This is a genomic window from Labrys sp. F242 (genome assembly GCF_057813875.1).
The window spans coordinates 2,033,156-2,258,166 of record NZ_JBVASG010000001.1 but is presented as its reverse complement, the minus strand read 5'-3'; the positions used below and the strand labels follow the sequence as shown (position 1 = coordinate 2,258,166).

The 225,011-nt window shown below is 61.4% G+C and carries 222 protein-coding genes, 6 tRNA genes and 1 pseudogene (2 of these 229 running past the window's edge); 109 read left to right on the top strand and 120 right to left on the bottom strand.

Going from position 1 to position 225,011, the window contains the following annotated elements:
- From ACZYTC_RS10645 to ACZYTC_RS10635, 3 genes and pseudogenes are all read right to left on the bottom strand, one after another.
- Positions 1-1,113: pseudogene (locus tag ACZYTC_RS10645) on the bottom strand (heavy metal translocating P-type ATPase); its annotated part reaches 1,161 nt to the left of the window's first position; the annotation flags it as partial.
- 244 nt (positions 1,114-1,357) lie between these two features.
- The gene (locus ACZYTC_RS10640; RefSeq protein WP_434956107.1) at positions 1,358-2,056 is read right to left on the bottom strand and encodes an SOS response-associated peptidase; all 699 of its coding nucleotides are present in this window, start codon (positions 2,054-2,056) and stop codon (positions 1,358-1,360) included.
- 31 nt (positions 2,057-2,087) lie between these two features.
- On the bottom strand, positions 2,088-4,142 hold the full coding sequence (locus ACZYTC_RS10635; protein ID WP_488989995.1) for an ATP-dependent helicase: 2,055 nt from the start codon (positions 4,140-4,142) through the stop codon (positions 2,088-2,090).
- Between the two features lie 327 nt (positions 4,143-4,469).
- Between ACZYTC_RS10635 and ACZYTC_RS10630 the strand changes: the two genes are divergently transcribed.
- The 6 genes from ACZYTC_RS10630 to ACZYTC_RS10605 are packed head-to-tail and all read left to right on the top strand — an operon-like array spanning position 4,470 to position 10,606.
- Complete coding sequence (locus tag ACZYTC_RS10630; RefSeq protein ID WP_441772462.1) at positions 4,470-5,150, top strand: hypothetical protein; 681 nt, start codon at positions 4,470-4,472, stop codon at positions 5,148-5,150.
- Entirely contained in the window at positions 5,147-6,382 is a 1,236-nt protein-coding gene (locus ACZYTC_RS10625) for a DUF4350 domain-containing protein (protein ID WP_441772461.1), read from the top strand. The genes ACZYTC_RS10630 and ACZYTC_RS10625 overlap by 4 nt, the downstream gene beginning before the upstream one ends.
- On the top strand, positions 6,351-7,307 hold the full coding sequence (locus ACZYTC_RS10620) for an AAA family ATPase (protein WP_434956111.1): 957 nt from the start codon (positions 6,351-6,353) through the stop codon (positions 7,305-7,307). Before ACZYTC_RS10625 ends, ACZYTC_RS10620 begins: the two co-directional genes overlap by 32 nt.
- Complete coding sequence (locus ACZYTC_RS10615) at positions 7,304-8,614, top strand: DUF58 domain-containing protein (protein ID WP_488989568.1); 1,311 nt, start codon at positions 7,304-7,306, stop codon at positions 8,612-8,614. Before ACZYTC_RS10620 ends, ACZYTC_RS10615 begins: the two co-directional genes overlap by 4 nt.
- The gene (locus ACZYTC_RS10610; protein WP_488989567.1) at positions 8,611-9,696 is read left to right on the top strand and encodes a stage II sporulation protein M; all 1,086 of its coding nucleotides are present in this window, start codon (positions 8,611-8,613) and stop codon (positions 9,694-9,696) included. The genes ACZYTC_RS10615 and ACZYTC_RS10610 overlap by 4 nt, the downstream gene beginning before the upstream one ends.
- A complete protein-coding gene (locus ACZYTC_RS10605; RefSeq protein WP_488989566.1) occupies positions 9,680-10,606 on the top strand; it encodes an RDD family protein in 927 nt (308 codons plus the stop codon). Before ACZYTC_RS10610 ends, ACZYTC_RS10605 begins: the two co-directional genes overlap by 17 nt.
- Positions 10,607-10,635: 29 nt before the next feature.
- Here the strand turns inward: ACZYTC_RS10605 and ACZYTC_RS10600 are convergent, their stop codons facing one another.
- Both ACZYTC_RS10600 and ACZYTC_RS10595 read right to left on the bottom strand, forming a co-directional pair.
- Positions 10,636-11,382, bottom strand: coding sequence for a DUF7847 domain-containing protein (locus tag ACZYTC_RS10600; RefSeq protein ID WP_434956116.1), 747 nt, complete (start codon positions 11,380-11,382; stop codon positions 10,636-10,638).
- Positions 11,383-11,902: 520 nt separating this feature from the next.
- On the bottom strand, positions 11,903-13,012 hold the full coding sequence (locus ACZYTC_RS10595) for a hypothetical protein (RefSeq protein WP_434956117.1): 1,110 nt from the start codon (positions 13,010-13,012) through the stop codon (positions 11,903-11,905).
- A 403-nt stretch (positions 13,013-13,415) separates the two neighbouring features.
- Between ACZYTC_RS10595 and ACZYTC_RS10590 the strand changes: the two genes are divergently transcribed.
- The gene (locus ACZYTC_RS10590; RefSeq protein WP_434956118.1) at positions 13,416-14,279 is read left to right on the top strand and encodes a hypothetical protein; all 864 of its coding nucleotides are present in this window, start codon (positions 13,416-13,418) and stop codon (positions 14,277-14,279) included.
- A 21-nt stretch (positions 14,280-14,300) separates the two neighbouring features.
- On the opposite strand, the gene ACZYTC_RS10585 is transcribed toward ACZYTC_RS10590, so the two are convergent.
- Entirely contained in the window at positions 14,301-15,038 is a 738-nt protein-coding gene (locus ACZYTC_RS10585; RefSeq protein WP_434956119.1) for a hypothetical protein, read from the bottom strand.
- Between the two features lie 1,118 nt (positions 15,039-16,156).
- On the opposite strand from ACZYTC_RS10585, the gene ACZYTC_RS10580 reads away from it, so the two are divergent.
- A tRNA-Gln gene (locus tag ACZYTC_RS10580) sits at positions 16,157-16,230 on the top strand.
- Between the two features lie 397 nt (positions 16,231-16,627).
- Here ACZYTC_RS10580 and ACZYTC_RS10575 read toward each other — a convergent pair.
- Positions 16,628-17,422: a helix-turn-helix transcriptional regulator gene (locus ACZYTC_RS10575; RefSeq protein WP_488989565.1), complete on the bottom strand. Its 795-nt coding sequence runs from the start codon at positions 17,420-17,422 to the stop codon at positions 16,628-16,630.
- 519 nt (positions 17,423-17,941) lie between these two features.
- Here ACZYTC_RS10575 and ACZYTC_RS10570 point away from each other — a divergent pair.
- Entirely contained in the window at positions 17,942-18,337 is a 396-nt protein-coding gene (locus ACZYTC_RS10570; protein WP_488989564.1) for a hypothetical protein, read from the top strand.
- Positions 18,338-18,375: 38 nt separating this feature from the next.
- Here the strand turns inward: ACZYTC_RS10570 and ACZYTC_RS10565 are convergent, their stop codons facing one another.
- The 5 genes from ACZYTC_RS10565 to ACZYTC_RS10545 form a co-directional block, all read right to left on the bottom strand.
- A complete protein-coding gene (locus ACZYTC_RS10565) occupies positions 18,376-19,305 on the bottom strand; it encodes a carbohydrate kinase family protein (protein WP_441772451.1) in 930 nt (309 codons plus the stop codon).
- A 9-nt stretch (positions 19,306-19,314) separates the two neighbouring features.
- The gene (locus tag ACZYTC_RS10560; RefSeq protein WP_488989563.1) at positions 19,315-20,946 is read right to left on the bottom strand and encodes an HAL/PAL/TAL family ammonia-lyase; all 1,632 of its coding nucleotides are present in this window, start codon (positions 20,944-20,946) and stop codon (positions 19,315-19,317) included.
- A 107-nt stretch (positions 20,947-21,053) separates the two neighbouring features.
- Positions 21,054-22,205, bottom strand: a complete 1,152-nt coding sequence (locus ACZYTC_RS10555) for a carboxylate-amine ligase (RefSeq protein ID WP_488989562.1) — start codon at positions 22,203-22,205, stop codon at positions 21,054-21,056.
- Between the two features lie 218 nt (positions 22,206-22,423).
- A complete protein-coding gene (gene glnA, locus ACZYTC_RS10550) occupies positions 22,424-23,833 on the bottom strand; it encodes a type I glutamate--ammonia ligase (RefSeq protein ID WP_434956126.1) in 1,410 nt (469 codons plus the stop codon).
- Positions 23,834-23,999: 166 nt separating this feature from the next.
- Positions 24,000-24,338 carry a P-II family nitrogen regulator gene (locus tag ACZYTC_RS10545; RefSeq protein ID WP_068296275.1) on the bottom strand — a complete coding sequence of 113 codons (339 nt, stop codon included), beginning with the start codon at positions 24,336-24,338 and terminating at the stop codon, positions 24,000-24,002.
- A 286-nt stretch (positions 24,339-24,624) separates the two neighbouring features.
- Here ACZYTC_RS10545 and ACZYTC_RS10540 point away from each other — a divergent pair, with 286 nt between their 5' ends.
- Positions 24,625-26,094, top strand: a complete 1,470-nt coding sequence (locus tag ACZYTC_RS10540; protein WP_488989994.1) for an NAD(P)H-hydrate dehydratase — start codon at positions 24,625-24,627, stop codon at positions 26,092-26,094.
- A 213-nt stretch (positions 26,095-26,307) separates the two neighbouring features.
- Complete coding sequence (locus ACZYTC_RS10535) at positions 26,308-27,099, top strand: bestrophin-like domain (protein ID WP_488989561.1); 792 nt, start codon at positions 26,308-26,310, stop codon at positions 27,097-27,099.
- A 20-nt stretch (positions 27,100-27,119) separates the two neighbouring features.
- On the opposite strand, the gene ACZYTC_RS10530 is transcribed toward ACZYTC_RS10535, so the two are convergent.
- Positions 27,120-28,418 carry a multicopper oxidase family protein gene (locus ACZYTC_RS10530; RefSeq protein WP_488989560.1) on the bottom strand — a complete coding sequence of 433 codons (1,299 nt, stop codon included), beginning with the start codon at positions 28,416-28,418 and terminating at the stop codon, positions 27,120-27,122.
- Positions 28,419-28,640: 222 nt separating this feature from the next.
- On the opposite strand from ACZYTC_RS10530, the gene ACZYTC_RS10525 reads away from it, so the two are divergent.
- The 6 genes from ACZYTC_RS10525 to ACZYTC_RS10500 all read left to right on the top strand — a co-directional run bounded on the left by ACZYTC_RS10525 (position 28,641) and on the right by ACZYTC_RS10500 (position 35,825).
- Positions 28,641-28,725, top strand: a tRNA-Leu gene (locus tag ACZYTC_RS10525).
- A 61-nt stretch (positions 28,726-28,786) separates the two neighbouring features.
- On the top strand, positions 28,787-30,205 hold the full coding sequence (gene tig, locus ACZYTC_RS10520; protein ID WP_488989559.1) for a trigger factor: 1,419 nt from the start codon (positions 28,787-28,789) through the stop codon (positions 30,203-30,205).
- Positions 30,206-30,504: 299 nt separating this feature from the next.
- The gene (locus ACZYTC_RS10515; protein WP_434956130.1) at positions 30,505-31,137 is read left to right on the top strand and encodes an ATP-dependent Clp protease proteolytic subunit; all 633 of its coding nucleotides are present in this window, start codon (positions 30,505-30,507) and stop codon (positions 31,135-31,137) included.
- 280 nt (positions 31,138-31,417) lie between these two features.
- A complete protein-coding gene (gene clpX, locus ACZYTC_RS10510) occupies positions 31,418-32,677 on the top strand; it encodes an ATP-dependent Clp protease ATP-binding subunit ClpX (protein WP_434956131.1) in 1,260 nt (419 codons plus the stop codon).
- 533 nt (positions 32,678-33,210) lie between these two features.
- Complete coding sequence (gene lon / locus ACZYTC_RS10505; protein WP_488989558.1) at positions 33,211-35,634, top strand: endopeptidase La; 2,424 nt, start codon at positions 33,211-33,213, stop codon at positions 35,632-35,634.
- Between the two features lie 115 nt (positions 35,635-35,749).
- Positions 35,750-35,825, top strand: a tRNA-Val gene (locus ACZYTC_RS10500).
- Positions 35,826-35,871: 46 nt separating this feature from the next.
- Here the strand turns inward: ACZYTC_RS10500 and ACZYTC_RS10495 are convergent.
- Positions 35,872-36,084, bottom strand: a complete 213-nt coding sequence (locus ACZYTC_RS10495; RefSeq protein WP_441772446.1) for a hypothetical protein — start codon at positions 36,082-36,084, stop codon at positions 35,872-35,874.
- Between the two features lie 285 nt (positions 36,085-36,369).
- On the opposite strand from ACZYTC_RS10495, the gene ACZYTC_RS10490 reads away from it, so the two are divergent.
- The 3 genes from ACZYTC_RS10490 to ACZYTC_RS10480 all read left to right on the top strand — a co-directional run bounded on the left by ACZYTC_RS10490 (position 36,370) and on the right by ACZYTC_RS10480 (position 37,968).
- Positions 36,370-36,861 carry a DUF4189 domain-containing protein gene (locus ACZYTC_RS10490; RefSeq protein WP_488989557.1) on the top strand — a complete coding sequence of 164 codons (492 nt, stop codon included), beginning with the start codon at positions 36,370-36,372 and terminating at the stop codon, positions 36,859-36,861.
- A gap of 234 nt (positions 36,862-37,095) precedes the next feature.
- On the top strand, positions 37,096-37,353 hold the full coding sequence (locus ACZYTC_RS10485) for a YjhX family toxin (protein ID WP_434956135.1): 258 nt from the start codon (positions 37,096-37,098) through the stop codon (positions 37,351-37,353).
- 117 nt (positions 37,354-37,470) lie between these two features.
- Positions 37,471-37,968, top strand: coding sequence for a GNAT family N-acetyltransferase (locus tag ACZYTC_RS10480; protein WP_488989556.1), 498 nt, complete (start codon positions 37,471-37,473; stop codon positions 37,966-37,968).
- Positions 37,969-38,007: 39 nt separating this feature from the next.
- Here ACZYTC_RS10480 and ACZYTC_RS10475 read toward each other — a convergent pair whose 3' ends face one another.
- From ACZYTC_RS10475 to rfbF, 4 genes are read right to left on the bottom strand one after another with little or no spacing between them, the layout of a single operon-like run.
- Complete coding sequence (locus ACZYTC_RS10475; protein ID WP_434956137.1) at positions 38,008-38,538, bottom strand: dTDP-4-dehydrorhamnose 3,5-epimerase family protein; 531 nt, start codon at positions 38,536-38,538, stop codon at positions 38,008-38,010.
- Positions 38,535-39,779, bottom strand: a complete 1,245-nt coding sequence (locus tag ACZYTC_RS10470) for a methyltransferase domain-containing protein (RefSeq protein ID WP_488989555.1) — start codon at positions 39,777-39,779, stop codon at positions 38,535-38,537. Before ACZYTC_RS10470 ends, ACZYTC_RS10475 begins: the two co-directional genes overlap by 4 nt.
- A gap of 10 nt (positions 39,780-39,789) precedes the next feature.
- Positions 39,790-40,869, bottom strand: a complete 1,080-nt coding sequence (gene rfbG / locus ACZYTC_RS10465) for a CDP-glucose 4,6-dehydratase (RefSeq protein ID WP_488989554.1) — start codon at positions 40,867-40,869, stop codon at positions 39,790-39,792.
- On the bottom strand, positions 40,866-41,639 hold the full coding sequence (gene rfbF, locus ACZYTC_RS10460) for a glucose-1-phosphate cytidylyltransferase (protein ID WP_434956140.1): 774 nt from the start codon (positions 41,637-41,639) through the stop codon (positions 40,866-40,868). Before rfbF ends, rfbG begins: the two co-directional genes overlap by 4 nt.
- A 75-nt stretch (positions 41,640-41,714) precedes the next feature.
- On the opposite strand from rfbF, the gene ACZYTC_RS10455 reads away from it, so the two are divergent.
- A complete protein-coding gene (locus tag ACZYTC_RS10455; protein WP_488989553.1) occupies positions 41,715-42,893 on the top strand; it encodes a glycosyltransferase family 61 protein in 1,179 nt (392 codons plus the stop codon).
- 80 nt (positions 42,894-42,973) lie between these two features.
- The gene (locus ACZYTC_RS10450; RefSeq protein ID WP_434956142.1) at positions 42,974-43,336 is read left to right on the top strand and encodes a DMT family protein; all 363 of its coding nucleotides are present in this window, start codon (positions 42,974-42,976) and stop codon (positions 43,334-43,336) included.
- Between the two features lie 6 nt (positions 43,337-43,342).
- Here the strand turns inward: ACZYTC_RS10450 and ACZYTC_RS10445 are convergent, their stop codons facing one another.
- Positions 43,343-45,241 carry a potassium transporter Kup gene (locus tag ACZYTC_RS10445; protein ID WP_488989552.1) on the bottom strand — a complete coding sequence of 633 codons (1,899 nt, stop codon included), beginning with the start codon at positions 45,239-45,241 and terminating at the stop codon, positions 43,343-43,345.
- A gap of 141 nt (positions 45,242-45,382) precedes the next feature.
- On the opposite strand from ACZYTC_RS10445, the gene recJ reads away from it, so the two are divergent.
- On the top strand, positions 45,383-47,188 hold the full coding sequence (gene recJ / locus ACZYTC_RS10440; RefSeq protein WP_488989551.1) for a single-stranded-DNA-specific exonuclease RecJ: 1,806 nt from the start codon (positions 45,383-45,385) through the stop codon (positions 47,186-47,188).
- Between the two features lie 18 nt (positions 47,189-47,206).
- On the opposite strand, the gene ACZYTC_RS10435 is transcribed toward recJ, so the two are convergent.
- From ACZYTC_RS10435 to ACZYTC_RS10425, 3 genes are all read right to left on the bottom strand, one after another.
- Complete coding sequence (locus ACZYTC_RS10435; protein ID WP_488989550.1) at positions 47,207-48,232, bottom strand: aldo/keto reductase; 1,026 nt, start codon at positions 48,230-48,232, stop codon at positions 47,207-47,209.
- Positions 48,233-48,472: 240 nt separating this feature from the next.
- Positions 48,473-50,299, bottom strand: a complete 1,827-nt coding sequence (locus ACZYTC_RS10430) for a tetratricopeptide repeat protein (protein WP_488989549.1) — start codon at positions 50,297-50,299, stop codon at positions 48,473-48,475.
- A gap of 349 nt (positions 50,300-50,648) precedes the next feature.
- Positions 50,649-51,311 (bottom strand): TetR/AcrR family transcriptional regulator, encoded by a 663-nt coding sequence (locus ACZYTC_RS10425; RefSeq protein WP_434956147.1) that lies wholly within the window; start codon positions 51,309-51,311, stop codon positions 50,649-50,651.
- Positions 51,312-51,423: 112 nt separating this feature from the next.
- On the opposite strand from ACZYTC_RS10425, the gene ACZYTC_RS10420 reads away from it, so the two are divergent.
- The 8 genes from ACZYTC_RS10420 (at position 51,424) to ACZYTC_RS10385 (ending at position 61,642) form a co-directional block, all read left to right on the top strand.
- Positions 51,424-53,031 (top strand): carboxyl transferase domain-containing protein, encoded by a 1,608-nt coding sequence (locus tag ACZYTC_RS10420; RefSeq protein ID WP_488989548.1) that lies wholly within the window; start codon positions 51,424-51,426, stop codon positions 53,029-53,031.
- Positions 53,028-53,801 carry an enoyl-CoA hydratase/isomerase family protein gene (locus ACZYTC_RS10415; protein ID WP_434956149.1) on the top strand — a complete coding sequence of 258 codons (774 nt, stop codon included), beginning with the start codon at positions 53,028-53,030 and terminating at the stop codon, positions 53,799-53,801. Before ACZYTC_RS10420 ends, ACZYTC_RS10415 begins: the two co-directional genes overlap by 4 nt.
- Complete coding sequence (locus tag ACZYTC_RS10410) at positions 53,798-55,810, top strand: acetyl/propionyl/methylcrotonyl-CoA carboxylase subunit alpha (RefSeq protein ID WP_488989547.1); 2,013 nt, start codon at positions 53,798-53,800, stop codon at positions 55,808-55,810. Before ACZYTC_RS10415 ends, ACZYTC_RS10410 begins: the two co-directional genes overlap by 4 nt.
- The gene (locus ACZYTC_RS10405) at positions 55,807-56,778 is read left to right on the top strand and encodes a hydroxymethylglutaryl-CoA lyase (protein ID WP_488989546.1); all 972 of its coding nucleotides are present in this window, start codon (positions 55,807-55,809) and stop codon (positions 56,776-56,778) included. Before ACZYTC_RS10410 ends, ACZYTC_RS10405 begins: the two co-directional genes overlap by 4 nt.
- A 15-nt stretch (positions 56,779-56,793) precedes the next feature.
- Complete coding sequence (locus ACZYTC_RS10400) at positions 56,794-57,957, top strand: isovaleryl-CoA dehydrogenase (RefSeq protein WP_441772432.1); 1,164 nt, start codon at positions 56,794-56,796, stop codon at positions 57,955-57,957.
- A gap of 98 nt (positions 57,958-58,055) precedes the next feature.
- Complete coding sequence (locus ACZYTC_RS10395; RefSeq protein WP_488989545.1) at positions 58,056-59,330, top strand: thiamine pyrophosphate-dependent enzyme; 1,275 nt, start codon at positions 58,056-58,058, stop codon at positions 59,328-59,330.
- Positions 59,330-60,343 (top strand): alpha-ketoacid dehydrogenase subunit beta, encoded by a 1,014-nt coding sequence (locus ACZYTC_RS10390; RefSeq protein ID WP_488989544.1) that lies wholly within the window; start codon positions 59,330-59,332, stop codon positions 60,341-60,343. Before ACZYTC_RS10395 ends, ACZYTC_RS10390 begins: the two co-directional genes overlap by 1 nt.
- Before the next feature lie 12 nt (positions 60,344-60,355).
- Positions 60,356-61,642 (top strand): dihydrolipoamide acetyltransferase family protein, encoded by a 1,287-nt coding sequence (locus ACZYTC_RS10385; protein WP_454813733.1) that lies wholly within the window; start codon positions 60,356-60,358, stop codon positions 61,640-61,642.
- Between the two features lie 48 nt (positions 61,643-61,690).
- On the opposite strand, the gene ACZYTC_RS10380 is transcribed toward ACZYTC_RS10385, so the two are convergent.
- The 11 genes from ACZYTC_RS10380 to ACZYTC_RS10330 all read right to left on the bottom strand — a co-directional run bounded on the left by ACZYTC_RS10380 (position 61,691) and on the right by ACZYTC_RS10330 (position 81,826).
- On the bottom strand, positions 61,691-62,218 hold the full coding sequence (locus tag ACZYTC_RS10380) for a DedA family protein (RefSeq protein ID WP_488989543.1): 528 nt from the start codon (positions 62,216-62,218) through the stop codon (positions 61,691-61,693).
- Between the two features lie 253 nt (positions 62,219-62,471).
- Entirely contained in the window at positions 62,472-63,338 is an 867-nt protein-coding gene (locus ACZYTC_RS10375; protein WP_454813735.1) for a glycosyltransferase family A protein, read from the bottom strand.
- A gap of 29 nt (positions 63,339-63,367) precedes the next feature.
- Entirely contained in the window at positions 63,368-64,387 is a 1,020-nt protein-coding gene (locus ACZYTC_RS10370; RefSeq protein WP_488989542.1) for a class I SAM-dependent methyltransferase, read from the bottom strand.
- An 800-nt stretch (positions 64,388-65,187) separates the two neighbouring features.
- On the bottom strand, positions 65,188-65,328 hold the full coding sequence (locus ACZYTC_RS10365) for a hypothetical protein (RefSeq protein ID WP_488989541.1): 141 nt from the start codon (positions 65,326-65,328) through the stop codon (positions 65,188-65,190).
- A gap of 80 nt (positions 65,329-65,408) precedes the next feature.
- A complete protein-coding gene (locus ACZYTC_RS10360; RefSeq protein ID WP_488989540.1) occupies positions 65,409-65,732 on the bottom strand; it encodes a DUF2293 domain-containing protein in 324 nt (107 codons plus the stop codon).
- A gap of 160 nt (positions 65,733-65,892) precedes the next feature.
- Positions 65,893-66,507: a hypothetical protein gene (locus ACZYTC_RS10355; protein ID WP_488989539.1), complete on the bottom strand. Its 615-nt coding sequence runs from the start codon at positions 66,505-66,507 to the stop codon at positions 65,893-65,895.
- Positions 66,508-66,684: 177 nt separating this feature from the next.
- Positions 66,685-67,455 (bottom strand): HNH endonuclease, encoded by a 771-nt coding sequence (locus ACZYTC_RS10350; protein ID WP_488989538.1) that lies wholly within the window; start codon positions 67,453-67,455, stop codon positions 66,685-66,687.
- The gene (locus ACZYTC_RS10345) at positions 67,452-69,422 is read right to left on the bottom strand and encodes a DUF2326 domain-containing protein (protein ID WP_488989537.1); all 1,971 of its coding nucleotides are present in this window, start codon (positions 69,420-69,422) and stop codon (positions 67,452-67,454) included. Before ACZYTC_RS10345 ends, ACZYTC_RS10350 begins: the two co-directional genes overlap by 4 nt.
- Positions 69,415-73,890, bottom strand: coding sequence for an Eco57I restriction-modification methylase domain-containing protein (locus ACZYTC_RS10340; protein ID WP_488989536.1), 4,476 nt, complete (start codon positions 73,888-73,890; stop codon positions 69,415-69,417). Before ACZYTC_RS10340 ends, ACZYTC_RS10345 begins: the two co-directional genes overlap by 8 nt.
- Before the next feature lie 3 nt (positions 73,891-73,893).
- Positions 73,894-76,659 carry a DUF8741 domain-containing protein gene (locus ACZYTC_RS10335; protein WP_488989535.1) on the bottom strand — a complete coding sequence of 922 codons (2,766 nt, stop codon included), beginning with the start codon at positions 76,657-76,659 and terminating at the stop codon, positions 73,894-73,896.
- A 4-nt stretch (positions 76,660-76,663) separates the two neighbouring features.
- Entirely contained in the window at positions 76,664-81,826 is a 5,163-nt protein-coding gene (locus tag ACZYTC_RS10330) for a DEAD/DEAH box helicase (RefSeq protein ID WP_488989534.1), read from the bottom strand.
- Positions 81,827-82,252: 426 nt separating this feature from the next.
- On the opposite strand from ACZYTC_RS10330, the gene ACZYTC_RS10325 reads away from it, so the two are divergent.
- Together ACZYTC_RS10325 and ACZYTC_RS10320 are read left to right on the top strand one after the other, a co-directional pair.
- Entirely contained in the window at positions 82,253-83,383 is a 1,131-nt protein-coding gene (locus tag ACZYTC_RS10325) for a hypothetical protein (protein WP_488989533.1), read from the top strand.
- Positions 83,380-83,556 carry a hypothetical protein gene (locus ACZYTC_RS10320; RefSeq protein WP_488989532.1) on the top strand — a complete coding sequence of 59 codons (177 nt, stop codon included), beginning with the start codon at positions 83,380-83,382 and terminating at the stop codon, positions 83,554-83,556. The genes ACZYTC_RS10325 and ACZYTC_RS10320 overlap by 4 nt, the downstream gene beginning before the upstream one ends.
- 51 nt (positions 83,557-83,607) lie before the next feature.
- On the opposite strand, the gene ACZYTC_RS10315 is transcribed toward ACZYTC_RS10320, so the two are convergent.
- Complete coding sequence (locus tag ACZYTC_RS10315; RefSeq protein ID WP_488989531.1) at positions 83,608-83,772, bottom strand: hypothetical protein; 165 nt, start codon at positions 83,770-83,772, stop codon at positions 83,608-83,610.
- 227 nt (positions 83,773-83,999) lie between these two features.
- Here ACZYTC_RS10315 and ACZYTC_RS10310 point away from each other — a divergent pair, with 227 nt between their 5' ends.
- The 6 genes from ACZYTC_RS10310 to ACZYTC_RS10285 all read left to right on the top strand — a co-directional run bounded on the left by ACZYTC_RS10310 (position 84,000) and on the right by ACZYTC_RS10285 (position 91,924).
- Positions 84,000-84,740: a hypothetical protein gene (locus ACZYTC_RS10310; RefSeq protein WP_488989530.1), complete on the top strand. Its 741-nt coding sequence runs from the start codon at positions 84,000-84,002 to the stop codon at positions 84,738-84,740.
- Positions 84,741-85,708: 968 nt separating this feature from the next.
- Complete coding sequence (locus ACZYTC_RS10305) at positions 85,709-86,233, top strand: hypothetical protein (protein ID WP_488989529.1); 525 nt, start codon at positions 85,709-85,711, stop codon at positions 86,231-86,233.
- A gap of 366 nt (positions 86,234-86,599) precedes the next feature.
- Positions 86,600-86,854, top strand: a complete 255-nt coding sequence (locus tag ACZYTC_RS10300; RefSeq protein WP_488989528.1) for a helix-turn-helix domain-containing protein — start codon at positions 86,600-86,602, stop codon at positions 86,852-86,854.
- A gap of 88 nt (positions 86,855-86,942) precedes the next feature.
- A complete protein-coding gene (locus ACZYTC_RS10295; RefSeq protein WP_488989527.1) occupies positions 86,943-88,703 on the top strand; it encodes a tyrosine-type recombinase/integrase in 1,761 nt (586 codons plus the stop codon).
- Entirely contained in the window at positions 88,700-89,785 is a 1,086-nt protein-coding gene (locus ACZYTC_RS10290) for a hypothetical protein (protein WP_488989526.1), read from the top strand. Before ACZYTC_RS10295 ends, ACZYTC_RS10290 begins: the two co-directional genes overlap by 4 nt.
- Positions 89,786-90,259: 474 nt before the next feature.
- Entirely contained in the window at positions 90,260-91,924 is a 1,665-nt protein-coding gene (locus tag ACZYTC_RS10285; protein ID WP_488989525.1) for a recombinase family protein, read from the top strand.
- An 83-nt stretch (positions 91,925-92,007) separates the two neighbouring features.
- Here ACZYTC_RS10285 and ACZYTC_RS10280 read toward each other — a convergent pair whose 3' ends face one another.
- Positions 92,008-92,787 (bottom strand): hypothetical protein, encoded by a 780-nt coding sequence (locus ACZYTC_RS10280; protein ID WP_488989524.1) that lies wholly within the window; start codon positions 92,785-92,787, stop codon positions 92,008-92,010.
- A gap of 137 nt (positions 92,788-92,924) precedes the next feature.
- On the opposite strand from ACZYTC_RS10280, the gene ACZYTC_RS10275 reads away from it, so the two are divergent.
- Positions 92,925-93,128 (top strand): hypothetical protein, encoded by a 204-nt coding sequence (locus ACZYTC_RS10275; RefSeq protein WP_488989523.1) that lies wholly within the window; start codon positions 92,925-92,927, stop codon positions 93,126-93,128.
- A gap of 6 nt (positions 93,129-93,134) precedes the next feature.
- Here ACZYTC_RS10275 and ACZYTC_RS10270 read toward each other — a convergent pair whose 3' ends face one another.
- From ACZYTC_RS10270 to ACZYTC_RS10255, 4 genes are all read right to left on the bottom strand, one after another.
- Positions 93,135-93,524, bottom strand: coding sequence for a cell envelope integrity TolA family protein (locus ACZYTC_RS10270; RefSeq protein WP_488989522.1), 390 nt, complete (start codon positions 93,522-93,524; stop codon positions 93,135-93,137).
- A gap of 36 nt (positions 93,525-93,560) precedes the next feature.
- Positions 93,561-93,860 (bottom strand): hypothetical protein, encoded by a 300-nt coding sequence (locus tag ACZYTC_RS10265; protein WP_488989521.1) that lies wholly within the window; start codon positions 93,858-93,860, stop codon positions 93,561-93,563.
- A gap of 292 nt (positions 93,861-94,152) precedes the next feature.
- Entirely contained in the window at positions 94,153-94,413 is a 261-nt protein-coding gene (locus ACZYTC_RS10260) for a hypothetical protein (RefSeq protein ID WP_488989520.1), read from the bottom strand.
- Positions 94,413-94,964, bottom strand: coding sequence for a hypothetical protein (locus tag ACZYTC_RS10255; protein WP_488989519.1), 552 nt, complete (start codon positions 94,962-94,964; stop codon positions 94,413-94,415). Before ACZYTC_RS10255 ends, ACZYTC_RS10260 begins: the two co-directional genes overlap by 1 nt.
- A 162-nt stretch (positions 94,965-95,126) precedes the next feature.
- Here ACZYTC_RS10255 and ACZYTC_RS10250 point away from each other — a divergent pair, with 162 nt between their 5' ends.
- The 6 genes from ACZYTC_RS10250 to ACZYTC_RS10225 all read left to right on the top strand — a co-directional run bounded on the left by ACZYTC_RS10250 (position 95,127) and on the right by ACZYTC_RS10225 (position 98,284).
- Complete coding sequence (locus ACZYTC_RS10250; protein ID WP_488989518.1) at positions 95,127-95,471, top strand: hypothetical protein; 345 nt, start codon at positions 95,127-95,129, stop codon at positions 95,469-95,471.
- A 9-nt stretch (positions 95,472-95,480) separates the two neighbouring features.
- Positions 95,481-96,149 carry an SOS response-associated peptidase gene (locus ACZYTC_RS10245; protein WP_488989517.1) on the top strand — a complete coding sequence of 223 codons (669 nt, stop codon included), beginning with the start codon at positions 95,481-95,483 and terminating at the stop codon, positions 96,147-96,149.
- Between the two features lie 299 nt (positions 96,150-96,448).
- Positions 96,449-96,829 carry a hypothetical protein gene (locus tag ACZYTC_RS10240; protein ID WP_488989516.1) on the top strand — a complete coding sequence of 127 codons (381 nt, stop codon included), beginning with the start codon at positions 96,449-96,451 and terminating at the stop codon, positions 96,827-96,829.
- 419 nt (positions 96,830-97,248) lie between these two features.
- Entirely contained in the window at positions 97,249-97,521 is a 273-nt protein-coding gene (locus ACZYTC_RS10235) for a hypothetical protein (protein ID WP_488989515.1), read from the top strand.
- Positions 97,461-97,844, top strand: a complete 384-nt coding sequence (locus ACZYTC_RS10230; protein ID WP_488989514.1) for a hypothetical protein — start codon at positions 97,461-97,463, stop codon at positions 97,842-97,844. The genes ACZYTC_RS10235 and ACZYTC_RS10230 overlap by 61 nt, the downstream gene beginning before the upstream one ends.
- A 23-nt stretch (positions 97,845-97,867) precedes the next feature.
- The gene (locus tag ACZYTC_RS10225) at positions 97,868-98,284 is read left to right on the top strand and encodes a hypothetical protein (protein ID WP_488989513.1); all 417 of its coding nucleotides are present in this window, start codon (positions 97,868-97,870) and stop codon (positions 98,282-98,284) included.
- 194 nt (positions 98,285-98,478) lie between these two features.
- Here the strand turns inward: ACZYTC_RS10225 and ACZYTC_RS10220 are convergent, their stop codons facing one another.
- The 6 genes from ACZYTC_RS10220 to ACZYTC_RS10195 all read right to left on the bottom strand — a co-directional run bounded on the left by ACZYTC_RS10220 (position 98,479) and on the right by ACZYTC_RS10195 (position 102,478).
- Positions 98,479-98,925, bottom strand: coding sequence for a hypothetical protein (locus ACZYTC_RS10220; RefSeq protein ID WP_488989512.1), 447 nt, complete (start codon positions 98,923-98,925; stop codon positions 98,479-98,481).
- A gap of 141 nt (positions 98,926-99,066) precedes the next feature.
- Complete coding sequence (locus tag ACZYTC_RS10215) at positions 99,067-99,360, bottom strand: hypothetical protein (protein ID WP_488989511.1); 294 nt, start codon at positions 99,358-99,360, stop codon at positions 99,067-99,069.
- Entirely contained in the window at positions 99,357-99,998 is a 642-nt protein-coding gene (locus tag ACZYTC_RS10210; protein ID WP_488989510.1) for a hypothetical protein, read from the bottom strand. Before ACZYTC_RS10210 ends, ACZYTC_RS10215 begins: the two co-directional genes overlap by 4 nt.
- 452 nt (positions 99,999-100,450) lie before the next feature.
- Positions 100,451-100,972, bottom strand: coding sequence for a glycoside hydrolase family 108 protein (locus ACZYTC_RS10205; protein ID WP_488989509.1), 522 nt, complete (start codon positions 100,970-100,972; stop codon positions 100,451-100,453).
- 339 nt (positions 100,973-101,311) lie between these two features.
- On the bottom strand, positions 101,312-101,854 hold the full coding sequence (locus ACZYTC_RS10200; protein ID WP_488989508.1) for a hypothetical protein: 543 nt from the start codon (positions 101,852-101,854) through the stop codon (positions 101,312-101,314).
- Positions 101,855-102,115: 261 nt separating this feature from the next.
- Positions 102,116-102,478, bottom strand: a complete 363-nt coding sequence (locus tag ACZYTC_RS10195; RefSeq protein WP_488989507.1) for a septal ring lytic transglycosylase RlpA family protein — start codon at positions 102,476-102,478, stop codon at positions 102,116-102,118.
- Between the two features lie 168 nt (positions 102,479-102,646).
- Here ACZYTC_RS10195 and ACZYTC_RS10190 point away from each other — a divergent pair, with 168 nt between their 5' ends.
- Positions 102,647-103,831, top strand: a complete 1,185-nt coding sequence (locus ACZYTC_RS10190) for a glycosyltransferase family 2 protein (RefSeq protein WP_488989506.1) — start codon at positions 102,647-102,649, stop codon at positions 103,829-103,831.
- Between the two features lie 12 nt (positions 103,832-103,843).
- Here ACZYTC_RS10190 and ACZYTC_RS10185 read toward each other — a convergent pair whose 3' ends face one another.
- The 9 genes from ACZYTC_RS10185 to ACZYTC_RS10145 are packed head-to-tail and all read right to left on the bottom strand — an operon-like array spanning position 103,844 to position 111,925.
- The gene (locus ACZYTC_RS10185) at positions 103,844-104,176 is read right to left on the bottom strand and encodes a hypothetical protein (RefSeq protein ID WP_488989505.1); all 333 of its coding nucleotides are present in this window, start codon (positions 104,174-104,176) and stop codon (positions 103,844-103,846) included.
- A 6-nt stretch (positions 104,177-104,182) separates the two neighbouring features.
- On the bottom strand, positions 104,183-106,111 hold the full coding sequence (locus ACZYTC_RS10180) for a hypothetical protein (protein ID WP_488989504.1): 1,929 nt from the start codon (positions 106,109-106,111) through the stop codon (positions 104,183-104,185).
- A gap of 9 nt (positions 106,112-106,120) precedes the next feature.
- Positions 106,121-106,783 (bottom strand): hypothetical protein, encoded by a 663-nt coding sequence (locus tag ACZYTC_RS10175; RefSeq protein ID WP_488989503.1) that lies wholly within the window; start codon positions 106,781-106,783, stop codon positions 106,121-106,123.
- A 7-nt stretch (positions 106,784-106,790) separates the two neighbouring features.
- Complete coding sequence (locus ACZYTC_RS10170; RefSeq protein ID WP_488989502.1) at positions 106,791-108,011, bottom strand: hypothetical protein; 1,221 nt, start codon at positions 108,009-108,011, stop codon at positions 106,791-106,793.
- 9 nt (positions 108,012-108,020) lie between these two features.
- Positions 108,021-108,773, bottom strand: a complete 753-nt coding sequence (locus ACZYTC_RS10165; RefSeq protein WP_488989501.1) for a DUF2612 domain-containing protein — start codon at positions 108,771-108,773, stop codon at positions 108,021-108,023.
- Between the two features lie 3 nt (positions 108,774-108,776).
- Positions 108,777-110,018 carry a baseplate J/gp47 family protein gene (locus ACZYTC_RS10160; protein ID WP_488989500.1) on the bottom strand — a complete coding sequence of 414 codons (1,242 nt, stop codon included), beginning with the start codon at positions 110,016-110,018 and terminating at the stop codon, positions 108,777-108,779.
- Positions 110,019-110,022: 4 nt separating this feature from the next.
- Complete coding sequence (locus ACZYTC_RS10155; protein WP_488989499.1) at positions 110,023-110,364, bottom strand: contractile injection system sheath initiator; 342 nt, start codon at positions 110,362-110,364, stop codon at positions 110,023-110,025.
- A 20-nt stretch (positions 110,365-110,384) separates the two neighbouring features.
- Positions 110,385-111,056 carry a hypothetical protein gene (locus ACZYTC_RS10150; protein ID WP_488989498.1) on the bottom strand — a complete coding sequence of 224 codons (672 nt, stop codon included), beginning with the start codon at positions 111,054-111,056 and terminating at the stop codon, positions 110,385-110,387.
- On the bottom strand, positions 111,053-111,925 hold the full coding sequence (locus ACZYTC_RS10145) for a baseplate hub protein (RefSeq protein WP_441773146.1): 873 nt from the start codon (positions 111,923-111,925) through the stop codon (positions 111,053-111,055). The genes ACZYTC_RS10150 and ACZYTC_RS10145 overlap by 4 nt, the downstream gene beginning before the upstream one ends.
- 98 nt (positions 111,926-112,023) lie before the next feature.
- Here ACZYTC_RS10145 and ACZYTC_RS10140 point away from each other — a divergent pair, with 98 nt between their 5' ends.
- Together ACZYTC_RS10140 and ACZYTC_RS10135 are read left to right on the top strand one after the other, a co-directional pair.
- Positions 112,024-112,344 carry a signal recognition particle gene (locus ACZYTC_RS10140; RefSeq protein ID WP_488989497.1) on the top strand — a complete coding sequence of 107 codons (321 nt, stop codon included), beginning with the start codon at positions 112,024-112,026 and terminating at the stop codon, positions 112,342-112,344.
- Positions 112,341-112,841, top strand: coding sequence for a hypothetical protein (locus ACZYTC_RS10135; protein ID WP_488989496.1), 501 nt, complete (start codon positions 112,341-112,343; stop codon positions 112,839-112,841). The genes ACZYTC_RS10140 and ACZYTC_RS10135 overlap by 4 nt, the downstream gene beginning before the upstream one ends.
- Here ACZYTC_RS10135 and ACZYTC_RS10130 read toward each other — a convergent pair.
- The 15 genes from ACZYTC_RS10130 to ACZYTC_RS10060 form a co-directional block, all read right to left on the bottom strand.
- Positions 112,831-113,151 carry a phage baseplate plug family protein gene (locus tag ACZYTC_RS10130; protein ID WP_488989495.1) on the bottom strand — a complete coding sequence of 107 codons (321 nt, stop codon included), beginning with the start codon at positions 113,149-113,151 and terminating at the stop codon, positions 112,831-112,833. The two genes, ACZYTC_RS10135 and ACZYTC_RS10130, sit on opposite strands and share 11 nt — an antisense overlap.
- Before the next feature lie 7 nt (positions 113,152-113,158).
- The gene (locus ACZYTC_RS10125; RefSeq protein WP_488989494.1) at positions 113,159-113,773 is read right to left on the bottom strand and encodes a hypothetical protein; all 615 of its coding nucleotides are present in this window, start codon (positions 113,771-113,773) and stop codon (positions 113,159-113,161) included.
- 50 nt (positions 113,774-113,823) lie between these two features.
- Positions 113,824-115,986 carry a phage tail tip lysozyme gene (locus ACZYTC_RS10120; protein WP_488989493.1) on the bottom strand — a complete coding sequence of 721 codons (2,163 nt, stop codon included), beginning with the start codon at positions 115,984-115,986 and terminating at the stop codon, positions 113,824-113,826.
- A gap of 119 nt (positions 115,987-116,105) precedes the next feature.
- The gene (locus ACZYTC_RS10115) at positions 116,106-116,621 is read right to left on the bottom strand and encodes a hypothetical protein (RefSeq protein ID WP_488989492.1); all 516 of its coding nucleotides are present in this window, start codon (positions 116,619-116,621) and stop codon (positions 116,106-116,108) included.
- 13 nt (positions 116,622-116,634) lie between these two features.
- Positions 116,635-117,066, bottom strand: coding sequence for a phage tail fiber protein (locus ACZYTC_RS10110; RefSeq protein ID WP_434956196.1), 432 nt, complete (start codon positions 117,064-117,066; stop codon positions 116,635-116,637).
- A gap of 30 nt (positions 117,067-117,096) precedes the next feature.
- Positions 117,097-119,043, bottom strand: coding sequence for a DUF3383 family protein (locus tag ACZYTC_RS10105; protein WP_488989491.1), 1,947 nt, complete (start codon positions 119,041-119,043; stop codon positions 117,097-117,099).
- 53 nt (positions 119,044-119,096) lie between these two features.
- Positions 119,097-119,822, bottom strand: coding sequence for a phage neck terminator protein (locus ACZYTC_RS10100; RefSeq protein ID WP_488989490.1), 726 nt, complete (start codon positions 119,820-119,822; stop codon positions 119,097-119,099).
- Positions 119,823-119,825: 3 nt separating this feature from the next.
- Complete coding sequence (locus ACZYTC_RS10095) at positions 119,826-120,212, bottom strand: hypothetical protein (RefSeq protein WP_488989489.1); 387 nt, start codon at positions 120,210-120,212, stop codon at positions 119,826-119,828.
- A complete protein-coding gene (locus tag ACZYTC_RS10090) occupies positions 120,209-120,649 on the bottom strand; it encodes a hypothetical protein (RefSeq protein ID WP_488989488.1) in 441 nt (146 codons plus the stop codon). The genes ACZYTC_RS10095 and ACZYTC_RS10090 overlap by 4 nt, the downstream gene beginning before the upstream one ends.
- Positions 120,649-121,080 carry a hypothetical protein gene (locus ACZYTC_RS10085; RefSeq protein WP_488989487.1) on the bottom strand — a complete coding sequence of 144 codons (432 nt, stop codon included), beginning with the start codon at positions 121,078-121,080 and terminating at the stop codon, positions 120,649-120,651. The genes ACZYTC_RS10090 and ACZYTC_RS10085 overlap by 1 nt, the downstream gene beginning before the upstream one ends.
- Before the next feature lie 16 nt (positions 121,081-121,096).
- The gene (locus ACZYTC_RS10080; RefSeq protein WP_488989486.1) at positions 121,097-121,516 is read right to left on the bottom strand and encodes a DUF4054 domain-containing protein; all 420 of its coding nucleotides are present in this window, start codon (positions 121,514-121,516) and stop codon (positions 121,097-121,099) included.
- A gap of 15 nt (positions 121,517-121,531) precedes the next feature.
- Positions 121,532-121,960 (bottom strand): hypothetical protein, encoded by a 429-nt coding sequence (locus tag ACZYTC_RS10075; protein WP_488989485.1) that lies wholly within the window; start codon positions 121,958-121,960, stop codon positions 121,532-121,534.
- 1 nt (position 121,961) lies between these two features.
- Positions 121,962-123,005: a hypothetical protein gene (locus tag ACZYTC_RS10070; protein WP_488989484.1), complete on the bottom strand. Its 1,044-nt coding sequence runs from the start codon at positions 123,003-123,005 to the stop codon at positions 121,962-121,964.
- A gap of 20 nt (positions 123,006-123,025) precedes the next feature.
- A complete protein-coding gene (locus ACZYTC_RS10065; protein ID WP_488989483.1) occupies positions 123,026-123,517 on the bottom strand; it encodes a structural cement protein Gp24 in 492 nt (163 codons plus the stop codon).
- Positions 123,518-123,529: 12 nt separating this feature from the next.
- Positions 123,530-124,888 (bottom strand): DUF2213 domain-containing protein, encoded by a 1,359-nt coding sequence (locus ACZYTC_RS10060; RefSeq protein WP_488989482.1) that lies wholly within the window; start codon positions 124,886-124,888, stop codon positions 123,530-123,532.
- A gap of 62 nt (positions 124,889-124,950) precedes the next feature.
- Between ACZYTC_RS10060 and ACZYTC_RS10055 the strand changes: the two genes are divergently transcribed.
- Positions 124,951-125,967, top strand: coding sequence for an IS110 family RNA-guided transposase (locus ACZYTC_RS10055; RefSeq protein ID WP_488989481.1), 1,017 nt, complete (start codon positions 124,951-124,953; stop codon positions 125,965-125,967).
- Between the two features lie 99 nt (positions 125,968-126,066).
- Here the strand turns inward: ACZYTC_RS10055 and ACZYTC_RS10050 are convergent, their stop codons facing one another.
- The 4 genes from ACZYTC_RS10050 to ACZYTC_RS10035 all read right to left on the bottom strand — a co-directional run bounded on the left by ACZYTC_RS10050 (position 126,067) and on the right by ACZYTC_RS10035 (position 130,537).
- Positions 126,067-126,894 carry a phage head morphogenesis protein gene (locus ACZYTC_RS10050; RefSeq protein ID WP_488989480.1) on the bottom strand — a complete coding sequence of 276 codons (828 nt, stop codon included), beginning with the start codon at positions 126,892-126,894 and terminating at the stop codon, positions 126,067-126,069.
- A 126-nt stretch (positions 126,895-127,020) separates the two neighbouring features.
- The gene (locus ACZYTC_RS10045; protein ID WP_488989479.1) at positions 127,021-128,622 is read right to left on the bottom strand and encodes a DUF1073 domain-containing protein; all 1,602 of its coding nucleotides are present in this window, start codon (positions 128,620-128,622) and stop codon (positions 127,021-127,023) included.
- A gap of 18 nt (positions 128,623-128,640) precedes the next feature.
- Entirely contained in the window at positions 128,641-130,131 is a 1,491-nt protein-coding gene (gene terL / locus ACZYTC_RS10040; protein ID WP_488989478.1) for a phage terminase large subunit, read from the bottom strand.
- The gene (locus ACZYTC_RS10035; RefSeq protein ID WP_488989477.1) at positions 130,091-130,537 is read right to left on the bottom strand and encodes a hypothetical protein; all 447 of its coding nucleotides are present in this window, start codon (positions 130,535-130,537) and stop codon (positions 130,091-130,093) included. Before ACZYTC_RS10035 ends, terL begins: the two co-directional genes overlap by 41 nt.
- A 101-nt stretch (positions 130,538-130,638) precedes the next feature.
- On the opposite strand from ACZYTC_RS10035, the gene ACZYTC_RS10030 reads away from it, so the two are divergent.
- Complete coding sequence (locus tag ACZYTC_RS10030; RefSeq protein WP_488989476.1) at positions 130,639-131,016, top strand: helix-turn-helix domain-containing protein; 378 nt, start codon at positions 130,639-130,641, stop codon at positions 131,014-131,016.
- A gap of 10 nt (positions 131,017-131,026) precedes the next feature.
- On the opposite strand, the gene ACZYTC_RS10025 is transcribed toward ACZYTC_RS10030, so the two are convergent.
- A complete protein-coding gene (locus ACZYTC_RS10025) occupies positions 131,027-131,218 on the bottom strand; it encodes a hypothetical protein (RefSeq protein WP_488989475.1) in 192 nt (63 codons plus the stop codon).
- An 87-nt stretch (positions 131,219-131,305) separates the two neighbouring features.
- Here ACZYTC_RS10025 and ACZYTC_RS10020 point away from each other — a divergent pair, with 87 nt between their 5' ends.
- From ACZYTC_RS10020 to ACZYTC_RS10010, 3 genes are all read left to right on the top strand, one after another.
- Positions 131,306-131,548, top strand: a complete 243-nt coding sequence (locus ACZYTC_RS10020) for a hypothetical protein (protein ID WP_488989474.1) — start codon at positions 131,306-131,308, stop codon at positions 131,546-131,548.
- A gap of 1,012 nt (positions 131,549-132,560) precedes the next feature.
- On the top strand, positions 132,561-132,851 hold the full coding sequence (locus ACZYTC_RS10015) for a helix-turn-helix domain-containing protein (protein WP_488989473.1): 291 nt from the start codon (positions 132,561-132,563) through the stop codon (positions 132,849-132,851).
- A gap of 299 nt (positions 132,852-133,150) precedes the next feature.
- Complete coding sequence (locus ACZYTC_RS10010; RefSeq protein ID WP_488989472.1) at positions 133,151-133,606, top strand: hypothetical protein; 456 nt, start codon at positions 133,151-133,153, stop codon at positions 133,604-133,606.
- Positions 133,607-133,672: 66 nt separating this feature from the next.
- Here ACZYTC_RS10010 and ACZYTC_RS10005 read toward each other — a convergent pair whose 3' ends face one another.
- The 20 genes from ACZYTC_RS10005 to ACZYTC_RS09910 form a co-directional block, all read right to left on the bottom strand.
- Positions 133,673-134,536 carry a hypothetical protein gene (locus ACZYTC_RS10005; RefSeq protein WP_488989471.1) on the bottom strand — a complete coding sequence of 288 codons (864 nt, stop codon included), beginning with the start codon at positions 134,534-134,536 and terminating at the stop codon, positions 133,673-133,675.
- 155 nt (positions 134,537-134,691) lie between these two features.
- Entirely contained in the window at positions 134,692-135,369 is a 678-nt protein-coding gene (locus ACZYTC_RS10000) for a hypothetical protein (protein ID WP_488989470.1), read from the bottom strand.
- A gap of 262 nt (positions 135,370-135,631) precedes the next feature.
- A complete protein-coding gene (locus tag ACZYTC_RS09995; protein WP_488989469.1) occupies positions 135,632-137,119 on the bottom strand; it encodes a DUF4942 domain-containing protein in 1,488 nt (495 codons plus the stop codon).
- A 152-nt stretch (positions 137,120-137,271) separates the two neighbouring features.
- Positions 137,272-137,586 carry a hypothetical protein gene (locus ACZYTC_RS09990; RefSeq protein WP_488989468.1) on the bottom strand — a complete coding sequence of 105 codons (315 nt, stop codon included), beginning with the start codon at positions 137,584-137,586 and terminating at the stop codon, positions 137,272-137,274.
- Positions 137,586-137,876: a hypothetical protein gene (locus ACZYTC_RS09985; RefSeq protein ID WP_488989467.1), complete on the bottom strand. Its 291-nt coding sequence runs from the start codon at positions 137,874-137,876 to the stop codon at positions 137,586-137,588. The genes ACZYTC_RS09990 and ACZYTC_RS09985 overlap by 1 nt, the downstream gene beginning before the upstream one ends.
- Before the next feature lie 123 nt (positions 137,877-137,999).
- Positions 138,000-138,224, bottom strand: a complete 225-nt coding sequence (locus ACZYTC_RS09980) for a hypothetical protein (protein WP_488989466.1) — start codon at positions 138,222-138,224, stop codon at positions 138,000-138,002.
- Complete coding sequence (locus tag ACZYTC_RS09975) at positions 138,224-138,631, bottom strand: sigma factor-like helix-turn-helix DNA-binding protein (protein WP_488989465.1); 408 nt, start codon at positions 138,629-138,631, stop codon at positions 138,224-138,226. The genes ACZYTC_RS09980 and ACZYTC_RS09975 overlap by 1 nt, the downstream gene beginning before the upstream one ends.
- Positions 138,628-139,806 carry a DUF1376 domain-containing protein gene (locus ACZYTC_RS09970; RefSeq protein WP_488989464.1) on the bottom strand — a complete coding sequence of 393 codons (1,179 nt, stop codon included), beginning with the start codon at positions 139,804-139,806 and terminating at the stop codon, positions 138,628-138,630. Before ACZYTC_RS09970 ends, ACZYTC_RS09975 begins: the two co-directional genes overlap by 4 nt.
- Positions 139,806-140,318: a DUF559 domain-containing protein gene (locus ACZYTC_RS09965; protein ID WP_488989463.1), complete on the bottom strand. Its 513-nt coding sequence runs from the start codon at positions 140,316-140,318 to the stop codon at positions 139,806-139,808. The genes ACZYTC_RS09970 and ACZYTC_RS09965 overlap by 1 nt, the downstream gene beginning before the upstream one ends.
- Before the next feature lie 2 nt (positions 140,319-140,320).
- Complete coding sequence (locus tag ACZYTC_RS09960; protein ID WP_488989993.1) at positions 140,321-141,724, bottom strand: replicative DNA helicase; 1,404 nt, start codon at positions 141,722-141,724, stop codon at positions 140,321-140,323.
- A 5-nt stretch (positions 141,725-141,729) separates the two neighbouring features.
- Positions 141,730-141,942, bottom strand: coding sequence for a hypothetical protein (locus tag ACZYTC_RS09955; RefSeq protein ID WP_488989462.1), 213 nt, complete (start codon positions 141,940-141,942; stop codon positions 141,730-141,732).
- Positions 141,939-143,144 carry a DNA-methyltransferase gene (locus ACZYTC_RS09950; protein ID WP_488989461.1) on the bottom strand — a complete coding sequence of 402 codons (1,206 nt, stop codon included), beginning with the start codon at positions 143,142-143,144 and terminating at the stop codon, positions 141,939-141,941. Before ACZYTC_RS09950 ends, ACZYTC_RS09955 begins: the two co-directional genes overlap by 4 nt.
- On the bottom strand, positions 143,141-143,710 hold the full coding sequence (locus tag ACZYTC_RS09945; RefSeq protein ID WP_488989460.1) for a GcrA family cell cycle regulator: 570 nt from the start codon (positions 143,708-143,710) through the stop codon (positions 143,141-143,143). Before ACZYTC_RS09945 ends, ACZYTC_RS09950 begins: the two co-directional genes overlap by 4 nt.
- Positions 143,710-143,868 (bottom strand): hypothetical protein, encoded by a 159-nt coding sequence (locus tag ACZYTC_RS09940; RefSeq protein ID WP_488989459.1) that lies wholly within the window; start codon positions 143,866-143,868, stop codon positions 143,710-143,712. The genes ACZYTC_RS09945 and ACZYTC_RS09940 overlap by 1 nt, the downstream gene beginning before the upstream one ends.
- Entirely contained in the window at positions 143,865-144,410 is a 546-nt protein-coding gene (locus tag ACZYTC_RS09935) for a hypothetical protein (RefSeq protein ID WP_488989458.1), read from the bottom strand. Before ACZYTC_RS09935 ends, ACZYTC_RS09940 begins: the two co-directional genes overlap by 4 nt.
- An 8-nt stretch (positions 144,411-144,418) precedes the next feature.
- A complete protein-coding gene (locus ACZYTC_RS09930) occupies positions 144,419-144,964 on the bottom strand; it encodes a hypothetical protein (protein ID WP_488989457.1) in 546 nt (181 codons plus the stop codon).
- Positions 144,965-144,973: 9 nt separating this feature from the next.
- A complete protein-coding gene (locus tag ACZYTC_RS09925; protein ID WP_488989456.1) occupies positions 144,974-145,141 on the bottom strand; it encodes a hypothetical protein in 168 nt (55 codons plus the stop codon).
- Positions 145,138-145,407, bottom strand: a complete 270-nt coding sequence (locus ACZYTC_RS09920) for a hypothetical protein (RefSeq protein WP_481272083.1) — start codon at positions 145,405-145,407, stop codon at positions 145,138-145,140. The genes ACZYTC_RS09925 and ACZYTC_RS09920 overlap by 4 nt, the downstream gene beginning before the upstream one ends.
- 295 nt (positions 145,408-145,702) lie before the next feature.
- Positions 145,703-145,855: a hypothetical protein gene (locus ACZYTC_RS09915; RefSeq protein ID WP_488989455.1), complete on the bottom strand. Its 153-nt coding sequence runs from the start codon at positions 145,853-145,855 to the stop codon at positions 145,703-145,705.
- A gap of 82 nt (positions 145,856-145,937) precedes the next feature.
- Positions 145,938-146,171, bottom strand: a complete 234-nt coding sequence (locus ACZYTC_RS09910; protein ID WP_488989454.1) for a carph-isopro domain-containing protein — start codon at positions 146,169-146,171, stop codon at positions 145,938-145,940.
- Between the two features lie 92 nt (positions 146,172-146,263).
- Here ACZYTC_RS09910 and ACZYTC_RS09905 point away from each other — a divergent pair, with 92 nt between their 5' ends.
- The 14 genes from ACZYTC_RS09905 to ACZYTC_RS09840 all read left to right on the top strand — a co-directional run bounded on the left by ACZYTC_RS09905 (position 146,264) and on the right by ACZYTC_RS09840 (position 154,386).
- The gene (locus tag ACZYTC_RS09905; RefSeq protein ID WP_488989453.1) at positions 146,264-146,878 is read left to right on the top strand and encodes a S24 family peptidase; all 615 of its coding nucleotides are present in this window, start codon (positions 146,264-146,266) and stop codon (positions 146,876-146,878) included.
- A gap of 4 nt (positions 146,879-146,882) precedes the next feature.
- Positions 146,883-147,182, top strand: a complete 300-nt coding sequence (locus ACZYTC_RS09900; RefSeq protein WP_488989452.1) for a hypothetical protein — start codon at positions 146,883-146,885, stop codon at positions 147,180-147,182.
- A gap of 3 nt (positions 147,183-147,185) precedes the next feature.
- Positions 147,186-147,602 (top strand): HEPN domain-containing protein, encoded by a 417-nt coding sequence (locus ACZYTC_RS09895; RefSeq protein WP_488989451.1) that lies wholly within the window; start codon positions 147,186-147,188, stop codon positions 147,600-147,602.
- Positions 147,569-148,069 (top strand): hypothetical protein, encoded by a 501-nt coding sequence (locus tag ACZYTC_RS09890; protein WP_488989450.1) that lies wholly within the window; start codon positions 147,569-147,571, stop codon positions 148,067-148,069. Before ACZYTC_RS09895 ends, ACZYTC_RS09890 begins: the two co-directional genes overlap by 34 nt.
- 287 nt (positions 148,070-148,356) lie before the next feature.
- The gene (locus ACZYTC_RS09885; RefSeq protein ID WP_488989449.1) at positions 148,357-148,719 is read left to right on the top strand and encodes a hypothetical protein; all 363 of its coding nucleotides are present in this window, start codon (positions 148,357-148,359) and stop codon (positions 148,717-148,719) included.
- 5 nt (positions 148,720-148,724) lie between these two features.
- Positions 148,725-149,357 carry a hypothetical protein gene (locus tag ACZYTC_RS09880; protein ID WP_488989448.1) on the top strand — a complete coding sequence of 211 codons (633 nt, stop codon included), beginning with the start codon at positions 148,725-148,727 and terminating at the stop codon, positions 149,355-149,357.
- A 5-nt stretch (positions 149,358-149,362) separates the two neighbouring features.
- Positions 149,363-150,109: a hypothetical protein gene (locus ACZYTC_RS09875; protein WP_488989447.1), complete on the top strand. Its 747-nt coding sequence runs from the start codon at positions 149,363-149,365 to the stop codon at positions 150,107-150,109.
- A 5-nt stretch (positions 150,110-150,114) separates the two neighbouring features.
- Positions 150,115-150,393, top strand: coding sequence for a hypothetical protein (locus ACZYTC_RS09870; RefSeq protein WP_488989446.1), 279 nt, complete (start codon positions 150,115-150,117; stop codon positions 150,391-150,393).
- The gene (locus tag ACZYTC_RS09865) at positions 150,380-150,586 is read left to right on the top strand and encodes a hypothetical protein (RefSeq protein WP_488989445.1); all 207 of its coding nucleotides are present in this window, start codon (positions 150,380-150,382) and stop codon (positions 150,584-150,586) included. Before ACZYTC_RS09870 ends, ACZYTC_RS09865 begins: the two co-directional genes overlap by 14 nt.
- Positions 150,583-151,521, top strand: coding sequence for a PD-(D/E)XK nuclease-like domain-containing protein (locus ACZYTC_RS09860; protein WP_488989444.1), 939 nt, complete (start codon positions 150,583-150,585; stop codon positions 151,519-151,521). Before ACZYTC_RS09865 ends, ACZYTC_RS09860 begins: the two co-directional genes overlap by 4 nt.
- Entirely contained in the window at positions 151,518-152,525 is a 1,008-nt protein-coding gene (locus ACZYTC_RS09855; protein ID WP_488989443.1) for a recombinase RecT, read from the top strand. The genes ACZYTC_RS09860 and ACZYTC_RS09855 overlap by 4 nt, the downstream gene beginning before the upstream one ends.
- Positions 152,522-153,064, top strand: coding sequence for a hypothetical protein (locus ACZYTC_RS09850; protein WP_488989442.1), 543 nt, complete (start codon positions 152,522-152,524; stop codon positions 153,062-153,064). Before ACZYTC_RS09855 ends, ACZYTC_RS09850 begins: the two co-directional genes overlap by 4 nt.
- Positions 153,057-153,551 (top strand): hypothetical protein, encoded by a 495-nt coding sequence (locus ACZYTC_RS09845; protein WP_488989441.1) that lies wholly within the window; start codon positions 153,057-153,059, stop codon positions 153,549-153,551. Before ACZYTC_RS09850 ends, ACZYTC_RS09845 begins: the two co-directional genes overlap by 8 nt.
- Positions 153,544-154,386, top strand: a complete 843-nt coding sequence (locus ACZYTC_RS09840) for a phage Gp37/Gp68 family protein (protein ID WP_488989440.1) — start codon at positions 153,544-153,546, stop codon at positions 154,384-154,386. The genes ACZYTC_RS09845 and ACZYTC_RS09840 overlap by 8 nt, the downstream gene beginning before the upstream one ends.
- 21 nt (positions 154,387-154,407) lie before the next feature.
- Here ACZYTC_RS09840 and ACZYTC_RS09835 read toward each other — a convergent pair whose 3' ends face one another.
- Positions 154,408-154,611, bottom strand: coding sequence for a hypothetical protein (locus tag ACZYTC_RS09835; RefSeq protein WP_488989439.1), 204 nt, complete (start codon positions 154,609-154,611; stop codon positions 154,408-154,410).
- 11 nt (positions 154,612-154,622) lie between these two features.
- Positions 154,623-154,868, bottom strand: coding sequence for a DUF982 domain-containing protein (locus ACZYTC_RS09830; protein ID WP_488989438.1), 246 nt, complete (start codon positions 154,866-154,868; stop codon positions 154,623-154,625).
- Between the two features lie 148 nt (positions 154,869-155,016).
- Between ACZYTC_RS09830 and ACZYTC_RS09825 the strand changes: the two genes are divergently transcribed.
- The 7 genes from ACZYTC_RS09825 (at position 155,017) to ACZYTC_RS09795 (ending at position 160,831) form a co-directional block, all read left to right on the top strand.
- Positions 155,017-155,238: a hypothetical protein gene (locus ACZYTC_RS09825; protein WP_488989437.1), complete on the top strand. Its 222-nt coding sequence runs from the start codon at positions 155,017-155,019 to the stop codon at positions 155,236-155,238.
- A gap of 73 nt (positions 155,239-155,311) precedes the next feature.
- A complete protein-coding gene (locus ACZYTC_RS09820; RefSeq protein WP_488989436.1) occupies positions 155,312-155,791 on the top strand; it encodes a hypothetical protein in 480 nt (159 codons plus the stop codon).
- Positions 155,788-156,222, top strand: coding sequence for an HNH endonuclease signature motif containing protein (locus ACZYTC_RS09815; protein ID WP_488989435.1), 435 nt, complete (start codon positions 155,788-155,790; stop codon positions 156,220-156,222). The genes ACZYTC_RS09820 and ACZYTC_RS09815 overlap by 4 nt, the downstream gene beginning before the upstream one ends.
- A complete protein-coding gene (locus ACZYTC_RS09810) occupies positions 156,215-158,272 on the top strand; it encodes a DNA cytosine methyltransferase (protein ID WP_488989434.1) in 2,058 nt (685 codons plus the stop codon). Before ACZYTC_RS09815 ends, ACZYTC_RS09810 begins: the two co-directional genes overlap by 8 nt.
- A gap of 453 nt (positions 158,273-158,725) precedes the next feature.
- Positions 158,726-159,424: a hypothetical protein gene (locus ACZYTC_RS09805; RefSeq protein ID WP_488989433.1), complete on the top strand. Its 699-nt coding sequence runs from the start codon at positions 158,726-158,728 to the stop codon at positions 159,422-159,424.
- Positions 159,421-159,711, top strand: coding sequence for a helix-turn-helix transcriptional regulator (locus ACZYTC_RS09800; protein ID WP_488989432.1), 291 nt, complete (start codon positions 159,421-159,423; stop codon positions 159,709-159,711). The genes ACZYTC_RS09805 and ACZYTC_RS09800 overlap by 4 nt, the downstream gene beginning before the upstream one ends.
- Complete coding sequence (locus ACZYTC_RS09795) at positions 159,632-160,831, top strand: tyrosine-type recombinase/integrase (protein WP_488989431.1); 1,200 nt, start codon at positions 159,632-159,634, stop codon at positions 160,829-160,831. The genes ACZYTC_RS09800 and ACZYTC_RS09795 overlap by 80 nt, the downstream gene beginning before the upstream one ends.
- Positions 160,832-160,901: 70 nt before the next feature.
- On the opposite strand, the gene ACZYTC_RS09790 is transcribed toward ACZYTC_RS09795, so the two are convergent.
- Both ACZYTC_RS09790 and ACZYTC_RS09785 read right to left on the bottom strand, forming a co-directional pair.
- Positions 160,902-160,976: transfer RNA gene (locus ACZYTC_RS09790), tRNA-Glu, on the bottom strand.
- Positions 160,977-161,092: 116 nt separating this feature from the next.
- Positions 161,093-161,533: a VOC family protein gene (locus tag ACZYTC_RS09785; protein WP_434956265.1), complete on the bottom strand. Its 441-nt coding sequence runs from the start codon at positions 161,531-161,533 to the stop codon at positions 161,093-161,095.
- Between the two features lie 34 nt (positions 161,534-161,567).
- Here ACZYTC_RS09785 and ACZYTC_RS09780 point away from each other — a divergent pair, with 34 nt between their 5' ends.
- From ACZYTC_RS09780 to ACZYTC_RS09750, 7 genes are all read left to right on the top strand, one after another.
- On the top strand, positions 161,568-162,344 hold the full coding sequence (locus ACZYTC_RS09780; protein ID WP_434956266.1) for an SIR2 family NAD-dependent protein deacylase: 777 nt from the start codon (positions 161,568-161,570) through the stop codon (positions 162,342-162,344).
- A gap of 171 nt (positions 162,345-162,515) precedes the next feature.
- Entirely contained in the window at positions 162,516-163,106 is a 591-nt protein-coding gene (locus tag ACZYTC_RS09775) for a cold-shock protein (protein ID WP_434956267.1), read from the top strand.
- Between the two features lie 59 nt (positions 163,107-163,165).
- A complete protein-coding gene (locus ACZYTC_RS09770; protein ID WP_481272111.1) occupies positions 163,166-163,585 on the top strand; it encodes a DUF192 domain-containing protein in 420 nt (139 codons plus the stop codon).
- Positions 163,586-163,681: 96 nt separating this feature from the next.
- Positions 163,682-163,758: transfer RNA gene (locus ACZYTC_RS09765), tRNA-Pro, on the top strand.
- Positions 163,759-163,791: 33 nt separating this feature from the next.
- Positions 163,792-164,097, top strand: a complete 306-nt coding sequence (locus ACZYTC_RS09760) for an ETC complex I subunit (protein WP_434956269.1) — start codon at positions 163,792-163,794, stop codon at positions 164,095-164,097.
- A gap of 147 nt (positions 164,098-164,244) precedes the next feature.
- Positions 164,245-164,321 (top strand) — tRNA-Arg (locus ACZYTC_RS09755).
- 77 nt (positions 164,322-164,398) lie between these two features.
- Positions 164,399-166,099, top strand: coding sequence for an ArnT family glycosyltransferase (locus ACZYTC_RS09750; protein ID WP_488989430.1), 1,701 nt, complete (start codon positions 164,399-164,401; stop codon positions 166,097-166,099).
- Positions 166,100-166,287: 188 nt separating this feature from the next.
- Here ACZYTC_RS09750 and ACZYTC_RS09745 read toward each other — a convergent pair whose 3' ends face one another.
- A complete protein-coding gene (locus ACZYTC_RS09745) occupies positions 166,288-167,556 on the bottom strand; it encodes a DNA polymerase IV (protein ID WP_488989429.1) in 1,269 nt (422 codons plus the stop codon).
- The gene (locus ACZYTC_RS09740) at positions 167,556-167,849 is read right to left on the bottom strand and encodes a DUF3572 family protein (RefSeq protein WP_434956272.1); all 294 of its coding nucleotides are present in this window, start codon (positions 167,847-167,849) and stop codon (positions 167,556-167,558) included. The genes ACZYTC_RS09745 and ACZYTC_RS09740 overlap by 1 nt, the downstream gene beginning before the upstream one ends.
- Positions 167,850-168,068: 219 nt before the next feature.
- On the opposite strand from ACZYTC_RS09740, the gene ACZYTC_RS09735 reads away from it, so the two are divergent.
- Complete coding sequence (locus ACZYTC_RS09735) at positions 168,069-168,437, top strand: response regulator (protein WP_434956273.1); 369 nt, start codon at positions 168,069-168,071, stop codon at positions 168,435-168,437.
- A gap of 316 nt (positions 168,438-168,753) precedes the next feature.
- Here ACZYTC_RS09735 and ACZYTC_RS09730 read toward each other — a convergent pair whose 3' ends face one another.
- Positions 168,754-169,689 carry a LysR family transcriptional regulator gene (locus ACZYTC_RS09730; RefSeq protein WP_488989428.1) on the bottom strand — a complete coding sequence of 312 codons (936 nt, stop codon included), beginning with the start codon at positions 169,687-169,689 and terminating at the stop codon, positions 168,754-168,756.
- A gap of 126 nt (positions 169,690-169,815) precedes the next feature.
- On the opposite strand from ACZYTC_RS09730, the gene ACZYTC_RS09725 reads away from it, so the two are divergent.
- The 8 genes from ACZYTC_RS09725 to rpe all read left to right on the top strand — a co-directional run bounded on the left by ACZYTC_RS09725 (position 169,816) and on the right by rpe (position 178,781).
- Complete coding sequence (locus ACZYTC_RS09725; protein ID WP_488989427.1) at positions 169,816-170,877, top strand: class 1 fructose-bisphosphatase; 1,062 nt, start codon at positions 169,816-169,818, stop codon at positions 170,875-170,877.
- Positions 170,878-170,890: 13 nt separating this feature from the next.
- The gene (locus ACZYTC_RS09720; RefSeq protein ID WP_434956276.1) at positions 170,891-171,766 is read left to right on the top strand and encodes a phosphoribulokinase; all 876 of its coding nucleotides are present in this window, start codon (positions 170,891-170,893) and stop codon (positions 171,764-171,766) included.
- A gap of 75 nt (positions 171,767-171,841) precedes the next feature.
- On the top strand, positions 171,842-173,875 hold the full coding sequence (gene tkt / locus ACZYTC_RS09715) for a transketolase (protein ID WP_434956277.1): 2,034 nt from the start codon (positions 171,842-171,844) through the stop codon (positions 173,873-173,875).
- Positions 173,876-173,910: 35 nt separating this feature from the next.
- Entirely contained in the window at positions 173,911-174,993 is a 1,083-nt protein-coding gene (fba, locus tag ACZYTC_RS09710) for a class II fructose-bisphosphate aldolase (protein WP_441773055.1), read from the top strand.
- A gap of 29 nt (positions 174,994-175,022) precedes the next feature.
- Complete coding sequence (locus tag ACZYTC_RS09705) at positions 175,023-176,483, top strand: form I ribulose bisphosphate carboxylase large subunit (RefSeq protein WP_488989426.1); 1,461 nt, start codon at positions 175,023-175,025, stop codon at positions 176,481-176,483.
- 13 nt (positions 176,484-176,496) lie between these two features.
- A complete protein-coding gene (locus ACZYTC_RS09700) occupies positions 176,497-176,916 on the top strand; it encodes a ribulose bisphosphate carboxylase small subunit (RefSeq protein WP_434956280.1) in 420 nt (139 codons plus the stop codon).
- Between the two features lie 207 nt (positions 176,917-177,123).
- Complete coding sequence (gene cbbX, locus ACZYTC_RS09695) at positions 177,124-178,068, top strand: CbbX protein (RefSeq protein WP_434956281.1); 945 nt, start codon at positions 177,124-177,126, stop codon at positions 178,066-178,068.
- 29 nt (positions 178,069-178,097) lie between these two features.
- Positions 178,098-178,781: a ribulose-phosphate 3-epimerase gene (rpe, locus tag ACZYTC_RS09690; protein ID WP_488989425.1), complete on the top strand. Its 684-nt coding sequence runs from the start codon at positions 178,098-178,100 to the stop codon at positions 178,779-178,781.
- A 38-nt stretch (positions 178,782-178,819) separates the two neighbouring features.
- On the opposite strand, the gene ACZYTC_RS09685 is transcribed toward rpe, so the two are convergent.
- From ACZYTC_RS09685 to rnr, 5 genes are all read right to left on the bottom strand, one after another.
- Entirely contained in the window at positions 178,820-179,428 is a 609-nt protein-coding gene (locus tag ACZYTC_RS09685; RefSeq protein ID WP_488989424.1) for an MFS transporter, read from the bottom strand.
- A 75-nt stretch (positions 179,429-179,503) separates the two neighbouring features.
- The gene (gene rpmG / locus ACZYTC_RS09680) at positions 179,504-179,671 is read right to left on the bottom strand and encodes a 50S ribosomal protein L33 (RefSeq protein ID WP_068297055.1); all 168 of its coding nucleotides are present in this window, start codon (positions 179,669-179,671) and stop codon (positions 179,504-179,506) included.
- A 171-nt stretch (positions 179,672-179,842) separates the two neighbouring features.
- Positions 179,843-180,556: an NUDIX hydrolase gene (locus ACZYTC_RS09675; RefSeq protein WP_441773052.1), complete on the bottom strand. Its 714-nt coding sequence runs from the start codon at positions 180,554-180,556 to the stop codon at positions 179,843-179,845.
- A 4-nt stretch (positions 180,557-180,560) separates the two neighbouring features.
- Positions 180,561-180,986 (bottom strand): DUF983 domain-containing protein, encoded by a 426-nt coding sequence (locus ACZYTC_RS09670; RefSeq protein ID WP_434956285.1) that lies wholly within the window; start codon positions 180,984-180,986, stop codon positions 180,561-180,563.
- On the bottom strand, positions 180,983-183,316 hold the full coding sequence (gene rnr / locus ACZYTC_RS09665; RefSeq protein WP_488989423.1) for a ribonuclease R: 2,334 nt from the start codon (positions 183,314-183,316) through the stop codon (positions 180,983-180,985). Before rnr ends, ACZYTC_RS09670 begins: the two co-directional genes overlap by 4 nt.
- 490 nt (positions 183,317-183,806) lie before the next feature.
- Between rnr and ACZYTC_RS09660 the strand changes: the two genes are divergently transcribed.
- Together ACZYTC_RS09660 and ACZYTC_RS09655 are read left to right on the top strand one after the other, a co-directional pair.
- Positions 183,807-184,661, top strand: coding sequence for a 5'-nucleotidase, lipoprotein e(P4) family (locus tag ACZYTC_RS09660; RefSeq protein ID WP_434956287.1), 855 nt, complete (start codon positions 183,807-183,809; stop codon positions 184,659-184,661).
- The gene (locus tag ACZYTC_RS09655; RefSeq protein ID WP_441773050.1) at positions 184,651-185,055 is read left to right on the top strand and encodes a thiol-disulfide oxidoreductase DCC family protein; all 405 of its coding nucleotides are present in this window, start codon (positions 184,651-184,653) and stop codon (positions 185,053-185,055) included. The genes ACZYTC_RS09660 and ACZYTC_RS09655 overlap by 11 nt, the downstream gene beginning before the upstream one ends.
- Positions 185,056-185,067: 12 nt before the next feature.
- Here ACZYTC_RS09655 and ACZYTC_RS09650 read toward each other — a convergent pair whose 3' ends face one another.
- From ACZYTC_RS09650 to plsY, 4 genes are all read right to left on the bottom strand, one after another.
- The gene (locus tag ACZYTC_RS09650) at positions 185,068-185,826 is read right to left on the bottom strand and encodes a DUF2259 domain-containing protein (protein WP_441773049.1); all 759 of its coding nucleotides are present in this window, start codon (positions 185,824-185,826) and stop codon (positions 185,068-185,070) included.
- 100 nt (positions 185,827-185,926) lie between these two features.
- The gene (topA, locus tag ACZYTC_RS09645) at positions 185,927-188,614 is read right to left on the bottom strand and encodes a type I DNA topoisomerase (RefSeq protein WP_441773048.1); all 2,688 of its coding nucleotides are present in this window, start codon (positions 188,612-188,614) and stop codon (positions 185,927-185,929) included.
- Between the two features lie 308 nt (positions 188,615-188,922).
- Positions 188,923-190,080 (bottom strand): DNA-processing protein DprA, encoded by a 1,158-nt coding sequence (gene dprA, locus ACZYTC_RS09640; protein ID WP_488989422.1) that lies wholly within the window; start codon positions 190,078-190,080, stop codon positions 188,923-188,925.
- Entirely contained in the window at positions 190,077-190,682 is a 606-nt protein-coding gene (plsY, locus tag ACZYTC_RS09635; protein WP_488989421.1) for a glycerol-3-phosphate 1-O-acyltransferase PlsY, read from the bottom strand. The genes dprA and plsY overlap by 4 nt, the downstream gene beginning before the upstream one ends.
- A gap of 253 nt (positions 190,683-190,935) precedes the next feature.
- On the opposite strand from plsY, the gene ACZYTC_RS09630 reads away from it, so the two are divergent.
- A complete protein-coding gene (locus tag ACZYTC_RS09630) occupies positions 190,936-191,373 on the top strand; it encodes a hypothetical protein (protein WP_488989420.1) in 438 nt (145 codons plus the stop codon).
- Positions 191,374-191,495: 122 nt separating this feature from the next.
- Here ACZYTC_RS09630 and ACZYTC_RS09625 read toward each other — a convergent pair whose 3' ends face one another.
- Together ACZYTC_RS09625 and ACZYTC_RS09620 are read right to left on the bottom strand one after the other, a co-directional pair.
- Complete coding sequence (locus ACZYTC_RS09625; protein WP_488989419.1) at positions 191,496-192,809, bottom strand: dihydroorotase; 1,314 nt, start codon at positions 192,807-192,809, stop codon at positions 191,496-191,498.
- 13 nt (positions 192,810-192,822) lie between these two features.
- Positions 192,823-193,770, bottom strand: a complete 948-nt coding sequence (locus ACZYTC_RS09620; protein WP_434956295.1) for an aspartate carbamoyltransferase catalytic subunit — start codon at positions 193,768-193,770, stop codon at positions 192,823-192,825.
- 414 nt (positions 193,771-194,184) lie between these two features.
- On the opposite strand from ACZYTC_RS09620, the gene ACZYTC_RS09615 reads away from it, so the two are divergent.
- From ACZYTC_RS09615 to ACZYTC_RS09605, 3 genes are all read left to right on the top strand, one after another.
- On the top strand, positions 194,185-195,714 hold the full coding sequence (locus ACZYTC_RS09615) for an ABC-F family ATP-binding cassette domain-containing protein (protein ID WP_488989418.1): 1,530 nt from the start codon (positions 194,185-194,187) through the stop codon (positions 195,712-195,714).
- Between the two features lie 158 nt (positions 195,715-195,872).
- Positions 195,873-197,168, top strand: a complete 1,296-nt coding sequence (locus tag ACZYTC_RS09610; protein WP_441773043.1) for an MFS transporter — start codon at positions 195,873-195,875, stop codon at positions 197,166-197,168.
- Between the two features lie 118 nt (positions 197,169-197,286).
- Positions 197,287-198,264 carry an Ldh family oxidoreductase gene (locus tag ACZYTC_RS09605; protein WP_441773042.1) on the top strand — a complete coding sequence of 326 codons (978 nt, stop codon included), beginning with the start codon at positions 197,287-197,289 and terminating at the stop codon, positions 198,262-198,264.
- 113 nt (positions 198,265-198,377) lie between these two features.
- On the opposite strand, the gene ruvX is transcribed toward ACZYTC_RS09605, so the two are convergent.
- Positions 198,378-198,797, bottom strand: coding sequence for a Holliday junction resolvase RuvX (ruvX, locus tag ACZYTC_RS09600; protein WP_441773169.1), 420 nt, complete (start codon positions 198,795-198,797; stop codon positions 198,378-198,380).
- 190 nt (positions 198,798-198,987) lie between these two features.
- On the opposite strand from ruvX, the gene ACZYTC_RS09595 reads away from it, so the two are divergent.
- Complete coding sequence (locus tag ACZYTC_RS09595; RefSeq protein ID WP_434956299.1) at positions 198,988-199,689, top strand: metal-dependent hydrolase; 702 nt, start codon at positions 198,988-198,990, stop codon at positions 199,687-199,689.
- A gap of 76 nt (positions 199,690-199,765) precedes the next feature.
- Here ACZYTC_RS09595 and ACZYTC_RS09590 read toward each other — a convergent pair whose 3' ends face one another.
- Positions 199,766-200,761, bottom strand: coding sequence for a tetratricopeptide repeat protein (locus ACZYTC_RS09590; protein ID WP_488989417.1), 996 nt, complete (start codon positions 200,759-200,761; stop codon positions 199,766-199,768).
- Positions 200,762-200,815: 54 nt separating this feature from the next.
- A complete protein-coding gene (locus tag ACZYTC_RS09585) occupies positions 200,816-202,528 on the bottom strand; it encodes a caspase family protein (RefSeq protein ID WP_488989416.1) in 1,713 nt (570 codons plus the stop codon).
- Between the two features lie 194 nt (positions 202,529-202,722).
- On the opposite strand from ACZYTC_RS09585, the gene gatC reads away from it, so the two are divergent.
- The 4 genes from gatC (at position 202,723) to gatB (ending at position 206,481) form a co-directional block, all read left to right on the top strand.
- Positions 202,723-203,010 carry an Asp-tRNA(Asn)/Glu-tRNA(Gln) amidotransferase subunit GatC gene (gatC, locus tag ACZYTC_RS09580; RefSeq protein WP_149250944.1) on the top strand — a complete coding sequence of 96 codons (288 nt, stop codon included), beginning with the start codon at positions 202,723-202,725 and terminating at the stop codon, positions 203,008-203,010.
- A gap of 88 nt (positions 203,011-203,098) precedes the next feature.
- Positions 203,099-204,637: an amidase gene (locus tag ACZYTC_RS09575; RefSeq protein WP_488989415.1), complete on the top strand. Its 1,539-nt coding sequence runs from the start codon at positions 203,099-203,101 to the stop codon at positions 204,635-204,637.
- A gap of 2 nt (positions 204,638-204,639) precedes the next feature.
- Positions 204,640-204,966 carry a chorismate mutase gene (locus ACZYTC_RS09570; protein WP_441773038.1) on the top strand — a complete coding sequence of 109 codons (327 nt, stop codon included), beginning with the start codon at positions 204,640-204,642 and terminating at the stop codon, positions 204,964-204,966.
- A 48-nt stretch (positions 204,967-205,014) separates the two neighbouring features.
- Positions 205,015-206,481 (top strand): Asp-tRNA(Asn)/Glu-tRNA(Gln) amidotransferase subunit GatB, encoded by a 1,467-nt coding sequence (gene gatB / locus ACZYTC_RS09565; RefSeq protein ID WP_434956304.1) that lies wholly within the window; start codon positions 205,015-205,017, stop codon positions 206,479-206,481.
- Positions 206,482-206,555: 74 nt separating this feature from the next.
- Here gatB and ACZYTC_RS09560 read toward each other — a convergent pair whose 3' ends face one another.
- Together ACZYTC_RS09560 and ACZYTC_RS09555 are read right to left on the bottom strand one after the other, a co-directional pair.
- A complete protein-coding gene (locus tag ACZYTC_RS09560; protein ID WP_488989414.1) occupies positions 206,556-207,584 on the bottom strand; it encodes a cupin domain-containing protein in 1,029 nt (342 codons plus the stop codon).
- Positions 207,585-207,675: 91 nt separating this feature from the next.
- Positions 207,676-208,053, bottom strand: a complete 378-nt coding sequence (locus ACZYTC_RS09555; protein ID WP_434956306.1) for a DUF2147 domain-containing protein — start codon at positions 208,051-208,053, stop codon at positions 207,676-207,678.
- A 227-nt stretch (positions 208,054-208,280) separates the two neighbouring features.
- Here ACZYTC_RS09555 and dusB point away from each other — a divergent pair, with 227 nt between their 5' ends.
- The 3 genes from dusB to ntrC are packed head-to-tail and all read left to right on the top strand — an operon-like array spanning position 208,281 to position 211,869.
- Entirely contained in the window at positions 208,281-209,321 is a 1,041-nt protein-coding gene (gene dusB / locus ACZYTC_RS09550; protein WP_434956307.1) for a tRNA dihydrouridine synthase DusB, read from the top strand.
- Positions 209,318-210,418, top strand: coding sequence for a two-component system sensor histidine kinase NtrB (locus ACZYTC_RS09545; protein ID WP_434956308.1), 1,101 nt, complete (start codon positions 209,318-209,320; stop codon positions 210,416-210,418). The genes dusB and ACZYTC_RS09545 overlap by 4 nt, the downstream gene beginning before the upstream one ends.
- 11 nt (positions 210,419-210,429) lie before the next feature.
- The gene (gene ntrC / locus ACZYTC_RS09540; RefSeq protein WP_441773036.1) at positions 210,430-211,869 is read left to right on the top strand and encodes a nitrogen regulation protein NR(I); all 1,440 of its coding nucleotides are present in this window, start codon (positions 210,430-210,432) and stop codon (positions 211,867-211,869) included.
- 15 nt (positions 211,870-211,884) lie between these two features.
- Here ntrC and ACZYTC_RS09535 read toward each other — a convergent pair whose 3' ends face one another.
- The gene (locus ACZYTC_RS09535) at positions 211,885-213,597 is read right to left on the bottom strand and encodes a phospholipase D-like domain-containing protein (protein ID WP_488989413.1); all 1,713 of its coding nucleotides are present in this window, start codon (positions 213,595-213,597) and stop codon (positions 211,885-211,887) included.
- A 156-nt stretch (positions 213,598-213,753) separates the two neighbouring features.
- On the opposite strand from ACZYTC_RS09535, the gene ACZYTC_RS09530 reads away from it, so the two are divergent.
- The 4 genes from ACZYTC_RS09530 (at position 213,754) to ACZYTC_RS09515 (ending at position 221,274) form a co-directional block, all read left to right on the top strand.
- On the top strand, positions 213,754-214,815 hold the full coding sequence (locus ACZYTC_RS09530; protein WP_488989412.1) for a DUF2252 family protein: 1,062 nt from the start codon (positions 213,754-213,756) through the stop codon (positions 214,813-214,815).
- Positions 214,816-214,944: 129 nt separating this feature from the next.
- Positions 214,945-217,269, top strand: coding sequence for a sensor histidine kinase NtrY-like (locus ACZYTC_RS09525; protein ID WP_488989411.1), 2,325 nt, complete (start codon positions 214,945-214,947; stop codon positions 217,267-217,269).
- Positions 217,270-217,538: 269 nt separating this feature from the next.
- Complete coding sequence (gene ntrX, locus ACZYTC_RS09520; protein WP_434956313.1) at positions 217,539-218,909, top strand: nitrogen assimilation response regulator NtrX; 1,371 nt, start codon at positions 217,539-217,541, stop codon at positions 218,907-218,909.
- A gap of 502 nt (positions 218,910-219,411) precedes the next feature.
- Positions 219,412-221,274 (top strand): B12-binding domain-containing radical SAM protein, encoded by a 1,863-nt coding sequence (locus ACZYTC_RS09515; protein WP_488989410.1) that lies wholly within the window; start codon positions 219,412-219,414, stop codon positions 221,272-221,274.
- Between the two features lie 198 nt (positions 221,275-221,472).
- Here the strand turns inward: ACZYTC_RS09515 and mdoH are convergent, their stop codons facing one another.
- Positions 221,473-223,674 (bottom strand): glucans biosynthesis glucosyltransferase MdoH, encoded by a 2,202-nt coding sequence (mdoH, locus tag ACZYTC_RS09510; RefSeq protein WP_488989409.1) that lies wholly within the window; start codon positions 223,672-223,674, stop codon positions 221,473-221,475.
- Positions 223,650-225,011, bottom strand: partial view of an OpgD/OpgG family glucan biosynthesis protein gene (locus ACZYTC_RS09505; RefSeq protein ID WP_434956316.1) — the 3' portion only. Its footprint extends 168 nt past the window's final position; only the last 1,362 of its 1,530 coding nucleotides appear in the window; its start codon lies off the right edge, out of view; its stop codon occupies positions 223,650-223,652. The genes mdoH and ACZYTC_RS09505 overlap by 25 nt, the downstream gene beginning before the upstream one ends.

Genomic DNA, 225,011 nt, shown 5'->3' with positions numbered 1-225,011 from the left:
GCTGAGGGCGGGGCTCGGGCCGAACAGCAGCCAGGCGAGGAAGGTCAGCGTTGCGATGGCGATGACGGCGGGCACGAACCAGGCGGTCACCTTGTCGACCAGCGCCTGGATCGGCAGCTTGGCGCCCTGGGCTGCCTCGACCATGCGGATGATCTGGGCGAGGAGGGTCTGCGAACCCACCTTCGTCGCCCGGAACGAGAAGCTGCCTGTTTTGTTGATGGTGCCACCGATGACTTCGGCACCCACGCCCTTGGTAACCGGTATCGCCTCGCCGGAGATCATCGACTCGTCCACGAAGGAGGAGCCTTCGACGATTTCGCCGTCGACGGCGATCTTCTCACCGGGGCGCACCCGGATGATGTCCCCCGGCTGGAGCTCGGCGATCGGCACTTCGGTCTCCGAGCCGTCGCGCAGGCGCAGGGCCGTCTTGGCCTGCAGGCCGGCCAATTTGCGGATCGCTTCGCTGGTCTCGCCCTTGGCACGGGCCTCGAGATAGCGGCCGAGCAGGATCAGCGTGACGATGACGCCGGCGGCCTCAAAATAGACATAGGCCGTTCCCTCCGGCAGGGCCGAAGGCAGGAAGGTCGCGACGACCGAGAACAGCCAAGCCGCACCGGCACCGAGGGCGACCAGGGCGTTCATGTCCGGAGCACCGCGCAGCAGCGCCGGAATGCCCTTGACGAAGAAGCGCAGCCCCGGCGCGAACAGCACCAGGCTGATCAGCACGAATTGCGCATACCAGTTCCAACGACCCAGATTCATCTGGACAGCGTGGTGCAGGCTCGGCACCAGGTGTCCGCCCATTTCTACCAGAAAGACCGGTACGGTCAGCAGGGTGGCAAGAGCCAGATCCCGGCGCAGTGTGGCGATCTCAGCCTTGCGGGCCGTGCGTTCAGGATCCTCGGCCCGGTCTTCTTCGATCACATGGGCGCCATAACCCGCTTTGGCGATGGCAGCCAGCACAGGAGGGAGGTTGGCCGGCCCCTCGAAGGCGACCTGCGCCCGCTCGGTGGCGAGATTGACGGCGGCCTGCACGACGCCTGGGGTGGCGGCGATGGCCTTCTCCACGCGACGAACGCAGGAAGCGCAGGTCATGCCCTCGATGGCGATGTCAAAAGTTGCGGGGTTCGAAGTCGAAGAGCTCAAAGTCGGAGGGCTCATAGTCGGAGACATGGGGCAATCCCTTTCCAGGTCATTGCCAAGATAGGTAAACCTTCCAGTCATGGGAAGGTCAAGAGCTTCTTCTTCGGAGCGCGGACTTCCAGTCCGCTCTGTGAAATATCACGCTGACAGAAAGAGAAGAGCGGACATCGCCCCATGACTTCATGGAGCTGAGAAGTCCGCGCTCCCAGCCTCCTCACACAGGCCTGGCGATATCTTCCGTGTTGTTGGCTGGGCTGTTTACGCGCGAAGAAATCGGCCAGATCTCCATCAGCTCCGGCGGAAAGGGCACCATCAGGTCGAAGGGATCCGGCTCGATATTGTCGAGCCAGCGCTTATGGCTCTCCGGGGCCACTATTACCGGCATGCGGTCGTGGATCGTCGCCATCAGCGCATTGGCCTGGCAGGTGACGACGGCGAAGCTGCGCGTGATCTCACCAGAGGCCTTGTCGATCCAGCTTTCCCAGACGCCGGCCACGGCGAAGGGACGGCGATCCTTCATGGCGATGGCATATGGCTGCTTGGCTCCCTTCACCGGCTTGCCGTCCGGCTCAAGGATCTTCATCCATTCGAAGAAGAGATCGATCGGAACGAGACAGCGCCGTGCCTTATAGGCATCGCGGAAGGAAGGCTTGGTCTGGATGCCCTCGCAACGGGCGTTGATCGGCTTCGGCCAGTCGCTGGGATCTTTCACCCAGTTGGGAATGAGGCCCCATTGCAGGAGATCCCGAACATAGGTCGCCGATCCGGGTTTTCGGCGGAACACCCAGAAATATTGCGCCGGTGCGCCATTGAAATGGGCCTCCCAGGCACGAGCGACCTCTTCCGGCGTAGCGCCAGGTTCCGTCTGAAGGCCCGGCAGGTCCGGGCTGCGCTGCATGATCCGTCCACACATGGCCGGACCATGGCATGCTCAACCACACGTCTCAACGCCACATGCCGCGCATGCGGTCGCGCAGGTCGATCGAGCTGTGGATGCCGCCGGGTTGCCGCGCTCCGGATGCTGCCACCCTCGGCCACATCATCTGCTGGAAGCGATCGAGGATCGAAGCCGGGATGAAGCGGGTGCGGTTGGCATAGACATGCCGGTCGCCCTGGGAATGCTGGCCATGGGTGAAGAAGCGCTGCGGCATGACAAGATGCAGGCTGTCGCGCGCCCGTGTCATCGCGACATAGAGCAGCCGGCGCTCTTCCTCCAGATCGTTCTTGGTGCCAGCGGCGAGATCGGCGGGCAAGCAGCCATCCACGGTGTTGAGCACGAAGACGGCCTTCCATTCCTGCCCCTTGGCGGAATGGATGGTGGAGAGGATGAGGTAGTCTTCGTCCCGCAAGGGAGCTCCGGCCTCGTCGCTGGTGGCGTTGGGCGGATCGAGCGTCAGCTCGGTGAGGAAGCGTTCGCGGGATTCATAGCCCGCCGCGATCTGCTCGAGCTGGAGAAGATCGGCGCGGCGCGTCACCGCATCCTCATGCATGCGCTCGAGATGGGGCTCGTACCAGCGACGAACGCGCTCGATCTCGCCGGGCCAGTCGCTCGGTCCCTTGTGCAGGCTCGCGGCGAGGTCGACGAAATCGGGCCAGTCCGCGCCCGCGCGGGGAGGCGCCGGCAAGGCCGTGATGTCGTCGATACCGACGGCATCGAGCACATTGGCGGCCGACGTGGGGCCGACGCCCGGCAGCAGTTGCAGGACGCGGAAACCGGCGACGCGGTCGCGCGGGTTCTGCGCCCAACGCAGCAAGGCCAGCATGTCCTTGACGTGGGAGGCGTCGAGAAATTTCAGCCCACCGAACTTCACGAAGGGGATGTTGCGGCGGGTCAGTTCGACCTCGAGCGGGCCGGAATGATGGGAGGCGCGAAACAGCACCGCCTGCTGCTTCAGCGTCATGCCGCTCTCGCGATTCTCCAGGATTTGACTGGCGACGAAATCGGCCTGCCCAGCCTCATCCCTGACGGTGACGAGATGCGGACGCTCGCTCGATTGCCGCTCCGTCCACAAATTCTTGGTGAAGCGCTCGCTGGCAAGGGCGATGACGGCATTGGCAGCCGCCAGGATGGGTTGGGTCGAGCGGTAGTTGCGATCGAGCGTGATGATTTCAGCCGCGGGCGAGAACTGGGCCGGAAAGTCGAGGATGTTGCGCACGGTGGCGGCGCGAAAGGAATAGATCGACTGGGCGTCGTCGCCGACCACCGTGACGCCTTTGCCGTCCGGCTTGAGCGCCTTGAGGATCGAGGATTGCAGGCGGTTGGTATCCTGGTATTCGTCGACCAGGACATGGTCGAAACGGGCCGAAATGTCGGCGGCGATCATCGGTTCTGCCACCATATGCGACCACCACAGCAGCAGGTCGTCATAGTCGAGCACATTGTTGGCGAGCTTGGCTTCGACATAGGCGGCGAACAGGCTGCGAAGCTCCGCTGCCCAGGCAAGACACCAGGGAAAGGCCTCCTTCAGCACGTTTTCGAGTTCATCCTGCGCATTGACCACGCGCGAATAGATGGCCAGGCACGTGCCTTTGCTCGGGAAACGGCTTTCCGTCTTGGAGAAGCCGAGTTCATGGCGCGCCAGGTTGATCAGGTCGGCGGAATCCTCGCGGTCGTGAATGGTGAAGGAGGGATCGAGCCCGATCTGATAGGCATATTCGCGCAGGAGCCGGGCGCCGATGGCGTGGAACGTACCAGCCCAGGTCAGGCCTTCGCTCAGTGTCGCCCCCTTTGCCCCCATGACCTTGGCGGTGATCTGCTCGACCCGCCTTGTCATTTCGGAGGCGGCCCGGCGCGAGAAGGTCAGAAGGAGAATGCGCCTGGGATCAGCTCCTTCGGCGATGAGATAGGCAACCCGGTGAGCCAGCGTGTTGGTCTTGCCCGATCCGGCGCCGGCAATGATCAGCACGGGCCCGGCCGGCTGGCCCGAACCATGCTCGACCGCCCGGCGCTGGTTTTCGTTCAGGCCGGCAAGAGGGTCGACCGGCGATTGAATGGACATCTCGGGGACAAGAAGGGCTGCCTGCGCATTCATGCCTTGGTCTCGCGTCGTGAGGAACGAATCTGCCCACCGATTCGGCGGACCGTCTTCGGGAAAGGGTAGAAGTTACATATGAACAAAAATGGAACAGATTCGCGAATGACCCGTTTGCCGGCAACGACCTACCGCCGCGCTCCCGCTGGTGGATGAATTCGATCGAGGCGGCGTGAATGTGTTCCCTGGGCGCTTGCTCCGGATCGGCCATCACGCCATGTTCGCGGATATGAAGCAGGGCTGATTGGCGGTTTGGTGCGGGAACGGGGTCGAAAACATCCGACGGGAAGGATCATGCCGGCTATGGCCGGCTTGGCGGTTCTGCTCGCATTGACGCCGGCAACGCCGGCTTTCGCTGCCCCCGATCCACAAGCCGTGGTCAAGGATGTCGCGCGCGATCTCGGCCTGCAGCCGGATCTACCCGGCAACAAGGGCGAGGTTGTGACGCCCAAGACTGAACCGAAGCAGGATGAGCGGGCGCCACGCGTGTGGAACCCGTCGCTGGGAACCTTGCTGAGCATTCTGCTCTATGCCGCCATCGCTGCGGGTCTCATCTTCGCGATCTGGACGATGCGGGATCGTCTGCCAGCCCTGGGGCGGCGCAAGCTCGTTGCCAGTGTCGATACGGATGTCTCCGCTCAGGCCGCCTCGGTCGAGCGCATGGTGGTGGCCCAGGTCGAGGCCGACGAACTGGCGCGCCAGGGACGCCTTGCCGAGGCGATGCATGCCTTGCTGCTGCGCAGCCTGATCGAGGTGCGCAAGAGGCTCAATGTCAGCTTCGCGGACTCGCTGACTAGCCGCGAAATTCTTCGGGCACTGTCGCTGCCCGACCGTGGCAAGCAGGCGCTGTCCGACATCATCGGCCGCGTGGAGCCCGTCTATTTCGGCGAAAGCCCCGCCGAAGAGCGCGATTATGCCGCTTGCCGGCAGAGCTATGAGGCCCTGACCGAAGCGATGCAGGCGAGGGCGGCATGAGCGAAAAAGCCACCTTCTCCGGTCCTGTCCTCGCCGTGCTGGTCGCTGGAGCCACGGCCGTCTTCGCCCTGTCCATGCTGTTGATGCTGAACGGCTCGTCCGAAGAACAGGGCTTCAGCACCACCACCAAATCGGTCTCGGCGATCGGGCATGCCGGCCTCTATGAGCTGGCGCAACGCCTCGATGTCCCCGTTGCCCGCAGCCGCATCAACGGTACCGTCGCCCCTGGTGAAGGCGGGCTGCTGGTGATGGCCGAGCCGACGTCGAGCCTGTCGAAGGACGACATCATTCGCCTGGGACGCGAGAGCAATGTCCTGCTGGTGCTGCCGAAACGCTGGGCGCTGGCCGACAGGAGCAAGCCTGCCTGGATCCGCTCCGCCACGCCGATGGACATTCCCTGGGTTACCAGCATTGCGCGGCTGGTCGAGCCCAAGCTCGAGGTGACGCGGGGAGACCCGCCCAAGAGCTGGGACCGCAACGATCTCAATGTGAATCCCTCTTTCGACGACGGCGCCCAACTGATCAAGAGCGAAGAGCTGACGCCGATCATCGGCAATCGCCAGGGCATGCTGATCGGCGAGAAACTCGACGGCGAGCGCCGCGTCTGGGTGCTTGCCGACCCCGACCTCATCGAGAATCATGGCCTGACCAAGGGGCGGAACGCCGAATTCGCGCTCGCTTTGCTGAATGCCATGCGCGATGCCGAACTCGGGGACGGCAAGGTCGTGTTCGACGAGACCATCCATGGCATGGTCAACAATGTCGACAGCCCCTTCAAGAAGCTGTTCCAGTTTCCCTTTGTCATCGTGCTGTTGCTCGTACTTGCCGCGATGGCGCTGCTGGCTTGGGCCACCACGAGCCGTTTCGGCAAGCCGCGCCTGGCGCCGCCGGCTTTCGACCTCGGCAAGGGGCGCCTGATCACCAACACGGCTACCCTGCTCGACCGTGCCGGCCACCATGCCTTCGTCATGCGCCGCTATGTGCGGGCGACATTGCGTGATGTGGGTCGGCTGTTTCACGCACCACGCCAGCTCGATGACGAAAAATTGGCAGAGTGGCTCGACAAGATCGGTGAGGCGAGGGGGCTGGAAACCAAGGCCTCCGACGTCCTCGCACGCACCGTGGAAGGGCAGGGTACGTCCCTGACCGGTTTGTTCCAGGCCACGCGCGATATTCATGATTGGAAGGAAGAAATCTCCGATGGAACTGCAGCGCGTCGCCCACATCGCTGACGGCATCCGCAAGGAAGTCGGCAAGGCCATCGTCGGCCAGGACGAAGTCATCGAGCTAATGCTCACCGGCCTGCTCTGCGGAGGGCATATCCTGCTCGAAGGCGTGCCGGGCACCGGCAAGACGCTGCTGGCCCAGGCCTTCGCCTCGACCTTGTCGCTGAAATTCGGTCGTGTGCAGTTCACGCCCGACATGATGCCGGGCGACGTGATCGGCACCAACCTGTTCAACTTCCAGACCAACGCCTTCATACTGACCGAAGGGCCGATTTTTACCGACCTCTTGCTGGCGGACGAGATCAACCGCACCCCGCCCAAGACACAGGCGGCGTTGCTGCAGGCGATGAACGAGCGGGCTGTCACCATCGACGGCAAGACCTATGCGCTTGGCGCCGACTTCATGGTGGTGGCGACCCAGAACCCGATCGAGCAGCAGGGCACCTATCCCTTGCCCGAGGCGCAGCTCGACCGCTTCCTGTTCAAGATCGATGTCACCTATCCCAGCCGTGACGAAGAGAGAGCCATCGTCACCCAGCACGGGCACCGCTCGGCCATGCCCAAGCTTTCCGATTTCGGCCTCCAGAGCCAGGCCGATCCGGCAACGCTCGCCGATCTCAGGGCCACCAGCGAACAGATCGTGCTGACGCCGCAGATTATCGACTATGTCGTCGACGTGGTGCGCGCCACCCGTCAGCATCCGGCGATCGAGACGGGCGGATCGACCCGCGCCGCCAATGCACTTGCGGCCTCCGTGCGGGCCTTGGCCGCGCTGAACGGGCGCGATTTCGTCATTCCCGACGATGTGAAGCGGCTGGCCCGGCCGATCCTGCGTCATCGCATCGTCCTGGCGCCCAATGCCGAGATCGATGGCCTCACTCCCGACCGCATCGTCAACGAAATCCTGGACCAGACGGCAGCGCCCCGATGATCCGGCCGACACCGCGCGCCGTGCTGCTGTTCAGCCTAGGCATCCCCGTTGCCCTGTTGATGGTGGTATGGAATCCGGCGCTATGGCCGTTTTCCTTCGACCTAAGCCTGCTGGCCCTGCTGGTGATCGCCATCGACGCGCTGCTGATCCCTCCACGCCGTGCCCTCATCGTCGACCTTCAAGCGCCGTTGCGGTTGCCGGTCGGCAATGAGGGGCGGATCGATGTCACGCTGCGTAGCACGAGGTCGGCGCGCCCGCTCAAGATCGAGGCGGTGGTCGATCTCGATGGGCCACTGGAGACGCCGCCGATGGTTGCTGGCCGTTTCGGCGGGGCCCCGGAGGTGCTCAGCATTCCCTTTACGGCTCTGCGACGCGGGGTGGTGACGCTGGAAGCCCTCTGGCTGCGCTGGCGAGGACCTTTGGGGCTGGTGGAATGGCGCCTGAAGGAGGAATTGGCCCGCAAGATCGAGATCCTGCCCGCCGCCCGCATGTCCTTCGGCCCAGCCATCCAGGCGCTGAGCAAGAGCGCCATCTATGGCACCAAGACCCAGAACCAGAAGGGCGAGGGCACCGAGTTCGATACGTTGCGCGAGCATGTGGCGGGCCTCGACTCTCGCATGATCGACTGGAAGCAGTCGGCCCGCCATCGCAAGCTCCTGTCGAAGGAGTTTCGCATCGAGCGCAACCACCAGATCGTGCTGGCCTTCGACACCGGCCATCTCATGCTCGAGCCGATCGACGGCCTGGCGCGGCTCGATCATGCCATCGAGGCGGGGCTGATGCTGGGCTGGACCGGACTGAGGGCCGGCGATCTCGTCGGTAGTTTCGGCTTTGACGCCACCATCCGCCATTATCTCGAACCGGGGCGGGGCAGCACCTATTATGCCCGGCTGCAGCGCTCCGCGGCCCAGCTTGCCTACCACACCGAGGAGACCAACTTCACCCTCGGCCTGGCCGAGTTGAACGCGCGGCTGAAGCGCCGGGCTCTGGTGGTGCTGTTCACCGAATTCGTCGACAGCGTGATGGCCGAGCTGCTGATCGAGAGCTTGAAGCGCATGGCCAACCGCCATGCCGTGATCTTCGTCACGCTGCAGGATCCATTGACCGCTCGGCTGGCCAATGCCGAGCCGGAGGATTTCACCGTCGTGGCCGAGGCCGTGGTGGCGCATGATTTCGCGCGCGAGCGGGCGATCGTGATGGAGCGCATCGCCCGTCTCGGCGTGCACTGCGTCGATGTGCCGGTCGGTGGGCTTAGCGTGGCCTTGCTCAACCGCTATCTCCAAATCAAGCAGGAGGGCCTGCTATGACGGCCGTGGATGGGGGCATGCCGGAGGTCGGGCCGGCTCCGACGATCATCGGCGTGCCCAACGAACCTCGGGCTCAGCTTGTGCTGCGCTCAGCAGAGTTTCGGCGTGGGCGCGAGGAGAGCTGGCGGGAACTCGAAGACCTGGTCGCGCGCGTCGAAAAGCGGGGGATCCACGGCGTCTCCGCCGACGAACTGCAGAAGATGCCGCTGCTCTATCGCTCGGCGCTGTCTTCCCTGTCGGTTGCCCGCAGCATCGCGCTCGACCGTAATCTGCTGCGCTACCTCGAAGCCCTGACGTTGCGGGCCTATCTGGTGGTCTATGGGCCACGTACCAGCCTGCTGGCGGGGCTGGGCCATTTCTTCCGCTATGGCTTCCCCGATGCCGTGCGCAAGGCGGGCTGGCATATCTTGATCGCTTTCGCGGCGATGGCCCTGGGCATCGCGGCCGGGTTCGTGCTGGTGACCAGCGAAGCCGAATGGTTCAACGCCATCGTTCCCGACGGCCTCGCGGGCGGGAGGGGGCCGAGCGCCAGCACCGAATATCTGCGCAGCGTGCTGTTCGCGCCCTGGGACGGCTTCAAGGAGAGCTTCATCGTCTTTGCCAATTACCTGTTCCAGAACAACAGCATGGTCGCCATCCTCTCCTTCGGGGTCGGTTTCATGGCCGGCGTGCCGACCTTGCTGCTGCTGGTCTATAATGGGCTGATCGTCGGCGCCTTCCTGGCGATCCACTATCAACGCGGCCTCCTGATCGATTGCATCGGCTGGCTGTCCATTCACGGCGTGACGGAACTCGGTGCCTTCATCCTGTGTGGCGCCGCCGGCCTGGTGGTGGCCGAGAAGATCATTTTCCCGGGCCGCTATTCGCGCCTGGAAGCGCTCGCCATTCACGGCAAGCAGGCCGCCGTCCTCGCTTGCGGTGCGGTTGCCATGCTGTTCATTGCGGGCTTCATCGAGGGAGGCCTGCGCCAGCTCATCAATGTGACGTCCTGGCGCTTCGCCTTCGCCGCCGTCACCGCCGTGCTGTGGGGCGTCTATTTCCTCTATTGCGGCAAAGGGGCACAGCATGGCCTCTCCGCGTGATCGCGTATCCCAACTGCTGGAGGGTCGGCAGCGCCGCACTCGCGAGATCGTCACGCCGGAAGGCGTTGCCATCCATGTCGAGGTCGCCGATCGCGGCGAAAGGCTGGGGGCCTTCCTGATCGACCTGGTGATCTGGTTCGGTGCCACCATCCTGATCTGGATCGCCCTGGCGACCACCTTCCTGCGCGGCGGCAGCGATGTGACGGTGACGGTGATCTCCTTCCTCTCCTTCACGCTACGCAACCTCTATTTCATCCATTTCGAGCTGGCCTGGCAGGGCTCGACGCCCGGCAAGCGCGCCACCGGACTGAAGGTGATCGATCGCAAGGGCGGCGCTTTGACCCCAACCGCCGTCGTTGCCCGCAACCTCACCCGCGAGGTCGAATTCTTCCTACCGCTGCAGCTCTTCTTCATGTGGATCGGCGCCTCCAACAGCGGCGAATCCTGGCAGGCGCTTTCGATGCTGGGCTGGGTGGTGCTGCTCGCCGCGTTGCCCTTCTTCAACCGGGATCACCTGCGGGCGGGCGACTTGATCGGCGGCACCTTGGTGATCGCCTTGCCGAAGCGGGCACTTGCCCTCGACCTCACGCAGGGAGCGGCCAAGGTGGCGGCCCGCTACAGTTTCACCTCGGCGCAGCTGCAGGCCTATGGCGCCTATGAATTGCAGGTGCTGGAGGAGATTCTGCGCCGGCCCGGCGGTACCGAAACCTGGCGCATTCATCGCGAGATCGCCGAGAAGATCATCCGGCGTATCGGCTGGCAGGGCACCTTCGAGCCCAATGCGGCCGCGGATTTCCTGCAGGCCTTCTATGCGGCCGAACGGGCGGAACTCGAGCGCGGCCAGCTTTTCGGCCGCTATCGCGACGACAAGAACTCGGGTACCCGCAAGGTGGGTGAGCCGGCCAAGTGAGGGCCGGCTCCTTTCCAGAACAAGGGTCTTCAATCGAAGACGGTGGCGAGCCTGTCGATGTCGACGCCTTCCTTGATCGAGCGCAGGCGGTAATAGACCAGGGCGCTAAGCACGCTGCCAAGAGCAATCAGATAGATCTGGATGAGATTGCCCAGCAAGGCACCGAAGACCGGGCCACCGAGGCTGCCACCGACATACTCGATGATCATGGAGACGATCCAGCCAGCGATGCCGACAATCAATACGAGGCCGAGGATCTGCCAGCGAAAGCCCGAGGTGAGTTCGCTGCTGCGGGACATGCTATCCGTCACGCCGCGCTGTTCAACGACACAGACCGCGACGGCGGCATAAAGCATGCAGATAAGCCATAGGCCCGGTACGACAAGCAGTACCAATCCGATCGTGACCGCAAGGCCGACCAGGATCGAGAGGCCCAGCAGCGGCAGGAAGCGCGCCATCCCTTTGGAGAGGGCCTCTCCGACCGAAAAGGTCTGCCCGCGCAATTCGTTGAACGCGCCGTAGATCATGCCGCCCTGAATGACGAAGAGCAGGGCGATGTAGATCAGCAGCAGCACGACGAAGGCACTGACATTCGGAAGCGGATTGTCTGGTGTCGGCACGCCGATGACCAGGGTCGAGATGATCAGGGGAATGATGGGAATCAGGCCCAGCGCCAGAAATCGCGGCAAGGCGCGGTGGAGAACGGCAAAGCTTTCGCTGATCAAGGCGCCGATGTTGAAATCACCGGAGCCGGTGCCTTGACTGTAGTTGGTCATGAGAGCGCATCCTGTTTGATGGCGTTCGGAGCCTGAGTACTGTGCCGGCCCATATCGACGATATGTCATGCCGATGACTTGCATTTGAAAAGCAAGCATCTGCGCTTCAATACAAGTGCTGAGTCGTTTCGATCGGGCAAGTGAAGGGGCAGATTGTCGGAAGCGGAAACGAAGCTGTTCACATCTGCCTTGCAAAGTATACCCCGGCGAAGGGGTATTCATCTGTTTCCTGACGAACAGAAGCTCCGCGTCCTGCCAAGGATTTCAAGACCGCGATACAGGGGAGCGCGCTTGCAGGTGACCTCTGAGGTCTTGCCGCTGGCTCATTCCGGCAAGGGCCGAGTATCCTCCGGCGGGCCGCTGATCTCGTGCAATCGCTCGAAAGTCGCCGTCGCGGTCCCCGCCGAGAGCGTTTTGCGATTTGGTGGAATCACCAAGCATCGCAAAGACGCGTCGAATCAAGGAGCTAGAGCAGAACAGCGTTTCCGTCTAAACGCGCTTTGCTCTGGAGAATGTCGTTTCAGCGGCTGGGAGGGCGCCAGGTCTCGGGCGGATATTGGTGCGGGCGCCGTACTTCCTCGTTCGGGTCCGGGGGCTGCTCGCCGAAGAGCACGTCCGGATCGGGCGCCGTGACACCCCACGGGTTGCCGTCGGCGGGCATGTAGCCGCTCTTGGCACCCCAGCCTTTGTCCTGTTCGAACCAGCGGGCGAAATTCGGCAGGCCGTCATATTCATATTTGCGCTCATAGGCCTCGCAGGCTTCGGGCTTGGGGCCGAGATTGAGGCACATGAGGGGCGAGCGCTCGTAATAGGAACAGCTCGGGTAGAGGCTGTGGGCGACCAGTTCGCCTTCATAGGTCCCGTCATAGCGAATCGTCAGCTTCAGTTCCGTCCAGATCGGCGGGAAATTCATGACTTTCTGCAGGATCTTGCCGGCGACGAAGCCGATGGGCGCAGGTGCCACGCCCGCAGCGAGTTCGGCGCTCTGGGTGCGGGCGCCGACGGTCTGGCGGAACACCACGCCCTCATCGATATATTGCGGCTCCTCCAGCTTGATCGGATAGGGATAGGAGGGAAAGCCGAGAAAGGATGGCGAGCGGTAGAGGCCTGTATCCTTCTCGTAGGCGACGCGATGGAGCAGCCTGATCGCCTTGGAGGAGGTGTCGGTGCTCTCGATGGTGGCTTCGAGAAAATTGGCGAAGCGATAGCCGCTGCTGCCGAGGATGAGCTTGCGATCGACGAGTTCACCCGGGCTGCCGGCATCGTGCTCCGGCAGGCCGGAGCGCGGGTCGATCCAGCTCATGGTGGCAATCGAATAGGTGAAGCTGTTTATCTTGAGGACGAGTTGGCCGTCATCTGGGGGAATCATGATGATTCCCGGATTGGCGCCGCTGCTGAATCGCCAGTTCCAGCCCTTCGAGCTCGGCACGACGCAGCCAACGCGGTGGCGCAGATACCAGTTCACCTCGCGTGTGTTGAGCGTGTCGAAATTGTAGCTGATCAGATATTGCACGTTGATGCCATGCGCCCTGGCAACGGAAAGCCAATCGTCGCCATCCTTCACACGATAGGGACGGCCGCGCGGAATGGGAGCCAGCTTGGCAGGCTTGGTTTCAAGCGGTGTAGCCATGATCTTCTCCGTGAAGGCAGCATGCCTGCTTGGCCGAGCGATCGCGGTTCGTCGTGCGCGGCTCGCAGCAAGGCCGCGATGCCTGCCTGACGAGACAGTATGGGCAGATGGAGCGTGGTCGTCATCCCGAGTTCAGAGGAGGCGGCCCCGCCCTTTTTGTGCTCCAATCAAGCCTGTTGCGGGTCCATCTCCCTTGGAGCAGCACGCGTTCAAATGTGAACGCTTGTTTGCTCTAACTCTTTGTTTCCAAGTCAGTCCAACGGGGATTGGCTAGAGCATCTTTGCGATTCTGGGTGATTTCGCCCCATCGCAAACGCTGTTGCGGCGCTCGTTTCGATACCGTGCCATCCTGTCAACAACGCCCTCCTCAGCCCGTGGTGACGATGGCGCGAGAGTCCCTCAAATGACGAGTTTTCTCGACTTCAACAAAGATCCTGCCAACGACATCGATAACAAACCCCAGCAATATCATGACTTTGGCGGCAAGGGCGTGCGCGTACAGGTCTATTGGGCTGCGGATGTCTGGCGCGACGTATCGCTTTGGAACAACAGCTGGGTGCTGCTCAAGGGCGCCGACGAAATCCTCCGCAAATATACGCTGGCGCTCGACATGCTGCCGCTGCAAACCGAACCGGCAGCACTGGCGCCAACGAAGGACAAGGCCACCCGCGAATTCGACAAGTCCGTAGGCAAACAGGTTGCGAGGCAAAAGAAGGCGAAGGGCGAGGTCGCCAAGAAGCAGACCGAGGCTGCCGCCAAGGCAATCGAAGAGCAAGGCCGGGTGGCACGTGGACTCTTGGATTTCAGCGGCTCGGTGTATGTGCCCATGCAGGGCGAGGCTCCCATTGATGGCCTCACGGCTCTCAGGAAGAGCCTCGGCACGATTCCGGATGAAACGCGGTTGGTCGTGGTGTTCGCCCATATCGATGGCGGGCCGAACGGTTACACAGTCCTGCGCCAGGAGTGGCTGCCCTGGGTCATCGTCGATCCGCAGCCGATCCAGGACAATCCCAAGACGTTGCTGCTCCATGAAATGGGACACGCCTGCCGCCTCAGCCACCAGCAAGACAGCGCCGGTTCGGCGACGGCCAAGAACATCATGTATTCCCTGGATTTCAAGGGACTGACCCATCTGTGGGGCTGGCAGGTGGACACCATCTACGATTCCTACTGGTGCAATGGCCGCAAGCCCTCGAACTGGTGGGATAGAATCAGCAATGCCAAGCTGCCGCCTGATCACCCCTTCCTCTGGGATGAGCCGCCCTAGCAGATGGCAGTGGGCAGCCTTTCAGGTCTTGCCGCTGGCCCATTCCGGCAAGGTCCGAGCTGCCTCCGGCATGCTGCGGATCTCACGCAATCGCTCGAAGGCCGCCGTCGCCGTCACCGCCGAGAGAATGCCAAAAAGAATCATGCCGGCCTCCTGACCCAGCGTCTGCATCAGGCTCGCGGGTGCATAGGCGAGATCGCCGGTGACGGCACCGAGCCCGATCGTCGGCAGCAGCGTCAGGATGAAGAGACCGAGGAAGGACCAGCGATAGCCCTGGGTGAGTTGCCCGCTGCGCTCCAGGCTCTCCACCATGTCGGTGCGCTCGATCATGCAGGCCGGCAGTGCGAGATAGAGCAGAGCAATTGCCATCAGGCCGGGTACCACCAGTGCAGCAAGGCCGAGCAGGACGAGAATGCCGCTGAGAAAGGCGGTGCCGAGCAGGGTCGGAAGCCTTTGCCAGGTTTGCCGCGCTGAAAGAAGCAGGTCGAAATCCTCGCCCTGCAGCAACCGGTACGTGCCGGCGATGGTGGCGCCCTGGGCAAAAACCAGCAGGATCACGGCGACGGGCAGGGCCACCAGATCGGCAAGCGTCGGCGTCTGCGAGACTTCGCCGTTCACCGTCAAGGCGAGGAGAGTCGGCAGGCTCGGCAGACTGTTGAGGAAGGCGATTGGAAAGAGGCCACGCCACAAGCTCTTCACCGCATTCGCAAGAAGAAGGGACAAGCGCAGAGGCGGTCGTTGAGAGGTATGTCTGCTCATGGGCAACTCGATCGAGACTGGCCACACCAATCAATCAGTTATGACCTGTGTGGGCGCCAAGAGGAAGAGCCTGCGTAGTGGTACCATAACGCCCGGAACGCGCTTTGGTCCCCGATGGCTAGGCCTGTATTATGGGACATGCGCGGCGATGCCGGTTCACGGAAATGCGCGCTGTCGTTCAGGGGGCCGCCAATTCGTCGAGCAGAGACCGCGTCGGGCATGGTTCACGCGGGCTTTTTGGTATTTCCTGGGAATCTCACTTCGTCGAAATTCAGAGAAATGGAATTTTTTCGTTAAGGAGAGGTTCTAATCATTGGGTATGTTCGAGACAAATTCAGAAAGGAGAGCTCGATGACACGCTAGATATCGATAGGTCTTGCGGTTTCAATGGGCGTTGCTGGTCCGTCGATGGTGTTTGCTGTGCCCCTCGTGCTGCCTCCGGTCAAAGATGATTCCGGCGTCACCCAGGGTCGGTATCATGGTGGATGTCCGCCCGGGTATAAGATGACCAGCCATGGAGGCTGCAAACTCAGTCATTATCTGCGTCGCCATCCCGGCCAGAATCCGAACAACTACTATTACGACGATCGACGACCCCGGTTCGGGTTTGGCTTTGGCTATCGCGGCTACCACCACCGTCGCTATTACGGCGATGGCTATTGAACCATTTTCAATCGGCAGGGGCGCCGTTGCGGCGCCTGTTTTCTTTCGGACCTGACGTGGCCTCTTCGGTGCTGCTGCGCCTCGCCGTCGATCTGCGATGGGCCGAGAGCGCCTTTCAGGGTACTGCCGACTGTGCACGATTCGTCTTCTGTATCAGGCATCCTGGCTCTCAACAGGAGGTGAGATCTTCGACACGGGACCGCGAGATCGCGCTTTGATTCGGATCCGGGCGACGCTTGGAAGACTGGAAAGCGGCCGCCAGCCGCGGCGTTTTCATCGAGGTGGTGAATAGGCGGCGCAAAGCGATCCCGTGGCCACAGAAAATCGACGAGACCTCTTGCAATGCGGGAGCGACTTCAATATGAAGCCCGAACGGAACGGGGCCACCCACTGGAAAGCACTCGTTGGAATTGGACAACATTCCAACCAGGTGATTGACCTAAAAGGCCTATTGTTCGGGGATAGTTCAACGGTAGAACAGCGGACTCTGACTCCGTTAATCTTGGTTCGAATCCAGGTCCCCGAGCCATCTAATTTTACTCGCATTCCTGCTTTGAAATCATCGGATGTCGTTTGATCCTGTGATTTTTCACGGCACTGAATTCAAAGTACGTTCTCGGCCTCCATGTCGTTCTCGGCCTCGTTTTCGACAGGGGCTTCGAGCTTCTTGATTGGTTCATTGCCAATTTTAATCCCTGAAAAGGGAAGGGTCCGGTCTAGGGTCGTCCGAACGTCCGCCACGAAGTGCCGGTCAGTGTCGCGATCTTCGGGATGGTGCATCCGGGATTGCCAGTGCGGCCACAGCCGAGCCTCCGAGATCGCGACATGTGATCCTTGAAATGCAAGCGCCGTGGCGCTCTCAGCCGCGGCTGCGCAGTGTATAGTAGAACGAGTGTTTGATCAGCGTGCCCCAAACCCTGCCGCACCTATGGTTTCCTCAATTTATAGGCAATCTCTGAGCGATTGCGCGCTCCGATCTTGCGCATGATGCGTAGGAGGCTTGCCTTGACCGTGCGTTCTTTCAGGCCGAGCTCAGCGGCGATCTCTTTGTTGGACATCCCTTTGGTGACGTATTCAACGATCTTGATTTGACGGGCAGTAAGAACCGAACCGTCAGCCTCGATCGACGAATTTCTCAGTATGTTCCTGCCTTCGGACAATAGCTCAAATGGGAAGTACAACTGCCCGATGATGACCAGCTGAATGATCGATCGCAGCATATCGAAGCTGGCTTGCACTCCAATGAAGGCCTTGGCCTCAGCAATGTAGGCCTGCTTCATGACATCGACATCAAGAAGTTCAGAAACAACAATTATGCGGGATCGTGGAGATTTGGAAACGATTGAGGCAATTGCATGCCGCAAATTGCGATAGAATGAGGTATCTTTCTTCCAGTATATTATAACGATAGGAGAATCGTCCGAATTATCTGGTCTCCAGTCTTCAGCGGCCTGATAGCCTTCTGTCAAAACAGATAATTTCGAATTGATAATATTCCTTACCATGGCATCTCGAACCAGCTTGATCTCACAGATCACGATCGCCCGTGTGATGAGAGGACCTGGGCTGAAGTCTTGCCCTCTAGATGAACCTGGTTGGCTCGAACCAGAAGGATACTCCGGGGATGCTGCATGTCTGATGGCAACATCTTCCCCTGTGCCGCAGCTGAGTATCCGCTGTTTATGGTGACATCGCGGGTTATGCTCGTCCCGGATCTGCATCACCGGCACTCCTACCAGAAATTTTTAACATGAGAACCATTCGATATATCGAAACAAATTACCAGACGGTCAAAAGTTGTATGTGATGGGTATGTTTTTATCGCGGTACTATTTTTTCACGCTACGGAATGCCGCGGTGGATTATTTTAAAAAACACGTATCTGTCCTTGCGGAATTATGACGTTGGGCAGGGTGAAACGCGCTGTTCTCGCTACGCAGTTAATTGCTTTTCCCTTGACCCCTCAGCAGCGCGTGATTGGCGCAGACGCATGCAACCCGCGTCATGAAACCTGCGTGTGGAGCCGCCGGTAGCTATTGCCCAGCCGCGGCAAGTAGAGATCCGGCACAGCCTACGGTCGGGCCGAGGCGTTTCGAGGGGTACAGAACACGCCCCCGGGCAATTTTAACGGTTGCCAGTACGGTGAAGCAGGGGGATTATTCATTCCGGGCCTCGTGGACGTCTGCAAGCGCTGTCATTGTGCTTGAGCCGCGCCAAAGGCGTTGTTGGCGAGTACACGAATGGCGTCCGAGACTTCTCCCGAATCCCGCACCAAGGGCCTGGTTACCTGGGGGTTGCGTATCTTGGTGGCGCTGATCTTCCTCACGCCCGCACTGCTCACCCTGTGGGGGCATCGGATCATGGTCCGTCAGTTCGATGCGCTTGGCTTTGCACCCTGGATGCGCGTCACCTTGTCGTCGACGCAGGCTCTTGCCGCATTGCTGGTGCTCGTGCCCGTGGCCAGCCTGGCGGCGGCCGTGCTTCTGCTCTTGATCGACGCAGGCACGCTGATCGCCCAGTTCCTGCTGATCCGCGGCGGCTATGTGCATCTGGCGCTGTTTGCTTTGCCACTGCTCGCGCTGATCAGCCTGCAGAGCGGGCGTTTCGACAGAATATTAGCCGAACTGGAGAAGTAGCGGCATCAATGCTGATGCCGCCATTAGGCGTTTTGTGATCAGGCCATCTCGTGGTTCCAGGGCGGATCCGCGCCCTCGCGCGAAACCGTGATTGCCGCCGTCCTTGCGGCATAGTCCATGGCTTCCTGGGCAATGGCCTCGTCGAGATTCTTCACGGTGTCGATGGAAACCACGTTGCGGCGCTGCAGGATGGTGAGCAGGCCCGAGGAATAGCTGTCGCCGGCGCCGACCGTATCGGCGACCTTCTCGACCCTGACCACGGGGCTCTTGACGGCAAAACCCCTGCCATAGCCTTCAGCGCCGTTGCCACCGTCCGTCAGCACGACGAAATGAGCGCCCTTGGCCACCAGGTCCCGCGCCCAGGCGGCGGGATCGATGCCGGGGTAGAGCCAGTTGAGATCGGCTTTGGAGATCTTGATGATCTCGGCGGCTTCCGTCATGCGCTTCATGCGGGCGCGATATTCGACGGCATCATCAACCACGGTCGGCCGGACGTTTGGATCCATGCCGAGCACGCGCTGGCCCTTGCTGGCGAAATAGAGCGTCTCATAGGCCGAGGCGATGGGATCGTTGATGAGGGCGACCGAGCCCGTCCAGATCATCGAGACTTCCGGCCCGATCGACGGAGCATCGCGCTCTGGGGAGAATAGACGGTTGGACGAGGCTTCGTCGATGAAGGCATATTCGGGTTCGCCTTCGCCGACGGAGACGAAGGCAAGCATCGACGAGTGCTTCGAGCGGGCGACATAGCGCTGATTGACCTTCGACTTGGTCAGGGCAACGGCGAGATCCTCGCCGAAGAAATCGGTGGACAGCGCGGCGCAGAACCCGACATCGCCCTCGAGCCGACCGATGCCGATGGCCGTATTGAACGGGCTGCCGCCGACAGCCGGCCGATAGGCGTTCCGGCCATCAGCGCTTTTGACAGGCAGGAAGTCGATCAGGGCTTCGCCGCAGACAAGAATCATGGGGTCTCCTCACTCCAGAACACCGACTGCCGATTCAACGGCGGCCAGGATGCGACCGCTGCGGGCAAGATCGAGTATGGATTGCATTTCGTGGTGGTACCAGCGGTCGCCGTCAAGGGCCGGTGTGATTTCTGCACGGATCGCTTCGAGCGCCGCCTGCGAGCCCTTGCCGATCGGATAGCCCTTGCTGCGATCGGCAACCAGCGAAAGCGCCTGGGCGGCCATCAGCATTTCGACGGCGACGATCTGTTCGACGTTCTCGACAATGGTGCGGGCCTTGCGGGCGCACCAGGTTGAGTTGGAGACGTGATCCTCCGCATTGCTCTTGCCAGGAATCGAGTCGACCGAGCCGGGCGTGGCGAGGCCGCGATTTTCCATCACCAAAGCGGACATCGAGCATTGTACCGTGGCAAAGCCGGTGTTGAGGCCGCGCTCGCCGGCGAGGAGGTTGCGCGGCAGGCCATAGCTCATCACCGGATCGATCAGACGGGCGAGGCGACGCTCGGAAATGGCGCCGAGATCAGTCATCGCGATGGCGAGGAGATCCATGGCCTGGGCGACATAGGCCCCGTGGAAATGGCCGCCCGAGATCGAGACGTAGCTGCCGTCGTCGTTGGCGAACATCAGCGGGTTGTCGGTGGCGGAATTCATTTCCACCCCGAGTATGCCGTCAGCATAGGCAAGAGCCTCGAAGACTGGGCCATGGACCTGCGGGGCACAGCGCAGCGAATAGACATCCTGCACGCGCGGCGGCACGGGCTTGGCTGGATCGCGCGTCTCGTCGGGGTACAGGATGGCGCGGGCGCCTTCCGAACAACGCTTGGAATCGCCGGCGATGCGCAGGAGGTTACGGGCGGTGCGTGCCTGGCCGCGATGCGGGCGTGCTGCGTGTACGCGCGGATCAAAGGCCACCAACTCGCCGCGCAGGGCCTCCAGCGTCAAGGCAAGCGCGATGTCGGCATGTTTGAGGATACGCTTGGCATCCTCCTGGGCGAGGGCCGCGATGGCCAGCGACACGGTGGAGCCATTGATGATGGCCGAGGCTTCCTTGGCCCCCATCTTGTATTCGGGTTCGAAGCCGGCCCGGCGCGCGGCTTCCGGCGCTGGATAGATCTTGCCCTTATATTCGACCTGGACGTCCTCGAAGCCGCGAATGGCGCCAGCGAGATAGGCGAGGGGGGCGAGGTCGCCAGAGGCGCCAACCGAACCCTTGGAAGGGATCACCGGATGCAGGCCGGCATTGAGGAAGCCGACCAGACGATCCATCAGCGGCAGTGTCGCACCCGAATAGGCGGAGGCAAAGGCATTGGCGCGCAGCAGCATGGTGGCCCGCACGATCTCGCGCGCGAAGGGCTCTCCGATGCCGGTGGCATGGGCGCGAATGGTCTGGTCCTGGTAATGCGCCATGTTGGCGATGGGGATGCGCACTTCCTTGAACAGGCCGACGCCGGTGTTGAAGGCGTACATCAGCGGGGCCTGGTCGTTCAGCCAGTTGGCGTCGATATAGTCGCGTGCAGTACCCACCGCGGCGCGGGCCTTGGCCTCGATGCCGGCCTTCTCGAACCGGCCTGCCTTCTGGGAGCGCGCGACACGGACGACCTTGGCACCCGTCATACGTCGTCCGTCTATGGTGACAGTCATGGCCTCCCCCGTATCACGCTCGAACGCGGCGGTCAGCCGGGCCGCAAAGCCCGGAGACCGCTCATCTTCTTGACCTAGCAGAAGCGGATCGAAACGCAACCGGCCAGTCAGCCGCCGGCTGCGAGGCCCGCGGCGAGCGGCGCTGCAGTCTTGTTGGCGAGCCAATCGACCACGGCGTGGATGGCTTCGTCAGCCGTCGCGCCGGCAGCGATGCGCTCTTCATAGACGGCCAATTGTCCATCGGCGCTGGTGCCGTTGCGCAGAATCATCTGTGCTGTTGCCAGCTCTTCGCTGCAACCGAGCAGTTCGGCATCTTCCCAGACGAGATCAAGCAGTTCCGTCAGCATATTGGCGGCGCTTCTCGCCTGTCCGCTATTGAGATCAATGATCGAGCCGTGAATGCCATAGCGTTGCGCCCGCCATTTGTTTTCTTCGACGATGGCTCGCCCAGGTGACGTCAGGCCGCGATTGAGGTCCGGCTTGCGGGCGAGATGCCGCACCAGGCTGCGATAGAGCGCGGCGATGGCGAGAGCGTCTTCCACATTGGTGCAGACATCGGTGATCCGCAGTTCCAGTGTGGGCAGATGGCCGGAGGGCCTTATTGCCCACCACAGGAAACTGGCGTCGTCGATGATGCGATTGCTGATCAGCGTGTCGACATAGGTCTGATAGTCTTCTTCGCTCTGGAAGAGGTCGGGCAGGCCCGAGCGGGGCAACTCGGCATAGATGTTCTGACGGTAGCCCATCAGGCCGGTCCGGTGCGACTGCCAAAAGGGCGAGGAGGTGGAAAGCGCCAGCAGCAGCGGCAGGTAGGGTAGCGCGCGCCCCATGAGGTCCACCCGAGACAGGTCCTGGGGAACCTCCACATGCACATGCATCCCGCAGATCATCTTGCGGCGCGCGAGCATCTGCAGGTCACGCGCCACCTTGCCATAGCGCGAGGCCTGGGTGGGGTGCTGCTCGGACCATTCGGCAGAAGGGTGGGTGCCCGCCGCCAGGATGCCGAGATCGTGCTTGAAGGCGAGATCCTGCAAAGCCTGGCGGCACCCCACCAATTGCAGCCTGGCATCATGCATGTTGCGGCAGGGCGTCGTGGCGATCTCGATCTGCGATTGCAGCAATTCGCGGGTGACGTGCTTGCCCAGTGCTTGCCGGGCCTCGTCGAAGAACTGGGGCGACATGGTTTCCTGGACGGCGCCTGTCTGGCGCTGGAACACGAAATACTCCTCCTCGATACCGAAGGTGTAGGGATGCTCCATGCTGTCCTCCGATAGGTGTCGGGCAGTGATCGGTTCCTCGATCCAACCCTCTAACGCAGGTCGCCTGCAGAAGGTCCCCCTGGCAGGTCTGAATCCTCTCGCTGCCGGCAACGGCGGAGCGGCATCCGCTCATGTCCGCCATCAAGGCCGAAAAAAGAAAGGCCGGTGCATTGCTGCACCGGCCCTCGCTCGGTTCTCTCTGGATGGTTTTTGAGTTCTTAGACCGAGTAGTACATCTCGAATTCGACCGGATGCGGCGTCATCTCGAAGCGCATCACTTCCTGCATCTTCAGTTCGATGAAGCTGTTGATGAAGTCGTCGGTGAACACGCCGCCCTTCTTGAGGTATTCGCGGTCCTTGTCGAGGGCGGAAAGGGCTTCGCGCAGCGAGCCGCAGACGGTCGGGATCTTCTTGAGCTCCTTGGGCGGCAGATCATAGAGGTCCTTGTCCATCGCCGGGCCCGGATCGATCTTGTTGAGAATGCCGTCCATGCCGGCCATGAACAGGGCGGCGAAGGCGAGATAGGGGTTCGCGGCCGGATCGGGGAAGCGAACCTCGACGCGCTTGGCCTTCGGGTTGGTGGTGTATGGAATGCGGCAGGAGGCCGAGCGGTTGCGGGCCGAATAGGCCAGCAGCACCGGCGCCTCGTAGCCGGGGACCAGGCGCTTGTAGGAATTGGTCGCCGGGTTGGTGAAGGCGTTCAGCGACTTGGCGTGCTTGATGATGCCGCCGATGTAATGGAGGCAGGTCTCGGAGAGGTCGGCATATTTGTTGCCGGCGAACACCGGCTTGCCGTCCTTCCAGATCGACTGGTGCACATGCATGCCCGAGCCATTGTCGCCGAAGACGGGCTTGGGCATGAAGGTCGCCGTCTTGCCATAGGTGTGGGCGACGTTGTGGATGGCGTATTTGTAGATCTGCAGGTGGTCGGCCATCGTCACCAGCGTGCCGAACTTCATGCCGAGCTCATGCTGGGCGGACGCGACCTCGTGGTGATGCTTCTCGACCACGACGCCCATCTGCTGCATGGCAGCCAGCATTTCCGAGCGCATGTCCTGCGCCGAATCGAGCGGGGGAACCGGGAAGTAGCCGCCCTTGGTGTTGATGCGGTGGCCGAGATTGCCGCCCTCATATTCGGTGTCGAAATTCGTCGGCAGTTCGGTCGAGTCGAGCTTGAAGCCGGTGTTGTAGGGATCGGCCTTGAAGCGGACGTCGTCGAACACGAAGAATTCGGCTTCCGGGCCGAAATAGGCGACGTCGCCGATGCCGGTCGACTTCAGATAGGCTTCGGCGCGCTTGGCGATGCCGCGCGGATCGCGGCTGTAGCCTTCGCCCGTGGACGGCTCGACCACGTCGCAGGTGATCGACATCGTCGCTGCGGAGAAGAAGGGATCCATGGTGGCGGTGGTGGGGTCAGGCATCAGGCACATGTCGGATTCATTGATCGCTTTCCAGCCGGCGATCGAGGAACCGTCGAACATCGTGCCTTCCGTGAAGATCTCCTCATCCACCAGGGATACGTCGAAGGTCACGTGCTGCCACTTGCCACGCGGGTCGGTGAAGCGGAAGTCGACATATTTGACGTCGTTGTCCTTGATCGCCTTCAGGACATCCTTGGCGGTCTTCATCGTGTGCAAACCTTTCGTTCGTTTGGGCACAATCTTTTTGAGGCGCGAGCTGGGCTCGCTGATTGCCAGAGCGTTTTGCGATTGGACGGAATCACCTGAAATTGCAAAGACGCGTCGAAACAAAGAGTTAGAGCAAACAAGCGTTCAGTCACGAACGCGCTTTGCTCTAGATGGCGTCGAGGCCGCTCTCGCCGGTACGGATGCGGATGGCTTCTTCGATGTTGAGGACGAAGATCTTGCCATCGCCGATCCGACCCGTCTGGGCGGCCTTGCGGATGGCGTCGATGGCGCGCTCGACACGCTCGTCCGGCACCACAACCTCGATCTTCACCTTCGGAAGAAAATCGACGACATATTCGGCGCCGCGATAGAGTTCGGTGTGGCCTTTCTGCCGCCCGAATCCCTTTGCTTCCGTCACCGTAATGCCCTGCAGGCCGACCTCCTGCAGCGCTTCCTTCACCTCGTCCAACTTGAAGGGCTTGATGATGGCTTCAATTTTCTTCATGGGGTCTCCTCGATTTCAGCACATAGTGCGCAGAAACCTTCTTGCTGGTAGCAGGTCGCATGCCAAACCGCCAACAGGAAAATTTTCTTTTATCTTCAAGGTGTTGAGGCGTTAGGTGCTGAAAAATGGGCAAGCGGTACCGAAAGACTGCACAATTTTTCGGCGGCCTGCCAATAAAATATGCGGCCTAAGAGGGTAATTTTCGGCACACGGCGGCGGCGATCGCATTTTTTCCACCGAATGCGACGAGGTAGCGCATGTCGGTGAAGGTTTGGAGGATGTCTTGATCGAGTTGCTGACCCCGTCCGAAATGGCCGATGCTGATCGCCTCGCCATTGCCGAGGCCATGACCGCCGACCAGTTGCTGGAACGGGCCGGGCGAGCGGTGGCCGACGCTGCGGCAAGGCATCCTTTCAACACACCGATCCTGGTTTTGTGCGGCACGGGCCTGAATGGAGGCGATGGTTTCGTTGCCGCCCGCATCCTGCGCGAAAGAGGCTATCGGGTCAGACTCGGCCTGCTGGGACCTGTGTCGATGCTGGGGGGAGAAGTCGCCTATGCCGCGGAGAAATGGGGACAGCCCGTCGAAGATGCCCTGACATTGTCGCTTCCCAGGGAAGGAATCATCATCGACGCGTTGCTCGGCGCCGGGCTCTCTCGCGACATAGGCGGCCCGCTCGCTACGCTGGTCGAGCGTATCAATGCCTCTGGCCTGCAGGTCATTGCAGTGGACCTGCCGTCCGGCATCGATGGCGCAACCGGCCAGATCCGCGGCGTGGCCGTCAAGGCGCGCGAGACCGTGACCTTCTTCCGGCGCAAGCCTGGGCACCTGCTCCTGCCGGGCAAACTGCATTGCGGCGCCATTCGGGTTGCGGATATCGGCATTGCGGACGACGTGTTGGCAACCATCCGGCCCCGGACGTTCGTCAACAAGCCCGCTTTGTGGCAGCCCTGTTTCCCGCGTCTCGAACCGGCGGGGCATAAATATGCGCGGGGGCACCTCGTCGTCCTGTCCGCCGGCATCGAAGGGACGGGGGCGGCACGCCTGGCGGCCAAGGCTGGATTGCGCGCCGGCGCGGGGCTCGTCACGGTCGCCAGCCCTTCCGAGGCCCTCGGCATCCATGCCGCCTCGCTCGATGCCATCATGGTGCGGCGCTGCGATGGCCCGGAAGGCCTCGCCATCATGCTGGAGGATATCAGGCGCAATGCTTTCGTGGTGGGACCGGCGCTGCCGCCGGACGAGGAGACCCGCGCCAAGGTCGACATGGTGCTTACCTCCTCGCGTTCCGTGCTGATCGATGCCGGGGCACTCTCCGCCTTTGCCGCCGAGCGCATTCACTTCATCGCCACGCTGCGGGCCGCGCTCGGGCCGGTCGTTCTCACGCCGCATGAGGGTGAGTTCGCGCGCGTCTTCGACGACATCGCCGGAAAACATGCGGCCAAGCTCGACCGGGCCCGCGCGGCCGCCGAGGCAACCGGCGCGGTGATCGTGCTGAAGGGGGCCGACACCGTGATTGCGGCGCCCGACGGACGGGCCGCCATCAACGCCAATGCGCCGCCGACCCTGGCGACGGCGGGCTCCGGCGACGTGCTCTCGGGCCTGATCGGCGGGCTGCTCGCCCAATCGATGCCAGCCTTCGAAGCCGCCAGCGCCGGGGTCTGGCTGCATGGGGAAGCGGCCAATCTGTTCGGGCCGGGCCTCACCGCCGACGATCTGCCGGCGATGCTGCCCAAGGCACTCGCCGCCCTGTCGTGAAGGGGTCCGGGTCTGATTGTATCGGAGCGACTGGTTCTTTGCTTGGTGAGGCGCGTGTTCCGGTAAAGCGACCTGCAGCAGGAGATCGCAGGTTCCGATTTCGGTGTGACACCCAGGTCACGCACGCTGAGCGATACTGCCGAGACAAGAAAAACATGGCGGTTCCCGGGCATGGAAGAAATCTACGGACTGAGTTTCCTGGTGCTTTTCAGCTTGAGCGCCATCGGCGGGGTGATCCTGCGGAAACGTCTGCATGAGGAGCATCTCTCTAAGGAGAATATGGAGACGGTGCGGCTGGTGACGGGCCTGCTGGTGTCCTTCGCTGCCCTGATCCTGAGTTTGCAACTCTCCACCTCCCGAGCCAATTTCGATGCGGCCAGCAAGGACCGCTCGACCTATGCGGCGCATTTGGCGAGTCTCGATCAATGCCTGCGCGACCTCTCTCCGCGGATGGAACCGGCGCGGCAACTGCTGCATCGCTACACTGCCGCGGTGATCGCCAGCACCTGGCCCGATGAGCCGGCGCCGCAGGTCAAGACCATGCTCGATACCAAGGACATGCCGCTCAGAGGGGAGGATAAGGTTCTTGCCGGCGTAATGAACCAGATCGGTCTGGCGATCGATTCCTTCGAACCCACGGACAGCGTCAGCAAGAACATCGCCGCGCGATGCCAACTCGACTACCGCGCAGCGCTGACGGGACGCTGGGCTGTCATCGAGGATACGCACGCCCCGTCCGGCGTATTCTTCACTCTGATCATCGCCTTCTGGCTGGCGCTCGTCTTTCTCAGCTTCGGCCTGCAGATCGCGCACCGGCTGTTGAGCAAGGTCGTGCTCGCCATTGGCGTCGTTTGTGTATCGAGCGTCATGTTCGTCATCGTCGACCTGAAGATTCCCTATGGCGGATTCTTCGGCATCTCCAGTGCATCGATGCGCGATGCGCTGGCCGACATGAACCGCGACGAAAGCGTCGGGAGGGGTCGTCAGGAGCCCCCTGCACCATGACCAGACGCGGGTGCCAGAGTTCAGATCACTTCGAACCAGGTCACGAGAGCCTCCTGGGCAGGGCCGCAGGGGCGGCCCTGCAGAAGCCATTTGCCGGAATTGTCCGCCAGGAACACCGTATGGACGGTCTCTCCCGGGCCGATCGCGACCGTGTCGACCCAATAGGGCTGCCACTCATCGTCAAAGGGATGCAGGACGCGCATGGCGTGGCCGTGCACATGCACGACCTGGTCGACGCGCGTCTTGTTCGAGAGTGCCAGATCGACGAGGCTGCCGCGCTTGACCGAGAACAAAGGCCTGTCTGGCAGAACCTGGCCGCCGGCACGGCCGGGCAGGGGCACGGCAACGCGCTTGGCCTTCTGCAGGGCCAAGGCAGCGGGCAGATCGGGACGTGGGAGCGTCAAGGGGGGCAAGGGAGCCGGACGAAGCGGCGCCGCGCCGCTCGCTGCGAGGTGGGCGAGAACGACGACTTCACCGTCATGGTCGAGCGCGATGCCGGCCTCGCTCCCCGCTGCAAGCGTGCCGTCGACCGCAATATCGACACGACCACCGGGCGGCAGATCGATCCGGCCGTGATTGGGAGCAAAGGGCGTGTCGACGGGGTGGCCGTCGATGGCGATGATACTAGCCCCAAAGCCGGCCAGAGCCAGTTTGGCGATGCGCGTCATGGCGACGTTGACGATGCGCAGGCGCAGCCTCTCATTGGGAGCAAGGCTGATCGTTTCGGCCGCTTTCGAATTCACCGTGATGATGGACTTGCCACCGGCGCTGTGCGTTGCCGGCAGGATCTGCCCGTCGGGGCCGATATGCCAGTCGTCGATGACGAGAATCAGATCACGGTCGACCTTGGGAGGTTCGTCTTCATCGACGACGAGAACGCCATAGAGCCCGGCCTCGCATTGGGACAGGGACGGCCCGAAAGCGGGCGGATGGTACCAGAAGGTACCGGCATCCGGCGGCGTGAACGCATAGTCGAAACCGTCACCCGGCTTCACCGCCTGTTGCGTCAGCGCAGGGACGCCGTCCATGGCGTTGGCGAGGCGTATGCCATGCCAGTGGATTGTCGAAGGGGCTTCGAGACGGTTGGCGAAGCGCACGGTCACGGCCTGGTTGCGTTTCACGCGCAGAAGGGGCCCCGGGGTCGAGGCATCGAAACATTGCGTCCGGGTCGGTCTCGCGCCGCCCGGCAAGGCGAGTTCGCCTGCAGCCGCCGTCAAGGTCAATCCCGAGGCCGCCGCCGTGGGGCGGGCGAGAGCAAGACTGGTCAGGCTGACACCGAGCCCGGCAAGGAGCTGGCGCCGATTGAGGCTGCCGGTCATCGGTGGGTCCTTCTGGGCTGGATAAGGGTGGATTCCCGCCTGCCGGGGCGGCCGTTCGGGCTCCGGCAATGGCCTTACGGCTGGACATCGCCGCCGCCTGCGAATCCCGGACTCCAAATATCATGCAGGGGACGGCATTTTTTTGCTGCATCAATTTCATGACATGCTATATGGCGCCACTCGTTTCGCGGAATGCAAGTTCCGCGATAGGGAGCCCTATTTGCGGGCGTGGCGGAACTGGTAGACGCGCTGGATTTAGGTTCCAGTGATGAAAGTCGTGGGGGTTCGAGCCCCTCCGCCCGCACCACGACCGGCCTTGATGGCCTTGAAACAGGGCGGCTACGAACTCACGGATTCGGGACAAGAATATGCAGGTGACCCAAACCCTGGCCGATGGCCTGAAACGGGAATTCAAAGTGGTGGTGCCGGCGGCCGATATCGCCACGCGCACCGACGCCCAGTTGGAAGACATGAAGGGCAAGGTCCGTGTCAACGGCTTTCGTCCGGGCAAGGTGCCGGTGGCGCATCTGCGTCGTCTCTACGGCCGCTCGGTGACTGCCGATGTCGTCAACAATTTCGTTGGCGAAGCCAATCGCAAGATCGTGGATGAGAACCAGATCAAGCTGGCCATGGAACCCAAGCTCGATTTCGGTGCCGACGATGAAGGCGTGACGCAGGTGCTGGACGGCAAGGCCGATCTCGCCTGGACCGTCGCTGTGGAAGTGCTGCCGACCTTCGAGGTCGGCGACATCTCCGGCATCAAGATCGTCAAGCCGGTGGCCGAAGTCGCCGACGAGGAGGTGCAGTCGCGCCTCGAGGATCTGGCGCGCCGCAACGTGACCTATGCCGACAAGAAGGCCAAGTCGAAGGCCGAGACCCACGACCGCGTGATCGTCGATTTCGTCGGCAAGATCGACGGCGTCGAGTTCGAGGGCGGCAAGGGCGAGGACATTTCCGTCGACCTCGGCTCCAACACCTTCATTCCCGGCTTCGAGGATCAGCTGATCGGCGTCACCGCCGGCCAGGAAAAGACCATCGAGGTCAAGTTCCCCACCAACTATGCCTCCGACACGCTGGCCGGCAAGGACGCCACCTTCGACGTCAAGGTCAAGGCGGTGCAGGCTGCGGGCGACCTGGTCGTCGACGACGAACTTGCCAAGTCCGTCGGCCTTGAATCGCTCGACAAGCTCAAGGAAGTGATCAAGAGCTCGATCGAGGGCGAGTACAACAACGTCTCGCGCAGCAAGGTGAAGCGCCAGCTCCTCGATGCGCTGGATGCGAAATATTCCTTCGATCTGCCGCCGACCCTGTTCCAGCAGGAGTTCGACAATGTCTGGCTGCAGGTCGAGCGCGAGATGCAGCAGACCGGCCGCACCTTCGAGCAGGAGAACACCACCGAAGAGGCTGCCAAGGAAGATTATCGCAAGATCGCGGCCCGCCGCGTGCGCCTTGGCCTCGTTCTGGCCGAGATCGGCGAGAGCAACAAGATCCAGGTGACCGAGGAAGAGGCGACCCGCGCCGTGATCGAGCGGGCCCGCCAGTTCCCGGGCCAGGAGCGCCAGATCTGGGAGTTCTATACCAAGAACCCGCAGGCGATTGCCGAGCTGCGTGCCCCGATCTTCGAGGACAAGGTCGTCGACCATATCCTCTCGCTCGCCGACGTCACCGAGGACAAGGTCTCCAAGGAGGAATTGTTCAAGGAAGACGACGAGCAGGCTGCTCCCGCCGCGACAGAGGACAAGCCGGCCAAGGCCAAGAAGGCCAAGGCTGCCAAGTCTGCCGAGTGAGGCTGCGCCGAGCCGTCGTGGTTCGTCGAAACGGATATGCAATGGCCGGGCCTGCCCCGGCCATTGTCGTTCTCGAATGCCCTCGGTTTTCGCAAAAGGCGGAGAGGGGACTTGCAGGACGAGACTTGACGACACATTTGCGACGGGAGGGCCCGTTTCTGCTCAGGCAAGCCACCCTCGACACCCGTCGCGCCTTCATGTCCCAGCGGGGGGCGGGAAGGTTCACTTGACAAACAGGCTCGCGATCCCTGCCCTGACGGGAACATGGACTGCCGAGATTCGCTTGCTGGAGAGATTTGATGCGAGATCCGATCGACTTCTATACCAACAACCTCATACCGACCGTGGTCGAGAGCACCAATCGCGGCGAGCGTGCCTGGGACATCTATTCGCGCCTGATGCGCGAGCGCATCATCTTCCTGACCGGCCCGGTGGAGGACTACATGGCCTCCATCGTGGTGGCCCAGTTGCTGTTCCTCGAGGGAGAGAATCCCAAGAAGGAAATCGCAATGTACATCAACTCGCCGGGCGGGGTGGTGACGGCAGGCCTGTCGATCTACGACACCATGCAGTTCATTCGCTCGCCGGTTTCCACGCTTTGCGTCGGCCAGGCCGCATCGATGGGATCGCTCCTGCTTGCCGCCGGCGAGAAGGATCTGCGCTTCGCCTTGCCCAACGCCCGGATCATGGTGCATCAGCCTTCGGGCGGCTATCAGGGCCAGGCGACCGACATCCTCATCCATGCCGAGGAGACCCGCCGGGTGAAGCAGCGCCTGAACGAGATCTACGTCAAGCACACCGGCCAGGACATCAAGACGATCCAGGACGCTCTCGAGCGTGACAATTTCATGGAAGCCGAGCAGGCGAAAGCTTTCGGTATCGTCGACCATGTCAGCGAGAAGCGCCCCGATGAGGGCGCTGCCAAGGCCTGATATGACGTTGCAGGAGGCGACCTGCACGAGTTTCGCCACAGTTCATTGCGATGGATATCGGTAATGATCTGTTGACGTGAAGGGCGCTAGATTCCAGCATTGAACCTGCTGGATGCAGTGTCATCAAAGATTGCAGGGGCGAACGCCACTTGGCATAACCCTTGCAATACGAAACTTGTCGATGCAGGTACGCCTGCAGGATTGTGTTTACAGCCACGGGGGTTCCCGTGGGATTACGCGGAATGTCCGTTCCGCCGAGAGAGCCCGAAAGGGGGATGCCATGACCAAGGCCGGCAGCGATACCAAGAACACGCTCTACTGCTCGTTCTGCGGCAAGAGCCAGCACGAAGTTCGCAAGCTCATCGCCGGCCCGACAGTGTTCATCTGCGATGAATGTGTCGAGCTGTGCATGGACATTATCCGTGAGGAGAACAAATCCTCATTGGTGAAGTCGCGCGATGGGGTACCGACCCCGCGTGAGATCTGCAAGGTGCTCGACGATTATGTGATCGGTCAGATGCAGGCCAAGCGCGTGCTCTCCGTGGCCGTGCACAATCACTACAAGCGCCTCAACCATGCTACCAAGCACAGCGATGTCGAATTGGCGAAGTCGAACATCCTGATGATCGGGCCGACCGGCTCGGGCAAGACACTGCTTGCCCAGACCATGGCCCGCATCATCGACGTGCCCTTCACCATGGCCGATGCCACCACCCTGACGGAAGCCGGCTATGTCGGCGAGGATGTCGAGAACATCATCCTCAAGCTCCTGCAGGCGGCCGACTACAATGTCGAGCGCGCCCAGCGCGGCATCGTCTATATCGACGAGGTCGATAAGATCAGCCGTAAGTCCGACAACCCCTCGATTACCCGTGACGTTTCGGGCGAGGGCGTGCAGCAGGCCTTGCTGAAGATCATGGAAGGCACGGTGGCCAGCGTTCCGCCCCAGGGTGGACGCAAGCATCCCCAGCAGGAGTTCCTGCAGGTCGATACCACCAATATTCTCTTCATCTGCGGCGGTGCCTTCTCGGGCCTCGAAAAGATCATCTCGAGCCGCGGCAAGGGCACTTCGATCGGCTTCAGTGCTCGCGTGGTGACACCGGAGGACCGGCGGACCGGCGAGATCTTCCGCGAGGTCGAGCCCGAGGATCTCTTGAAATTCGGCTTGATCCCGGAATTCGTCGGGCGTCTGCCTGTCATTGCGACACTGGAAGACCTCGACGAGCCGGCGCTGATCAAGATCCTGACCGAGCCCAAGAACGCGCTGGTGAAGCAGTATCAGCGCCTGTTCGAGATGGAGGGCATCGATCTGACCTTCCAGGAGGAGGCCTTGTCATCGATTGCCAAGAAGGCGATCGAGCGCAAAACCGGTGCGCGCGGCCTGCGATCGATCATGGAGGGCATCCTGCTCGACACCATGTTCGAGCTGCCGGGCCTCGACGGTGTCGAGGAAGTGGTGATCTCCAAGGAGGTCGTTGACGGACAGGCTAAGCCGCTCTTCATCTATTCTGAAAAGCAGGAGGTTTCCTCCACCGGCTGATGCCGGCAGGAACAACGCTTGCACTGCAATGCCGGCCTGTGGGCCGGCATTGTCATGTCGGTGCCTGCCTGCAGTCATGTTGAAATGCATGGCTCGATCTGGTGAAGGTCGACCATTCGCCGCATCGGCCGTTGATTGCGCTGGACGTCGGAGGGGGGTATCGTGGGGCCAGGAGGGACCAGCTCGATTCGAGCTGGTTTCCGTAGAAAATTACGCGATTTAAAGGATTGTCGAAGCTTTTCGGGACGTCATTTCAAGGATAGCTCGTAGCTCCCCGCAATCAATCCAAAGTCGATCGGGCAGAAAATTACAGTGAGGTTCGCAGGTGCGAGAAGGAAAATCGAGACAGCGCAATTTACCGGGATTGGCCGGCTTGACACTGTGCTTGGTGCTCTCCACCTAACCCTTATCGAAGCAACTGTGCCCAGCCGGGGCAGTTGGGAATACCTCCGGGTCGCTCTTCATGTTGGCCAGGAGGATAGCGCCGCTGGCACGGCTATTGCAGCGTGGTACGGCGCAGGAAAGGATATGCAATGACAACGAATAAACAGCGTCCTCCGTTGCCGGCCGGCACCGTCGATACGTTCCCGGTATTGCCGTTGCGCGACATCGTCGTGTTCCCGCATATGATCGTGCCGCTCTTCGTCGGCCGCGAAAAGTCGATTCGGGCGCTGGAAGAAGTCATGCGGACCGATCGCCACATTCTGCTGGCGACGCAGTTGAACGCCGCCGAGGATGATCCGGCGCCGGAGGCAATCTATAAGCTCGGCACGCTGGCTACCGTGCTGCAATTGCTGAAGCTGCCCGACGGCACGGTGAAGGTGCTGGTCGAGGGTGTCGATCGCGCGCGCGTGCTCTCCTACTCCGGGCATGATGATTTCTACCAGGCCGAAGCCGAAGTCCTGGGCGATGGCAGCGGAGAGAAGATCGAAGCCGAGGCGCTCGCCCGTTCCGTGGTCGCCGAATTCGAGAGCTATGTGAAGCTCAACAAGAAAGTGTCGCCGGAAGTCGTGGCCACGGTCACCCAGATCGAGGACTATTCCAAGCTGGCCGATACCATCGCGGCGCATCTTGCGGTGAAGATTGCCGACAAGCAGGAAGTGCTGGAGATCCTGTCGATCTCTGCGCGCCTGGAAAAGGTGCTCGCCCTGATGGAGAGCGAGATTTCCGTTCTGCAGGTCGAGAAGCGCATCCGTACCCGCGTCAAGCGGCAGATGGAGAAGACCCAGCGCGAATACTATCTCAACGAGCAGATGAAGGCGATCCAGAAGGAACTGGGCGACGAGGAAGGCAAGGACGAACTCGGCGAACTCGAGCAGAAGATCAAGGACACCAAGCTCTCCAAGGAGGCCCGCGATAAAGCGCAAGCCGAAATGAAGAAGCTGCGCCAGATGTCGCCGATGTCGGCCGAGGCCACCGTCGTGCGCAACTATCTGGATTGGCTGATTTCCTTGCCCTGGGGCGACAAGTCCCGGATCAAGAAGGATCTGCCGCATGCCCAGGAGATTCTCGATGCCGATCACCATGGCCTGGAGAAGGTCAAGGAGCGCATCATCGAGTATCTGGCGGTGCAGCAGCGTGCCAACAAGTTGACCGGCCCGATCCTGTGCCTCGTCGGTCCGCCGGGTGTCGGCAAGACCTCGCTCGCCCGTTCGATCGCGAAGGCGACCGGCCGCGAATATGTGCGCATGTCGCTCGGCGGCGTCAGGGACGAGGCCGAGATCCGTGGCCATCGGCGCACCTATATCGGCTCGATGCCCGGTAAGGTCGTCCAGTCGATGCGCAAGGCCAAGAAGCAGAATCCGCTCTTCCTGCTCGATGAAATCGACAAGATGGGCCAGGATTTCCGCGGCGATCCGTCTTCGGCTCTGCTGGAGGTGCTGGATCCCGAGCAGAACTCGACGTTCAACGATCATTACCTCGAGGTCGATTATGACCTGTCGAATGTGATGTTCGTGACCACGGCGAACACGCTCAACATCCCGCCGGCGTTGCTGGATCGCATGGAGATCATCCGTCTCGCCGGTTATACGGAAGACGAGAAGGTCGAGATTGCCCGCAAGCATCTCATCCTTTCCTCCGTGCAGAAGCATGGTCTGAAGGCGCGCGAGTTTTCGATCGATGACGAAGCGCTACTCAACCTGGTACGCCGCTACACGCAGGAAGCCGGGGTGCGTAACCTCGAGCGTGAGATCTCGAACCTGACCCGCAAGGCCGTCAAGGACATTCTGATGTCCAAGAAGAAGAGCGTGAAGGTGACCAACACGGTGCTCGAAGAGTATCTCGGTGCGCCGCGCTATCGCTACGGCCAGGCCGAACTCGAGGATCAGGTCGGTGCGGTCACGGGTCTGGCCTGGACAGAGGTCGGCGGCGTGCTTCTGACCATCGAAGCGGTGATGATGCCTGGCAAGGGCAAGATGATCGTGACGGGCAATCTGAAGGACGTCATGCGCGAGTCGATCTCCGCGGCAGCCTCCTATGTGCGTTCGCGTGCCATCGATTACGGCATCGAGCCGCCGCTGTTCGACAAGCGCGACGTGCATGTGCATCTGCCCGAAGGCGCAACGCCCAAGGATGGCCCTTCTGCCGGCATCGCCATGGCAACTGCCATGGTGTCGGTGATGACGGGCATCCCGGTTCGCCGCGATGTCGCCATGACCGGTGAGGTCACTCTGCGCGGCCGCGTGCTGCCGATCGGTGGCCTGAAGGAGAAGCTGCTCGCTGCGCTGCGGGCTGGCATCAAGACCGTGCTGATTCCGGAAGAGAATGCCAAGGATTTGGCAGAACTTCCTGATAATGTGAAAAACGGCCTCGAACTGGTGCCGGTTTCCAGGATGGAAGAGGTTCTGCGCAGGGCGCTGGTGCGCATGCCCGAGCCCATCACCTGGGACGAGGACAAGAACGCGCCGCCGCCGGCCAAAGCCGGCGATGACGCCAACGCCGTCGTCGCCCACTGACACTGAAATGATCTGGGAGTGGCCGTGCCTCACAAAGGCACGGCCACTTTCTTTTGCCTTGCGAAGCGCGCGCAAGCACAATAGACAGAGGCCCTGTGTGGTTCCCCGCGACTGGGGGCGGTTAGCTCAGTTGGTAGAGCATCTCGTTTACACCGAGAGGGTCGGCGGTTCGAGCCCGTCACCGCCCACCAATGATTCAATCGTTTAGCGTTGTCGTCCTGCAAGCGCGATTTGTGTTTAGCCTCGGCCTGCTGCTGCCTTGCGTGTCGCCGGTTGCAGGTCCTGTCTGTGCACTTCGATCGAATCCAGGCTTTTGTCGAACAAGGTTGGATCGCCTTCCAGATAGGTGGCCGCCCAAATCTCGGCCTCGACGAGATCGTCGAAAGTCGGCGCTTCCGGCAGCGGTACGACGTGAGCGCCGCGACGTTTCATGATGACGAACTGGGGCATTCGAGTCTTCCTGAACATTGAATTCATAGATGAAATGCACGCCGAGGCGCGCGGGTTCCATAGCGACGCTCGTTTCACACTCTCGCCTCGATCGACCTCCGTAAATTGCGGCCGGGGGAAATCGGCCCCAACAAGGATGCGAAATCACCGGTTTTGAGGTCGCTATAGTGTCAACGTCCCTTCAGCCGGGATGACCTCTTGTCAAAGCCTGAATTCTATATGCATATCCTTGCGTAAAGCCACCGGATCGGCGGGACGCGACCGGGCTTTCGGCGGGGACAGACAATGCGCAGGGCTTTCTTTATCGGTGTCACGCTGGCCGCGATGAGCTTGCCGGCCGGTGCCGGCGAAAACAGGGACACGACCTACGGGGCTGTGCAACCCGATCCGCAGACCACTGCCGACCGCGCCGTCTGGGGGGCAATCGCCTATTCACCCTCGACAGGCAAGGATGGCATCTTCTGGGGAGCGGCGACACGTGAGGAGGCGCGCGAAACGGCGCTCCGCCATTGTCGCAATGCCATCGGGCAGAAGGACGGTGCGGGAGATGACTGCGCTCTTGCCGTGCTCGTTTACAATGACTGGGATGATCGGCGTATCGGCCGGACTGCCAGCGCCCACAATCGGGCGCCGCATTGCGGGGCGGTTGCCGTTGGTGAGCGCCATCGCTATGCCGCCGCGCGCGGACGCAGCCTGGCCGAGGCGAGGGATGGCGCACTCGCGGCGTGCGCGGACAAGAACGGCGCCTGCAAGGTGCACCAGGATTTGTGTACCTGAGGCTTGTGACCCTCGGCAGGCCCTGATGACTGGGTCGGATTGACACCGGGCCAATGCCGAACTATGCGATGGCCACCTGCTGATTTGAGCGGAAGGTTTTATGTCAGAGCTTGTGGGAAACCGCTGATCGTCTCGATTTGACGAGACATGAGAAAGCATTGCGAGGCGCTGTGGCTGGATCAGCCGAGCGCCCGGGCGATGCTTGTCATGGTTTCTGCGACAGGCTCTACCATCATGAACATTTCACGGGGCGAGCAGCGTGTGCTGCACGTGCTGGCCCAGGGCGGCCATATCCGTCATCACCGCGGCGATAATGGCCGCATCCACCATGTCGACTGCTTCACGCGCGACGGCCATCGTCTGGCCGACTGCACGCTGGAGACATTCTGCAAGCTTCACCGCAAGAGACTGATCGAGTCGCATGCCTCCGGCCCTTACCGCATTTCGCGCAGGGGGCGGGAGAGCGTGCGCGCGCAGGCCGACAATCGCTGAACAAGAGAAAAGTGCGATTTCTTCGAATGGCACTTTTTCTCCAACGCATTGTTTCAACGCGGTTTCTTGATCAACAAGCCCATCGGCTTTTCTGAAAAACGCTTTAGAGGACAAATCATGCAAATCCGACCAGAACGTGCCGACGATATCGGCATCATTCGCGCGGTGACGAAGGCGGCCTTCGAGGGAATGGCGCATAGCAGCCAGACGGAGGCGGCGATCGTCGACGCCTTGCGGGCGGCGGTAGCCCTGACTTTGTCGCTAGTTGCGGAAAAAGCAGGCGAGATCGTCGGCCATGTCGCCTTCTCGCCCGTCACCATCGACGGCGCTTTTCGGCACTGGTACGGGCTGGGGCCAGTATCAGTGCGGCCGGACTGCCAGAGGAGCGGCATCGGGCGAGCCTTGATCGAGGCAGGCCTAGCCGATCTTCGCCGGCTGAGGGCCGAAGGCTGTGTCGTGCTGGGAGATCCGGCCTATTACAGCCGTTTCGGCTTCAAGAACGAGGTGGGGCTTTGCCTACCCGGCCTGCCGCCGGTCTATTTCCAGTGCTTGCCCTTCGGGGCTGACACACCGCATGGAAACGTGGCCTATCATCCTGGTTTCGAGGCGAAATAGCGTGCCGTCAGCCGCGAAAGCCCCGCGGCTGACAGCCTTTCACGTACCGAAGGCCGGCCAGGCCTCATCCGCCGGTGCGATCACCGCCGGCGGGTGAGGCCACTCGATGGAGAAGGCCGCGTCGTCGTAGCGATAGCCTCGGGAATAGCCGGGAACATATTTGCGGCCCATGCCGTACAGGACGTCCGTGCCGGCTTCGAGCGTCAGGAAGCCATGGGCGCAGCCCTCGGGAATATAGAGCTGGTGCAGGTTGTCGGCGCTCAGCTCCGCGCCGATCCATTGCCGGAAAGCTGGACTATCCGGCCTCAAATCGACCACGACATCATGGATCGCGCCCCGTGCCACCTGGACGAGCTTGGCCTCGGCGTGAGGCGGGTCCTGGAAGTGCATGCCGCGCAGCGTGAAGGCCTTGTCGTTGCGCGAGAGATTGGTCTGCACCGGCGCGAAGGTGATGCCGGCCGCGGCGAACTCATCCGGGCAATAGGTCCGGGCGAAGAAGCCGCGATCATCACGCCGCGGCTCCGGCTTGATGAGGAAGCAACCCGGGATCCGCGTTTCGCTGAAGATCACGGTGTGAGCCTGATGCTGGGCACGGCCGTCACGAAGGAACTGCCTGAGGGCATCAAGGGGCGCATCTGCTCCATCACCTCTTCGGCGATGTTCCAGGGCAGGATGACCAGATAATCCGGCGTAATCTCGCTGATCTTGTCGGGCGAGAGGATCGGAATCTGGCTACCGGGTAGCAGGCGGCCCTGCTTGGCCAGGGACCGATCGAAGACCGCCACGATATCGGCAGGGCCGACGCCGCAGAAATTCAGGAAAGTATTGCCCTTGGCGGCAGCGCCATAGGCGGCGATGGTCTTGCCGGCGGCCTTGGCCTCGGCCAGGAAGGCGAGGAAGCTGCGCTTGACCTCGGCGACCTTGGCGGCAAAGCCTTCATAGCCTGCCAGGGTGTCGAGACCGGCGGCGTGCTCCTTGGCGCGCAGGGCATCGAGCCGCGCCGAAGGTTGGTGGCTGGAAGCTGCCGGCGCCGCGAACAGGCGCAGCGAGCCGCCATGGGTCGGCAATTCCTCCACATCGACGGCCTTGAGCCCGACGGCGGCAAAAACCTTTTCAACCGTCACCAGCGAGAGATAGGAAAAGTGCTCGTGATAGATGGTATCGAACTGCACCTTCTCGATCAGATTGAGCACATGCGGGAATTCGAAGGTGACGACGCCTTCGGGCTTGAGCAGGGTGGCGAAGCCGCCGACGAAATCGCGAATGTCGGGGACATGGGCGAGCACATTGTTGGCCGCCATCAGATCGGCGCGCTTGCCCTGGGCGACCAGGCGCCTGGCGGTTTCGACCCCGAAAAAGGCCACCTCGGTGTCGATGCCCTTGGCCCGGGCCGTCTCGGCGACGTTGGCAGCCGGTTCGACACCGAGCACCGGCACGCCCGCGGCCTTGAAGTGCTGCAGGAGGTAGCCGTCATTGGAGGCGATCTCGACAACCAGCGAAGCGCCGTCGAGCTTGAAACGCTCGATCATCGCATCCGCATAGCGCTTGGCATGCGCGACCCAACTGTCCGAATAGGACGAGAAATAGGCATAGTCGGAGAAGATGGCATCGGGCGGCACGGAATCGTCGACCTGAACCAGCAGGCAGCTCGGACATACGCGTGCGTGCAGCGGGAAGCTGCGCTCGGGATTGCTGTCGTCGGGCAGGCGATAGTCATTGGCGAGCGGCATCGAACCGAGGTCGCACAGGGTCGTCGTCAGCGGCGTGGCGCAGAACCGGCAATGGGGAAGCGTTGACTTGGCATCGGTCATGGCGGCGGTCTCAAAGCGTCGAGAAACGGGAGATCTGGTCGAGGGTGAAGGCGTGCATATCCTGGCCGGCGGCCTCGGCCGCATACCATTGCGCGGTCCATTCCAGGCTGGCTGGGCCGGCCAGCCTGTCCTGCCAGCCGAGCAGGTGGCGGGCGCGGTCGGAGTTGACGGTAAGGGCCTTCATCTCGATGGAACCGGGTACCGGCTTGTGCAGCCAGTCCGACTTGCGGTCGAGGGCGTGGAAGACAGCGTCCGCCACTGCCGAGACGGGCAGGGGGCGAGACGGATCGGGGCCGAAATTGAGCGCGCGCGGCGTATCGGCAACGGTGGCGAGCCGCTCGACATAGACGAGATAGCCGTTCACACAGTCCAGCACATGCTGCCAGGGACGTGTCGCTTCCGGATGGCGCAGTTCGAGCGGCCTCCCGCTGCGCACGGCACGTACGATATCGGGAACCAGCCGGTCGGCCGAATGGTCTCCGCCGCCGATGACATTGCCGCCGCGCGCCGTGGCAACCGGCACGCCCGCTTTGTCGAAAAAAGAGCGGGCATAAGCATAGGTGACGATCTCGGCCGCCGCCTTGGACGCAGAATAGGGGTCCTTGCCGCCGAGCTTGTCGTCCTCGCGGAAGGCCGATCCTTCTTCCTGGTTGAGGTAGACCTTGTCCGAGGTCACCGCGAGGATACAGGCGAGGCCGGGGCGAGAGCGCAGGGCGTCGAGAAGATGGACAGTACCCATCACGTTGGACCCGAAGGTCTCGACCGGATCGGCGAGGGAGCGTCGCACCAATGCCTGGGCCGCGAGATGCAGCACGATCTGTGGCTGCGCCACATTCACTGCTTGGCGCACGGCCTCGGCGTCACGCAGGTCGCCCAGAATCGAGCGGACCGCGCTGTCCACGCCGGCTGCGGCGAACAGCGGCTGGTCGGCGGCCGGCGGCAGCGCAAAGCCGGTGACCTCGGCCCCCAGCCGATGCAGCCACAAGGCCATCCAGCTTCCCTTGAAGCCGGTATGGCCAGTCAGGAGCACCTTCTTGCCCCGCCAGAAGCCCGGTGAAGGCAATGCGCCTGCGGCAGCTGCCCCGATCACGGCCAGACCTTCCAGGGCGCCTTGCCTTGTGCCCACAATTGTTCGAGATGGTTCTTGTCGCGCAAGGTGTCCATGGGCTGCCAGAACCCCGAATGCCGATAGGCCATCAATTCGCCGGAGGCGGCCAAGGCTTCGAGCGGTGCGCCTTCCCAGGAGGTCTGGTCCGTCTCGATCAGATCGACCACGCCCGGTTCCAGCACGAAGAAGCCGCCATTGATCAGCGCATTGTCGCCCGGAGGCTTTTCGATGAAACGGGTGACTTTTTCGCCGTCGAGGGACAGGGAGCCATAACGGCCGGGGGGGATCACGCCCGTCAGCGTGGCATGCTTGCCATGCTTCTTGTGGAAGGCGATGAGGGCGCCGATGTCGACATCAGCGACGCCGTCGCCATAGGTGAAACAGAAGGATTCGCCCGGCGTCAGGAAGGGCGCGACCCGCTTCAGCCGGCCGCCCGTCATGCTGGTCTCGCCGGTATCCACCATGGTGACCCGCCAGGGCTCGGCCTTCTGGTTGTGATAGGTGACCTCGTTCTTCTCGGCGTCGATCGTCACATCCGCATTGTGCAGGAAGTAATTGGAGAAATACTCCTTGATCATATAGCCCTTGTAACCCAGGCAGATCACGAAATCATTGATGCCGTAATGGCTGTAGATCTTCATGATATGCCAGAGGATCGGCCGGCCCCCGATCTCGATCATCGGTTTGGGGCGCAGATGCGATTCTTCGGAAATGCGTGTGCCCATGCCGCCGGCGAGAATGATAGCTTTCAAGGTCTGATCCGATAGACAGAGGGTGGTGGCGCGGCTATAGCCGCTTGGCTGTTCAATGGCAATCAAACGGCAGAAATGGCCCGCGTCAAATCCGGATTTCGAAAGCGTTTCAATATCCGCTACTGGCGCTGGCGCATGACGCGGGCGACCATCGGGCGGGTAGGGCTGTTGCGGCGCCATTTTTCCTTCTATCCGCGCGGGGTCGATCCCCAGATTGCCGCAGCCCTGGTCATCGAAGATCGCAAGGCCGAGATGGCAACCTCGTTCACGCCGGAGGAATGCGCCTTTGTGCGGGACCGGTGCTGGCCCTACGACACTTTGGCACGCGAGTGGACGGGAGGCGTCACGGTTCCGGTGCAGGAACTGGCCGTGACAGTGAAGCCCGCCGAGCTGCTCGGCCATGTCAGCCGCATTTTCGCGCCCGGTAAGGGGGGCGTGGTGATACGCGACGTGGAATGGGTCAATTGGAACTTCGCCAAGGCCAAGCGGCTTCGCACCTTGCCCGCTCTGGCCGGGCGTTGCCTTCTGCTGGCCCGCACGGACAACTATTATCATGCCCTGTTTGAAGACCTGGTGCCCGTGGTCGACTATCTCGAGCGTTTTCACCCCAGGCGCCTGCCACTCACCTTGTTGCTGCCGCCCTCGCGCCTGGAGAGCCTGCATCTGGGCTGCGCCTTGCTGGAGCAGGCCTATCCCGGGGTGCGTGTGGTTGCTCTGCCGGACGATGCGAAGGTTGCGGTCGAGGAGGCTCTGTGGCTTTCCTTCGATGCCGGCAACGCCGAATGGAGTTTTGCCGAAGCCGCACCGGTATGGCGGTTGGCCGAGCTCTTCCGGGAGCATTACCGGGTGGAGCCCCGAGGCGCCCAGCGCATCTTCTTTTCGCGAGGGAGCAGCAAGATCCGGCGTCTGCTCAACGAAGACGCGCTCTGGGACATTGCAAAGGAGCACGGCTTCGAGCGCTTCGAGGCCAGGGGCGACAATCATGCCGAGCAGGTCCGCCTGTTCTCCCAGGCCGAAATGGTCATCGGAGTACATGGTGCCGGGCTCGGCAATCTGGCGTTCTGCCGGCCGGGAACGCAGGTCATCGAGCTGTTTCCCGAAAATTTCACCAAGAGTACCTATCTATGGCTCAGCAAGCGCCTCGGTCTCGATTATCACTGGCTCATCGGTGGGCCGGGTGATTATGACCAGGCTTTCACGCTGAACGAGGGCTTGCTGCGCAGCAAGCTCGAGGAACTTTCCGCTCCCTCCTGAGGATCCCATCCTTCGCATCGATCCCCGCCCGCAAATCTGCGCGATCGGGACTGCGTTGCGACCATAACCCTGGAATATCGATGCTGTCCTTCATTCCCGCCTGGCTGCTGCCGATCGTTCTGCTGACCTTTTCCAACGTCTTCATGACCTTTGCCTGGTACGGGCATCTCAAATTCGAGAACCGGCCTCTCTGGCTGGTGGTCATTGTGAGCTGGGGCATTGCCTTCTTCGAATATTGCCTCGCGGTTCCCGCCAATCGCTTTGGCAACCACGTCTATCAACCGGCCGAACTCAAGACGATGCAGGAGGTGATCACTCTGGTGATCTTTGCCCTGTTCTCGGTCTTCTATCTGGGTGAGAAACTCACGATCAACCACGCCATCGGCTTTGCCCTGATCTGCGCCGGCGCCTTCTTCGTCTTCAAGGGGCCGATCGCGTCCTGAGGGCGTTCAGATCTCGATCTCCGTTCCAAACTGCACCACTTGCGGCGCCGGGATGCGGAAATAGGAAGCCGAGCGTTCGGCATTGCGCTGGAGCATGGCGTAGAGGACCTCGCGCCAGAAGGCCATGCCCGCGATCTTTTTGGACGGAATGATGGTCTCACTGCCGATATAGAAGGAGATCTCGGCAAGGTCGAAGCCGGAGATCAGGCCTTGCGAGATGGCCAGCCGCATGCCCTTGAGCACATCCGGTTCCTCCATGAAACCGAAGCGCAGGATGATGCGCTCGAAACCGGGGCGAAGAGAGGTTACCGTCACGCGGTCGACATCCTTGACGCGAGGGGTCTCAGCGCCCTTGACGGTGACCAGCAGCACGCGCTCTGGAATGGCGTGAGTGTGGCGCCAAAAAATGCTCAGCGAGAGCGGCATGCCGACTATGGCCGAACTCAGGAAGGCGGCCGTGCCCGGCAGCCTGACGGGACGCTGGGTTTTCATCGCTGCAAAGAAGGCCGTTTCCTCTACGCGCAGATGCCTGCGGGCCTGTTCGGCCAGGATCTGGCCGCGGCGCCAGGTCAACATCAGCATGGCGACGAAGATGGCCAAGAGCAGCGGGTACCAGCCGCCTTCGAAGAGCTTGACGCCATTGGCGGAGACGAAGATCAGATCGACGATGAAGAAGGCGCCATTGACCAGAATGACGAGGAAGAGATTATAGCCCCAATGCCGGGCCACGAGCGCTGCCAGCAGAGTCGTGATTGCCATCAGCAGCGAGACGGCCACGCCATAGGCGCCTGCGAGAGCCGCGGACGAGCCGAAGCCGAGCACGGCGCCGAGTGTTGCGATGCACAGCAGCCAGTTGACCAGGGGAACGTAGATCTGGCCGAACTCCTGATTGTCGGTTTGCTTGATGGTGAGGCGCGGGAGGAGACCAAGCTGTATGGATTGTCGCGCCAATGAAAACGCTCCCGATATGATGGCCTGGCTGGCGATCACGGTGGCTGCCGTGGCGAAGATGATGACGGGAAAATGGAGCCAGTCCGGCACCAGGTTGTAGAACGGATTGGAAGCGGCGGCGGGATTGCCGAGCAGCAGGGCGCCCTGGCCGAAATAATTGAGAACCAGGGCGGGCAGGGCGATCGTGAACCAGGCGAGGCGGATGGGGTTCCGGCCGAAATGCCCCATATCGGCATACATCGCCTCGCCGCCGGTGACGGCGAGAAAGGCCGCCCCCAGGATGGCGAAGCTGACGGCTGGATTTGCCGTCACCAGGAAATTCAGGGCCACGAACGGATTGAGTGCGGTGATGATGGCGGGATTTCGCACGATGCTGGCCAATCCCAGCAGGCCGATGAGGATGAACCAGGCCAGCATGATCGGGCCGAAGAAACGGCCGATCATGCCGGTGCCGTAGCGTTGGACCATGAACAGAACGAAGAGGATCACCAGGGTCAAGGGCACCACGACATGGGCCAGCGACGGGGCGGCGATCTCCAAGCCCTCGATGGCGCTGAGCACCGAGATGGCCGGCGTGATGGCGCCGTCGCCATAGAGCAGCGCAGCGCCCACCAGCCCGATGATCAAGAGGACGACCTGGCGACGACCCTCGCGCCGGCCACTGCCTTCCAGAATCGCCAGCAGGGCGACGATGCCGCCTTCGCCCTTGTTGTCGGCGCGCAGGATCAGGATAGCGTATTTCAAGGATACGATCAGGATAAGGGCCCAGAAGATCACCGAGACGACGCCCGTGACGATCCAGGCCTGGCCCGCACCGCCATCGCCGCTGGCAGTGATGGCCTGGGCAAAGGCGTAGAGCGGGCTGGTGCCGATGTCCCCGTAGACGACACCAAGCGCCGCCAGGGCCAAGCCTGGTGAAAACCGAGATCCATTAGCGCCCGCCGCAGCCGTCATCACCATCACCCCGTGAGCGTTCCGGAAGTCTGCGATTGATGGCAGATTGTCGCACATGGTCAAGGATACCGAAGGTGTTATGCGGGGTCGTCGAAGCATTTCCGCTGGCTTGGATCATGGCTTCGCCGATATGGTCCGCGCATGCAGTCACCCACTCCCCCTTCTCGTTATTTTCTCGGCGTGCAATCCTCCTTCACCGGCAAGGCCTGGCGGGAAAGGCTGGATGCGCAGGGGCAGATGCAGGCCATGACCTTGGCCCAGCGCTCCGGTCAGCCCGATCTGCTTGCACGCATCCTTGCCGGCAGGGGCGTGACGGCCGAGGAGGTCGACGCTTATCTCGCTCCCACCTTGCGCCACTATATGCCCGATCCCTCCCGTTTGACCGATATGGACAAGGCGGCGGAACGGCTGGCCGATGCAGTGATGGCACGTGAAAGCATTGCTATTTTCGGTGACTATGATGTCGATGGCGCCACCTCCGCGGCGCTGCTTGCGGGGTGGTTGCGCGAGGCCGGCGTGCCGGCGCGAATCCACATCCCCGACCGCATCTATGAAGGCTATGGCCCGAACGAGGAGGCGATTCGCCTGCTGCGGGCCGACGGGGCCAGCCTGCTTGTGACGGTGGATTGCGGTACGACCAGCGTCGACGTTCTCGGCAAGGCCGCGGAACTCGGCTTCGAGACGCTGGTCGTCGACCATCACCAGGCCGGTGAGGCTCTGCCGCCGGCGGTGGCGGTGGTCAATCCCAATCGTCTCGACGATCTCTCCGGGCAAGGGCATCTATGTGCCTGCGGCGTTACCTTCATGCTGCTCGTCGCCGCCAGCCGGAGCCTACGCAAGCGCGGCTGGTGGCGGGATCGGCCAGAGCCGGATCTGATGGCGCGTCTCGACCTGGTCGCTTTGGGAACGGTGGCCGACGTGGTGCCGCTCAAGGGCCTCAATCGAGCCTTTGTGGCCCGGGGTCTCGCCGTCATGCGCCAGCGCCAGCGCGCCGGCTTGCGCGCGTTGATGGACATGGCTCGCCTGGACGGGCCGCCGAGGCCCTATCACCTCGGATTCCTGCTCGGGCCGCGCATCAATGCGGGTGGGCGCATCGGCGATGCCGCGCTGGGTGCAAGGCTGTTGATGAGCGAGGATGGCGAGGAGGCGGCTTCGATCGCCGCGACATTGGACCGTCTCAACCGGGAGCGCCAGACGGTCGAAGCCATCATGCTGGAGGAAGCGCTGGCGGAGGCTGTCGCCGCCCTCGGCCTCGAGGAGACGGGCGCGACTGTGGTGACGGCCTCGCGAAATTGGCACCCTGGTGTCGTGGGTTTGGTTGCTGCCCGTCTGAAGGAGCGTTTCGGCCGGCCTGCCTTTGCGATCGCCTTCAACAAGGATGGGGTCGGCACCGGATCCGGACGTTCCATCGGCGGCGTGGATCTGGGCAAAGCCGTAAGGCAGGCAGTGGAAACCGGCCTCATCGTCAAGGGCGGCGGCCACGCCATGGCCGCGGGCATCACTTTGGGCCAGGACCAGCTCGGCGCCTTCCGGGCCTATCTGGAGGCTGAGCTTGCTGTGGCCGTCGAGGCGGCCCGGGCAGATGCTGCCCTGGAGATCGACGGCGCGCTCGCCGCCGGCGGAGCAACCACCGGCCTGATCGAGATGCTCGAAAAAGCCGGTCCGTTCGGCCAGGGCAATCCGGAACCCCTGCTGGCGCTGCCAGGCCACCAGCTTGCCTTCGTCGACACGGTCGGCGAAGCGCATTTGCGTCTGCGCCTCAAGGCGCATGACGGCGCTATGCTCGACGCCATCGCCTTCCGGTCTGTCGGGCAGCCCTTGGGCGATGGCCTTGTCAGCCATCGCGGCAAGGCCGTGCATGTCGCCGGTACCTTGAGCGTCGATCGCTATGGCGGGCGTGAGCGCGTGCAATTGCGGGTGATCGACGCGGCTCCCGCCAATGGCTGAACGCGCATACCGGAACGACTAGACCGGCGGTGGGTTGCGCTCGGCGAAGCCGCGCTGGTGCCAATAGGGATAGGGCAGGGTGACGGTGCTGGCCTCATCCAGCCTTGCGATCTGCTCCGATGTGAGCGACCAGCCGATAGCCCCGAGATTCTCGCGCAATTGCGCCTCGTCGCGCGCGCCGATGATCACATTGGCTACCGTCGGCCGCTGCAGCAACCAATTAAGAGCAATCTGGGGCACGCTCTTGCCGGTTTCGGCGGCAATCGCTTCGATAGCATCGACGACGCGGTAGAGCAGATCATCGCTCACCGGGGGCCCCTCGGCGGCCGTCTTGTGCAGGCGGCTCGTGGCCGGCAAGGCCGCGCCGCGGCGCAGCTTCCCGGTCAGGCGGCCCCAGCCGAGCGGGCTCCACACCACGGCGCCGACTTTCTGGTCGAGGCCGAGCGGCATCAATTCCCATTCATAGTCGCGGCCGACCAGCGAATAATAGGCCTGGTGGGCGACATAGCGCGGCAGCCCATAACGGTCCGAAACCGCCAGTGACTTTGCCAGATGCCAGCCGGAGAAATTGGAGACGCCGATATAGCGGATCTTGCCGGCCCGGACCAGGTCGTCGAAAGTCTGCAGCACCTCTTCCACCGGTGTCTGGGCGTCGAAACCATGCAGTTGGAAGAGATCGATATAGTCGGTGCCAAGGCGCTTCAGCGCCTTGTCGACGGCATCGGTGAGATGGAAACGGGAGGAGCCGACATCGTTCGGCCCCTCGCCGGAGCGAAAGGTCGCCTTGGTCGAGATGATCACCTGATCGCGTCGCCCGGCGACGGCTTTGCCGAGAATCTCCTCGGCGAGACCGGAAGAATAGACATCGGCACTGTCGAACATGGTCAGGCCGGCATCGATGCAGATGTCGAGCAGGCGCCGTGCGCCTTCCGCATCGGTCGAGCCCCAGGCCTTGAAGAAATCACCGCCACCACCGAACGTGCCTGTGCCCAGGCTGAGGACCGGCACCTTGAAGCCCGAGCCGCCTAATTGACGATATTCCATGGATATTCCTCGTTGCTGAAGCGTTTTGAAATTTGATGAATGACTTCAAATGGCAAAGAGACGCCGACGCGATCGCACGATATCCCATCCAAGGCGAACGCGATTTGTCAGAGGATATTCCGGTTGTGATTTGACGACAATCTGAATCGGGGCGAGAGCGGTTACCTCGCGAAAATAGCGCAATCCGATCCGTCCTCAGGTCAACGGGCTCGCGTGGCGGCTGTAGCCTGCTGTCCGGTTCTATGGGGAGGCCGATGCCTTGAGTGTCTTCTTCTCAGGAAAGGTTTTGTCTCTTATTTCTACGGCCTTGGCGCGATTTCTTATAGCGCGGTCGAATTTTGGTTTGATGCGGATGGCGTGATCGAAATCCGTGATCGCCCTGTCGTAATCACCTATGCCCAAATAGGTGATGCCGCGATCATTATAGGCCTCGGCATAGTCGGGGTCGATGCTGATGGCCAGATCGAAGTCCGTCAGCGCCCTGTCGGACTTTCCCAGATTGTCGTAACTGGAGCCGCGCTTCCTATAGGCGAGGGCATTGTTCGGCTTGATGCGGATCGCCTGATTGAAGTCCTGGATCGCGCGGGCGTGGTCACCCTTGTTGTCGTAGCTGACGCCTCGATTGACGAAGGCGGCCGCATTATCGGGATCGAGCCGGAGAGCCTGGTCGAAGTCGCGGATGGCGCGGTCGTAATGGCCCTGCCGGTCATATGTGATGCCGCGGTTCCTATAGGCGAGGGTGTAGTCGGGTTTGAGGCGAATGGCTTGATCATAATCCGCTAGAGCGCGGTCTCGATCGCCTTTGTCGTCATGGGCGTTGCCGCGGTTGTTGAAGGCGAGCGCGTAACCGGCGTCGAAACGTATGGCCTGGTCGAAATCCTGGATGGCGCGCTCATAGTCGTCCCTGTCGTAATAGACGTTGCCCCGCGCATTGTAGGCCCTGGCATAATCAGGCTTGAGGCGAATGGCTTCGTCGAAATCCCGGATCGCGCGATCGGGGTCGCCCTTTTCGGCATATACGCCACCCCGATTGTTGAAGGCGATGGCCAAATTGGGGTCGAGCCGGATCGCCTGATCGTAGTCCTGAAGCGCGCGGTCGCTGTCGCCCTTGTCGTCATAAGCGTTGCCCCGGCCATTATAGGCGAGAGCATGGTCCGGCTTGATGCGGATGGCCTGATCGTAGTCCTGAATGGCGCGGTCGAATTGGCTCTTGTCGTAATAGGCGTTGCCGCGGTTCGAATAGGCGATGACGTAATCGGGATCTATGCGGATGGCTTCATCGTAATCCCGGATGGCCTTGTCATTGTCACCCTTGTTCTTGTTGGCGACGCCGCGGTTGTTGAAGGCGTAGGCATAGTCGGGCTTGAGGCTGATGGCCTGATCGTAATCGCGGATAGCGCGGTCGTAGTCGCCCTTGTCATCATAGGTGCTGCCGCGGTTGTTGAAGGCATCGGCGTAATTGGGCTTGAGGCGGATGGCGCGATCGAAGTCCCGAATGGCCCGATCGTACTCGCCCTTGTCTTGATAGACGCTGCCACGGTTATTGAAGGCGTAGGCATAATCAGGCTTGAGACGGATGGCCTCGTCGAAGTCCTGAATGGCGCGATCGCGATCGCCCTTGGCGTCATGGGCCTTGCCACGGCCGTTGAAGGCCGTGGCATAGTCCGGCCTGATGCGAATGGCGTGGTCGTAATCCTGGATGGCGCGGTCGCGATCACCCTTGTCGGCATAGACGCTGGCGCGATTGTTGAGCGCGAGGGCATCGTCCGGCCTGAGGAGGATGGCTCGATCAAGGTCCTGGATGGCGCGGTCATAGTCCCCTCTGTCAGCATGGGCGTTACCGCGATTGCTCAATGCCAGCGCGAAGTTCGGGTCCAGGCGAAGGGCTTGGTCGTAATCCTGGATGGCGCGACCCGTATCGCCCTTGTCGGCATAGGCGTTGCCGCGATTGTTGTAGGCGGAGGCGTGATCGGGTTTCAGGAAGATCGCCTGGTCATAATCCGCGATGGCGCGGTCCCCGTCGCCCTTGTGCTGATAAGCTACGCCGCGATTGTAATAGGCGGTCACCAGATCCGCCTGGGAACTGCCCCCTCCCACAATGAGCCAACTGCAGGCAGTGATAGTCTGATCGTCGGTGGATTTGGCGTCGAAGCAAAATGTCTCAGCCTGTTTGCTCGAAATCCCTCTGGCGAACCCGGTTGCGGGGACTAACGACAACACGATTGCCATCGCCCATAGCGCTTGTTTCCCGTTCAACGAAGACCTCACCCAGCGAAATCACCCCTGTTTGCAGTAAAGCCTATCTTAGCAATGGTGAAAAGGCTCAATGTCTGCTCGCTCGATCAGTCAGCGTTGCAAGCTATGCTTGTGCAGCAGCATATAGAGCCAAGCACCCAGGCATCGATGCCGGTTTGCCTCAACCGATTGCCTGCATTCGGGTAGTGCCGATCCCGGTGACGGCTGCCTCGCCGGGGAACTCCCCCGAAGCGCCGGGTAACAACCCGCCGATAACGAGCTGCCGGTGGATGGCGATGATTTCGTCCTCACCGAGCCGGCCATTGGGATCGTACCAGCCGACCACGCCGGTGAGTTGGGCGATGATCGCGAAGGTGGCGACGGTCACATCAGGCACCAGCAGGGCACCGCTCTTGGTCCCCTCGGCCAGGATCTGCTCCAGGCGCCGTTCATAGTCGCGCCGCAGTCCGGTCACGACAGCCCGGTTTTGCGGCTCCAGGCTGCGCAGTTCGGAGTTGTTGATGAAGACTTCCATCCTCCGGGTCAGGTGATAGCGCAGATGGAATTCGATGAAGGTGTCGAGGCGGGCAAGCGGGCTCTCGACGCCTGCAAGCGCCGCGTCGAGCGCTTCGGTCAACCTCGTCATATGCTCAACCAGGAAGTCGAACAACAGCGCTTGTTTGGTGGTAATATGATTGTAGAGCGAACCTGGCTGGATGCCGACGATCTGGGCGAGATCCCTCAAGCTCATGCCCTCATAGCCATGTTCGAAGATCAGGCGCAGGCCGGCGGCTCGGATCGCCTCCGCCGTCCTGCTGCCATCCGCTCCCACTTTGCGCGCCATATGAAACCACTTGCGGAGAAACCCGCCCCCGACTATAGAAACAAACGTCCGTTCGTTTATGATCCAATCAGGGCCGCATCGCAAGCGGCTTGCAACAGGCAAGGCGGTCTGCATGCCGGTCATAGGGAGTGCCATCGATCGGCGGTCGGAGGCTTTTCAGCGCAATCACGATGCGCTGGCAGCGCTCGCCGCTGAATTGCGCGAACGCAATCAGCGCGCTGGTGGCGGCGGTTCGGCCTCCGCGCGCGAAAAGCATCTCAAGCGCGGCAAGCTGCTGCCGCGCGACCGCATTGAACTGCTTCTCGATGCCGGAGCTCCGTTCCTGGAGCTTTCCCAACTTGCCGCCTTCGGCCTTTATCGCGATGAGGTTCCGGCTGCCGGGCTGATCACCGGCATCGGCCGGGTCTCCGGCCAGGAATGCATGATCGTCGCCAACGATGCCACGGTGAAGGGCGGCACCTATTTCCCGATGACGGTGAAGAAGCATCTGCGGGCGCAGGCCATTGCCGCCGAGAATCATCTGCCTTGCGTCTACCTGGTCGATTCCGGCGGGGCCTTCCTGCCCAAGCAGGACGAGGTGTTTCCCGACCGAGAGCATTTCGGCCGCATCTTCTTCAACCAGGCGCGCCTGTCGGCCGCCGGCATTCCACAGATCGCGGTGGTGATGGGCAGTTCGACGGCGGGCGGCGCCTATGTGCCTGCCATGGCCGATCAGGTCGTGATGGTGCGCAACCAAGCCACGATTTTCCTCGGCGGCCCGCCGCTCGTGAAGGCAGCCACTGGTGAGACGGTCAGCGCGGAGGTGCTGGGCGGCACCGACACCCACACCCGCACCTCGGGCGTCGCAGACTATGCTGCGGAGAACGATGCCCATGCCCTTGGTGTTGCGCGGGAGATCGTCGGCAATCTCAACCGGCGTAAGCATGACGACGCCGACCTCGCGGCGCCCAGGCCGCCGCTCTACGATCCCAAGGAAATCTACGGCATCGTCTCAGCCGATCCCCGCAAGCCGTATGATGTGCGTCAGGTCATCGCCAGGCTGGTCGACGGTTCGGAATTCGACGAATTCAAGGCCGATTTCGGCACTACGCTGGTCACCGGTTTTGCCCGGATCTGGGGCTATCCCGTCGGCATCATTGCCAATAATGGCATCCTCTTCTCCGAATCGGCGCTTAAAGGGGCTCATTTCATCGAGCTCGCCTGCCAACGCGGCATTCCCCTACTCTTCCTGCAGAACATCACCGGTTTCATGGTCGGCCGGGAGTATGAGGCGGGCGGCATCGCCAAGGACGGCGCGAAGCTGGTGGCGGCGGTGGCGGCGGCAAACGTGCCGAAATTCACCGTTGTGATCGGCAACAGCTTCGGCGCCGGCAATTATGCCATGTGCGGCCGTGCCTATGATCCGCGCTTCCTGTGGATGTGGCCCAATGCCCGCATCTCCGTGATGGGAGGCGAACAGGCCGCCAATGTGCTGGCGCAAGTGCGCCGGGATGCGGCCGGGACCGATGAGTCCAAAATCGACACCGAGGCCGAGGAAGCCTTCAAGGCGCCGATCCGGGCCCAGTATGAGGAGCAGGGCAACCCCTATTACTCGACGGCGCGGCTGTGGGACGACGGCATCATCGATCCGGCCGAAACCCGCATGGTGCTGGCGCTGGCCCTGTCGGCCGCGCGCAATGCTCCAGCCAGGGAGACACGCTTCGGCGTGTTCCGGATGTGAGTCTGAGGGTCGAACGGAATGGGCCGGTCGCGGTCCTCACCCTGGATCGTCCCGAGGTGTTGAATGCCTTCGACGAAGCGCTCATCGCCGAACTGACCCGAACCTTTGCCGAGGTGGGCGCCGACGGCACGGTCAGGGCCGTACTGCTGCAGGCCGAGGGCAAGGCCTTCTCGGCCGGGGCCGATCTTGCCTGGATGCGCCGCGCCGCCGATGCCTCGCCGGAAGACAATCTGGCCGATGCGCGCCAGCTTGCCGAACTGCTGCGGGTGGTCGATACCTGCTCCAAGCCGACGCTCGCGCGGGTGCAGGGGGCGGCCTTTGGCGGGGCGGTCGGCCTGGTGGCTTGCTGCGACATTGCCATTGCCGTGCCGCAGGCGCGTTTCTCCCTCAGCGAGGTGCGCCTCGGTCTCATCCCCGGGGCGATCAGCCCCTATGTCGTCAGGGCGATCGGCCAGCGTGCCGCGCGCCGCCTCTTCCTCACGGCTGAGCGCTTTTCGGCCGAGGATGCCCTGAGATACGGCCTGATCCATGAAATAGCGTCGCCCGAGACGCTGGACGAGACGGTGCAGCGCTGTCTTTCGGATATCTTAGCGGGGGGCCCCGAGGCCGTCGCCGCCGCCAAGAAACTGGCTGATGACATGGCCGGACCCATCACGGCCGAACGCATCGAGGAAAGCGCCCGACGCATTGCCACGATCCGCTCTTCGCCCGAGGCGCGTGAGGGCCTCGCCGCCTTCTTCGCCAAGCGCAAGCCTGGATGGATGTCATGACCGCCCATCGACCCAGACCCATTCGCGTGCTCTTGATCGCCAATCGCGGCGAGATCGCTGTGCGCATCATCCGCACGGCCCGCGCCATGGGCATCCGCACCATCGCCGTCTATTCCGACGCAGATGCCCACAGCCTCGCCGTGGCGCTGGCGGACCGGGCGCTGCGTCTCGGCCCCGCCCCCTCCCGAGAAAGCTATCTGTCGATCGACAAGTTGATCGCCGCCGCCAAGGCAAGCGGCGCCGACGCCATCCATCCCGGCTATGGCTTCCTGGCCGAGAATGCCGAGTTCGCCCGGGCCTGCGCGGCTGAAGGCATCACCTTCGTGGGGCCGTCGGCCGAGACCATCCTCGCCATGGGCGACAAGGCGCAGGCGCGTTCCCGCATGGCCGCTGCCGGCGTGCCGGTGTTGACGGGCTATGAGGGCGAGGACCAGAGCCTCGACACGCTGATGCGTGCGGCGGAGGCCATCGGTTTTCCGGTGCTGCTCAAGCCTTCGGCCGGCGGCGGCGGCAAGGGCATGCACATCGTCAGCCGCAGCGAAGACCTGGCGGCCGCCTTGCAGGCGGCCCAGCGCGAGGCGCGTTCCTCCTTCGGCGACGACCGCATGGTGATCGAGCGTTATCTGCAGGTCGCCCGCCATGTCGAGGTCCAGGTCTTTGCCGACCACCACGGCAATACCGTGCATCTGTTCGACCGCGACTGCTCGGTGCAGCGCCGCCACCAGAAGGTGATCGAGGAGGCGCCGGCGCCCGATCTGCCGTCCGCCCTGCGCGACGGCCTGCACCAGGCGGCGGTCACCTGCGCCCGTTCGGTTGACTATGTCGGGGCCGGCACGGTCGAATTCCTGGTCGCCGACGACCATTTCTATTTCATGGAGATGAATACCAGGCTTCAGGTCGAGCATCCGGTGACGGAGGCGGTCACCGGCCTCGACCTGGTGTCCTGGCAACTGCGGGTGGCTGGCGGCGCGCCGCTCCCGCTGGCGCAGGAGGCGATCACCTGCACGGGCCACGCCCTGGAAGCGCGCCTGTGCGCCGAGGATCCGGCCGGTGGCTTCCTGCCGAGCATCGGCAGGATCGAGCATCTGGCGCTGCCCGAGGGCCTGTCCGGTCTTCGTGTCGACAGCGGCTTTCGTAGCGGGGACACCGTCTCGATGCACTATGATTCCCTGCTCGCCAAGGTGATTACTGCCGGCACCGACCGCGCCGAAGCTATTGCCCGGCTCGGGGCCGGGCTCGATGCCGTCGAGGTGGTCGGGCCCCATACCAATCGGGATTTCCTCGCCGCCATCATCCGCCACCCAGCCTTTGCCGCAGGCGGGGTCGACACACGTTTCATCGAGCACCACCAGGCCGAGTTGCTGGAACCATCCCCGTATCCGGCGGATGAGGTGATTGCGGCGGCTGCCTTCGTGGCGCTGCGGGCCACCGAGAGCCAGGCCAAGACGGGCGATCCGACCGATCCCCATTCGCCCTGGGGCGAGACCGGCGGCTGGCGCCTCTCCGGTTCGGCGCGGCGCAAGCTGGAGCTGGCCTGGGGTGACACGCTGATCGGCGTCGATGCCGCCTGGTTGGCCGAGGGGTATGAGCTGCATCTCGCGGACCAGCGGGTCAATGTCGCGGGTAGCCTCGATGCCGACGGAACGGCGCGGCTGCGGATCGGCGAGACCGTGCTGAAGGCCCGCGCCGTCTTGTTCGGCGAAACGCTGACCTTGTTCGTGGATGGCCGATCCTATGCTTTCGGGTTGCGCGACGCCCGCAAGCCGCGCGGCGTGGAAAGCGAGGGCGTGGGCCGCATCCTGTCGCCGATGCCAGGCCTCGTTCTTTCGGTGAGCGCCGTGGCTGGAGCGACGGTCGAGAAGGGGCAGCCTTTGGTGGTGATCGAGGCCATGAAGATGGAACACACCGTCTCGGCGCCTCGAGCCGGTATCGTCAAGGTCGTCGATGTCGCCGTGGGCGATCAGGTCGTCGCCGGCGCCGAGCTGGTGGTGCTGGAGATCGAGCCGTGAGCCGGGCCGGTACCATCGAGATCTTCGAGGTCGGCCCCCGTGATGGCCTCCAGAACGAGGCGAAGGTGCTGCCGGTCGAGACCCGCATCGCCTTGATCCGCGATCTTGCCGCGGCCGGGCTGCGCACGGTGGAAGCCGGCAGCTTCGTCTCGCCCAGAAATCTGCCGCAGATGGCTCAGACCGCCGACGTGCTGGCCGGGCTGTCCTCGTTCGGTGGGTCGATCTCCAGATCGACCCATAGCGCGGAGGCAGGGAGTAAGGTCGATCTGGAGATCGACCCACCCATCCACCTGCCTGTGCTGGTGCCCAATGCTCGTGGCTTTGCCGACGCGCTTGCGGCCAAGGCGAAGTATATCGCGGTCTTTGCTGCGGCCTCCGAGAGCTTCAGCCGTCGCAATATCAATCGCAGCATCGAAGAGAGCCTCGACGAATACCGCCCGATCGTGGCTGAGGCCCGGGCCAAGGGCCTGAAGGTGCGTGGCTATGTCAGCTGTGTCCTGGGCTGCCCCTATGAAGGGCAGGTGGCTGTCTCCGCCGTGGTCTCGGTGGCGACGGCCTTGGCCGCGATGGGGTGCGAGGAAATCTCACTCGGCGACACCATAGGCGTGGGAACGCCCGATGCGGCGCGCGCGATGACGGCGGCGGTGGCCAGCGAGATCGGTATCCAGCGTACCGCCGTGCATTTCCACGACACCTACGGCCAGGCGCTCGCCAATGTCCTGGCCTGTCTCGATCTCGGCGTCACCGTGGTGGATTCCTCCGTCGCCGGCCTTGGCGGCTGCCCCTATGCACCGGGGGCGAGTGGAAACCTGGCCACCGAGGATCTCGTTTACATGCTCGATGGCCTTGGCGTCGAAACCGGGGTCGATCTCGACAAGGTCGCGGCGGCGGGCAGGGCTGTCTGTGCGGCGCTCGGCTCAGCCCCGCGCTCGCGCACGGGCCAGGCTCTGGCGGCTAAAGTAAAATAATCAGGGAGAGGGCTCATGTATGACGGCGGCCTGAACTTCAATCTCGGCGAAGACATCGAGGAATTGCGCCGCATGGTGCAGCGTTTCGCGGCGGAGAAGGTTGCGCCGCGTGCCGCCGCCATCGATCGCGACAATGCCTTTCCGCGCGACCTGTGGCCCGAACTCGGTGCCCTCGGCCTGCTCGGCGTCACTGCCGAAGCGGAGTACGGCGGCTCGGGCATGGGCTACCTTGCCCATTGCGTCGCCATGGAGGAAATCAGCCGGGCCTCTGGCGCGGTGGGGCTTTCCTATGGCGCTCATTCCAATCTGTGTGTCAACCAGCTCACCCGCCATGCCAATCCCGATCAGAAGCAACGTTATCTGCCCAAGCTGATCTCGGGCGAACATGTCGGCTCGCTGGCGATGTCGGAGGCCGGCTCCGGCTCGGACGTGGTATCGATGAGCCTCAAGGCCGAGGCTCGCGACGGTGGTTTCGTCCTCAACGGCACCAAGATGTGGATCACCAACGGTCCCGATGCCGACGTGCTGGTCGTCTATGCCAAGACTGATCCGGCCGCCGGCCCGAAGGGCATCTCCACCTTCATCGTCGAGCGCGGCTTTGCCGGCTTCCGGACCTCGCCCAAGCTCGACAAGCTCGGCATGCGCGGCTCCAGCACCTGCGAGTTAGTTTTCGAGGATTGCTTCGTGCCGTCAGCCAATCTGCTCGGCAAGGTCGGCGATGGTGTCCGCATCCTGATGTCCGGCCTCGATTTCGAGCGGGTGGTGCTATCGGGTGGGCCGATCGGGTTGATGGCTGCGGCGCTCGACCTCGTCGTGCCCTATGTCCATGAGCGCAAGCAGTTCGGCGAAGCCATCGGCACCTTCCAACTGATGCAGGGCAAGCTCGCCGACATGTACACCCTCTACAATGCCTCGCGCGCCTATACCTATGCGGTGGCCGCTGCCTGCGACCGCGGCGAGGTTGCCCGCAAGGACGCCGCCGGCTGCATCCTCTATTCGGCCGAGAACGCCACCAAGGTCGCACTCGAGGCCATCCAAGCCCTGGGCGGCAACGGCTACATCAACGATTTTCCGGCCGGACGCCTGCTGCGTGACGCCAAGCTTTACGAAATCGGCGCCGGCACCTCCGAAATCCGACGCATGCTGATCGGCCGCGAGATCTTTCGCGAGACGAGCTGACATCGCAGGACACGCCCGAAACGATACGGCCAGACGCATTCTCACGCCAGCCGGACAGCACGACGGTCACAACAAGACCTCCTGGGAGCGCCCGTTCGATGACCAAGAAGACCACGCTTAGCCTGCACATTCCGGACGCACGCTTCCGGCCGGGCGATACGCCCGATTTCAGCTATCTCAATCTGCCGGGTGCGGGCGAGGCCCAGCGCCCGCCGGTCGGCGCCGTCGCCTCGGAAACCCGCGACCTTGCCTTCGGTCTGGTGCGGGTGCTCGACGACGAGGGCAGGGCGCTCGGCCCCTGGGATCCCAAGCTCGATGCCGATACTCTGCGCAAGGGCCTGCGCGCCATGATGCTGACGCGCTATTTCGACGACCAGATGTTCAAGGCACAGCGCCAGGGCAAGACCTCCTTCTACATGAAATGCACCGGTGAGGAGGCGGTCGCTGTCGGCCAGGCGCTGGCGCTGGAAGCCGGTGACATGTGCTTTCCGACCTACCGCCAGCAAGGCCTGCTGGTGGCGCGTGGCTGGCCGCTGACCGACATGATGTCGCAAATCTATTCCAACGGGCAAGACAGGCTGAAGGGGCGGCAATTGCCGGTGCTCTATTCCGCCAAGGAGGCCGGTTTCTTCTCCATTTCTGGCAATCTCGCCACCCAGGTGCCGCAGGCCGTCGGCTGGGCCATGGCGTCGGCCTACAAGCGCGATCGCCGCATCGCCGCGGCCTGGATCGGCGACGGTTCCTCTGCCGAGGGTGATTTCCACCACGGCATGGTGTTCGCCTCGGTCTATCACGCGCCAGTGCTGATCAATCTCGTCAACAATCAATGGGCGATTTCATCAAGCCAGGGCGTCGCCGGCGGGGAGGAGGCGACCTTCGCCTCGCGCGCCATCGGCTTTGGCATGCCGGGCATCCGGGTCGACGGCAACGATCTGCTCGCCGTCTATGCGGTGACGCGCTGGGCCGCCGAGCGGGCCCGCTCCAACCATGGCCCGACCCTGATCGAGCTGTTCACCTATCGCGTCGCGGCTCATTCTACCAGCGATGATCCCGGCCGCTATCGCCCGGGCGACGAGGAGAAGTACTGGCCTTTCGGCGACCCGGTCGAGCGCCTGAAACGCCATCTCATCGGCCTGGGCGAATGGAACGAGGAGCGCCATCAGGCGCAGGCAAAGGAATTGCAGGCCGAGGTCAAGGCGGCCAATGTCGAGGCCCAGCGCCACGGCATTCTCAGCGACGGGCCGCATCACGGCAATGAGACCATGTTCGAGGACGTCTTCAAGGACATGCCCTGGCATCTCAAGGAGCAATTGGCCGAACTCAACCAATTCGAAGCCGCCAAGGACGCCGCTAATAAGAAGGAGGGCAAATAATGCCCGCCATGAACATGGTGCAGGCCCTCAACTCGGCCATGGATGTCCTGCTCAAGAATGATCCCAACGTGTTGATCTTCGGCGAGGATGTCGGCTTTTTCGGCGGCGTGTTCCGCTGCACTGACGGCCTGCAGCAACGCTACAGCTCGCAACGCGTCTTCGATGCCCCGATCGCCGAAGGTGGCTTGATCGCCATTGCCATCGGCATGGGCGCCTATGGGCTGAGGCCCATCGTCGAGTGTCAGTTCGCCGATTACATCTATCCCGGCTTCGACCAGATCGTCTCGGAAGCGGCGCGCCTGCGCTATCGCTCGGGCGGAGAATTCACCTCGCCGATCACCATCCGCTCGCCCTATGGCGGCGGCATTTTCGGCGGTCAGACCCACAGCCAGAGCCCGGAAGGCCTGTTCAGCCATGTGTGCGGCATCAAGACGGTGATCCCGTCCACCCCTTATGATGCCAAGGGCCTGCTGATCAGCGCGGTCGAGGACGACGATCCCGTGCTGTTCCTCGAGCCGAAGCGACTCTACAACGGTCCCTTCGATGGTCATCACGACCGCCCGCTGAAGCCCTGGACCGATCAGGCCGGGGCCGACGTGCCGACGGGGCATTACAAGGTGCCGCTCGGCAAGGCCGCAATCGTCCGGGAGGGCAGGGAACTGACCATTCTGGCCTACGGCACCATGGTGCATGTGGCCGTAGCCGCGACGCAGGAGACCGGTATCGATGCCGAGATCCTCGATCTGAGGACGATTCTGCCCGTCGACATCGAGGCGATCGAGGAATCGGTGAAGAAGACGGGCCGCTGCCTGATCGTGCACGAAGCGACGCGCACCGGCGGCTTCGGTGCCGAATTGTCGGCGCTGGTGCAGGAGCGCTGTTTCCACCATCTGGAAGCACCGATCGAGCGTGTCACGGGTTGGGATACGCCCTATCCGCATACCTTCGAATGGCAGTATTTCCCCGGCCCCAGGCGGGTGGGGGAAGGCATGCGCAAAGTGATGGCAGGCTGAGGGGAGACGATCATGAGCAATTTCGTGTTCAAATTGCCGGATGTCGGCGAAGGCATCGCCCAGGCCGAAATCGTCGCCTGGCATGCGGAGATCGGGCAGGAGATCCAGGAGGACGACCCGCTGGTCGATGTGATGACCGACAAGGCCACGGTCGAGATCACCTCGCCCGTGTCGGGCCGCATCCTGGCGCGTCATGCCGAAGTCGGCGTGATGGCTTCGATCGGCAGCGAATTGGTGGTGATCGATACCGGTGGCGAGGCCGAGGCGCCTGCTGTCGAGCCCGTGGCCGCCTCCACCCCGGCGCCGGCGAAACCCGCCAAGGCACCTGCCAAGACCGCGTCAGCCCCGGTGCCGGCTGCTGCGCCTGCTGCCGCGTCGCCGCATGCGGTCACTCCGGCAGTCTCGGGCAAAGTCCTGGCGGCACCCGCTGTGCGCTCCCGGTTGGCGGCTCTCGGGCTTGATGGTGCCAAGATCCGCGGCAGCGGTCCCGATGGGCGCATCGAGCATGCCGATCTCGACGATCATCTGACCCGCAGCCAACCCCAGGCCCCGGCTTCAGCCCCGGCGGCGCGCGCGCCCGTGCCACCTCCGCCCACGGTCGGCGATGACAGCATCGAAGATATCAAGGTGATCGGCCTGCGACGCCAGATTGCCGAGCGCATGCTGGAAGCCAAGCGCAGCGTGCCGCATTTCACCTATGTCGAGGAGATCGACGTCACCGCCCTCGAAGCGGCGCGCGCCGAGATCAATACGGCCGCCGTCGGCTGGCCGAAGCTGACGCTGCTGCCCTTCCTGATCAAAGCGATGGTGCGCGGCATCGCCCAGCACCCCATCGTCAACGCCCGCTACGATGCCGAGGCGGCTGTCATCCATCGTTACAACGCCGTGCATATCGGCGTGGCGACGCAGACGCCCCGCGGCCTGGTGGTGCCGGTGATCCGCCATGCCGAAATGCTGACGCTGCATCAGCTCGCTGCCGAGATCGTTAAGCTCAGCGAGCTCGCCAGAACCGGCAAGGCCAGCCGCGAGGTACTGACGGGCTCGACCATTACGGTCTCCAGCCTGGGGGCGCTCGGCGGCATCGCCGCGACGCCGATCATCAATCCGCCCGAGGTTGCCATCGTCGGCGTCAACAAGATTGTCGAACGGCCGGTGGTGAAGAACGGTCAGATCGCCGTCGCCAAGCTGATGAACCTCTCCTCATCCTTCGATCACCGCATCGTCGACGGCTTCGATGCCGCCGCCTTCATCAAGACGGTAAAGGGCGAGTTGGAAGCACCGGTTCGGCTGATGGTGTAGTGTCTTTCCGGATCGGGATTCGAAGATGCTGCCCCATCCAAACCCCGATCAGAACAGCGATTGCAGCCAGTTCAGCCCCAGGGCACCGGGCGCCAGCACGCCGAAGGCCCAGATCACGGCCGAGGAAGCGTTCACGAGCTGAAACGGGAGTGCCGGCATCTGGCAGATGCCGGCAACTAGCGGTACCGAGGCCCGCAGAGGCCCGAGAAAACGACCGAAGAAGACGCCGGGCGTACCCCACTTCTCAAAGAAGCGATGGCCGCGCGGCAGCAGGTCCGGATAGCGCGAGAGCGGCCAGTAATGGGCAGCGCGATTTTCAAGCTTGAGACCGATCCAATAGGACAGCCAATCGCCCAGAAAGGCCCCCAGCGCCGCCGCAGCCCAGAAGGGCCAGAGCGACATGCCGCCTTCCCCGATGAGAAAACCGATTCCGAGTAGGATGACCGTCGCCGGAACCAGCAGCGAGACGAAGGCGAGCGATTCCCCGAAGGCCAGCAGCAGCACAACGAGGATGCCCCAGCCTTCATGCGCGCGGACAAAGGCGATGACGGTTTGCGTGATATCGGCGAGTGTCATAGGGCGCAGGGACGCGGTTTCACAATGGGGGCAGATGCAATATGCGGGCGGGACATCCGCACGCCACGACGGATTTGAGCGATGGCCCGAGGGGCCAGCATCCGTCGTATTCGGCTCGAATCCGTAACGCGGCCGCAGTAAGGGATAGCCGCGCTGCCGTGTCAATTTACGGAGTTGTAAGGGGGCGATCAGGCACGCTCCGCCCAACGCGTCTTTGCGATTCTTACCGCCGCCGGCAAATCGCAAAGTACCTCTAGGGGCAAACTTGCCTTTTCAGCTTTCGTACCTTTCTCGCCGGATAGATCCGATGCTCGACGAACCAGGAAATGAGATAGGCAAGCAAGGCCTTGCTGATCCAGCCAGCGGCGTGGAACCCGGACTTGCTTTGGAGGAAGTCCCGCGCGGCGTTCCTGTAGGTCACCACGTTTTCAAGCTTGATGGTGAGCTGCTCGGGCGCTGCCTTGTAATCACGCTCGATGATCCGCTGGTAGAAGGTCGATCGGTTCGACCCGGCGACGCGAGTGCGGTAGAGAGTTTCGAAGAGAACGACGAAATCTCCGCCCCAGGCGAACGGGTAACAGGGGATCACCTTGTCGAGACGGTCCTGGAGAGTTCGTGTTCTCCACAGGCTGTATAGCCAGCTCGCATGCGCTCGTTTCATCAGGCGAATGCTCGCCGTGCGTCCTGTCGGCAGGCCTTCGAGCGCCGGGGTGACGATTTTTTTCCGGGAGCGATGTTCTCGCAGGGTCTCGACGCGTCCGACGGCAAGTTCCGCATCCGGGTGCGAATCCAGGAGCTTTACCATTTCTTCGAGGTAATTCTCGTCGCTGTGATCGTCATAGGCGCGCCATATGAAGTATTCGCTGTCGCATGCCTTCGCCAATGCGACCAGGTTGGGCCACGCGCCGATATTTTCTTCATTGAGGTGATAGGAGAAGCGAGCGTCCAGGTCGACATATTCCTTGCAGATCGCCGGGGTGTTGTCAGTGGAACGATTGTCGAAGATCACAACCTTGAAATTGATGAAGGTCTGTCTGCGCAGATTTTCAAGGCAGGAACGCAGCAACTCTCCGCCGTTGAAAATCGGAACACCGATGGTGACGCGCTGAACTGGTTTCATGAAAGGGGCTTTCTCGGCAAATGACGCAGTCATGCAGCGGACGCAGGCTGCGCGTCACCTCGGGGCAGGGGCGTCGCCGGTGTGCCTTCGAGACCGATGACCTTGGCGCTGCCGCCGAGTGCGCGAAACATGGCATCGACCTCGTCGCGGTAGAGCGGATTGGCGACGATGATCGTCCTGACGCCAGCTTGCACGGCTTCCTGGGCCGAAACGATTCGATGGCCTGTGATCGGCACGAAGCATCCCTGCTTGGCCGGATTGATATCGACCAGCATTTCGATCAAGTCGCTGCCGGGATCTACCAATTGGGTGAAGCCGACACCCTTCGCCGCTGCTCCCCACACTGCAACCGGCCCCTGGCTCTCGGCAATCAATCCACGCCAATAGGCGATGTATTGCTCGCGATACGCGATCAGATTCGGAAGCTCCGGCGGCCTGTAAACCGTGGATGGCCGTGCCGTTGCAAGAAAGTACTGGTCTCCGAAGACCGAGGTCGAAGACACCATGTCGAAGCCGCTCAACCGGCATGCCATGGCAAGACTCGATGGCGTATAGAATGAACAGGTTTCGTAGAATATATCTTGGATGGCTCTATTATTCAGAACCCATGCAGCGTCGGGCGATTCAATGAACAATGTGGTTTCATTGTCATCGATAACTTCGCGTAGCAAAGTCAGGAATCCGACGGGATCTTGCACGTAACCAATTACATGCCTGAGAATGATTAGGTTTGGTTTTACCGAAAGAATTTTAGAGGAAGACTTGTTGAAATATTGACCATGAATGTTGATATTGTTGCCAAACGCTCCCTTCAATCCTCGATACGCCGGATCGAATCCATCGATCGTTTCGATTCGATTGTCCTTGTCCATTCTGATCAGATGGCAAAGGAATTGTCCTTGTCCGCACCCGATTTCCAGAATTCTAAGTTTTTCTACAAAATTTATGCTTTTAATTGCTTTTGAGGCGACCTCGTCTAGGTACGACCTGTAAGAAGACGAATAGGTTCCATCTTGTTCGTACTCGCCGTCAAAATGTATAGATTCCACTGCGAAGGCATTATTCCATAAAAATCCGCATCTCTTGCATCCGATAACATGTAAGTTTCTTGATGGAAATCTTATTGCATTTGAATGGTTCACCGGAAGGCGATTTGAAAATACAGGTGCATGTCTACGTTCTTCGACAACTTGGACATCGTCGAATCTGCACAAGGGACAATTGATATTTGTGTGGTTCTTAAACAATTTTGGGAGCTCTAAGGATGAACTTTTATTACTCCGCTGAAGTATGTAAGTAAACGTGACTCCGCCGTGAATTTGCCAAGAGAGAGAAACAATTTAGCAGTGTAGATGAACGCTGCGGCAAGAACGCAAGGATCCGGCGCTGAATGGGCGTTCATATGGGCAAGAATGCCAGCATGGAACGGTTGCCGGTCGCTAGCTGGGTCGGTGTGGCTGAGCCGGGGGGCGTCTAAGGCCTAAGCCGCGCTCCTGTCGGAGGCATTCGACGTGCGCTCGGGTCGAACTGAAGTCGACGGATGGCCATGAAGATGCCAGATGCCGAGCGTCGACACAGCGGGGGTGCTAATCCCGGCAATGGCAGCCTCTGATCAGATTTATCGAGACTGGATCTATGAGAAGATTTTTCGGCGGGTATGGAGAGGGCAGCAAAATCAGGCTTTGCGCCTATGACCAAGTCAATGCTGACTTAGCGGTGTGGCGCGCCCTAGATGCCGAAGGTGAGAACTGGAATGTGGTCATTCCGCGTTGCAGGCAAGATCACTATCAGTAGCCGCAAGACAGCTCTGAAATAGTGGATCCTCAAATGGGGGCTCCAGGGAAAAAATTCACACCTTCAGCAATATGACCAACAGTGCGATATAAGTCAGGCCAAAATTTACGAGCATAATCCACTTAAGGGTCTTAACGTCTGCCTTGAGCTTTTCCCAATCGTTGGTGCTGTCGTTCACAGACTGCCACAGCTTCATTTTGCACTCCCAGGATGCCGAAAAGGCCGCCAGAATGTAGCACCACAGTCGCTATCGAGACAGACACCCTTGGCAGCACTTCATTCTTTGCCATCTACGGTGCAGTCGGGTGCGCCATGCCCGTTGGCTATTTGAGGCTCCTTCCATGAATTGAGGACATCCAGGATGTCTGGCTGGATGATAATATGTGCTTCTTCGCGGGTCAGGCCTTTGATACGAAAGAGGCTTTCATAGTCGGTCAGTTCATGTCGAATGAAGTTGTGGAGAGTCTTCCCGACAGCTTTGCCAATCGGCGTCTTGCTCCACCATGGGCGCCCTGCGACCTTCTTGGCAATTTTTATTGCAACGTGTTCCGGACAACCAGGGTGATGTTTCTGCATGTGAAGCAGCACCTCTGCAAACAAGAAACGGTTTCCAGTCTTACGCGTTCCTACCCATTGACGATCATCTCAGCTATATTCTTGCTGGGTACGCAACCTTGCACATGACATCCGATGATCCTGATGCAACTATATATTTGTACATGGCGGTGGCGCTCGTTCGATTGCAAATCCTGTTCCTGTGTTATCGTCCAGCGGAATTGAAATGATCGGCTAGCGCTTGCAGCCTGCGCTGCATTTCGCGCTCATCCAAGGCGACAGGCTTGGGCGCACGCAGGCGCATGTTGGGGTTCAGGGCGGCAGCCCGGAATTCAGCCGCTGCGTTCCAGGATTTGGCGGAGGAGCGAGGATAAACGATATCCGGCGTCCGCGGGATAGGTGCTTCTTTTTTGGCCTTCGGCTCGCGAGTCGGCGGCTGCCGCACTGGCTTGGCGACGGGCTGACTGGCCGGCAGGACCTTCCCGACTTGCGGCGGGCTCTCCGAATCGAAAAGGATTTTCAACAAGAACCAGACCAAACGCGGTGACCACTGGGCACCGGCCGTCGTTGTGATTGAGGCCTTGTTCAGTAACCTGGATACGTCCTTCGGCTGGCGAAACCCGTTTTCTTTCAGAGCCCGCACATAGGCCCGGATTTGGGTCAGCTTTTGCCTGTTCTTGCCCGAGAAATCGAGATGCGCCTTTTCAGCCTGCGCGAGCATGATTTTTGCGCCGTCCTGATAGACATTACTATCCGGTTCCCGCGTTTTGTCGTACGAACGAGCGCCACGCTGCATCGACGATACGATCGACTTATACAAATTCCTCTCCCCCCAAGACGAACCAGTTTAATTTCAGGATTAGGGGGAACGATGTCAACGACTTGTCTGGCACCGAGAATATCTTGCCCATCGCCCATAGACCGCGTGCTAGCTGGTGTAACTTTGCAAGCGGTGTCCGATGACGTCGACGCAGTACGCAGTCATATTTGCTTGTCCCTACCATTGAGATCGCGCTCTCTGGCGATGGAGAGCCATTCGCTCACGATGCTTATCTGTCAGCTGAATAGGGCCCATCCAGCGAAGTTCGGCGCGGCCACATTCGCTAAGACGAGGTGAGAATTCGGGCGTCCCGTTGTCGTCGAAGGTCACCAGGGAGCGATCGAATGCTGCATCCCACAGTGCCGACAGGAGCAGCCCGTTATGCACGTCAAGTCGCTCGGCATCGCTTTCGCATTCTGCCCATGGAATGATGTGGGAGGCGCGTATAAGGGCCGAATCGGAGATTCCCGTCAGGGGGCAACGCCCCTGCCAGTAATCCATGAGGCGATCGCGGAAGATGTCCTGCCCGATCCGCTGCACCACCAAACGCTCAGCCTCGGTGGTTTGAGGCAGGTCCGCCACGCGCCGTTCGAAGTCCCGGAGGGGCGCGTCGGGAAGGCTGATCGCCAAGGAATATACGCGGTTCAGCGCCGCGTAGAGTTCGCCCAGCGCATTGAAGGTGTAGCGCCGCGTGCCGGGGCCGGGCACGGCGGCGGCTGGCCAATCCAGTTCCGCGACGACGCCGGCATGGTCGGTGGCGAGAAACCACGGCCCATGACTGCTTTCAGCCGCCAGATAGATAGCGCCATGCGCCGTCGTCGACGCGAAGGCACGCCATCCGGCTTCCTCGCCCAGAACACGGCGGAAGCCGTTATGCGAGGCGGCTTTCTCACATTCTTCCCGGACGATGAAGGATTGGGGAGCCTCAAGAGCCATGTCGAAACTCAAATATCCATCGCAAACAACCGCATTTCTGCCGGTGTCGAACTCATCTGAAGCCGGACGTAGTGTTCGTCCTGCAATTCAGGCGGTGGGGCGGTGGTCGTCGTTATGATGTATTGGAAACACGGCGTTCCTGCTTCCTCCCACTGATGCACGAGCTTGAACAGGCCAGCATAGAGTTGCCCATCGAGGTCGGCTTCGCGTGGGCTGTCGTGGACAAGAAAGGCCGGCAGATCGGCCTGTTCCTCAATGGCCATATGCAGCGCCGCGAGGTCGAACGCGACGATCTTGAGCGAGTCCAGAGCCGCGGTGGATACCTCGCCTCGTCCCGCGAACTCGGCATCGACTTTCAGGCCGTGGCCATCCAGTTTGATGGCACTGGTAATTCCCTCGGGTAGCCAAGCAGCCATGATCCCTTGATACCGCTCCTCCAGCGTCCTGATGGCGACTCGCGCCCGCGAGCGCCCGGCATCCAACTGCGCGCGAACCGCATCCAAAGCCGCAGTTCCGGAAGGAGCAGGTTTTTCATTCTTCGCGCTCTCGCGGAGCGATCGCACATCGTCGAGCGTCCGCCTCGCACGATAGATTCTGTCCTGAATCTCCTTCGTGACGGCCTGCGCGGCGCGGGTGGCGTCATCTGCGGTTTTGACCTCAGCCTCCAGCGCGAGCCGCTTCGGCTCCAACTGCTGAATCTGTGCCCCAACGAGCTTGCTCTCCTGCTCCGCGCCGCCGGCTTCAGCATCCAGACCGGCGGCCTTCTTCCGCTTGTCCGCTATGGCCGACTTCAGTGCAGCCAGATCACATGGTTCGAGCGAGATGCCGCATCCGTTCGCCTTGATCTCGTCGATGCTGACCCGGCACACGGGGCACACCCTGATCCGGCCTTGTGTGATGTCGATCTCACCCAGGTTGGCTTCGGAGCGGTAGCGCTCGGCCTCGCCTCGCTTGAAACGCGCGTCATTGTCCAACTGCTGCTGTTTCGTCGTCAGCGTTTCCCGCTCGGCATTGAGGGCCTTTTGGCGAGCAAAGATGGCTCCAACATCGGGAGGCTTCGGGACGGCCGTCCGCATGGCTTCGGCCAGCGCGGCCTCTGCCAACGAAACCAACCCCTTCTGGTCGATCGTGTCCTCGAACCCGATTTCATCGCTAGCCCCCAATGCCAGCCTTAACGCTTTTAAGCCGTCAGCATATCGTTGTTGCTGATAGGCGTGGCGGCGGCGCTCGTCCTCGACCGTGGCCACCAGTTCCCGCTCACGGGCGGCGGCCGCACGCTCTTCCGCATCGAGGGCGCGCAAGGCAAGGCGAACCATGGTCAACTTGGCGGTTTCGCCCAGCACCTGCGCGCGAGAACGGGTTTGAGTCTGTGACGAGCGCCACGCGAGAATGTCGGCGAGGCGACATTCTTGGTCGCGCGTCAACCAAGCCCGAAGCACATCCCAGACCTGTTCGCGGCTGATCTCTGGCGGCGTCGCTCCCGCTAACGTCGGGAAGAACGTGCCGATGATGACAGGATCAATAACTCCTTGATCGCCATCGCTATGTCCCCGCGCGATCGCGTCTTCGATGGAGTCGGCCTGAACAACAAACTCTCCGCCCGGCAGCCCCAGCGGGCGGACGGCGACCCAGCATACGCCGTCGATCAGAGCCTCGGCCGCGAATAGGCCGTCGGGAAGTCGCGTCATGAGGCGCGATCGCTGGTTGTCGGTTGCATAGCCCGGTTCGCCGAGGCAGGCCCGAAGCAAGCGGCAGAAGGTGGTCTTGCCGCTGCCATGCGCCAAAGCGCGGCGGCCGCTGATCGTCATGTCCGGTGTCCAGACGATGTTGAGACCGGGTTTCAGCGTGACATTGCGGATAAGGGTCTGGCGATCCTTGAAAATCGCCAGACGACGGACCCAAAGCCGAGGACCCGCCCGGCCCTTCGGCGCCTTCGGTGGTTTCATCACCGGGGCGAAAAGGTCGGCCTGATTAGCCACGGCCGAACCTCACCCAGATCACATTGTCTTCCTCCGCGACGGCGGCGGTGAGCTTGTCGATCTCCATGCCGCGCACTGCGCGCATTACGAAGGCGGTTCGCTGGGCATGGATAGAATTGGCTTCCAACCCTGCCGTGTTGAAATACTGTCCTTGCGCCCAAGCCCCATCGGCGCTTTCTGCCAACTGGCCTGATGTAATCAGCGTCTCGAACATGGACCGCCATGCGGCGTTAATAGCCGGGCTCAGCCTGATCGCTCCCTGCGCCGGCTGCGCGGCCGAGCCGAGAAGCCTGATCCAATGCTGCTGATCGTCTGCCGTCAGCAGGGGCGTGAGCAGTGCAGGTTCCGCGAGGCTGGCGATGACGAACCGGATGTGTGCGCCGTCGATCGTCGGGTCCATCTGCCAAAGCGCGTATTGTGCCGCATAGCGAAGACGGTCGCGCGGTTGAACTGTGGCCGGCCACGCCCACGCGTAATCTGGAAGGTCGGCAAGCGGGGGCAGCACCACAGCGGGAACGGGCAACACTGCCGCTGTGTGGCCAAGCCCAAGATCGGCGAAAGTTCCGTCGGCTTCCATCCGGTCCCAGGCTTCGAGCACGAGGCGTTGAGTGCGGTATTCGCCATGCTGGCGGATTTCCTTCTCCTTCAACACGCGGAAGGTTTCCGAGGGATAGTCAGGGCCTTTCACGTCGGCAGGGTCGAGGATGTAGCGTAGCTCGTCGCGGGTCAGGCCGTAGGCGCGGGCGTAGAAAGCGTCGAGATCGGCGCGGAGGCTGACGCGGCGGTCCTCGTTCCAGGCGAAGGGCGGGCCTTCGTGGCCCAGATCGCGGGCGAAGGGGGCGAGGCTGTGCGAGGTGTAGGTGAGTTCCAGCACCTTCGGGATGACGAAGGTGAGGCGTGGTTCAGTGTAGAAGTCAGGGGGGAGCACAGGCAACTGCTCAACATGAAAGAAATTGATATTTACCCCGCCAACTTTTCGGCGAACTACAAAATCAAAGCAAAGGGATGCACAGTTTGCATAAAGGCATGCGTACAGGGTCGCGGGTTGATCTGATTTTATCAGATTCAAGCTGTCCCCAAAGCCCGCAATGGGCATAAGGGTTGGAATGAAGGATCGCTCATTCCCGATGCCTGTTACCTTGTTGAACACCAACATTGCCCCAAGCGAATAGTTGTTCAGGGCCGTTGTTACATCCGTTTTTGAGATCCAGTAGAAGGGTTGAACCTCGTACTCGGGGTTCATGTGGTGATGAAGCTCTGTATCAGGCAGGACTCGATTGCCACGATCATCTCCACGACTTTCGTATGACGCAGAGCGATGGTCATATATATCGAACATCTTCGCTTCGAACAGCGGTAATAATACCTCTCGACCCGATGTGCTTTCGTTTGAAATCCAATTACCCCCTTCTTGGATATAACCTAAGGTCGCAAGAGATGAAGCAGTATGAAACAGATGGCTATCATTGGCCATATGGAACAGGATTGAAAACTTAACACCCCAAGGGTTGCCATCGACCCCGAGTCCATTTTGCACTAGGATTGTTGAATTCTCATAGATCTTTGTTGTAATTTCTGCATCTGCTCTGGTTCTAAATACTGAAGCGGTTCTAGTATTTGGGTTCAGCCGAGCAATCTGTTCTGATGTGAGGTGAAAATTTCTCTCTGGCCCCGCCAGTTGAGATGGATATGTGATGTAAAATGCAAAGCGCGCCGTGCCTTCATCTCGGCCAAGCGTCAGCAAACTAAACTTGAAGCTACGATGCACGCCAGCAAAGAGCGGTGCAGAGTTTTCAAAATCCACCAGTTGTGCTAGCCGCCTCTCGGAAACTAGGTGTGCGAAAAACGGCGCGGTGGTTGCATCGGTAGCGACGCCTGTTGGCACAATAACTCCGGCGCGATGTCTAGCCAATTTGGAGAAGAGTTCGGTAAAAAGGGCATAAGTGTTAACGTCGCCCCTACCTGTCAGGGCAAAGCGACCACCGTCCTTGCCCGGCACTCGGACGAACTCGCTAGTCGCCTCTGCCTCGCGTTTGGCAGTCTCAAAGGCGAGATGCAGTGCGTGTTCGGGACTTCCCTCAAGTGCTGTTGCAAGCGCCTTGATCAGCTTGCTTCGTTCCGATTTGTTCTGGGCACCAGCAATTTCTGGAGAGCGGCTGGCAAAGAACTCCTGCTCTTGGAGCTTGATCCGCTCCCACGGCGGGTTACCCAGCACCACATCAAACCCGCCGCGCTGCATCACATCCGGGAATTCCAGCGGCCAGTGAAAGGCGCGGGCACGGCGTGCAGCAGTCGCCTGTCCGATGATCGGTCCCCAGACCTGCCCGTCATCCAGCGCCTGCCAGACGTCCGAGGTGGTCGGAATCAATCGCCTGCCCCGCGAAGTCGGGGTACCGCCAGCCTTCGGCAAAAGGAAGGCTGCGATATAAAGGTCGCAAGCCATTTCCGCCTTGTGGAAGACTTCACTTTCGCGGATCGACCGGAAGCGGCGATCTTTGGTGAGGATATCGTCGAGCGTGTCTTCACCCAGCGCCCGAAAGCCGGTGTATTCCGTGGCGATCGGCCGGATGGCCGGCAAACGGGATCGACCACCCGCGAAATCCAGACTTCCCTGACCAGCTTTCTCGTCCCGGTTAGCGCGGGCGTAGTATTTCGCAGTGTCCTTGTCATCGCCGGTCAGCGGCTTGTAGGCAACATCGGGAATACCTTGCTCCAGCGCCTTCAGGTCGAACACACCAAGGAGGGAGTCGCCGCAACGAATCTGCGCGTCGAAGAAGCCGAGTGGAAGACCTGGATCGACCGTCTCAATCCACAACGCGACCTTGGTCAGTTCGACGGCCATCGGGTTGCGGTCCACCCCATGCAGGCACGATCGCGCGACGTCACGCAAAGCATGACGAAAATCGATGAGTGAAGGTGTGCCATCAGCGCGGATGCGGGCAATGCGCGTCGCTATGCGGCGGGCGGCGGCCAGCAGGAAGTGGCCCGAGCCACAGGCGGGATCGATGACAGACAGTTTTAGGAGTGCCGCAGCCGGATCGTCGGCCTCCGACTCTGTCTTGCCGAGCACGGGATCAAGAGCGGTATCGAGAAGCGCCTGCACAAGACTGTCGGGCGTGTAATAGGAGCCGGTGATCTTGCGCTGGTTGCCCTTCTGCTCCGCCGCTTCCGAAGCGAAGTGCAGGGACTTGCCGTCCTCACCAAGTTGCGGCTGGAGTTCAAGTAGGGATTCATAGACCGAACCCAACTCCTCGGTCTCCATCGCGCGCCAGTTCACCGGCGTCATACCGGCTTTGTCGGAAAGCCAGGAGAGGCGGTAGAGCGCCTCCATGAAAGCGCGATTGCGCAGGCGGGCTGTTTCTAGATGCGGCAGTTTGTCATCGCTGAAAAGCCCGCCGAGCGCTGGCAGGCCGAGCGCGTCCTGTCCATGCGCCAGCGCGCGGAAGACGATCTTCACGCCCTCGTAGCGGTCGTGATGCTTGTCCCAGGTGGCCGCGCGGACGCATGAGGCGCGCAGCGCCGCGAGGCTGTAGCCTTCACGATAGAGCCTGCGGGCATCCTGTGTCGCCGTCTCGGGATGAAGCAGGTTCCGGTCTTCCGCCACCATCAGGAAGATCAGGCGATAGACGAGGCGCAAAAGCTCGTTGAACCATTCGGTCAGGTCGACCTCGCCCGACTTCAGACGCGTGGCGAGATCGGGATTGGCTTCGAGGAAGCCCGAGCCGAGCACCCGAAGCGCGGTTTCCACCTGTGCCGCCAGCCGATCGCGCGCAGCCTCGCCTTCGCGGGAGCCGGCATCCCGCCAGCGTTCCAGCGCGCAGTCCGTGACCGGGGCGCCGGCAGCGCCGAACCGTGTGCGGTGGATCAGCGACCAGAGAACCGCGAAGGACGCGGCATCCTCGTTGGTGAAAATCTGTGCGAGATCGGCTTCGATATAGGCCGGCCGCGTCAGCGAGGCATTGTCCCGCATGAGCCGCAGGACGGTCCCGTTCGTCACCAGCCCCCAAAGCGTGTCGTCATGGTCGTTGAGATAATCCTGAAGCGCGAAGGCCGGAGACCGCGAACGGTCGGTCGAAAGTGTCGGACTGCGGCGATCGAGCTTCTCCTCGGATGGCGGCACGACGACAATCGGGACACGTCCGCCGGCGAGGAAGGAGAGCGTGCCATCGGCCGGAGCGAGATCATCGAAGCCGAAGGTCTCTGTGAGGAAGGCCCGGACAAAGCGCCGGGTCGCCTCGACCGAGGGATTCTGAAGTTTTGCGAAGGCGTCGAAATGAGATTGGCCGACGCGGAAGGAGGTAGAAATCTCCTCGCGGATCGTGAGCCCCTTGCGGATGCGATAATCCTCTTCCGCCAGATCGGAGGCTTGCCGGCGGTCGATGCTGGCGACCATGGCCGGGGCGATGAGGTTGCCTTCCAGCGTGAGGGAAGGCCATGCCGACATATCGGTGAAGGGTTTGCGCGCCATGATTTATGCCTCCCCCGGCATCAGCGTGAACAGGCCGATGACATCCGGCGGCAATACAGCCTCCACCGTGACGCGGGAAGCGGACCCGGATGCGGCGCGAAGGCGGGCGTGATCCTGCATCAGCTCCTGCGCGCGGGTTTGGACGAAGTCGGCGATCGGCCCTTCGAGTAGGCCCGGCAGTTCCTCCTTGGCTTTGGCGATGAACCTATCCCGTGCGATGGGCGCAAGATCGGCCGTCGCGGGCGCGTTCAGTAGTTCGCGCGCTTCTTCGCCGACCGCCACGATCCGCGCGCCCTGCACCGCAACAAGAGCCGCTTCCTCCGCCAGCAGCAGCCGCTCCTTGCGGGCATGGACAGTCAGCTTGAAACGGATGCGCAAGAGCGCGAGGCGGGTGACTTGCTGGACGGCGGCGGTGGGCCATGCACCGACACGACCGATGCCCAGACCGGACAAGGATTCCGGGTCGAGCGAGGCTTCGACCAATGCTTCGGCGAGCGTCGCCGTCAGCGGGTGCGTTCTGGTAAGCAGCGTCGTGCCCGAGGGTGCAGGCTCCATCGTTGCCAGGCGCACCGATCCTTTCAGATCGTGCTCCGCCAGACGCTCGCGCAGGCCGGCATCAAGGGCATCGACGTGGGCCAGAAGCACGGCTTTGCGCGTTTCCAACTGCGCGCCGAAGCGCGACATGGCGCGCTCGACGAAAAGACGTGCATCGGCCGGGGAGCCGAGCAGCGCGCGAACCTTTTCCCATTCAGGCGCGACTTCCTGCGGCTTCATGGCGTTCTGCGCGAAGCGCGCCCGCGATTTTCGCTCGTTCTCGGAAGCGTCCCTCCAGCGCGCTTCCACGGCTTTCACGCTGTCCTCAAAGCGAAGATCGAGCGTGAGCTGGGCGCTTCCACGGCGGCGCAGCATCATCGACGCCATCAATGCGTCCGTCACCGGCCCGCGTTCCTCTGGGAGCGGCACGGTCACGCCCGTCGCCTTACGGATTTCCTCGGCTTTCCGAAGGATGACCTCAAGCACGGCGCCGTCGATGGCGCTGTCCGGCGAGAACATCATGATTGACCGGACAAGGTTTGCCGGCTGGCCGAAACGATCGACGCGCCCTTCGCGCTGCTGGTGCCGAGTCGGATTCCACGACAGATCATAGTGAACGACCGTGTCGAAAAGCTGCTGAAGGTTAATCCCTTCGGAGAGGCAATCGGTCGCGACAAGGACGCGTTGGACCGGCTTTTCCTCGTCCACCGACGCCATGTCGGCGACACGATCACGACGCTCGTCCGGCGTGAGAACGCCTGTCACGGATTCGATAGTAAGCTTCGGAAAGGCTTTGCGCAGACCGTCGCGCACATGCTCGGCCGTCGCCAGATAACGGCAGAAGACAACGGGATTTGCGCCCCTCTTGATGAGGGGCGTCAGCGTCTCGATCAAAGCCGCCAGCTTCGGGTCGGGCTTTCGGGCCAATTCCTCGGCGTGCCTCACCAGCGCGAGAAGCGCCGGATCAACGTCGAATGCCGTGCCCGGTTCGAGATCGACCGCGTCCTCATCGTCGCCGTCGTCATCATAGATTTGAGGTTCGAGGCGATCACTCTCGCTCGACATGCGGTTCCGTAACGCGCTCAAAGCAGCGGCTGGGGAAGAGCCGACGCAACGCATCAGCGCCAGCGTGCCCCAGAAGGCGAGACGCTGCTCCCTCTGTCCCGATCCCGCTTGGGAGACGACGCCGAAGCAGTAGTCGAGGACGGCCTCCTGGAAATCGCGATGGGCGCCGGACAGATGATAGGCGAACTCGGTGGTTTCATGTTTCGGGAAGGCGCGATCCTCGTCCCAATCCCCGGTGACAAGATCGATCCTGCGCCTTTGCACGAAATGCCGTGCCAGACGCTCGCGATACCGCGTGTCCTCGAAATCCATCGAGGCAAATGACGGATCGATCAGGGAAAGGAGACGAGCGAAAGCCTCCTCATCCCCCGAATGCGGTGTCGCGGTCAGCAGGATCATCCGGCGATCCGGATTTCGCGCCAGCCCTTGCAAAAGATCGAAGCGTTGCTGCCGTCCCTTGTGTGTTCCGACGCAGGCGTGGGCTTCGTCAACGATAACGAAATCCGGGCAGGCGCGCGCGAAGCCCTCGCGGCGTTTTTCCGCCTTGATGTAGTCGAGGCTGACGACCGTGAACGGATAAGCCTCGAACAGGGTCTGGGCGAGTGGCAATCCGCGTTCCAGCCGGCTTGCGGTGCTGGACGTGACTGGAACAGCATCAATGCCGAAGCGGGCCTTGAGTTCTCCAAGCCATTGTTCGACGAGGTGCGGTGGGCACAGCACCGAGAACGCATCTACCTCGCCTCGGTCCATCAACTCGCGCAGGATGAGGCCGGCTTCGATTGTCTTACCGATGCCAACATCATCCGCGATCAGTAAGCGCGGCGCCGCCATGCGAAGCGCCATCAGTAGGGGGACAAGCTGATAAGTCCGCGGCTCAAAGGCGAGCTGGGCGGCCGACCTGAAAGGGCCTGCGCCACGGCGGAGCGTCAGGCGCAATGCATCCGCCAGCAAAGCAGCTTTTGCTTGAACCGTCGTCGCCGCATCAACCGGAAGATCGAAGCGGGCTGGCTCAACCGGCAGAAATTCGAGCGTCGGATCGAGGACAACGGTATCATTTCCTCCACCCGAAAGGGGACGGAGCGCGAGGATGCCATCCCGAGGTGACGGTAGTGCGACCCACTCACGGCCACGCGCTCGGACCAAATCTCCCGGAGCAAAATTGATTGTCATCACTCTATTCCCCGAACATCGAACGCATCGCGTCGGGCACGCCCGCAGTGACGGCTTCCGGTAACTCAAACAGCGTCCAGCCTTTCGCGTCCGCTTCCTGCCGTGTTGCGTCCACCAAAGGAGAAATGCAAGCGGCGACGAAGTGGCTGCGCCACGCGTAACGCATTTCCTGATCGGCGAATTTGATGGTGGTGCCGTCCGGGGTGGGAAGTCCCGCCTCCATGAAGGCATCCACCCATTCGTTGCCTTCTGTCGACCGATCTGTCGCCGCAAGCACAACTCGGCCTCGCGCCAGATCAACCAGCGTCTGTTTCGCTTCGTCGCTCGTGCGGTCGATTAACTCATGATCCGGTTGGTTGAAATAGGAAAGCAAGCAGCGATAGCAGCCACGGACGCAGGCCTCCCCATCGCGGTTGGCGAGCAATTTCGCGTCACCTGCCGCGATCGCTTCATCGACCTTCTCGAAGTGCATGAGGATCAAAGCTTCCCGTGCGATTTTACCAAGCGCTCGTGGGTCCTCGATCAGGCGGCTCAATACGCCCGCTCCGCCCTCGGTGGCTTCGTAGGTCAGGACGGCGCGCCGGTTGTCGCGGGCCGGCAAAGGCTCGCCGAGTACCTCACCTTCCTCCAACTGGAAGACGACCTCAATGCCTCTCATTAGTGCGTGCTGAACCGTTGCGATGGTCTCCGGTGCATAGTTGGCCGGATCCCGGAAACGGAAGAGGAGCGCGTTCTTGTGGTCTCGGACGATGGGAACGATTCTGACCGGCCTCACGACATCGGGCGGGACATCGATATCGGGATCCTCGTCGTCCGATTTCGCCCAATAGCCGCTTCGCGGGTCGATATGGAAGCCGAAGACCGTTTGGTTCGCCCGTCGTTTCAGCCCCTTATTGATTCGGCTGATCTCGGCGCTGTTGGCGTATTGCAGGTTGAGGATCGAAGCACCCTCGCAGCGGAAGTCCGCCTCGGTGACCTGTACTCGACCGTCCCGTTTCGGCCACGAAAAAACGGTCTGAATGTCGAAACCCTGTCGAACGCGTTCTTCGTCATTCGCCGTGATCCGCTCGGCCGGCGCGGCCTCGACGTTGTCGATCCTAAGCGTCCGCTGCACCGGCATCTCGCCAGCCATTGGGTTGTTGCAGGCATGGCAGCGCTCGACTTCGCTGTCGTGGCAAGCACCGCAATTCGAGCAGATGAAGATGTCCCTCGTGGCAAGCTCCGCCCCATCACCTGTTCGCACTTCCGGTGGCAGCTTCGCCTTCATGACCCGGTAGGCTCGGCCCTCGTGATAGATCAGGCTGCGCGGTCCAAACTCCGAGATGGCGAGGAAGCGGGCGCGCTGGAGGAATGAGCCGGTTTTCCCTTCGCCAGGGATGAAGGCATAGAGCGGCAATCGGGGGAAGTTGTAACCGGGTAGAAAGCCTTCTGTCGCGAGATAGCGATAAGAGTAAAAGTCCGAGCCATTCGAGGCCTTGCCCTGCTCGAGAATGGCGATCTGGTCGCTCGCCTGCATCTGGGATGTCTTGATACGACGACGGTCCGCGGCCGAAAGGCCCGTAATCTCGGAGCGGGCGTTGGCTTCGATCAGTTGTGTGCGGGCGGAGTCATAAAGCTCCCGCCATCGAACGAAAGCGCGATCGAACTCTCGCGGTGCGTGTGTGGCGACGGAGGACACGAACTCTTCCGGCTCGCTCATCCAGACTGGCTTTCGGCCGTTCACTGAAGCAAGAATCTGATCGAGAACGCGCTTCATCGGAGCGTGCGCTGCTAGCACCAGGTCAGGTCGGTCGATGATGTTATGTACTTCGGGCTTAAGCGGGTATCCGGTCTGCTTCAGATCAAGAATCTCCGGAATGTCTGGGGACAGGGCGAGCCTTGCCTCGGCAAGCCAGACGGCGTGCAGATGGGAACGCACCAGTTCTTCGTTGGTGATGTCGAGGGCCGGAGGACGAACGACACCCGCCACCATCTCATTACGCCGTTCGAAGAAGTACTGATCATGGGGTGATTGGGCGGCGCAATAGGTTACAATAACGGCGGCCTGCCCGGAACGCCCCGCGCGACCGGCGCGTTGCGCATAGTTGGCCGGTGTCGGCGGTACGTTTCGCAGATAAACGGCGTTGAGCGCAGAGATGTCCACGCCGAGCTCCATGGTGGGCGAACAGAAGAGGGCGGGCAAAAACTGCTCCGATTCGCCAGCCGTCTTGAGATCGATGGCATTCGCAGCAAGGTTCTCTTGGTCTTCTTTCTCGAAGCGGAAGCGCCATTCGCGCCATTCGCGTTGTCTCTGGGACACTTGAGCTGTGTGTTCGCGGCCCTCAAGACCCCAGAAACCGCTGCGACCGGCTTTCAAATCGGCAGCGATCTCGTCGTAGAGCTCATGAAAGTAACGATTGCCCTGCGTTTTGCCGCTTCGAATGGCTTCACCGCGCACAATGCGGACGGCTGACGGAGACAGACGCCATCCTTGCAAATCCTCTTCCAGGTCGACGCGCGATACCAGTCCCTCCCGCGCGAGGAGGTCCATTAGGCCGGTCATAACTGTCAGGTAGTCAGCCTTGCCGAGCTTGGTCCCAAAAACACTTCTGCGGTTGATGAGGCGTCCGATGCGGGAATTGTGGCCAGCGCGAACAATAGTCTGTTCTTCTCGCAACCCGACGCGATCCCGGCCTGGGGCTTGTAGAAACAGGGTCGTTCGGCTTCGAGGTATCTCCTTGATGTCGATGGCCCATGGAGCGCGTAGTAGGTTGCGGGATTTCTGGGCGACACCCTCAAGGACAGTCGGATCAAGAGCTTCTGTTCCGACTGCCAAGCCGTCGAGCATGGCGCCGAGGAGTTTCTTGAGCATCATCTTGCGCGCCGACATATCGAGCGTGGCGAATTCCGGCCGAATAGCCACCAGACGCTCGGCATCTTCCGCTATGTCATCGAGGCCGATGAATTCGACGTCTATGAGCTTTAGAACGGCGAGGCTCGGGTTGGTGTAGCGCCATCCTCGGCGCAAGTCGCTCCAGAGTCGATGGGCCAGCACCTTCTGGAGAGAGCGTTGGGCATCCTCGCGGATTACGGCCCCCGCCTCTGGGTCCAACATCCAGTGGACGCGCGCATCCCGGTTGGCGGCGGTGAAGCCGAGCGCCCTGACGATGCGCAGCCCGAATTCATCCTCGGTCAAGCCATCGTCGCCAGCGTCCAGAACGGCCCGCAATATCGCACCGCGCAGAAGGCTAACGAACAAAAAATCGTTGAAGTGGCCCGCCTGAAGGGCTGCGTCCTGGCGATTGTCGGTAAAGCCAAGAAGCTTGCGTTTTTCCTTGGGAACACCGCTATCGAGCCTGTTCATCCATTCGAGGGCTGTCGCAACGAGAAGCGTCGTGGCCGAGCTTCGTCCCTCACCCGACAGGCCTGCAAGCTTGGTACGTTCCCGCATGCTGGGATGAGGTTGGTCTAGGCAGCAAGGGCAGAACCCAAACTTGCCCGGTATGAACCAGAAGCTCTTACCCGATGAATCGTAGCGTCCATGCGGAGCCACAGAGACCATTTGCGGCAGTCTACGTTTCCGGTTAGCGCGGATTCGCTCCACGCCGTTGCGGTCCTCGCGCCAATCCTCTGGATAGGATTCGATTTCCCCCGTGAAGGCGTAATCGCCGTCGCTCATAGGGCTCAGGTAACCTGCGACCTCTTCCTCCTGATCATCGAGCGGCGCGTCATCGATATTCCTCGGCAGGAACAGCGGGCCTTCGGCATCCTCCGTCCGGCTGACGACGTGGACCTCATGTCCACATTCCCGACAGAAGCGTGTTGGATAGAGGCGATGGCCTGGTGCGCTAGGGTCTTCGAGCTGTCCTTCGAACAGCACATTTCGCGGCATCTCGGCCAGCGTTGTGAAAACCTCGCCTGCGCCAGACACGAACTGATGGAGCTTGAATGCCAGGAAGGCAGCAGTTCCTGAACCGCCCCGTTCCGTTTCCGGGAGGCTGATGCGTGTCAGAAATGTTTCAAGACTGCTTCGGCAGGTCTCTATATCCACACCGCTGTCCCGTGACAGCAGTGCGACAGCTTCTCCAAAGGGTATTGGCTTCTTGCGTTTGAGTTCCTGCGCATCTTCCAGACCAATCGCCAGTTCAGCCCACGCCGCCAGAGGGTGCACTTTCAGGATTTCATCGGTCAGCACGTTTGAAATTGTGGATGTCAGCGTCGACGCGAGCTGTGGCCGCACGTCTTCAAGTTTGAGGCGGTCATCCGTCGCCCTCTGAAGCGACTCGTCGATTACCGACTCGGAGCCAATGGGAATGCCGAACAAGCGCGATGCAACGTCCGCTACTGCCTGCGCGCGGCTGGTGTCCGATCCTTCACTCGCCATCGTGGCGGAGGTTCCAATGCAGATCGGCGACTTGTCTGGCGTACAGCGGTTGCGAAGACGACGAACCAGGATGGCGACGTCAGCGCCCTGGCGGCCACGATAGGTATGTAATTCGTCAAGAACGATGAATTTGAGGCCGCCCGCATTTTCCACGACCTTAGTGTCGAGGCTGTCCTGCCGAGTCAGGAGCAACTCGGCCATCATGAAGTTGGTGAGAAGTATGTCCGGTGGGTTGTCGGCGATGCGCTGCCGCTCTTCCTGGCTCTCTTGGCCCGTATAACGCCGCACAACGGGTTTAATCTCAGCGGTCAATCCCGACTGGGAAATGAACTTCTCGATCTCGTTCATCTGGCTATTGGCCAGCGCGTTCATTGGATAAACGATGATAGCGCTGGTCTTACGTGGCTTGCCGGCCTTTCGGGCGCGAATAATTGCGTCGACCACAGGCACGAAGAAGCACAGGGACTTGCCCGAGCCAGTTCCGGTGGTGACTACGTAACTCTGACCCGCGCGAGCCTTAGCTATTGATTGCGCTTGATGACGGTGAAAACGCAGAGGCGCTTCGCCGAACCGAAATATCTTGCCAGTCGCTTCGTCGAGATCGCCAGAGGCGACCAGCTCATCGACCGTAGGTCCTTGAAGATATCGAGGATTGAGAGACAGCAGAGCGTCGGGCCAGAAGCGTCCTTCATCGTACTGTCGATCGATCTCCGATTTTAGGTCGACAGATCGAATTGTACTGAACGATCGCGAGAAACGAGCATAAGAATCGATAATACGATGATCAAATTCGAACGCCTTCATTGTCAATCTCGCTAATCGACTACTTAATACAGCGATATATCAACTTCGTGGCGTCGCGTGTTTTTTTGTTTGTGTCAAGAAATTTTTGAGCAACTGCTAGAGGCAAGTAGCTTGTTGTAAATTCAGCCTCTGAATGGCCAGCATGATGAAACGTATCATGTTCGTGACACGGGGCAAGCCAGTGGGATTCAAGGGGGTGATCTCCATGGTGAGATTTTTTACGTGCAGCGTGCAGTTTTAATATTGATTAGGGTGTCTCAAATTGTTCTAAATATAAAAATAAATAACAATCCTGGTCAATGTGTATATTTAATTTTATTATTGATATTTATTTCGTAAATTGTATAAGTATTGTGTAATTTTTTGTTGAGGTAAATTTCTGAGCTTGAATTTATCTTTTCAGTCTAGCTGAAATCGGAGGGCAGGATGGCTAAGCAAGCGACACGCAAGGGTGGGCAGCGGCGCAGCATGCCCTCGTCAGCGCTTCCAAAAATTAAATTATTCCGCCGTGTTGATTGGTATAGTCATAATACTGCGTCTGTTGGAGAGTACGTTTCTCATTTGTTGATGGAACTGGGCCGCCTCAATCTCGAAGTCCGCAATATCGAACAGCATGATCGAGCCCCAAATAGGAAGACGGTGCTTTCGGACCTTATGGGTTGGTTAAGTAATCGTCCTATAGAGGCCTTTGCAAATCTGTTTGACTGGCAGGTGCTAGATCTTGCGCAGCTTGCATCGAGATTGGAGAAGGATCGTTCGGCGAAGCCGCGGATCGAGATCTCAGCACAAATCACAGCGATGAACAATCTATCCGTACGCTGGTATCCGGGTGCCTGGAAGCATTCTGAATTAGATTGGCATCGAACGGAACCTCATTATTCCAATCTGATCGCCCAGCGGAAGTGGTACGAGCCGCCCGACTTCCGTTGGTTCACTGGCGATGAAGCTCCGACCTTCGATAGTCGTCCTTCCAATGAACTCATGTACATTCGCGGAGTCGGTAATCTGCGGCCGAAACCATGGGGAAGTTACGGACCCAACGACCCCTTCAATGAGGATGTCGTGGATTCCATTTTGATTTGCGCCGTTCGTGCCGCCTACGAAGGCTTGATCAATCAGCTCCAGAGTAACTTCGAGATTGATGTCATCGATGCATTCGATTTCGTGATCCAAGAGGAAGTCGACGAGTCCGATACCTCCCCATATCGGTCTCCGTTCCGGCGAGTGATAGCTTGGAGTCTGGAGGATGCTGCCGAACTGCGCGCCCGTCGTGAAAGGGATGCCGCAGCCGAACGCGAAAGGCAAGAACGGACCGAGCTTGCAAGCATTGCTGTTACGCACGGCTTTTCGCTTGAGGTGTTTGTCGCCGCGGTCCGCCGGGCATCCACGCGGAAAGCTAACGGATCAGTGCCCTCTGACGAGAATGTCAACCGGAACGCAGCTAAGCATTTGCGCGATGCCGGGTTTAAGATTGATGCAGGGAATGTGCGTCGCGTTCGGCAGCTTATCGAGCGTTACAGGCCTGAGGGTCTTTCAGAAGCTACACCGCCCGAATGAATATCGAGCGCGCAATCCCGGCTGGACATCGCCCTCCATCGGCGGCCGCGCTCCTTCGGAGAGGCCTGCCAGCCCGCCAGGCGCCGGTCGATGTCACCCGCAAGCTCTCACTCTATCCGTCTTCCAAGGTCGCCGTCGAGGTCCATGTCAAGGTCGGCGGGACCGTGCCGTGACTGGCAAGTCGGCCATGGCTGGCTGCAATGCCAAGCGCAATATGGGCGTCTCTACTGCAGGAAGGCAGTCACGTCGGGATAGGTGATCTCGCCCGGCGCCGAAGTTGCCGCGTCGCCGTCCGCGCCGATTGCGACCTTGGCGGAGGCCGCCTGACCAAGATCATGCTGGCGGTCAAGGTTCCTGAAAAGGCGATCTAGAATGTCTTGGACAATCATGGCGGAGCCATTCCACGCCCGGCTGGCCAGCACTGCGACCACCTATCGAGGCCCAGCTGGCAACGCCTGACTTTCTGTGACAGGCTCACAAACGAAGATGCCCGCCCCCCGCTGGAACCGGGGGCGGGCGCAAACCTTCAGGGCTGAAGGTTGGGAGAGTTATTGCGGCGCTGATTCTATGCGCCATCTCCTCCCCACCGCAAGCCCCGACAACAGGAGTTTTTGCGATGGCGATTATTCTCCCCTTGAAAAAGAAGAAGCCTGCTCAGGTTGGCCGGGCGGCAAACAACAACGCCCAGGTGCCTCCCCAGACCAAGCAGAGGAAGCCTGCCCAGGCCGAGCAGCCTGCGAAGCCGAAGAAGGCCAAGAAAAAATGGACAGTGCAGCGGTCTGCCATGTCCATCTGCGAGATCATCACCGGGGACAAGGCCGCAGGCCGCGTGCTCCACGATATTCTCTATGAGTACCTGCACTCCGCCAAGGTGTGGCGGGCGCATGAGAAGCAGAACACCGGCTTCCTTTTCTACAGCGGCAACGACCTTGCCCTTATGACCAACACCAACAGGAAGACGCTTCAGAACCGTGCAATACCGGCTCTCAAGAAATGCGGCTTCATGCTCGTGCTCAGCGGGAAAATATCCAAGGACCAGCCGAAGGAGTACCGCATTCAGATCGACCAGCCGAAGCTCTATGGCGTCGTGGCCCGTGCGCTTTGGGGCGATACCGTGCTTGGCATGACGCCATCGGAATTCACCGCCCGCATGGAGGCACCCAAAGCTCATTACATTCTCCGCAGGCTTGGACAGCAGGTGTGCATGGCGGCAGCGGATCACCTTGGCCCAAATTACGAGGAAGATTTGAAGAAAATTCCCGAGGACGAGCGCCAGGAGAAGTACCTCGAAATGCTGGCCGCGACCCCTCCCGCAAAGGCCGCGTTCAAAGCTGCGCAGGAGGCAAAAACGGTCTGATTTTGGGGAACTCTATCTTCCCGAAAATGGGAAGAATGCCCCCCACCTATCTTCCCGAAAATGGGAAGATTGCCTCCACCTATCTTCCCGAAAATGGGAAGATTAAGATCACGAAGACTATGTTCTTACGAAGACTATGTTCTTAGAAGACATTGGCGAGCACCTCCGCTGCGCTCCCGGTCTCTCAGGACAAAAAGCGGACCTACAGTCCTATCCCAGGGCTTTGCCCTGGACCCAGCAAAGGCTCCGCCTCTGCACTCCCCGGATCAGATGCCTTCGCATCTTCCCCGGAAGAAAGAACTTCCAAAAACCAACAAAAGGTTTCGCTGCGATCGTTCCCGGCCTGTTCAGATGGACAAACGATGGCGAGACGCCCGAAGACGCGCTTGCCAAAGTGTAGGAGGCGATCGGCGCTCTGGAGCGAGAACGCAAAAAGCTTGGGTCAGCCAGTCTCCAAGTCATCACGTTATCATCTGGCCTTCTGGGCTGTCTCAAGGCGACATAGCCGGCACCACCCGAATACACGATCCAGCCGCAGCGCGAGCGCCAGGACGGCAGCGGCCACGTTGGACTCGCATATGTGGGGCAGTACGGCGAGCCTGAAGCCCGTCAGCGACTGCGATGAAGCTGCGGAAACGATCTCCATAACAATTGCGACACGCTGAACGTTGTTTCCTGCCACCAGCGCGATCAATTCGCTGCGATACGCGTGGTCGTCGAGACCGACCCAGCATGTTGCCTGAACCAACAGGTCAGCACTGTCCCACCGTGAGCACCGCGAGATACTCAACGACCGCAATCGAAGTCCCGTTGCCCGATGATAGGGGAGCGCTGAAAATCTAATGTAAATTATAGGTAAGTCATTTGTGGGGTCGGAATTATTCGTAATCAAACGTAAGTTAAAATTAATATTGCATCAATAGTCGTAAATATTATTGTAAATTGCTGAAATATATAAGGGCTTCTTCATGGATTTATATGATATCTGTTATAAAGCTTACCAGGAGGCGCTCAAGCGGCCTGACAATTTCCCCAAGATCGGACGCCTGCTGTTGATCCTGCAGGACCACGCGTCGCTCGATGTACCGAGATTTGTGAGGGCGACGGGGATCGAGCGGCGCACCACTTATCACTATCTGGCGATCGCCAAAGCTGTTGAGCCACTTCACATCCCGGACGATGTGCAGCGGGCCATTGGCTGGAGCAAGATGGTGGTAATCTGTCCTGATCTCGATGCTTCCAACATGGCAATTCTTCTCGAGGCAGCCAAGAAACTGACCGTTCGCCAACTCAAAGCCTTCGTTGCGGGAAAGCCGGTGCCCGGACCGACTCGATGTGTTTTGCTCTATTTTCGGCCGAAGGAGTTCGCTGTTTTCGAGACGGTCTTGAGCAAGCATGGCTACGATGCACTGCATCCCACACCTGACACTCGCGTGGCGGCGTTGATGCGGGCGCTGACAAGTCGTCCTGCCCCCGGCAAAGAGGGAGGATAGCATGAGCGGTGCTCAGTGCCTCTGTCGCCGACGAGGCCCTGATCAATGAGCGCTCCCGGCCACTTGCCTCGGCAAGGTGTGATGGCTGAGGGGCGCCACAGGAAACCGCTTCTGTCGCCAGAGGGGATATCCGCCGGATCAACCATGCCGACCCTGTGGCGCAGGTCTGCATCCACCCGCCGATTTTCTTGTTCCCTTCAGCGCAAGGGTGATCATTATCTGGCTCGCCTCCGCCATGGTGGCGAGTGGAAATGGTGATTGCATCGAGCTGGAGAACTAGGCGCTGCAGGGCGCTAGCCCTCCGTCGTCGATAGGCGGACGATCACATTTCCTCTCTCCGCAGGGCGTTCAACCTGGAGAGACGGTATGGCCCCCATCGTCATTCGCAAGCCCCGTACGATCGACGCGGCCTTCAAATCCTCAGACGCGGGCGGCCGTTCCAATGCGATGCCGGAGACGCTGCTGACGCTACGCCAGGTCATGGCCTTTGCCAGCGTGTCGGACGCCACCGTTCGCCGCTGGATCCGCCAGGGGGGTCTACGTGCCTACAGGGCAGGGCGGCAAGTGCGCGTCGACAAGGCAGATCTCGTCAAATTCATGCGCGGAAGTATTCAATCCTGATCATTGTGAATACCTTCAATAACTATAAACAAGGAATAGTATATAAAGGAATTCATAAAATTATAGCTTTGAATGTTGGTGAATAACAATGACCAGTTCTGATCATAACAACGCCCAGACGATCGGGAAACTGCCCGTAGCCACGCTCGGCGACCTGCGCGAATTCATCCTGACCTGCGACCTCTCCGCCGAGAAGAAGAGCCTGATCCGCTCTGCCATCAAGCGAGCCGACGAACTGGTCGGGCACGGCATGCTCGACCTTCCCGCCGATCCGCGCTCCATCCTGAACCGTCTGAAAGGCTGGTCGCCGGCGATGGCGGGCATGAGTTCCGGCGCCTTCGCCAACCTCAAGTCGCGCCTGCGTGCCGCCTTCCAGCTCGCCGCGTCGCAGCTGCCCAACCCGAGATCGCGGCCCGCGTTGGAAGGTGCCTGGGGAGATCTGCAGGCAAGCCTCGATGTCGGCAGCCAGCGCAATCTGTCGCGCCTGTTCCACTTTGCCGACCGTCAGGGCTGGACGCCGGCTGGCATCTGCGATGCCCACATGGAACGGTTCGCCGTTCACCTGCGTGACGAGGCACTTGTTCAAAAGTGGGATGGCGTGGTGCGCTCGACCATCCGGGCCTGGAACCGGCTCACCGGGAGCAGCGATCACAAGGAGCTCGCCAGGCTGACACCCCCGCCGATCAAACGCTCGCCCTATTGGGTCGACATGGCCCAGTGGCCGGCGGGATTGCGAGCCGACACGGAATCCTTCCTGGCGCATCTGACCAAGCCGTCGGCCTTCACCGGTAAGCAGGTGCATAGCCTGAAGCCCACAACGGTGCAGCAATATCGCCATGTCATCGCCACGCTGGTGTCGGCGGCGGTTGCAAGCGGCGTGATCCTCGAAACCATGCCGCGCTTGGCAGACGTGGTTGATCTCGACCGTCTCAACCGTGCGCTGATGTTTCTTTATGAGCGGGCAGGCGGGAAGGTGACGAAGCACATCTTCATGCTCGCGATGCGCGCACAGATGATTGCCGAGTGGTGCGGCGTGCCGGAAGAACACCAGCGCCGCATTGCCGAGTTGTTCGCCAACGTCAAGGCAGAGGCGCCGCCAATGCGCGGCATGACGGAAAAGAACCGCAAGCTGCTCGACAAGCTGGACGATGGGCGCTTCCACGATTTGGTTCTCATGCTGCCCCAGCTTCTGTTCCGCAAGGCTCGTGAGCGGGCTGATAGCCGCTGGTCTCCCGCCATGGTTCGCTCCGCCCTGGCCATCGAGGTCCTGCTGACCTGCAGTCTGCGGCGAGAAAATCTCGTGTCCCTTGAACTCGATCGCTCCATCCGCCGGGTCGGTGATGTGAAAGAGGCATCCTGGATCATCGAGGTTACACCCGCAGAGGTCAAGAATGGCCAGCCGTTGCGCTTCACCTTGCCGGCATCGACGGTGGAACTGCTGGAGATCTATCTCGCCGAATGGCGTCCGAAGCTCTGTTCCACGCCCACGGCCTGGCTGTTTCCCGCCGAAGGCGGCGGTCGTATCGATTCCAGGTCCATGGCCGCGGCCATCCAGAGCCACTCCCGCCTGATTCTGGGGCAGGCAATCACGCCACATCAATTCCGGCATCTGAGTGCGGAGACCTATCTGCTGAATGATCCGAACGGGCTTTTCGTGGTCAGCCAGCATCTGGGCCATCGCGATCCGAACACCACGAAAACCTTCTACTCCAGGCCCAAGCAGCGTCAGGCGACGCGCCACTACCAGGCGCAGATTCTGCACACTCGCACCCAGGCGGAAATCCGAATCCGCCGCAGCGGCAAGCGGCGCCCCGATCCGCTCGTCGATGACAGGGAGGACGTCTTGTGAGTAATGCCCTTTCCCTCAAGCCCGCCGACTGGCCGCCGATCGACCAGCAGTGCTGGCGAGAAGCCCGCATGGCGGTCAGCTTCCTGTCGGAGCGGCGTCCCGCCCGTAACTGGAGCCCCAAGCGGTGCCGGATCGTCGAGCAGGGCTATGGCCAGTGGCTTGCCTTCCTCGACCGAACCGGTCAGCTCGATCCGGACATTCGGCCCGAGGAGCGCGTCACTATCGATCTTTTCCAGGTCTTCGTCGCTGAGCTCCAGAACCGTGTGTCGCCGTGGAGCACGGCCATGATGGTCCAGGCCGCCGTGCGCATGTTGACGGTGATGGCTCCTGGTCGCGACTGGAACTGGCTCAAGGCGGCGGTGGCCAATCTCAAGCAGAGTGCCCAGCCGAGCCGAGACAAGCGCGGTCATATGGTCGAGGCGCGGCAGCTCTATGGCCTTGGGCTCATGCTCATGGACCGGTCCGCCGAGCAGGCCCAGGACCACCGCTATCATGCCGCCACCATGGCACGGGATGGGTTGCTGATCGCCATGTTGACCTGTTGCCCGGTGCGTATTGCCAATTTGGCTGCCATCAGGATCGGCATGCATCTGTGGTTCGATGGGGCAGGCTATCATCTGCGTTTCGGCAAGGAGGAAACCAAGAACGCAAACGTCTTTGAGGGAGACCTGCCATCCGATCTCACGCCCTATATCGAGCATTATCTGAGGGAGCACCGTCCGTATCTGCTGGCCCAGGGCGGGAGCAAGGCAACCGATCACCTGTGGATCAATCGCTGGGGGCTGACGATGCAGGATAGTGCCATCCGCGCCCAGATCGAGAAGCGGTCTCGTGATGCCTTTGGCCGTCATGTCTGGCCGCATCTGGTGCGGACCATCGCGGCTACTGGATTTGTCGACCATGCCCCCGAGGCGGTGGGCATGGTTTCTGATCTGCTCGGCCACACCGACACTCGCACGGCCCACAGATATTACGTCCTCTCCACCGGTGCCCTTGCCCACAAGGCCGTGCAGTCGTCGCTTCAGGTTCGGCGCGCGGCGGCACAGGAGCGACTGATGGGCAAAAGGAAGCGAGAGACATGAGGTGGGGTCTGTGCTTGCTCGCCGATCGTTCTCAACGCGTCCAGACGGAACAGGACCGCTCCGAACTCACAACGGGCGAAAGAGGATCAGTGCAATTAATTGCACTGAATGGAGTGCCCAGGCCGCTGACCGGGTCTTCAAGGCCCGGATCAGCGATGAGTCCACTCCGGTCCCCACCATCTGGTTGCGGTTCGCGCTCCGCTCTAGACAATCAGGGATGGAAGACAGGCGCACCCATTCCCGAGGATTCGATGGCGGCATCAAGCCGGCGTCCTCGCATGGCCGCGTCGCACCAGAGGGAAGCAGAAAGAAGGAAGCTGGGAGCGTTGGGGGCGGTGCGGGGCGGCGGAAGGAACGTCAGGTGGTGAACGCATTGCCCGCCACGTTGCCTGTGACCAGAGGGGAGATCGCACTGCTTCGTGCCTTCCTTGGCCGGGAGATCGATGCCATCCTGTTCGAGGAGGATGACGCGCCATGAGCCAGGTTGCCATCTATGTCCGTGTGTCGACCGTTCGCCAGGCCGAACGCGATCTGTCTCTACCCGATCAGATTGCCCAGTGCCGCGCCTATTGCGAGCGTCGTGGCTGGACGGTTGCGGAAATCTTCTCCGAGCCTGGCGCCTCGGCGCTCGATGACGATCGGCCTGCGTTCCAGGAAATGATCTTTCGGGCAACCCGTGCGGAGAGGCCCTTTTCGGCCATCGTCGTGCATTCGCTCAGCCGTTTCAGTCGTGATTCGCTGCATTCGGAACTGTATGTGCGCCAGCTCGCCAAGGCGGGCGTGCGGCTGGTCTCGATCACGCAGGATATCGGCGAGGATGCGAGCGGAGAGTTCATCCGCAAGATCCTGAACGTCTTCGACGAGCACCAGTCGCGCGAGAACGCCAAGCATGTTCACCGCGCCATGTGCGAGAATGCTCGCCAGGGGTTCTGGAATGGCGCCAAGCCGCCTTTTGGCTACGGCCTCGAGATCCGGGAACGGCGGGGCAACAAGGACAAGAAAGTCCTGGTGATCGACAAGGATGAGGCGGCCGTCGTGCGCCGTATCTTCGACATGGCCTCGGGCCGGGACGGGCCGGTCGTCGGCGTTAAGGCAATCGCCGTTCATCTGAACGAGCGCGGGATCACCCGGCGCGGCCATATATTCTCGACCGGAAGCGTCCACGGCATCCTGACCATGACCACCTATCACGGTCGCCACATATTCAACCGTTTCGACAGCCGCAACAAGAAGCCCCATCCGCCGTCCAAGTGGATCAGCATCGAGGTGCCGGCCATCGTCGAGGAGGGGTTGTTCAACGAGGTCCAGGCCCTTCTTCAGAGCCGTGATCCCCGGCGTATGCCGCCTAGGGTGGCCAATGGACCGACCTTGCTCGCGGGCATCGCGCGTTGTGGGCATTGCGGCGCTGCACTGATTCTCAACACCGGCAAGGGTGGGCGCTACCACTACTACTGCTGTTCTTCGAAATTGAAGAAGGGAGTGATGGCCTGTACGGGGCTGCGTATGCCCATGGACAAGCTCGATGACATCGTCATCGACGCCGTCACCCGGAAAGTCCTGCAGCCCGATCGGCTCCAGGACCTGCTTCAGGCCTATCTCGATGCTTCGAGCGACCGCTCGGATGTCCTCAAAGACAAGCTCTCCAAGTTGAAGGCCTCCCATCGCGAGGCGGAGGCTGCTCTCACGCGACTTCTCCAGCTCGTCGAGCAAGGGCTGATGGAGGCCGACGACCCCAATCTTCGCCAGCGCTTGACCTCGCTCAAATTGCAACGGGACGAGTATGGCCGCGAAGCAGCCGACCTTGGCAAGCGCCTGGGGACTGGGCGGCCCGAACTGACGCCGGAGAAGGTGAAGCGAATCGCCGCGTTGCTTCGCGATGCGCTTCACCGTGGCTCAGATGAGCTGCGGCAGGCCTACGTGCGACTGGTGCTGCAGGACGTCACTGTCGACGACAGCGAAATTCGGATCAGCGGATCGAAATCAAAATTGGCGAAAAGTGCGGCAGATGGGCTCGAAAGCTCTACACCTGCAGTTCTCTCTTTTGTTCGAGAATGGCGCGCCCTAGGGGCTACTAACGATCAAGTAAAATCAATTAGTTATGACCTTCGAACGTCGCACGTTGCGAAGGGGAATTGTTAGGCTTTTCGCTGGCGCGTGTCGCACCTTTTAGCGACAATTGCAACGTCGGTCTCGCTAGATTTAGCGCCCCCAACAGGATAGCATCAGGCCGTTTCCTTTGACGAGTTGGCAGCCTTGTGCTCGGCCTCGTACACCGCCAATGCGGAGATCAAATCTTCAGGAAGGTCGAATTTTATCTGAAACGGAAGCTTCAACTTTTCCTTCAAGACGCTGTAAATCCTTTCCAAGCAAGCGCCCGAGTCTGTATAGTTCGGCAATGTAGAATTGAATATGTAGGTCGCAATGCTATTCACAGCGATAATAGCTGGCGCCGCAGAGAAAAATTTAGGGTCGCTCATTTCGGAACTTATTACTGCACCTTCAGCGGAACTAACAGGAAGTATTTTTGAAAGATCCTCTCTTTTTTGCTCATAAAGCTTCCAAATGTGCAACATATCAGCATGTAATAACTCAAGCTTCATTAGATCGTTTGTGGACTCGGCATCACCTAAACCAATTAGCATCCCAATTTCGTCCGGGGTAAATTCCATTGTTCTGGACAAATTTCCCCGTGGAAGGAGATAGGCCCACAGTCTTTCTGGATTCCTATCCTTGCCCCTTCTCTCGAGTGTTGATCCGATATATCGGACCGTCATTCCAATATCCGAATGAATATACATGACTTTGAATAGAATTGAATTTGCGAGTCCTTGCTTAGTAACAAATCTTTCGGCATCTCTGTCTCTTTTGGACGTCTTGATATTTTGGTTTTGCAGAAGAAATGATATGCTGCCACCTACAATGGCGCCGATTACGGCGCCGCCAACGCCGGCGACGAATTCTTTGGATTGTAGAGCATCAAGTATCACTCCGGTAATGGCCATCTTTTAATCTTTCAGTAGGTGAGGCGGGCCCTTCTATGTAGTCAATCATCAGTGATTTGATTCAGAAATAGTCAAGGGCCTAGATGCGCAGCTCTTAAGGTGGAGAACTTATCATAGCGCGGGGGAGTAGCGGCCACTTGCTGAATTGCGAGGAGGCTTTGGAGCGCGCCTTTCAGGACATCGTGGAGCGCGCCGAGCGGGCAGGGTGGGAGACGATCGAGATCACCGTCGCGCTGCAGAGCCTGGCTGATCATCACATGCTGGCGAAGGCGGCCAACGCCGGAACCGATGCTATGATCGCCTTCGCAAATGAAAGACGGCGGATGTTGAAGGGCGATTGAAGGCCTTCAATGCGGCAGTCGCTCGGAGGTGTAATTGAACACCTTCCAAGCAGCATATTTTTCTGGCGAGAATCTGAGCGGTGTTTCTGGAGTGATACAGCGGCTGAAAGCTCGAATGAGTATGGAGCCATCAGCTGCCGACGTGGAGGAAAGCACCACCGGTGCCCCTGCTAGGGTGCCGTTTGGGTTCATCCGGACGCGCAAAATCACTTTGCCCATCTGAACGGCCGCGTGCGGCGGAATACAGGGTTTGATCTGCTGCATAAGCATGTGCTGCATCTGCGCCATATCGGACAAGGTGAGCTTCGGGGCATCCTGAGCGCTGGCGTGCAGCGGCAGCAGAAGGGTAGCGGCAGCCGCGCTGATCCGCGTTACTCTCACCATAATTTTGAACATCGCGGACCTTAAACTGAGCGCTGCACCTCGTCCAAGCTACTTTGCCCGCAGCCGTTCCAGCAATGCCTTTCGCGCCTTCGGATTTGCCTCGATCGGAAACCCGCCGAATCGCTCCTGAAATTCCATGGCGTAACGCTCTTCCTTGAAACAGAAGATGTGATGGAACGTCGCCCAGTCGCCGACGCTGCGATGCCTCGGCGCTCCGCCAAATGCTCGGGAGAATTCGTCGACCTCCGCCAGATTCGGCACGCGACCATTAGGGGAGTGCCGGGCGATGTGAAACGGGTATTGGCTGTCCAGGCTCGACAGTTGGAACTCGCCTTTTCGATAGACCATAGCTCACTCCCGAGAGGGCCGAATCACCATGCCCTCGAAGAAATCGACGCGCTTGGTGTGCCATCCGCCATTGTCCAATTGGAATGCCAAGCTCCCCGTTGTCGGCCGCGCTCCGCACCGGGCACACACCGCGCATCCAAAGAGCGCGAAGAGTGAGCCGGGGCGTCGGAGCATGTGCTGCAGGAAGTCGATCTTGCCTTCATGTTTGCAACGCCGGCATTCAATCGACAGGTGCGTCCAGCCAAACTCTAGCGCCTGGTGAATTGTTTGGGGCGGGTTGTCTCTCCCCATGTCATTCGTCCGGTTTGTAGGGGATCGGAACCTCGGCGCGGGTCAGGAGATCCTCCCAACGCCCGCGCGAATAGCCCCGCGAGATGTCCCGCGCGAGCTGCACAATCTCTTCGTTTCGTTGTTCAAGCTCGATCTGACAATGATCCAGCGCCACCAGCAGGACGCGCACGGCCGCTCTCGCGTCGCCATCACAGGCTGCGATTGCACCGTCCACACTGGTTTCGAGATCATCGTCGACTGGCTCAGAGGCCGGCGTCCCCATCAGTTCGCAGTTTCGTCCGGTGTCAGCGTCACGCCGACCCATCGATCCGAAATCTCGCGCATCTCGCGATCGAACATCGCCTTGAGATGAGCGCGTAGTTCCTCAGGATCCTCGATCCATAAAGGGGTCTCGCCATGCTTTACCTGGAGGTCGCGCAACGCCAGTCGAGCTGAATCGAGCTCGTTGTCGTTGGCGAAGCTGCGGCGGACCATTCGGCGGAGAGCAAGCATGGCATCGCCGCCGGCATCATGCAGCCAACTGTTGACGACAGCCTCGAAACTGCAATCGGGATTCATGCCGTCGAGCCGCTCGAGGTCATCGAGCGAGATCCTGTCATCACCGGGTTTCGCCTTGGCTTCGTCGAAGATTTGAAGCTCTGCCCGCGCCAGATCGAGTTCGCGGGCCATATTCGTGCAGGCGCGCAGAAGAACCAGTTGAACCCTCTCGGGATCGGGGAGCTTGGAGCGCAGGTCGTCAAGCTTTCTGGCTTCCTCGTAGGTGGGGCCAGAGTTCTCGTCGACATCGACGGTAACGCGTCGCTTTTCCAACACTTTCGCCTCCATCTGCGGTGTCGATCGACGAAAAGGCTAATCCCGATTTTCGGATGAGTCGACTCTTTTGTTCTTATTTCGTTCACGGCATAGCGAAGGGGTTGCGCGGGGCGCGAAGGCGCAGCATGCTGGATCGCAGAACCCCGGCAGAAGGATCGCAGAATGAGCATATTGAGCTATTCGTTGGTAGTCGGATTGGCCTTCGGCCTTGCTGGGTGCGCCATGGAGCAGACCATTCGCCAGGAGAACGCCGCCGCGGAGCAGCGATGTGCCAGCCGCGGTCTGCACCCTGCGAAAGTGAACACTCCGGAGCAGATGAATTACATAGACTGCATCGGTGTTGAGCGGGCGAGGATACGTAAGGCGAATGGAACAGCCGAATGTATCGGTTCTGGCTTTCAGGCAGGTACACCCGCGATGGCCCAATGCGAAGCCTCAAGAGCCAAAGCGAGAAGCGACCAGATCGTAGCGGACTTCAATGCGGACAAGGCCAAAATGGCGCGGTGAGGCGCATCCATGTGCAATCTGTTCAACCAGCGAATAACGCAAGAGGAGCTACGGCTCCTCGGGCCGGTCATTCGAGACACGGTAAACTGGCCTGACGCGGTCGATGTCTATCCCGATTATCCGTCGCCGATCATTCGAGACGGAACGGATGGCGTCCGCGAGCTCGTGCTGGCTCGTTGGGGAATGCCGACACCTCCGAAATTCCTCGAAGGCAAGAAGAGCGACCCCGGCGTCACCAATATCCGCAATGTCTCCTCTCCGCACTGGCGCCGCTGGCTGGGCCAAGAAAACCGGTGCCTGGTGCCGATGACCGCCTTCTCTGAATATTCCGACAGCGAGAAGAACGAAAAAGGCGGCAAGGCGTTGAAGTGGTTCGCGCTCAACGACAACCAGCCGATCGCGTTCTTCGCCGGCATCTGGACGAACTGGACCTCGGTCCGGAAGGTGAAAGAGGGCGAGGTCACAGCCGATGTCTTCGGGTTCCTGACGACTGAGCCGAATGCGGTTGTGAAGCCTCACCATGCCAAAGCAATGCCGGTTATCCTGACAACCGCCGAGGAGCGTGAGGTCTGGCTGAAGGCATCGTGGAGCGAGGCGAAGGTCCTGCAGCGCCCATTGCCGGGTGACCAGCTGGTTGTTGTGCCCCGGCCGGCGAATGCGAGCTCCGCAGAGCGGTGAGGCCGTGGCCTGACTTTCGCCGCGGCTCGGTGCTGCTGCTCAAACAGATGCCGTGGCCCAATCATCCGGCCACGATCCTGCCAGGCGAGCCACCCGAGCTCGTGCCCGGCGAACGGCCCGGCTTGGGTGCCTTCATAGTCACTGCGACCTTCACTGCGATCATCGTGCGCGTTGATAACATGAGCTTCAGACTGGAGCCGGAGGGCGGGAAGCTCGGCACCAGGTGGGTCATTATCTGGGCTCGAACAGAAACCGAATCTACACCGTTCCGTCGCTGAGTCCGTTGAGAGGTAGAGACGATGGCCGATCCCGCCGAGCTGCTGTTCGATCTACCGTTTGACGGAGAGATATCGATGCCAGCCGCCCTTGCTGTAGCCCCATCCTATACCGGCCCGTTCGCTGATGAGCTGGCCAAGCTCATGAAGACGAACCCGACCGTCGACCCGAAGCGCTGGGAGAAAGCAAAGCTCGACGCAATTGAGTTCCTGACCGATTGGGGCCATGAGGCCGCCGAACTGGGCTGGACCGCTGAAGACCTTTTCAGCCTGCATCCCGTGGCGCCGTTAACCCGCTACGACGCCATGGGCCTGGTCTGGCTGCTGAACGGCAAGGAAGTGAGCGCGATCGACGAGCGAACGGCCAAGATCGGGGCGACGACGTATTATCGGAACGCGGCCTGATGATAGCAAAAATGGGAGATTGCAGTCTCTGCGGGCGGCCATTGAGCGTAGAAGCCGATCCTATGTCTGGTGACTGTGGCGGCGACTGTTGGGGCTGTATCGGATTGATTGAGGCCGAATGCGGAGGCGATCCAACGCAGAACATTTCAATCGGTTTCGTGGCGAAGGAAATCTCGTGGGGTTGGCGTGAGGCCGACGGAAGCCCCAAACCACAGAGTGTATTTCTGGCAAATCGTAGTCTCGGCAAACGGCCTTAAAACCCGAGCGTCAAATACAAAAAGCGCCCCTCCAGCCGAATGCCCGGGGGGCGACGAAAGGCATTGCAAAAGCCCAGTGCAAAAGAGAAGCTTTAATCGGAACTTCTGCGACAACTGACAGATCAAGCGAATAGGGTTTCGACAGTATCTGAGGAGGGCAATTTGCTCGACAACGAATTGATCATTCGTCATGTACCAAGCTTGGTTGCAACTCTCTTGGCTGCCGAAAGGGAAAAAGGCTCGCCTTTGGATGAGGCTGAGGTGATACAAATTCGTGATGCCGCACCAGCCATTGCGATGCCCTTGTTCGCGTTTGCCGCAGTAGAAAAGGAAAGAGGCTATCAAGATATCGATCCAGAGAATTGCTGGATTGAATGGCAGAGCATTCGGCTCTCGCTACAAACAGATTCAACGGTTTCGCTGCCAAGATCATGACTTATGACCTGCGTCTGATGTTTGAATGGGGAGGGGGCTACCTCTGGTGTGATAACGATGCAGCTCGGGCTGCATTCGACGTTGGCTCGATCGAAGACCGCCTTCCCTTATCGGAAAGCTTACGGAAAAAGTTAGACGATCTGTCACGATTGCATGATGTAGCTCTCAACTGGGAATACCCTCCTGATCCGGGGCCCTGGTCGCGAGAGGAATACGCTGCATTCGAGGACGCTGTATGCCAAGTGCTTCCGTTGTTGCGGGAGGAGTTGGGGGCTGATTTCAGCGTACGGTATGACCGTCTCGGCGGATATGAGGAAGAATAGCTGACGCCCCATAGGACCATAAAATGACACTTTTGACGCCCTTACCCACAGGTCTAGCCATTCGGCAGGACTCTTGTGATTTGGTGAGGTTATACTGGCGACAGGAGCGCTTGCTTGCCGACTTCTCGATTTCACTGGCAAGCGTGGCCAAGTCACTTGCGGTGCGGGTAAAATTCGACAGCGTGAAGCAATTCAGGGTTGTCGATGAGATGATCTATAGCATTGAGAAGTGCCTACCCCTTCAAGGCAATGATCCTGCTGGATTTGCATATGTTGTGGAAGACGGAAAATTCTGGCAGATGCTAGATGAGACGGTGAAGCATATCTTCCCGTCATTGGTGCAATATACGTTCATTAGCCTGAATTCCTGTATCGATGTCATCGCTACGGACCGGCCTTCCTTCGAAATGATTGAACTGAATCTTGATGATCCGGCGTAAAATCCCATCGAGTGCCGCCAAAACGCAAAAAGCGCCCCCAGCCCGAAGACCAGGGGCGAGTGTGCCGCTGTCAGTGCGGCAGAAATAATGGCTTTACGTTCGTCACTTCAATTCGCGGTGCGGGGCAATTCAGCGTCGCAGGCAACAGACTTAGCCCGGCGTGTCCGACATCGCCGGGCTTTTTATTTGCCTGCTTACGGCCCCCAGCCGAACAGCTTCTTGGCAAACGACACGACCGCCGAGAAGTTGGTGATCAGCATCCAGAATCCGGTCCCGATCGCTGAGATCGTGATGCCGGCGAGGGTGACGACACCCATCAGCTTTCCGTCGAACTGCTCAAGCTTCACGATCCTGGCATCGTGCCCGTTCACGGCATCCGGCAATGGGTTGAGCTTGTTTTCGACCTTATCCAGCTTCTGCAGGATTCGGTGGTTCTCCGCGATGGACTGTTTGAGGTCGTTGGTAATGGCCTGCATGTCCTCGCGCATCATCTCGACCTTGGCGTCGAGCTCCCCCACCGCGCGGTGCAATTCCGCTTCTCCGTATGATCGTGCCATCATCCCTAACCCCAACATGCGAAGAAGCGGCGCAGTGCCATTGAGCAGCGTGTCCCTCAGGGACCAGGTGAAAGGCCGCGGCATAGCCTGGTCTCGCGATCCAATCGGTCGAGATCCCCGACGACAGGAAAGGCATCGGGGTGAGCATCGAGATAATCGGCAGCGCGATTGAGTGATGCCGCCGGCAAGGGATTGGGGCAGATCGGAGCAAGCTGGCGCTTGATCTCAGCCTGTCGGTTGGTTGCCTTGGCCGGCGCTGCTGTCACTGCCTTCGGAGGCGGCGCGTGCGCGCAACTCGGCAGCCAGATCGCCAGCAGAGCCAGCGGGAGAAAGTTGCGAGCGCGCATCGGCAACTCCGGTGATGACCTGTTGGGTTTCGGTGGCAGCAGATGAGACGGCCGCATTCGAGATCGCCTCATCTGCCTTCTGCTGGGTCTGCCAGGCCGTCAGCCAGTCGGTAGCGGCCTTGCCGAAGGCGTCGAGGAACAAAGCCAGCAGCGCAGACCAGAACGCGCTCATGCGGCTGGCGCCGGGGCAGGGGCGGGCGACGGTGCCGCCGGCGCGCTTCCAGTGATTACCGGCGTGCCATTGATCGAAGAGACGCCGGCCGCCGGATCAAGATTTAGCCTGGCGATGATCTTCTGGGCGATGGCATCGAGGCCGCCCATCCATTCGATCAGCCACTGCGGCGCATGGACCGTGACATAGTTCAGGGCCTGAGCGAGTACAGCGTTGCCGACATTGACGTTCAGCGTTTTTCCGGCCGTGGCGCCTTCAACCGCGTTGATCGCGTAGCCGATCGCCTTTGTCAGCATCTGGTCGACCTGGGCAGTCGTGATGATCTGGGCAATCTGTGCCGGCAGTTTCCGGACGATCCAAGCGATGAGCGCGCCGGCGATCGCTAGCACGACCGTACCTAGATCGCTGATCCATTGCCCGATTGGCAAAGACACCGCGGTCGAAGCCGCGTCGGTTGCGGTCTGGGCGAGCGCCGGCGCGACGAGGGCGACGAGAGCCACTGCGCCGGCCCAGGCGTAAGCAGGGAGGAGGGGAGTGACGACGCCGACGGAGAAGACCACCAGGCCGACCAGCGGGTGAAAGAAGACAGACGTCACCAGCGCGAGCGCCAGCAGCGCCGCGAGATAGAAGCGGTTCATCGGAAGATCCTGCTGTGAGGAGAGATGCTCGGCAGCCGGCCGGGCGCGGGAGGCGGCCAGCAACGGCCGATTGACTACTTCCGCCCACTATTCGATGTTGGCGAAAAGCAGGGGGAAGACATGAAGGGGTGGGTACTCGTTTTGGCCTTGGCCGTCGCTGGATGTAATGGAGCGCCCCACGCCTACATGTGGAAGCCGAACGCATCCAATGACATGAAGGGGCGTGACCTGACTGCCTGTGTGAACGCAATTCCAGAGGGCTCACACCAGGATGCTGCAGCGAAATTCGTCGACAATTGCGTAAGGGCGAAGGGATACAAACCCCTGTTCATCCCTGGCTGTCCGAACTTCACTGAGACCAACTATGTGAGAGCGCACCCCTATGAAGAGCCGAAATGTGATGCCGGATAAAAGACCGGATCATCGCTATTCATAGTTGCGCCGGGCTCGGACTATTTGATCATCGCTAGAGCGGTCGCTTGGACGTGATTGACCCGATTGGTCCAGCCACGGCCGAAGGTCAGCCACGTCTTGAGACGGCGCATGAAGCCGAGGCGGCGGGCGCAAAGCTTGCGGACCAGGGCTGCGCGGTCGTTGACGCTCTGCACGGCCCGCAGTGTGTTGATGCCGATATTCCCGTCGACCTTCGCACCAACGCAGGCCTGCAGATCCTTGATGGCCTGCACAGGGCCGGAATTCACGGCCTCGTCGAACACGACATAATCGATGGGGGATGGCAGTTCGGCGTAGCGGATCTGCTGGGCATATTGCTTGTCGAGGATCCGCGTCGCCTCGGCCAAAGTTAGAGCTGCAACCTCGGGCGGCATCGCTTTCCGACCGAGCTTACGCCAGGCACCGAGAGTGGCAGCAGTGATGCCGTACTTCGTAGCGCCGCCCGGATCCTTCGGATGGTTGACGTAGGATCCCTCTGATCCGAAGACGAGCTTGATCGATTGGGCGAGAGTGTCGCTCATTGAAAGGGCCTCGATAATTTTCTCTGTTGAATTCGTGGAGCGATTTCAGGCGCTTACGCGAAACGAATTTCCATGGAACCAAATCCGGCCGCCAAACGTTCTTCGCGCGCGCCGGCAGATGTGATGTTGCCGGCGCAGCGGCCCGGTGTGGTTGTCCCTGCCGGATATAGCGATGCCGGGCCGCGCTTTTTTACGGAACGGATTTTGGTTTTCTCAGTTCGAACGGGCGAGGTTGAGGGCGTCTTGTGTCAGCCACCGACAAGCGGCCTCGCAAAGAGTAGTCCGGCGGCCCGGTTTCTCGTCCCGATTGCTCCCCTGTCGGTGCGAGATCCGGGCCGCTCAGGTTGCTGAGAACATCAGCAAGCAAATGCCCCACAGCGCTCCGGTCAACAGTTCACCAACAGCGATGCCTCCGGTGGGTCTGATCCGCCATCCGAGTTCGTAGGCGGCAACCTGGAGCGGCCCCAGCAGGATCCATTGCCAGCCGAAGCAGATCGCCGTTGGTATGAGGAACAGCGTTGTCCGGTAGCCGAAGGCGAGATGGGGGCTGCCGAAGGACCATCGGATGAATAGCGCCTCGTACCAAGACGGCTCCCGATCTGTCGGCCCTGGCCCGCGTCCCAATCCCTGCAGGAAGCCCCAAGCCGGCGTTGACCAGGCGAGCCAGCACGAGGCAAAAATCAGGCATGACGCCCAGTTCGGCAGCCCGAAAGCCGACGCGCCGGCCGCCCATGCCATCAGCGCGACGAACGGGGCGGCGGTGATATCTCCGTTACCCGGAATGCGCTGCAGCAGTTGGACAGCACGCTTCCCGAACAGGCCGCCACCACCGCGAATGTGGTTCACCACGGCGAACGCCGGGATCAGCAGCAGCCTCACCATTTGCGGATCTCCTTCGAGAGTCCGGCCCAAATCGGGGCATCGGGCTGGCGGGTGGCGCAAGACATCATGGCAAGCGCCAGCAACCCGCAAAGCAGGATGCGCATGTCAACTCTCCAAAGAAAAACCGCCCTGGGGCGGTGCTAAGTCTCGGCTAAGTTTTCTCGCCCAACTTGAGAAGGTTCACCACCACGGTGCAAAGAGATTCGGCGATCCAATTGTCAGCCCCCCAGCCCCGGAAAGCCGGGTCTCTTTGTCACGCGCTTACTCCGCGGTCACGTGAACCTTGGCCAATCCGAACAGACCGACGACCCGCGCCGAGGCTGGATTGAGATCGACGATCCGCCCTCTGATAAAGGGGCCGCGATCGTTGACGCGACAGATGACCGATCGCCCTGTCGCCAGCACGGTCACCTTGAGATGCGAGCCGAACCGAGCCGTCCTGTGGGCGCAGGTTCGCGCGGAAGTGGGGAACGGTTCGCCGTTCGCGGTGCGCCGGCCACTTTCACGCCCATACCAGGAGGCGAGGCCGGTTTGGCCGCCGATGGCGGGGTCAATCGCTACTGCCGCCCAGATCAGACCGACAGCGAGGGCGATGGGGCCGACGTCGCGGCGGTCGATTTGCAATGCGGCTTCTCCAAAAAGGAAAGGCGCCCTGGAGGGCGCCCATGTTCAATTCGAAAGAAAAGATCTCCGATCGGTAAAATAACGAGCGAACATTTTGACTGAAAGGTACGATTTCACGCCTAAGTCACGCGCAAGACCGGAGTAGTCTCCCTGTTCTGGGGGATTGTCATGCCTGTATTAAGTTTAATTATTCCAACTCGTGAGAGGTCGGAGTATCTTTATTACGCACTTGAAAGTGCTGTCGGCGCAAAATCAGACGTCGAGATTCTTGTCAGCGACAACGCTAGTTCTGACGATACGAAGTCGGTCGTAGAATCTTTCTCGGATCCGCGGATCAGATACATTAATACCGATTTCCGGGTATCAATGCGGCAGAATTACGAGTTCGCTGTACAACAGTCGACAGGTGACTACATCATCATGATTGGCGATGATGATGCATTCGTACCAAGCGCTGTTGACAACCTTATCGGTATTCTCGAAGCTGAACGCCCGCAAATGGTGCGGTGGTCTCCGCCCCTTTACCAGTGGCCAAACAACGCTGGGGAGAGCAATCCTCATTTGCTTATAACCAAACAGATGATGTTTGGAGGCTATGAGAAGCTCCCCACTCGCGATTTGGTTGAAGCAGTCTGCAATGGCTCTCTCAAGACGCAGCGTACAATGCCTTGCATCTATCATGGCTGCGTGGCGCGGAGCTTGATGGAAGAGATACGATCCCGAGGCGGCCATTACTTCGGGGCGCCGACGCCTGACGTCTACAACAGTTTCGCGGGCGTAATGGTGGCCTCGGAATATCTGTTCATTGCTCACCCAGTAACAATTGCCGGAGCCTCGCCCAAGAGCAACGCCGGCAATATCGCATTGCATGTGAACTTCCACGCCGAGGCAAAATCGGATCCCGTTACAGATCCTATCGCCTGGGAAGGCGGCACAACGGCTCTGATGTACCTGAGCACCTTAATGGCAGCTCACCGAGACGCTGGCGCCGGCGCTCCGCCCATCAACTGGGATGGATGGCTGTCGCGAGCTATGACCGAGGCCAGAAGTGCTTACCCCCAAGATGACGCTTATTCGGCTTTTCTCGACAGTCTCCGATCAATCATGAAGGCCCTTGGCCATGACCTTCCTTCCATCGCAGCAGCGCCAGTCAAAGTTAGAAAGAAGCGGAAGAAGGTAGGCCGTTTTATGAGCTTCAACCGCATACGCCCCGGCTTTGCGCAATCTTCGACCGTGCTAGATGCTGTTTCGATAGTCGAGGGAGTCTCTCGAAAACACAACATAACAAAAGGCATTGGGAACACCGCCGGTCGTAGCTTTAAGTGGATTTCCCTGCTGATGCGGCAACGATAGCCCGCGTCAAGATCAGGCTGTCGGCTCCAATAATTCGCTGGCCCTGACCTCGCCAAAGGCCGCTATGAATGCAGCCTTTACCACAGGGTACATTTCGTCTGTGACCGCAAGCGTCTGGCTGTCCTGCCACATGCGACGGAGTCGAACAGGCTGGGCGTTCAGTTGGGCATCGATCGTGGCGGCTTCGTCATCGGTGGCCCGGCGCCAGATGTCGGCCTTGAAGATGATGGTTTTGGTTGGGGCATTAGCGACTTGCCACGCCGCAATCTCATCGGCGGTTGCCTCCCGATCTCCGGGACGGCAATCGCCGACATAGACTGCTCCAGTGTTGGGGTTGATCCACATGATCATTCACCAAGTGCTTGAGACTTGGATGGCGTAGCGCCATCTCGACAGTGTGGGCGCGGTCAAGACCGTCCCATTCGTTGGGTTGGCAATGAGAAACGCTACGTTTGAACCCGAGGCGAACTTGGCGTTGTAGTTGTCGAGGCCCAGGCTGAGAGGTGAGTACCATGGGCCTGCCGACGCCATTCCGATGTGGGTTACAACGTCCCCGACGTTATACCCGCCCTCTGCAACAGCGCAGACAAGGCTGAGCGTGCCTACAAGACCAATGGAGGTGCCGATGTTGTGCGCTTTCGAGACTGCTGTACCAGCGCTCGGGAACGACCCGGTATCGACGTAGCGGTAGAAACGACGGTAGGCATAAGCGATCGAGGAAGTGACTGCTGTGGCGCTCGTTACCACCTCGCCGACAAAGACAGCATTGACCGGATTGGCCACCGTGCCATTGCCGAGATACATCTGCATCGCGACAATATCGAACGTGTATTGGCCGTTCGTGACTGAGACCGTGCCGCCAAACTGGTAGATCGGCGCGACCGTGGTCGAAAACGGGGTAAGCGCTCCGCCACTGATAGTTACGCCGAGATAGTTCGTCGTGGAGGCGTTGAGGCCTGGCCAGGTGAGATTGCTCGTCGCCTGACCGATGACATTGACGGCTCCATTCGTCCCAAAGCCATTTGCCGCTGTCGCAGTCAGTGCGGAAGCGCCAGTCGAGACATTTTGGCTGGCAATGCTGAGCGTGCCGGTCGTGGCGGGCAGAAAGCTCGGCAAGCCGCTGGAAGCGGGGCCAGATAGAACGGTCTGACGAACAGGAACCGAGATCACACCCGGAAGGTTAGTGATCTGAGAACCGTCGGCTGCGGGATATCGAGCGGAACCGTCGAGCTGTACGACATTGCTGGCTGAGGTGCCGACGTTCTTCGTGGCTGCGGTCCCGAAGGCAGTTCCACTTGTCTTTGTGACGGTGAAGACGCCAGTCGACGACATGGTGAGGTCGCCGGAAGGCACCGGGGCGGTTGGTTTGGTGCCTGCCCCTTGGCCGACAAGAAGACTACCGCTCCCCATTGCAATAGCATCGATAGGGCCAGCGTTATTCCCTAGAAGTAATGCTGCTCCGAAGAAGGTGGTTTGTCCGGTACCGCCATTGGCGACCGGCAGAGTGCCGGTAACGTTCGTTGTCAGGCTGACGCTGTTGAGCGTCGCGACAGAACCGAGACCGAGGTTCGTTCGGGACGTAGCGACGTTGGCGACATCCGAGAGATTGCTGGCGCGATTCAGTGGCGTGAAGCCGATATTCGCAACGGCCGCACCAGTCGCCATCTTAGCTGAGGTGACGGAGCCGGCGGCGATCGTCGTTGCTGCGGTGCCGGCCGAACTGGTGACATCGCCGGTCAGAGCCGGCAACTGCGCCGGCGCAAGCGTGCCGGAATTGATCTGGGCCGCCGAGATGCTCTTGTTGGTGAGCGTCTGAGCGTCGCTCGTACCGACGAAATCTCCCGCGGGCGCGGCCTTCCCGATGTCCTGCAGCGCGGTACCGGTGGCATTGCCCCAGGTGACGACATTGCCTGCGGTTGTGATCCCGGGACCGTTGATCGTGCCGGCGCCGAGGGGGCCGATTGTCGATCCGTTGATCTGGGTAAAGATGCCGGTATTGGTGACCCAGATGCTCCCATCCGCCGGCGATGACGGCGCCAGACCGGGTGTCACCACAAGGCCAGCCGCGTTCCCCGTCGGAGAAAGAGTCTTCAGCGTGCCGAACATTGTATCGCCGGCGCGGTTCACCGGCGTGTAGCCGAGGACATCTTGCTTGGCCGCGAAGTAGCTGTTCCACTGGCCAGGCGTCGGCACCTGGCCATAGGTCAGGTTCGGCGACGTTTGGGCAAGCGCCAACGCTGGCCAGAGCATGGCCAGGGCGGCGAGGATACGAAGCTTCATGTCGGGTCTCTACGCGTTGATTTCGGGGAACACGACCGCCTCAGGCGGTACGACAGGCGCCGGCAGCCGGCTTTCGTTGATGTTGGCGACGATGGTTGCGATCGAGGCTTGGAAGGCGTCGACAGCTGCCTTGATCTGCGCGAACTTCCTGGCCGCCGCGATCGCCATTTCCGCCGAGGCGAGGGCGATGTTGAGATCGATCGTAGCGAGTTGGAGAGTGACGACGATCGACGAAAAGACCTCAACGGCATCCGCGCCCTTGATATGCAAACGCGCCAAATCGCGCACCTTCTGGGCGGCCGGGCCCGACGTCGGCGCGCTCCCTCCGTTGCCGATGACGACAGCGGCAGCGCTTTGAATGGCGGCCTGCCGTATCGGGTCTGGATAGATCTGGCGGAGGATGTCCTGGGCGATGGCGGCGCAAATACCAGAGGATTCCGCCGCGATCTGGGATAGCTCGCGTTTCGGTTCCGGTCCTTCCACCGGCCGAGGTGACAGGGTCCAGGCATCGTCTTGGAATGTGCAGGTTTCCGTCTCCGGATCGAATTCCGGCGGCGCGATAGAGGTCGCGTTCGCCGGCACAAGGTATTGCCCGGCCTCGATCGGGCATGGATCCGCCGTGCCGGGCCCGATGAGTGCACCGGAGCCGGCTTCGTAATTCCAGATCTGCATGTCGACCTCAGATTTTAATGCAGGCGAGAAGGCTGATGTTCTTCGGCCTGGTCTCGCTGTCGCCCGTCAGTCCGGTGATGCAACTTGCGCCGGTGAAGACACCGGTAAATGCAGCGTTGATTGCTCGACCAGCAGCGTTCGGCCCTGTTGCGACGCTGCCGGCATCGACCCACACATTCCCACCTGACTGCGCCATGGTCGGGTGGCTATGGCTCTTGAAGGCATCCCCTTGCGTGCTGCCGAACGCACGGCCGGGATCGATGCCCGCGGTGTCGTCGAAGGCCCTCAAGAAGTAGCCCCTGAGATCCGGGATCGTGAAGGTGGTGCTGCCATCTCCGGGGCCGAACTGGCCTGCAGTCTTCAAAGCCTGGGAGCCGGCGAGATTGCCGCTGACCTGGGCAAACGACCACAGAGCGGCATAGGTTGTGCGGCTCAGCGAAGCGCCGTTGGCCTTGATACGCCCGGTGGGTGGGACAACGCCGGTATAGAACTCGATCGTGCCTGGCTGCACCGTGCTGGGATCGGCCGCTGAGGCTGGGTTGAGCAGCAGCAGCGACGATAGGGCCGCCAGATAGATCAGGATGCCGTTGTGGCTCGCCGGATACTGGCCCTGGGTCAGCGGGGCACCATTGGGCCCGACGATGGGGCGCTGGCCCAGAGACTGGATATTGCCCACCATAGCGCCGTTGTTGGCGGTGCCGATCTTTTGCACGATGTAAATCGCGCCGTTGAGATAGGCCGTCGGCGCCGGACTGACGTCGGCGGTGAGGACGTTGGCGCCGCCTGTGTCGGTGCCGACGCTGATCGACGCGGACTGTGTGGCGAGATTGATCCAGCCGACGGGGCTGAGGCCTTCGGGGTTGGTGAGGTTGTCGTCGACCGTGTTGAGCCAGACCGTGCCCGACGTACTGCCGGACAGCATGGCACCCATCGGGTAGCCGCCGATCGAGGCACAAAAATCTGCGTCGAATCGGATCGGTGCACCTGCCGCCTGCCAGCGATTCCACATGGTGATCTGGTTCAGGATACCGTTCATATCCTGGCCGAACGGCGGGACGCCGCCGGCACCAACGGGCTGGAAATTTAGGGGCGGGAAGCCATCCGTGAGCGACGCCCGGCCGGGGTTGATGGCGGTCTGCGAGGGCGTCGGGATTGGGTTGATGAAGCCGCCGCCGGCATTGAATCCCCACGGAATGGGGAACTTCGCCGGGATCTGATTATACTTCATGGATGGCTCTCAGTTGGGCACGACGACCGAGGCGAAGACGCCGGTGGGTTTCGGCAAGACGCCGGATTGCTGGACGATCGCGAGTTCGACAGGCGTGAGGTCGAATTCGAAGGTGTAGGTCATCACCATCGTGGGGACGGCCTGGCCGCCGTAAAACGGCGCCTGGTTGAAACCGTGCGCATTGCGCGATTCCTCGAAGCCGAACCAATCACCGGGCGGGGTGCCGTCGGTGACGTAGCAATTCCCTCGATGAGGGAAGAGCGACATCAGGATCCGGTTGATTGAGGGGATCGAACCATCGGTGATGTTCGCCGCTGCCTTGGTCATGATCAGCAGTCGATAGGACTCGTCTGACAGAGAGTAGTTGCTGGTGAGCGGGGTGCCTGAATAGAACGCTGCCTGTCCAAAGGGTTCCGACCCCGGCAACGCTTCACCGAAGCCGAACCAGTCGCCGGTCTGGACCTGCAGGATGCGACGGACACCAACGATGCGACCCCAGACATCAAGCCCATAGTCCTGGGCCGTTGCCACATTCCAGATGTAATCGAAGAAGAGATCGAGGTTCTTGGTCGGATCGATGTAGGCGGCAATGTTTTCAATCAGCCGAGTGATGATCGGGCTATTGGCGTACTCGGAGATAATTGTCGTCCAAACGTCGAACGACGGAATATCCCCGATCTGGCTGACGCCAATGATGAACTGCCCGATCCCATTGGACCCCGCTGCGGGGGGCCTGGGATAATCGGGTCCGGTGCCTGTCATCGATCAGCTCAAAGCCACGTTGATATTGGCCGCCGAGACGACCGGGATCTGGTTGATGTTCACCCCGACCTCGAAATGCGTCGCATCGAGCGCACTTGTGCCGATCTCGATCGAGACGATCTGGACCCAGGAACCCAAAGCCGCGACTGCCGAATAGAACCGGCTGGCATAGATCTTCGTGCCGATTTTGGCTCTGATACCGCCATCCTCGCCGCCAAAAGCCGCGATGATTGCATTCTGGACCTGAGTGGCAGCATCGGCGGGGACTTGCGGCCCACTGCTGAGTTTGACGGCGAAGTAGATTGGCAGCGGAGCGGGGATCTGGAACGATACCGGATAGGTCGGATAAGGCGGAACATATCCCGCACTGGTGTCCTGCACCTGCACCGTCGTGTTGCCGTTGTAGGCGCAGCCCGGAGCCTTCTTCGACCAAATGGCTTTGGCGATAGCATTGGAGTCGCCGCCGACCACTGCAACATAGAGCGAGTTCGGATAGAGCGAGACGCCGCCGATCGTCTGCATCGAGTTCGAGACATTTTCGGTCACGTAGGCGTCGATGACATTTGGCACGTTCAGGACTGCGCCAAGGACGGAGGGCAGGCTGCCGAGGGAGTTCAGGGCGACGGACTGCGCTCGCCGGGCTTCGAATGCTGACCGGCTTTCGACATCGTTTCCCAGCACGCCATCTGCCGGATTGGAGATCGAATCCCAACCGGGGATGGCCTGGTAGATCTGGTTCAGCGAACCGGCGGAGCACGGGAGCGGCCCAACCGCCAAGCATTCGAACTGCAGAGTGACGTTCCCGGAAAGCGCGATTGTGCCACCAGCGGTGCAAATATAGCGGTTTCCGTCAGCAGCAAGAGCGAGTGCGCCTGGCGGGATAGCCACACCAGGAAGACCCGTGCACAACGCCTGCACAACTGTTGGCTGCGCCGGGTTTCGCTCAATGAAGTAGATCCGAGCGATAGCATCCTGCATGCGCCCTTCAGCAAAGGCCGGATCGACCTGCTGCGTCGTCCGAAGAAACAGCGCATTGGCGTTGTCGATGACCGCGGTTTCTGAGGCGGCAAGCTGCCCCTGCGGCGTCGGGTTCGTCGTGGAACCATCGTTGGTGGTGAAGTTGAGGTTCCCACCGAACGCGGCGTTGATGTCGGCCTGGACCCCGGCAAGGATATCGGCGGTCGCGGGCACGATGAACCCTTTGTCGGTCCATTGCGGGACCGGCACATTGGTCTGGATTGTCATGGGTTCAGAATCCTGCGGCGGAGGCGTTGCCGTTCTCATCCCAGACCTGGACCTGTCCGCTGACCTTGCGGTCGGTCCAGTCGGTAATGAAGCTTTGTGCCTTGACCACGCCGGGAACCGACATGGCTTGGCGATTGAAATGGGCCTTCATCAGTGAGATAGGCGGCCGCCTGCCGAGAACTTGCTCGAAGTAGGGAATTCCCTGGCTGGTGTCGTAGTAGAGCTCGCCAACGAACAGGCGGATTGCGCTCGCGGCATCCTGGGCGAGGGAATAGGGCTCGCTTGCGACAGCAATGTTGCCGGCCGTATCGGCCGCGAGATCCCAGGTCTCGGTATCGAGAAGCAAAGTGCGAATGTCTGCCTCCCTCAGGTTCCAGGATCCGCCGGCGGGCTGCCGGCGTGACGATGCTGCTGCAGGGTGACGCTGTCACCGCCTCCTGCGCCGGCAGTGATGCCGCCCGGGGTTGAGATGTTGCCTGAACTGTCGATCACGACGCCGTTGAAATTCCAGCCGGCTCCGCTCGAGGAAACCTTGTTGCCGTGCTCGTCCTGCATCGAGATCCCGTCGCCGCTCAGATGGATGAACTTCGTCAGGGCCTGGGCGCTCAGGATCGTATGGGTGTAGATCCCGTCGGAGAGGTCATGGGTCCGGAAGGAGCCGGGGTTCGACTGGATACCCTTGTTCGACTTCAGCGAGGAGATATCGCGATCGGAGATCGACATGACCCCGACATCCCCCACCGAAGGATCCATGACGATGCCAGCACTTCCGCTTTGGCTTCGCGTGGTGGGAATACCGTAGATGATACCGTGATCGGTCTTGTTGCCCTGGCCATCGATCTGGTTGATCAATGGCTGGACATCGACGGTTGCCGGTGCGCCACCGGTACCGCCACCGTGGACGGCAATGATCTTGACGGGAACCGTTGTTCGGACCTTCAACAGAGCCTGTTGGATCTGGAATTCGGCGGCGTTTACGTCGGATGTGTCCGCCGCGGCGCCCTGCTGGCCGAAGTAACCCTCTGGCTTTCCACTCATGCGACACCTGCGGGTGCATCTCCGGGGAGACATTCAAGGGTCATGAACCAGCGCCCCTGCGGGATCATGGATTCGAGCTCGAGGACATATTTCCGGACCTGCCATTCGCCGCATGCGGAGGTGAGATCGCTCTGGATCTTGACCTTCGAGTAGTGCTTCACCGCAGGATTGAAGAGAGCCTTGACGATGACAGCCTGCTGCGAGAAGGCCGGATATCCCACCATGCCGGTTTGCGGCGAGATCAGGACCTCACTGTTCTTTCTGGACTGTCCCGGTTTCACGATCGCGAGCTTTCCGCACTCGACCGTCCAGAAGAACCCGCCGTGCCGCGCCAGTTGTTGCAGCTGTGTCCACGGCGATCCTGCGAAATACGGGTTCGACAGCTTGGCATCGACGCCGGTGTTCTCGAAGCCAAGTCCTAGCTGGCCGGCAATCTGTTTCACCAGGTCAGCGGCATTCGCCGAGCCCTTGACGCTGATCGGCTTGGCTGGCTTTACCGCGTTATAGCCTCCCGGCTGGGCCAGGACCCGAAACGCGACGTCGGGCATACCTTCGGCGTCAACGAAGGCGGTGATGATCTGACCCTCGAAAACGACGGACATCGCATCCTGGCTTTCGCCGGCGAACACTGCGATCTTGTTGTTGAGCCGCTGGGAGAAGTTCTTTCCCACTGTCGAGAGCTGGTTCATCACGCTGAGGGGAAGTCCCCAGATCGATATCGCGGCTTGGCTCTGGCTAAAGCCGCCCTGGTATTCGCAGGTGAAAGAGACGCGATGCCCGGTGATCGTTGCGGTGTTGTCGCCATTCTTGCCAAACGATCCCGACGCCAACTGGAACTGGACGTTGATCAGCTTCTGGCTGAAGGTCATTCGAAGGCCTCGAAAGGAAAAAGGTCAGCCGCATTGAGCCGGGATGATCGTTGACTTCCGATCGGCCCGTGAGAGGATGTCGACAAAGCGGAGGAGAGATGGAAAAGTCTATTCTTTGGGCAATGGTGATTGCCTTAACAACTTGTGCCATTGCTCGGGCCGACAACAGCAGTGAGATCGCCCAAAATTTGGGAGATGTTCTTGCTTCAGAAGAGGCGTGTGGTTTCAGTTTCGATCAGAGTGCAATTGCATCCTACATCACTAAGAACGTTAGTGCATCGGATATGGCTTTTGCCGGTAAGCTTGATTCCTACACCAACGTAAGAAAGAGCTTCGTATCTGATATGTCAGCCTCTTCCAAAATGGCCTTTTGCACCCAAGAAGGCCGCGTCGCCAAAGAGTTCGGTTTTCTAAAATGATCGCTCAGAAAATCTCCATCAGAACACTAATCGCTGCCGGGTTTATTCTTGCAGGTGTATTGAGCACGGCTGCATCCGAGAAAATTCCCTATGCGTCGAGAGTTGGAGAGGATCTCACCATTCGCGAGGCTGCGGGTCTCGACAGCGCAGAGGCTTCGATTTTCGCTGTTCACGACATGGCCGATGCAAAGATGTATTGTCGCGACTATCTCCAGGATCGATCAGCATCTTGCGTCCGAAAGACCATGGCTAGTGATCCCAAATCATTCCAATTTAAGGCGAATTGCGAGACTGGTGTTTTCACCACGGTCGGGGGCCGCTATCGGTTTGTTGGGCCAGCAAAGACGGAGGAGACATCCTCAACTGCCTTTCAGGTCATCGACCTGCAATCCGGTGAAGACTTGGATGGGTCCTCGGCTAGCGGATATCCGGTTGCCATGACCGTGTTTCGCAAGCTTTGTCCTTCCAGGGCGAAGGGCGAGGATTTTAAGCAGTGACCGCGTCCGGAATGAGGTCGGCTGGCTCCAGATAGGCAAGGCTGTAACGCGTCCCTAGTCCAGCATAGGCAGGATCGGACATGCCCTGATTATCGATAAAACCAAGATCACCAGCAAACCCGAGATAAGCCGATCGCACGATCCTGTTCAGGTTCTGGCAGGCGACACCACCAACGATCAGCACGTTATCGACATAGAGATCGAGGTAGAGGCCGCCAGCCTTGGTATAGACATTGATCTGGCAGTTCTGGCCACCAAGCAGGATGGAGATCGCCTGGTTCGGCACCGACTGCAAAGGGACGATCTGCATCGGTGCCTCAATTATCTCCGCGCGGAGTTTGGCCTACCGCGGTAGGCGAATAGTTTACAAAGCCGGGTGTCGTGGCAGATTGTGCCGGTGTAGGCGTAGATGGCTGGACTGCGCCGCCGTTCACCTGTGAAGAGGCACCAGGATCCTGGGCGTTTTGCGCGTTCATCGTGGCCGTCTGCCTGATTTCGGTCAGCCAGACATCAACGGTTAGCAGGCCGGCGCCCGAATCCGCACTTCGGCGATAGTCATAGTGATTGATGTTGCAGCTGGTGTAGACCTTCTCCGGCGTCACGACGTCATAGAGATTGAGGTCGCCGGCGATGGCTTCGATCGAGGCGAGGAAAGCGGCCCTGTCACCTTCCGAGCCACCAGCCGAAAACCTCACCCTTGCCAGAAATGGGCTGGCAACCTTGTCGTAGCTTTCGAAGCTACCGCGCTCGACCGGGTAATCTCCGATCGTCCACTCGTTGCGGAATTCAAATGCGACGACATTGTCGGCTAGGACCAGCGGAAAGCCGAAGAAGTAGATCCCCCATTGCGAGAACCCCAGCAGGCCGCCGAAGATCGAGGCGATGTCGCTAGTAATCAGGTTTAGGGCGGCGCCGGCAGGACCGGCGAACACGACAGAGGGCACTCCCGGCGCGTTTGGAACATTTACCGGGAATGCCATCGTCAGTTCGGTCCATTGTTGGCGGCTGAGGCCGTCGCGTTGCGCCGAATCGAATCATGCAGGCTGGCGGCGATGCCGTTGGCATCCTTGGCCTGGGTATGGATCTCGACCTTGTTGATGTTGGTGGTCGAGGAACTCGACGAACTGGACGACCGGCGGTTGTCGTTGGTGGTGCTGCCAGCGGCTACAGCCGCGCCCTTGGCACCAGTCAATACGCTGCTTGAAGCCCCAGACGGCTGAGGCATCTTATATGCACCCAACCAATTTCGAGCGTTCGCCACACGCGTTCCAGTCGAATTGTCGCCATATCCCTCATAGGCCTTGCCGATCTTGCCGGCATTGCTGAGATCTTGCTGCCTCTTCCATGTTGGAAGCATGCGCTCAGCTTCCTTCGCGAAGAAGTCGACCTGCACATTGAAATCCCGCCAATTGGCGCCTCCGAATTTTTTGAGAGCGGTAAGCCGACTGCGGTTCCACTGGAACATCCCCCAGGATCCCCCTGGGACGCTCGGATCGCCCATCGGCCCATCAGAACGAATTCCACTTTCCTGTTGTGCGTTACCTGCCGCTATGGCGGCTGCAGCCGGCGTCCAACCATGGACGGTGGTGAGACGATCCATTAGACGCTTGGCTCTATCAGCCATCTGGCCAGAAACTTTTCCGGCCGTGGCACCTGAAAACGTCCCGACCCCCTCTCCCGCGCGACTGCCCTTGCTGCCGCTCTTACCACCTCCGAATAGACTGCCGAAGAAGCCTCCACCGCCACCGGTTGCTCCGCTGCCGCCCGACGACCCGCCGCCGCCGCCGCCAAACCCCAGCCACTTGCCTAGGGTCTGAAGCCAGTTTTCGCCGCCGCCCTGGTTATTCGCCAAGGTGACCGGCATCGGGTTGCCGCGGTTGATCGGCCGGCCGTCGACCGAGAGATTTCCGCCAAGCCGGTCATTCGGGATGATCGTGCCGTTGGCACTGGCGTCGAGGATTTCAGGGCCGCGCTCACCGACGAGATACCGTCGACCGGCTGACACCGGACCACCTGCGGCCCTGGCGCCGTCGACCTTTCCAGAGGATCCGCCGCCGAAGAAATTGATGATGCTCTCGGCAATGCTCCCCTTGCGAACCGAGGCAGACAGAGCGCCGTTCGGATCACCGTACTGCGTGCTGTTCTCAGGGGTGTTCCCGTTGAAAGCCGAACCGTTGAGGATCTTGGTAATCTCCCACTTCTTGGAGCGCTCGTTGAAATCTTCGAGCGCCTTGAGCACGGAAACCACTGCGCCGATGTTGTCGGCTGCAGACTTGAAGGCGGATGCGATCGAGTTCGCATACTCGACAACCCTATCGCCGATCAGCTCCTTGTTTGCATTCACCCACTCGGTCATTCTGTTGACAATAGGCGTCAGCGCCGGCTCAAGGGCTCTGATGCCTTTCTCGATGAGATTCCTGACCGACTGATAGATGTTGTTCCAGGCTTCCTGGAACTTCTGAGCGTTCTGGATATCTTGGTTCGATGGCGCCAAGTCCTTCCGGAGTCCGATGACCTTGGACAACTCCTGGCCGTATTTCAGCATGAGCTGATAGGTGCCAGGATCGATGCTCAGGGCCCGCGCATACATCGCGGCCTTTTGAGGATCGGTCTTCTCGACCTTCTGCAGCGCCGCGGCGAGCTGATCGAGGAAATCGACCATGGATCCGCGCGGGTCGATCTTGCCACCAACCATGGCTCGGAGCTGCCAGAACTCTTGCGGCAGATCACCGTTGGCGGTCCGGAAGCGGGTCAGAGAATTCGATAGGCCATCGATCGTGCCGGCGGTCGCCTCAGCTGTTCCACCGACTTCACCGACGACTTTGCCGATCGCGCCGACATACTGAGGGGCCATGCCGACTGTGCGGCTGAATCGACCCAGAGCGGCATCAGCGCTCATGAGATCCGAAACGAATTTCGTGATGCTCTTGGTGCCGGTGAAGATGGCGAACAGTGCCAGGGCTTCAACGGCGATCTTCTTGATGCCGTCGGCGGCCTTACGACCCGATTCCTCGATCGCCTTGGACGATTTGACAGCCTCATCCTTGGTCTTCAGGAAGGATTCCGCCGCCTTTTTCTGGCCCTTCGTGAACTCGCTCGGATCGAGACCGAGTTCGACGACGAGGCTATCGATCAAGGTGGGCACGGGTCATTCCCTCTGCTTTTCCTGGTACCTGGCGATTGCAAGGCGGTTGTGAGCGTCGACGCTCAACACCTCGAGGAGGTCGTAGACGTCCTCAACTGACAGGCGCTCCTGGAGATCGATCAGCGCGGCCGTCTTGTTGGCGGAGTGCGAGAGAAGTCCACCGATGGACGCGGGAAGGTTTGGGTATTCGAGGAGCTCGGGTCCGTCGAGGGCGCCGGAGAAGTCGGTTCCGAGGTCCTCCCTTTCGAGAAAAAACTGGTGTGCAACTCCAGGACCTCCTGGCGCAGCCGCAGCAGCGTCGAGACTTCCTCGATATCCTCGTCGACCATGAGAGGGCGGACAACCTCCGGCCGTTTCGGGTCCGGCTTGATGGAAATGCAATCGAGCATCTCGTCGAGCAAAGGCTCTGCATCCGCGAAATCCATTCGCATGATCGCCTGAACCCCGACGATGGCCAGAGACCGCATGCCGCCGGACGCAAAACCCTCGGGCAGATCGACACCGGACTTGCCGACAGCGATCAGTGCTCGCATCGCCCAGCGTTCCGCCTTGAGCGCTGACATCTCTCGGATCTGGAACGTCTTGCCCTGATCACGGCCGTCTTCCGTGATGGTCACATCACTCGTCTTGCGCAAAGCTCATCTCCGCTTAGTTCGGGACCGCCCGGATGCCCTGCCACGTGATGGTGTAGCGCCTGGGCTGGAGCAGCTTCTTGACGGCCGGAATGGAGGGGAACGAGGTCAGAAACCCCTTGTTCATCACATAGGACCGGCCAGTCGACACGATGTTCGAGGTGCCGTTGGCGGTATAGGTGTCCAGGGCGGCTTTCTGCTGCGCCGCCCAGGTCTCGAAAATCAGGTTCGATGCCGAATCCGCCTGCAGTGCGATCGTCTGTTTGACAGGCACGTGGACAAAGCCGCCGGACAGGATGCCGTCGACGCCCATGGTCGTTTCCGCGATCTCTTGGGTATCGGCGTCGAAAACATCATCGGCGGCGAAGCCTTGGAGCGTGACGGGGCTGTTGAACAACCCCGGAATCGCAATCGTGATGATGCAGCTGGCGCCAGTAAGCGTAGCCATTGAAAGGTCTCCGAATTTTCAGGTTGGGGCTTACTGGACGAGGACGCTGTTCAGCACGATCTGCTGCACGGACTGGCCGTCCATGTAGAAGAAGTTGCAGGGCGGCGTCTGGCGAGCCTGTCGGGTCTGCGGGGCCGCATCCTTGACCTGCAGATACCAACCCTGCGTCGACAGAAGCTCGTCGACACGTTGACCAACGGTGTTGTTGATCTCCGCGGCCTGGGCTTTGGAGAGCGTGACGCCGGCGCGGATCGCACCGAAGTTCAGACCGCCGCTAATGGGGTCCATGCAGGCGACCTTGATCAGCTCGTAGCCCTGGACGTTATAGGGCACCGAATTGACGTTCACGAGCAGCTCCATCAAGGCGAGCTGGAGCGCATTGTTTAGCCAGATCTGGTTGACGTAGCTGTCCAGCCATTCGAAGCGGCCGGAGATCTGCCCCGGCTGGAGCATCAGGAACTGCTGGTTCGCCGTCGCATAGGCGCCATAGAAGTTGTAGCCGTTGGCGATCAGGTTGCTGGCAACCGTGGCGTCGGTGACATCGGCGACGAGACCATCTTGGCCTCGGAAGGCAAAGGTGATCCGGCCGTTCGTGGCGTCGAAGTCGATCGACGCCGCGGCACCGCAGACGAATGCAGCCTTGTTCGGCCCATCGGTCGGGCTCCAGACCAGGCAGGTGCCGTCCATCTTCGCACCGAAGACCAGCGCGCCAAGCGAGCTCGCAGCGTTGGAGCTCTCGGTCGGAGTGACGTCGGTATCCCAGGCGATATAGGCCCATCGTTCATCCTGGCCGTTGGCCCAGGTCGAGAACTTGAGCTTCTGAGCGTTTCCGTTGCCGCCATCAGGGTCGAACAGCGTCATGAAGGTCGCCCAGTTCTGAGTAACCTGTGTGAGCTTCGTCATGAAGGGCCCCGGAGACGCCGCATCCGCGCCTTGCGACGGGTTCGCGCCGGTGGCCTGCGTGAGGTAAAGAGCGGCTGCGGCAGTGCCGGTGGCAAAGGCGATCGAGGATGCTGCACCCGTGATGCCGGAAGCGATCACGAAGTCGCCGCCGACCGAGTCGAAGCTGACATCGACGGGCGCCGGCGCCGCGGTGATCGTGCCGCTGGCAACGGTCTGGGTCTTCTGGACGTAATAGGTGCCGAGGAGACCTTCGCCGGTGCCGAGGGCAGTGATCATCGTTCCGGCTGTGACGCCAGTGCCGGACAGAACCTGCCCGACCGACAGGGTGCCAGAAGCAACAGCAGTGACTGTCAGGACGCCATAGGTCGCCGAGAAAGCGACGTTGTTCACGGCCTGGGCCGCTGAGACCGCATAGTCGCCGATGCCGCCGGGTGTACCGTTGATTTGCGAGGTAATCTGGGTGCCGTTGATGACGCCGGTTCCGGCGATGATCGCGCCAGGCACCAGCGTTCCCGACGTCACTGCGGTGACGGTGAGGACATTGCCGGCAATCGAGCCAGTGAAAGCCGCTGTCGCTGCTGCAATCGCTCCGGTGACCGAGGCAACATTGGCGATGTTGGCGTTGAGATCCTGCTCGATCAGGGCGGCAGCCGCGCTGAAACTGGTAGCGGTGGCAAGATCGACAATCGCAGCTGAGCGGGGATAGCCGTCGACGACGATCTGAAGCGAGCCGGAGATCCCCTGCAACTGGGCCAGCGTCAGCTTGTTCGCCGGGCCACCGCGAAGAAGAGCCGGGACGGCCGCCGAGTTGTATTGGGTGAACAGGATCGAAGCCGGCTTCTTCGTCGATCCGTTGAAGCCGCTGAAATAGGTCGTGGCGAGTGCGGCCTCCTGGGAGGACAGGCCGAAGTAATTGGCGACAGAGACGCCGTCATTCGGAAACGACAGAACCTCGTCGATCGGGACGCGCGTGCTCTGGGTGAGCAAGATCCCGTTCATGACGAGGGCCGCACCTCCCGCGCTGAGAACGTTCGGGATGACGCGGACGAGTTGAGAGGCAGGGATCGTGGTCAAGGTGTGATCCTCGGGGTTGAACGACTGTTTTTTGGGAGACGCTGCCGATCCGCTCAGAGCGGGAAATCGGCCTGGACGTTATGGGTGCTGACACTGACGCTGTCGGCGAACTGCTGCGGCACGGTCAGCGACGCGTTGACCTGCAGAACGGCATTGACGATCCAGCGCCATTCCCATTGCTGCTCGCCGTTGACGAACGGGATCTGTTTCGGGTCGTCGGCATAGAGCGCTGCCACGTCTGGTCCGACAGCCGCGAAGAGATCGACACCAACTGGATCGCGCATCAGGGTTGTGATGGTCTGGGCGTTGTCGCCGCTGTTCGGACCGTGGATGTCAAGCTGGATCGTCACCTGGGTGGGCTGCATGATCTCTTCAGATCCGCTTGCCAGCACGCCGGCGGCGACCGTCTGGGCCAGGGAGACCGTATAGGTGCCGATCCCTCCGGTGCCGGTCCCCAAGGCCGTGATTGTCGTGCCTGCGGCGACGCCAGATCCGAATAGGGCCTGTCCGACCGCAATCGAGCCCAGCGCCATTTCCGTGACCGTCAACTCGGTGCCGCTGATGGAACCGACAAAGCTGACGTCGTGCGGGGTATGGATGTTCGTCGAGAGCCGGTTTCGCAGGATCGGAACCATCAGGACATAATCTTCACCCTGAGGCTCCGGGACCCGATTGTCCTGCCCCTGAACGACCTCGACGGCCGCCGGCAGAATGGCGGTCAGGAACGAGCGCAGTGCAACGAAGATTGCGGACTGCGTCGGCGCGGGTACCAGGGACACGGGTCAGCTTCCATTCTGAAGGGTGATGGCAACCTTGCACCAGTCCGGCCAGGCCTCGAGCACATGTGCCGCGAGCCAGACATCGCCCTCGGGAAGCGTCCCGGCCGGGAACACGATGAGATCGCCGCCGCGCTCGTCGACACGAACGATGCCCATCACGGCACCGTTGAGGTAGATCGCGCGCCGGACGCCCTGGATGTTTTGGGAATCGAGCCTGGTGATGTCGGTATAGGTCAGCGCCTGGACCTGCACCCGGGCTGGGAACTCGGTGTATGCGGGGACGCGGTTGCCGTCAGGCTGGATCGTGTAGCCGGCGGAACGCTTGACCGTCGCCGAGACAAACGGGTTCACGATGCCGATCGCTGGGGCGACGATGCTGTGCAAATTCATGTCTTCACCCGATAGTCAGCGCTGCGCATCATATGGCCGGTGTCGACGAGTTGCTTGTCATTGCCCTTCTTCGCGACTGTGATCGGCGAAAGGGCAGGGCCGACATAGTCGGCAACGGCCTGTTGCAGCTGCCCTTTGATCCCTTCACCCATGCGGCCTAATGTCTTCGCTGCGTCGTACTCAGTTTCCTTGAGCTGCGTCGCGATCGCCTTCGGCCATTCCGGGCTCTTCTCCTGGATCATGCCGCGGAAGAACGGTCGGGGCGGCGTCGTGCCGTGCCCGAATTCGTTCAGTGCCGCAACCAATGCGACGGACGTCCCGTCAGGATAGGTCGCGTTCTCAAGGAACCCGACATCAACCGCCGCCGCCTTGGTGACGTTCTTGGCGATCTTGGCAAGGGCAGCTTCCAACTTGTCGCCGCCCTTTATCTTGACCATCAGGGCTGCTCAGCGGCCTGCGGTGCGTCAGGGCTGGCCTCGGCGGGATTATCCGCTGGGGTAGGAGCGGGATCGCTCTCATGGGCTTCCTGGGGCTCGCCAGCCGAATTCGGTTCGGCGTTCTCGTCGCCGGTACCGGGCTGCTCACCCTTATCCTGCTGCTCGCCGCTTTCCGACTGCTGCTGCTCGCCATCATGTTCGCCGGCGGCGTCGCTCTCAGACTTCTGGCCTTCGACCAGCTCGGCCTTCTGCTCTTCATTCGCGGGCTGCTCCGTGGCCTGCGGACGGGAAGCCAGATAGTGCGCTTCTGCCTCCTCCAGCATCGGCTTGAACCGGTCCTGAAAGGCCTGCAACTCTGCGATCTGGGTTGTCAGCTGCTGGTTGGCGAGCAGGAGATCGCGGATCTTGTATCCCATCGCGTCGATGTCCATCGACAGGGCTCCTTTGTCATCGGTAGGGGAATGGCGTCGGGGCTGGGGCAGGGAAGCTGAAGCCTCCAAGCCAATAGGGGCGCGCCAGTTGCCAGAACAGCGCGCCATAGGTGGTCTGGACGTACCAGGCCTGATTTTGCGTGGACTGGAAATCGAGCTGGACTGAGACGCTGCCCTCGGTGGCGCTGGCGATGCGGCCGACGAGGCCGGTTGCAGGGCTGGCGGCGGTACCGAAATTGAGCTGGCAGAGGTGGGCGACCATCAGCCAGAGGAAATTGGTCTGGTCCTGAGGATCGGTGACGCAACCGATGAACCCGGCGATGACTTGCCTCGCGAGGGGCAGGATTCGCGCCGTGATCTGCTGGTTGGTGACGTTTGAGAACTCAGGATAGGCAGCGGCCCAGTCCTGATAGACGAAGGGGACTGGGTCGCTCATGTTTGCCTCGAAGGATCAGGCCGCTTGGGCCGTCTCGACGTTCTGTCGCTTGAACTCGGGGATCACATTTTTGGGATAGTGCGGCTCGAAACCGACGATTTCCTTCTTGCGCCCTTCGGTTTCGGCCTTGATCTCGTCAGTCGACGTCATGACGATGATGTTGTCAGAGGTCACGGCAGGATGCAGCGCGTTCTGCTTCATCCATTCCTTCATGAACTCAGCATTGACCCTGGTGACGGCGAAGCCATTCACGATCAGAGTCGTGGGAGCTCGGTCAACGGGGGTTGCCCATCCCTTGAGCGTGACAGCGGGGCCAACCTTGTTCCAGACCTCGACCTTCCTGGAGCCGCCACCCATGACGGGCTCCTGATTGAAGGACTTCTCCTGGAGCTGAAGAACCAGACCATGAGGGAGCCGGCAACCGACGATAACCATTTCGTCCATGTCAGACCCCCAACATCTGCGAGATCGCGACTGGGTAGCGAATGATCGCGCCCCAGGTTCCCGCGGTCTTCTTCTGCCTCCACGCCGATCCGGTCTGGACAATGGCATGATCGCGCGACTTCTCGTTGAAGGCGCAGAAGCCGGTATCATGGCCGTCAAACTTGTCGGCGATGAGCTGAACGACATTGCCCGCTCCGGTCGTGTAACGCGGCGAAGTCTTCACCTTGAGATTGGGGAAGCTCTTCGCCAGCATGTCGCCGACCGTGATGCCGAAGCTGTTGGTCGCGGTCATCGCGACGTCCGATCCGGGCGACATCGCCAAGGTAAGGGCGTCGCTGCGCTTCACACGGCCTTGCGTCTGCGCCACAAGCTTGTTGAAGATAGCCTGGATATCGGCATAGACCTCGTTCGCGGTGGCGTTGATGACGCCGCCGGCTGTGATCCAGGTGACGCCACCGGCCGCCTTGGTGGCGGGGGTGAGTGCGGCCGACAGCGCCGGATCATTCAGAAGGCCGTAGTTCTGCAGGCCAGAAACACCGTTGTGATAGGTGTAGTCCTGGAACTTGGATAGGGTCGCGGCAGCCGACATCTGCTTCTCGGAAACCCAATTCAGCTTGGCGTTGGCCATCCTGGCCTCTTCCAGTTCGCCATATTCGATATGCGTCTGGTAGAGATAGGACTGCCTCTGCGGGAAGGTCGCGTTGGCGTCGGACTGGCCGTTGTTGTTCTGGTCGCCATAGCTGGAGACCTCGCCGGTGTTCTCGACGACGGTGAACATGGCGGTCTGGGTTGTCCAGTCTCCTTCCTTGCGCTCGCCGAGGATGTTGGCGCCTTCATTCGGCGCCTGCAGCACCCGGATGACCTCCGGATCGATGAAGGTCGTGTAGATGGCAGGAACACCGCTGGAGCCGGGGCCGACGGCCAGTGTCGGCTGGGCATCGAGGGCGACCTGGAAGTTCCGTTTGAAGGCGTCAGGCATCCAATCCTGAGCCATGAGGACGATGCCCCAATCCCGCTCCAGGCGGGCAAATTCAGTGTTTCGCATGTTCGATTTGCCCCGTGAGGTTAGATTGTGTCGGTCATCTTGACCAGTTCACCAGCGGCACCGGCGGTGGCCGCATAGAACTTGGTCTCGATGCTGCCGGCGACGGTAGCACCCGCGGCGGCGAACGAGATCGTCCCGTCGGCGAGTTTGGCGAAGGCCTTCTGGCCGACAGTGCCGGCGCTGGCGCCGGCATTGGTGACCCAGATGTCAACGCCGCTGAATACGTCGCCCACCGCGAAGCCAGCCGGAATGGTGTTGCCGTATTCCGTGAGGTATGTGGTGATGAGCGCCTGCTCGGTGCGAGCGACAATGCCTGTCGGCAGTCCGGTGCCGGTGTTCGACAGGATGCGCCCGGTAGCGTCGGCCCAGACGAAAAGACCGACGGTGACACCGCTGGCACCGGCGACAAAGCCGCCTTCCACGGTGAGCGCCGAATGGCGCGGATTGACAGAGGCGAGCTGGCCAGCAACGGCAGGCGCCTGGGTCATATAGACCTGCTTCTGGAAAGGCATCGGCGAGGATCCTTATTTCAGACGGCCAGCGTTCGGGAAACGCTTGGAGTAAGCGTCCTCGGCGGCGGCATCCATGGCGGGGAGGGTGGGAGCGCTGGCCTTCGGCACGGGGAGGGCCTTGAGCAGCGGGCGAAGGGCGACGGCCGGCACACCGGCGATGTCGACCTTCATCGCCTTCAGGGCGTGACGATAGACGTCCTCGGCGCTGTCGCAGGCCACGGCGATCTCGCCGACATAGGGACGTACCTCCTGCTCAGCGGTCCTGAGATCGCGAGCCTGTTGCCGGACGCGTTCGACGGCGTCGGTGGTGGCGGAGCGGATTGCAGCGTCCATGGCGGACTTGCTGACCTTCTCCTCCTTGTCATCGTCGTCGTCTTCGTCCTCGGCACCGTCGTCCTCGTCGCAGGCTTCCTTGTCCTTGGCGCCCTTGTCCTTGGCCGGTTTCTTGGCCTTGTCGTCGTCCTCCTCGGACTCGTCTTCGGCCTTGTCCTTCTTGTCGTCGTCGGGGTCTTCGTCCTCGCCGCGCGGATCCATGTCGTCCTGGGCGATGTCGAGCGCGATGCTCATGTCATCGAGCTTGGCGTCAGCGGCGAGCTTGCCGGCGGTCGCCTTCTTGACGCCCTCAATGATGGCGTTGCGCTTCTCGCCGAAATTCTTCGATGTGATGCCGGCGAGGATCGGCTTCAGATCGATCTTGGCATCCTGCGCCAGTTTCGGCCGCAGGTAGACCATGAGCGCGCTCTGGGCCACGGCCCCTTTGCGCGTCAAAACAGGCTTGGAGGCCATGTCGTCTTTCTCCATGGGTGGGGTTATTGCGCTGTCGTGCACAAGCACGTCCGGGCCAGCGCGACCCTGTTCAACGAGGGCGAGATGATTGCCCCCGATGTCTCTCATCACGCCGTCAAAGGGCTCCCCCTCAGGCGTCGTGCCCGGCGTCATGTCCGGGCGATAGCGATATCCGCACGACAGCTCGCGCTGCTTTTTGGACTGAACCAGGTCGATCGCTTCGCCTTCCCAGATCGTGAGCGGCGCTGTCAGGTAAGGCGGGTCGAAGTTGACCGGAGAGCCGATGGAGCCGACGGTGAGTTCTTTCGGGTGTTCGTCGGCGTTCACGGGTTGGTGCCGGATCAGCAGGGGCTTGCCCTCGAAGCTACCGGCGGCCCGCGCCAGTTCGTCGGGGTGACGATAGAGCCGATAGATCCGCTCCGGATCGAGGCCGAGGCGTTCGAAGTCGGGGATCTCGCGGCCATAGTAGGGGTTCACCACGGCCTTGCTGATCGGCGTCCGCTCGACATGGAGGTGGCCGTCGGCATCGATCGAACGCACGGATGCGCGATCGAGCGCAATCTCGTCGCTCGAGGAGGTCAGCATGTCATTTTCCGGGGGTACTGATGAGGTAGTTCGGTCGCTCTACGTCAATCAGGGCCAGAGCGATGAAGTTCTACGTGGGGCTGGATATTTCGATTGAAACGACAAGTGTCTGCGTAGTCGACGGCGCCGGCAATTTTGTTCGGGAAGGGATCGTAGAGAGTTCTCCCAAACCTATCGCGAAGTTCCTCGCTAAAGAAAAACGTCGATGCGCGGCAGTGGGGTTGGAAGCGGGTCCAATCTCGCAATGGCTGTATCGCGAGCTGCGGCAGCGTAAGTTTCCAGTGACCTGCATTGAAGCACGACACGCACATTCAGTGCTCAAAGCCCGTCTCAATAAAACCGATCGCAATGATGCCCGCGGCATCGCTGAAATAATGCGCTTTGGGTTCTTCAAGGCAGTACATGTCAAATCGCTCGATCGTCAGGTAATCAAGTCGCTCTTGAACAACCGCCGGTTTCTCCAGCAAAAATTGATCGCGACTGAGCAGTGCATTAGGGGAACACTTCACGCTTTTGGTATCAAACTCGGCCACGTCACACGCAAAGGCTATCAGGCGCGCGTCCAAAAACTTCTCGTAAAACAACCAGCGCTGAGCGAGATCATCCAACCTCTGTTGCATGCCAGACAAACCCTGGAGGAGCAGTTCACGGCTCTGCATAAACAGGTGCTTGCCGCAGCCCATTCGGACGAGATTTGCCACCTTCTGATGACCGCGCCTGGGGTCGGACCGCTCGTGGCATTGGTTTACCGTTCAGCGGTCGACGACCCCACTCGTTTCAAACGCTCACGATCGATGGGAGCGCATTTTGGGATGACACCGCGAACATACCAATCTGGAGGAACCGATCGGCGGGGAAAAATCTCCCATTTCGGCGACACCTATTTGCGGCACATATTGAGGGCAGCTGCTTCGATTCTCCTTCGGCCAAATGCGAAGGCTTCTCCCCTGAAAGTCTGGGGGACGCGAGTTGCAGAGCGCCGCGGCGCCAAAATTGCCCGCACTGCCGTGTCCCGTCGTCTAGCCGTCATCCTTCATCGAATATGGCTTGATCGCACCCCCTATCGTTGGGAGGCGTAGTTTCGGAGGTCCCGCAAGGGACAAGGGAGTGGTGAGATCTGTGGCGGGGATGAAGTGCTTCGTGCAACTTCGTTAAAAAACAGCGATCCGCCACTCCCTTCACGAAAATCCTCTGATGACCGCCTTGCTCACGCACCGGCAATTGATCAGCTCGCCGGGAATGATCTTCCGCCCGACCTCAGGATCGAACCATCCTTCCGCGATTGGGAACCTGGTCTTATCCCGGCCGGCCTTCTGGTGGCTCTTCCGGGGATGCTTTCCGCCGCCGCTATGAACCCAGACCGCCTCGTCGAGGCCGAGCTCCAGCTGACGGGCCCGGGACAGCGCCGCGGTGGCCTTGTTGTTCTGATCCCGGGCGATGAAGGCCGCCCGACGTTTCGTGATGCCGAACCGGGCCTCCAGTTCCTTCGATAGGGTGGCGAGATCGCGGCCGGTCTGGACCGAGCGCATCACGGCGCCCTCGACCTGGCCGAGATACAGTTGCGGGATCGACTTGATCAGCGCGACGTTCTGATTGACCGTTGCGTCCAGAACGTCCCGCATGGCCGGGGTCATCTTGAACTCGACGGAGATTCCGCCGTCCTTCAAGATCTTCTTCAGGGCGGCGCTAGATCGCTTCTGCACGGATTGGCCGAACCATTCAGCGAGCTTTGAAGAGGCCTCGTCGAAGCGTTTGAGCCAACGAGAAGCCATGTCTCGCATCGCGCGCCGCAGCGCATCGGCTGGTGTCTCGTCGGCGGCAATCCTGGGCTGGTTGGCCCGGTATGCCGATGAGAGCCAGTACAAGACGCTGCAATGCATCTCGCGGATCAGGCGATCGAGCCGGCGCTGATACTCGGCCTCAATCCCCGCGTTCGGGTGGACCGGCCTGAGAACCTTCTCGGCGCGCTCCTGAGGCGTCCGGCGACGTCGATTGCTCTGAGGCAAGGTCGGTCTCCGGAGGTTTCAGGCCTGGGATCGGCGGGCCCGGGATATCGTTGAAGGCGATGCGCTCGGCATCGTCCTCCATGGCCGGGTCAGACGCGGCGAGCATTTCGAGCAGATTGATGGTGATCAAGCGGCGGCGGCCTTGTCGAAGAGAGCGTCCAGGGCTTTATCTGCCCTTTCATCCTCTTCGCCAAGGCCTTCGATTGGGTGACCACCTTTCGGCGCCAGGCCTTCCTCTTCCTCCTCCAGGAGGTTTGGGACATCGTTGACGTCGATCGAGCCGTAGTCGGACTGAGGATCGCGGGCGACGCGTTCCCTGCTCTCTGCGGGCGACAGCGAGCCGGTATCGACCAAGATCTGATCCGTCTCTGCCTTGATCTTCTCGACCTCGGCCTGGGCCTTCTCGTCGAGCGACCAAAGCGGCTCGAATTCGAAGTCGATCCCGTCATCGGTCTTGCCCCAGATGTTGAGCATGATCATGCCCATGAGGCTGTGCAGGTTCTCCCGGAAGAACTTCTCCTGGAACGATAGAACCCAGTCGTAGAAGGCGCGCATGATCCCGTCGGAATCGGCATTGAGGCCAGCAGGCTGGATGCCGAAGAGCTTCACCACCGGGATATGGCTGACCGACGCCATATGCTCCTGGGCCTGGGCCTGGAGACCTTCGAGACCGCCGAGCGGGGCTGAGACGGCTTCGAACTCCTCCGCCGTCTTGTCGATCATGAGAAGGCTGCGATTGGAGCGGGTGTTGTTGAAGAGCTGAGCCCGCTTGATCATGTTGTCGGCCGCGCCGCCGCTCAACACCGCATCCATCTGTGTCTTCAGCACGAACTGCGTGAAGGAGGTGATGATGTCGTTCACGCCCTGCCGTGTCTTCAGCCAGTTCTCGACGTAGGGGTAGGCGAGCTGTGACAGCGAGACGCCGCCGAAGCTATAGGCTGGCTTCAGGAGATCGGAAACCTCACGACCAACGAAGGTGATCAGCCGGCTCTTGTGGAGCGACTTGCCCATCACGTTCCAGGACTGCGGGTCGTACCAGCCGTCTTCAAGCGGGTCCGTAGCATTGTAGCCGGTCGGATACACCCAGACCGGCTCGATGACCTTGAGGGCCTTGATCTTGCCCTTTCCGATCTTCGCCTTGCTGGTGTCGTCCCAGCCGGTGCCGATGCCCTTCTGCTGCTCTTCTGGGCTCTGGCCGGTGCCGAGGTCGACATAGAGGTGTGCCCGCCCGAAGTAGCCGTCGTGCTCGGCGACCTTCTGGAACTTGGCCCGGACATTGAGCCGCTTGAACTCTGCCTCGAGCTCGGCGATCCGTTCGGCTTTGTCGTCGCCGTCCTTTGCCGTGAAGCGGATCCAACGCCGGGTCATCTCGGAGGCAATCGTCTCCGACATCATGCGGTACTCAGGACGCTGCGCCAATTCGGCCAGGACGGGATAGCCCATGAAGGCGGAGCCCTGGTACCCGGCAGTGGCGTAGACGTTCGCTGCCCATGCCGTAATGCCCGCCATGGAGTTGTCCATGGCAAGCTTTGTGCCGTCTTTGGGGCCGGAAGGCATAGGGGGATGGATCGCGACCTTGAACGGCTCGACCTTGGCCTCGGTAGCCCGAGACACCGCCACCGCTGTGTCGCTGATCTTCATCTGCGCTGGGGCTGGCGGTGAGGCCTGGACTTCTGGCGCGGCCGGCTGCGTATCTTCAGCCTTCTTTCTGCGCCAGAACTTGAACATATCGCCTTCCTGTCTCCACTATCCCGGCATGGCGGTCTGCACCAATGCCTCGTCGCTGATCGTCATCGTTGGCGCCATCGACAGTAGCTTGCCGAATGCCCCAGAGGATGCGTCGACCTGGTCTTTGATCGCGCCGCCTGGGAACAGGCAGAGCTCGTCGATGTAGTCTTCGTTCCACTCACCGCGGACCAGGAAGACATTCCCGGCCGCACACTGTGCCGCGAACGGCTCGGCACGCGTGGCCTTGTCCCCAGTTTCCGGCTCTGCAGAGGCCCGATATCCGGCGAGCAGGGCAATCATGTCCGCCGCCTGCACCTTGCCGGCCTGGCCGGGATCCTGCGGCAGCGAGATCGCCACTCCGCGCCCGTCGACCTCGGCTGTCGCCTTGATCAGGAGGCGGACACCGGCACCATCAAGCCTATCCTTCGCGACATGCCCGACGACGAACCGGCCGTCAGGCGTTCGGCCTATCTTCACGCCCGCCGTTCTGGCGCCGTTGCCGCCCTTCGTTGCTGCAAGGTCCCAGTGACGTACCCAACGGGTAAAAGCGGGCGCGGCGTCAATGATCTTGTCTGCGAACCAGGCGCGTTTGAACAGGCCGCCTTCACGAGCTGTCGGACGCTGCTGGTATTGGCCGGCCCATGAAAAGCTGATGCTCTTGAGCACATCGACCGATGCCCGCGGCATGCGAACCGGATCCATCAACTCACCGTCGAATGATCGCGGATCCTGCCAGGGCAGGGGAGTGATGCACCGCCGTTCCGCCTCGAACTCCATCGGGATCATGACGTGAATGAAACCGAGTTGCCGAGCGATCAACGCGCCGGTGAGGTCGTTCTCGTGCAGTCGCTGCATGACGACGACGATGGCCGAAGTCTGCTGATCGTTGAGACGATTGAGGCCGCCTTCGAGGAACAGGCGCACTGATTCGCCGCGCTGCTGCTCGCTCTCTGCGCCCTTCAAAGAATGCGGGTCGTCGATGACAACCCGATCACCACGCTTACCGGTGATAGAGGCGAAAGGGACACCCTCGCGCGTTCCGGTATCGGTATTTGCGAACGACAGTTCCGCCGATCGCTTCATTTTTACTTCTGGCCAGAGCGATTGATACCAGTCGCTCATAATCAGGTCGCGCGTTTTACGGGTATCGCGCTTGACGTTCTCCAGTTCGAACGAAGTCGTTAGAAACCGGTTCGACCTGAAGCCGATGGACCATTCCCAGGCCTGCCACAGCACCGAGATGACCATCGATTTCGACGAGCCAGGCGGCACATTGAAAATGATCCACGGCGACAGACGGCCGAACGTGATGGCTTCGAGATGGTCACACATGCAGGCCATGTGCCAGGACCATTTCAACGGCGCCTTTGGCTCGAGAACCGGCCATGCCTCTTTGACGAAACCAGAGAACGTCTTGCAGCGCTGCCGGATTAATTCGGCGTTTTGCTCAAGCTCCTGCTGCTCGCGCTCACGCTGACGGCGTGCCTTCTCCTTCCGGATCTGCTCCAATAGCAGCGCCGGCTGCGGCAATTGCAGCGATGACCGGTTCGAGGGCCGTGAGTTCCGCATCGCTGAGCTTCGTCAAATCCACGGTCTGAATCGGCCCGCCGCCCTTGCCAGTGTGCTGAACTGCGGCCAGCTTTGGATGCAGGTACGGTGCCAGCTTCTCGGCCGCCTCAAGGGTGGCCTTCTGCTTCGCCATCAAGGCGTCCTCGTTGGGTTCTTTGCTGTCGGCCTCCTTCTTCCAACGCCGATAGCTATGGTTCATCAGTTCGGTCATGACCTCCAAGGGGGAAAGGCCTCGGGTCAAAGCCTTGCGCTTCTCGGCCTCGGTGAACGTGTTCCGGCGTCCCTTCGGCCTGCCGCTGCCCGCTCGGCTGCCGCCGTGCTTTTTCTTCGGAGGGGCGTCGGTCATGAATTTACTCAGATATGGGCCATTGGCCTAGATTTATCTTGAATAATGTGGGCCAATGGTCTACATTGGTGGGCCTAATCGATCTCTCGGGAGAATGTCAGATGACCCCCACGGAATTTAGCGACGGCCTCGATGCAATTGGGCTTGGCCGCTACGGCCGTCGCACAGTCGCGGCTAAGCTGTTTCGAACGGACCCTAGAACAATCTCACGATGGGAGGAGGGGGAGAGGGATATCCCAGGTCCCGCGATCAACCTCGTGAAAGTGTATCTCAAGATCCTCGCAGACGCTAAAGAGCGATGCGATGAGAATCGAAAGAACGCAGAAGAGCTCGAAACGGGGAAACTGCAAATTTTCACAGGCGCGGGGCTTGGAACTGATGTCTCAATGGAACGAGCAAGGGAAGCGCGTCGGTCGGTTGCTCAGTATGAGAAGCTGATTGCTGACATCCAATCCGGCGCAATCTTTGAGGGCGCCTGAGTATCGCGCCTCATTTGGGTTTTTCCAGTTGCCCGGCCTTCTCCGTGATCAGCTGCCAGTGCTCGATGCTGACGCGCTTGGGTTCCGGGCAAAACAGCTCGGTCACCGCCGGCGCCAGCAGATTGGCAAGGGCAGGATCCGCGATGGTCTGTTTGATCAGCCAGTTGGCGACGGCCTGGCGCTTTTCCTGCTCGGTCGACATGGCGGATTCTCCAAAAAGAAGCCCCGCGCGGCTGGGCCGGCGGGGCGAAAATATGATAGGAAATACGAGCTAATTGGGGTGGCTGAGATGGGAACTCTGCTGCGAGCTTTGAAGACCACCGGGATCGCGGCCGCATGGGTCGCGATATTGTTATTCACCGCGTGGACAGCACCACCTCATGCACATCCGTTCGTGTTGGTCGGATCAACGGTGCTGACCGTGATCGCCATCGATATGGCGTTTAGCTTCGTCAATCTCGTTGTTTTCACCTTGCAGAATGCTGTCGTGTCGTTCGCTCAGCATCGATCACCCTTTCATGGGTGGAAATAAACTATCGGCGCGGCGTGAACTTGTAAGGATCGGTTACAGGTTGGAGTTCATGCGGGACGGCGTAACAACCGCCATGGTCGTGCCGCTGTGTGCACCAGCGCGGCACCGTGCTTAACCACCCGCATGAAACTGAAACGCAGCTTGGAAGGTATGCTCCCAAGCTGATCCTGCGCCTTGCGCGCTCCGATACTATTGGTATAGCTGCAGTAATGTTAAGCTGGCTGCGGAGCCAACATGTGCAAGCTTAGACAATTCGGCTTCTACAGCCTCGTGCTCGCATTGACCGTCTTGGTCTCTCGCGCCGCCTACCACTGGCAGCGCCTCGTATCGGACCCGATGGAGGCGGTGCAAGCATCTCTGATTGTAGGATTGGGTGGGGGCGCCTTGGTGACAATCGCCCTTAATCTTCCCATCGGCAAGCGGGCCAAGAAATAGCACCATCAAGCGGGCTAGACCGCTCGCTACCCACACCGGTTCGCCTGCGCCTTCGGTGGTTTGGCGCCGAAGAGCCCAGGTCGGCCCCTTGCTCCCACGGCTTAGCGCAGACATACGGTCCAAAGCCTCGTCCGTCTGCCTGCTTGAACCTCGTGCCAGCGACAAGAGATGACAGGTCGTTACGTTTGGAATGTAGACCTGCCGGCATTCGCTGGTTGAGCCTCCGTCACGCTACCACCGCACTTAACAGATGCATGCCGGGGTTGAACGCGGCCACGGACTCTCGGAAGGGGGCTCATAAATAGGAAACCCGCCACGGTTGCCCGGGCGGGTTCATAAAAATGCGCAATTTCTGTACTTTTCTGTTGTAAAAGTACAGTTTCTGCACTAAAACAACATCACCGAGGCAATCAAGCCTCGGGTGGACGAGGAGGTCCCAATGAGCGTCAAGCTCAGCTTCCAAGTCCGGATCGGCAAGTGGAGACTGACACTCTCCATTAGCCGGTAACTCCGGGGGCCGGGGGGAGTTGCAGCTCCCTCCGGTTCCTGAATTTAGCAACTCAGGAGGCCGACTTCAATGGATGCACAGCACCTGATCGATGTTCGCAAGCGACTCGGCTTCACTCAGGCCGAGATGGCGCTGGAGCTTGGCATGAGCCGGCGAGGGGTCATGGACCTTGAGAACGGCGTTGCGCAGATCAGAGAGATTCACCGCCTTGCGATCGACTACCTCACCCTGAAGCAGGCGGTGAAGCAACGCTCGCTCGCTCTGGCAGAGCCGGACGCAGCTCTTGCCGCATCTCGCTTCGTCGCGCTGATGCCGAATAACGACCTTGTCGATGCGTTGCGGCCCGGGATGCGAGCCTAATAGTCAACTTGCCAGTACAGGCAAAAGGAGGCTGTCGCTGAAAGCCTCTCGGCTCTCTGGGAGCCTTCCGGCTCGGAGGAGTGCGTTAACCGCAACTCGTGCGACAGTGACGATTTGATGCCCTTATTCGCAGCGATTGTCACCACCCCAAAAGCGGGACGAAGACGGCGTGTAAACGCCCCATGGGAGGGTGATATTGCGGGGAATTTTGTTGCTAGAGCGGTGCTCACGACCTTGTCACGGGCACAGCAGCATGGTGCTTCAGGGCGGCGGATTAAGGCAAAGTCGGAGGGGCGAATATGGAACTGCTTTCGGCGCTGAGCTACGGGATCATCGGGCTTGGAGCGATTTTGGCCGCGCTCGCGTTCTACTTGCTCTTCCAAAGTCGCGAGAACCCAATGCCGATCTATGTTTTCATGGGCTTTTCAATTGCGATCTTGGTGGCAGGGGTGGCATTTGAGCTCAACAGACATAACCGCGACAGTGATGCCTCGGAGAAAATCACGCAGCTCGAAGCAACGGTTCAACAGCAGCGTTTATTACTCGATAGAGATAAGGCTAAATTCGGAACGGTCGCTTCTGTTTTAAACGGGACTGTTGCTCCCTTCGAGGCAGAGGTAGGGTTCATTACTAACTTACCTTGTAGCGGCGATGGTCATGGGCGAAATCCAGCGCGGGCCGATGAAGTTAGCAAGAAATATCGAGCAGCCCTGGAATCCATGAAGATCGCTATTTCAATTGCCTCGGGCAGTTGAGGCCGAGGAAGGCGGGGCGGCCAAAGAAAGCCTTGGAGTTCGCTAAATAGAGTAACTATCCACTGTCTATTTCATCGTTCTAGAAAGGCGGCCAACTGCGCTGGTGAGTTCGGCATCATCCTTCAACGTCTGGCCGATTGTCTCGACCATCGCGACCAAAACCAAGCGGATGTCGTGCGCCGATTCCAGACATTCTTGGTCCGACTGCGAATGAATGCCCCTACTCAATGCACCGTGCAGCAATATCAACGGGTTGTGTCCACCGATTAGGAGAGCAGGCGGAATACCAGCCTTAAGCGTACCCATTGCATTGGTAAACTGAAAATCCTCGCGAGCGCGCTCAAGGCCCGTGACCAATTCCGCTGACGAGCCGGTGGCCTTTGCAACTTTTATTATCTGATCGAATATCTTTGTTTTTAGATTTTCAACAACACGTCTGTAATAGGCAAATGCCGCTATGCCTAAATTCTGACTCTCACACCGCCTGCCTTTTTTGAACGTGTCCGATTCATCTCCAAGGATCTTGAGAAGGCGATTTGGTGTAGGTGGCCCGAAAGGGGGATGCTCGCCAAATTTCAAGGCGCTGGTGTGCCCTGCACTGTGCGCTAAGCGCAATGCATAGGTCTTCCTTGATGCTCTGCAATCTCCGCAGGTATATTCTAGGAACAAATTGACAGGCCCGAAATAGTCATCCGTTTTTGTTTCGCATCTGAATGTGCGGGGGCCGTCACAATGTTCACAATGTATTTTAATCGGCGGATAGGTAGGTGTGAATTGAGTTAAGGGGTCGCCACCGTTGTGAAGCCTTCTAATTTTTCCAGCTTCCATCACTTCCCGAATTGAACCAGGAGGGTGAGACTCTAGGAAGGTCCAAAATGCAATGGATTGTTGATCCTGGCTTTCGGTAGTGGGTTTGACTTGTTCTGTCACAGACTGGCCCTGCAACCCCGTGTTAACATGTAAGTGAAAGCTTAGAGGACAGTTACATGCTGGGGTAGAGCCTATCCCACTCTTTGTTTCACTCTCCACTGCCTTTCATCGCGTTCTTTGGTCGTTCGATTAGGTGAAGCTAGTTTGCGGCTCGGTCAACTGTCGCTCAGCCCCTCCGCAATCACCCGCGCCCCCACAAACCGCCAACGATCCAGGCTCGTCCGGCTGATCACCTTGTCGGGCGAGCACTCCGCCGGCTTTACGATCACCGCGGCGTGCACAAGGCCCTTCTTCGCCAGCTCGCGCTCGAGGCGGATCATTGCGTTCGCACGAATGCGCTCGACTCGCTCGCTGTCGGCAGCCGCGAGCTTCAGGTTTGCCCACTCGGCAACCTCACTGGCGGCCGCCTTGCGCTGGACACCGCGCCGCTCATTGATCTCGCGCTCGACAATCTTGGCGATGTCTGCCGCCTGCTTCGCTCGACCCTGTAGGACACCATCAATCGAGCGGCCCCAGGCCTTGCACATCGCCCATAGATTGAGCGCGTCGGCCGCCAGCGGCTCGTCAGCGAGGAACTGCGACGGCCACGCCAGAACCTCCTCCATGCGGCTGATCTGGGCCTTCGATAGCGCCCGCTGATACTCTCGATCCGCTGAGCGAAACGAATACTCCTCGCCCATCTCGCGCACGATCGCCGGCCAACCGCTGCCGGGCTGTTTCGGGCCGACGGCGCCCGGGATCCGGCGTAGCGTCTCGAACGCGTCGACCATGCAGGTCATTACGGCCTTGACCCGGTCACTGCGGGCAGGGGAGGAGAGGTCGATGTCAGGCAAGGCACGCATCACTACTGCGTAGCCCCTCGTATCTCCGACGGTGCGGCGTTTCGAGAAATATAAGAAATGCTCCAAATCATAATCAGTTTCATTTCGTAGCGAATATCCAATTTATCACGCATTGAGCTAAATTTACTAAATGTAAGTTGGTTTATTTTCATAAAAACTCCGTCTCTTGCTTGAATTACAGGGTAAAATATAACATATTCTTGTAAGAAATTCAAGTTAACACGAAAGAGTTCCGGGGTGTTTTAAAAAGCCTCTAGTCCAATTGGCGAGCCTCGAACGAGTGGCCCCAATAGGAATTGTGGGAGTAGCGCCGGTCGTCGTCTGGATGGGGCTTCCTGACTCGGACGATGATGGTGTTGCAGTAGGTCCCGACGCTGGCGAACGATCTGGGCGGCAGGTCCTGGAACGCACCGTTCATGTCGACCATCATCTGTCTGAAGGCCTTGCTCTTGCGGGTGTCGCGGAACTCAGTTCCGGCGGACATGACGGCAATCAGGACCCCGCCGGGCCGCAGGAACTTTAGGGCATGGACGACATGATCGATGTCGCGCTCCTGGTCGAAGGGAGGGTTCATCACGACGCGGTCGTAGAGGTTCGCGTCGTCAGGCGGCATCAATTTCAGGAAGTCCGCATTTCTGACCTCGCGGTAGCGGCGACTATCCCTGAGCTCGCGCGCCCGCTCGCCATGGACCTCGACGCAATCGACAATACAGCCGGCCGTCACCAGGCGGCGCGCCAAGGCACCGGTACCCGCCGACGGCTCCAGCACGGTCAACGGCATTTCCCCGTCTCTTCGGAACAGGGGAACGGCATCAATTACGCGATCAGCGGCGGCATCGGGCGTTGGGTAGAAGCCGTAGTTTTTCGCAAGGGAGGTCTTCGGCGCGTTCAGGCCGCCATCGTCCTCGGTCTCTCGATCTTCAGGGATCGGCGCGCCGTAATATTCGCCGAGCAACTGGTTGACCTTGCGCAGCAGATCATCCCGCTTGAACCAGAGGTGGGCGTTACCGTTCTTGAAGGCCCGGACGCGAAAATACTCGGTCTCGGTGAAGGACTGCCTGGCGCCCCACCCGCTACGAGACTGGTCGATGGCAGCAACGAGGCCGGCATAGTTCTTCGGAACTGGCTTGCCATCGAGCACCATGAACGTCCGCTCGATGTCCTGGATTGTGTCGCGCTCGTTGCGGTAATAGTTCCACGAACCATACGAGTTGAAAGCCATCGTCAAGATGACCCGGCCGCCGATCTTCCACCCGTCGTGCGAACGGAAGCGGCGGTCCAGGCTCGAAAAGCACTCAGCGATGCCGCGCTTGAAAATCGTGTCCGCATCCAGGGCGAACTTCTCCAGCGTGGCGACCACGTTCTCGATCGTTACCTCGGGCGGATCCTTCTGAAGCTGGGCGCGGAATTCATCCTTGGCCTTCTTGTCCATCAGGCTTTCGAGATCGGTCATCACGATCAGGTGCGCCCAGACGTCGGTATCAATCATGCGGCGCGCGGTGGTTATGAAATCGTCGCGCACGGGCAGCGCCAGGCCGGACAGGAAGCCGCTCCTTTCCTCCTTGGCGTGGTGGTTCATGCCGGTCTGTGTCGGCGCGGCTCGCAAGGTGGCGTCCAAGGCCGCGCGCAAGGCGTCGCTGGCATTGCCGAGGGCGGCGTGCGCCGCTTCGTAGAGCTCGATCGCCATGTTTCGATGCGCAACGATGCCGTCGACAGTGGCGCGGGGAATGATGGCGCTCATCGCAGCAATCCCTGGCAAAACGCGCCGATGCCGAGAGCCGATAGGTAGCCCATCAGGCACAGCGTCATGATCGTGAGGAGCGTCGAAGGCGAAGCGGGAGGGTTCATGCTCGAAATCCAAGAGCAATGCGGAGGGGACCTCCGCGAGGGAGGTCACAGGGTTTCGCGGGCTTTGAATTCGACTTCGGCTCTTCGGTCGAGAAGCTGTCGGCGTTCTTCGCTATGCGATTGCGTCCGTTCTTCTGATGCCTTCTTAGGCTTAGGTACGTGAGCCAACTCACTGTGCTGGATCATGTAATGGCCGGGCTCGTCTTCCAGAGCTCCGCCGCGCTCCATGGTTCCAACGCGACGGTAGCAGTGCCAGAACATGGACTCGGCGGCGTGCCGGATATGCGCGGGGAGCGCCTTGTTATCGGCCCGCTCCCTCGCGGCTTGCATCTCTTCTCGGAGGTATTCGAGCGAGGCCATCACGCGGCCTCGCACATCAGAGTGCCACGACCATGGTTCTTGCCGCCGCAGGAACATTCACACTTCATCACGCGCCCGGTGGCGTTCAGGCAGCGAGCATCGCACTCGTGGCGGGAAGGGTTCGACTTGTACTCAATGACCCGGTCAGCCTTGACGTAGCCCTGCCAGCCGAGTCCGGCGACGAAGTGCAGATCGCTCTTGGAGACATAGCCGAAAAACTCGCCGCGCTTATCACCCGCGTAAATGCCCTGAAGCTGATTTTCGCCGGAGAAGTATTTGAAGTTTGCCATCTCGGTCCCCCATCAGGGCTCGGTTGAGTTCATAACCGTTAACTGTTATATCCATAAGCGTTGACGGTTACTCTGTCAATAAGCGTTAACGGTTATTCCTTTGACGGGGCGGCTTTGACTCAGTTACCGATGACGGATATGCCTCGGCGCATGGGACGACCGCCGCTGAGCAAAGAATCCGGGACCAAAATGACGGGCGTCCGGCTTACTGAGGACGTCCGGAAGCGGATCGTTGCGCTCGTCGGTGAGAATAAGATGGCGGTGTTCATCCGCGAGGCCATCGATTTGGAGCTCGAACGCCGGGAGGCTGAGGCTGCGCAACAACCGAAGAAAGCCGAATAGCGACATCACACCGCTCCCTTCCGATACGCCCGCACCGGCATTGCGTCGCGCCCAAGCGTCCGCTTCGCCACCGTGGCATCCTCGCACACCGCCCTGAGCACCCTGGCGACATAGGCGCTCACACTGACGCCCGCGGCATCGGCCTGCTGCCTGAGCGCAGACTTCAACCGGAACGGCACATGCGTGCTGACCAGGCCGGTGCCACCCTGGCGCCCGAGCGGGATTCCGGCGCCCCTGGCGATGCGGCTGACACGCTGGGCAGAGATCCCCAGACGCCGCCCGATTTCCCTGAGAGTTTGGCCCTCGGAGGCCAGGTGAGCGATCAAAACGCGCCTGTCACGGGGCGTCAGATCGCTTGGAGTTATTTTATCAAGCGTTTGCTTTGAAATTTCATTGGGCTTGGCGGCGGTCATGCGGCTTCTCCGGAGCGAACTCGGCGTTGACGTTCCGCGCTGACTTCGGCGCGGGCTCTTTCGAGGATTTCGGGGGTGATCTTGGTTCCGGGCGCACCTGGTGGCGGCGAGTTGAACGGCCAGTCGTTGCCGCGCTCGACGTACTGTCGGGCTTGTTGGACGAGGTGGCGCTCGGTCAGCTCTTGTTTGGGTTCGCTGAATGGCTTCTCGGTTGCAATGGCTTCGGCACCGCGTTTGCCAGCCCCGAGGCGGTTCTTACGGGTTGAGGTCGCCCAGCCGACGAAGAACTTCCACTGCTTCGGCCGGTTCTCAGGATCCTCCATCGCCTTGCGAATGGCGGGCAGGATATCGAGGTCGATGTCGAAGCCGGCATCGATGAGGCCGATGATCGGAGCGATACCGTTGAAGTCGTTCGCGACTGGCGCCGTGCCGATATTGCCTTCCCGGACAAGCCGATCATGGAGGGCGTTCATCGTCGCCTGGTTCCAAACCTTCGCCCCGCCCATCCCATTCAGATAGGCATCGCGAGGGGCAGGGGAGGTATTCTCTGTCTCTGTCTCTGTCTCTTGCGATCCCGTCGGGATAACAGCGGGAGTGCCGTTTGCATTCCCGTTTCCTTTTTGCGGGACTTCCAAAGGCAATTGGGCGGGATTGATCTTGGATCCCGCAGGCTGTCCCTTTCGCGTCCTTTTCTGCAACTGCCGGGAGTTCGGGTTGAGCGTCCTGAGAAGGTCGATGGCGTGCTCGATGGCAATCTCGATGTCGGCGGTGTCGGCCTCGTTGCCCCAGCGCTTGGCATTGCCGGCACTGCTGACCTTGCGCTGCGCGAGCTTCTCAATCCAGGCTTCCAGCGCCTTCTCGGCGACGACCTTGTGATAGAGCCGTCCGTCGCTGCACTTGACCCAGCCGTGGAGAGCCTTGGCCTTCAGCTTCTTCCAGGTCTTCTGATCCCGGCCGAGGTCGGCGAGCATCGTAAGGGCGGCATCATCGTCGGGCAGGCTCGCGGCCGGCACCTGGTGATAGCTCTTCATCCAAAGCGTGACGCCGGCGCGCCATTCCGAGTCATTGGAGCTGGCGTGGAAACCGGAGCCGAACAGCCGGGTTATATCAACCGGCATGAATGGGAAGTCGCGGAGGTCACAGTCTGCGGGGACAAGAGGAAGGTGATCTGTCATCACGACCTCGCCCGAGCATGCTCGGCCCACTCGACGACCTGGACGGCGCACTTCCATGGATCTCGATAGAGCTCGGAACCAGTGAACCGAAATACGGTCACATTCTTCTCTTGCAGGGCACGGTCTCGCCTGCGATCACGCGCGGCTTGTTCCTTGGTGCGCTCGTGAAAATCGTGGCCGTCGCATTCGACTGCGAGCTGATAGGTCCGATCGTTCATGTCGGACTTGCACTCGATTACAAAATCGATCGGCCAATCGATAAGCCTGTGCTGCGGCCGCACAATGATCCGATCCGAGAGCTCGGGCTCACTGATGTCGCGGCCATCGGTCACGAACGCCATGCCGGAGATGATTTCTGGACGAAGCTTGAGGCAAAGATAGAGGCTGACGAAGAACGTTTCCTCGATCGGGCTGTCGCCCTTCCGAATGAAGGGCCATGAGGACCGAATATCGGCCTCTACATGCCGCAGCGCCGAATCTATGAACGCTTCCAATTCAAATTTGCGCGCCACGCTCAATACCTCGTCTTGTCCTCGACCGAATTCAACGAGACGTCGCACCAGAAATGGCGGGTCCCAGTCGGGCCGAGGCGGTTCTTGTCGATGATGAGTTCGAAGTCGTTCTTGATGCGGAGCATCTCGTCGAGCGCGTCCGGATCGTCTGCTTTGTATTTGGGCGTTTTCTCCAGGTAGTAGGCTGGCCGGAAGAGCAGTCCGACGCTGTCGGCGTGCTCCTCGATGTTTCCGGATTGGCGGAGGTCAGCCATCGTCGGCCGCTTGTCCTCGCGCCCTTCGACGCCGCGGTTGAGCTGGGCCAGCATCACGATGGCGACGCCGAGCTCCTTGGAGAGATTCTTGCCGGCGAGGGCGAGCTCGCCTTGCTCGATCGTGGCGTTGCCCTTGTAGCGATCGGCGACCTTGAGAAGGCCGAGATAGTCGATGAAGATGACGCGGAGCTCCTTGCCAGTCTTGGCTAACCGTTCCTTCTGGATCCGGGCCCGGGCCGCGATTTGGGCCATGGAGAGGCCACCGGTGCAGTCGAAGCGGAGAGGCCATTCCTGCATGCGCAGCGCAGCTTCGGAGACGCGTTCGTGGTTATAGTCGTCGACCTGTCCGGTGAGGATGTCGCGATAGGTCAGCGGGCTCGATGATCGGGCCAGATCGGCAGCGATGACGCGCGCCGCGGTCTCTTCATCGTCGATCTCTAAGCTGAAGAACATGACGCCGTGGCCGGCGCGCGCGATGCGGCGCGCTTGCGCCAGGGCCAGCACGGTCTTGCCTTGCCCGGGGCGGCCGGCCTGGACATAGAGACGGCCAGCGCGGAACCCGCCGCCGATCGCCTTGTCGTATTCGGCGAGCCCGGTACTGACGACCGACTCGGATTTCCCGGCCCTGATCTCGGTAATGCGTTGGGCGACCTTCTGGGCGGCCTCGCCAACGGTAGAGGATTTATCCTCGCTCTCCTGGGAATCCTCGCGAAGTTTGTCGAGACGCTTCCAGGCCTCGTCCAAGGCCTCGCCGGTTGTCTTGGCGTTGTCGGGAGCGGCGCGGAGCTCTTCGCCGACAGCGGCGATCTGGCGGGCGACGAAGGCCTCGCGGATCAACCGGCCATAATCGCGAGCCCCGATGACTGTTGTGGCCTCAGCGGCGAGACGGATCAGGTATTGCTGGATATGGACGCCAGGGGCGATCTCGACGTCCGGCAGCGACTTGCGAAGGGTGAGCGCGTCGACCTTGATCCCGTTGCGGATCTGCCGGCCGATGAGGTCGAAGATCGTGCGATGCAGGGGCTCATAGAAGTCGTCCGGTTTAACGACGTCGGCGACGGCGCCATAGGCCTCGTTGTTCAGCATAATCGCGCCGAGCATTGCCTGTTCGGCTTCGATTGACGCGATCGGGCGGGGTGGGACGGGGGCCATCGCGTTCATGCTGCACCCCGCTTCCTGGCAACGATGATTGCCCGATGGGCTTGCTCGTCGACGGCGATCTCTCTCAGCGTTTCCAGGGCCTGACGGGCGCCAGACATGATCTGGTCGGCCTCGCTCTTGCGGCTGCTCCGTCGCAGACCTTCGGGCGACGCGCTGAGGGCGATCGAGAGATATGCGATCTGCTGATGCAGCGGGATCCGATCGGTCATTCCGCAGCCTCCAAGACCACAGCCGGCCCATAGATCCGCCGGCGCGCCATTTCGGCGTATCCGGGGTTCAATTCGATAAGTGTGCAGTCCAGCCCGAGCTGATCGGCGACCAGGCCGACGGTGCCGGCGCCACCAAAGGGGTCGAGCACGCGGCCCGGCTGGCGCGGGATGGTCGAGCACATGCCGCCGCAGACTTCGGGAAGCTGCGCGGACCCGCACAGGCTGCACGTCGTCAGCGGGACGCCGGCCTTAATGCAGCGCTCGGCCAAGGCAGGGGGAAAGGTGGCGAAATGGGCCTCGCGGAAGGCCTTCGGGGCGATCTTCCAGACATTCCGAGCGTTGCGGGTATCGCCCTCCCAGGGGATGCCATAGCTCTGATTGCTATTGCGATCGGGGTTGCCGCCATTGACCAGCCGTGACTTGCGTTCCTTGTTGCCGCTCCTCGCAACCGCCTTCATCGGGCGATCTGGACGAGATCCGCCGTTCGCTCGAGCGGAGCCCGCCTGGGTGGCAAGATCCTGGGAAAGGCGCTTGACCGTCGATCCTTGGACAGGTTCGCGGATCGCCTCGTGGTTATAGAAATAGTCCTCGCCCTTGGTGAGCAGCCAGACTTTCTCATGCGCCACGGTCGGCCGGTCGTAGACCGATTCCGGCATCGGATTGGGCTTGTGCCAGATGATCTCCGATCGGACCCACCAGCCATCATCCTGCAGGGCGATGGCGAGCCGGTTCGGGATCATGCAGAGATCCTTGGGCTTCAGATAGCCGCCGGCGACGACACGGCCACCGGTCTCCATGCGGGATTGGCGATCGCTGGCAACGAAGTGCTTCCGAGGCGTGCGATTATAGGCCGGGTCATAGATCGGCCCGACCGTCGAGAAAGGCTTGTCGCGGAACGTCCGGTCATCGGTGCCGTCGGCCTTGTAGGCGGCGGCTGATTTCCCGTTCGGCGCCGCGGCGTAGCAGTCGCCATAGTTGAGCCAGAGCGTGCCATGGCGCTTCAGCACCCGACGGACTTCGCGGAAGACGTCGACCATTACGGCCAGGTGCTCACCGAGCGTGCGCTCGAGGCCGATCTGACCATCAACCTCATAGTCGCGCAGGCCCCAATAGGGCGGCGAGGTCACCACGCAATCGAAGTGCTCGGCCGGCAGCAGGCGGAGCTGTTCGCGCACGTCGCCGATGCTGAAGGTGACTGTCACGCTGGAACCCCTTCCAGCGCCTGACGCTCTGCCGGCATGCCGATCCCTGCACACAGGACCGCATGGTGCATGCAATACGAGCCGTCGAATTTGGGCTTGCCGCAGTAGAATTTCTGGTCGATTGGCTCGTTGCCCTTAAACAGAGGGAACCGGCAGTGCCGGCGGCCGAGATCCAGGATTGTGCGTGGGCCGAATGCCGACGGCTTGAAGGCAGTGACAGGGGCGCCGAACCAGATAGCGATTTTGTCAATCGGGGCCCTGTCGAGCTTCAGGGAGCCCGTGATACCTGACGCCAGGGTGATCACCGGCTTCCGGCTCAATGCAGAAGCGGCCACTGCGGCAGCACGGGCCGCCTGAGGAGTGCCGCCTTTGCTCCCTGGCATCTTGCTTCTGATACCAGGATGACTGCGGCCTGGTGCTCGCATCGGCAAATCAAGGCGGCGCACCTTGGACAACACCGCGTTGCGTGAAAACCCGAGGACGGTGCCGATCTTTTCACCGGAGGCGCTCTCCGCCCACATCCGTTTCAGAACGGTGATTTTTTCTTCAGTCCATGCGACGGCCATCAGGCTGCCCTCGCTGCGATGAGGTGGGCTTCGGCCTTGATCTGCTTGATATGCCGCTCGACGTCGCTTTCGAAGACAAAGAGGGCGATGGCGATCCCGGCGGTGTTCTTGCCTGTCAGCCACAACATGGCGGCCTCTTTGATCTGTTCGGTGTTCATGCGACGAGCTTCCATTGCAGCTTGACGATTGCCGCCAAGGCATCGGTGTCGTTGAATTTTGCGAGGTGCAGGACGCCGTAGAGCCAGATGCAGTAGGCATCGGCCTCATTATCGTCCTTGGGCTCCAGGCCCATGCCGCGTGCCAACTGCAGGGACTTCGCCTTGGCCTGCTTCGACGGCAGGTTGCCGGAACCCAGGATTGCGGACTTCCAGGTGCCGCCGTGGATCTCGTAGCAGCGGATTGCCCGCAGCTTCGCGGCCCCCTTGATCACGAAGTCGGCGCCCAGCGCGAGACGGGCGGATGTCTGATCTCGGCTCGCTGCTGGGGGCAGGGCGGCTTCGAGGGCGATCAGGTCAGGCTTGTAGACGGATAACACTTCCGGCAGCCACTGGATCACTGCGGCGGCCGCTTCATCGAGGGTGGCGCCCTCCCATCTCGCGAAGGACTTCGAGGACAGCGTTGGTCTCTGGCCGGGCCTGCCGAAACAGATCCCGGTCCGCGATTTGGAAAAGTCGATCGAGAGAATGGAGGGCGCCGCCATGTCCGACCTCAATGCGCGGTGGCGGGTTCTTCGCCGGCGAGGGCGGAGAGAGCATCAGCCGGCTTGGGCTTCGCGGCAGCCTTGGCTGCAACGGCCTTTTTGGCTTCGGAGACCTCATGCGCGGCGTCGAATTTCTCCTTCGCCTCCTCGAGCGGCATCGCGTTCTGCATGAAGGGCGGACGGAGATCGGCATCATCTTCTTCGCTGTCGCCGTCCTCCTTCTCGACATCATTTTCGAGCTTGGCGGTCACGCGATCGAAGAGGGTGCCCTGGTCGTTCCAGCCCATGAGGTCAAAGCCCATGATGATCTCGTCCATCAGGGATTGGCGCTTCAGGTCGTCGCCGAGTTTTTCCATCTTCGAGATGACGGCGAAGGCGTGGCGGCTGAAACCGGTGCGCTCGACAAAGGTCTTGACGTGGCGGCCATGGAATCCGCTGTAGCTCGCAGACTGCTCCTTCAGGCGAGACGCCTCGTTGATCGCTGCGCGGAACTCCGACGGCTTGATCTTGATGACGCGCTCGACTTTCTCTTTCTTCTTCCGGCCGCGGGCCATGGGGCTCTCCTATTGGTCTGGGGTTGGGGATTTGGACTTGGCGATCAGGGCTTCGGCGACGCTTCGCCAGTGCAGGGCGTCATCGGTGTAGTGACCGGACAGCCGAACGGCGCGCCGATAGCGGCGCAGCGCGAAGGCAATTCCAACCCGGAAGTAGACGGCGCGGACCAGGTTCAACGCAGCGCCTCCCGGCGTTTCAGGAGAGCCTCGAGGTCGGCGTCAATTGCGGCCTTCTCTTCAGCCTGGGCGGCGCGATCGAGCCAGCGCGGCGGCTCGTCCATAATCGAGCAGAGGAAGTCGATGCCGTAGACGAAAACGAGACGGACGATCGCGGGACCGTTCGGCGTGTTCTGGCGAGCGAACCACTTGCGGACGGTGTCGACGGGAAGGTCGGTGGCCGCAGCGACGTGCTCGGAAGGCTTGTTCGGATAGATCTTCCGCAAATGCGCGGTGACCCTGTCCCTGAGCTCGGGACCAGAACAAATGCCAAACAAGGAATTGATATTGCCGTGAGAGGAATTTTGGAGGTGGGACATTCCAGACCTATCCAACGATGCTGATTGCATCGAATGACGGCCCTCAGGGAGAACAGTGACACCTTGCATGGTCAGAACTCACGGCAGGAAAGGTGCTCAAGCGACATCTTGGCGGAAGGCGCGAGAGCGAAAGGAAAAGGCCGGGCTCCAATGGAGACCCGGCTTAAGCCGTCGCAGAGGGGAGAATTTGCGACGGGAGAAATCATGAGAGCCACCGAGTGACGAGACCGATCAATCCGGCGGTGACGAGGCACATGACGATCACGGCCACCAATGCGACGACCCGATTACCGCCCGCGAGCGGCTCGGCGAGCGTGTCGAAATCGGGGTCGATGCCGGGATCGTCTGGCTGCATTAGCCCCGCTCCTTCAGCAGATTGCCGAGAGCGCTGGCGCCGAGCAGGGCGACGGGGAAATAGAGGATGACGGCCGCCCAGATCATGCGGCCTCCGTTTCGGACGGAGTGATGAGGTCAATAGCTGTGATTGGCAGCCCACGCTCACCAGCGATCCCGAGGATCTTCTGAAAATGACGTTGCGGTATTGCGCCTCCGGTACCGCCGTTCGACTGGGAGCGCATCCAGCTGTAAACCCGGGTACGGTGCACTTTCAGCTCGCGTGCGACAGCTTCGGGGCCACCGAGTGCTTTGATGATCGAGTGTGCTGGTTCCATGCATATGTTGTAGCGAATATCGCTACCATGGTCAACTGGACTGTAGCGAAATGAGAAATGGCAGGATTTTATAGGCTTGCGATAATCGCTACATGTCTGAAAGAAATGCAGAAATGCTGGCCAATTGGCTTCGGGGGGCTCTGACGGTGTCAGGGCTGTCGCAGGCGGATCTGGCGCGCCGCCTTACTGAGAGGCTCGGCCGGTCAATTGATCGGGCAGCTGCAAATAAGATGGTTCTGGGCGGTCGTAGGATTGCCGCCGACGAGCTGATCGCGATTGGTGAAATCACCGGAGTGGCGCCCCCAGTTGATCGAACTGATGTGGCGTTGGTGCCGCTGATTTCATGGGTGAGTGCCGGTAAGCTCGCCGAAGCTAACACGCCGGCGCCAGTTCAGGACGTTCCTCTATTGGCGTTTAGCGATTTGGGGCGCGGCGACTTCATCGCCTTAAGGGTGGATGGAGACTCAATGGACCGAATTTCTCCTGACGGGTCCATTATCATCGTCAACCGGTCGGAGAAGCGCCTGCAGCGCGACAAGCCTTATGTGTTCTCAATTCGAGGTGAGGCTACGTACAAGATTTGGGAGCCAGATCCAGTGCCGCGCCTTGAGCCTCGTTCGTTCAATCTCGCCAACCGGCCAATCTTCGTAGGGGAGGATGAGATGGAAGTAGTTGGTCGCGTTCGCCGCACAATGTTTGATCTGTAGCGCCATGCCCCGCGTCACCTACTATGTCTCCCTTCCTTTCCATCGCTCCTCGGACGGCGACTTGATTGCGGGTGAGGCAAAAGACGCGCCCAACGCGGCCATTGCCATGTCTCGAGCGGCAGGCATGCTCGGCAGCGAGGTGACGGTTCCCAGCCTCCGCAAGAAACAACCGCCCACGATCGTCACCTATATCGGGGCCATCGCCTTCTCTCGTACCGGCGATCCTGAGTTCGGCGATTTCGATGATGCCGTGGTCCTGGCGCGGTTTGGCGAGACGCCTGAGAACCTTGACGGGATGGAATAGTCGGTGACACCCGAGGAATTTGTCGAGGCGGCCCAGCAGCATATGCGTTCGGCGAAGATACTTCTCGAAAGGAAGGAGCCTGTATCCGCATGGCATCATTGCGGTTTTGCGGCAGAGTTCCTTTTGAAAGCCGCAATTTTGCGACATACCCGCAGGAACCGATGGCCTTCCAGAGAAGAGGACGAGCGGCTATATACCCACGATCTATTCTACCTAATGCAACTCGCAGGCATTGATCGAAAATCACTCACAAGGGATCCGATTGGCCCGAAGTTCAACGTCGTCCTGATGTGGCGACGATCTGATGCATATCAACCAGGCAAAATGCCGATGAGACTGGCCAATGATATGTTACAATCGCTCTGCGGAGCCAATGGAGTGGCCCAATGGATAAGCAAGCGCTACCGCCTGGATATCTAAAGGTGGGCAAGGATTACTATGATGCTTTGCTAGGCCTAGGGCTGCGTTCCGAGGGCGTTTTGTGGGCATGGGATAAAACAATCAGTGACTTCGTGCTTATCCTAATCACCTCCCACATAGATCATGCGGGGCCTCTTGCGATCAGTGAAGCATTGTTCAAGGCGTACAATGCGGCGGCCACACCTCAGGAGATTTCTCCGTTCATTGTAAGGCTTCATAGTCCAGACCAGCTCATCTCGCAGGAGTTGAAACGCCATCTTCCTCTGCCGAAGGAGGGGTGGGTGGTTCAGAATCCTGATGGAACCGAGAGAGAGGACCTTCAGGTATCCGAGATCTACCTGGAGGTGCACGACATCGCCTTCTCGTCTGACTGGGTTGTAGCGTTTCAGAAGAACAAGGCAGACATGTCGGCAAGGATGAGATCTTGGCGCCGCTTCTCCGACAATGTTGCGAAGTTGGCCGCCTAGTCGCACATTTCATATCAACAATGGGAACCCGCCCTCGAGGCGGGTTTTTTGTTGAGTCGGTCGGCGCTCGAACGAACGCCGACCGAGCCTGAGATACTAATTCAAACTCTGAGTTATAAATTGTGATCCCAAACCCGCCTCGTTCGGGCTTTTTTGTGGGCGAGATGTAGCGCATGTCTCTACGTCTCAAAATGGTGTAGCGATTAACGCAACATACCTGTTGACGTGATGTAGCGATAAGCGCTACATAATCTCCATAGCCGGTTGACACCGGATGGAGAGCAGAGATGCCCAACCTCATCACCAAGACCTGTTTCGGCCGCTATGGCGTCACCTTCGACGAGAGCGCTACCGCCCTGACACGCAAGGAAATCGTCGAGCGTTTCGTCGGCGGTGAGTTCGACCCCAGCGACAAGCGCGGGCAGGGACTCTTGCAGGTCCTGGAGATCGATCCGGCCGTCGGTACCTGCAAGGACGTCACCAAGGCGATTTGCCAAGAAGCCGAGCACTACATCGCGGCGAACGAGCTGCACTGCGACGGCAACCGCCTGCGCCTGATGCAGGAATACAAGGTCGTGCCGGACTGGGTCTCGGAGATCGTCGAGGGCAGGTGGCTTGAGGCTGCTCCGTCGCTCCAGGCTGCGGAGTGACGGCGATGTCGATCCAAGAAATCACCGACACCAGCATGCTGCCCAATAATCTCGATGAGCACGGCGAGCCGAACCAGCCGGGCGAAGCCATGACGGCCACGGTAGAGCCGGACCCTAAAGCCAAGATTGAGTTCCATGTCCAGATGAGGAGCTGGACGCAGAGCGACATGGAAGACCTGATCGTCGAGGCGGCTGCCCGTCAGATCATTGGACGAGTTGCGGATAGCAAGCTCGCGAAGATGATCGAAGAGCGCTGCATGGCTCTGGTGACACAGAAAATCGATGCGCATCTCGCCAAGGTGACAGACGCCATCATTGACCAGCCGATAACGCCCGCCTTCGGCGACAAGAAGCCGGTCACAATGCGCGAGTTCATTGGTCTCTATCCTCGCGAATATCTTGACCAGCATGTCGATAACGCCGGCAAGCCGACGCAGCCGAGTGGCTGGAACAATACGCGGAGCCGGGCCCAGGTCTTCGTCGAGAAGTTCATAGACGCCAAGTTCTCGAAGGACATCGAGAAGGCAACCAACTTGGCCATCTCTGAAGTCCGTCAAGCGGTCGAAGCTCGGCACAAGGCTGTCCTTGCAGCCGAAAAGCAGCGTCTCGCCCAGGCGCTCGCCAAAGTGGCGGAGTGACGCCGATGAAGGTCTCTCAGCAAGTTCTCGCGGTTCTCGATCAGGCATCTTTCGACGGAAACTATATGACGCTCACCGGGCAGTTGGACCGGAAGCTCTACGTCGACACTATGAAGGTCATTGAGGCCGCCGGCGGTAAGTGGAACCGCAAGGCCGGAGCTCATCACTTCGAAGGTGACGCGGCCGAAGCAATCGAGCCGATAATCCTGACAGGCGAATACACCCGATCCAAGCAAGATATTGGGCAGTTCGATACGCCGCCCGACCTCGCAGCCAATATTGCCGGTCTCGCCCGTATCGCGGAGGACATGGATATCCTGGAGCCGAGCGCCGGTCTCGGCAATCTGGCCAAGGCCGCGCGTGAGTGTGGCGGCGACGTCATGTGCGTCGAGATCGACGAAAAGCGGGCTCGCTCCCTCGCTACAGCTGGTTTCCGGTCGGTAGTGCTGACGGACTTCCTTTCACTTGAAGGCCTTCAAAAGTTCGACCGGGTGCTGATGAATCCTCCGTTCGCCGGTCAGGTGGATATCGACCATGTTCTGCACGCTGCAAAGTTCGTGAAACCGGGCGGCCGCCTAGTCTCGATTATGTCGGCTGGTATTCTGTTTCGTGCCAACAAGAAGACAGCGTCTTTCCGCGATTTCATCGCTCAACTAGGCGGCTCGATTGAGCGCCTGCCGGACGACTCTTTCAAGGCATCGGGCACGTCTGTGAGTACGTGTGTCGTCTCGTTCGACAAGCCGGCGGAGTGATGGCCATGACCGGCTCGCTTCCCCCGACCTTTCGCCCGATCGGCGCAGCGGCCCAAGCTGTTGTCGCCCGTGCCCAGTCCGTCCGCGATATCGGCGACTTCCTCGCTGTGTCCGGCGTAGATCTCAACGATAGGGCGCGATGCCTGGAGCTGCTCACCGTCCAGAAGGGCCCGGTGCCGGCGCTGCCGTTCGACCCGGTCGAGGTCCTGGCTTGCTTCGACGACGCCTTGGAAGGCGCCCGTGCTCGCCGGCAGCGGATGGAGGCCAGTCATGCCCCCGTTTGACCAGATCCGCTTTGTCATCGCGGCGTGGCGCGCCTGGCGCTGGAAGAAACTCGTCGGTCCAATCGTCGAGGAGATCGAGACCCTTCGCCAGCAGCGCGCCAAGGCAAGCAAGCGCCACCGCAAGGTCAGCAGTTTCGACGACCGGATCGTCACGCTCAAAACGCGCCAGATTAAACGGGAGCTGGGCCTATGATCGACGCCATTCCCTGGGACGGGCAGAAGATCACGAAGCCGGGCATCTATTCCGGTGTGCCGATGGAGGTCTATCACTCCGACCTCTGCGACGGACCCAGTATTTCCTCGTCGGGTCTGCGCCTGCTCGATAGCCGGTCGCCGGCACACTATTGGGCGCAGTCCTATCTGAACCCGAACCGCAAGCCGGAAGAGCAGAAGGACGCCTTTGACTTCGGCAGGGCGGCGCACACTCTCTTGCTCGGCGAATCCGATTTCAAGAAGCGTTACGCCGTGCGGCCGGAGGAATGGCCGGACTGGCGGACGAAAGACGCCAAGGCCTGGCGCGACGAGATGCGCGAGGCCTGCCGGACCGTGCTGGTGCCCGATGACCTGGTTGCGATCCGCGGCATGGCAGCAAGCCTGGCGCGCGAGCCGAGTATCAAGGCCGGTCTGCTGCAGGGCCACGTCGAGCGCTCGATCTTCTGGAAGGACCGAAAGACCGGTGTCTGGCTGAAGTGCCGGCCCGACGTCATCCCGGTTTCCGACGGCATTGCCGGCGACATCAAGACGACGACCGACGCTTCGCCGGACAAGATCCAGAGAGCTGTTCAATCCTGGGGCTACGACGCCCAGGGAGCGCTCGTCGGCGAAGCCTTCCGGCAAGTGCTCGGCTTCGAGATGACCGACTTCGTGTTGGTGTGGATCGAGGGTGGAGACCCCTGGGCTGTGAACGTCTCTCCGGTCGATCCGGAATGGATCACCTACGGCGCAAGGCGCAACAGGCGCGCGATCGACAAGTTCGCCAAGTGCATCGAGACCGGCGAATGGCCGGCCTACCCCTCTGAAATCACGACATCCATGCCGGATTGGCTGCGCAAGCGGGTCGAGACGGAGACGAAATACGGACTGCTCCCTGAACTGGACAGCTCCGTCTACAAGGAAGCAGCAGAATGAATCAGGTCACTCTCCAGGTGACGGCGGCCGAGGAGAAGATCGCCGGTCGCGTCAACCCGCACGTCACCAACTCCCTAGCCATTTCAGACCACGCCGGCGGCTTGGCTTTCGCCAATGTCGAGCAAGTCATGGAAGTGGCGAAGCTCATGGCGATCTCTCAGGTCGCCGTTCCGAAGCACCTTCGCGGCAATCCTGGCGCCTGCATCGCGGTCTGCATCCAGGCTATCGAATGGCGCATGTCGCCGTTCGCGGTGGCGAACAAGAGCTATTCTGTCAATGATCGGATGGCCTATGAGGCCCAACTCATCCATGCCGTGATCCTGCAGCGTGCGCCTATCAAGGGACGGCTCAAGGTCGAATACCTGGGGCAGGGCGGCCGGCGTCAGTGCCGGGTCTGGGCGGAACTGCAGGATACCGGAGAGGTTGTCGAGTATCTGTCGCCAGAGTTCGACAAGATCCAACCTAAGAACTCGCCGCTCTGGAAGACCGACCCCGACCAGCAGCACTTCTACAATTCATCGCGCGCGTTCTGCCGGCGGCATTTCCCCGACGTTTTGCTCGGCGTCTATGCCAAGGATGAGATCGAGGATGTAGGGAACGTCGGCCCCGATCGCGCCCGAGATGTGACGCCGCGGCCTTCGCTGGCTTCCCGGCTCAAGGTGGCCCCTGCGGCTTCAGAGGGCTTCTCCCAGGAACATGTCGACGCCGAGACCGGCGAGGTGCTGGATCAGGCGCCGGTGGATGGGGAACCGTCAACCGAAACGGCCGATGCGGCAACCGATGCAGCGGAGACGTCAACCGAGGAGGACGGCGCCGATCACGACGATGACGACCTGCCGCAGGACGAGACCCTTATCGACCGCGCCCGTGCCAAATCGATCGAAGGCACCAAGGCCTTCCGGTTCTGGAAGGGCAAGCTGACCGAGGCCGAGATGGCCGAGCTTGAGCCCCACCTCAAGGCGCTCGACCAGGCCGCAAAGCAGGCTGACGGGGTGGCGGCATGATTGAGGAACGTAAGCCCATCATGGAGCCGGTGATCATCACCGAAACCCAAACCGAGTTCGGCAGCCGCTATTTCAATGTGGCCCAGGGCAATCGGTGCGCCGATAAGCTCAACTGGGATGAGATGCTTGGGCAGCTGGTAAACCTCACACATCCTGAGGTCCGTCGCCCGCATTATCAGATGCACTTCCTGACGAAGGACATGCGCGAGCGCTATGGGCTTGAGCGCCGGGAAGCGTCGACACCTGTTCCCGATTTTGCCGAGGTCGGCGAAGCGAGGAAGAGCCCTCGGCTTTTCTGGACTGAGGCAGATCCGGAACCGGTCGAGGCGTGGCCGGAGGAAGTGGCGCTTTCTGCGTTCTACACCCCGGTCGCCGTCCACTCGAACATCGCCCCGCATGTCGAATGGATCGTGCGCATCCCGATCGGCGACGCCGAGGGCAACATCGAGGGCGATGAGGCCGAGCGCTTCGCCATCCGCGAAGAGGCCCAGGGATATTGCGACCGGATGAAGATTGGGGAGGGCGCGGACAATGGCTGAGATCACCGCCGACATGCTTCACGCCACCAAGGGCGAGTTCATCGCGCACTACAACTTCGGCCCCGGCGGCTATGGCTACGGGTTCCGAAACATCTCCTATCCCCGCCTGAGCTGGATTGAGCGCACATTCAAGGGCGAAGCTGCGAAGAAGGCAGGCAGGTCTTTCGAACACATCTTCAAGGTCGATGGCAGCTACGTCTCCGACCTTGAGGAAGCGGCGCTGAGGCTGATGCAGCCGCCGATCCTAACCGATGGCGAGAAGGCTGCGCTCGACTGCATCGGCGACGGCTGGTTCGGGGCGAGAGAGCTTCGCGCTCGATGCCTGCCGGATGGCGAAGTGAATGCCCAGATCGTCATCATGCACGCGCTCGCCGACAAGGGGATGATCGAGTGCCAGTGGTTTTCGACCGAGAATCCTGAACTCGCCAAGATCCGCCCGACTGAACCGAAATGGCGGCGCGTTCTGACGGAGGCCGCCAATGGGTGAGAACACCAAGATTGAGTGGGCGCACCATACGTTCAATCCGTGGGTAGGGTGCACGAAGGTCAGCCCGGCCTGCGATCACTGCTATGCCGAAGGCTGGGCGAAGCGCACGGGGCAGGGCGATCTTTGGCAGGGCAACCGCAGGCGCACCGCCGAATCGAACTGGCGGCACCCCCTGAAGTGGAACCGGCAAGCCGAAGCCGAGCAAGTGCGGTATCGCGTCTTCTGTGCCTCGCTGGCTGATGTCTTCGACAATCAAGTGCCGGATATTTGGCGCTCTGACCTCTTCGACGTGATCGAGGATACCCCGCATCTGGACTGGCTGCTGCTGACCAAGCGTCCGCAGAACATCCGCAAGATGATCTGGCCGAAGTGGGACGCTGGCATGCCCCGGAATATCTGGCTCGGCATGACGGCGGAGAACCAGCAGGAATTCGACCGGCGTATTCGGTTCCTGACGTCGGTGCCGGCTTCGATCCGCTTCCTGTCCTGCGAGCCTCTGCTGGGGCCACTCAAGCTCGGGCGGTCGGCCGAATATCTCGATTGGGTCATCACGGGCGGCGAGAGCGGGCACCATGCGCGCCCTACGCGAACGGATTGGTTTCGCAGCCTGCGCGACGAATGCCAGCGGGCCGGCATCGGCTATCTGCACAAGCAGAATGGCGAGTGGATTGGCGGCGATCAAGTTCCAGAGGATCAGGCGATCCCTTCAGGAACCAGTAACGATTTCGGCTTGGGCCTGGACGATAACGAGCGTGTTTGGCGCGTTGGCAAGAAATTCGCCGGCCGCCTTCTCGATGGCGTCGAGCACAACGGTTTCCCCGAGGTGCCGGCATGACCTCACTGCATCACGTCGCCCTCAGAGAATATGCATCCGCTCGGTTCTACCGCGCTGTCTTTTGTGAGGCTGCGGACCGGGCTCCGGCACCGGCTTATCTTCGGCCTGGCCGGGATAGCTCACCTTCGGCGGCACCAACGGCATTTCGTCCTCCGGCGAAGCTTCGGGGGCCGGGGCTTTCTTCCTCGTCTTGTCGGGCGGCTTCTGGCGTGTTCGATCGGGCATCTCGCCCTCCATCACTGCATCACATACATGCCGGCTTCATCGCAGGCCTCGATAAACGCTTTGCGGGCTACGTCAGGCGGCACCACTCCAGCCAGCGCGTCGAGACAGGCCTGACGGGCAGCGAGATAGGCGTCGCCTTCATCAACGGGCCAATTGCTCAGCAGGACGTGCGCGGCATCCTGGACGCTTACGACAACCCTGAACTGGCCGATGCCGGTTTCGAATTTCACGGGGCTACTGAAGACTTTGGGGTCCATGGCGCACCTCCGGCATTCCAACGTCGGCGGGGCGGGATGGTTCCGGGGCGGGGGGTGCCAGCTGCTACGAGTAAGTCAGGATCTATCGCGATCCTGCCGCGATTGAACGACGTCGCGTCTCGCTTTCAGATTGGACCTAAGCCAGGGCATGAAGCCTTCGCCGAACAGCGTTACCATGCTTATGGTCGATATAAACCAAGCAGGCAGGAATATCCCGCAGGACCAACTGAAGGGGAAATGGATCGGTGTGAGTGGGCAGCTAACCGGGGTGACCCCGGTCCACATGACCAATGCCCAACCTGCTACTGCAATGGCGGCAAGAACCAACGTTCTTTTGCGCATTCCCGAAGCCATCACGCTCGCCCCCTGAGCCGCAGCGCCCTTGTTGAATCAATGAATCATCCCGGCGTTTCCGATTGTCAAATCGGATGGAGGGCTTCGACATGACGGTCCTCCATCCCTGCCATAACTGCCACCGCAAGGCCGATTGCAGCATCCGGACGAAGACGCTCGCCGCCTTGAAGGGGCTTAGCATCACGAAGGCAACGCTGCAATGCCGGCTGCCGCAGAAGGATTTCCCGCCGGGCGCAGTCGTCGAGGTGAAGGCGTTCGATCTCGTCGAGAAATCGTGGAGCCGGCCAGACGATGACCCGTTCGAGAAGCGGGTGATCACGCGGCGCGGTGTCATCAGATCTTGGCACCAGCGCAAGGCGACCGTCGTTCTCGACAAAGATCAGGAGATCGAAAAGGGCTTCGACGATGGCGCGATTGGGTACCTCAAGGTTCCATCCGAACGCCTGACCGCGACCGGCTTGCCTCCCGTCGAGCTTTGCTCCTGCGGCCTTTCCCAGGCGCGCTGCGAGGCCGGGGACTATCCGTCCGTGCGCGGCGGGAAGTTTCAATGCGGGAGTGAGGTGGAATGAGAGAGCCTCCACGACAGCAGGGCCGTTTTATCCAAGGGCATGCCTATTCCCCCGCCACGCAGATCAAAGCAGGTGACAGGCTTAGCCCATCGACAGAGTTTAAGGCAGGTCAACGGGCCCACAACCACATGCCGGTCGGATCGATCACGATTCGCACGCGAAATGGCGGGTTGAGAGCGCTGATCAAAGTCGCCGAACCGAATGTGTGGCGCGATAGAGCGAGAATCGTTTGGGAAGCATCGAGCGGACGCCGATTGCCGAAAGGCCACGTGATTCATCACCGTGATCGAAACATGCTCAACGATGATCTTTCCAATTTGCAGATCATGACAAGAGCGGAGCATGCACGCGAGCATCACAGCGAGGTGGTCGCACACGGTTTCGGCAACCCCAAAAAATGTCATTCAGCACGAGGACTAGTAAATGCGTGAACTCGTGGTGGACTCCTTCGCCGGCGGCGGCGGCACGTCCGAAGGGATCAAGGCCGCGATCGGCTACGATCCTGATATCGCTCTCAATCATGATGCCCTCGCTCTGGCGATGCATCGGGTCAACCATCCTCGTACCCGTCATCTGGTCGAGGACGTTTGGAATATTGACGCCCGCAATATGTGCGACGGCCTTCCCATTGGCCTGCTGTGGATGTCGCCGGACTGCAAGCACTTCAGCAAGGCCAAGGGCGGCAAGCCCAGGAACAAGGATATTCGCGGCCTGGCCTGGGTTGGTCTGCGCTGGGTTAAGTCCCTGCCGAAGCGCCAGCGTCCGCGCGTGATCATCCTGGAGAACGTCGAGGAGTTTCAGGATTGGGGCCCGCTGCTCGCCGACGGCAAGCCATGCCCTATCCAGAAGGGCAAGACCTTCGAATCCTACATCAACGCCTATCGTGCCATGGGCTACGTCGCCGAGTGGCGCGAGCTGCGGGCTTGTGACTATGGCGACCCGACAATCCGCAAGCGCCTGTTCGTGATCATGCGGCGCGATGGTCTGCCGATCACCTGGCCCGAGCGAACCCATGGTAACCCGAAAGACAAGAACGACGCCGAGCTGATCGCCGCCGGCACTCTCAAGTCATGGCGGACGGCGGCCGAGATCATCGACTTTTCGTTGCCGTGCCCGTCGATCTTCGAGACGAGCGCCGAGATCAAGGAAAAGCTCGGTATCAGGGCGAACCGGCCGCTTGCCGACAATACCCTTGCTCGCGTGGCCAAGGGCACGATGCGTTATGTGGTGAACTCACCAAAGCCGTTCCTGGTCAGCATCAACCATGCCGACGGCACCATGCGCGATCGGCCGGTTGATGCGCCCCTGACCACCCTGACGGCCAAGCGCGGCGAAGCCCTGGTCACGCCCTTTGTCAGCTATGCCCAGCAGGGCGGCGGCAATCGGGATATCGGCGACCCCCTTCATACGATCACCGCATCGGAGAAGGATCAGAACACTCTGATCACGCCGTTCGTCACGAAGTTCAATTCGGGCAGCACCGGCCACCCGGTTGACGAACCGCTCCATACTGTGACCTCGCACGCGAGCGAGACGCATGGGGGAGGGGCCGCGCCGCTCGGCATCGTTGCCCCGGTGCTGATCGGTTGCGGCGGTCGCGCTGCGCAGAGCGAGACCCGTCCTGCTGATGAGCCGGTGTTGACCCAGACGGCTAAGGCCGATGCGTGCCTTGTCGCGCCCTACCTGGTGCCGCGGTATCAGGAGCGACCCGGGCAGGAGCCGCGCACCAGGTCGGTTGAGGAACCGTCCGCAACCGTCGTCCCAGGTGGAAACGAGGGCGTGCTTGCCGCCGTGCATCTGTCTCGGCAGTTCGGCGCATCCATCGGCGCGGCCGTCGATGAACCGGCCCCTACTATTACGGCCGGTGGCGCCGGCAAATCCGCTGTCGTTGCCGCCTTCCTCGCGCAGCACAACACCGACGTAATCGGCCACGAGGTCGATAAGCCGCTTTCAACGCTAACCGGCAAAGGTATCAATCAAAACCTCGTCGCTGCACATGTCCTAAACCTGCGGGGCTCGGATCGCCGGGATGCACCGGCAGACCGCCCGCTGCAGACCGTGAGCGCGCAGGGTAACCACGCCGGCTTGGTCGCTACATTCCTTGCTAAATACTACGGCGCCGGCGAGCCAGTGCAGGCGGCAGACGATCCCCTGCACACCGTCACGGCAAAGCCGCGGCACGGCCTGGTCACAGTGGCAATCGAGGGGGAGCCCTACGCCATCACGGATATCGGCATGCGGATGCTGACGCCGCGCGAGCGGTTCAGCGCCCAGGGGTTCGGAGCTGACTACATCATCGATCACGGCGTGCATGAGGACGGCAGATGTGTCGAGTTCACCCTCGAGCAGCAAGGCCGGATGTGCGGCAACTCGGTCTGTCCAGGCATGGCCCGCGTGCTGGTGGCGGCGAACTATCAGCCGCGCGAGGTCAAGCGCCGGGCCCAGGCTGCCTTCATGCCATTGCTGGATGCTGCAGAATGATCCGTATCAGCTGCCTCGTCCCGTTCTGCCGGTGCACGGTTTTTGCCGAAGGCCGTCACGTCGGCGCAACGGAAGTCATCTGCCCGAAGCACTGGCGGCATGTTCCGCGCGGATTGCGCGCCCGATATGCCGAGGCTCGCCGGCGCGCGACGCCTGACGGACGCATCGATTGGTTCCGAGTCCGGGAACGCCTTTGGGACCGTTGCAAAGCCGCCGCCATCGAAGCGGCAGGGGGTATATGATGGCCGAGCACATCCACAAGACCTACAGCTGCGACCGTTGCGGTGCCGATCTCGGCGAAAAGCTGCCGAACCATTCCCAGAAGACAGACGTCACAGCAAACTTCGCCTGGAGAGATGGCCCCGGCCCAACCTTCAGGTGGAAAGATCTGTGTGTCGCATGCCGTGCAGCTGTCTTTGACTTCTTCCAACCGAATGATTGGGAGCGCAAGAAATGACCGATCGCCCAATCCTTTTCAGCGCGCCTATGATCCGCGCCCTAATCGCCGGCACGAAGACCCAAACGCGGCGCGTCATCAAGCCACGGCACAACCCGAATAGGCCGAGCCTCTTCGACGGCACCTGGTCGGATAGCTACGTGCTCGATCCCGGCAACCAGAAGTGGCGCGATGATGCCTATCCCTGGCGCGTCGGTGATCGCCTGTGGGTCCGCGAGGCATGGCGAACTGAGCGCGCCTTTGATGGGATCCGTCCACGGGATCTCCCGATATTCGAACTGCCTGGTCTGCCGATCTTCTATGAGGCGAACGATAACGGGCAGGCGTCGACCTGGGGCAATCCATGGGGAGACCAGCGGCGGCCGTCAATGTTCATGCCCCGCTGGGCGTCTCGCCTCACCCTGATCGTGACCGGCGTCAAGGTCGAACGCCTCAACGATGTCAGCGAGGAGGACGCCTGGGCCGAGGGCGTCTGCACCTGGTGCGAGGGGCCCGACAGAGTGCCATGGACCGGATTGTCGAACAACGACCGGCGCAGTTTGGTACGCTCGACCTATGGCAGTGCCGTGAACGCATATCGCCATCTGTGGGAGAACATCAACGGCGCTGATTCCTGGGCGGCAAATCCATGGGTTTCGGCAACCGTGTTCGACGTCCATCAGAAGAACATCGACGCGATGAAGGAGGCGGCATGAAGCACGCCCGCGCGATCGACGCCGCAACCACCATCGTGCTGCCACTCTCGCCGGCGCCGCGGCGCGGCCTGTCGTGCGAAGAAGCCGCAGCTTACATCGGTCTGAGCCAGACGAAATTCCTTGAGCTCGTTGGAACGGGCAAGATGCCGAAGCCGATCCGGATCGACCGACGGGTGATCTGGGATATGCGCGCGCTGGATTCGGCGTTTGATCAACTTCGTGATGAGCAATCCCCGCAATCCCCAGATGGCGACGTTGACGACGGTTGGGGCGATGAAGCACCCTGACGGGATGGAGATCGATCTTCGGTATCTAAGCGAGGAAAAGACGCGTCACGGCCGGCGCGTCGTCTATGCGCGCCTGAAGGGAAAACGGATCCGTCTCAAGCACCCGGTCTCGTCACCCGAATTCCTCGACGAGTATCGAGCAGCAGTGAAAGCGCTCTTCGCGGGCGCCGAAGAGAATGCTGCGAAGGCCGGCAAGCAGGACGTGCGAGTGCCGTTCGCCCCTAAGACGTTGGGCTGGCTCATCGAGCGCTATTTCACAGAGTCGACGAAATATCTCACGATGGATCCGCTCGGCCGAAAGCGTCGCCGGAAGATCCTGGAGGACGTGAAGAAGGAACACGGCCATAAGCCGATGGTGATCCCGGGCGAGAACATAGCCAAAGGCGTCGCCAAGCGGTCTGCTGTTCCCGGCAATGCCAACGAGTGGCTGAAATCCCTGAAGGCGCTCTACACCTGGGCCGTCAGCATCAAGATCATAGAGGTGAGCCCGGCTGCGGGCCTTGGAAAGATCAAGACCGAATCCGAGGGCTTCTACACCTGGACGGTTGACGACATCCGAACCTACGTGACGAGGCACCCTATCGGCACAATGCCGTATCTGGCCTGCATGCAGCTTCTGTTCACCGGGCTCCGTCGCTCCGATGCGGTGAAGTTCGGCCGGCAACACGCTCGCTCGGGCAAGGTGAACTTCAAGACCAGCAAGACCGGTGCCGACCTGATCACTGAAATGCCCTGGCCGCTCGTCGATGCAATCGAGGCAATGCCCGACACTGATCAACTCCCATATCTGCTCACTGCTTATGGCAAACCGTTCGCCTCGGGCGCGGCGTTTGGGAATTGGTTCAAAGACCGATGCCGTGAGGCTGGCTTGCCGGATTGCTCACCGCACGGTCTCCGCAAGGGCGGCGCAACGATTTGCTCAGAGAACGGCGGCTCAGAAGTAGAGCTCGAGGCCATGTATGGATGGGCGAATAACCGCCAGTCGGGCGTCTACACCAAGAAGGCGAGGGCTCTGATTCTGGCGACAAAGGGTTTTGAGCGGATCGCGCAAACCCTGGTTGTTGAAAAGATTTTGACGGATCCGGGGGAACGGAGACGGCACAGCCGTGTCGCACCTTGAGAGGCGGTTACAGGAGGTGCGACAATTTCGGTCAGTAAGCCATTGATAAGTAAGTACTGACTTAGCGGTGTGGCGCGCCCTAGGGGAATCGAACCCCTCTCTCCACCGTGAAAGGGTGGCGTCCTGACCGATAGACGAAGGGCGCGGCGGGGCGGACATATAGAGGGGTGAATCGCAGGCGGCAAGAGGAATATGCCGCCTTTGTGAAATTTGTTGTGCCGGGCAGTTTTGGTGCTGGTTTTGCGGGTGAAATGCCCCGTTTCACCACACGCCGGTGTTCGCCATCGAGGCCCAGGGCTCGGCTGGCGGCAGAGAATCGCCCTTTTGCAGGATCTCGATGGAGATCAGATCCGGCGAGCGCACGAAGGCCATGTGACCGTCGCGGGGCGGGCGGTTGATGGTGATGCCGGCCTGCTGCAGCTGGGCGCAGAAGGCATAGATGTCGTCGACCTCATAGGCGAGATGGCCGAAATTGCGGGCGCTGCCGTAATCTTCCGGATCCCAGTTGTAGGTCAGTTCGAGGGCAGGGGCCTTGCCGGCCCGGAAGGCTTCGAGATCCTCCGGGGCAACCAGGAAGACCAGGGTGAAGCGGCCCTTCTCGTTTTCATAGCGCCGACCCTCGACCAGGCCGAAGATGTCGACATAGAATTTGAGCGAGGCATCGAGGTCGCGGACGCGGACCATGGTGTGGAGATATTTCATCGGACCCTCATTGCATGTGGAGAGGTAAGGCCTAATGCCGATTGCCGCCGCCGACAAGGATGCCGTGCTTGCCGAAAAACGCGCCCGCTTCGCCGCAATGCTGGCGCGGGCTGATCGTGTCGCCGCCTTCACCGGTGCTGGCCTGTCGACAGAGGCAGGCATTCCCGACTTTCGCTCGCCGGGCGGCCGCTGGAGCCGGATGAAACCGATTGCCTTCGAGGCGTTCCTGGCCGACGAGGAGGCCCGGCGCGAAAGTTGGCGCCGGCGCTTCGACATGGACGACGAGATCCGCTCGGCCCGGCCCACGCGCGGCCATATGGCGATCGCCTCCTGGGTGCAGGCCGGCAAATGTCCGGCGGTGATCACGCAGAACATCGACAATCTGCACCAGGATTCGGGCATTCCGGCCGATGCCGTCGTGGAAGTGCATGGCAACACGACGTATGCGACGTGCCTCGACTGCGCCAGGCGCTATGAAATCGAGGCCTTGCGCGCCCCGTTCCTGGCAAACGGACAAGCGCCGCGCTGCGACGATTGCGGCGGCTTTATCAAAACGGCGACGATATCCTTTGGGCAGCCCATGCCGGAGACGGCGATGCGGCGCGCCACCGAACTCGCCAGGACCTGCGATCTTTTCGTGGTGGTCGGCTCGTCCCTGGTCGTCTATCCGGCCGCGGACCTGCCGCGACTTGCCCATCGCCAGGGCGCGCGGGTGGTGATCGTCAATCGCGAGGAGACACCGGGCGATCGTTATGCAGATCTATTGCTGCGGGGAGAGATCGGCGATCTGCTGGAGGAATTCGTTCTGTAAATGCAGCTGGATTTTCGAGAGTTCGTCGATTTTAGGGACGTTTTGCGATTGTACGAAGATGAGGCACAAAAATGTTAATTCGGGCTTTCCGTTGAGCCAGGGGGTGTTATCGTAGCGGCCTCAAGAATCGTGCGGCGGCCCAGTCCGTGGGCAATGTGTTGGATGGCGTAGATGGGTACGAACGATTTTGAAGCGAGGTTCGAGCCAGTTCACGACTCCGGGGGACATCCGGACGAGAGGCCGGCGGGCCTGCTGGAGGTCGCCGGCACCATCAAATGGTTCGACATTGCGAAGGGCTACGGCTTTATCGTTCCGGACAATGGCAGCCAGGATATTCTGCTTCATGTCAGCGTCCTGCGCCGGGATGGCTTCCAGGCGGCCTTCGAGGGCGCGCGCGTGGTGGTCGAGGCCACACAGCGTGCCAAGGGCCTGCAAGTTTTTCGTATCCTGTCGATGGATGAATCCACCGCCGTGCATCCCGCACAGCTGCCGCCGGCCCGCACCCATGTGCAGGTGACGCCGACGGGCGGTTTCGAGCCGACCACGGTGAAATGGTTCAATCGCCTGCGCGGGTTCGGCTTCGTCTCGCGGGGCGATGGAACACCGGATATTTTCGTCCATATGGAGACCTTGCGGCGGTTCGGCATCATGGACCTGAAGCCAGGTCAGATCCTGATGGTGCGTTTCGGCACCGGACCCAAGGGATTGATGGCCGCCGAGCTCAAGCTTGCGGATGGACCGACTGGACCGCAGTCGCATTGACGAAAATGCGCAACATTTTTTCGCTTTCAATAGCTTACGCCGCTATCCTCGCTTTGTTTGTGAGCATTGCTAGTCTTTCGGCTCTGCGTGCCGAGGATGGCGTGTTCGAGCCTTTGTCGATCGCCACAGCTGGCGGCGAGCGCGACTTCCAGGTCGAGGTCATGCGCACCGAGGACGAACAGAGGCGCGGCATGATGTTCCGACGCAGCCTCGATCCGGACAAGGGCATGCTGTTTCCCTTCCCGGCGGAACGTATCGCCTCGTTCTGGATGGAAAACACCTATGTGTCGCTCGACATGATCTTCATCCGTGGCGATGGCACGATCCAGCGTATCGAGAAGCGTGCCGAACCCTTGTCGACGCGCACCATCATGTCCGGGGCGCCGGTGCTCGCCGTCTTGGAGGTGGTGGCGGGGACAGCGGACAAGCTGGGCATCAAGCCCGGCGACAAGGTAAGCTACCCGATCTTCAAGCCTTGACCGCGTCACCCGGTCATACAACTTTTTGAAATCGGGCCGTTCAGGCCCTTGCGGTTCTCGGCGCGGCCCCTTAGTAAGCTCATCATTCGTCCTTAACGGGGTATGGCGCAGCCTGGTAGCGCGATAGTTTTGGGTACTATAGGTCGCAGGTTCGAATCCTGCTGCCCCGACCAAGGATGGATGAGACGAAAGGCGGACGGCGAACGATGACAGCCAGAATCTTTAAGCCGGCACGTACGGCGATGCAGTCCGGTTCCGCGAAGACGAAGGACTGGCTCCTGGAGTTCGAGCCGGAAGAGCCGCGCTCGGTCGAGCCGCTCATGGGCTGGACTTCCTCGGGTGACATGAAGCAGCAGGTCAAGCTGCGTTTCGCGACCAAGGAAGAGGCCATCGCCTACGCCACTCGCAACGGCATCGCCTATCAACTCTTCGAGCCGCAGGAAGCGACGACGAAGATCGTGTCCTATTCGGACAACTTCAAGGTTTCGCGCGTGGGTCAGTGGACCCATTGAGTTTGAGAGCAAAGCGCGTTCCTCACTGAACGCCTGTTTGCTCTCGCTCCTTGTTTCCAGCCGATCCAATGGATTGGCTAAAGCGTCTTTGCGCTTCTTGGTGATTGCGTCAAATCGCAAAACGCTTTAGCGCTCGGCGTCGGGATTGGCCCCATAGCTCAGCTGGATAGAGCGAGCGCCTTCTAAGCGCTAGGTCGCAGGTTCGAGCCCTGCTGGGGTCGCCATCCCAGGCCGGTCTTCTCCATCGGCTCGAGCCGGACTTCGGTTTTCCGACATAACCCGCACATCGGCGGAGGTTTGCATGGCAGCTCTATCCGAATCACCGGCAGCTGCCAGCACCCCTGGACGATTGCTCGACCGCATAGCGGGCTCGAATCTGCTGGCGATCTCTGCTTTGCTGGTGGCTGCGCTGCTCGCATTCGCGCCCGGCTTCACCGGTCTGCCGCCGATGGATCGTGACGAGCCGCGCTTTGCCCAGGCGTCCAAGCAGATGCTGGAGAGCGGCGATTTCGTCTCCATCCGCTTCCAGGACGAGGCAAGGCTGAAGAAGCCGGTCGGTATCTACTGGCTGCAGATGGCAGCGGTCAGCCTCGGCGCCAGCCTCGGGGTTCCCGAGGCACGCACCACGATCTGGCTCTTTCGCATTCCCTCGCTGATCGCTGCAATTGGGGCTGTGCTCCTGACCTGGTGGACGGCGATCCCGCTGGCGGGACGACGTTCGGCTTTGCTTGCGGGCCTGATCATGGCCGGCTGCCTGCTGCTCGGCGTCGAGGCGCGCCTGGCGAAGACGGATGCGACGCAGTTGCTGACGGTCATGGCGATGGTGGGCGTGCTCGCCCGGTTTTTCATGGCTTCGCACCGGGGCGATCCGGCGCCCGCGGGCCTCGCGCTTCCAGCCGTTTTCTGGCTCGGCATGGCGGTGTCGATCCTGATCAAGGGGCCCATAGGCGCCCTTCTGGTCGGCCTTACCATTGCCGGCACCGTGGCTGCCACGCGTGACTGGCGCTGGCTCGGGCAGTTGCGCTGGCTTTGGGGCATCCTGTTCACGCTCGTCCTGGTATCCCCCTGGTTCATCGCCATCATGATCGAGACCAAGGGCGCCTTCCTGCAGGAATCGGTCGGCAAGGACATGCTGAACAAGGTGGCAGGCGCCCAGGAATCGCATGGTGGGTGGCCGGGAACCTATCTTGCCGTGTTCTGGGGCACGTTCTGGCCATTCGCACCGCTGGCGGCACTCGCCGCGCCCTGGGTCTGGCATCAGCGGCGTCGGCCGGCCGTGATCTTCCTGCTCGCCTGGCTGGTGCCATTCTGGCTCGTCTTCGAATTCTTCCCGACCAAGCTGCCGCATTACGTCCTGCCGGTCTATCCGGCGATTGCGATTCTGATCGCCATGGCGGTCTTCGATGACGGGCTGTCGCGAAGCCTCTGGGCGCGCATCGTCGCCGGCCTGATCCCCTTGCTGGCCTTGGTGCTGGCGGTGGTCGGGGTCGGAGCGGTGTGGTTCTATCAGAGCGAGATCGCCTGGCTGACGCTGGCTTTCGCCATCGCGGCCGTTGCGGCGGCATGGCTGGCCTGGCGACGGCTGGGTGAGGGAAGGGGCGTGGAGGCCGTTCTGGCATGTCTCGCCACCGGCCTGCTGCTTTATTGGGGCATCTATGCGGGCGCCATTCCCAAATTGCAGGCGATGGCCATCAGCCCGCGCTTGGCTGCGGCGGCCCAGGCCGCGCAATGCCCGCATGTCGCAGCAGCGAGCGTTGGCTTTCGTGAGCCCAGCCTGGTCTTCCTGGCCGGTACCGATCTCGATATGCCCAGCCCCGAAGGCGCGGCGGACTTCATCGGGCAGGGGATCTGCCGGGCCGCCTTTGTCGACAAGCGCTTCGAGCCGGCCTTTCTGGCCCGTCTCACCGCGAACGGGACCAAGGTCGACCTGGTTTCCAGGGTTGCAGGAATCAACATCAACGGCGGCAAGAAGCTGGATATCGGCGTTTATCGCAGCCCGTAACGCGTCTTGCGGCCTTGGTTAGGCATTGTCCGGACATAATTGAAGCGCCACCTTTGTTATGCCCGGGCTTGACCAGGGCATCCAGGGAGCCCGTCTTTGACGTCTGGAGGGCGGAACTGGATTGCCGGGTCAAGCCCGGCAATGACAAAGGTCGAGCCAGCTCGATTCGTTTGTCGACGCATGAATCCTTAAGTCTCGCCCCTGCCGGGTTTGAAGGCGATGCCCTTTTGCATGGCGGTCTTGCCGAACTTCGCCCGGACGGCGTCGATGGCATTCTCGGTCGCGACAAGGCGTTTGGCGTTGGGGTCGGCGAGATCGCCATGATCGGCGTCGGCCATGTCGGTGAGGCCGGTGATGCCGATGCCGATCAGGCGATATTGCGTGCCATCGGTTTCCTTCGAGAGCAGTTTTTTGCCGGTCTCGAAGATGCGTGTCGCCAGGCGTGTCGGCTCGTGCAGGCTCTGGGCGCGGGTGCGAATGCGGAAATCGGCCGATTTCAGCTTCAGCGTCACGGTGGAACCGGCAATGGCGGATTTTTTAAGCCGGGCCGAAACCTTTTCCGACAATTGCCAGAGGATCGGCAACAGGCTCTCGCCACTAGCAAGGTCGTGCTCGAAGGTCGTCTCGGCCGAAACCGATTTGCGATCGCCTTCTGGATCGACCTTGCGGGCGTCGCGGCCAAAGGCGAGGCGGGCGAGGCGCTGCCCCTCGACGCCGTAGCGCCGGATCAGTGGAATCTCCCCGGCACGCTGCAGGTCGGCGATGGTGCGCAATCCGTCCCGCTCGTAGCGGGCGGCTCCAGCCTTGCCAACGCCCCAGATGAAGGAGATTGGGCGCGGAGCCAGAAACTCGGGCGCTTCTTCCGGCGAAAGCACGGTAAAACCGCGGGGCTTTTCGAGATCGGAGGCGGTCTTGGCCAGGAACTTGTTGGCCGAGAGCCCGATGGACACGGTGATTTTCAGTTCCTTTTCGACCTGGTTGGCAAAACGCAGCAGTGTACGGGCCGGACTGGCGTGATGCAGGCGGTCGGTGCCAGTGAGGTCGAGAAAGGCCTCGTCGATCGAAAGCGGTTCGACCAGCGGCGTCAGTGCCAGCATCATGTCGCGGACCTGGCGGCCGACCTGGACATATTTTTCCATGTTGGGCCTGACGACCACCGCATCCGGGCACAGCTTAAGCGCCTGGAACATCGGCATGGCCGAACGCACGCCATAGGTGCGGGCGATGTAGCAGGCGGTGGAGACCACACCGCGCTTGGCGCCGCCGACGATCACTGGCTTATCGGTGAGGGAAGGATCGTCGCGCTTCTCGATGGTGGCGTAGAAGGCGTCACAGTCGACATGGGCGATGGCGAGCCGCTCGAGTTCAGCATGCCGGACAATGCGCGGCGAACGGCAGGTAGGGCAACGATCTGCCTCGCCCGCTTCGCCAAGGCAGTCGCGGCAGAGAGCGCCCATCAGTCCCAACGAATGCCGAGCTGGAAAGCCGTTCGTTGCAGATCTTCCGGAGACAGGCCATTCTCCGCTGCAAAGCTGGCGGCACTCGCCTCATCCGAGAGGACGTGCTGCAGAACCGACGCGAGAAAGCCGGGCTTGGCGGCGGCACTGCGAATCTCGTCGGGTGACAGGCCGGTCGCCATGAAGAAACCGTTGAGTCGATCCTCGTCCGCTGCAATGAAGCCGAGAGCGGCCGTCGCTACTTCTTCGGCGCGTTGTTTTTGGGCTGCCTGCCCGGCGGTTTGCCTGAACATTCGATTTCCCGTTTGGTAAGGACTGACTGCTAACAACGTGCCAGTAAGCGGGCGTGGTTGAAAACAGATTCGCAGCCGCGATATCCGCAGCGCATTCTAGAGCAAAGCACGTTTTGCTGAAAACGCTTCCTTGCTCTAACTCTTTGTTTTTGGCGCGTCTTTGTGATTCTTGGCTATTGTGCCACATCGCAGGATGCTTTGGCGTAGACGAGGGGCTCCATGGCCAAGAAAGTCCTGATCGTGGAAGATAACGAGCTCAACATGAAGCTCTTCCATGATCTGTTGGAAGCCAACGGCTATGACATCGTGGAAACGCGTAGCGGCATCAATGTGATGAGCCTGGCCCGCGAGCATCGTCCCGATTTGATTTTGATGGATATCCAGCTGCCTGAGGTTTCTGGCCTCGAAGTGACGCGCTGGCTCAAGGACGATGACGAACTGAAGACGATCCCAGTGGTGGCCATCACGGCCTTCGCCATGAAGGGCGACGAGGAACGCATCCGCCAGGGCGGGTGCGAAGCCTATCTATCGAAGCCGATCTCGGTGGCGAAGTTCCTGGAAACGGTGCGCGGCTTCCTGGGAGAATAGGGCCTCGAGAGTCGCCAAGGCATTTCTGGGGATCGCATTCATCTCAGCGACGCCCGAGCATTTCACGACAGCCTGCTCTTCCTGCAAGCGCAGTGTTTCCGAGAGCGGGCAGGGATGCCCATAGGCGCTAATTTTGCGAGTGGAGGCGCCTGAAACGAGGTGTGCCGATCTTCTGATCGGCATCTTCCCGCCAGCAAGCAAGGCGCTTCCAAGATGGTCGATCTGGAGATCGACCCACCAGATAAGCACCGAGTTCCGCAAAGTTAGCGCCTATGGGCTGAGATCCCTGCGATCCCACAAATTCCCCTTTTTGAGGTCAGTCGTGGCTGAGGAGCGGGCGCGGCAGATATTGAGACGCCTCTCTTGCGATGAAATCCAAGGCTTCCTGGGCCGGAGGCAACAACACCTTGTCGACCCGGCGTACCACGAACCACTGCCGGGTTACAGGCAGGCCCGCCACGTCCAATATCACGAGGCGGCCATCCTCCAACTCGGTCGCCACCGTATGGGCCGAGAGGAAGGCGATGCCGAGATCGGCGATCACGCTTTGCTTGATCGTCTCGTTTGAGTCGAATTCCATGCCGATATGAGGGGCGAGTTCGGTCTGCTCGAACAGGCGCTCCATCAGCATGCGGGTGCCTGAACCCGGCTCTCGTGTGAGGAAAGTCTCATGCGACAAATCGACCGCGGCAAGGCCTCTCTCCTTCGCCAGCCAGTGATTGCGCGACGCGATGATGACATGTGGGTTCTGGCCGATCAGGTGCTTCTCGACCTCGATGTCGGGAGGAGGGCGGCCTGTGATGGCGACGTCGAGCTTGTAGTCGCGCAGGGCCTGCATGATTTCGGCACGATTGCCGATCGACAATGTCACTTCGATCCGCGGATGCACGCGTGAGAAGGCTGCGATGATGAACGGCACGAAATATTTGGCCGTGCTGACCGCCCCGATCGAGATACGCCCGGCGGTTCTTCCGGAGATGATGCTCAGCGTGGCTTCGCAATCGGCAATGGCTGCCTCGATGCGGCTATGTAATTGCAGCATCTCGATGCCGGCATCGGTGAGGATCATCCCATCGCCCGTCCGTTGCAGCAAGGGCAGGTCAGCCAGATCCTGCAGGTTGCGCAGCTGCAATGTCACCGCCGGTTGGGTTAGGTGCAGATTCTTGGCGGCCGACGTCACCGAGCCGCTGGATGCGATGGCGGCGAGGGCGCGAAGCTGCCGACGGGTGATGTCTCGTAGGCGTATGACCATATAAGAAAAACTTTCGCAAAGGCGAAGAAAACAAAATTTCGATTATTTTCTATTTTCGGTCAAGCTCCTCGAAAGACCACGAAATGACGGTGCCCCGGATGGGGCATCATCCGGGGGAGAATGCCGATGACCGACAAACCGACTCTGGACAGCTATCTTGCTCGCCATGCCGGTGCCGACATGCTCAGGCCCGCGGTTGTCGAAGTCGTCGCCAGTCTCGCTGCGGCCGCCATCCGAGTCTCGGAAACCGTCTCGCTCGGCACGCTCGCCGAGATCGCCGAGGAGACCCTTGGCCACAATGCCGGGGGAGACGAACAGAAGGACATGGATGTCTGGGCCAACCGCCAGTTCCGGGAGGCCCTGCGAACTTGCCCGATCGCCGCCTTCGCGTCGGAGGAAGCCGACGAGTTGGAAATCTGGGATGCGAGCCAGCCTCTATGCGTCGCCATCGACCCGGTCGACGGATCCGGCAATCTCGACCTCAACATGCCGGCCGGCACGATCTTTTCCATCGTGCCGACGCCAGACGAATTCGTGCTGGCCTCGGCGGTCGATCGTACCCTGGTATGGCCGGCCGGCACCAGCCAGCTTGCTGCAGGCTTCGTCATCTATGGTCCGCAGACGACTTTGGTGCTGTCGCTCGGGGAGGGAGTCGATATTTTCACCCTCGACCGTCGCAGACGCCAGTTCCTGTTGACCCAGGCCAATGTCCGTCTGCCGGAACGGGACCAGCCGGAATATTCGATCAACGCCTCCAATTACCGGCATTGGGAAGAGCCGGTGCGGGCCTTTATCGACGAGTGCCAGGCGGGCGCCGACGGTCCATCAGGGCGGGATCACAACATGCGCTGGCACGGAGCGTTGGTGGCCGACACCTTCCGGGCTCTTACCCGGGGCGGCATCTATCTCTATCCGGCAGACGCCAGGGCCGGCTACGGGCAGGGCCGGCTGCGGCTGATCTATGAAGCCTATCCCATGGCCTTCCTGATGGAGAGGGCAGGCGGGGCGGGCTCCAATGGCCGGATCCGCATTCTCGATATCCGCGCAACCTCGCTGCATCAGCGCGTACCGTTGATCCTTGGGGCTAGGACCAAGGTCGCCCATTTGGAAACGCTGCATAACCGACCGGGCTTGTGGCCGCCGACCTCGGCGCCTTTGTTCGCCAATCGCGGCCTGTTCCGCGTCTGAGCTGGGAAATACCATGTCGATCAAGCATCCGATCATTTCCATCACGGGCTCGTCCGGCGCCGGAACGACTTCGGTCAAGCGGACCTTCGAGCAGATCTTTCGCCGCGAGAACATCGAAGCGGCCTACGTAGAGGGCGATTCCTTTCATCGCTACGACAGGACCGAGATGCGCGCCCACATGGCCGAGGAGGCGGCCAGGGGTAACAAGCACTTCAGTCATTTCAGCCCGGAAACCAATCTGTTCGCCGAGTTGGAGGCGCTGTTTCGCGACTATGGCAACCACGGAACCGGCACCACGCGGCACTATGTCCATGATGATGAGGAGGAGATCCTTTATGGGGCCCTGCCCGGCACCTTCACGCCTTGGAAGCCACTGCCATCCGGCACCGATCTGCTCTTCTACGAAGGGCTGCATGGAGCGGTGGTGACCGACGAGGTCGACGTCGCCAGATATGCCGATCTCAAGATCGGCGTGGTGCCGGTGATCAATCTCGAATGGATCCAGAAGCTGCATCGCGACCGCAGCACGCGGGGCTATTCGACCGAGGCAGTGACCGACACCATCCTGCGGCGCATGCCCGACTATGTGAACTATATCTGCCCGCAATTTACCCACACCGACATCAATTTCCAGCGCGTGCCGACTGTGGATACGTCCAATCCCTTCATCGCGCGCTGGATCCCGACGCCGGATGAATCGATGGTGGTGATCCGCTTTCAGACACCGAGAGGGATCGATTTTCCCTATCTGCTGTCGATGATTCCCAACAGCTTCATGTCGCGAGCCAACTCCATCGTCATCCATGGCTCGAAGCTGGATCTCGCCATGCAGCTCATCCTGACGCCGCTGATCCTGCAACTGGTCGAGCGCAAGAAGCGAGCCGCCTAGAGGCGCGCCCGCAGGACACAGAGCCTTTCCGTGAACCAAACCACCGTCTGCCCCGGGGCAGCGGAATGGGAGGACATGCCCGTGAATATCCCGACGCCATCAGCCATTTTCGAGACCTCGGTGCCGCATCGTGACATGGCCAATGCCTTGCGCTTCCTGGCTGTCGATGCCGTGGAGAGGGCCAGGTCCGGACACCCCGGCATGCCCATGGGCATGGCCGACGTCGCCACCGTGCTGTTCTCGCGTTTCCTGAAATTCGATCCGTCTGACCCGGCCTGGCCAGATCGGGACCGCTTCGTACTCTCGGCTGGGCACGGCTCGATGCTGCTCTACGGCCTGCTGCATCTCACCGGCTATCCCGAACTTACGCTGGAGGAGGTGAAATCCTTCCGGCAATGGGGCTCCAAGACACCGGGGCATCCCGAATATGGTCACACGCCAGGCGTGGAGACGACGACGGGGCCGCTCGGGCAGGGGCTGGCGACGGCTGTCGGCATGGCCCTGGCGGAGCGCCTTGCCCATGCCCGCTTCGGGGAAGAGCTCGTCGACCACCATACCTATGTCATCGCCGGCGATGGCTGCCTGATGGAGGGTATCAGCCATGAGGCGATTTCGCTGGCCGGCCATCTCAAGCTCAGCAGGCTTATCGTGCTGTTCGATGACAACGAGATCTCGATCGATGGCTCGACTTCGCTTTCCTGCTCGGACGACCAGCTCGCCCGCTTCGCGGCGTCCGGCTGGTCGACGCGCCGGGTCGACGGGCATGACCGCGAGGCCGTGGCGACGGCGATTGCGGAGGAACTGGCAACCGACAGGCCCTCGCTCATTGCTTGCCGGACCATCATCGGCTTCGGCGCGCCAAACCGACAAGGCACCGAGAAGGTGCACGGCGCTCCGCTCGGTGCCGAAGAGAGCCTGGCTGCGCGAGAGGCCCTGGCCTGGCCGCACGAGCCCTTCGAGATTCCACCCGAAATCCGCGAGGCATGGTTGGCTGTCGGAGCCCGTGGAAAGGCCGAGCACAAGGCCTGGCAGAAGAGGCTGCGTCAGGTCGGCGAGGCGGAGAGGCGGCAGTTCGAGGATGCGGTAGGGGGCAGATTGAGCGACGGGCTCAAGCGTGCGCTTGCCGATATTCGCCAGCGTTTTGCCAGCGATTGTCCGCAAATCGCCACGCGTCAGGCGTCCCAGCAGGTCATCAACGCGATCGTTTCTGCCCAGCCCAATCTTCTGGGCGGTTCGGCCGATCTCACCCATTCCAATCTCACGCAGGCGAAGGGCTTGCAGCCGGTCCAAGCCGAGGATTTTTCCGGTGGGTATATCCATTACGGCGTGCGCGAGCATGGCATGGCTGCGGCGATGAACGGCATCGCCTTGCATGGCGGCTACATTCCCTTCGGGGGCACCTTTTTGGCCTTTGCCGATTATTCGCGGCCGGCGATCCGGCTGGCGGCGCTAATGGGACTGCGCGTGATCCATGTGATGACGCATGATTCCATCGGTCTGGGCGAGGATGGCCCGACCCATCAGCCGGTGGAACATCTGGCCGCGCTCCGGGCCATTCCCAATCTCCTGGTGTTTCGGCCGGCGGATGCCGTCGAGACCGCGGAGGCGTGGGAATGCGCTCTCGCCGCCGAAAAGCAGCCTTCCATTATCTGCCTGTCGCGCCAGGCGCTGCCGACGCTGCGTTCCGACTGTGGCGTGAATGGGGTCGCGCTCGGTGCCTATGTGCTGTTCGAGCCGCCGGCGGAGCGAGACGTCACGCTGATCGCCACAGGTTCGGAGGTTTCGATCGCCGTCGAGGCCGCTGAACTCCTGGCGAAGGAAGGCATTCGAGCCGCGGTGGTTTCGGCGCCCTGCTTCGAACTCTTCCGGAGGCAGGGACCGGTCTATCGCCGCGCCGTGCTGGGGACGGCGCCACGCATCGGCATCGAGGCGGCCATCGAGGCCGACTGGTCCCGCCTGCTCGGCGAAGACGGCGTCTTCATCGGCATGGGCGGCTTCGGCGCCTCGGCACCGGCGGGCGATCTCTACCGGGAGTTCGGCATCACGGCCGCCACCATCGCTGAGGCTGCCCGCCAGCTCGCGTCGGAGAAGCGGGGACAAGGCCTGTAAGTCTGTAAATTTCAAAAGGCGCAACGGAGACTGTCATGGCCCGTATCACCCTCAGGCAATTGCTGGATGACGCTGCCGAGCACGGCTACGGCGTACCGGCCTTCAACATCAACAATATGGAGCAGGCACTCGGTATCATGGAGGCTGCCGCAGATGTCGATGCTCCTGTCATCTTGCAAGCCTCGCGCGGGGCGCGGGCCTATGCCAACGACATCATGCTGGCGAAGATGGTCGAGGCTCTGGAAGAGATGTATCCGCAGATCCCGCTCTGCCTGCATCTCGACCACGGCAATGAGGGAGCGACCTGCGCTACGGCGCTACGCTACGGCTTCACCTCGGTGATGATGGATGGGTCGCTCGAGGCCGACGGCAAGACGCCTGCGAGCTACGACTACAATGTCGCGATCACTCGTCGCGTCGTCGATTTTGCCCATTGGGTCGGCGCTTCCGTCGAGGGGGAGCTCGGCGTGCTCGGTTCGCTCGAACATGGCGGCGGCGAGCAGGAAGACGGTCACGGCGTCGTCGGCGAGATCGGCCATGACCAGTTGCTCACCGATCCCGCCCAGGCCGTGGATTTCGTGCGCGCCACCAGGGTCGATGCCCTCGCCATCGCCATGGGCACGTCGCACGGCGCCTACAAGTTCAGCCGCAAGCCCGATGGCGACATCCTGGCCATGCATGTGATCGAGGAGATCCATCGACGCATGCCCGGCGTGCATCTGGTCATGCACGGCTCCTCCTCGGTGCCGCAGGAACTGCAGGACATGTTCAACGCCTTCGGTGGGCAGATGCCGCAGACCTGGGGCGTGCCGGTGGACGAGATCGTCCGGGGCATCCGGCATGGCGTGCGCAAGGTCAATATCGACACCGACTGTCGGCTCGCGATGACCGCCGCCTTCCGCAAGGTCGCCAGCGAGAACCGCAGCGAGTTCGATCCGCGCAAATTCCTGAAGCCCGCCATGGAAGGACTGAAAACTCTTTGCCGCGCGCGCTTCGAGGCATTCGGCACGGCAGGACAAGCCTCGCGGATCAGGGTCGTACCGTTGCCCGAAATGGCGCGGCGCTACCGCGCTGGCGCCCTGGAACCAAAAGTCTCGGGCCTGGCGACAGCGGCGTAACCCAATTCACTCGAACCAAGGAGGACGAGATGAACGTGAATACACAAACCGTCCGCGGCAAGGATCGCTACCGGTCCGGCGTGATGGAATACAAGAAGATGGGCTATTGGGAGCCCGACTATGAACCCAAGGACACCGATGTCATCGCGCTGTTCCGGGTAACGCCGCAGGAGGGCATTGATCCGATCGAGGCGTCGGCGGCCGTGGCCGGCGAATCTTCCACCGCGACCTGGACGGTGGTGTGGACGGACAGGCTGACAGCGGCGGAAAAATACCGGGCCAAATGCTACCGGGTCGATCCGGTGCCCAACGCACCCGGCCAGTACTTTGCCTATATCGCCTATGATCTCGATTTGTTCGAGCCCGGCTCGATCGCCAACCTCTCGGCCTCGATCATCGGCAATGTCTTCGGCTTCAAGCCCTTGAAGGCGCTGCGCCTGGAGGACATGCGCTTTCCCGTGGCCTATGTGAAGACCTTCCAGGGGCCGGCGACCGGCATCGTGGTCGAGCGCGAGCGGCTCGACAAGTTCGGCCGACCTCTGCTGGGAGCCACCGTCAAGCCCAAGCTTGGCCTGTCGGGCCGCAACTACGGACGCGTGGTCTACGAGGCGCTGAAGGGGGGACTCGATTTCACCAAGGATGACGAGAACATCAATTCGCAGCCTTTCATGCATTGGCGGGAGCGCTTCCTCTATTGCATGGAGGCAGTGAACAAGGCGCAGGCGACATCCGGCGAGATCAAGGGAACCTATCTCAACGTTACTGCCGGTACGATGGAGCAGATGTATGAGCGCGCCGATTTTGCCCGGGAGATCGGCTCCAACATCGTGATGATCGACCTGGTGATCGGCTATACCGCGATCCAGTCGATGGCGGCCTGGGCCCGTCGCAACGACATGATCCTGCATCTGCACCGGGCCGGCCACAGCACCTATACGCGCCAGAAGAGCCATGGCGTGTCGTTCCGCGTCATTGCCAAATGGATGCGGCTGGCCGGTGTCGATCATATCCATGCCGGTACCGTGGTCGGCAAGCTGGAAGGCGATCCCAACACCACGCGCGGTTATTACGACATCTGCCGCGAGGACTTCAATCCGGCCAACCTCGAACACGGCGTCTTCTTCGACCAGCACTGGGCCAGCCTCAACAAGCTGATGCCGGTGGCCTCCGGCGGCATCCATGCCGGCCAGATGCACCAGCTTCTGCATCTTCTCGGCGAGGATGTGGTGCTGCAGTTCGGCGGCGGCACCATCGGCCATCCGCAGGGCATCCAGGCCGGCGCCACCGCCAACCGCGTGGCTCTGGAAGCGATGATCCTCGCCCGCAACGAGGGACGCGACTACCTGCATGAAGGGCCGGAAATCCTGGCCAAGGCGGCCAATAGCTGTACGCCGCTCAAGCAGGCGCTCGAAGTGTGGAAGGACGTGACCTTCAACTACGAATCCACCGACACGCCGGATTTCGTGCCCACCGTCGCCGTCACCGCCTGAAAGGAGAAAGACGATGCGTATCACACAAGGGTGTTTTTCCTTCCTGCCCGATCTCACCGACGAGCAGATCGGCCGCCAGGTGCAGTATTGCCTGGAACAGGGCTGGGCGGTGAACATCGAGTTCACCGACGATCCTCACCCCCGCAACACCTATTGGGAGATGTGGGGTTTGCCGATGTTCGACCTGCGGGATGCGGCAGGCGTGATGATGGAACTCGCCGAATGCCGGCGCGTCTATGGCGACCGCTATATCCGCATCTGCGGCTTTGACTCCAGCCATGGCTGGGAGTCGGTGCGCATCTCCTTCATCGTCAATCGGCCGACGGAGGAGCCCGGCTTCCGCCTCGACCGGCAGGAAAGCGTCGGCCGCAATATCCGCTACACCACCAAAAGCTATGCCGCCGACCGGCCGGAAGGCCAGCGCTACGGTTGATGTGTCCTTGAGCAAAACGCGTTCATGACTGAACGCTTGTTTGCTCAAGCTTCTGGTTTCGACGCGTCTTTGCGATTCTGCGTGATTTCGCCCAATCGCAACACGCTTTGGTCCGGCTGGTGACGGCAGTGCCTCCCGTCTCTGACGACCCGCCGGACAACTTGCTCCGTCGCCTATTGGGCGGCGGAGCCTTTCGCGAGGATCACCATGCTCGATGCAAACACCGTGAAAGAGCCCGGGGAGGCCGGCACGACTGCAGCCGAGACCATCGACCTCAGGCAGGAATTCGAGGCGGTCGGCATTGCCGACGTCTTCGCCCAGCTCGACCGCGACCTGGTCGGCCTCAAGCCGGTGAAGACGCGCATCCGTGAAATCGCCTCGCTGCTACTGATCGAGCGCATCCGGCAAAGAATCGGCCTGGCCAATGATCCGCCGACCCTGCACATGTCCTTCACCGGCAATCCCGGTACCGGCAAGACCACGGTGGCCTTGCGCATGGCCGACATCCTGCATCGCCTCGGCTTCGTCAGGCGTGGACATCTGGTGTCGGTGACCCGGGACGATCTCGTCGGCCAGTATATCGGCCACACCGCGCCGAAGACCAAGGAGATCCTCAAGAAGGCGATGGGCGGCGTGTTGTTCATCGACGAGGCCTATTATCTCTACCGCCCCGAGAACGAGCGCGATTATGGCCAGGAATCCATCGAGATCCTGCTGCAGGTGATGGAGACGCAGCGCGACGATCTCGTCGTGATCCTCGCCGGCTATGAGGATCGCATGCAGAAGTTCTTCGCCAGCAATCCCGGCTTCCGCTCGCGGGTCGCCCACCACATCGATTTTCCTGACTATGAAGAGCCTGAACTGCTGTCCATTGCCGAGCTGATGCTGCAGGAACGCAATTATCGCTTCGATGCCGAGGCACGGGCTGCCTTCATCCGCTATATCGAGCTGCGCAAGACCCAGCCCTTGTTCTCCAATGCCCGTTCCATCCGCAATGCGCTCGACCGTATCCGCCTGCGCCAGGCCAGTCGGTTGGTCGAAGATCTCGACCGCAAGCTGACCACGGACGACATCATGACCATCGAGGCGGGAGATGTTCTGGCGAGTCGCGTTTTCGCCAGGGACGCGAAACCCGATGGCGACGATGCCTGACGAATACCGGAGATGAGAGGAAGACTATCATGGCTGAACCGATCGTGATCGCGCCGTCCATCCTGTCGGCTGATTTCGCGCGGCTGGGCGAGGAAATCAGAGCTATCGACGAGAGCGGGGCGGACTGGATCCATTGCGACGTGATGGATGGGCATTTCGTGCCCAACATCACCTTCGGACCCGATGTCATCAAAGCTGTCAGATCCTACACAAAAAAGCCCTTCGACGTGCATCTGATGATCACGCCGGCCGATCCCTATCTGGAGGCTTTTGCCAAAGCCGGTGCCGACATCATCACCGTGCATGCCGAATCCGGTCCGCATCTCGATCGCTCGCTGCAGGCGATCCGCGCTCTCGGCTGCAAGGCCGGGGCGACGATCTGTCCGGGTACGCCGGAAAGCGTGTTGGAATATGTGCTCGATCGTCTCGATCTCATCCTGGTGATGACAGTCAATCCGGGATTCGGAGGGCAGGCCTTCATCACCTCGCTACTCGACAAGATTCGGCGCGTCCGGGCAATGATCGGGACAAGGCCGATCCGCCTCGAGGTCGATGGCGGCGTCAACAGCGAGACGGCAGCGCTGGTGGCCGCGGCCGGAGCAGACACGATCGTGGCGGGATCGGCCGTGTTTCAGGGCGGGGCGGCGAATTATGCCGGTAACATAGCCGCTATCCGCGAGGCAGCAGAGGACCACGTTCGGAAGGTGGCATAGAGGCAAGGCCACCGTGATGGTCGTCCCGGACTGCCCGCTCAGTCGAAAATGGTCTCGATTTCCGTTCTCGTGGGTGCCGTGACGAATGCGGCCTGCAGGATGAGCATGATCACGCCCAGTGCCGCCGAGACGTAGGCGATGTCGCGCCAGCCATAAAACGCGGTGATGTAGCCTGCTACGCCGGGGCCGAATGCCGTGCCGAGGAAATAAAGGGCAAGCAGCACGCTTATGACGTCGCCTCGCCACTGGCGACGCGCACTGTCGGCCACGAAAGCAAGGCTGACGGAAAGGAGACAACCGGTTGCTGACCCCTGGAGCAGGCGCGCGATTGCCCAGACGGAAAAATCGGGGGCAAGTCCTGCCAGAGCTTCGCCGACGACGAATGTGGACGTCGAGGCCATCAGCAGGGGCTTGTCGCCGACCAGCGCGCGCAGGCGTCCGCCTAGTGCGAGGAATAGGATCAGGAAAAGGAAAACCCCGGAAGTGACGGCGCCTATGATCGCGTAGGACAGCGCGAACTCTTGAAAAATGGTCGAGAGGCTGATCGAGGCGGCTCCCGAACCGAAGCCGATGACCAGAAGGGTGCAGGCGAGAATGAAGAACTGCAAACCGCACGAGGTATTGCGTGTCTCATTGGGGGTCGACACCGATAGCCTCCCGCGGGCATCACCAAAACAAAGGGCGCCCCGAAGGCGCCCTTGATTCCGATCCGGAAACCGATCTTACTTGATCTTGGTTTCCTTGAACTCGACGTGCTTGCGCGCGACGGGATCGTACTTCTTCATTGCGAGCTTTTCGGTCTTGGTGCGGGTGTTCTTCTTGGTGACATAGAAGTAGCCCGTGTCTGCCGTCGAAAGCAGCTTGATCTTGATGGTTGCAGCCTTGGCCATGGTGATGCTCCGAATATTGCTACCGGACCGTATCGGCTAAGGCAGCAAAGCCGCGCAATGGCGCGGCCCTTTTGAATCTTGGCGCACACTACTCATGGAAGCGCTGAAGTCAACCAAAAGAAGCGCATGCTGCTTGGAATTGTGCGGCCATGCGGGCCATCCGCGGCTGATCTAGATCTCTTCCCGGCTCCGTACGCCACGCTGCTCGCGATAGAAAGGCACGGGAACGTCCTTCTCCAAGCCGATTTCGAGCCTCCTGGCCACCTCATCGAGGATCGTGCGGGTGATCCAGACCAGATCTTCTGACCGGGCCTCGTCGAAGGTGAGCCATTTCATTTCGACCAACTCCGAGTCGGGACCGACGACACCGTCGGTCTGGTGCGCGATGGAACGCGCGTCAGCCACGAAGAAGCGCGTGTCGAATCTGCGCTTCATGGCAGGTGGCGTGATGGCACGGGCGACGAAATGCAGGCTTTCGGGCGAGGGGAACACTTCGTGGTCGGCGAAGGCCCGCCAGTGTTCGCTGCTGACGGGCGGGGTACCGAGCCCTGTTTCGCCGAGCAGGATGCCGGTTTCCTCGAAGGTCTCCCGGATCGCGCATAGGGCCAGTGCTCTGGCCTTGGCCGGCGAGGGCCTGACAACGCGCGTGAGCAGCCCCCGTTCGGCGTGGACCGACAGCGTGCCATAGGCACTCATGCTGCGATCGGCAGGCTCGACGCGGCCGCCGGGAAACACCATCACGCCGGGCATGAAGGCATGGCCCGAATGCCGCCGTCCCATCAGGATGCGGGGCGTGTTGCCGGTGCGGTCGAGCAGGATCAGCGAAGCGGCATCGCGGGGCCTGATGGGACGGGGCTTCGATGGCGAGGAGGGGATATCTGTCATGGACTCAGTAAGGGGAAAGCGTGTCGGGGTCGGCTTTGCCGGAGAAGCCATGCATGCGGTTGGCCCATTGCAGCCCGATGATGGCGCCCTTGATCATCGGAAGCAGGACCAGCGACAGCACGATGGTGAGCGTGCCGAAGATCACGCCCAGCAACCAGAGCGGCATCTCCGTCTCGATCACGCAGGCGAGGATGCCGGCGACCACGACATGCCCGACGATCATCATGGTGAAATAGGGTGGCGCATCATCGGCGCGGTGATGCGACAGATCCTCGCCGCAGGCACTGCAGCGCGGTGCGACCTTGAGATAGGAGGTAAAGATCTTGCCTTTGCCGCAATTGGGGCAGCGCCCGAAGGCGCCCCGGCGCATGGCGAGCGCCACGTCGCGCTGCTCAGGTCGGTCGCGTTGCTCGGGCCGATATTCGTTCATCGCCGACTTCCCTTCCCGGCGTGCTTGCCTTTCTGCGCCTTCGCCTTGCGCTTGGCCGCATTGCCCTTGCGATCGGTGATACGCGGTCGCTTGACCACGCCGAGCTTGCGACCCGGGGTTCTGCGCCGTTGACCGTCCGAGACGATTTCGAAGCGCAGCGCACCGGCGAATGGCGCCGCCTCCACCAGCTTCACCGACACCGTATCGCCGAGCTGGAAGGATTCACCTGTTGCTGCACCGATAAGCTGATGGGCGCTCTCCTCGAAGCGGTAATAGTCGTGACCGATCGTCGCGGCGGGCACGAAGCCGTCGGCGCCGGTATCGAGGAGTTTGACGAACAGGCCTGATTTGATCACCCCGGACACACGGCCCTGGAAGATCTCGCCGACATGGTCCGCGAGAAAATGGGCGATCAGGCGGTCGATCGTCTCGCGTTCTGCGGTCATGGCACGCCGCTCGCAGGCCGAGATCCGGCCGGCGATCTCGTTGAGCATTGCGGGCGTCATCTCCGCCGGCAGGCCGTCATCGCCCAGATGCAGGGCGCGGATCAAAGCGCGATGCACGATCAGGTCCGAATAGCGGCGGATGGGCGAGGTGAAATGCGCGTAGCGGCGCAGATTGAGACCGAAATGTCCGATATTGTCGGCCGAATATTCGGCCTGGCTCTGCGAGCGCAGCACCACGTCGTTGACGAGATGGGCATTGTCGGTGCCGGCGACCCTCGCAAGGATGGTGTTGAACTGGCTCGGCCGGAGCGCCCCCTGCTTGGAGAGCGGAATGTCGAGTGTGTGGAGGAATTCGCGCAGCGCGATGATCTTCTCCATCGAAGGCTCGTCATGCACGCGATAGACCAATGGCGTCTTCTTGGCTTCCAGCGTCTCGGCTGCCGCGACATTGGCGAGGATCATGAATTCCTCGATCAGACGGTGGGCGTCGAGGCGTTCGGGAACGACGACCCGGTCGACCATGCCGTTGGGTTTCAGCAGGATCTTGCGCTCCGGCAGATCGAGGTCGAGCGGCCCGCGATCGCCGCGCTCCGTCTTCAGGCAGGCATAGGCAGCCCACAGAGGCTGGAGGACGGACGCCAGCAGTGGGCCGGTTACCTCGTCGGTATCACCGTTGATGGCGCGCTGGGCCTGCTGGTAGGAGAGCTTGGCGGCCGAGCGCATCATCACGCGATGGAAGCTGTGGCGAAGCTTGCGTCCGTCCGCTGCGATGATCATGCGCACGGCCAGCGCCGGCCGGTTTTCGTTGGCGCGCAGGGAGCACAAATCGTTGGAGATGCGCTCCGGCAGCATCGGAACGACACGGTCGGGAAAATACACCGAATTGCCGCGGATCAGGGCCTCGCGGTCGAGGGGCGAATCCGGCTTCACATAGGCGGCGACGTCGGCGATTGCTACGGTGAGGATATGCCCGCCCGGATTGGCCGGATCGGGATCGGGCTCGGCATGAACCGCGTCGTCGTGATCCTTGGCATCGGCCGGATCGATGGTGATCAGCGGCAGGCGCCGCCAGTCCTCACGGCCGGACCAATCCTTGCCACCAGATTTGGTCGCCGGCTTGGCGGCCTCGGCCTCTTCCAGCGTGTCTTTGCGAAAGACGTAGGGAATGTCATGGGCATGGATGGCGATCAGGCTGATCGCCTTCTCGCTGCCGACCTTGCCGACCCGCTCGACGATGCGTGCCACGGGCGGGCCATGGCGGGCGCCGCGCAGGGGCTCGATGGCGACGAGATCGCCGTCTTCGGCCTTCACCGCATCCTCCGGGCGAACGATCATCTCGCGTCCGGCATTGCGTTTTTCGATCGGTACGATCTGGCCGTCGCCGTTGGGAAGGCGACGGAAGACGCCGAGAATGCGTTGGCGCAAGCGCTCCAGCACCTTGATCACCCGTCCGGTCGGCTGGTGATCCGAGCTACCATCGGCCATGCGCAGCAGCACCCGCGAACCCACGCCTGGCGCGGCTCCGCCGAAGCGTTTGGGAATGGTCACCACGATGCGCGGCGGCTTGCCATTATCCTCGTTCCAGTCCGCAGGGGTGGCGACGAGCTCGCCGTCACGATCACGGCCGGTAATGTCGGCAACGAGGGAGGAGGGCAGGGCGCCGGGGGCATTGAAGCCCTTGCGGTTGCGCTGCACGACGCCGCCATCGGCAAATTCGTTGAGCAGATGTTTGAGGGCGATCTTGTCGGCGCCGCCCAAGCCGAATTCGCGGGCGATCTCGCGTTTGCCGGCCCTGCCATGCGAACGGGCGATGAAAGCGAGAATGTCTTCGCGGCTGGGCAGGGTGGGTTCCAATGCCTCGGCTTGTTTGTTTTTACGAACCACAGAAATTATTCCGAATTGGCGTTGGCGGCCCGATATGCCCAAAGGAAGCGGGCAGTGGATCCGGCGTCATCATAGACCAACGCACATAGTATTTGTCGAAGCCAATCGTGGACACGACGTATTTCGTCGGCGTCCTGCCCGATCGGCGGTTTGTCTGTCGAAGAGAAGCTGCCGATGCGATCTGCGCGGCGATCCGGAGAGGATCCCACAGCGCGGCAGAGCCATGTGAGGCAATACGCAAGGCGGCAAGGAACATCGAGTGCCGGGACAGACTGTCCAAAATTCCTAAAAGATCCGCTGGCACGAACGGATAGAGGGAACGGTTCGATTGAACCGGACACTGCGCATATAGGGCCACATGCCTGGCTTGTCAACAAAAATGCTGCACTGCAGCATTCTCTCTAAGGGTCGCAGGGAATATGCCGCGTTGACCCGTCGAGGTCCGATGATATCGTTTCTGTTTTATCGTCGGTCCAACTGGGAGTAGGGCATGCGTGGTGCATTGATCGGACTTTGCCTCTCATCGACGCTTGTTGCGGTTTCAGCCGCAGTTTCACCGGCCTTCGCCGAGGGTGCCAAGCCTGATGACAATCTCAACGCCGTGCTCTGGGACCAGACCGCCGTCGAAGCCAAGGCCAATGCGATGGCGGCGTTCGCACTGGCCAGAATCAGGCTCGATCAGGCCTTGGCCGATACCTCCTGGACGGCGGCGCCCGCCGAGCAGACCGGCGACTTCAAGAGTTTTCCGCCGGCCATCGTCCTCGATGTAGACGACACGCTGCTAAACACCTCCAATTATCAGGCCTGGAACGTCAAGGCGGGAACGCGCTTCACGCCGGAGACCTGGACAAAATATGTCAAGGCGCAGGTTGATACCCCCATTCCCGGGGCGGTTGAATTCACCCAGTATGCCGCCTCGAAAGGCGTGAAGGTCTTCTATGTCACCAACCGAACCAAGGAGGAGGAAGAGCCGACGGTGCAGTTGATGACAAAGCTCGGCTTTCCGAATGGCGGCAATGTCGACACCTTCCTCAGTGCCAAGGAACAGCCGGACTGGAAGTCGGCCAAGGGCACCAGACGGGCGGTGATCGCCAAGGATTATCGCATCGTGCTGCTGGTCGGCGACAATCTCGGGGATTTTACCGATGCCTACAAGGGAACGCCGGAGGAGCGCGAGAAGGTTTTCGCAGACAGTGCCGCCCGTTGGGGGCACGATTGGATCGTCATTGCCAACCCGACCTATGGCTCTTTCGAATCTGCCCCCTACAAGAGCAATTACGAGCTTTCCGCCGACGAGCAGCGCAAGCTCAAGATCGAGGCGCTGAAGAGTTGGGATGGTCAGTGAGATTGCAAAAGCCGGCGGCGCTCGTCCCCTGACGGTCTGGTATAATACCAGATGTCCGGTCTGCGATGCCGGCATCCGCCATCAGCGCAGCCGTCTCCTGGAAGCGGTCAAGGCTGGCCGTATCGAGTTTCTGGACATCAATCTGGAGCCTGATGCACTGGCGCATTTCGGGGCGGGCCTTGACGACATCAGGCGCCGCCTGCATGCAACCAACGAGGACGGCCGCCTGCTGGTGGGAGCCGATGTCGTCCTAGAAATCTGGCGGCGCACGCCGGGGCAAGCCTGGATCGCCAAATTGCTCGGAGCGCCCGGCGTCATCGTACTGACGCGCTTCGCCTATGATCGCTTCGCCGACCTGTTGTTCGCTTGGAACAAGCGAAGAGGGCGATGGTAACGGCTCGCTGCGTCACGGCAGAGGGACGGGGATGGCGAGATAGCGCCGGTCGGGCTCTTCCCAACTGCGAGGCCAATAGCTGACCAGCGCCACCAGTCTCGGCCTGGCATCGGCCGGCTTGAAGACAAAGAGCGCATTCAGGCCGTTGGACTGCGAGCAACCGCGCTCGTAGCCGGACGCTTCGTCGATATAGACGATTTCGTTGTCCCTATTGTTTTCGGGCAGAGTGCGCACCAGCGAAAAGCTTTTGAGCTCTTCGCGCCCCTGCGCCGAGCAAGTCGTATCCGTGATCGTACGGGGCAGGACATCGACCGTGACGTCCCCACCGGGAACCGCATCCTCGATGCTGAGATTCGTCACTTCGGCGGCCATGGTGGCATAGGCCTGATCGGGTGTCGGCGCATCGAAAAGCCGTGCGCCCTCGTGCACGACCTGCCTGGTCGGCTTATCGCCGATGCCGAGCTTGGCCAACAGCGGTTGGGCCTTTTTGCGCGCCTCGGTGCGAGGGGCCTCTTCGGGCCCCTCCTTGTCATGGCTCACTGCAAGAGGCGAGCCGGCGACAGCTTTGCCGGTATCGAGATCGATGATGTGGATGGTGCTGTAGGGATGGATGGAGGCATCGAGCGTGCCATATTCCTCGAAGGCGAAATAACGTCCATCCTTGGAAAAGCCGATGATATCGGGCACGGCGGCATCGCCGGCGAAGGCGGATGCGAGCGCGAGGGCGTTGAGAAGAGCGCCGCCGACCAGCCCCGCAACGCGACGAATCATGACACCCACCTCCAGCCTGCACGCAAGGGGCAGGCTGGAGGCCTTCATGATCACAAGGAAGTCCCGGCGGGAACAGAGGCTCCGGCCGGAAGTCCAAATATCAATCGGTGTCGAAGGGAACCTCGTCGGAATCGACGATCGCCTTGGTTGCCTTCTTCTTGGCAGCCGGCTTCTTCGCAGCCGTCGTCTTGGCGGCCGTCGTCTTGGCGGCCGCAGCCTTCTTCGCCGGTGTCTTTTTGGCAGCCGGAGCTTTGCCGGTCGTCGGGGCCTTGCCGGCTTTGGCGGCAATGAGTTCGATGGCCTGTTCGAGCGTCACCGCATCCGCTTCCATGCCCTTGGGCAGGGTGGCGTTGACCTTGCCATTGGTGACATAGGCGCCATAGCGTCCCGGCTTGACCTCGACGCTGCCGCCGCCGGGATAGTCGCCGAGGGGACGGCCTGCCGGCGCACCGGCGCCGAAACGGCGGCCAGAACCTCCGCTTTCCTTGGTGAGGATCAGAGCAATGGCCCGGTTGGCGCCGATTGCCAATACGTCATCATCCTTGTCGAGATTGGCGTAGGTCTTCTCGTGCTGGACATAGGGACCATAGCGGCCGATGCCCACCAGGATCGGTTTGCCGCTCTCGGGATGGACTGCGACCTCTTTTGGCAAAGAGAGCAATGCCAGTGCTCGTTCGAGGTCGACATTGGCTGCGCTCATGCCGCGAGGCAGGCTCGAACGCTTGGGCTTGTCGCCTTCGCCGAGCTGGACATAGGGGCCGAAACGCCCATCGCGAAGGGTGACGTCGAGACCGCTCTCGGGATCGGCGCCGAGCTTCCTGGTGCCGGCTTCGCCACCGCCCTCGGCCTCGCCATTCTGGTCGGCGCCAGCCGATAACTGGCGCGTATAGCGGCATTCGGGATAGTTGGAGCAGCCGATGAACGATCCGTATTTGCCGAGCTTGAGCGAGAGCGTGCCGGTGCCGCACACCGTGCACTGGCGCGGACTGGAGCCATCGCCCCGGTCGGGGAAGATATGCGGCCCGAGCAGGTCGTTGAGTGCGTCGAGAACCTGGGTGGTACGCAATTCCTTGGTGCCGTCGATGGCGGCGGAGAAATCGCGCCAGAAATCGCGCAGGACTTCCTTCCAGTCGAGCTCGTGGTTGGAGATGCGGTCGAGCTTCTCCTCCAGGGCCGCGGTGAAGTCATATTCGACATAACGGGCAAAGAAGCTCTCAAGGAAGGCGGTGACGAGACGACCCTTGTCCTCGGCCTTCAGGCGCTTCTTGTCGATCGAGACATATTCGCGGTCGCGCAGGGTGGCGAGCGTGGCCGCATAGGTGGAGGGGCGGCCGATGCCGAGCTCCTCCATGCGCTTGATCAGCGTGGCCTCGCTGTAGCGCGGCGGCGGTTCGGTGAAATGCTGGGTAGCGGCGATCGATTTCTTGTCGAGCGCTTCGCCGGCCGACATGGTGGGAAGGCGCTTGCCGTCCTCGTCGTCACCATCATCGTCCCGGTCTTCATTGTAGAGCGTCAGGAAGCCGTCGAACTTCACGACCTGGCCGGTCGCTCGCAGGTCGAGCTTGCGCCCGCCCGCCTCGACCAGGATGTCGACCGTGGTGCGCTCGAGCTCCGCCGAAGCCATCTGGCTGGCAACCGTGCGCTTCCAGATCAGTTCGTAGAGCCGGGCCTGTTCGTTATCCAGGAAGCGGGTGACGTCCTTGGGCGTGCGGAAGGGATCGGTCGGCCGGATCGCCTCATGGGCTTCCTGAGCGTTCTTCGCCTTGGTGACATAACGGCGCGGCGTCTCCGGCAGGTAGCCGGGCGCATAGCTCTTGCCGATCATGCTGCGCACGGCGGTGATGGCCTCCGGCGCCATATCGACGCCGTCGGTACGCATATAGGTGATCAGGCCGACCTGCTCGCCATTGAGGTTGACGCCCTCATAGAGGCGTTGGGCGATCTGCATGGTGCGATTGGGCGACAGGCCGAGTTTGCGGCTGGCCTCCTGCTGCAGCGTCGAGGTGGTGAAGGGCGGGAAGGGATTGCGCCGGGCAGGCTTGGCCTCGACACTGGCTACGACATAGCGGCCCTGGTCGAGAGCCGCGCGGAAGGCGAGAGCCTCCTTTTCGGTGCCGACATCAAGGCGCTGGATCTTCTGGCCGTCCGCGCCGACGAGGCGTGCTTCGAACAGATCGCCGCGTGGTGTGGCGAGGGTCGCGATCAAAGACCAATATTCGCGGGCGACAAAGCGCTCGATCTCGAGTTCCCGGTCGCAGACCAGACGCAAGGCGACCGATTGAACACGACCGGCGGAGCGGGCGCCCGGCAGCTTGCGCCAAAGTACCGGCGACAGGCGGAAGCCGACGAGATAGTCGAGCGCTCGTCGTGCCAGATAGGCGTCGACCAGGCCCTCGTCGATTTCGCGCGGCGCCTTCATCGCCTTCAGGACTGCGTCCTTGGTGATGGCGTTGAAGGTCACGCGTTCGACCGGAATATCCTTGATGGCACGCTTCTGGCGCAGGATCTCCAGGACATGCCAGGAGATCGCCTCGCCCTCGCGATCAGGGTCGGTTGCAAGAATGAGCTTGTCGCTCTCCTTCACCGCCTTGGCGATATCCGACAGGCGCTTGCTGGCCTTGGCGTCGTTCTCCCACACCATGGCGAAATCGGCGTCGGGCTCCACCGAACCGTCCTTGGCCGGCAGGTCGCGCACGTGACCATAGGAGGCGATCACCTGGTAGTTGGAACCGAGATACTTGTTGATCGTCTGTGCTTTGGCAGGCGACTCAACGATGACGACAGGCATGGGCGGGCCGTTCAATACGCGGAAAACGAAATGTCCCCACATGGCCGCGACTCATTGAAGATCGGCCGGGTAGGGCATGAAAACAAGCTTGCCACCTGCTTCCCGAGCCCAGGCCTGCATCTCGCAAACCTGTGCCTCGGAGCAGTCGACTAGCTGCCAAATAAGGGCAAATCCGAAAATTGCAAACTGGCGCATTTGTCGGATCGGGCGATGTCGTGACCCCAGGCCCTATCGTAGGACATGAGTTGCAATCGGGTCCTACGATAGGGCCGAATGCGGCGGCAAGATGGGCAAAAGGTAGCCTTAAGTCAATTCGGCCGACCGGCGTACAACAGCGAGACCATGCCGTTGCCATGCCGCTCGATTCGCCCGGAGAGATCGAGTTCGAGCAAGGCGAGCTGTACGCGCCGGGCATCGAGGCCGGAGGCGCGCACCAATTCGTCCATCGCCACGGGCGAAGGCCCGAGCACGGCGATCAGGCGGTCCTGGTCGGGATCACCCGTCGACGCGGAAGGAGGGGCAGGAGTGGTTTCCGGCTCCCTGGTCTCGAATTCGAAGCGGGGCTGAATGGGCCGCGGCGGCGGTGCGGGGCGCTCGACCAATGGCGTCAGAGCTTCCAGCACGTCGCCGGCATGCCGGACCAGGATAGCTCCCTCGCGCAGCAATTTGTTGCTGCCGTCATTGCGCGGATCGAGCGGCGACCCGGGTGCGGCCATCAGTTCGCGGCCTTGCTCCAAAGCAAGCCGGGCCGTGATGAGGGAGCCGGAGCGTGCAGCGGCTTCGATGATGACCACACCGAGCGAGAGGCCCGACACGATGCGGTTGCGTTTGGGGAAATCGCGTGCCGTTGCCACCCACTCGAACGGCATCTCGGAAATGACGCAGCCTGTGGCAGTGATATCCTTTGCGAGTTGTTCGTGCTGTGACGGGTAGATATGGCCGAGACCACCCCCGACCACGGCGACGGTGCCGTTGCTCACGGTGGCGCTATGCGCGGCTTCATCGATACCCCGCGCCAAGCCGGAGACCACGGTGAAACCGGCATTGGCGAGTTCGCTCGCCATGACAGCCGCGAATCGGCGCCCAAGCGCAGAGGCATTGCGGGCACCCACGATGGCGACCGTCGGCCGGGACAAGGGAGCGAGCGATCCCCAAACGGCGAGGAGAGGCGGGGCCGATTCGATGGCGGCCAGAGAGAGGGGGTAGTCGGCTTCGCCCACGGCCACGAAGCGGGCACTAAGAGCGGCCATGGCCTGCAATTCTCGCCGAAGGCCAGCCTCGGAGGGCAGCTTGAGGGCACGGCCGCTGCGCCTGGCGATCTCGGGCAGGGCCTCGATCACGGCTCTGGCGGAACCGTGGCTTTCCAGCAAGCCCTTGAAGCTGATGGGGCCAATGCCGTCGCAGCGGATCAGGCGCAGCCAATCCAGCTTTTCTTCATCCGAGAGGGCAGAACCTGGCGACGTCACGCCTTCTTTCCAATGCGGCTCTCCGTACCATTGAGGAGACGGCCGATATTGGTGCGATGCATCACCCACAGGACCACGGTGAGGATGGCAAAGAGCAGGGCTTCACGCTGATAGCCCATGAGCAGGAGCGCGATCGGGCTCAGCAGGCTGGCCGTCAGGGCCGAGGCCGACGAATAGCGGGTAATGAAGGCAACCGAGACCCAGACCAACGCGAAAAAGATGGCGATAGGCCAGGCGAAGGCGGCCAGCAGGCCGAGATAGGTGGCGACGCCCTTGCCGCCCTTGAATTTCAGCCAGATCGGGAAGAGGTGACCGACAAAAGCGGCGAGTCCGGCGAAGACTGCGGCCCCATCTCCCCAGAAGTGGCGCGCGAGCAGCACGGCGGCCGTGCCCTTGAGGGCGTCGAAGATCAGGGTGGCAGCCGCCAGATCCTTGCGGCCGGTGCGCAGGACATTCGTGGTGCCGATATTGCCAGAGCCGATGGCGCGGATATCCCCCAGTCCGGCCAGGCGAGTGAGAACCAGGCCGAAAGGAATCGACCCGAGCAGGTAGCCGAGCAGCAGCGCCGCCAGCGTCGTCGTCAGGGTCAGGTCGGCAAACATCGGCAGCTCGCTTTAGGAAGAAAAAGTCCGTGCCGCACACTATCGTCACTCGCCGAGGGCCGGCCACGAAAATCTTTGCCTTGAGACGGAGCGGGGTATCGACGAAGGAGTTTTCCTCAGCCTTTGTTGGGTCGACCGGTTGCGATGACCCGGGAGCGCGCTAAGGCTTTCCCGATGTGCTGAGCTGGTTCAATGCTGTAGGACGCATGGGCGCACCGCATTTGTGGGAGCCGGCCGACTGAAGGAGATTTGGATGCGTGTCATCGTGGCTTCGGCTTTGTTTCTTGGTCTGGCCGGCGCGGCCCTCGCGCAGCAGCCGACCTACAACGAACAGGTCGAAAAGGAGTTTCCTGCCCTGGACCGGCTGGTGAAGGCGCAGCCCTACAAGGGAGCCTACGGTGCCCTGTTGAAGGAATTGTCGCCCGTTCCCGACTATTTGTCCGACGTGCTCAGGCGCAAGGGTGACTATATGACTTTCGGCTCCAAGCAGGTGAGCATCGACGGTTCGCCCTACCGCGTCGCCATGGTCTGTCCGACCAACGTGACCTGTGCCGAATATGGCAGCGTCTTCCTGTTCACGGCCGATGGCCGTCAGGTCTGGGCCGAGATCCGCGACGGCGACAAGCCGGTCTATCTGGGTGGCCCCAGCGCGGGACAGAAACAGGCCCTGGATAAGGCATTCGACGAATAGAACGATCCGTTCCTGGAAATGGAATGCTTTGACGATGGGAGAGAGCGGACGGGGACGTCCGCGCTCCCAGGACTCCATATTCTTGAGGCAGGCCTTCAGCCCCGCTTTCTTGAGGCAGGCCTTCAGCCCCGCTCGAACACCTGGCGGCCGGCAACGAAGGTGCGGGAAACCAGGCCGCTGAGGCGCGCGCCGTCAAAGGGCGAGTTCTTGCAGCGAGACCGTAGCTTGGCGGCGTCGAGCACAAAGGGCACGTCAGGATCGAAGACGATGACGTCCGCGCTTGCACCCTTGGCCAGCGTGCCGCCAGGCAGGCGCAGAATCTGCGCCGGTCGCGTCGAAAGAGCCCGCAAGAGGCCGATCAGGTCCAGCGAGCCGTCATGCACCAGTCGCAGGCCGGCCGAGAGCATGGTTTCCAGGCCGATGGCGCCGTCGGCGGCCTCGGCGAAAGGCTGGCGCTTGGTCTCGACGTCCTGGGGATTGTGATCGGAGACGATCGCATCGACCAGCCCATCCTTGACCGCCTGCACCAGGGCCATGCGGTCGTCCTCATGGCGCAGCGGCGGCGATACCTTGCAGAAGGTACGGAAACCGTCGATGTCGTTCTCGTTGAGGGTGACGTGGTTGATCGAGGTGGAGGCGGTGACGTCGAGCCCGTCCTGCCTGGCCCGGCGCAGCACCTCGATCGAGGCGCGGCAGGTGACGGTTGCGGCGTGATAACGCCCACCGGTCAGGGCGACCAGGCGCATGTCCCGTTCCAGCAGGATGGCTTCCGCTTCGGCGGGAATGCCTGGCAGGCCGAGCCGGCTGGCAAATTCGCCCTCGTTCATCACGCCGTCACCGGCCAGATCGCTATCCTGGGTATGATGGATAATGAGAGCGTCGAAATCGCGCGCATAGGTCAGCGTCCGACGCATCACCCGGGCATTCATCACGCTGTGGGCGCCATCGGTGAAGGCGACGGCACCCGCTTCGCCGAGCAGGCCGATCTCGGTCATCTCCTGGCCGGCAAGCCCCTTGGTCAGCGCCGCCATGGCATGGACATGCACGATGGCGGTATCGCGGGCGCGGCGCAGTACGAAATCGACCACGGCGGGATCGTCGATCGGCGGATGGGTTTCCGGCGTGCAGACGATGGTGGTGACGCCACCGGCAGCCGCCGCCTGAGAGGCGGTGGCGAGGGTCTCGCGGTGCTCGGCGCCCGGCTCGCCCGTCACGGCCCGCATGTCGACCAGGCCGGGAGCGACGACCTGGCCATCGCAATCGATAATGGCGGTGTCCGAGCCCACGGCGCCGGAGTTGAGATGGCTCCCGATATCGGCGATGACGCCGTCGCGAATCAGTAGGCCGCCACGCTGCTGCGATCCGGCGGCGGGATCGGTCAGCAGTGCATTGACCAGAAGGGCATTGGCCGGGGCCAGAGGGCGAGCGTTATCCAACTTCCAGTTCCCCTCAGACATTCGGCAGGTTGCGGGCAAGAGCCTCGAGCACGGCCATGCGGACGGCGACGCCCGCCTCGACTTGCTCGCGGATGAGCGACTGGGCGCCGTCGGCGACGGCGGTATCGATCTCCACCCCGCGATTCATCGGGCCGGGATGCATCACCAGGGCATCCGGCTTGGCAAAGCCGAGCTTTTCCTCGTCCAGGCCGAAATAGCGAAAATATTCCTTGGTCGAGGGGATGAAAGCGCCTGCCATGCGCTCGCGCTGGAGGCGCAGCATCATCACGATGTCGGCGTCGCGGAGACCTTCCCGAATGTCCTTGAAGATCTCGACACCGAAGCGATCGATGCCGGCGGGGAGCAAGGTGGTGGGTGCGATCAGGCGGACGCGGGCCCCCAGCGTGCCGAGCAGCAGGATATTGGAGCGGGCAACGCGTGAATGCAGGATGTCGCCGCAGATGGCCACCGTCAGCCCGGCGATGCGCCCCTTGTTGCGGCGGATGGTGAGGGCATCCAGCAAAGCCTGGGTCGGGTGCTCGTGGGCGCCGTCGCCGGCGTTTACCACGGCGCAATCGACCTTGCGGGCCAGGAGATGCACGGCGCCGGCCTGGTTGTGCCTGACCACGATCACGTCTGGCCGCATGGCGTTGAGGGTGATGGCGGTATCGATCAGCGTCTCGCCCTTCTTCACCGAGGACGAGCCGACCGACATGTTCATCACATCGGCGCCGAGCCGCTTGCCCGCCAACTCGAAGGAGGACTGGGTGCGAGTCGAGGGCTCGAAGAACAGATTGATCTGGGTGCGCCCGCGCAGGGCGGACGATTTCTTCTCGACCTGCCTGTTGAAGGCGATGTGCTCGTCGGCTTCGTCGAGTAGGCTGAGGATATCGCTCTCCGTCAGGCCTTCTATGCCGAGGAGGTGGCGGTGCGGATAAGTCGCTTGAGCTGGCTTTGTCATCAAAGCCGACTTCATAGGCCGCACTAGTGACGGCAGCAAGGCCGGAGATAGGCCTTGCGTGTTTTTCCACCTGAGACTTTTGGGTGAGGGCTTCCAGGGAGAGTGCGGACATGACTTGCCTATCCCTCGGACCAATGCTATCGGCGAGGTGATACTCGAACCGGGAAAGGAGGGCTGCGCGTGATTATTCGTTGCGATCATCATCGCCAGCGTGGCCCAGTTCAGGCCCTGCAGATGCGTTTGCAGGGCTGACCAGAGGTCGTATCTCCCCCTTGCTGGTCTGCCCTTCGTGGCCCGCGCAGAACGAGAACATGCTCGTGATTGCGCATCGTCAAACGCCGTTCCTTCGCCTGCATTCCTTGATGGCTGCGTGCCCGGGATGCCGCGATCGCCGGTCCGGACCAGAGAATTCCCATGAGCCTGATTACCCTGCGCAACCTCGGCGTGACGCTGAGCACACCGCTTTTCTCGCAACTCAACCTCACCATCAATGCCGGCGATCGTATCGGTCTGGTGGCGGCCAATGGCCGTGGCAAATCCACCCTCCTGCGCTGCATCGCCGGCACGATGGATCCGGGTGAGGGGGATATCGTCAAGTCACGCGGGCTGACGATCGGCCACGTCGAGCAGCATGTGCCCACAGTCTTGCTCGACATGCCCTTTTACGAGGCTGTCCTCTCGGCCCTGTCGGCGGAGGCGCAGGTAAGCGAGGGCTGGCGCGTAGACGTCACCCTCGATTCGCTGCAGGTACCCGAAATCTTGCGGCAGAGGTCACTCGGGCAGTTGAGCGGCGGTTGGCTCAGGCTGGCCATGCTTGCGCGGGTCTGGGTCAGGGAGCCCGATCTCCTGCTACTCGACGAGCCGACCAATCACCTCGACCTCGCCAAGATTGCCCTGCTGGAAGATTGGCTCAACGCTTTGCCGCGCGACGTGCCCGTGGTGGTGGCAAGCCATGACCGGGCCTTCCTCGACGCCACCACCAATCGCACCCTGTTCCTGCGGCCGGAGCATTCGCAACTGTTCCCCTTGGCCTATTCGCGGGCCCGGATCGCACTCGATGAGGCCGACGCCGCGGACGAACGGCGCTATCAGCGAGATATCAAGACAGCCCAGCAACTGCGCAAGCAGGCGGCGAAGCTGAACAATATCGGCATCAATTCCGGCAGCGATCTCCTGGTCGTCAAGACCAAGCAATTGAAGGAGCGCGCCGGACGCCTGGAGGGCGCGGCAAAGCCCGCCCATCAAGAGCGTTCCGCCGGCGCCGTCCGGCTTGCCAGCCAGGGCACGCATGCAAAGGTACTGGTCAGCTTCGATGACGCGGCTGTGACCACCCCCAACGGCACGCTGCTGTTTCGGACTGGCAAGCGCTTCATCTGCCAGGGCGACCGCATCGTTCTGCTCGGCGCCAATGGCGCGGGCAAGACGCGGCTCGTCAGCTTGCTGCGCCGTGCGATCGAGCAGCCGCAGACCGATGCGGAAGGCGTTAAGGCCACCCCCGCGCTGGTCCTCGGCTATAGCGACCAGGCTCTGGCTGACCTCGACGACGCCGAGACGCCGCACCATGCCCTGATCCACCGCTTCGAAGTCGGCGACCAGCGGGCGCGCTCGTTACTGGCCGGGGTCGGTGTGGCGATCGAGAAGCAGACCCGTCCGATCGGCCAGCTCTCCGGGGGCCAGAAGGCACGTCTGGGTCTGCTGATGCTGAGGCTGGCCGAACCGAACTTCTATCTCCTCGATGAGCCGACCAACCATCTCGACATCGACGGGCAGGAAGCCTTGGAGACGGAGTTGCTGCGCCCCAATGTCAGCTGCCTGCTGGTCTCGCATGACAGGAGCTTCGTACGTGCAGTTGGCAATCGCTTCTGGTTGATCGAAGGCAGGAAGCTGATCGAGGCGGACGGACCAGAGGCGTTCTTCGCCGCCGTAAGCGGGACGGAGAACTGATTGTTCCTCTCCCGGCCGCGGCCCTTCCGGATGGTTTCGGAAGGACCGAGCCCTCCGTTGGCTGGCCGAATATTTCCCTTGTCGGGGCGCGTGGGCTGGCTCTTAATGCTCGTGCCGGGGGGCGAACGAACAAACAAGAACAGACAGGAAGAACGCTCATGGCAGGCGCGGCGACAGGTCAGTCGAAAGCGGGGACCGTACTCAGGGTCACCAGCGGCAATTTCCTCGAAATGTTCGATTTCTTTTTGTTCGGGTTCTATGCCACCCAGATATCCCAGGCCTTCTTTCCTTCACAGAATGAAACGACGTCTCTTCTGCAGGCCTTCATGACTTTCGGGGCCGGCTTCCTGATGCGGCCGCTCGGTGCCTTGTTTCTTGGCTCCTACATCGATCGTATCGGCCGCCGGCGGGGACTGATCGTTACGCTCGGCATCATGGCGATGGGCACCGTGCTGATCGCTTTCGTGCCGGGCTATGCCACCATAGGCTTGCTGGCGCCGATCCTGGTACTGATCGGGCGCTTGCTGCAGGGCTTTTCGGCCGGCGTGGAACTGGGCGGCGTCTCCGTCTATCTCGCCGAGATGGCGACCCCGGGCAACAAGGGCTTTTATGTCTCCTGGCAGTCGGCCAGCCAGCAGGTCGCCATCGTGGTATCGGCCTTGATCGGCTACGCGCTCAATCACCTCCTGATGCCTGAGACCATCACCGATTGGGCCTGGCGCATTCCTTTCTTCATCGGCTGCATGATCGTGCCGCTGCTGTTCTTCCTGCGCCGGAGCCTGGAGGAGACGGCCGAATTCGAAGCGCGTCATGTCCGACCGACCCTGCAGCAGGCGGTGTCTTCGCTGTTGCAAAACTGGCAGGTCGTGTTGCTCGGCGTGATGCTGGTGTTGATGACCACCGTCTCCTTCTATCTGATCACCGTCTACACGCCGACCTTCGGCAAGAGCGTACTCAAATTGTCGGAGTCCGATGCCCTGGTGGTCACTTTGTGCGTCGGCATTTCCAATTTCATCTGGCTGCCGGTGATGGGGGCGTTGTCGGACCGCATCGGACGCTTCCCCATCCTTGCGATCTTCTCCTTCCTGATGCTGGTGACCGCCTATCCCGCCCTGTCCTGGTTGGTCAGCGCCCCCAGCTTTGCACACATGCTGGAGGTCGAGCTGTGGTTTTCCTTCCTCTATGGCAGCTATAACGGTGCCATGGTGGTGGCCCTGACCGAGATCGTGCCGGCCCACGTCCGTACCACTGGATTCTCCCTGGCCTATAGCCTCGCCACCGCGCTCGGTGGCTTTTCACTGGCGGTCTCCACCTGGCTGATTTCCCTGTTGCAGAACAAGGCGGCACCGGGGCTGTGGCTGTCGGCGGCGGCGGCTTGCGGATTGATCGCAGCCCTGCTCATCTACCGCACGAAACTGGCGAGCAGCCGACCGGATCCGGCATCGGCATTCTAGGACAAACGAACGCTCCTGGCCGAGCGCTCGTTCGTGCTTGGTCCTTGTTTGGATACGTCGTCGCGATTCCTGTCGATTTCGGCAGACCGCAAGGCACTTTGGGAGTTGGTTGTCGCAGATGTCGGATGTCGTAAGATTGGGGCGGGAGGCGACCTGGACTCTCGCCTATGGTGCTTGCCGGGGGGCGGGCGCCGATGAGGCGATTGCGCGGTCGCTTGCCGATGCCATCGTTTCCGCCGAATGGGTTGGGCGCTCCTCGGTGGGGCTTGCCCATCTGCGTGATTATCTGGTCGGTTTTACCTCGGGGCGGATCGCCACAGGGGTAGAGCCGGAACTCGACGATCCGGCCTTGGCTATTATCCGCTCCGATGCGAAGGGCGGTATCGCCCAGCTCGGTTTCGACAGGGCGTTCGACGCGTTGTGTAGCAGGGCCGGTCTCTACGGGCTGGCGGTCTTCGTCCAGCACAACAGCTATACCACCGGCGAGCTGGGTTACTATGTGCGCCGCCTGGCCGAAAACGGACTGGTCGCCATTGCCGCTTCCAACGGGCCGGCCCTGATGGCGGCCGCATTGGGCAGCGAGGCAGTCTATTGCACCAATCCTCTGGCATTCGCGGCTCCCGTCGCCGGTGAACTGCCGTTGTTGATCGACCAGGCTTCCAGCGCCACCGCCTTCGTGAATGTCCGGCGGGCCGCCGAGAAGGGCGAGACCATTCCAGAAGGCTGGGCGATCGATGCGCAGGGACGCCCGACGACCGACGCGCGCGAGGCAGTCAAGGGAGCGCTCCTGGCCTTCGGTGGCGCCCGCGGCGGCAATATCGCCCTGATGGTGGAGGTGCTGGCCGCCGGCATCAGCGGAGCGAACTGGTCGCTTGATGCCCCGCGTTTCATGACTGGTGAGAAAAGCCCGGGAGCGGGCCTGTTCGTGCTCGCCCTGAAGCCCGATCTCCTGGAACCGGGCTTTGCCGATCGCCTGAAGGAGCAGTTGAACAGGCTGTCCGGCAAGGGAGTGCATATTCCCGGCCGCAAGCGCGCCGGCGAAACCATCGAGGTTCCCAAGGCGGTGATAGAGGCGTTGGAACGGGACGGGCGCTGACGCATTTCGTCGTCCCGGTTCTGTCCAACAACGACGCACAGCACGTCAAATTGCGCATGGCGGCGAGCGTCAGCAGCTTAGCTACTTTGCAGTCCAATAAGGCTTCGATGCGGTTATCGCCCGTAGCCCAGGCGATCCAGTGCGCCTTGCAGGATGAAGGATGCGGCCATTTTGTCGACGACCTCCGCGCGCCTGCGCCGCGAGGCATCGGCTTCGAGCAAGGTTCTCGTCACCGCGACCGTGGACAGGCGCTCGTCCCAAAGAGCAACCGGCAAGTCACTCAGGCGTTCCAGATTGCGGGCAAAGCTTTCGGAGGCCTGAGCGCGCGGGCCCTTGCTGCCATCCATGTTGAGGGGGTATCCAAGTACCAGGCCGCCGACATCGTGCCGGGCGGCGAGGGCGAGCAATTGTTCGGCATCGGCGGTGAACTTGGTGCGCCGGATCGTCTCCAGCGGCGAGGCGATGGTCAGCATCACGTCGGAAAGCGCCAGCCCGATCGTCTTGGTGCCGAGATCAAGGCCAAACAGGCGCATTTCGGCAGGCAGGTTTTCGGCGAGGTCGAAAAGATCAACGATCAAGGAAATATCCCTGGGAGCATGTCGCTGAGACGTCCGCGGTCCCAGGATTGGCGTCTGGTTGGAAAGCCGATAGCATTTCACGGGGGTGGGGCGTTATGGTTTTCTGTCGCTAACACCAAACCTCATTGTTCAAGGGATTATCCAAATGCGTATTACCTGGCTCGGCCATGCCGCCTTTCGTGTCGAATTCGACGGCAAGGCCGTGCTGTTCGACCCCTTTTTGAGCGGGAACCCCTCCTTCAAGGGGGACCGCGCGGCCGTCAGCGCCGGCATCAGCCACATCTTGCTCACCCATGGCCATGCCGATCATGTCGGCGATACCATCGAACTGGCGCGGGAAACCGGAGCGACGGTGGTCTCCAATGCTGATCTGGTGACCTTTCTGGCGGGCAAGGGCGTAGAGAAGGTCGAGCCGATGAACACGGGCGGCACCGTCGACCTTGGCGGTTTCACCGCGACGATGGTGAGGGCGGATCATTCGGCCAGTCTGATCGACAATGGCGTCAGCGTCGCTGTGGGCAATTCGAACGGCCTCATCCTCAAGGCGCCGGGACAGCCGACGCTCTATCACCTGGGCGATACCGACATCTTCTCCGACATGGCGCTGATCGCCGAACTGCATCAGCCCAAGATCGGCCTGGTGCCGATCGGGGACCGCTACACCATGGGCCCGCAGACTGCGGCGCTCGCCGTGAAGCGCTATCTCAATCTGGAGGTCGCGATTCCCTGCCATTACGCGACCTTCCCAGGCCTGGTGAGCAATGCCGACGCCTTCACCGCGGGCATCGCCGGCAGCAAGACCAGGGTGCTTGCCCCCAAACCCGGCGAAAGCGTGGAGCTGGGATAGGGACGCATATACGAAAGGTCACAGGCAACTTGCCTGCGACCTCCCGCCTGACGTGGCAGGTATTTGCGTCGCCGCCTCAGCGATACCGGCAGTACCGTTTGCTGTAGTCGGCGGCGTTGATATCCCCGAGGCTGGAGCTCTTCTGCCAGAGATCGCAGGCCTTGTTGCGGTTTCTCGGCACGCCAGTGCCGTCATAGGTCATGATGGCGAGGCCGACATAGCCTTGTGAATCACCGGCTGCGATGGCCTGGTTGTAGTAGTCAATCGCTTTCGGGTAATTACGGCGACCACCGACGCCCAGGCGGTAATAGTCGCCTAGCCCGGAGAGGGCGAACATCACTTTCTCATCCACCGCCCTCTCCATCAGCGCCAATGCCGCGGCGGGGTCCTTCTTGACGCCGCGCCGGGTCTTCATCAGGCCGGTTGCCACGTTGTAGATCGCCCGTTTGTGCCCCTTTTCCATTGCCGCCTTGTAGGCCACCATGGCTTCTTTGAAATTCTCTGCCTTGTCATAGCTGCGGCCAAGCTGGAAGAACTCCCGCGATGGCGCATCGGCGATCTTCGTCGCCTTCAGACAGGCGGTGATTGCTGCCGAGGTGTCGAGCTTGTCGAAGGTGACGCCGGGCAGATTTGCGGGCTTCTGTTCGTCCATTGCGTGGGCGGCCGCACGATCGCAGGCCTCGATATCAGGCGATGATGCGGCATCCTGCGCGGTCTGGGCGGGTGGAGATGAAGGTGCCGGTTCCGCCGCCGGCGCTGGTGTGCCCCGGTCCTGGGTGGTCGCCTCCGGGGGTGGCGTGGCCGGTGCGGCAGCCTTGCCCAGTGCTCGCAACTTGATCTCGGCCAGGGGCTTGTAGACACCCTTGAAGGTGCCACTGGCAACCTGGTCGAGATAGGCCTGGAACATGGCAGGATCGGTGCTGTTTTGCACCGATTGCCAGAAGATGTCCTCGGCCGACTGGCTCGCCTGGGCGAGCAGCAGGGGACGGGCCGGATCAGCCAGTCCCGGTGCGCTCAACGACAGCGCCAGCGCCGTGGCGATCAGCGACCCTGCCAGCAATTTCATCGACATCTATACTCTCCGCTCATTTCCAACCGTCTGACTGAACCTGCCTGCGCCTATCGCTCAGCCCGGCGGGCATTTGGCATTGAGATTGCCCGCTGCGTCGGCGTCCCCCGCGGCCGCGCCCTGCCTGAAGAGGTCGCAGGCCTTGCCGGCATCCTTGGTCACGCCCTGGCCTTTGAGGTAGAGCAGGCCAAGGCCGGAAAAGGCCGTCGGCTCCTTGGCCTGGACCCCGAGTTCATAGATCGCTGCGGCCTTGCGATAGTCGCGGCTGGCACCGAGGCCATTGGCATACATCCATGCGATGCGGCTGATGGCCGGCGCGTAATTGCCATCGGTGGCCTTGTAGTAGAGGCTGAGGGCCTTGACGGCATCCTTTGGAACACCCCGCCCGGCCAGATGGCGCCCGGCCAGCTCATACAGTGCGATGCCGTGGCCGAGAGCCGCGGCTTTCTGCAACTGCACCAAAGCCAGGGCATCCTGGCTGCTCTGACCATAGGCGCGGGCGAGCTGGTAATAGAGGCGGCGCGGCGCGCCCGGCGAAGCAATGGCCTTGCTGCAGGCCGCGACGGCAGCGTCCGCCCCCGCAAGGGTCACATTCACGCCCCCTACGTCCTTCGGCCTGTCGGGGTCGCGCGGATCGGCGGCGGCCTGATCGCAGGCCTTGACGTCGTCGTTCCGCGCTTCGGTTTTTGGAGCGGCTGGAGCCGGCAGGGCGGCCTGCTGGCTGGATGGCGGCGGGGAGGCGGGCTTGGGCGCGGTTTGCGGCTCGGATTTGGGCTGCAGAGCGGCAAGCTTGATCTGTGCCAGTGCCCTGTAGGTACCCGTGAAAGTCCCGCTCTGGACTTGTTCGAGATAGGCCTGGAACATGGCGGGATCGGAACTGGCCTGGATCGACTGCCAGAACAGATTTTCAGACTGGCTGTCGCCGGATAGGGAGGCTGTCGGTGCGGCGGGCAACGCCTGGACCGCGGGGCGAGCCGCAGGCAGGTCACCCGTCAGCGTCACCCGGCCTACGATACCGTCATAATAAGCCGGCACCTGTTCACGGCCGGCGCTGCGGGCAAGGGCGCGCACCTTCTCCTGCGTTTCCTTGGCCATGTCGATCAGCGTCAAGTCCTGGCGCCCCAGCAACGGCAGGAAGGAGCGCACGAAGACGGAAGTTTTTTCGGGGTCGCCCGACGAAAGGCGGTCCAGCGCCTCCTGCTTGCTGCCGGCCGAAAACATGATGAAGACGCCGCCATCCGCCTCCATGCGGGCAAGGCCCCGGGTCGCGGGCAGGGCACGCGTGCCGCTCTGCGCGAAGGGATTGTTGCGACAGGCATCGAGAATTGCCACCACCTGCCGGGCGCCCTTGGAGCGGAAGCGCTCGATGATGTCGGCGGCGTTGAAGGATTCGTCCTTGATGAGGCCGGCTTCTCCCTCGGTCGCGGCGGGAATGTCGACCGGAAGCAGCCAGTTCTGCCCGTCGATCTCGACGCCATGGCCGGAGTAATGGAACAGCACAGTGTCGCCAGGACTGATCGCGCTCTCCACCGTCGCCATGGCCCGGCTGATCTGGCGCTTGGTGCCGTTCTCGACCAGCGTGACCGTGAAGCCCGCCCGCTGCAACGCCTCACGCATCGCCTGGGCGTCGTTCACGGCCGTCTGCAGTGGCGGCACTTCCTGATAGGTATTGTTGCCGACGATGAGGGCAAGCAGCTTGGCGGAGGCCGGCGCCACGCCGTTCCCGAAGGCCAGGAGGGCGAGTAGGAGCAGGACGAAGCGCGCTCTCATGGAGATTCCCCAATCGCATAGGCAGGATAGCTTACGCAACGACCTCTTACGAGAGCCATCGCGCAGGCGGCGTCGAACAAGCGTGACTCGTTCCCCTGACTTGCGGCATCATGGAGGACAAGATCGGTTGCGCCTGCAAAGCTACGCGTGATAGACCGCGCCGTTCCGTGATTTTGCGCACAATCGAGGGTTTCATGTCTGTCGATGCCGCCACGGTGAAGCGTATCGCGCGTCTTGCGCGCATTGCCGTCACCGAAGAAGACGTTCCGCATTTGCAGGGCGAGCTGAATGCCATCCTCGATTTCGTGGCCCAACTCGATGAAGTCGATGTCGACGGTGTCGAGCCGATGACGTCTGTGACACCGATGGTGATGAAGAAGCGCCAGGACGTGGTGACGGACGGCAATATCGCCGAAAAGATCGTCGCCAATGCGCCGGCCTCCGAGGACAACTACTTCCTCGTTCCCAAGGTCGTCGACTGAGTTACGCCGTTTCCAGGCCAGGCGTGCCCGAGCCGCTGCATTCCCCGCCGCTTCGAGCCCTGGCCATATCCGTTCAGGACATCTTTCCGTGAGCCATATCACCGATCTCACCCTTGCCGAAATCCGCGATGGCCTGAAGGCCAAGGCCTTCACCGCGACCGAGGCGGCCAAGGCCTATCTCGACGCGATGGAGAAGGCACGTGGCCTCAATGCCTATGTGCTGGAAACACCGGAGCAGGCCCTCGTGATGGCTGCCCAAGCCGACGACAAGCTCGCCCGGGGCGAAGGCGGCGCGCTTGAGGGCGTGCCGCTCGGCGTCAAGGATCTGTTCGCCACCGAGGGCGTGCGCACCACCGCCTGCTCGCGCATCCTCGACAATTTCGTGCCGCCCTATGAGTCGACGGTGACGAGCCAGCTCTGGCGCGACGGCGCCGTGATGCTCGGCAAGACCAATAATGATGAATTCGCCATGGGTTCGTCGAACGAGACCTCAGCCTTCGGGGCGGCTGTCTCGCCCTGGCTGCCGCCGACCTGGAGCGCCGAGGAAGGCAAGCGCAAGCTCGAAGAAGCCCGCGCTGCCGGCAAGACGCCGAACGGCTTCCTGGTTCCCGGCGGCTCCTCCGGCGGCTCCGCCGCCGCCGTGGCCGCGCGTCTGTGCCCCGGTGCGGCCGGTACCGACACCGGCGGGTCCATCCGCCAGCCTGCTGCCATCACCGGCATCACCGGCATCAAGCCGACCTATGGCCGTTGCTCGCGCTGGGGGATCATTGCCTACGCCTCCTCGCTCGATCAGGCTGGTGCCTTCGGCCATACCGTTCGCGATTGTGCCATCATGCTCAACTCGATGGCCGGCCACGATCCCAAGGACACCACTTCCATGGATATCGCCGTGCCCGATTACGAGGCGGCGATCGGCGGCAGCGTTAAGGGCAAGGTCATCGGCATTCCCAAGGAATATCGGGTCGAGGGTCTGTCGGCGGAGATCGATGCGCTCTGGCAGAAGGGCATTGACTGGCTGCGCGATGCCGGCGCCGAGATTCGCGAGATCAGCCTGCCGCACACCAAATATGCGCTGCCGGCCTATTATATCGTGGCCCCGGCCGAGTGCTCTTCCAATCTCGCCCGCTATGACGGCGTGCGCTATGGCGAGCGGGTTGCCGGCCGCGAGATCACCGAGCTCTACGAGAATAGCCGCGCCGCCGGTTTCGGCGCCGAGGTAAAGCGTCGTATCCTGATCGGCACCTACGTGCTCTCAGCCGGCTATTACGACGCCTATTACGTCCGGGCCCAAAAGATCCGCACGCTGATCAAGCGCGATTTCGAACAGGCCTATGCCAGCGGCGTCGATGCCATCCTCACCCCGGCCACCCCGTCGCCCGCCTTCGGCATCGGTGAAAAGGGCGGTACCGATCCGGTGGAGATGTATCTCTACGACGTCTTCACGGTCACGGTGAACCTGGCCGGCCTGCCGGGCCTGTCCGTTCCGGCTGGGCTGTCCTCGGGCGGCCTGCCACTCGGCCTGCAGCTCATCGGGCGCCCCTTCGACGAGGAGACGCTGTTCACCCTGGGCCATGCCGTCGAACAGGCGGCCGGCTCGCTCGGCCGCCCCGAGCGCTGGTGGGCCTGAGCATGAGCGGCGCCGAGGACACCCGCGAAACATTGGGCACGACCGAGACATTGGCGGACCTGCGCCGGGAGATCGATGCCATCGATGAAAAGCTGGTGCATCTCCTGGCCAACCGCCTCAAGGTCGTGCAGCGGGTGGTCAAGGTGAAGAACCGCGACGGCCTGCCCGCCAACATCCCCGAACGCGTCGAGGAAGTGGTGGCATCGGCCTGCAAGCGGGCGCAAGCCGAAGGATTGCCGCCCGAGCTTGCCGAACTCATCTGGCGCGACATGGTGGCCTGGATCATCGATTACGAGAACCGCCACCTCGCCGCCGACAAACCAGGCTGAATCCAGCCTGCAACACTATCGAACCGTTCTTTGAACCGGAGCCTAGACATGAACGCCACGGTTGACCCCAAGAAGCTGATCAAGGGCGCCACGGGCGACTGGGAAGTGGTTGTCGGCATGGAAATCCATGCCCAGGTCACTTCCGAGGCCAAGCTCTTTTCGGGTGCTTCCACCAAGTTTGGCGGCGAGCCCAACAGCCACGTCTCGCTCGTTGACGCCGCCATGCCCGGCATGCTGCCCGTGATCAACGAGGAATGCGTGCGCCAGGCCATCCGCACGGGGCTCGGCCTCAAGGCGCAGGTCAACCTGAAGTCGGTGTTCGACCGCAAGAATTATTTCTATCCCGACCTGCCGCAGGGCTACCAGATCTCGCAGTACAAGCAGCCGATCATCGGCGAGGGCACCGTCATCGTCGAGGTACCGGAGACCGGCGAGACGCTGAGCGTGGGCATTGAGCGCCTGCATCTGGAGCAGGATGCCGGCAAGTCCATGCATGTGGGCGATGTCTCGCTGGTCGATCTCAACCGGTCGGGTGTGGCCTTGATGGAGATCGTCTCCAGGCCGGATCTGCGGTCGGCCGACGAGGCGCGCGCCTATGTCACCAAGCTGCGTACGATCCTGCGTTATCTCGGCACCTGCGACGGCGACATGGACAAGGGCAATCTGCGTGCCGACGTCAACGTCTCCGTGCGCAAGCCCGGCGATCCCCTTGGCACGCGCTGCGAGATCAAGAACGTCAACTCGATCCGCTTCATCGGCCAGGCCGTCGAGATCGAAGCCCGTCGCCAGATCGGCATCCTGGAGGATGGTGGCTCCATCGACCAGGAGACGCGTCTCTATGATCCGAACAAGGGCGAGACGCGGTCCATGCGTTCGAAGGAAGAAGCACACGATTATCGCTACTTCCCCGACCCGGACCTGCTGCCGCTCGAATTCGATCAGGCCTATGTCGACGATCTCGCCGGCCATCTGCCGGAACTGCCCGATCCCAAGAAGGCGCGCTTCATCAGCCAGTACGGCCTGTCGGCTTATGATGCCGGCGTGCTGACGGCCGAGCGCGAATCCGCGGACTTCTTCGAGGCAGTTGCCACGGGGCGCGACGGCAAGATCGCGGCAAACTGGGTGATCAACGAATTGTTCGGGCGCCTCAACAAGGAAGGGCTCGACATCACCTCTTCGCCCGTCTCGGCCCAGCAGCTCGGCAGCATCGTCGATCTCATCGGCGAGAACGTCATTTCGGGCAAAATCGCCAAGGATCTGTTCGAGATCGTCTGGACCGAGGGCGGCGACCCGCGCGCCGTCGTCGAGGCTCGCGGCATGAAGCAGGTTACCGATACCGGGGCCATCGAGGCCGCCATCGATGCGGTGATCGCAGCCAATCCCGACAAGGTCGAGCAGGTCAAGGCCAAGCCGACCATGCTGGGCTGGTTCGTCGGCCAGGTGATGAAGCAGAGCGGCGGCAAGGCCAATCCGCAGGCCGTGAACGATATCCTGAAGGCCAAGCTCGGCCTGTGAGGGCGAGGTAGCGATGTGCCGATCGCGCTCCGTCGAACGATGGAGCGCGATAGGCACATCGTGGCTGAACCTGCTCAGGCGGTCTTCTCGCCATCCCAATAATTCCTGGTCGCCGACATGTCGAAAACCCCTGGCTCCACGCGGAGGGCGTCGACGGCCATCTTGTTCGAGTCGGGATAGACGCAGACCTCGTTCGGATTGCGCTCGCCGATCATCAGATACCGACAGGGACCCGTGCCGCTATTGACGAAGGAATGGCCGATCTTCCGCCCGGCGGGAAAACAGACATAGTCGCCGGGTTTCATGGGGAGGCGCTCCTCGCCGAGGATGAGCGTCAGCTCTCCTTCGAGGACCAGTGCATGCTCTTCTTCCAGCATGTGGTAATGGGTCGGGCAGAGCCGCATGCCCGGAGCCGGGGACTCGATCAGCACGCCGACGCGATAGGCCCTGCCGGCCACCGCGTGGGTCAAATGCTTGGAAGAACCGCCAAATTGCGGGCCGGCGCCATCGCCGTTCCAGGGGATGTCGTCCGCCGAGATGGGGAGGAGAGGCTTGGTCGGCTGAGACAGCGTGGCGATGACGTCGGGCCTGGGAAAAGCAGGATTGTCGAGGCCGGTCACTTCTCCATCCCAGTAGCTGCGGGCCGCCGCGAGGTCGAAGATGGCATCCCGTCCTAGGGCTCGCACCAGCACCTTGTTCGAGTCGGTGTAGACGACGACCTCATTGGGGTTGCGCTCGCCGATGATCACGTAGCGGGCCGTTGCGGTGCCGGTGTTAAGGAGGCAATGCCCGGCCCTTTGTCCGGCGGGAAAGCAGATATAGTCGCCCGCCTTCATCACATGCGTCTCGACGCCGACCCGCGCGGTGAGTTCTCCGTCGAGGACGAAGACGTGCTCTTCCTCGAAAATATGAAAATGCGCGGGCGAACTCTGCCTGCCGGGCTCGAGCTCCTCGATGGCGACGCCGACATGATAGGACTCACCCATGGCAGCCAAGGTGAGATGACGATAGCGTACGCCGAAACGAGGCACGTCGGACCATTCCGTCCAAGCCACGTCATGCGACGAAATCGGGCGCACCGCAGGCTCGTTGTCTGCCGTCATCGCTCGACACCCTTTCGTGCTTCCGGCCGAGCAAGACTTCCCGGCGAGGTGAAAAGGCGCGCCGGCATCGGGGACGGCGCGCCTGCCATCTTTATTGGCGGTTCCAGGTGACGGACCGACAAATCAGTCCGCCGAGCACGCAGCCGGCGGTGGTGAGGCGGTTGCCCGAAAGGGTCATGGTGCCGGTATAGGTTTTGCCGTCCTCAGGATTGAAGGCCTTGCCTTTCCATTTATCGTCGCCCGACGGCGCCATGTCGTAGAAAACGCGCTTGCCGACATTGTCTTGATGCTTGGGATCCTTGACCCAGGTGACGGAGCCGCACAGAGCTTCGCCGCAGGGAGCGATCTTCACCTTCGATTCGCCGTTCTCCCTCAGCCAGGTCCCGGAGGCATCGCCGGCGTGGGCGGCGCCTGCCAACAAAGTACTTGAGACAGCGGCTATAACAACTTGTGATAGCTTGATCTTCATCGATTTCACTCCAGGGCGTGGCTGTAAGAGGCAGCATGAGGTGCCCCTGCGCGACCGCATCATTTGCCAAACTCAGGCAATGTGCAAATCGCAGCGATGGAGGTTGTGGGCGAGATGAATCTGCCCTGCGCTGCCCGTTTTGCAGGCATGCTTGTTTAGGAGGCGAATTCCGCTTGCTGCCATCCCTGTGACTGGCTAGATTGTGAGCATAAAGGAGCCCTGCATTCATGGTAGGCAAGGAAATCGCGACTGAGGTCCAGTCCGCGCCGCCGGAGCGGCTGCGGATCGGGGCAGTCGAGTTGGCAAACCCGGTAGTCCTGGCGCCGATGTCCGGCGTGACCGATGCCGTTCTGCGTGGCATTGCGCAGCGCCAGGGCGCAGGTCTGGTGATTTCCGAGATGGTAGCGAGCGATCGTCTCGCCACGGGCGACGAAGAGGCGCGCTTGCGGGCCGAAGCCCCCGGCGGCGGGCCGCACGTCGTGCAACTCGCCGGTTGCGAAGCGCGCTGGATGGGCGAGGCGGCCCGGGTGGCCGTCGACGCTGGTGCGGATGTCATTGACATCAATATGGGCTGCCCGGCCAAGCGCGTTACTGGCGGCTGGTCCGGCTCGGCCTTGATGCGCGACCTCGATCACGCGCTTACCCTGATCGAGGCGACGGTATCGGCCGTGAAGGTTCCGGTGACGGTGAAGATGCGCCTGGGCTGGGACCATGCCAGCCTCAACGCCCCGGAGCTTGCCCGCCGCGCCGAGCGGGCAGGCGCCGCCATGATCACCGTGCATGGGCGTACGCGCATGCAGTTCTACAAGGGCACCGCCGATTGGCAGGCCATTCGGGCCGTCAAGCAGGCGGTCGGCATCCCCGTGGTCGCCAATGGTGATTGTCGCAGCCTCAGTGATGCGCTGGCCATGCTGCAGCAATCGGGTTGCGATGCCGTCATGGTCGGCCGGGCCGCCCAGGGACGGGCCTGGCTGCCTGGACACATAGCCCGCGAGCTCGCAGCCGGCGAGGTGCTGCCGGTGCCCGATGCGGCGGTGCAGCGTGATCTCACCCTCGAGCATTATCACGGCCTGCTGGATCTTTACGGACCTGCGCACGGCATCCGCCACGCCCGCAAGCATCTGGCCTCGGCGATGGAGGCTGCCCAGGGCTATTTCGGCGGCGGCAATGCCGAACTTCGCCAGTCGGTGCTGACGGGTGACAAACCGAGTGATGTGGCGGCCGCCTTCAACGCCTTTTTTGCCAGTCTCGATCGGGTGGCGGCATGACAGCACTGCCACGCCACATGCCCAATCACGAGGCCGTCCTGAATGCCTTGCCTCACGCCATTCTCTCGGTGGATGGGCAGGGCAGGGTGCTCGATGCCAATATGGCCGCCGAGGCTTTCTTCGACGTCAGTGCGCCGATGATGCGGCGCAACCTGATCAAGGATCTGCTGCCTTTCGGCTCGCCCCTGCTGGCCCTGATCGACCAGGTCCGCGAGCGCAATGCGCCCGTGAACGAATATCGCGTCGATCTCGGCTCGCCGCGGATCGGGGTAGAGCGGCATGTCGACATCCAGGTCGCGCCGATGCAGGACCAGTCCGGCGGCGTGGTGATCATGCTGCAGGAACGCACCATCGCCGACAAGATGGATCGCCAGCTCACCCACCGCGGTGCAGCCCGTTCGGTGACGGCACTGGCGGCCATGCTGGCCCACGAGATCAAGAATCCGCTTTCCGGCATCCGTGGCGCCGCCCAGCTCCTGGAGCAGTCGGTCGAGGATGCCGACCGCGAGTTGACGCAGCTGATCTGCGAGGAGGCCGACCGTATCGTCAAGCTGGTCGACCGCATGGAGGTGTTTTCGGACGAGCGCCCGGTGGCGCGCAGCCCGGTCAACATCCACGTCGTGCTGGAGCATGTGAAGAAGCTGGCCCAGTCCGGCTTTGCCCGCAAGATCAAGTTCATCGAGGATTATGATCCCTCGCTGCCGCCGGTGCATGCCAACAAGGACCAGCTCGTTCAGGTCGTCCTCAACCTGGTCAAGAATGCCGCCGAGGCGATCGACGGCGACACGGATGGCGAGATCACCATGACCACCGGCTTCAAGCCAGGCGTGCGCCTGTCGGTGCCGGGATCGTCCTCACGGGTCAGTCTGCCCATCGAGGTCTGCATCAAGGATAGCGGCCCGGGGGTGGCGCCTGATCTTCTGCCCTACCTGTTCGATCCCTTCGTCACCACCAAGACCAGTGGCACCGGGCTGGGGCTGGCCCTGGTCGCCAAGATCGTCGGTGATCACGGCGGCATCGTCGAATGCGAGAGCCAGAACAAGCGTACGGTCTTTCGCATCCTTCTCCCCATGTATCGTTCCGACCGTAGCGCATAGGAAAACCGAGTATGCAGGCAGGCAGTATTCTCGTCGCCGATGACGACGCCGCCATCCGGACCGTGCTCAACCAGGCCCTTTCGCGCGCCGGTTATGAGGTACGCTCGACCGGGAACGCCACCACACTGTGGCGCTGGGTCAGCCAGGGCGAGGGGGATCTGGTCATCACCGATGTGGTGATGCCGGACGAGAATGCCTTCGACATGCTGCCGCGCATCAAGAAGGTGCGGCCGGAACTGCCCGTCGTGGTGATGTCAGCCCAGAACACCCTGATGACGGCGATCCGAGCCTCCGAGAAGGGTGCCTATGATTATCTGCCCAAGCCCTTCGACCTGAAGGAGCTGATCGCCATCGTCGGCCGCGCCCTGAGCGAGCCTCGCGGCAAGCCGGCGCCGCGCTCGGGCGAGGAAGCCGAGAGCATGCCGCTGGTCGGCCGTTCGGCGGCAATGCAGGAGATCTATCGCGTCCTTGCCCGCCTGATGCAGACCGACCTGACCGTGATGATCTCGGGTGAATCAGGCACCGGCAAGGAGTTGGTGGCCCGCGCTTTGCACGATTACGGCAAGCGGCGCAGCGGCGCCTTCGTTGCCATCAACATGGCGGCGATCCCGCGCGATCTGATCGAATCCGAGCTGTTCGGCCATGAGAAGGGAGCCTTCACCGGCGCCAATGCCCGTTCCGTGGGGCGGTTCGAGCAGGCCGAGGGAGGCACGCTGTTCCTCGATGAAATCGGCGACATGCCGATGGAGGCACAAACGCGCCTGCTGCGCGTCCTGCAGCAGGGCGAATATACCACCGTGGGCGGGCGGACCCCGATCAAGACCGATGTGCGCATCGTCGCCGCCACCAACAAGGATCTTCGCATCCTGATCCAGCAGGGCCTGTTCCGCGAGGATCTGTTCTTCCGCCTCAATGTCGTGCCGCTGCGCCTGCCGCCCCTGCGCGAGCGGGCTGAGGACGTGCCGGACCTTGCCCGCCATTTCTTCAAGCTGGTGGAGCGCGAGGGCCTGCCGCCCAAGCACCTGGACGTTTCGGCCGTCGAGCGTCTCAAGCGCCATCGCTGGCCCGGCAATGTGCGCGAACTCGAAAATTTGGTGCGCCGGCTCAGCGCGCTCTATCCGCAGGAAACGTTGACGGCTGCGATCATCGAGCAGGAACTGGCGACCTCCGAAACCATGCCGCTGGAGGCGGAGAGCTCGGCCGATGAAACCCTGTCGGCCTCGGTCGAACGCCACATGACGCGCTATTTCAGCAAGTTCGGCGACGATCTGCCGCCGCCCGGCCTCTATCACCGGGTGCTGCGCGATATCGAGGAGCCGTTGATCGGCGCGGCGCTAGCAGCGACACGCGGAAACCAGATCAAGGCGGCCGAGCTCCTCGGCGTCAACCGCAACACGCTGCGCAAGAAGATCCGCGATCTCGATATCCAGGTCATCCGCGCCATCCGGTGAGGCGCGGAGCAGGATTCAATTCGGCGATTGCGGGAAGAAGAGCTTGCGCCGTTTTGATTTCATCCGGTCGGGATCGAAGTTCTCGGCAACCCATGCGTCGGTCGGGTCGAGGAAGATCGCCTGCGTTCCCTCGCTTCCTTTGAGCGCGAGCTGGTTGGCGACATTGCGGAAATAGAAATGGCGGAAGATGCGGTCGAACTCCGTCATGTAGATGTCGGCGACGCGCGTATCGCCGCGGATGAGGAGCATGTTCTCGTCATTGTTGACGAGGGAGTTCTTTGAAAAATTCGCCGAGCCGCTGATGACCAGAGGATCGTCCGACAGCGGATCGATCAAAAGGATCTTGGTGTGAATGTAGAAGACATTCCCTTCATAGCGGTAATGGCCTTCCTCCAGGAACCATCTGTCGAGCTTCCAGCCGGGAACCTTGGTCCGCAGCGTCATCTTGCCGAGAGCGGCGCCATTGGCGATCTGCAGGTCGGGATCGCCGGCCAGCGCCTTCTCCGCCTTGGTGTCGAGCGGCTTTTCGAGCAGGATGTAGCGCAGGAAATCGACGTCCTCGGCAAAGACCTTGGCCAGGGTGGCGTTCACGCCGAAGGCCGCCGTGAACATCACGGTTTGCCGGGCCGTACGGATGCGATCGGCATACCAGGCGAGCAGGCTGTCATCGGGGCGTGGACTGAACAGCGGGGTGATCGTGCCTGGCGCAACCTCGTTTCGGGGCGCGGCATTCTCGCTTCCCACCCATTGACGCAGGGGCTTCCATTCGGTGTCCGCCGCAAGCTTTTCCCAGTAAGCGAGATAGTGGGCGGCGAGCGCTGGATCCCGCACGAGATGGCCGACATTGCTCTGCCCGAGAAAGCCGGACGCCGTGAAATTGGTCGAACCGGTCCACACGGCCACGCGCGCCGGATCGTCTGACAGGCGCAGGATGAACTTGTTGTGGGGAATGTCGTTGCGGTGGATGCGCGGCAGCAGGATCGCCTTCGGCAGGCCGGATGCCTTGATGGCTGCGGCATTGGCCTTGGTGGCCTCGGTATCCTTGCGCTCGCCTTTCACGGTTTCCTGGCCAGCCTCATAGACGACGGCGACATCGACCTTGCGCTCGTGAGCGGCGGCCAGGGCTTTCAGGATTGGCGGATAGCTGAATTCATAGGCGGCGACACGCAGGCTTTCCCCCGGGCGAGTGTCGTCAATGAAGCCGAGAGCGGCCTCGAGCAGGCCGCGCGAAAGCCATTGGGTGATGCGGTCATGGCTGTCATTGGGATCGGTCGGTCCCCGATTGCCGAATTTCTCGGCGAAGGCCTGGCTCGCTATGGCGCCGCGATTGAAATAGACGGCGTGCTTGCCGCCATCCTCACTCTCGGTCGTGACCTCGATTTCAAGATCCTTGCCATAGCGCAGGTTCTTCGGCGTACCGTAAACGGGACGGATCAGGAAGCCATAGGGACGGCCGGGCTTGGCGGTGTAGTCGCTCCACAAGAAGCTCTGAATCGGCTGTTCGAGCGTGGAGTATTTCTGCCCCGGACGCGGCTCGGGAACCACGTCGCGAAAGAGCTTGGTGCCGCTCAGCCAATAGGACTGGTCCTCGGTGACGTCACTGCGTTTGATGGCAAAGCCGAGCAAGCCCCGGCGGGCCTCGGCGGTGGCATCGATCGCCAGGAGCACCACATTGCTGCCGGCGATGGCGCGAAGCGCAAAATCACCGTTCGTTGCTTCCGCCCGCATGCCCGGTTCCCCCGCATTGTGCGTCGATCGCTGGAAAGTACTGGTAAACTAGAGCACAGGAGCTCGACCATTGCGTGACAGGGGAGGGTGGCAAATTCGCTACCGTTCGCCTTGGGCAGGCCCTAAACTCGGTTCACCCGGATGTGGGAAGCAGGCATGAACGCAATCAGGGCGTCGGTACACGCCTATGAGGACTGGCTGAGAGGAGAGATCGGGACCGATTTCGTCGAGGCAGACCTGGAGGAAAAGCACCGCAAGATGCGCAGCGGTGCCTTCGCCTTTCTGCGCGCGACCTATTGGCGTTGGGCCGAGACGATCCTGGAGATCTGCCCGGAGCTTGCGAATGCGCCAGAAGTTCTGGCGATCGGCGACACCCATCTGGAGAATTTCGGCACCTGGCGCGATGACGAGGGACGGCTGATCTGGGGCGCCAATGATTTCGACGACGCCGCCGTCATGCCTTATGTGCTCGATCTCGTGCGGCTTGCCACCAGCGCGCTGCTGGCCCGAGGTAGCAGGGGGCTGCCGGCGGAGGAGATTTGCCGGGCGATCGCAACCGGCTATGGCGCGGGGCTCGCCAACCCGTCGCCCGTGGTGCTCGAACGTGACTATAAATGGTTGCGCAAGGCGGTGCTGCTGCCGGAAGCCGCACGCAAGGCATTCTGGAGCAAGTTCGACATCAAGACGCGAAAGCCTATCAAGCTCGATTACGAGGAGAGGCTGCGAGCCTCGATGCCCGATCCGCAGGGTAAATATCGTTTCGCGCTCCGGCAGGCGGGAACCGGCAGTCTTGGCCGGGCACGTTTCGTCGCCTGCGGCGAGTGGCGGGGCGGACCGGTGCTGCGGGAGGCCAAGAGGTTGACCATCTCGGCCTGGTGTTATCGCTTCGATCCTCGGGCCAAGGCGATCCTGGTCGAGAAGATTGCAACCGGCCGCTGCCGCGCACCCGACCCGTATTATGGCGTGAAGGATGCCATTTTGGTGCGGCGCTTGTCGCCCAACAGCCGCAAGCTGGAAGTGAAAACCTCTGTCGAGGAGTTCCTGTCGCCTCGCATGCTCACATTGATGGGGCAGGAAATCGCCAATTGCCATGCCGATGACCCGCATAGATTGCCTGTGCTGCAGAAGGATTTGCGCAAGCGCGGGAAGGACTGGCTCTGCAATGCCGCCGAGGCGGCGGCCGAGGCGGTGATCGGCGAACAAGAAGAGTTCGCTTGAACCCTGATTATTCTGCCCCGTTAATTTCGCCTTGATTCTGTTACAATTCGGCAACACTGTTGCAGGAATCACTCAGCCTGGAATTGCCCAGGCAGATCGGTCGATAACAGGGGCGGGGACGGCGTTCGAATGGCAGTTGCAGACAACGCGCAGCAAACGGGGGCAGACGCTGCCAGCATGCCGGCGCGGCGCCTTGGCCTGCTCGGATTCGGCCTGGTCATTCTTTCGGTTGCTTCGGCGATCGGAACATTCTTCGTGTTGGTCGACGTCGAGCCGATCTCGGTGCTGCTCAAGAGCACGGTCGCCCATCTGCGCTTCCAGTTGGGCATCGACGCCGCCGTCCAGGCGCCGAATACCGATGCCGCCTATAGCAATGCCATCGATGCGCTGTTCATCGTCAACGCCTCCTTCATTGTGGCTTTACTGGTGCTGCTTGCGGTCGAGGCAGGTAATCTGATCGTCGCAAGGCGTCGCGGGCAAGCCGGCGCCGCGCTGCATATGCGGGTGATCGGGCTGTTCTCCATCGTCTCCGCCGTGCCGGTCCTGCTGTTGGCGACGGTGGCGATCATCTCGCTCGACCGCGGCCTCGACAATCTGTTCTCGACACGCGTCAGCAACATCGTCAACACCTCGGTCGCGGTCGCCAATTCCTATCAGGACGAGCAGGCCCAGCAATTGCGGTTCGCCGGCCTGTCGATGGCGGCCGACCTCAACAAATATTCGCCGCTCTACGCGGCGGACCGGTCGCAGTTTCAACGTCTGTTCGACATGCTCGCCGTGAATTACGGCCTGTCGAGCGCCATGATCCTGACCCGAGAGGGGGCGGTAACCGACCAGTCCTATGTGCCCGGCAGCTTGCCGTTCTTCCTGCCGGCCAAACTGTTTCCGGCCCTTGCCGCCGCCGACCAGCAACCGGCCGTTCGCATCGATCCTGGTACGCAGAACGTCACCGGCCAGATCATCAAGCTGGCTGCCTACACCGATCGCTATCTCTTCATTGTCCGGCCCTTCGACCCCAAGATCGCAGAATATATCCGGCAGACCGGCGAGGACTCGGCTCGCTTCGAGAATCTGAAGGCGTCCCGCTTCCCGACCCAGGTCAATTTCGCGCTGCTCTACGCCATCATCGCCCTCAACATGCTGTTGGCGGCGATCTGGATCGGCCTTTCCTTTGCCAATCGCCTGGTGGATCCGATCCGCCGCCTGATCAGCGCGGCGGACCAGGTCGGCAGCGGCAATCTCAATGTGCATGTGCCGGTGGAGCCGCGTTCCGGCGATCTCGGCAAGCTTGGCGACACCTTCAACAACATGACGGACACGCTGCGCACCCAGCGCAACGACCTGCTCGGCGCCAATGATCTGCTCGACAGCCGCCGGCGCTTCATCGAGGCGGTGCTGTCGGGCGTTTCGACCGGCGTGATCGGCATCGACGACGAGGGCAAGATCACCGTGGTCAATCCGCTCGCCAGCACCTGGATCAAATCGCGCCAGTCCCCCGTCGGGCGTCCCCTGGCCGAGGTGATGCCTGAGTTGTCGACCTATCTCGCCGACGCGCTCGGCACCAGGTCGCGGCTGGTGCAGGGCCAGATCACCATCAATCGCGACGGACGCGAGCGCAACGTCACCGTGCGCGTCACGTCCGAGCAGTCGACCATGCGCGAGCATGGCTATGTGGTGACGCTGGACGACATTACCGAACTCGTGCTGGCGCAGCGCAGCTCCGCCTGGGCCGATGTGGCCCGCCGCATTGCCCATGAGATCAAGAATCCGCTGACGCCGATCCAGCTTTCGGCCGAACGCATCCGGCGCAAATACGGCAAGGTCATCGTGGAGGACCGCGAGGTCTTCGACCAGTGCACCGACACCATCGTGCGCCAGGTCGACGACATCAAGCGCATGGTCGACGAATTTTCCTCCTTCGCCCGTATGCCCAAGCCCTCGATCGAGAGCGAGGATTTCGGCGAGATGGTGAAGCAGGTCGTGTTCATGATGCGGATCGGCTATCCCGACATCAGCTTCAACTACCAGCCACCGCCGGAGCCCATCATCGCCCGGTTCGACCGCCGCCTGCTCTCGCAGGCCGTCACCAACATCGTGAAAAATGCCACGGAGGCCATCGCGGGCCGGCCTGACGATCGCGAGGGCACGGGGACCGTCGACGTGCGTGTGGTGCGCAGGGAAGCGGATATCGCCGTGGAGGTGATCGACAACGGCATCGGTCTGCCCAAGGAAAACCGCCAGAAGCTGCTGGAGCCCTATGTCACCACGCGCGAGAAAGGCACGGGCCTCGGCCTCGCCATCGTCGGCAAGATCATGGAGGAGCATGGCGGCGGCATCGAGCTGCTCGACGCCCCGGCGGTGGCCGATGGCGGCCACGGCGCCATGATGCGTCTGTGGTTCCCGGTGGAAGCAACGGGCAAGTCCGATGCGGCCAGCAACGAGGCCGCACAATGATGGTTCTACCCTACCTTCCGCGCCAAGATGTAATACCAAGAGACATTATCGATGGATCTTGGTTCCGTCTGACAATTTTCGCCAAATCTTTGATTTGGTTTCGCAAATTGGCGGGTGTTCAAGCCGAGAATGCGTCAGAATCTTCGAGGCTTGGCATTGGATGGGACACCTTGATCCGATACGCGATTGCAAAGCGTTTGCGGGCGACGTGCCCGGCCTCATGCGAGGCGGGCGCGCTGGATTCACCTCATGCAAGCAGGAACTAGACGATGGCGACCGACATTCTGATCGTTGACGATGAGGCCGATATCCGAGAGCTCGTTGCCGGCATCCTCGAGGATGAAGGCCATGGTACCCGAACCGCAAAGGACGCCGACGATGCCCTGGCCACGGTCGCCCAGCGCCGGCCGCATCTCATCTTCCTGGATATCTGGATGCAGGGATCGCGTCTCGATGGGCTCCAGCTCCTGGAAGTGCTGAAGGCCGAACACCCCGAAGTTCCGGTGGTGATGATCTCCGGACACGGCAATATCGAGACCGCCGTCGCGGCGATCAAGATCGGTGCCTATGATTTCATCGAAAAGCCGTTCAAGGCGGACAGGCTGGTGCTGGTCGCCGAGCGCGCCCTGGAAACGTCGCGCCTGCGCCGCGAGGTCAACCAGCTACGCCAGATCTCGGGCAGCGCTTCCAAGATGATGGGGCGCTCCTCGGCCATGAACCAGCTCCGGCAGGTGATCGAGAAGACCGCGCCGACCAATAGCCGCATCCTGATTGCCGGCCCGCCCGGATCGGGCAAGGAATTGGCCGCCCGCACCATCCATCAGGCCTCGCAGCGGGCCGAGGGGCCTTTCGTGGTGCTCAATTCGGCCTCGATCCTGCCCGAGACCATGGAAACCGAGTTGTTCGGCGTGGAAGGCGGTGAGGGCCGTACCCGCAAGGTCGGTGCCTTCGAGGAGGCCCATGGCGGCACCCTGTTCTTCGACGAGGTGGCCGATCTGCCCCGCGAAACGCAGGGAAAGATCCTGCGGGTGCTGATCGATCAGAATTTTTCCCGCGTCGGCGGGGCAACCAAGGTGCATGTCGACGTGCGCATCATCACCTCGACCTCGCGCGACCTCACCGAGGAAGTGGCCGATGGACGCTTCCGCGAGGATCTGCTGCATCGTCTTTCCGTGGTGCCGATCCGTGTCCCCGGCCTGTCGGAACGCCGCGAGGACATTCCGGAACTCGTGGATTATTTCCAGGGACAGATCGCCCAGGCGACCGGCCTGCCACGGCGCGTGGTCGGCCCCGACGCCATGGCGGTGCTGCAGTCGCATGAATGGCCCGGCAATGTTCGCCAGCTTCGCAACAATATCGAGCGGCTGATGATCCTGGTGGGCGGCGATCCCGATGCCATCATCTCCGCCGAAATGCTACCGCCGGAAATCGGGGCGCTGATGCCAACCCGCCCGAACGGGCAGGGGGGCGAGCAGTTGATGGGCTTGCAATTGCGCGATGCGCGCGAATTGTTCGAGCGCGAATATCTGATCGCGCAGATCAATCGTTTCGGCGGCAACATCTCCCGCACGGCCGAGTTCGTCGGCATGGAGCGTTCGGCCCTGCATCGCAAGCTGAAATCGCTCGGCGTCGGGGCGTAGGCGGGCAGCAGCCCGTGAGGAAACGACGGAGCAGGGCCGGCGCAAGGCAACGCGGCCGGCTTTGCGGGGCAGTACGGCCAGAAAAGCCGGCCAGGGCACGGTCCGTTTCCCGTATGGGCGCATGCCCGGGGAGGCAGAGGCGGCGCGGCTGTTTCTCCGCAACGTCAGCAACCTCCTGCGATCATGGTTCTGGCCGGCACGACTGTGCGGCTTCGCCGGGCCATCGTGTCAATTGGTTCCGGCCTGCCAAGACATCGTGGCGAGGAGGGGGGGCCTGTCCGCCGGTCTTTGGAGGTACTCCACTATCGCAGGTATGCAGAGGTTCGCCGTCTTACTACTTGTTGACCGGTGTCCGCGGGCCGGTTCTTACGATCTTGCGAACCCGCATTCATGTAAAACGCTGCCACAACGCATCGCCTAGCGCGGCACTACGCAAAAATCATCTTGCTCTGGGAATAGAAACCTCTACAAAAAAGTAATAATATACCTTGAGGCATATGGCATGCGGGGGCAGGCATTTGCAGGGGCGGGTAGACTAGGCGTCCGGCCGGGGGACCGGGCGCGTCATGTCGATATCTGGCTGATCAAGGCTACGCGATATGACGATGACGGCTATCCCATTCGCTGGATACGCTCGGCCATTCCATCCAATTCTCTCGCCTGTGTCTGGGCCCTGGTGGAAGATGCGATATCCCGGCAGGTCTTCGGCCCTGATGTCGTGGCCCGGGTCCACGCCATTGACGAGACCAACACGCGTGTCGACATTCCAGCCATTCTGAGAAGCCATCAGACTGACGGAGCGCAGGCCATCGTCATGCTGGTCGGCGTGCAGACCAACCAATATCCGCGGGCGATGGATATTGCGCGGCCGTTGCGAGCCGCCGGCGTGCCGGTCTGCCTTGGTGGCTTTCATGTGTCGGGTTGCATCGCCATGCTCGGCGAGGATGCCGAGGAACTGACCCTGGCGCGGGAGCTCGGCGTCAGCCAGTTCGCGGGAGAGGCCGAGCCTGATCGCCTCGACACCGTTCTGCGCGATGCCTTGGCCGGCACACTGAAGCCGCTCTACAATCATCTGAAGGACCAACCTGGCCTGCAAAACGTGCCGGTGCCGCTGTTGCCCGGGCCGATCGTACGGCGTTCCTTCACCCATTGGTCGAGCTTCGATCTTGGCCGAGGCTGCCCGTTCGAATGCTCCTTCTGCACCATCATCAACGTCCAGGGGCGCAAGAGCCGTTTCCGTACGGCGGACGAGCTGGAGGCCATCATCCGGCTGAATGCCAGGGAGGGTGTCAGCAAGTTTTTCGTGACCGACGACAATTTTGCCCGCAACCGCAATTGGGAGGCCTATTGCGACCGGCTGATCGAATTGCGCGAGCGCGAGGGGGTGGAAGCTCGGCTGTTGATCCAGGTCGACACCATGGCCCATCGCATTCCCGGTTTCATCGACAAGGTGGTGCGGGCCGGCGTTCGGCTGATCTTCATCGGGCTCGAAAACATCAACCCGGACAATCTCGAAGCGGCCAAGAAACGCCAGAACCGCATCGAGGAATATCGCGAGATGGTGCTGGCGTGGAAGCGCCATCCCGTGGTGATCAGTTGCGGCTACATCATCGGCTTTCCCGCCGATACCCGGGAATCGATCCTGCGTGACGTCGATCTGATCAAGCGGGAATTAGCCATCGACGTGCTCTACTTCAACATCCTGACGCCTCTGCCCGGCAGCGAGGATCACAAGCGCATGAAGGACGCCGGGATATGGATGGATCCGGACTTCAACAAATACGACCTGAACCATCGCGTCACCCATCATCCCAAGATGAGCGACGCCGAACTCGATGCCGTCTTCCACGAAGCCAGCCGGCGCTATTATGATTTCGAGCACATGGAGCGGGTGTTCAAGCGCAGGGTGCAGCTCAAGAACGGCATGCGGCTGACCACGCTCTATAATTTGATCGCCTATCGCGAAGGCCCGCGGCGGGAAGGTGTTGCCTTCGCCGAGTTCGGCCTCGGGCGCATCATCGACCGCCACGAACGGCGTCATGGGCTGCCGCTCGAAAACCCGCTGCGCTTCTATGCCCGCTATGCCTGGCGCTTTGCGCGCACGATGGCAGCTTATGCCTATACCTATGGCCGGCTGCGTCTGAGCGTGGCCAAGGCCTGGCGGGCCTGGGGACGCCAGGATCTGTTTCCCTATACCGATGATGCCATCGCCGTCATCGATGAGCGCAACGACCCGCTGGTGCAGGGAACGGCGGACCGCAGCACGCCCTATGCGAAGAAGCGCCAGGAGAACCGACTGAAATCGCGTCTCCAGGAGGACCTGCAGCCTGAACCTGGCTTAAGTGGCGAAGCCGTCGGTCCTTAACGTTGCCTCTTTTGTGGCGCGAGCCTTAAGCCCGATGTCGCTCACCCGAGCGGGAAACGCGCCAATTTGTCGTAGCCGGCCTTGATGTGGCTATCCCAGAAGTAGCTCCCGCCGGCGGAGCCGGATTGCCGAGCAGGCCCGGCAATGACAAAGGTCACGCAAACTCCGGCGACGAACCTTAAGCGAACGGCACGATCCTTAGGCTGGTTCGACCCTGGCCGGCTCGTGCAGGCGGGACAGGTTGGCGATCAGGCTGCGGTCATGGAGTGCCACGAAGCGTTCCTTCGAATTCAGCCATTTGGCCGCTTCCTCGATCGAGGCGGCCTCGGCGATCTTGGCCTGCGCCATCACGCGATCCTGCTCGAAGCGCCCGCGCTCGCGGGAGCCCATGGTCGGCAACATGGTCTCGTGCAGCGCCCGGAAACCCGCATCCCGATAGACGACCTCGATGGCATCGCTGTCGTCCTCGCCGACGGCGGCAAGTTCGGTGCTCAGCTCGTTGGCACGGGTCGCCACCTCCGGCGGATGCGTCTCCTCCGGCGTCGCCAGGAAGCCGTGGCGACGCAGCCACAGGCCGAGTGCGAGTTGGCCCGAGGCCCACGAAAGCGGGATGGCGAGCAGCAGACCGATGATGGTCGGCGACATCCAGGTGAACAGATAGGGCGAGATCACATAAGCGGCAACACCGGCAAAGGCACCCAGAACCGTATGCGAGCGGTGGCGCTTGACGATGTCACGGAAGGGGATCGAGCCGTCGTCGCGGCGCTGCGGCTTCCAGCCCGAATCGCGCCCGACCAGGATTTCGAATACGGCACCCGACTGGATCAGCATCATGACCGGGGCGAGCAAAGCGGAAAGAATGATCTCGATCAGCACCGAGAGGGTCAGCCTGATGCCGCCCCCGCTCGCCCGGCGGTTGGGGCCGTCGAGCAGCATGATGATCAGGCCGAAGATCTTTGGCGCGAGCAGGATGCCCATGGTGCCGCCGAACAGCGCCAGAGCGAGTTCGGCGTTGAACACCGGCCAGGTCGGGAAGAGCGAGAACTCGTCGGTGAAATATTCGCGCCGGATGAAATGGGCCTGCAGTGCGATGGTCAGGCCGACCAGCAGCTGGAGCAGCCAAAGCGGGCTTGCCAGATAGGAGAAGATGCCATTGGCGAAGTGCTGGCGCGTACAGGGGTGGAAACCCTTGGAGCCGATCACACGTGCATGCTGCAGGTTGCCCTGGCACCAGCGGCGGTCGCGCGCCGACAGGTCGATCAGCGAGGGTGGGCTTTCTTCGTAGGATCCCGTGATGTCGTTGAGCATGTAGACGGCATAGCCGGCCCGGCGGATCAGCGCCGCTTCGACGAAATCATGGCTGAGGATATGGCCGCCGAAGGGCGGACGGCCAGACAGATCCGGCATGCCACAATGCGCCGCGAAGGCCTTGGTGCGGATGATGGCATTATGGCCCCAATAATTGCCGTCATGCCCCATCCAGAGCGACAGGCCTTCGGCGATCACCGGGCCATAGGTACGGGCGGCAAACTGCTGGATGCGCGCGAACAGGGTGTTGCGGTTGATGATCAGCGGCAGCGTCTGGATGATACCGGCATCCGGGTCACGCTCCATGGCAGCCGCCAGTTGCACGACGGAGGAACCCGTCATCAGGCTGTCGGCGTCGAGCACCAGCATATGCTCATAGGAGCCGCCCCAGCGCGTGACCCAATTGGCGATATTGCCCGCCTTGCGGTTCGTGTTGCGCTGGCGATGGTGGTACCAGAGCTGGATATCGGGCCCCAGCCGCTTGCGCATCGCCAGGAAGGCACGCTCCTCGGCGATCCACACATTCGGATCGGTGGTGTCGGAGACGAAGAAATAGTCGAAGGCGCGGCCGAGGCCGGTCTGTTCCACCGATTCGATGATGGCCTGCATCGCGCCGAAAACGCGGCTCGGCGCCTCGTTGTAGATCGGCATCAGCACGGCGGTGCGCGTGCTCAACTGCTGGGGCAGGGGCTGGGTGGTGCGCCGGTGGAAGAGCAGATAGACGAAGCCCGCAACGCCCGCGGTGAAGGCGAGGGCGATCCAGGAGAAGTTGAGCACGAACAGGCAGACCAAGGCCCATTCGAGGAAGGTGACCCCGCCGACTTCGACGACCTTGTACATTTCGAAGGCGCCGAAAGCGGTGAGCGCCAACATGCCGCCGAAGACGAACAGGCGGATGAGCCAGGAGCCGTGATGCAGGGCCGGATGGATCCAGGAGCGGCGTTCCGAGCGCGACCACTTGGTCAGCGACTGCACCGGCATCTCCAGCCGATTCTCGTCCGGCATGGCGGAGCGCTGAAAAACCCACTCCTGCGACGAGGTCGGGTGGGTGCCGCCGGTGTGTTCCTCTACGGTGTCCATCGATACAGCCATGTCTCACTTACAGGCTTGCCGTCCTTAACCAGCACGGCACGCATTTCCGAATAGGTTTCGCTGCTCGGGTCGAGGCCGAAACTCAGGCGACCGATGCGCCGCTCCGTTTCCAGAGTCAAACTGACATCGCTCAGCTTACCGGGATTGACGGTGACCTCGGGCGTGACGCCGTTGAGGTTGTCGGCATTGGCGAACAGATCACCCTGGAAGTCGATCACGAACAGACGCCGCTTGGAACCCAGGGCTCCTATCCGCGTCGCGCGTACCAGGGTCATCGGCGGCCGATCGGGCGGAATCTGGCACCAATTGGTGCGATAAGCGAAGGAATAGTCCTTGCCCGCCTCGAGGGCATCCTTCGGCCGCCAATAGGTGATGATGTTGTCGTGGATTTCCTGGTCGGTCGGGATTTCCACCAGTTGGATCGATCCTTCCCCCCAATCGCCCTTGGGGGTGATCCATACGCTCGGCTGCATTTCGAAATGATGCCGGCTATCTTCGTAATCGGCCGGATCGCGACCCCGCTGCAGCAGGCCAAAGCCACGAGGGGTCTTGTCAACGAAAGCCGAGATCTGCAGCGTCTCCGGGTTCTGCAGCGGGCGCCAGATCCATTCCCCGCCACCCGACAACATCTGCAGCCCGGAGGAAGCGTGGACGGCAACGCGCACATCGTCGGCGCCCTTGCGGTCGTTGGAGCCGAACAGAAACATCGAATTCAGCGGCGCGATGCCGACATGCTCGATCTTGGCGCGCGGGAAAATCGTCGTCTCGACATCGATGGTGGTGATCTCGCCTGGATGAAGCGTCAGGTGGAACGCGCCCGTTGCCGCTTCCGAATCAAGCAGGGCATGCACCACCAGATTCTCTGCGTTCTGGGGCGGACGTTCGATCCAGAAAGCCCGGAAGAAGGGAAACTCCTCGCCGCTGGATTCGCCGGTATTGATTGCCAGTCCGCGCGCCGCTGCGCCATAGACCTGGTTCTTGGCGATGGCGCGGAAATAGCTCGCCCCCTGGAAGATGGCGAAATCGTCGAGCCGACTGGGCATGTCGATCGGCGCCTTCAGCCGAAAGCCCGAAAAGCCGAGTTTGGAATCGGGCGGAGGCGGCGTGATCTTGCCGAAGTCGAACATCGCCGGCTCATAGGGCACGATCAGGACGCGGCCGTCCTCGACGGTGAACAGGTCGACCGGGGCGGCATAGATGAAGCCCCGATGCAGGGGCTCGATCACGAAGCCGCGGCGATCCTGACTCCAGATGCCCCGATCAGGCCGGAATCGGATCGAGACATATTGCTCGTAATCCAGATTTTGCAGGGAGGAGGGCAGCGTGGCGTCCGGCGC

Bases quoted from the DNA above. Each gene is read 5' to 3' on its own strand.
- rpe (WP_488989425.1), top strand. From the start codon at position 178,098: ATGGCTGAACCGATCGTGATCGCGCCGTCCATCCTGTCGGCTGATTTC.
- ACZYTC_RS09960 (WP_488989993.1), bottom strand. From the start codon at position 141,724: ATGGCCCCCGTCCCACCCCGCCCGATCGCGTCAATCGAAGCCGAACAG.
- ACZYTC_RS09995 (WP_488989469.1), bottom strand. From the start codon at position 137,119: ATGAGCGCCATCATTCCCCGCGCCACTGTCGACGGCATCGTTGCGCAT.
- ACZYTC_RS10230 (WP_488989514.1), top strand. From the start codon at position 97,461: ATGGCAGAGCATTCGGCTCTCGCTACAAACAGATTCAACGGTTTCGCT.
- ACZYTC_RS09915 (WP_488989455.1), bottom strand. From the start codon at position 145,855: ATGCAGCCAGACGATCCCGGCATCGACCCCGATTTCGACACGCTCGCC.
- ACZYTC_RS09945 (WP_488989460.1), bottom strand. From the start codon at position 143,710: ATGGCCGTCGCATGGACTGAAGAAAAAATCACCGTTCTGAAACGGATG.
- ACZYTC_RS09585 (WP_488989416.1), bottom strand. From the start codon at position 202,528: ATGAGAGCGCGCTTCGTCCTGCTCCTACTCGCCCTCCTGGCCTTCGGG.
- ACZYTC_RS10590 (WP_434956118.1), top strand. From the start codon at position 13,416: ATGACGAGTTTTCTCGACTTCAACAAAGATCCTGCCAACGACATCGAT.
- ACZYTC_RS09785 (WP_434956265.1), bottom strand. From the start codon at position 161,533: ATGAAATATCTCCACACCATGGTCCGCGTCCGCGACCTCGATGCCTCG.
- ACZYTC_RS09970 (WP_488989464.1), bottom strand. From the start codon at position 139,806: ATGACAGATCACCTTCCTCTTGTCCCCGCAGACTGTGACCTCCGCGAC.
- ACZYTC_RS09675 (WP_441773052.1), bottom strand. From the start codon at position 180,556: ATGACAGATATCCCCTCCTCGCCATCGAAGCCCCGTCCCATCAGGCCC.
- ACZYTC_RS10565 (WP_441772451.1), bottom strand. From the start codon at position 19,305: ATGATTCTTGTCTGCGGCGAAGCCCTGATCGACTTCCTGCCTGTCAAA.
- ACZYTC_RS09780 (WP_434956266.1), top strand. From the start codon at position 161,568: ATGCCGATTGCCGCCGCCGACAAGGATGCCGTGCTTGCCGAAAAACGC.
- ACZYTC_RS10045 (WP_488989479.1), bottom strand. From the start codon at position 128,622: ATGTTCAAGTTCTGGCGCAGAAAGAAGGCTGAAGATACGCAGCCGGCC.
- lon (WP_488989558.1), top strand. From the start codon at position 33,211: ATGACAACGAATAAACAGCGTCCTCCGTTGCCGGCCGGCACCGTCGAT.
- ACZYTC_RS09830 (WP_488989438.1), bottom strand. From the start codon at position 154,868: ATGGACCCCAAAGTCTTCAGTAGCCCCGTGAAATTCGAAACCGGCATC.
- cbbX (WP_434956281.1), top strand. From the start codon at position 177,124: ATGCTCGATGCAAACACCGTGAAAGAGCCCGGGGAGGCCGGCACGACT.
- ACZYTC_RS10450 (WP_434956142.1), top strand. From the start codon at position 42,974: ATGCTGTCCTTCATTCCCGCCTGGCTGCTGCCGATCGTTCTGCTGACC.
- ACZYTC_RS10320 (WP_488989532.1), top strand. From the start codon at position 83,380: ATGAATATCGAGCGCGCAATCCCGGCTGGACATCGCCCTCCATCGGCG.
- ACZYTC_RS09935 (WP_488989458.1), bottom strand. From the start codon at position 144,410: ATGGCGGCGCCCTCCATTCTCTCGATCGACTTTTCCAAATCGCGGACC.
- plsY (WP_488989421.1), bottom strand. From the start codon at position 190,682: ATGTTTGCCGACCTGACCCTGACGACGACGCTGGCGGCGCTGCTGCTC.
- ACZYTC_RS10165 (WP_488989501.1), bottom strand. From the start codon at position 108,773: ATGACAGGCACCGGACCCGATTATCCCAGGCCCCCCGCAGCGGGGTCC.
- ACZYTC_RS09910 (WP_488989454.1), bottom strand. From the start codon at position 146,171: ATGGAACCAGCACACTCGATCATCAAAGCACTCGGTGGCCCCGAAGCT.
- ACZYTC_RS10205 (WP_488989509.1), bottom strand. From the start codon at position 100,972: ATGAGCGACACTCTCGCCCAATCGATCAAGCTCGTCTTCGGATCAGAG.
- ACZYTC_RS09560 (WP_488989414.1), bottom strand. From the start codon at position 207,584: ATGACGGCAGACAACGAGCCTGCGGTGCGCCCGATTTCGTCGCATGAC.
- ACZYTC_RS10220 (WP_488989512.1), bottom strand. From the start codon at position 98,925: ATGCCGCGGCCTTTCACCTGGTCCCTGAGGGACACGCTGCTCAATGGC.
- ACZYTC_RS10310 (WP_488989530.1), top strand. From the start codon at position 84,000: ATGGCGATTATTCTCCCCTTGAAAAAGAAGAAGCCTGCTCAGGTTGGC.
- ACZYTC_RS09825 (WP_488989437.1), top strand. From the start codon at position 155,017: ATGAAGCCTTCGCCGAACAGCGTTACCATGCTTATGGTCGATATAAAC.
- ACZYTC_RS10300 (WP_488989528.1), top strand. From the start codon at position 86,600: ATGGCCCCCATCGTCATTCGCAAGCCCCGTACGATCGACGCGGCCTTC.
- ACZYTC_RS09570 (WP_441773038.1), top strand. From the start codon at position 204,640: ATGAGCGGCGCCGAGGACACCCGCGAAACATTGGGCACGACCGAGACA.
- ACZYTC_RS10385 (WP_454813733.1), top strand. From the start codon at position 60,356: ATGAGCAATTTCGTGTTCAAATTGCCGGATGTCGGCGAAGGCATCGCC.
- ACZYTC_RS10515 (WP_434956130.1), top strand. From the start codon at position 30,505: ATGCGAGATCCGATCGACTTCTATACCAACAACCTCATACCGACCGTG.
- ACZYTC_RS10260 (WP_488989520.1), bottom strand. From the start codon at position 94,413: ATGGGGACGCCGGCCTCTGAGCCAGTCGACGATGATCTCGAAACCAGT.
- ACZYTC_RS10095 (WP_488989489.1), bottom strand. From the start codon at position 120,212: ATGAATTTGCACAGCATCGTCGCCCCAGCGATCGGCATCGTGAACCCG.
- ACZYTC_RS10455 (WP_488989553.1), top strand. From the start codon at position 41,715: ATGGCCCGCGTCAAATCCGGATTTCGAAAGCGTTTCAATATCCGCTAC.
- ruvX (WP_441773169.1), bottom strand. From the start codon at position 198,797: ATGCGCCTGTTTGGCCTTGATCTCGGCACCAAGACGATCGGGCTGGCG.
- ACZYTC_RS10555 (WP_488989562.1), bottom strand. From the start codon at position 22,205: ATGGAGCATCCCTACACCTTCGGTATCGAGGAGGAGTATTTCGTGTTC.
- ACZYTC_RS09740 (WP_434956272.1), bottom strand. From the start codon at position 167,849: ATGTTCAGGCAAACCGCCGGGCAGGCAGCCCAAAAACAACGCGCCGAA.
- ACZYTC_RS09610 (WP_441773043.1), top strand. From the start codon at position 195,873: ATGGCAGGCGCGGCGACAGGTCAGTCGAAAGCGGGGACCGTACTCAGG.
- ACZYTC_RS09700 (WP_434956280.1), top strand. From the start codon at position 176,497: ATGCGTATCACACAAGGGTGTTTTTCCTTCCTGCCCGATCTCACCGAC.
- glnA (WP_434956126.1), bottom strand. From the start codon at position 23,833: ATGAAGACCGCCAAGGATGTCCTGAAGGCGATCAAGGACAACGACGTC.
- ACZYTC_RS10190 (WP_488989506.1), top strand. From the start codon at position 102,647: ATGCCTGTATTAAGTTTAATTATTCCAACTCGTGAGAGGTCGGAGTAT.
- ACZYTC_RS10595 (WP_434956117.1), bottom strand. From the start codon at position 13,012: ATGGCTACACCGCTTGAAACCAAGCCTGCCAAGCTGGCTCCCATTCCG.
- ACZYTC_RS09615 (WP_488989418.1), top strand. From the start codon at position 194,185: ATGAGCCTGATTACCCTGCGCAACCTCGGCGTGACGCTGAGCACACCG.
- ACZYTC_RS10625 (WP_441772461.1), top strand. From the start codon at position 5,147: ATGAGCGAAAAAGCCACCTTCTCCGGTCCTGTCCTCGCCGTGCTGGTC.
- ACZYTC_RS10325 (WP_488989533.1), top strand. From the start codon at position 82,253: ATGGCTAAGCAAGCGACACGCAAGGGTGGGCAGCGGCGCAGCATGCCC.
- ACZYTC_RS09605 (WP_441773042.1), top strand. From the start codon at position 197,287: ATGTCGGATGTCGTAAGATTGGGGCGGGAGGCGACCTGGACTCTCGCC.
- ACZYTC_RS10605 (WP_488989566.1), top strand. From the start codon at position 9,680: ATGGCCTCTCCGCGTGATCGCGTATCCCAACTGCTGGAGGGTCGGCAG.
- ACZYTC_RS09535 (WP_488989413.1), bottom strand. From the start codon at position 213,597: ATGCGGGCGGAAGCAACGAACGGTGATTTTGCGCTTCGCGCCATCGCC.
- ACZYTC_RS10340 (WP_488989536.1), bottom strand. From the start codon at position 73,890: ATGGCGCGCAAACCCTTCACCGATATGTCGGCATGGCCTTCCCTCACG.
- ACZYTC_RS09865 (WP_488989445.1), top strand. From the start codon at position 150,380: ATGCCCCCGTTTGACCAGATCCGCTTTGTCATCGCGGCGTGGCGCGCC.
- ACZYTC_RS09810 (WP_488989434.1), top strand. From the start codon at position 156,215: ATGCGTGAACTCGTGGTGGACTCCTTCGCCGGCGGCGGCGGCACGTCC.
- ACZYTC_RS10530 (WP_488989560.1), bottom strand. From the start codon at position 28,418: ATGACCGGCAGCCTCAATCGGCGCCAGCTCCTTGCCGGGCTCGGTGTC.
- ACZYTC_RS10160 (WP_488989500.1), bottom strand. From the start codon at position 110,018: ATGACAATCCAGACCAATGTGCCGGTCCCGCAATGGACCGACAAAGGG.
- ACZYTC_RS09805 (WP_488989433.1), top strand. From the start codon at position 158,726: ATGACCGATCGCCCAATCCTTTTCAGCGCGCCTATGATCCGCGCCCTA.
- ACZYTC_RS10150 (WP_488989498.1), bottom strand. From the start codon at position 111,056: ATGAGTGGAAAGCCAGAGGGTTACTTCGGCCAGCAGGGCGCCGCGGCG.
- ACZYTC_RS09975 (WP_488989465.1), bottom strand. From the start codon at position 138,631: ATGACCGCCGCCAAGCCCAATGAAATTTCAAAGCAAACGCTTGATAAA.
- ACZYTC_RS10630 (WP_441772462.1), top strand. From the start codon at position 4,470: ATGCCGGCTATGGCCGGCTTGGCGGTTCTGCTCGCATTGACGCCGGCA.
- ACZYTC_RS10400 (WP_441772432.1), top strand. From the start codon at position 56,794: ATGTATGACGGCGGCCTGAACTTCAATCTCGGCGAAGACATCGAGGAA.
- ACZYTC_RS10090 (WP_488989488.1), bottom strand. From the start codon at position 120,649: ATGGTCAAGATAAAGGGCGGCGACAAGTTGGAAGCTGCCCTTGCCAAG.
- ACZYTC_RS10315 (WP_488989531.1), bottom strand. From the start codon at position 83,772: ATGATTGTCCAAGACATTCTAGATCGCCTTTTCAGGAACCTTGACCGC.
- ACZYTC_RS10425 (WP_434956147.1), bottom strand. From the start codon at position 51,311: ATGGCGCGCAAAGTGGGAGCGGATGGCAGCAGGACGGCGGAGGCGATC.
- ACZYTC_RS09515 (WP_488989410.1), top strand. From the start codon at position 219,412: ATGCGGGGGCAGGCATTTGCAGGGGCGGGTAGACTAGGCGTCCGGCCG.
- ACZYTC_RS09905 (WP_488989453.1), top strand. From the start codon at position 146,264: ATGTCTGAAAGAAATGCAGAAATGCTGGCCAATTGGCTTCGGGGGGCT.
- ACZYTC_RS10285 (WP_488989525.1), top strand. From the start codon at position 90,260: ATGAGCCAGGTTGCCATCTATGTCCGTGTGTCGACCGTTCGCCAGGCC.
- ACZYTC_RS09815 (WP_488989435.1), top strand. From the start codon at position 155,788: ATGAGAGAGCCTCCACGACAGCAGGGCCGTTTTATCCAAGGGCATGCC.
- ACZYTC_RS10265 (WP_488989521.1), bottom strand. From the start codon at position 93,860: ATGGTCTATCGAAAAGGCGAGTTCCAACTGTCGAGCCTGGACAGCCAA.
- ACZYTC_RS09530 (WP_488989412.1), top strand. From the start codon at position 213,754: ATGAACGCAATCAGGGCGTCGGTACACGCCTATGAGGACTGGCTGAGA.
- ACZYTC_RS09670 (WP_434956285.1), bottom strand. From the start codon at position 180,986: ATGAACGAATATCGGCCCGAGCAACGCGACCGACCTGAGCAGCGCGAC.
- ACZYTC_RS10225 (WP_488989513.1), top strand. From the start codon at position 97,868: ATGACACTTTTGACGCCCTTACCCACAGGTCTAGCCATTCGGCAGGAC.
- ACZYTC_RS09875 (WP_488989447.1), top strand. From the start codon at position 149,363: ATGAAGGTCTCTCAGCAAGTTCTCGCGGTTCTCGATCAGGCATCTTTC.
- ACZYTC_RS09980 (WP_488989466.1), bottom strand. From the start codon at position 138,224: ATGTCGCTATTCGGCTTTCTTCGGTTGTTGCGCAGCCTCAGCCTCCCG.
- ACZYTC_RS10480 (WP_488989556.1), top strand. From the start codon at position 37,471: ATGCAAATCCGACCAGAACGTGCCGACGATATCGGCATCATTCGCGCG.
- ACZYTC_RS10620 (WP_434956111.1), top strand. From the start codon at position 6,351: ATGGAACTGCAGCGCGTCGCCCACATCGCTGACGGCATCCGCAAGGAA.
- ACZYTC_RS10420 (WP_488989548.1), top strand. From the start codon at position 51,424: ATGCCGGTCATAGGGAGTGCCATCGATCGGCGGTCGGAGGCTTTTCAG.
- ACZYTC_RS10145 (WP_441773146.1), bottom strand. From the start codon at position 111,925: ATGACCTTCAGCCAGAAGCTGATCAACGTCCAGTTCCAGTTGGCGTCG.
- ACZYTC_RS09940 (WP_488989459.1), bottom strand. From the start codon at position 143,868: ATGAACACCGAACAGATCAAAGAGGCCGCCATGTTGTGGCTGACAGGC.
- ACZYTC_RS09735 (WP_434956273.1), top strand. From the start codon at position 168,069: ATGGCCAAGAAAGTCCTGATCGTGGAAGATAACGAGCTCAACATGAAG.
- ACZYTC_RS10470 (WP_488989555.1), bottom strand. From the start codon at position 39,779: ATGACCGATGCCAAGTCAACGCTTCCCCATTGCCGGTTCTGCGCCACG.
- ACZYTC_RS09800 (WP_488989432.1), top strand. From the start codon at position 159,421: ATGAAGCACGCCCGCGCGATCGACGCCGCAACCACCATCGTGCTGCCA.
- ACZYTC_RS10015 (WP_488989473.1), top strand. From the start codon at position 132,561: ATGGATGCACAGCACCTGATCGATGTTCGCAAGCGACTCGGCTTCACT.
- ACZYTC_RS09725 (WP_488989427.1), top strand. From the start codon at position 169,816: ATGACCGACAAACCGACTCTGGACAGCTATCTTGCTCGCCATGCCGGT.
- ACZYTC_RS10330 (WP_488989534.1), bottom strand. From the start codon at position 81,826: ATGAAGGCGTTCGAATTTGATCATCGTATTATCGATTCTTATGCTCGT.
- ACZYTC_RS10020 (WP_488989474.1), top strand. From the start codon at position 131,306: ATGGGAACTCTGCTGCGAGCTTTGAAGACCACCGGGATCGCGGCCGCA.
- ACZYTC_RS10610 (WP_488989567.1), top strand. From the start codon at position 8,611: ATGACGGCCGTGGATGGGGGCATGCCGGAGGTCGGGCCGGCTCCGACG.
- ACZYTC_RS09705 (WP_488989426.1), top strand. From the start codon at position 175,023: ATGAACGTGAATACACAAACCGTCCGCGGCAAGGATCGCTACCGGTCC.
- ACZYTC_RS10600 (WP_434956116.1), bottom strand. From the start codon at position 11,382: ATGACCAACTACAGTCAAGGCACCGGCTCCGGTGATTTCAACATCGGC.
- ACZYTC_RS10110 (WP_434956196.1), bottom strand. From the start codon at position 117,066: ATGGCTACGCTTACTGGCGCCAGCTGCATCATCACGATTGCGATTCCG.
- ACZYTC_RS09750 (WP_488989430.1), top strand. From the start codon at position 164,399: ATGGCAGCTCTATCCGAATCACCGGCAGCTGCCAGCACCCCTGGACGA.
- ACZYTC_RS10305 (WP_488989529.1), top strand. From the start codon at position 85,709: ATGGATTTATATGATATCTGTTATAAAGCTTACCAGGAGGCGCTCAAG.
- tig (WP_488989559.1), top strand. From the start codon at position 28,787: ATGCAGGTGACCCAAACCCTGGCCGATGGCCTGAAACGGGAATTCAAA.
- ACZYTC_RS09745 (WP_488989429.1), bottom strand. From the start codon at position 167,556: ATGGGCGCTCTCTGCCGCGACTGCCTTGGCGAAGCGGGCGAGGCAGAT.
- ACZYTC_RS10410 (WP_488989547.1), top strand. From the start codon at position 53,798: ATGACCGCCCATCGACCCAGACCCATTCGCGTGCTCTTGATCGCCAAT.
- ACZYTC_RS09555 (WP_434956306.1), bottom strand. From the start codon at position 208,053: ATGAAGATCAAGCTATCACAAGTTGTTATAGCCGCTGTCTCAAGTACT.
- tkt (WP_434956277.1), top strand. From the start codon at position 171,842: ATGCCCGTGAATATCCCGACGCCATCAGCCATTTTCGAGACCTCGGTG.
- ACZYTC_RS10445 (WP_488989552.1), bottom strand. From the start codon at position 45,241: ATGACGGCTGCGGCGGGCGCTAATGGATCTCGGTTTTCACCAGGCTTG.
- ntrX (WP_434956313.1), top strand. From the start codon at position 217,539: ATGGCGACCGACATTCTGATCGTTGACGATGAGGCCGATATCCGAGAG.
- ACZYTC_RS09880 (WP_488989448.1), top strand. From the start codon at position 148,725: ATGTCGATCCAAGAAATCACCGACACCAGCATGCTGCCCAATAATCTC.
- gatC (WP_149250944.1), top strand. From the start codon at position 202,723: ATGTCTGTCGATGCCGCCACGGTGAAGCGTATCGCGCGTCTTGCGCGC.
- ACZYTC_RS09985 (WP_488989467.1), bottom strand. From the start codon at position 137,876: ATGGCAAACTTCAAATACTTCTCCGGCGAAAATCAGCTTCAGGGCATT.
- ACZYTC_RS10295 (WP_488989527.1), top strand. From the start codon at position 86,943: ATGACCAGTTCTGATCATAACAACGCCCAGACGATCGGGAAACTGCCC.
- ACZYTC_RS10215 (WP_488989511.1), bottom strand. From the start codon at position 99,360: ATGAGCGCGTTCTGGTCTGCGCTGCTGGCTTTGTTCCTCGACGCCTTC.
- ACZYTC_RS10185 (WP_488989505.1), bottom strand. From the start codon at position 104,176: ATGTGGATCAACCCCAACACTGGAGCAGTCTATGTCGGCGATTGCCGT.
- ACZYTC_RS09890 (WP_488989450.1), top strand. From the start codon at position 147,569: ATGGATAAGCAAGCGCTACCGCCTGGATATCTAAAGGTGGGCAAGGAT.
- ACZYTC_RS10395 (WP_488989545.1), top strand. From the start codon at position 58,056: ATGACCAAGAAGACCACGCTTAGCCTGCACATTCCGGACGCACGCTTC.
- ACZYTC_RS10485 (WP_434956135.1), top strand. From the start codon at position 37,096: ATGAACATTTCACGGGGCGAGCAGCGTGTGCTGCACGTGCTGGCCCAG.
- ACZYTC_RS10280 (WP_488989524.1), bottom strand. From the start codon at position 92,787: ATGGCCATTACCGGAGTGATACTTGATGCTCTACAATCCAAAGAATTC.
- gatB (WP_434956304.1), top strand. From the start codon at position 205,015: ATGAACGCCACGGTTGACCCCAAGAAGCTGATCAAGGGCGCCACGGGC.
- ACZYTC_RS10130 (WP_488989495.1), bottom strand. From the start codon at position 113,151: ATGCAGATCGTCCCTTTGCAGTCGGTGCCGAACCAGGCGATCTCCATC.
- ACZYTC_RS09730 (WP_488989428.1), bottom strand. From the start codon at position 169,689: ATGGTCATACGCCTACGAGACATCACCCGTCGGCAGCTTCGCGCCCTC.
- ACZYTC_RS10490 (WP_488989557.1), top strand. From the start codon at position 36,370: ATGCGCAGGGCTTTCTTTATCGGTGTCACGCTGGCCGCGATGAGCTTG.
- ACZYTC_RS10030 (WP_488989476.1), top strand. From the start codon at position 130,639: ATGACCCCCACGGAATTTAGCGACGGCCTCGATGCAATTGGGCTTGGC.
- ACZYTC_RS09590 (WP_488989417.1), bottom strand. From the start codon at position 200,761: ATGTCGATGAAATTGCTGGCAGGGTCGCTGATCGCCACGGCGCTGGCG.
- ACZYTC_RS09845 (WP_488989441.1), top strand. From the start codon at position 153,057: ATGGCTGAGATCACCGCCGACATGCTTCACGCCACCAAGGGCGAGTTC.
- ACZYTC_RS09840 (WP_488989440.1), top strand. From the start codon at position 153,544: ATGGGTGAGAACACCAAGATTGAGTGGGCGCACCATACGTTCAATCCG.
- fba (WP_441773055.1), top strand. From the start codon at position 173,911: ATGGCCCGTATCACCCTCAGGCAATTGCTGGATGACGCTGCCGAGCAC.
- ACZYTC_RS09655 (WP_441773050.1), top strand. From the start codon at position 184,651: ATGGTCAGTGAGATTGCAAAAGCCGGCGGCGCTCGTCCCCTGACGGTC.
- ACZYTC_RS10080 (WP_488989486.1), bottom strand. From the start codon at position 121,516: ATGAGCGACCCAGTCCCCTTCGTCTATCAGGACTGGGCCGCTGCCTAT.
- ACZYTC_RS09900 (WP_488989452.1), top strand. From the start codon at position 146,883: ATGCCCCGCGTCACCTACTATGTCTCCCTTCCTTTCCATCGCTCCTCG.
- ACZYTC_RS09545 (WP_434956308.1), top strand. From the start codon at position 209,318: ATGACAGCACTGCCACGCCACATGCCCAATCACGAGGCCGTCCTGAAT.
- ACZYTC_RS10140 (WP_488989497.1), top strand. From the start codon at position 112,024: ATGGAAAAGTCTATTCTTTGGGCAATGGTGATTGCCTTAACAACTTGT.
- dusB (WP_434956307.1), top strand. From the start codon at position 208,281: ATGGTAGGCAAGGAAATCGCGACTGAGGTCCAGTCCGCGCCGCCGGAG.
- ACZYTC_RS10365 (WP_488989541.1), bottom strand. From the start codon at position 65,328: ATGAAGCTGTGGCAGTCTGTGAACGACAGCACCAACGATTGGGAAAAG.
- ACZYTC_RS09650 (WP_441773049.1), bottom strand. From the start codon at position 185,826: ATGATTCGTCGCGTTGCGGGGCTGGTCGGCGGCGCTCTTCTCAACGCC.
- ACZYTC_RS10075 (WP_488989485.1), bottom strand. From the start codon at position 121,960: ATGGACGAAATGGTTATCGTCGGTTGCCGGCTCCCTCATGGTCTGGTT.
- ntrC (WP_441773036.1), top strand. From the start codon at position 210,430: ATGCAGGCAGGCAGTATTCTCGTCGCCGATGACGACGCCGCCATCCGG.
- ACZYTC_RS09660 (WP_434956287.1), top strand. From the start codon at position 183,807: ATGCGTGGTGCATTGATCGGACTTTGCCTCTCATCGACGCTTGTTGCG.
- ACZYTC_RS09855 (WP_488989443.1), top strand. From the start codon at position 151,518: ATGAATCAGGTCACTCTCCAGGTGACGGCGGCCGAGGAGAAGATCGCC.
- ACZYTC_RS10025 (WP_488989475.1), bottom strand. From the start codon at position 131,218: ATGTCGACCGAGCAGGAAAAGCGCCAGGCCGTCGCCAACTGGCTGATC.
- ACZYTC_RS10380 (WP_488989543.1), bottom strand. From the start codon at position 62,218: ATGACACTCGCCGATATCACGCAAACCGTCATCGCCTTTGTCCGCGCG.
- ACZYTC_RS10575 (WP_488989565.1), bottom strand. From the start codon at position 17,422: ATGCAGATCCGGGACGAGCATAACCCGCGATGTCACCATAAACAGCGG.
- ACZYTC_RS10570 (WP_488989564.1), top strand. From the start codon at position 17,942: ATGGCGTCCGAGACTTCTCCCGAATCCCGCACCAAGGGCCTGGTTACC.
- ACZYTC_RS10585 (WP_434956119.1), bottom strand. From the start codon at position 15,038: ATGAGCAGACATACCTCTCAACGACCGCCTCTGCGCTTGTCCCTTCTT.
- ACZYTC_RS10335 (WP_488989535.1), bottom strand. From the start codon at position 76,659: ATGACAATCAATTTTGCTCCGGGAGATTTGGTCCGAGCGCGTGGCCGT.
- ACZYTC_RS10635 (WP_488989995.1), bottom strand. From the start codon at position 4,142: ATGTCCATTCAATCGCCGGTCGACCCTCTTGCCGGCCTGAACGAAAAC.
- ACZYTC_RS09955 (WP_488989462.1), bottom strand. From the start codon at position 141,942: ATGACCGATCGGATCCCGCTGCATCAGCAGATCGCATATCTCTCGATC.
- ACZYTC_RS10270 (WP_488989522.1), bottom strand. From the start codon at position 93,524: ATGTTCAAAATTATGGTGAGAGTAACGCGGATCAGCGCGGCTGCCGCT.
- ACZYTC_RS10435 (WP_488989550.1), bottom strand. From the start codon at position 48,232: ATGGAATATCGTCAATTAGGCGGCTCGGGCTTCAAGGTGCCGGTCCTC.
- ACZYTC_RS10085 (WP_488989487.1), bottom strand. From the start codon at position 121,080: ATGGACATCGACGCGATGGGATACAAGATCCGCGATCTCCTGCTCGCC.
- ACZYTC_RS10495 (WP_441772446.1), bottom strand. From the start codon at position 36,084: ATGCCCCAGTTCGTCATCATGAAACGTCGCGGCGCTCACGTCGTACCG.
- mdoH (WP_488989409.1), bottom strand. From the start codon at position 223,674: ATGGCTGTATCGATGGACACCGTAGAGGAACACACCGGCGGCACCCAC.
- ACZYTC_RS10135 (WP_488989496.1), top strand. From the start codon at position 112,341: ATGATCGCTCAGAAAATCTCCATCAGAACACTAATCGCTGCCGGGTTT.
- ACZYTC_RS10200 (WP_488989508.1), bottom strand. From the start codon at position 101,854: ATGGTGAGGCTGCTGCTGATCCCGGCGTTCGCCGTGGTGAACCACATT.
- ACZYTC_RS10390 (WP_488989544.1), top strand. From the start codon at position 59,330: ATGCCCGCCATGAACATGGTGCAGGCCCTCAACTCGGCCATGGATGTC.
- ACZYTC_RS09885 (WP_488989449.1), top strand. From the start codon at position 148,357: ATGCCCAACCTCATCACCAAGACCTGTTTCGGCCGCTATGGCGTCACC.
- ACZYTC_RS10375 (WP_454813735.1), bottom strand. From the start codon at position 63,338: ATGAAACCAGTTCAGCGCGTCACCATCGGTGTTCCGATTTTCAACGGC.
- ACZYTC_RS10060 (WP_488989482.1), bottom strand. From the start codon at position 124,888: ATGCTGACCTCCTCGAGCGACGAGATTGCGCTCGATCGCGCATCCGTG.
- ACZYTC_RS09850 (WP_488989442.1), top strand. From the start codon at position 152,522: ATGATTGAGGAACGTAAGCCCATCATGGAGCCGGTGATCATCACCGAA.
- ACZYTC_RS09630 (WP_488989420.1), top strand. From the start codon at position 190,936: ATGCGTGTCATCGTGGCTTCGGCTTTGTTTCTTGGTCTGGCCGGCGCG.
- ACZYTC_RS10545 (WP_068296275.1), bottom strand. From the start codon at position 24,338: ATGAAGAAAATTGAAGCCATCATCAAGCCCTTCAAGTTGGACGAGGTG.
- ACZYTC_RS10250 (WP_488989518.1), top strand. From the start codon at position 95,127: ATGAGCATATTGAGCTATTCGTTGGTAGTCGGATTGGCCTTCGGCCTT.
- clpX (WP_434956131.1), top strand. From the start codon at position 31,418: ATGACCAAGGCCGGCAGCGATACCAAGAACACGCTCTACTGCTCGTTC.
- ACZYTC_RS09820 (WP_488989436.1), top strand. From the start codon at position 155,312: ATGACGGTCCTCCATCCCTGCCATAACTGCCACCGCAAGGCCGATTGC.
- ACZYTC_RS10065 (WP_488989483.1), bottom strand. From the start codon at position 123,517: ATGCCTTTCCAGAAGCAGGTCTATATGACCCAGGCGCCTGCCGTTGCT.
- ACZYTC_RS10180 (WP_488989504.1), bottom strand. From the start codon at position 106,111: ATGAAGCTTCGTATCCTCGCCGCCCTGGCCATGCTCTGGCCAGCGTTG.
- ACZYTC_RS10560 (WP_488989563.1), bottom strand. From the start codon at position 20,946: ATGACTGTCACCATAGACGGACGACGTATGACGGGTGCCAAGGTCGTC.
- ACZYTC_RS09870 (WP_488989446.1), top strand. From the start codon at position 150,115: ATGACCGGCTCGCTTCCCCCGACCTTTCGCCCGATCGGCGCAGCGGCC.
- ACZYTC_RS09775 (WP_434956267.1), top strand. From the start codon at position 162,516: ATGGGTACGAACGATTTTGAAGCGAGGTTCGAGCCAGTTCACGACTCC.
- ACZYTC_RS09860 (WP_488989444.1), top strand. From the start codon at position 150,583: ATGATCGACGCCATTCCCTGGGACGGGCAGAAGATCACGAAGCCGGGC.
- topA (WP_441773048.1), bottom strand. From the start codon at position 188,614: ATGCCTGTCGTCATCGTTGAGTCGCCTGCCAAAGCACAGACGATCAAC.
- ACZYTC_RS09525 (WP_488989411.1), top strand. From the start codon at position 214,945: ATGGCAGTTGCAGACAACGCGCAGCAAACGGGGGCAGACGCTGCCAGC.
- ACZYTC_RS10175 (WP_488989503.1), bottom strand. From the start codon at position 106,783: ATGCAGATCTGGAATTACGAAGCCGGCTCCGGTGCACTCATCGGGCCC.
- ACZYTC_RS09720 (WP_434956276.1), top strand. From the start codon at position 170,891: ATGTCGATCAAGCATCCGATCATTTCCATCACGGGCTCGTCCGGCGCC.
- ACZYTC_RS10615 (WP_488989568.1), top strand. From the start codon at position 7,304: ATGATCCGGCCGACACCGCGCGCCGTGCTGCTGTTCAGCCTAGGCATC.
- ACZYTC_RS10070 (WP_488989484.1), bottom strand. From the start codon at position 123,005: ATGCGAAACACTGAATTTGCCCGCCTGGAGCGGGATTGGGGCATCGTC.
- ACZYTC_RS10010 (WP_488989472.1), top strand. From the start codon at position 133,151: ATGGAACTGCTTTCGGCGCTGAGCTACGGGATCATCGGGCTTGGAGCG.
- recJ (WP_488989551.1), top strand. From the start codon at position 45,383: ATGCAGTCACCCACTCCCCCTTCTCGTTATTTTCTCGGCGTGCAATCC.
- ACZYTC_RS10170 (WP_488989502.1), bottom strand. From the start codon at position 108,011: ATGAAGTATAATCAGATCCCGGCGAAGTTCCCCATTCCGTGGGGATTC.
- ACZYTC_RS10240 (WP_488989516.1), top strand. From the start codon at position 96,449: ATGGCCGATCCCGCCGAGCTGCTGTTCGATCTACCGTTTGACGGAGAG.
- rpmG (WP_068297055.1), bottom strand. From the start codon at position 179,671: ATGGCCAAGGCTGCAACCATCAAGATCAAGCTGCTTTCGACGGCAGAC.
- ACZYTC_RS09620 (WP_434956295.1), bottom strand. From the start codon at position 193,770: ATGACAAAGCCAGCTCAAGCGACTTATCCGCACCGCCACCTCCTCGGC.
- ACZYTC_RS09930 (WP_488989457.1), bottom strand. From the start codon at position 144,964: ATGGCCCGCGGCCGGAAGAAGAAAGAGAAAGTCGAGCGCGTCATCAAG.
- ACZYTC_RS09760 (WP_434956269.1), top strand. From the start codon at position 163,792: ATGACAGCCAGAATCTTTAAGCCGGCACGTACGGCGATGCAGTCCGGT.
- ACZYTC_RS10210 (WP_488989510.1), bottom strand. From the start codon at position 99,998: ATGAACCGCTTCTATCTCGCGGCGCTGCTGGCGCTCGCGCTGGTGACG.
- ACZYTC_RS10245 (WP_488989517.1), top strand. From the start codon at position 95,481: ATGTGCAATCTGTTCAACCAGCGAATAACGCAAGAGGAGCTACGGCTC.
- ACZYTC_RS10055 (WP_488989481.1), top strand. From the start codon at position 124,951: ATGAAGTTCTACGTGGGGCTGGATATTTCGATTGAAACGACAAGTGTC.
- ACZYTC_RS10640 (WP_434956107.1), bottom strand. From the start codon at position 2,056: ATGTGTGGACGGATCATGCAGCGCAGCCCGGACCTGCCGGGCCTTCAG.
- ACZYTC_RS09990 (WP_488989468.1), bottom strand. From the start codon at position 137,586: ATGGCCTCGCTCGAATACCTCCGAGAAGAGATGCAAGCCGCGAGGGAG.
- ACZYTC_RS10035 (WP_488989477.1), bottom strand. From the start codon at position 130,537: ATGACCGACGCCCCTCCGAAGAAAAAGCACGGCGGCAGCCGAGCGGGC.
- ACZYTC_RS09835 (WP_488989439.1), bottom strand. From the start codon at position 154,611: ATGCCCGATCGAACACGCCAGAAGCCGCCCGACAAGACGAGGAAGAAA.
- ACZYTC_RS09595 (WP_434956299.1), top strand. From the start codon at position 198,988: ATGCGTATTACCTGGCTCGGCCATGCCGCCTTTCGTGTCGAATTCGAC.